A 224,454-nucleotide genomic window follows, 5' to 3' on the forward strand; every position below is an offset into this window, starting at 1 on the left:
TCGGCAGCCGCCATGGCGCTGATCGAAAACATCCAGCGCGAAGACCTCAATCCGCTCGAATAAGCCCAGGGCCTGCAGCGCGCTGGACCGCGCCGCGCAGATCACGGCGGGCAACCAGATCGCGGCCAAAAAGCTCTCGGTGCGCGAGGCCGAGGCCCTGGTCAAGAAGATCGGCGCCGAGTTCAACCTCGTCGCCACCCGCCCCTAGAAGGAAAAGTCACGCGACCTCAAGCGGGTGGAAGAAGAGCTCTCCGACCTGCTCATGGCCGAGGTCGAGGTGCGCGTGAAAAAGCGCGTGAAATGCAACGGCCGCATGGAAGACATGGGTGAGCTGTCCATCCAGTTCGGCTCGCTGGAGGCCCTGAACACTCCCGCACGGGTGGCCTGGGCGCCGGCCGGGGGGCGATACGGTTTCGCCGTCCAACGGATGACTGCGTTGGGCGCCTCGCCGTGCTACAGCGCCGCCTTTGGTGCTCCTCCGGGTCATCCGCAGGAAGGCAAAACCGCAGGACAGGCTCTCAGCGCGGCCGACGCATCTTGAACAGCTGCTCCGGCCCCACCGTGAAATAGTCGGCCGGGCCGCCGCCGCGCAGGATATGGCCGGCGCCCGCCGTGTCGTACACACCGTCTTTCAGCAGCGTCTTCGCGATGTGCACGGCCACCACCTCGCCCAGCACCAGCCAAGTGGGCACCTGGGCGCCGTCGATGCCCTGCAGCTGCAGGGTCTGCGTGCTGCGGCATTCAAAGGTGACGGGGCTTTCGGCCACGCGGGGCGGGCGCACTTTCTCGGAGGGCAAGGGCGTGAGCCCGGCCAGTTCGAACTCATTCACCTCGGGCGGCACGGCGGCGCAGCTCTGGTTCATGGCCTCGGCCAGGTCGCGCGTGGCCAGGTTCCACACGAATTCGCCCGTGGCCTCGATGTTGCGCAGCGTGTCCTTGGCGCCAATGCTGGCAAAGCCCACGATGGGCGGCGTGTAGTTGAAGGCGTTGAAGAAGCTGTAGGGCGCCAGGTTGCGCGCACCTGCGGCATTTTGCGTGGAGATCCAGCCGATGGGGCGCGGCCCCACGATGGCGTTGAATGGGTCGTGCGGCAGGCCGTGGCCCAGGCGGGGTTCGTAGCTGTGGATGTCGGTGGTCATGGGGGCAGGAGCGGTGGTGGAAAGCAGGGGGGCACGGTATCCGGGGCGCCGCTCACCGCGCCGCCCCCAGAAACCGCCCCGGCGGCTGGCCCACCGATTTGCGCACCATGGCGCTGAAGGCGCTCGGGCTGTAGCCCAGCTCGGCGGCGATCTGGCCCATGGGCATGCGGCCGGCGGCCAGCGAGACGGCCTTGGCCAGTATCACCTGCTGGCGCCACTGCGTGAAGGTGCTGGCGAGTTCGGTGCGGAACAGGCGCGCCACCGTGCGCGGGCTGGCGCCGGTGTCCTGGGCCCAGGCGCTCAGGGTCTCGTGGCGCGTGGGGTCGGCCAGCACCGCCTCGCACAGGTGGCGCAGGCGCTTGTCGTGGGGCAGGTCCACGCCCAGTTTCACGGCGGCGGCGCGGCGCAGCTCGCCCAGCACCAGGGCGTTCAGGTGGCGCTCGCGGGTGCGTTCGTCGGGGGTGAGGGCGGGGCCGTCGTCGGGTGTGGACGGCAGCTCGCGCACCAGCGCGCGCAGCAGGTCGGACACCTCCAGCACGCGGCACTGGCGCCAGGCGGCCTCTTCGTGGCGCGGCACGCCGGGGCCGCAGCGCCCGCGCGGCTGGTAGAAATACAGCGTGCGCAGGTCGGCGTCCTCCACCATGGTCACGGCATGTTCCATGCCGGGCGGAATCCACAGTGCGCGCGAAGGCGGTGCGATGTAGGTGCCCCGGTCCACCGTGAGCCGGATCACGCCCGTGGTCGAGATGGCCACCTGCGCCCAGGGGTGGCTGTGCGGCATCACCTGCGTGTCGGCCGCCAGCAGGCGCACCTTGGCGCGTACCGGGCGCTCGGCCGTGGGCACGAACAGGTGCGGCGTGAGCAGCTTCACATACGACAGCGCCCGCTGCGGGCGCGGTGGCGGGGTGCTGTTGGCGGGTGTGGCTGCTTTTGGCATGTTGGCGATAGAAATTGGCACGCTATCGTAAACCTGCCGCACGGGTCTTGCCTAAGATCAGGGCCATGACCTCCATTTCCCCCGGCGCACCGGGCGCCGTCACCCTGCGGCAGGACGCCCGCACCATCACCCTCATCGGCCTGGCGCATGGCAGCTCGCACTTCTTTCACATGCTGCTGCCGCCGCTGTTTCCGTGGCTGATTGGCGAGTTTGGCTTCAGCTATTCCGAGCTGGGCCTGCTGGTGTCGGTGTTCTTCGTGGTCTCGGGCGTGGGCCAGGCGCTGTCGGGCTTTCTGGTGGACCGCGTGGGCGCGCGGCCGGTGCTGTTCTTTGCGCTGACCAGCTTTGCCGCCGCCGGCCTGGTGGCGGGCACGGCGCAGGGCTACACGGGCCTCTTGCTGGCGGCGGCGCTGGCGGGCCTGGGCAATGCGCCGTTCCACCCGGTGGACTTCACCATCCTCAACAAGCGCGTGTCGCCGCAGCGCCTGGGCCATGGTTTTTCGGTGCACGGCATCAGCGGCAACCTGGGCTGGGCCACGGCGCCGGTGTTCATGGCGGGCATCGCCACGGCCACGGGCTCGTGGCGCGCAGCCTGCCTGTGCGGCGCACTGCTGGCCCTGCTGGTGCTGGCCGTCATGGTCTGGAACCGCGATGCGCTCGACGACCGCCAGGGCGCCTGGGCGCACGAAGCCAAGGGCGGTGCCGGTGCCGTGGCGGACGAGCACCCCATGGCCTTCCTCAAGCTGCCCTCGGTGTGGCTGTGTTTTTCGTTCTTTTTCTGGAGCACCTGCGCCCTGAGCGCCATCCAGAGCTTTGCCAGCCCCGCGTTGCAAAGCATGTACGGCCTGCCGCTCAGCGTGACGGCCCTGGTGGTCACCGGCTACATGCTGTGCGGCGCCACCGGCATGGTGGTGGGCGGCTTTCTGGTGGGCCGCGTGGCGCGGCTGGAGAAGATCATCTCGGTCTGCCTGCTGGGCTCGGCCGCGCTGCTGGTGCTGGTGGGCACGGGCTGGCTGCCCGGCATGGCGGCCGTGGTGGTGGCCGCGCTGGCCGGCGTCGGCACCGGGCTGGCCAGCCCCTCGCGCGACATGCTCATCAAGCGCGCCGCCCCGCCGGGCGCCACGGGCCGCGTGTATGGCACGGTGTATTCGGGGCTGGACCTGGGCTTTTGCCTGGCCGCCCCGGTGTTTGGCGCCCTGCTGGACCGGGGCATGATCTCGGGCATTTTCTATGGCTCGGCCATCACGCTGGCCCTGAGCGTGGTGTCCGCCGCGCTGGTGGGGGTGGGCGTGGCGGCGCGGTCGCGGCGCTCTGCCGTGGTGGCGGTCTGAGCGCCGCTTTCGCTGCCCTGGCGACCTCAGCGGTCGTGTGCCGGCCGGTATTTCTGGAGAAAAGCGACGGTGCGGTTCCACGCATCCTCGGCATCCTCGCTGCGGAAAAACAACGGGTAGCTTTCCAGGTTGACGCCGTGGTTGGCCTGGGGATAGATCACCAGTTCAAACGGCACCTGTTTGGGCGCGGACTCCAGCGCGCGCATGGTGGCAACCAGGCAGCAGTTGCGGTAGGTGTCTTTTTCGCCCGCCAGCACCAGCACCGGCGCTTGCCACCGCGCCGTCACTGCGGCAAGGTCCTGGCCCATGACGGCGGTGGCCGGGTAATAGGCCACCACGGCCGCCACCTGGTCTTTCATCGGTGCTCCGTGCACCAGCACCCCGGCGCCGCCCAGCGAAAACCCCACCAGCATGGCTTTGGAGGATGATGCCTGGGGCGCCGACAGGGCGGCCTGGATCACCGCGGCCAGGTGGGCATGTCCTTGCGGGGCCGGGGACTCCCAAGGCGGGATCATGATGTCGCGGCCGTCCACCAGCACCGTGTAGAACCCGAGTGCCGCCAGCCGCGGACCGAACTCCTGGTAGGCCTGTATGCCGCCTGCGCCCGACACCAGCACCACCACCGGCCCCTTGGCGGCCGTTGGCTCGAAGAACGTCGCAGTGCGCTGTGCGAGCGCGGCGCTGGCGACAAGGCCCACTGTCATGCCCACCAGCAGGCCGCGCAGACCGCCGGTGCCTGCGCGGAGCGCTTTGCGGGCAAGAGGCCCCATGTGGCTACCTACTTCGGCTCAAACATGATGAGCTTGCAGTCGGACTTTCCGGTGTTCTCCACGGCATGGGATGCGATGGGCGCCTGCACCCCGGCAAAACCGGCGCGGGGAGCCCCATCCCGTGTCGTGCCGTTGGGCAGGTAGTAGCGCAGCGAGCAGTCGGTGAGGACATAGACCGCCGAGTCGGGGTGGGAGTGCATCGCATCCTTCTGACCTGGCGCCCAGGTGACCGCTATCACGCGGTACTTGGCGTTTTCCGCGATCACCTTGTAGATTTCGGGCGAGGCCGTGATCGACTGGGGTGCCGTTTGCGCAACGGCCGCAGCGGAAAGCAGGCAGAGCCCTGATACCAGGGTGCAAAGACCCCGCCGCTGGGGGCGGGTGAAAACCATCATGCGAACCTCCATCGTGCAATGAAAAAACGCGGATACGAAAGTCATGCTACGCCGATGTTCCCAGGATGAAAAGATGGAGCATTGCGGGCGCTGGTCTGGGGGATTGGTCACCGTGGTTGGGTCCAAGATCCGAATGAAGAATCGGCGCTGGCGCAATACCAGAAAGCGCAATGTGCTCCTGAAAAAGTATTTGTGTCAGATCGCCAGCCAGCGTCGGCTGGCAAAGCTCAGCGCATCCACCAGCGCCACCAGCGCCAGCATGGCCACCAGCACGCTGCTGGTCTCGCCCATCTGGAACAGCCCCATGTGGAAGGCCAGCATCTGCCCCAGCCCGCCAGCCCCCACCACACCCAGCACGGTGGCGGCGCGGATGTTGTTCTCCCAGCGGTACAGCGTGTAGCTCAGCAGCTGCGGCAGCACCTGGGGCAGGGTGGCATACAGAAACACGCGGCTGCCGGCCAAGCCGCGCACGCGCAGGGCGAAGCCGGGGCCCGGCGGGGTGTTCTCGATGGCCTCGGCAAACAGGCGGCCCAGCACACCCGAAGTGTGCAGCGCCAGCGCCAGCGTGCCGGCAAACGGCCCCAGCCCGGCGGCGATCAGCAGCAGCGTGGCCCACACCAGGTCGGGAATGCTGCGCAGGGCGTTGAGCACCAGCCGCGTTGCGCCGCGCCAGCGTGCCGGGTCGCTGTCAAAGGCCTTGCTGGCGGGCAGGGCCAGCGCAAGGCCCAGCAGCACTGCCAGCAAGGTGCCCAGCGCCGACATGGCCAGTGTCTCCAGCGTGGCCCCCAGCAGCTTGTGCAGGAACTGCGGGCTGGTTTCGGGCCGCAGCAGCTCGGCCAGAAACCGGCCCATCCGGGCCAGCGCCGGGGCGGACACAAACTGCGTCCACTGCAGATCGAGCGACCAGAAGCTCAGGCCCACCAGGGCCAGCGCGCCCGCAGCCACGCACCAGCAGGCCAGGCAGCGGTTGGTGCGGGGCCGGGGCGTGGCAGAAGATGGCGCGTTCATGCCAGCCTTTGCCGCAACCAGGCGCTGGTGCGGTCCGCCAGCCAGACCAGGGCCATGAACACCAGCAGCATGGTGGCCACCTCGGCGCCCGCGAACATCTTCATCGAGGCGTCCATCTGCTGGCCCAGCCCGCCTGCGCCCACAAAGCCCAGCACGGCCGAGGAGCGGATCGCGCATTCCCAGCGGTACACCGTGTAGCTGGTGAGCTCGGCGGCGTTCTGCGGCAGCAGCGCGTACAGAAAGGCCTGCAGCCGGCCGCTGCCATTGCGCAGCAGGCTGGCGGCGGCATGGGGCTCGGCGCTGTCCAGGATTTCGGCGTACACCTTGCCCAGCATGCCGGCAAAGGTGAGGGCAATGGCCAGCACCCCGGCCGTGGGGCCCAGGCCCACCACGCGCACGAACACCAGCGCCCAGATCAGCTCGGGCACGCTGCGCAGCACCACCAGCAGCCAGCGCACCAAGAGCCGCAGCAGCGCCGGCAGCGGCGCCATCGGCCCGGTCAGCGCCGAGATGGACAGCACCCGCACCGACAGCAGCGCCAGCGGTACCGCCGCCACCAGGGCCAGGGTGAGGCCGGCGGTGGCAATGGCCACGGTGCGCCAGGTTTCGCGCGCCACCAGGGCCAGGAAATCCGCGTCCCAGCGGGGCGGGATGAAATCGGCCGCAAAGCGCAGCGTGGGCTTGAGTGCATCGGGCGCCAGCAGCAGCCAGGGCTTGAACTCGGTCAGCACCAGCATGGGCCACAGCACGAGGAGCGCCACCACGGCCCCGGCCAGGCGGCCGCGCCAGGCCGGATCGCGCTGCGCCGGAGGCAGGCGGTGTGTGCCGGCAGGGCGGGGGCGGGTGGGCAGGTGGGGCGGCATCAGCGGCATTGCATGGGCACGGGGGCTGCCGCCACGGGCGCGTCGGCGGCGGGCGGCGCCGCTGGCGCCAGCTCTTCGAGGTGCTGCGCATACAGCTGGTGCAACAGCGCCGGCGTCACCTGTGCCGCAGGCAGGTCGAAGGCCAGCGCGCCGCCCCGCAGCCCGATCACGCGCGGGAAATGGCGCAGGGCCATGTCCACCTGGTGCAGCGTGGCAATGAGCGTGGCCCCGCGCTCGCGGGCCGCCTGCGTGAGCGAGGCCAGGGCCTGCTGCGCACGCGCCGGGTCGAGGGCGGACAGCGGCTCGTCCACCAGCAACAGGCTGGCCTGCGAGGCCAGTGCCCGCGCCAGGCCCACGCGCTGGCGCTCGCCGCCCGAGAGCCGGTCCACGCGGTCGAACAGCTTGTCGGCCACGTCGAAGCGGGCCAGCGCGTGCTCGGCCAGCGCCGTGTCGGTGGGGAGCACCAGGCTGCGCACGCTGGCCCACAGGCTCTCGTGCGGCAGGCGCCCGGCCAGCACGGCGGTGACGACACGCTGGCGGGGCGGCAGCGGTGGCACCTGCGGTGCCAGAAACAGGCGGCCACGCAAGCGCTGCAGGGCGCCGCGGGGCAGCGCCCAGGGGTCGGTGTCGTCCAGCTGCAGGCGACCAGCGGCGGGCCGCTGCGCGCAGGCCAGCAGGTGCAGCAACGTGGTCTTGCCCGCGCCCGAGGGCCCGATCACGGCCACCTGTTCGCCCTGCGCCACCGCGAGATGGAGACCGCGCAGCGCCGCCGGCGCGCCGGTGCGTGCGGCCGGGTGGCGCACGATCGCGTTCGTCAGCCGCAGTTTCATGAACCAATCATGCCGCAGCGCCTGCAAATAATGCGCGAGCAGCTATCAAAAAAGGAGTGCATGCACGGTCACTTGATCAGGCCCGCGCTGCGCGCTGCGGTTTCGATGCCCTGGTAGTTGCTGGCCTGGGTCGGAATGAAGCGCGTGGCGCGCTGCAGGTCCAGGATTTCCTGGCCCTCGGAGGTGCTGCGATTCAGGTCCAGGAAGGCCTTGGTGAGCTTTGCGCGCTGGGCCACTGGCATGTCGCTGTGCACGGTCCAGTTGTAGTCAAAGTAGGCGGGGGTGGTGAAGATCACCTTCACCTTGGCCGTGTCCACCTTCTTGTCGGCGACGAACTTTTCCCACACCGAGATGTTGAGCGCACCCGCATCCACCTTGCCCGAGGCCACGGCGGCGATGGTGGCGTCGTGCGCGCCCGAGTAGGCCACGCGCCGGAAGTCCTTGTCGGGGTCGATCTGGGCCTGCAGCAGAACGCTGCGCGGCATCAGGTGGCCCGAGGTGCTGGACTGCGAGCCAAAGCTCACGGTCTTGCCCTTGAGGTCCGCCAGGGTCTTGATGGCCGGGTCGCCGCTGATGAACACCGAGCGGAATTTTTCGTCCTCTTCGCGCTGCACCAGCGGCACCACCTTGCCGCCCGAGCGGATGCTGGCCTGCACAAAGGTAAAGCCGCCATACCAGGCCAGGTCCACCTGCTTGTTGGCCAGCGCCTCCACGGCGGCGGCGTAGTCGGAAACCGGGGTGAACTCCACCTTGGTGCCCAGCTTCTGTTCCAGGTACTTCACTAGCGGCGCGGCCTTGCGCGCCAGCTCGGTGGGCGCTTCGTCGGGGATGGCGGTGATCTTGAAGACCGCCTGGGCCTGGGCCAGGCCACCCAGGCCCACCGCGGCGCTTGCGATCACCGCTTTGATGAGGGTGCGGGTCGAAGGGGAAGAACAGGTCATGAGGCTTTCCAGAAAGTGGGGCTGATAGGCTGGGAGCCGGTGATTGTCGCGGGTATGGCCGCCCTGGCGCAGTGCGCCAGGCAGGAGCAGCCATGCGCTTTGACCGTGGCTGAGCCAGAGGCCGGGCAGATAGCAGCGCACACGCCAGCGCATGTGTTGGCCGCACAGCATCCGCTGATGCACGGAGCGCTGTCCACCGCCAGCGCGGGTGTGCGGCGGGTGCACGGCAACTGCCGTATCTCGAACACGGCCACGGTTGTCATGGTGCTGGAAGCAGCATAGCGGCGGCAGCGTGCGCCGTTTGTCCAAAGATTGGCCTGATCAGCGACATACCTCAGTCAAACCCCGTTCGCCCTGAGCCCTTCGGCTCAGCTCAGGACAGGCCTGTCGAAGGGGTTTCACCGAGAGTCGCCCTGGCTTCGACAGGCTCAGCCCGAACGGTTGGGGGGATCTCTGATGCATGTACATCATCAGGAAGATGAGAGCCCAAGCGCATGCCCAGAAAGCGCGGAACGCTATTGATATTGTAGTAATCTCGAGCGGTGCTCCCTGCGGGTGCGCAGCGCGCAGCTCCCTGCGCGCTGGGGCCGGGAAATCTGCACCGAACCTCCAGTCCAGCCGGCGCCGCCCCAGACCCGGCCGCACCGCCACGGGTTCACCCGGGAGGCATCAACGCACCTTCTCTCCCGGACATCGGGCGCAACCCTATCAGGGCAAACCCGCTTGTTCATTGGGTCGTTGATTTGCACACTGACGTCAGTCCTCTGACCACTGACGTCTTTTCACAACCAACCCTGGAGAACCTCGCAGATGACTCTGATCAATAAGACCCTCATTGCCAGCGCAGCATTGCTGGCCGTTGCCGGTAGCGCGCAGGCGCAGGCGCAGTCGAACGTCACGCTGTTTGGGCGGGCGGACGCCAGCGTGGGCAAGCCCATCGGCAAAAGCCAGACCGGCATGTACCAAGGCAAGGGCAGCCTGCTGGGATTGAAGGGGGAGGAAGACCTGGGCGGCGGAAACTACGCCTTCTTCCAGCTTTACAGCGACATCTTTCTGCAGAACGGCACCACCCTGACCGGGGACGGGCAGTCCGGCAGGGCCGGCTTCTGGGGCAGCCGCTCCATCGTGGGCTTGCGCAACAAGGAGTGGCTCATCGACTTCGGCCGCAAGCTGACGCCCGCCTGGACGGTGGGGCTGCAGGCCGACCCCTGGGGCACTTACAGCTATGTGACGGTGAACACGACCGGCCTGTTCGGCGCCGGCCTCTTCAGCTCGGCCCGCAACCAGCACGCGGCCAGCGTGAACTGGAACAGCGATGGTTTCTTCGCCGGCCTGCAGGTGGCCGAAGGCGACCCGAAAAAGGTGGTCACACGCGGCGGCGGCCCGAACCCGGTGCCCAACATGCCCAGCATCGTGGCCGACGGAACCCGCCCCCTGAGCATTGGCGCGGGCTACAACAAGGGCCCGGTCTATATGGGCCTGGGCTATGAGCGCACTGGCTACGGCACCACGGCGCTGATGTTCTCGGGCACCTACGATTTCAGCGCCGTCAAGCTGTGGGTGGGGCTGGGCGCGGGCTCGCACACCAACGCCTCCGGCGAGAAAGACCTCAAGGGTACCAACATGCTGATCGGCGCCACGGTGCCCGTGGGCATCGGCGAGCTGCGCACCTCGTACAGCGTCCTGAGCACCAAGGCCCGCAACGCATCGGGCGGATACGACGTGCTCAAGGTCGCCCGCGATGGCCAGATGGTGGATGCCTACCCCAACAACTCGCGCAAGTTTGGCCTGGGCTATATGCATCCGCTGTCCAAGCGCACCGAGGTGTTCGTGAACTACGCGCGCGACCAGAAGGCCTACAAGGAGAAGAACGGCTTCGACATGGGGCTGACCCACCATTTCTGACCCCGAGCGACCCAGCGCTCAAGGCGATCCTTTTTCATTGCACCGACATCCCTGATGTCTTTCAGCCACAAGCCCTCTCCAGGCTTGTGGCGTTTTTTTATGAGGTTCCCATGCAAGCAAAGACATTGACCCAGGCCCTCACGGCAGCTGCGCTGCTGCTGTTCTCGGCGGCGCAGGCCGGCGAGCGCTGGGCCGACTTCCCCGTGGCGGCCAAGGCCACTGCCGCGGCCCGCATCGGCAACACCGTCTATGCCGGCCTGGGCACGGCCGGCAAAGGCTGGTACGCGCTCGATGTGAGCCGGCCCGGCGCGCCATGGCGGGCGCTGGCCGAGTTCCCCGATGTGCAGCGCGACGATGCGCGCGCCATCGCCGTGAACGGCCAGATCTACGTGTTCTCGGGCTCGGGCAAGCTGCACCCTTCTGACAAGGCGCTGGTGACGTTCGACACCGCCTGGCGCTACGATCCCGCCGCAAACGCCTGGAGCCGCCTGCCCACGCGCGCCCCCATGGGCCTGCTGGCCACCGGCGCCGTGACGCTGGACCAGCGCAGCATCCTGTTCTTTGGCGGGGTCAACAAAGCCGTCTTCGAGGGCTACTTCCAGGACTACTTCGTCGCCGCCGGCGACGACAAGGCCCGCCAGGACGCCGTGGCCGCCGCCTACTTTGACCAGCGGCCGCAGGACTACCTGTTCACGGCCCAGGTGCTGAGCTATGACACCACTACCCACCAGTGGCGCAATCTGGGCGTGGACCCCGGCCTGCCGACGATTGGCACCGCCGTGGCGGTGCGGGGCCCGCAGGTCACGCTGGTCAATGGCGAGATCAAGCCGGGCCTGCGCTCCCCCGGGATCAAGACCGTCTCGGTGAACGGCGAAACGCTGCACTGGTCCACGCAGACGCTGGTGCCCCCCGCGGGCGCTGCCGTGCAGGACGGCGTCGCCGGGGCCTACGCGGGCTACAGCAACCAGGCGTTGCTGGTGGCCGGTGGCGCCAATTTTCCGGGCTCCTGGGCGCAGTTCAATGCCGGGCAGCTGTGGGCACACAAGGGCCTGAAGAAAACCTGGCACGACCAGATCTATGCCCAGGTGGGCGGCCAGTGGACTACCGCCGGCAAACTGCCGCAGCCCCTGGGCTACAGCGCCTATGTGCAGCTGGACGACAGCCTGCTCATCATCGGCGGCGAGCTCCAGGGCGGAGCCGCCACCAAGGAAGTGATCGAATTGCGCTGGAACGGCAAGGCCGTGGACGTGGTGCGCTGAGATCGTCCACCGGTTCGAAGGCCGCCTCCCGGGGGGATCGCCCCCCGGGACGGTGCCGCCGATGCAGGCCCCTGGCCAGGACCGCGGGCCGGGAGCGGATCTCAGCGATGCAGGCGCGAGCGCAGGAAGTCCGCGACCTCGGGCACGGCCTGCGGCCCCTGAAAGCCATGCATCATCCCGGCATTGCAGCGGGACAGCACCGGGACACCGGCATCCCGCAGCCGCTGCGCATAGGCCTCGCCCTCATCGCGCAGCGGGTCATATTCGCTCGTCATCACGAACGCGCCCGGCAGGCCCGACAGGTCGGCCGCCCGCAGCGGGGACGCCCAGGGGTGCGCACCGTCGGCCGGGTGCGCCAGGTAATGGCCCCAGTACCACTGCATGCCGCGCAGCGTCAGGTCGTAGCCTTCGGCGCATTCGGCGTAGGAGCGGGTGTCGAAGCGGTGATCCGTGACCGGCACCATCAGGGCCTGGCAGGCAATGGAGGGCCCGCCGCGCTCCTTCGCCATCAGGGTCACGGCAATCGCCAGGTTGGCGCCGGCGCTCATGCCCGCCACGGCCAGCCGCTGCGGATCCATGCCCAGCTCGGCGCCCTGGCGGGCCACCCAGCAGGCGGCCGCATAGCAGTCCTCGGGGGCGGCAGGAAACGGGTGCTCGGGCGCGTGGCGGTAATTCACCGACACCACCACGCAGGCGGCCCCATTGGCCATGCTGCGGCAGGCCGCATCCTGTGCATCCAGGTTGCCCAGCACCCAGCCACCCCCGTGAAAGTAAAGGCACACGGGCATCGGCCCCGGCCCCATCCCGGCTGGCGTGTACATGCGCACCGGGATCATGGCTCCGTGCGGTCCGGGAATGCAGAAATCAGCGGTGCGGGCCACCGCTTCGCCGGGCGGCACCAGCCGGCACATCGCCCGGGACTGCTGGCGGGCAGCGTGCGGCGAGAGGGCCTCGACCGGAATCCTGGCCGCCATGTGCGGCTGGGCCAGGTGGGCCTGGGCCCAGGGATGCAGTGGCATGGTGGATCAGGGTCTCACTGGGTGAGAGTCACCTTCGACAGGTGGCGCGGCAGGTCGGGGTTGTAGCCGCGCGCGCGGGCCAGGGCCTCGACCATCGGATAAAAACTCTGGATCGCAGCGATCGCATCCAGATCCTCATGGCCCGTGGCCACCAGCGGCAGCTGCGCGCCCGGCGTTCCCTCGGGAGCGGCCAGCAGCACATGCCCGCCCCGCCCCCGCATCTCGTCGGCCAGGGCCAGCAAGCCCGCCTGCGCGGGCCCCCGGGGGGCGAACACCAGCAGCGGGTAGCCGGCCTCGACCAGGGCCATCGGACCATGCTTGACCTCGGCGCCCGAGAACGCCTCTGCCTGCAGCGCGCAGGTTTCCTTGAACTTGAGCGCCGCCTCCATGGCGATGGCCAGCCCGGTGCCGCGTCCGATGACGAACAGCCGGTCGGCCTGGAGCAGCGCCGGCACCGCCGCCTGCCAGTCCTGCTGGGCGGCCCGCTGCAGCACCTGGGGCAGCGCCTCCAGCGCCGCATGCAAGGCCGGGTCGCCCTGCCAGGACGCCACCAGCCGCGCGCCGCTCACCAATTGCGCGATGTAGCTCTTGGTCGCGGCCACGCTGGTTTCCGGGCCGGCGTGCAGGGGCAGCACCCAATGCGCCGCCCGGGCCAGGGGCGATTCAACGTCGTTCACCACGGCCAGGGTCCGCGCGCCGTTCTCGCGCAGAAAACGCGTGGGGGCGATGAGATCGGGGCTCTGCCCGGACTGGGAGAACGCCACCGACACCAGGCCCCGGGTGTGCAGCTGCGCCTGGTACAGCGTGACCAGGGACATGGGCAACGAGGTCACCAGCCGCCCCAGCCGGGCCATCACCAGATAGGCCATGAAATGCGCAGCGTGGTCGGAGCTGCCCCGCGCGACGGTCAGCATGCCCTCGGGCGGGTGCGCACGCAGATCGGCGCCCAGGGCGGCATACACCTCCCGGTCCTGATCGAGCAGGCGGGCAACCACCTGCGGCGCCTGTAGCGCCTCAGCGCGCATGTTGGACGAGTTCAATTTCTTCTCCTTGTACGAGTACACGTTGCAGTTGCAGTCCACGGTCCATCACCACCAGGTCCGCGCTCAGGCCGGGCGCAATGCGGCCCAGCCCGGCGGCGCCAAGGTGGTCGGCCGGATAGGTCGAGACGCGCCGCGCCGCGTCATCCAGGGGCAGGCCGATCTCGAACACCAGATTGCGCAGCGCCTGGTCCATGGTGAGCACGCTGCCGGCCAGCGTGCCATCGGCCAGCCGCACCCCGCCCAGGCATTTGTGCACGCGCTGCTGGCCCAGGCTGTATTCGCCGTCCGGCATGCCCGTGGCGGCCGTCGAGTCGGTGACGCAGAACAGGCAGGGAATGGCGCGCAGCGCCGCCCGGATCGCTCCCGGGTGCACATGCTGCAGATCGGGAATGATCTCGGCATAGCGCGCATGCGCCAGGGCCGCCCCCACCATGCCCGGCTCGCGGTGGTGCAGCGGGGTCATCGCGTTGAACAGGTGGGTGAAGCCCGTGGCCCCTTGCGCCAGGGCGGCCAGGCCGTCCTCGTAAGAGCCACTGGTGTGGCCGATCTGCACCACGAACCCCGAGGCCCGCAGGGGGGCCACCAGTTCCAGGTGCCCCTCGATCTCGGGCGCCAGGGTGATGAGCCGGATCGGCGCGAGTGCGTTCAGCGCCTGCATTTCGGCCAGCGCCAGCGGCCGGGCGAAGGCCGGCTGCGCCCCCAGGCGGCGGTGGTTGATGTAGGGGCCCTCCAGGTGCACGCCCAGCACGCGCGCGCCCTGCCGGGGGCGCTCGCGGCAGGCCGGCGCCAGCGCCCGCAAAGCGGCCTCGATCTCGGGCATGGGTGCGGTCATCGTGGTGGCCAGCAGCGTGGTGCTGCCATGCTGGGCGTGGCAGCGCGCCACCTGCTGCACCGCGTCGCCGCCCTGCATGATGTCAAACCCGTTGCCGCCGTGGACATGCAGGTCGATGAACCCGGGCAGAACCACCGGCGCGCCGCCCTGCAGCACCGCCTCGGTGGCCATGGGCGTCCCCCGGACGGCCGCGATGAGCCCCCCGTCGAGCACCACCTGGCCCGCCACGAAGCCCTGCGGCGTGAGGATGCAGCCGTCGATCGTGCGGGACGTCATGCCTGCCCCTGCAACGGCTGGCGCACGGCCCAGGCCGCGACGCCGACCAGGCCGGCGTCGGCCCCCAGGCGCGCCACATCGACCGGCAGGCGGTACAGCGGCGGCAACTCGGCCAGCGCCGCCTCCACCAGCGCGCGCATGCCCGCCGCCAGCCCCACGCTGCCGCCCAGCACCACCTGCTGCAGGTCCAGCTGGGCATGGGCACTGGCCACGGCGCTGGCCACCGCCCGCGCGGCACGCCACAGGATGTCCTGCGCCTCGGGCACGCCCTGCGCGACCCGATCGAACAATTCCGCACTGCCCAGCACCCGCCCGAACCGCCCGCTGGCCTGCCGGGCCAGCGCCGTGCCCGAGGCCACGGTTTCAAGACAGCCCCGACGCCCGCAGCCGCAGACCATGGGCCCATCGGTGGGCGCCACATCGACCGCCATGTGGCCCAGGTGCCCGGCCAGCCCCTGCGCGCCCCGCCGCAATTCGCCATCCAGGACCAGCCCGCCCCCCACACCCGTGGACAAGGTGAGGTACAGCAGGTTGCTGCACTCCGCCTGGCGCAAGCCGTATTCGCCCCAGGCCGCGGCCTGGGCATCGTTGAGGGCCAGCACCGGGCAACGCAGCAGCGCGCGCAGCCGCGGCACCAGCGGGTAGTCGTTCCAGAACGCAATGGTGTTGCGGTTGACGCCGCGCACCCGCTCCCCGTCGGTGTAGCCGGTCACGGCGACGGCGGCCAGCGCGGGCGCCGGGCGGCCTTGGGCCAGCGCCGCCAGGGTGGCCAGGAACTCCGGCTCGCTCGCGGGCATGGGCAGTTGCCGGCGATCGTGGCAGACGCCATCGATCACGGTGGCGGCGGCGATCTTGGTGCCGCCGATGTCGATGGCCAGGGTCATGCCTGCACCCCCGCATCCGCGTGCGCACGCTGCAGGGCGTGGGCAAACCATTCGGTGATGTGCTCGATGCGCGTGATGGCCGAGCCCACCGTGACCCCGAAGGCGCCACTGCGCAGCGCCTGCGCGGCCTGGGCCGGCGTGCGCAGCCGGCCCTCGGCGACCACGCGGCAGCCCGCGCGCGCGAGCCGTTCGACCAGCCCGAAATCGGGCTCCTCGCCCGACAGGTGGGCGGTCTCCTCGGTGTAGCCGGACAAGGTGGTGCCGATCAGCTCGCAGCCCAGGGCCCAGGCCGCCAGCCCGTCGGCATCGGTCGCGCAGTCGGCCATCGCCACGCACCCGGCGGCATGCACGGCGTCCCGCAGAGCCTGGACGCTGGCCGGGCGCACGCGGTGGGTCGCATCGAAAGCGATGATGCGCGCGCCTGCCGCGGCCAGGTCCTGCACGTCCTGCACGAACGGCGTGATGCGCACGGGCGAGTCCTGCAGGTCGCGCTTGACGATGCCGATGACCGGCACCCGCACGGCGGCGGCCACGGCCCGCACGTTGGCAACGCCTTCGATGCGCAGCGCAACGGCACCGCCATCGACCGCGGCCTGCGCCATGGCGACCACGATGTCGGTGCGGTCCATGGCGCTGCCAGGCAGGGATTGGCAGGAAACGACCAGCCCGTGCTGCTGCACGGCCAGCCACTGCGGAAGGGGCGAAAGGGGCATAGCGGGGGAAGGGGACATGGAAAACTCGGGATACGGGGGCGTGCGGCGTGCAACGCTCAGAGGGTGGGAATGAATCCGGCAGGGCGGCCAGGCATGGGGGCGCAGCCGGCGGCGGGCGCGGCAGGCGCGCCCTCGTGCAGCCAGCACCGCACGGAATGCGCCGCGGCGGCCGTGCCCAGCTCCATGGCCGGGGGCGGCGTCTGTCCGCAGCGCGGCTGTGCGTGCGGGCAGCGGGTGTGGAACACGCAGCCTGCCGGGGGATTGAGCGGGCTGGGAATCTCGCCACCGACCGCCTCCGCGTCCAGCATGTGCTGCTCCGGGTCGGCCACGGGCGAGCTGCGCCACAGGGCCTGGGTGTAGGGGTGCTGGCCTCCGTCGTGCAGCGCCTGCCGGGGGGCCAGCTCCATCATGCGGCCCAGGTAGAGCACCAGCACCCGGTCGCACAGCGTGTGCACCAGCGGCAGGTCGTGGGTGATGAACACGATGGCCAGGCCGAGCTGCTCGCGCAGTTCGAGCAGCAGGTTCGTGATCTGGGCCTTCACCGATGCGTCGAGCGCGGCCACGGCCTCGTCGGCCACCAGCACCCGGGGCTTGAGCGCCAGGGCCCTGGCGATCACGATCCGCTGCTTCTGCCCGCCCGACAGCTCGTGCGGGTAGCGCGTCAGCACGGCATGCGGCAGATTCACCACATCCAGCAGCCGGCGGATCTCCTGCTGCTGCTCGGCCCGCGTGCCCCGCCGGTGCAGCTGCAGCGGCTCCAGCAGGCATTGCTCGATCGACATGCGCCCGTTGAGTGCCGAGTGGGGGTCCTGGAACACCATCTGCAGGTCGCAGCGCAGCCGCTTGAGCTCGCGGCCGCGGTAGCCCGCCAGGTCGCGTCCGGCATACGACACGGTGCCGCGGCTGGGATCGAGCAGGCGCAGCGCCAGCTTGCCCAGGGTGGACTTGCCGCTGCCCGACTCACCCACGACCCCGAGGATTTCACCGGGCCGCAGGGAAAACGAGATGTCGGTGAGCGCATGCAGGCTGCGCGCCGGCTGGAAGAAGCCACGCCGGGTGTCGAACTGCATGCAGACCTGGTCGAACTGCAGCAGGGCATCGGAAGGAGGAGGGAGGGAGGCGCTCATGGCAGAAGGGGGTAATGGCAGCGCACGGGGTGGCTGGACGCGGCGTCCCAGGCCGGAGAGACGCTGCGGCAACGCTCGTCGGCACGGGAGCAGCGGTTGGCAAAGCGGCAGCCCACGGGCTCGCCGTAGACCACCTCGACCTGCCCGGGGATGCCCTTCAGCGGCCCGCTGGCACCAGGCCGCGGCACGGCATCGAGCAGGCCGCGGGTGTACGGGTGGCGCGGATTGCGGAACAGCTGCGCCGTGCTGGCCTGCTCCACCAGCTGGCCGCCATACATGACCGCCACGCGGTCGGCCACCTGCGCCACCACGCCCATGTCGTGGGTGATGAAGAGCACGCCCATGCCGACCTCCGCCTGCAGCCGCCGGATCAGCCGCAGGATCTGCGCCTGGATGGTCACATCCAGCGCCGTGGTGGGCTCGTCGGCAATCAGCAGCGCCGGCTTGCAGGCCAGCGCCATGGCGATCATCACGCGCTGGCGCATGCCGCCGGACAGCAGGTGCGGGTATTGGCGCGCCCGCAGCGCGGGGTCGGAGATACCGACCAGCGCGAGCAGTTCGACGGCCCGCTGCTGCGCCTCGCGCCCCCGCGCCAGGCCATGGATCTCCATGGCCTCGGCCACCTGGTCGCCAATGCGCTGCAGCGGGTTCAGCGAGGTCATGGGCTCCTGAAAGACCATGGCCAGCTGCCGTCCGCGCGCATCCCGCATCTGGCGCGGGCTGAGCGCCAGCAGGTTGCGCGCCGGCTGGCCGCCTCCCGCATGCAGCCAGCACTCTCCGCTGAGCTGCGCCCGCCCGCCCAGCAGCTGCATCAGCGACAGCGAGGTCACCGATTTGCCGCTGCCCGACTCACCGACCAGGGCCAGGGTTTCGCCACGCCGCACCTGGAAGCTGATGCCGTTGACGGCCTTGATCTCCCCGTGCGGCGTGGCGAAGCGGGTGCTCAGATCCCGAACGTCGAGCACCAAAGTAGCGTCTGGCATCACCATGTTCCCCTGCGCTTTGCTGGTGCCGGTCAGAGCAATCCGCCCTGGATGAGGATGGCCTTCACGCGGTCGGCCTGCTCGTCGGACAGCGGCTTGTTGGGGCGGCTCATGTGGCGGTGCGGAATCAGGCCCATCAGCTGCATCGCGGTCTTGAAGCCGCCGACGCCAGACGCGTTGGGGCTGGTCTGGGGGACGCCCTGGAACACGATCTGGAACAGCGCGATGAGGCGCTCCTGCTCGGCGCGGGCCGCCGTCCAGTCGCCGCGCCGCGCGGCGTCGTACAGGCGCACATAACCGGCCGGATCCACGTTGCCCAGGCCCGGCACGATGCCGTGCGCGCCGCCAAGCATCGCGTAGTCGCAGACGATTTCCGATCCGGTGAGGATGGAGAAGTCGTCCCGGCCCGCGAAGTCGCGCATCACCATGCGCATGTTGCCGTCGTCACCGCTGCTGTCCTTGAGCGCGCAGATCACGCCGTCCTCATAGAGGGTGCGCAGCGTGGGCCGCTCCAGCTTGGTGTGCACGCACACCGGCAGGTCGTAGGCCAGGATGGGCAGGTCCACCGCGTCGCGCACCATGCGGAAGTGGTCGATGGTCTCTGCCTGGCTGGTGCGGGTGTAGAAAGGCGCCGTCACCACCAGGCCGTCCACGCCGGCCGCACGGGCCTGGCGGGCATGCTCCACCACCCGGTCGGTGGCGGGGTCCATGGTGCCGGCGACCATCGGCACCTGGCCGTTGTTCTCCTGCGCGATGGTGGCCAGCACCTCGGACCGCTGGAACTCGTTGAGGAACACGCATTCGCTGGTCGATCCGAGCACGAACAGGCCATGCACGCCGCCGTCCAGCAGATGCCGGACCACACGGCGCAGCGCCGGCTTGTCGACGTGAAAATCGGGGGTCAACGGCGTGACGACGGGGGGCACGACGCCGTGTAATTTCAGGGAACTCATTCAACGGACTCCTTGTTGGACTTGGGATCGAAGGCATGGCGCAGGCCGTCACCAATGAAGTTGGCGGCCAGCGCGGTAAAGACGATGAACAGGCCCGCGGGGAGCCATATCCAGGGGTATTGCTTGAGCACCGAGGCCTCGCGGGCAATCGACAGCAGGCTGCCCCAGCTGGCGTCGGGCAGCTGCACCCCCAGCCCGAGGAACGACAGCCCCGCCTCGGCCATGATGGCCGCGACGAAACCGAGGCTGGCAAACACCACCAGCACGTCGGTGGTGTTGGGAATGCAGTGGCGCGCAATGATGTACAGGTCACCCGCTCCCATGACCCGCGCGGCGGCCACGAAGTCCGCCTCGCGGATGCTCAGCACGCGGGCCCGCACCAGGCGGCAGGCCAGGGGCCAGGACAGTGCGCCGATGATCCAGATGGTGTTGGCGGTGCCCGAGCCGATGACTGCCGACAGGGTCAGCAGCACGATGACGGTGGGAAAGGTCATGACGACATCGACCAGGCGCATCACCAGGTTGTCGATCCAGCCCCCGAAGTACCCCGCCAGCGCGCCCAGCACCGTGCCGATGACCAGCGCGATCAGCACGCTGCACACGCCCACCAGCAGCGAGATCTGGCCCGCCGCCAGGGTGCGCGCCAGCATGTCGCGGCCGGTCTGGTCGGTGCCCAGCCAGTGCACGGCATTGGGCGCCTGGCGCGCCGCCGTGAGATCGATCCCGTTGGGGTCGAAGGCGCAGATCTGGCGCGCGAAGATGCACAGCAGCGCCACGACGGCGAACATCACCACGCCGGTCATGGCGATGCGGTCGGAGGCAAAGCGCCGGAACTTGGCCCGGATCGGGCTGGTCCCCCGGACGGGGGATGCAGGGGCAGCAGGGGTGGTCATGGCTTCAGCGCAGGGAGATGCGTGGGTCGATCCACGCGTAAATGACATCGGTCAGCACGTTGACCGCGAGGATGGCGACCGCCATGAAGAGCGTGATGCCCATGATCAGGGGGTAGTCCCGCGTCTCGACGCCGTCGATGAACAGCGTGCCCATGCCGGGCCAGGAGAACACCGTCTCCAGGAACACGGCGCCGCCGATCAGCGCACTGAAATTGGCGCCGATCACCGTGACGATGGGAATCAGGGCGTTCGGGAACGCGTGCGACAGCAAGGCCTGGGTGCGGCTCAAGCCCTTGGCACTGGCCGTGCGCATGAAATCCTGGCTCTGCACCTCCAGCACGCTGGAGCGGGTGTAGCGCATCAGGATCGCAATGAACTGGATCGACAGCACCGAGGCCGGCAGCACCAGGTGGTGCAGCACGTCCTGCCAGCTGCCGTCGCCCGGCGTGGCGTAGCCCGCCGTCGGGAACCAGCCCAGCAGCAGCGCGAACACGTACATCGCCAGGATGCCCAGCAGAAAGGCTGGCCCGCTGATGCCCAGGTAGGCCAGCAGCGACAACGCGAAATCCAGCTTGCCATGGGGCCGGCGCGCCGCCACCAGGCCCAGCGCCACGCCCAGCACCGCGCCCAGGCCCAGCCCAGCAAAGGTGAGCATCAGCGTGGCGGGCACCCGCGACATGATGGTGCGGTACACGGGTTCACCGTCCTTGTAGCGGTAGCCCAGGTCCCCGCGGGCCACCTGGGCCAGCCACAGGCCAAAGCGCACGGGCAGCGGCCGGTCCAGGCCCATTTCGTGGCGCAGCATTTCCTTCTGCTCCAGGCTGAGGCTTTGGCCGGGCGGCACGAAGGCATCCACGGGGTCGCCAGGCGCGGCGTTCACAAGCACGAAGACCAGGGCCAGGATGGCCAGGAAGGTCGGCAGGCTGACGAGCAGGCGTTTGAGCAAAAATGCAGGCATGAGTCGATCCACCCCGGCGGCTTGCCGGGTGTTGCAGTCACATCGCGAGGGTCTTGTGCGGCCCGCCATTCCCCTGAATGCGCGGGCCAGGGTCCACCCTTACTGAACGCTCCAGGTTTCCGCGTTGTCCTGGTAGCGGCCACCGCCCGGCGCGGGGGTCCACACCATGTTCTGCACCTTGTTGCCAATGCCGCCAAAGCGGTGAGAGACCCACAGCGGCCCCCAGGGCAGCTTGGCGTTGGTCACGCGGCAGATGTTCTTGTAGATCTCGGGCCGCTTGGCGGCCTGGGTTTCCTGGCGGCCTTCGTCGAACAGTTTGTCGAGTTCGGGCAAGGCCACGCGCATCCGGTTCAGGCCCTTGGGGGGCGCGTAGGCCGAGTCCAGCAGCGGCGCCAGCGTGTCCGGCTCGGGGCCGTTGCCGCCGCCCGCGAACACCAGCGTGAACCGGCCGGAGTCGACCACCCGGGAGAAGCCCGGACCGTCCAGGAAACGGGGCACGACCTGGACGCCGACATCGGCCAGCTGGGCCTGGATGGTGGCCACCACGTCCTTGGAGAGCTGGTCGCCGTAGTAGGTCAGCAGTTCCAGGGGCTCGCCCTTGATGCCGTTCCAGCCCGCTTCCGCCAGCAGCTGGCGCGCCTTGGCGGGGTTGTAGGCGTAGGGGTTCAGGTCGCCCGCCACGTACTGCTTTTGCGTGTAGATGCAGTTGCCCAGCACCGCCTGCCCGCCGTACAGGCTCTTGACGATGCTGGCGCGGTCGATCGCCATCATCATGGCCTGGCGCACGCGAACGTCCTTGAACCGTGGCTCGGCATTGTTGAAGCCCAGGTAGTTGAGCACCTGCGAGGCGCCGGAAACCACCTTGAAGGCGCCATTCTTCTGGCTCTCCTTGACCTGGTCCATGGTCAGGTAGCTGAACTGGATCTCGCCCGCCTGCAGCGCTATCGCGGCCGCGCCACCGTCCTTGTAGTAGCGGTTGATCAGCTTGTCGAGCTTGGGGCGGCCCCGGAAGTAGTCGGGGTTGGCGACCAGTTCGACATACTGGTCGGCCTCGTATTTGCTCCACTTGAATGGCCCGGTTCCCACCGGGCTGGCGCGCCACCAGTCGGCGTTGCGCAGATCCTTGACCGAGATGCCCGAGAGCTGGTGCTCGGGCACGATCATCAGGTTGGTCAGCGTGTCCAGGATGGGCGTGTTGGGTTCGCTCAGCGTGAGGACCACCGTCTGCGGGTCGGGGGTGGTGATGCCCGTGATGCTGTCCAGGCGCGGGGCAAACACGCTGCCCAGGTCAGGGTTGCGCACCAGATCCAGGGTGAACTTGACGTCCTTGGAGGTGAAGGGCTTGCCGTCGTGCCACTTGACGCCCTTGCGCAGATTGAAGGTGATGGCCTTGCCGTCGGGCGAGACGCTCCAGCCCTGGGCCAGATCGCCCGAGATGCGCTCGAAGTTGACGTCGTACAGCGCCAGGGTATTGAAGTACTTGTTGTACCAGGTGAAGCCCGCGCTGGCCGTCAGCGGGTTGAACTTCTGCGGGTTGCCACCCGGGCCGACGTCAAAGGCCCCGATCAGGACCTTGTCGGCCGCCTGGGCCCCCAGGGCCATGGTCATCAGCAGGCCGGCCACAGCGAGACTTCTCTTCAATACCATGTCATCTATCCTTGGTTGCGGGTTGAGGGTGAGGGGTAAGGGGGCAGAAATCGCACCGGCGGCACGGGCCGGCAGCGTGTCATTTGTTCAATCGCTCCAGTCGGCCCGCCAGGTCCAGGCCGCCAGCGGCTACCTGCTGCACCAGCGCCTGGGCCTGCCGCCCCTGTGCCGCAGTGCCCTGGGACGCGGCCTGCTGCAGGCGGCTGAAGATGGCGCGGAAATGCTTCTGGTGTTCTTCCAGCAAGGCGGCCTTGTCGCCCCGGTCGATCACTTCGGCAATGCGCAGGTGGTCCTGGGCGGTGGACTCCAGCGCCCAATGGTCCGGAGCGGTGTCCGACTGGTTGAGGCGGTGGAACACCCGCCAGAACAGGTCGATCAGGCGCGACAGGAAGGGGTTGTCCAGGCAACGGTACATCGTGGCGTGGAACTCGCCGTCTTCCTGCTCGAAGTCCCGGCCCTCCTTGGCGGCGGCCACCATGTGTTCGGCCAGTTCGCGCAGGCGCGCCTTGTCTTGGGGGCTGATCCGGTCCACCACCTGGGTCACCACGCCCAGTTCGATGGCCGCCCGCACCTGCAGCAGGTCATACAGGCTCTTGCCGTCGGCAACGATGGAATACGGCAGGTTCTCGATGATGGTGTCGAACGAGAACGGTGCCACGAAGACCCCTTCGCCATGGCGCGACTCGACGATCCCCAGGGATTCCAGCGCCTTCATGCCTTCGCGCAGCGACGGCCGGCTGATGCCCAGCTCCTTGGCCAGCACGGCCTCGGGCGGCAGCGGATCGCCCATCCCCAGGCGATTGACTTCGATAAAGCGTTTGATCTCCAACTGGGCTTGTCGGTATGCGGGTACACGGGTGGCCATGGATTGATTCCCTTCGGTGTTCATTGGGCGGACGCCACTCGTCGGACAACAGAAGTCTTAAGAGGGCATACCAAGTATGCGACACCTTGCGTCATGGCCTGTCACCTTGGGCGCAACCGTGGGCCGCGACGCCATCCCAGCGCAGGCACTGCACGGCGGCACTGGCCGCGCCGCCCTGCCGTTCGCCACCGACCAGCAGCAGCCCCTGCGGCACGGGGAACGCCAGCCCATGGGCCAGCCCCCAGGGCAGCGAACCCACGCGGCGCCACGCACCGCCCACCAGCGCATGGACATCGCCATGCCAGGTCTTGGCAAGCCCTTCATGCGCGTACCGCCGGCCCGCCCGGTACTGCGCCCAGGCGCCCGGAAAATTCGTGCCCCCTGCCACCAGCAGGCTTCCGTCCACATAACCGGCAAAGGCACCGGCCAGCCCCTCCGGCTCCGGCGCACCGCCGGCCGCTGGCGGGCAGGGCAGCGGCTGCCAGTCCAGCGCTGTGGCGCCCACCCGGGCCTGCCAGGCATCGCGGGACCGCAGCCCGGGCTTGAGTTCGCCCTGGACCAAGGCCACGCACCCGCCCTCCCGGGCCACGGCGGCGCCCAGCGTGGGCGCGAACGGCAGGCGGCCCAGCCCCTGCCAGCGCTGCGTCACCGGGTCGAAGCACAGGGCCTCGGCATTGAAGCCATAGGCCTTCGGCTCGCGCTCCAGGTAGTCCCGCGTGACGGCCAGGCGCTGCGCCTCATCATCCCCGGCCTCGGCCAGGCGGGCCAAGAACCCTTCCACCACCGCCTTGCTGGCCCCCCCGAGGAACAGAATGCGGCCATCAGCCAGCGCGCAGGCCGCTGCGCCCAGCAGCCCCACCGGCGCGTGCACCGGCAGCAACTCCCAGGCATCGGCCACGGGGTCGTAGCGGTGGATGTCATCGAACAGCACCTGGCTGCGGCCGTCGGCCGCCAGGCCCAGCCCGCCAAACACATAGACGGCGCCAGCGGAAGCCACCGCCACTGCCTGCTCACGGGGCGCGCCGGGAAAGGGCGCCCGCACCACCCAGGCCGGCGAAGGAGCCGCCAGGCTCAACCCGAACCATGCCGAACCTGCGGAACCCAGGCCCGCATACACCGTGCCCGCCACCCGCGCACCCGCGCCGTGCTTCAACGGCTGGGGAAGATCGGGATAGCCGCAGGCCGTTCCGGGATGGGTGGAGACATTCATCTTACTTGACTTCAGTTATCTGACCTCTGATATGTCGAAAGTTTAGGGGCAGAAACCGCGCATGGCAAGGTCCGTGGCTCAGGGTTTTCCCGGCATTGCAGACCGCCCTGCGTTGGCCGCGGCGGTAGCCTGCAGCCCTGTCCGAACAACGCATGTACCCTGCCGCACGGCATCGGCATCGGCATCGGCATCGGCAATGCTCTGGCTCTGCCGCGCAGACCTGGAAAAACGGGGGGATGGAAGAAGAGCCTGCTCAACACCAGCCTGCAGTTCATCCACCAGGCGTTCCTGGCGCTAGTGTTCAAAAGATGTTGAACACGTACCAGGCACGCCACTTTTCAGGGGTAAGGTCAGGGCAATAAAAAAGCGCCGCAAGCGGCGCTTCTGAAATCCGTGCTGCCAGTTCACAGCGCAAAAATCTTCCCCGGATTCAGGATGTTCTTCGGGTCCAGTGCCCGCTTGATGGCGCGCATCATGTCCACCGCGCCCGCGCCGGTTTCGTCGACCAGGAAGCCCATCTTGTGCAGGCCCACGCCGTGCTCGCCGGTGCAGGTGCCGCCCATGCTGAGAGCCCGCGCCACCAGCTTGTGGTTCAGGGCTTCGGCGGTGATGCGCTCCTGGGGGATGTTCGGGTCGAGTAGGTAGCCGAAGTGGAAGTTGCCGTCGCCCACATGGCCGACCAGGAAGTAGGGGATGCCGCTGGCCTCGGCTTCGTCCACCGATTCGAGCAGGCAGTCGGCCAGGCGGCTGATGGGCACGCAGGTGTCGGTGCTGATGGCGCGGCAGCCCGGGCGGCTTTGCACGGCGGCGAAGTAGGCGTTGTGCCGCGCCGTCCACAGCCGCGTGCGCTCTTCGGGCGTGCTGGCCCATTCAAAGGCGTTGCCGCCGAACTCGCGGGCGATCTCCTGCACGGTTTCCGCCTGTTCCTGCACGCTGGCGGGTGAGCCGTGGAATTCCATCAGCAGCATGGGCTCTTCGCGCAGGCCGAGCTTGCTGTGCGCGTTGACCATGCGCACGCTGTGGCGGTCGATCAGCTCGACCCGCGCGATGGGCACGCCGAGCTGGATGGTCTGGATGGTGGTGCGCACGGCGGCCTCGATGCTCGGAAACGAGCAGATCGCGGCGCTCACGGCCTCAGGCAGCGGGTACAGGCGCACCGTCACTTCGGTGATCACGCCCAGCGTGCCTTCGCTGCCCACCATCAGGCGCGTGAGGTCGTAGCCCGCGCTGCTCTTCTTGGCGCGCGTGCCGGTGCGGATGACCTCGCCGCTGGCCGTGACGACTTCGAGCGCCAGCACGTTCTCGCGCATGGTGCCGTAGCGCACGGCGTTGGTGCCGCTGGCGCGCGTGGCGCTCATGCCGCCGATGCTGGCGTCGGCGCCGGGGTCGATGGGGAAGAACAGGCCGGTGTCCTTGATGGCCTCGTTCAATGCCTTGCGCGTGATGCCGGGCTGCACCGTCACGGTGAGGTCGTCGGCGTTGATGCTGAGCACCCGGTTCATGCGGCCCACGTCGATGCTGATGCCGCCCTGCACGGCCAGCAGGTGGCCTTCGAGCGACGAGCCGGCGCCGTAGGGAATCACCGGCACCTCGTACTGGCTGGCCAGCGCCACGGCATCGGCCACGTCGCGCGTGCTTTCGGCAAACACCACGGCCGAGGGCGGTGGGGCCTGCAGCGAGCCTTCGTCGCGACCATGCTGTTCGCGCACGGCCTGCGCCAGCGAGCACTGCGCACCAAAGCGGTTTTGCAGCGCGTCGATGAGGGCCTGGGGCACCTCGCGCAGATGGATGGCGGGCAGCAGGTGCGAGGCGGTGGCAGGGGCGTTCATGGCGGTCTCCGGGTAGCGCAAAAGAATACCACCGGGCACCTGGCAATGCGCCGTGATGGGGCGGTAAGCCTCACCACGGCGCAGCGTTTTCAAGGGACGTGGCGGCTGTCGTGCCGCCGGTGTTTCAAGGGTCAGGGCTTGGCTCCCTTGTCGAATTCGGCGCGCGACAGGCTGCCGTCGCGGTCGGTGTCGAGCTGCTCGAAGCGGTTCCCGATGGCTGGCAGCGTAGCGGCTTCCTCGGGGCTGAGCTTGCCGTCGGCATTGGCATCGGCGCGGTCAAAGGCGGCCGCGGCGGAAGGACCCATTCCAGCGGGCGCGGCGGGTTTGGGAGAAGACGTGGCGGGTCCGAGCGATGGGCCCCCTTGTGCCTTGGGCGCCGTGGCCGGTGCGGTCTGGGCCTGCAGGGCAGCGGCGCCGCCCAGCGAGAGTGCGGCGAACAACAATACGCTGCGGGCGTCAAAGGCAGAGGTGCGGCGTTGAATGGCTTTCATGGGATGAAGAGCTCCGTCAAAGTTGAACAGGGTTTCATTGCACCGCAGCATGCCGTGCGGGGCCAGCAGTTTTGCCTGCTGTTGCCCCAGTCAACATTTGCCTGCCTGGTGTAACGGACAATGGGCGCCGCAGTACAAGGAGCACCTATGGGCAACCGACTCACACAGATCGCCACCCGCACGGGCGACGATGGCACCACCGGCCTGGGCGACAACACACGCGTGTCCAAGGACAGCCCGCGCCCCCATGCTATGGGCGATGTGGACGAACTCAATTCGCACCTGGGCCTGCTGCTGTGCGAGCCCCTGCCGCAGGAGGTGCGCGAGCTGCTGATTGACGTGCAGCACCAGCTGTTCAACCTGGGCGGCGAGCTGTCGATTCCGGGGTTCGAGCTGCTCAAGGACGAGGCCGTGCTGCAGCTCGATGCGGCGCTGGCGCATTACAACGCGGCGCTGCCGCGCCTGCAGGAGTTCATCCTGCCTGCCGGCACGCGCGCTGCGGCCCAGGCCCATGTGTGCCGCACCGTGGCGCGCCGCGCCGAGCGATCCGTGGTGGCGCTGGGCAAACAGGAAGCCGCACGCGAAACCCCGCGCCACTACCTCAACCGGCTTTCCGACCTGCTGTTCGTGCTGTCGCGCGTGCTCAACCGCATGGACGGCGGCGATGACGTGTACTGGAAGAGCGAACGCTTGGCGCGAGGTGCTGGCAACGACAGCGAATAATGCTATTTAAAACATGGCTATTCGCGCTTTGTGAATAAGTGCCAGGGTCGTTTTTCGTAAAACGTATGCGTCGTAACTGGCGCCCTGAAACTGGCGCCGCCCCCACCAGGACCACCGCGCAAGGGCCGCCAGCATTCCAGGGTACGGCGCTGGTGGTGTCCCCCTTCCCGACTTGCGCAGCAAGTCGAGAGAAGGGGGAAGGCGCGCAGCGCCACAGGGGGATGAACCCTACTTCGGCGCCAGGATGGCCATGGTGATGCGGGACACGCAGGTCAGCTCGCCCGCGTCGTTGGCCATGTCGATCTGCCACACCTGCGTGGTGCGGCCAATGTGCACGGGGCGGGCCGTGCCCGTGACCCAGCCGCTGGATGCGGCACGGATGTGGTTGGCATTGATGTCCAGCCCCACGCCGCGGTGGCCTTCGGGGCAGGCGTAGAAGGCGCCGATGGAGCCCAGGGTTTCGGCCAGCACCACGCTGACACCGCCGTGCAGGATGCCGAAGGGCTGGCGGGTGCGCTCGTCCACTGGCACGCGTCCGCGCAGGAAATCGTCACCTACCTCGGTGATTTCTATGCCCAGGTGGGTGGCGGCGGTGCGGGCATTGGTCTCGTTGAGCAGAGACAGCGAAATGGGTTTCTTCCAGACGGACATGGGGCTCCTTGGGGCAGGCAGTGCCAGCGTGGTCGGCATTATCTGTGCGCCGGCGCGGTGGCGGGTGTCGCCACCGCGCAGCCCGGTCAGGCCGGGCGCATGTTGCCGGTTTTCACGAAACGCTCATGCCAGGACAGCGCTTCGCCCAGGATGTGCGGCGTGTGCTGTGGCCCCTGCTGGCGCGCGCGGTCGAAGTAGTCCTGCAGCTGCGGGCGGAAATCAGGGTGCGCGCAGCGGTCGATGATGACCTGGGCGCGCTGGCGCGGCGACAGGCCGCGCAGGTCGGCCAGGCCCTGTTCGGTGACGATGATCTGCGTGTCGTGCTCGGTGTGGTCCACATGCGAGACCATGGGCACGATGCAGCTGATGGCGCCGTGCTTGGCCACCGAGGGCGTGACGAAGAACGACAGGTAGCCGTTGCGCGCAAAGTCGCCCGAGCCGCCGATGCCGTTCATCATCCCCGTGCCCATCAGGTGGGTGGAGTTGATGTTGCCGTAGATGTCGGCCTCGATCATCGAGTTCATGGCAATGATGCCCAGGCGGCGCACCAGCTCGGGGTGGTTGGAGATTTCCTGGGGGCGCAGGATGATGCGCTCGCGGTAGAAGTCGATGTTCTTCTCGAAATCCTCGTAGGCGCTGCGGCTCAGCGATATCGCCGTGGCGGAGGCCTTGCCCATCTTGCCCGCCCGCAGCAGGTCCAGCATGCCGTCCTGCAGCACTTCGGTGAAGCCCAGCAGGTTCTCGAAAGGCCCGTGCAGCAGGCCGGCCAGCACCGCGTTGGCCACGTTGCCCACGCCCGACTGGATGGGCAGCATTTCCTTGGGCAGGCGGCCCACCTTCATCTCGTGCGCGAGAAAGTCGATGATGTGGCTGGCAATCTGGTTGGAGTTCTCGTCCGGCGTGGCAAACACGTTGTCGCGGTCGCCCTGGTGGGTCTCGACCACCGCAATCACCTTGGCCGGGTCCACCTGCAGATACGGCTGGCCGATGCGGTCGTCCGCATGGGTCAAGTTGATGGGCACGCGGCGCGGCGGAATGGCTGTGCCGTAGTAGATGTCGTGCATGCCTTCCATCCGTGCCGAAGTCTTGGTGTTGACCTCCAGGATCACCTGGTCGGTAACCTCCAGCCAGGTCTTGTTGTTGCCCACGGCTGTGGAGGGGATCAGCAGGCCGTCGGCCGTGACGCCCAGCACTTCGATCACGGCAACCTGCATGGGGCCGAGAAAGCCAAACCATGCGTGTTGTGCGACGTGCGACAGGTGCATGTCGATGAAGTTGATCTCGCCCGCGTTGATCTTGGCGCGGCAGGTCGGATCGGTGTTGAAGGGCAGGCGCTGGCCCAGGGCATCGGCTGCGGCCAGGGCACCATCGAGTTCGGGGGCGGTCGAGGCGCCTGTCCAGACGTTGATCTTGTAGGGTTTGCCGGCGGCATGCTCGGCCCTGGCCCGGGTGGCAATGGCCTGGGGAACGGCCTTGGGGTAGCCCGCACCGGTGAAACCGCTCATGCCGACGTTGGCGCCGCTGGGAATGAGCGCTGCCGCCGCTTCGGCCGACATGACGCGTTGAAGGAAGGCTGGGTGGCGTACCCGATCGGCCAGGGACATGGGGGAAAGCTCCGCAACGGTGGATGGGCACCGGCGCACCGGGTGCGCCGGGTCAACCTGCGGATTTTAGCCGGGCCGGGCGAGATACTAAGGGTTTACCCGCATTAGCGACCGGCGATCACCCGCCTTTGCGGTTGAGCAGCGCGTACAGCAAGATGGCGCCAAAGGTGGCGGTGCCGATGCCGCCCAGCGCGAACTGGCCGAACTTGAGCGTGAAGTCGCCCGTGCCCAGGATGAGCGTGATGGCGGCCACGATGAGGTTCTTGTTCTGCGAAAAATCGACCTTGTTGTCCACCCAGATCTTGGCACCCGCCACGGCGATCAGGCCGAACACCACGATGGACACGCCCCCCATCACCGGCAACGGAATCGCCTGGATTACGGCACCGAACTTGGGGCTGAAGCCCAGCACGATGGCGATCAGCGCCGCCACCAGGAACACGGCGGTGGAATAGATCCTGGTGGCCGCCATCACGCCGATGTTTTCTGCGTAGGTGGTCACCCCGGTGCCGCCGGCCGCGCCGCTGACCATCGTGGCGATGCCATCGCCGATGAAGGCGCGGCCCATGTACTGGTCGAGGTTCCTGCCCGTCATGGCCGTGACGGCCTTGATGTGGCCCAGGTTCTCGGCCACCAGGATGATGACCACCGGCGCGATCAGCAGCATGGCCGGCGCACTGAACACCGGGGCCGCAAAGCTGGGCATGCCGAACCAGGGCGCGGCCAGCACGGCCGACAGGTCGAGTGGCTTGCCCAGGCCCAGGCCGTTGGTCAGCACGGCGTAGATGATGCTGGCCACGACCAGGCCCACCAGGATCAGCAGGCGCTGCACCATGCCGCGCGTGAGCACCGCCACCAGGCCGACGCTGACGAAGGTGACCACCTGCATCCAGCTGTCGAAGTTGCTGGCGGCCATGTTCTTGATGGGGATGCCGGCCAGGTTCAGGCCGATCACCGCCACCACCGAGCCGGTCACCACGGGCGGCATGAAGCGCTCGATCCAGCCCGTGCCCATGATCTGCACGATGGCACCCATCGCGGTGTAGAGCAGGCCGCAGGCGATGATGCCGCCCAGCGCCAGGCCGATGTTGGCGTTGGGCCCCTTGCCGGCATAGGACGTGGCGGCAATCACCACGCCGATGAAGGCGAAGCTTGAACCCAGGTAGCTGGGCACCTTGCCGCCGGTGACGAGGAAGAAGATCAGCGTGCCGATGCCGCTCATCAAAATGGCCAGGTTGGGGTCGAACCCCATGAGGATGGGCGCCAGTACCGTCGCGCCGAACATCGCAATCACGTGCTGCACGCCCATGGCGCCCGTTTGTGGCCAGGGCAGGCGCTCATCGGGTGCGATCACGCCGCCTTGCTGCAGCGCGTCGGCGCTTTTCTCCCTCCAGGTCATGAAGCCCATGGATTTTTCTCCGTTGTGAATTGATGTCGCGCATCGTAGGGGATTTGGGCGTGGTGCAAGCGCTGCGGGCGCGGTTTTCTGCGTGTCGCGCCAGCGACTGGGCACGCGGTAAAACCCCGTGGCGCTGCGCGGACCGGGCGCTCTACGCTTGCCGCCATGCATCCCCCCTACCTGCCCCAGATACGCCGGTACCAGAACTGGCTGCGCGAACAGCGCGGCCTGCGGTTTGCCGATTACGACGCCCTGTGGCGCTGGTCCACCACCGACCTGGATGCGTTCTGGCAAAGCATCTGGGACTACTTCGATCTCCAGTCGCCGACACCGCACACCGCCGTACTGGCCAAAAACACCATGCCGGGCGCGCGGTGGTTCCCCGGCGCGCAGGTCAACTATGCCCGCCAGGTGCTGCGCCATGCCGATGCGGCCCACGCTGGCGGCCAGCCGGCCATCATCAGCCGCAACGAAAAAGGCCAGCACCGCGAACTGCCCTGGCCCGAGCTGCGCCGCCAGGTGGCGTCGCTGGCACTGCACCTGAAGGCCCAGGGCGTGCAGCCCGGCGACCGGGTGGCTGCCTACCTGCCCAACGTGCCCGAGGCCATGGTGGCCTTTCTGGCCACGGTGAGCATTGGCGGCGTGTGGAGCATCTGCGCGCCCGACATGGGCACGCATGCCGTGCTCGACCGCTTCCGCCAGATCGAGCCCAGGGTGCTGATCGCCGTGGACGGCGTGACCTACGGCGGCCGCGACCTCGACCGACTGGCCGTGCTGGCCGAGCTGCGCACGGCCCTGCCCAGCGTGCGGCACACGCTGCTGCTGGGCAACCTGGATGCCACGGTTTCAGTCGCTGATTGCGCAGACTGGAGAGGTGCTACGGCCAGAAATGATGCGGAAACGGCAGCTTTCGAGCCACTGTGGCTGCCCTTCGACCACCCGCTGTGGGTGGTCTATTCGAGCGGCACCACCGGCTTGCCCAAGCCCATCGTGCATGGCCACGGTGGCATGCTGCTGGTGGCGCTGCAGCTCGGCGCGCTGCACAACGACGTGGGTTGCAGCTACGCACCCAACAGCCTGGGCGAACGCTACCACTGGTACAGCTCCACCGGCTGGGTGATGTGGAATGCGCAGATGGCAGGCCTGCTCTCGGGCACCACCTGCGTCATCTTTGACGGCAACCCCGGTGGCAGCAAGGAGCAGCCCGACTGGGGCCGGCTCTGGCGCTTTGCAGCCGAGACCGGCATCACCTACTTTGGCGCGGGGGCGGCCTTCTATGCCAATTGCATGAAGGCGGGGCTGGATCTCAGGGACTGTGGCGACCTGACCCGCATCCGTGCGCTGGGCACCACCGGCTCGCCACTGTCGCCCGAGGTGCAGCAGTGGGGCACGGCGCAGTTCCGAGACATCAGGCGCCTGGCGGTCGAGACGCCCGCCACCGCCGGGCTGTCCACGCCCGCGCAGGCAGGCATGGAGCCGCAGCCCGGCGTCTGGTGGAACAACATCTCGGGTGGCACCGATTTCTGTGGCGCCTTTCTGGGGGGGCACCGCGAGCTGCCCCAGGTGCCCGGCGAGATGCAGTGCCGCATGCTCGGCGCGGCGGTGGAGTCCTGGAACGCAGAGGGCGTGCCGGTGATGGACGAGGTGGGCGAGCTGGTGTGCACGCAACCCATCCCGTCGATGCCTTTGTTCCTGTGGGGCGACAAGGACGGCTCACGCTATCTCTCCAGCTACTTCGACATGTACCCGCCGGGCCATGGCCGCCGACCCGGTGGCGGCCATGGCCCGGCCGCGATGGGCGCCGTGTGGCGCCATGGTGACTGGCTCAAGATCGGCAGCAATGGCGGCTGCATCATCTATGGCCGCAGCGACGCCACCATCAACCGCCATGGCCTGCGCATGGGCACGAGCGAGATCTACAGCGCGGTCGAGGCCCTGCCCGAAGTGCTCGACAGCCTGGTGGTGGACCTGGAATACCTGGGCCGCAACAGCTACATGCCGCTGTTCGTGGTGCTGCGCCCCGGCAGCACGCTCGATGACGCCCTGCGCGAGCGCATCAACGCCGCCATCCGCAGCAGCTTGAGCCCGCGCTTCGTGCCCGACGCCATCGTGGCCGTGGCCGAGGTGCCGCGCACCCTGAGCGGCAAGAAGCAGGAACTGCCCATCAAGAAAATGCTGCTGGGCCAGCCCATCGACACGGTGGTCAACAAGGACGCCATGGCCAACCCGGGCTGCCTGGCCTGGTACGCGGACTTTGCCGCACGCCATGCGGTTGGCAACGCTATATAAATAATAGCTTGCAAGCGTTTTTTCAATATGATCTAGAGCCTGCTTTTATCCATTTCCTGCGCGGGGCGCGGCACGGTGGAAAAGCCCATGGCATGCTCGGTGAAGCGCTCCACCAGCCGGCTGGTCTCGCCCGCCCGCCGCGCCAGCGCAATGCCCACCTGGAAGCCGGCCGGGGTGTCGGTGAGCGCCAGGCATTTCACGCCCGGCGGCATCACCAGGCGCGCCACGCCCGCCACCAGGCCCACGCCCAGGCCGGCGGCCACCAGGCTCATGATGGTCTGCACCTGCGCCGCCTCCTGCGCCACGCGCGGTGCAAAGCCCGAGAGCTGGCAGCGCAGCAGCGCCAGGGCCGAGAGGCCGGGCACCTTGTCCTGCGGGTACATGATGAAGGGCTCTCCGGCCGCGTCCGACAGCGCGATGGCGCCGCGTTGTGCCAGCCGGCTGTTCGCGGACACGGCCAGCACGAAATCGTCACGGTCCATGGGCAAAAGCGCGAACGGCTCGGGATGCAGCACCGGGTAGCGCACAAACCCCACATCAAAGCGGCGTGCCAGCAGCCCATCGAGGATTTCGGCCGAGGTGCCCTCCGACAGCTCCAGCTCCATCTGCGGGTAGCGTGCCCGCAACGAGGGGATCAGCTCGGGCAGCAGGGCATAGGTGGCCGAGCCGATGATGCCCAGGCGCAGCACCCCGCCCAGGCCCTCGCGTGCGTCGGCCACGGCCTGCCGGCAGCGCTCTGCGTGGAACAGCGCCAGGCGCGCGTCGGGCAGCATGGCCTCGCCCTCGGGTGTCAGGCGCACCCCCGTGCTGTGGCGCTCAAAGAGCCGGCTGCCCAGTTCTTCCTCCAGCTTGCGCACCGATACCGACAGCGGCGGCTGGGCGATGTGCAGCAGCTCGGCCGCGCGATGGAAGTTGCCGGTTTCCGCCAGGGTGACGAACTGGCGCAGCTGGCGCAGGTTCATGTGATATCCAATAAATATCGGTTTGTGAATTTTTAATATTAGACAGCATGGTCACCGGTTCCTACAGTTCCGCGCAGGGCTCGCAACAGGAACGGGCACCCACAACAGAGTCGACGAAGGAGACACCGTGACGCAATCCCGTAGAACCGTGGCCGGCGCATTGCTGGCATTGGCCGCTGCCGCCCTGGCCCCCGCTGTGCAAGCCCAGGCATTCCCCTCCAAGACCATCAGGTTCGTCGTGCCCTTTGGCCCCGGCAGCGGCACCGACACCTCGGCGCGCTATTTCGCGCGCAAGCTGGGCGATCTCACGGGCCAGCCCGTGGTGGTGGACAACAAGCCCGGCGCCAACGGCTTCATTGCCGTCAAGCAGGTGCTCTCCGCGCCGGCCGATGGCTATACCGTGTTCATTGGCAGCAACTCCACGCTGGCCGTGAACGCGGCCCTGTTCAAGGAGCTGCCCTACGACCCGGTGAACGACTTCGCGCCATTGACCATGATGATGCGTTCGCCCGCCATGATCGCCACCATGCCCAAGGCGCCCTACAGCGACCTCCAGGGCCTGATCGCCCATGCCAAGGCCCACCCCGGCAAGGTGAACTTCGGCGCGGGCTCGGCCGGCTACCAGCTGATGGGCGAACTGCTCAACGACAAGGCCCAGATCAGCACCGTGCATGTGCCCTTCAAGGGCGCCGGCGAAACCATGACGGCCGTGGCCTCTGGCACCGTGGACTACACCTTTGCCGAAGTGACCGCCGTGCAGGAGCTGGCCAAGGGTGGCCGCGTGAAGGTGCTGGCCGTGGCCTCCGACAAGCGCGTGGCCGCCGCGCCAGAGGTGCCCACCGCCGCGGAAGCGGGGCTGCCGGGCTTCGAGGCCTACACCTGGGTGGGCGCCATGGTCAGCGCCAAGACGCCCGCCGCCGAAACCGCCAAACTGGCCGAGTTGTTCACCGCCATCTCCAGGATGGACGAAACCCGGGACTTCTATGCGCGCATCGGCGCCACCGCCATGACCGGCGGCCCCGCGCAGATGCACGAGTTCCAGAAGAACGAGATCGCCCTGTGGAAGCGCATCGTGACCCAGGCCAAGGTGCCGCTGCAATGAGCGAACGCCCCGCCGTGCTGGCCCGCCACCTGGGCCTGTCGCCCACCCCCTTGCAGACCTGCAAAGACCATGGAGTTTTAGGATGAGCACTCTGGATTCACTGGCGCTCACGCGCATTCCCGCCGAAGACGAGGCGCTGCGCGCCGAGGTGCGCGCCTTCCTGCAGCAGGCCATCCAGGACCTGCCCGCACACATCCGCGCGCGCTCCTGGGGCGGCTACAGCAGCGAGCTGAGCCGCCAGCTCGGGCAAAAGGGCTGGCTGGGCATCACGCTGCCCACGCAATACGGCGGCGGCGGGCGCAGCGCGTTCACGCGCTATGTGCTGGTCGAGGAGTTCCTGGCCTGCGGCGCGCCCGTGGGCTCGCACTGGATCGCCGACCGCCAGAGCGCGCCGCTGATCCTGAAATACGGCACCGAGGCGCAAAAGCAGTTCTACATCCCGCGCGTGTGCCGCGGCGAGGCGTTTTTCTGCATCGGCATGAGCGAGCCCAACGCGGGCTCGGACCTGGCCAGCGTGAAGACGCGCGCCGTGCCGAACGAACAGGGTTTCCTGCTCAACGGCCAGAAGATCTGGACCACCAATGCCCACCACTGCCAGTACATGATTGCGCTGGTGCGCACCTCGGGCAGCGCCGAAGACCGCCACAAGGGGCTGTCGCAGGTGATCGTGGACCTGTCGCTGCCCGGCGTCACGGTGCGACCCATCGAGGACCTGTCGGGTGACAGCCATTTCTGCGAGGTGTTCTTCGACAACGTGCAGCTGGGCGCCGACGCCCTCATCGGCGCCGAAGGCCAGGGCTGGGAGCAGGTCACGGCCGAGCTGGCGTTCGAGCGCAGCGGGCCCGAGCGCCTGTTCTCCTCCATCGTGCTGTTCGACCAGTGGCTCGACTACGTGCGCACGCCCCAGGGCCGCAGCGAATCGGCGCGGCAGCTGGCGGGCAAGGTGCTCACGCAGCTCGCGCCGCTGCGCGCCATGTCGGTGTCGGTGCAGGAAAAGCTCACCCAGGGCGCCAGCCCCATCGTCGAGGCCGCACTGGTGAAAGAGCTGGGCACCACGCTGGAGCAGATGATTCCCGCGGCCATCGCCGACGACCTGTTTGCGCGCGATGTCGAGGATGTGCCGGTCGAGCTGCTGCTGACCCTCAAGTACGTGACGGAGGCCTCGCCTTCGTTCTCGCTGCGCGGCGGCACGCGCGACATCCTGCGCGGAATGATCGCTCGCGGTCTCGGATTGCGTTGATTGGGAGAAACACATGACCACGAACAACAACGACATGTTTGCCGACGCCGCCCGCGATGTGCTGGCCGACCAGTGCACGCCGCAGGTGGTGCGGGCCATGGAGTCCGGCGGACGCGGCGCGCCCGCCACGGCGGCTCTGTGGGCGCAGCTGGAAGCCACCGGCCTGGCCGATGCGCTGCTGAGCGAGGGTGACGGCGGCGCCGGCCTGGGCCTGGCCCAGGTGTTTGGCGTGCTGGAGCAATGCGGCGCGCATGCGCTGCCGCTGCCGCTGGGCGACACCCTGGTGGCGCGCGCCCTGCTGGCCCAGGCCGGCGTGGCGCGTCCCGCTGGCAGCATCACGCTGGCGCGCGGCGAGCGGCTGCAGGACGGGGGCCTGCGCTGCGCGCTGGTGCGCGGCGGCGCGGTGGCGGCATCGGTGCTGGTGCAGGCCGGTGGTGCCTGGCATCTGCTGCCCGTGACGGGCGCGCAAGTCACGCCCCAGGCGCTGGCGCTGGATGCCGCGCTGGCCTGGCCCGCAGGCCAGGTACAGGCCGCACCCGTGGTGGCGGTGGATGCCGCACTCGACGTGCGCACCCTGCAGGCTGCCGTGGTGGCTGCGCAGATGGCCGGCGCACTGAAGGCCGTGTTCGACCGCACGCTGCAATACGCCAACGAGCGCCAGCAGTTTGGCCGCCCCATCGGCAAGTTCCAGGCCATCCAGCACCAGCTGGCGGTGATGAGCGAGCATGTGTTTGCCGCGCGCATGGCGGCGCAGCTGGGCTGCAGCGGCGCCGGCCTGGCGCCCGACCGCCTGCGCGTCGCCACGGCCAAGGCGCGCTGCAGCGAGGCGGCGCTGGTGGTGGCCGAGCTGGCGCACGCCATCCACGGCGCGATCGGCTTCACCGCCGAATACGACCTGCAGCTGTTCACCCGCCGCCTGCATGCCTGGCGCCAGACCGCGGGCAGCGAGGCCTACTGGCACGGCGTGGCGGGCGAGGCCCTGCTGGCGCACCAGGGCATGACCCTGGACATCGTGCGGCGCATCACCGATGTGCCCGTGGCACTTTAAAAACCATCGCTGGTAGCGCCTGTTTTTATGGATTCCATATTGAAAACCATATGAAACCATTGATTCACAAGCGCCAGCAGCTCATTTTGTTATAGCGGAGAAAAACCATGGCCTTTCTGACCATCGAGCGCGACGGCGGCATCCTCACCGCCACCATGAACCAGCCCGAGACGCGCAACGCGCTCACCGGCAACACGGCGGTGCAGGAGTTCGTGCAGCTGTGCGACACCGTGCGCAAGGACGCCAGCGTGAAGGTGCTGATCCTCACCGGCGCCGGGCCCATCTTCAGCTCGGGCGGCAACGTCAAGGACATGCAGCGCTTTTTTGACGACGCGCTCACGCCCGACCTCATCCGCGAGGAATACCGCCAGGGCATCCAGCAGATCCCGAATGCGCTGGTCCAGCTCGATGTGCCCGTGATCTGCGCCGTCAACGGCCCGGCCATCGGCGCGGGGCTGGACCTGACCTGCATGTGTGACATCCGCATCGCCAGCGAAACCGCCACCTTTGCCGAGAGCTTTGTGCGCGTGGGCATCGTGCCGGGCGACGGTGGCGCCTGGCTGCTGCCGCGCGCGGTGGGCATGGCCAAGGCGTCCGAGATGGCGTTCACCGGCGAGGCCATCAGCGCGCAGGAGGCGCTGGCCTGCGGCCTGGTGAGCCGCGTGGTGCCGGCCGACCAGCTGCTGCCCACCGCCCGCGCGCTGGCCGCCAAGATCGCGGCCAACCCCGGTGCCGTGATGCGCATGACCAAGCGCCTGCTGCGCGAAGGGCAGAGCGCCTCGCTGGCTTCGCTGCTGGAAATATCGGCGGGCTACCAGGCCATCGCCCACAAGACGGCCGACCACCGCGAAGCGGTGACCGCCTTCATCGAAAAACGCGCGCCGAAGTTTCAGTAAAGCGCCACGGAGATCGCACGATGAAGCCGCTGCAGGGCCTGCGCATCCTGGATCTGTCCAGTGTGATTTTTGGTCCCCTGGCCAGCCAGATCCTGGCCGACTACGGTGCCGAGGTGATCAAGGTCGAGCCCCCCGAGGGCGACTCGACCCGCCACACCGGCCCCACGAAAGAGCCGGGCATGGCGGCCATGTTCCTCGGCTCCAACCGCAGCAAGAAAAGCGTGGCGCTGGACCTCAAGCAGACCGGCGCCCAGGAAGCGCTGGCCGCGCTGATCGCCACCGCCGATGTGCTGATGCACAGCATGCGGCCGCAAAAGCTGGCCGCCCTGGGCCTGGCGCCCGAGGCGCTGCGCCAGCGCTTTCCGCGCCTGGTGTACGCCAGCCTGGTGGGCTTCCTGCCCGGGCCCTATGCCGGCAAACCGGCCTATGACGACGTGATCCAGGGCATGTCGGGGCTGGCCGATCTGATGGAGCGGCAGGGCGGCGAGATGCGCTACCTGCCCACGATTGCCGCCGACAAGACCTGCGCCCATGTGGCCGCGCATGCCATTCTGGCGGCGCTGTGGCAGCGCGAACGCACGGGCGAGGGCGCGTTGGTGGAAATCCCCATGTTCGAGTCCATGGTGGGCTTCAACCTGGTCGAACACTACTACGGCCAGCATTTCGAGCCGCCGCTGTCGGCCCCCGGCTACCCGCGCGTGCTGGCGCCCTGGCGCCGGCCCTACCGCACGGCCGACGGGGCCGTGGCCATGATGCCCTACACCAACCTGCACTGGCAGCGCTTCTTCACGGAAGTGGGGGCACCGGAGCTGGCGCGCGATGCGCGCTTTGTCGATATCGCCAGCCGCACGCGCCACATCGCAGAGTTGCTGGAAATTGCCTCGGGCTTTACCGAGCGCCACACCACGGCCCACTGGGTCGCCACCTGCGAACGGCTGGAAATCCCCGCCGCGCCTGTGGCCCGGCTGCCGGACTTGCCGCAGGACCCGCACCTGGTGGCCACCGCATTCTTTGAAACGGTGGCCGACCCGGCCCTGGGGGCATTGCGCTTTCCGGGCGTGCCGGTGCGCTTTGACGGGCAGCGCCCCGCCATCACCATGCCGCCGCGGCTGGGCGAACACACCCGGGAGCTGCTGACCGAGGCCGGGCTCGGCGCCGCGCAGATCGATGCATTGCTGGGCGCGCGCGCAGCCATCGCGCCCGCTTCTTGAAAAGGACACTCGTCATGGACAACAGCCAGAACACGCCCGCAGGCGTGGACCGCAGCCTGCCCCGACTGGGCCAGGGCTTCGTGTGGCAAGACCTCAGCGTGGGCCAACGCTTTCGTACCTTCCGGCGCACGGTCACAGAGACCGACCTGGTCAGCTTCATCGGCGTCACCGGCATGCTGGAGGCGATCTTCATCGAAGACGGCTATGAGGGCGGCGCCATGGCCGGGCGGCCCGTGCCGGGGGCGCTGACCTATGCGCTCATCGAGGGCTTCATCCTGCAGACCATGATCCAGGGCACGGGCCTGGCCATGCTGGAGCTGCACCAGAAGATCCTGGCGCCCGTGCAGGTGGGTGACACCATCGAGGCGGTGGTGGAGGTGACGGAGATCCGCCCCACGTCCAGGAGCGGCCGCGCCGTGGTGACCTCGCGCATCGATGTTTTCAATCACCACGGCGTGATGGTGATGACCTACACCGCCACCCGGCTGCTGGCCGGGCGCTCGTGAACGGATTTCCTTCTCATCACAACCCAGGAGACAAGCACCATGAAAAAAACCGATGCCCCCCAGTCCTTGCGGCCGAACCAGTTTCGGCGCCTGCGCCGGGCTTTGCTCGGCTGCGCCGCCGGCGCGGCGGCCCTGGCCCCCATGGGCCTCGCCCAGGCGCAAAGCTACCCCAGCAAGCCCGTCACCCTGGTGGTGCCCTTCCCGCCGGGCGGCCCTACCGACCAGGTGGCGCGGGTGCTGGCGCAGAAGCTGGGCGAGCAGATGGGGCAGTCGGTGGTGGTGGACAACAAGCCCGGGGCCAATGGCAACATTGGTGGCGCCCTGGTCAGCAAGGCGGCGGCCGACGGCTACACCGTGCTCTACAACACCTCGTCCATCACCCTGAGCCCGGCCCTGTACAAGAACCTGAGCTACGACGTGCAGAAAGACCTGGCACCCGTGGCCCTTACGGCCGTGGTGCCTTTGGCCCTGGTGGTGCACCCCAGCATTCCCGCCAACACCGTGCGCGAATTCGTCGAGTACGCCAAGGCCAATCCCGACAAGCTCTCCTATGGCTCGGCGGGCAATGGCAACGTGACCCATCTGGCGGCCTACCAGTTCACCCAGCACCAGGGCATCAAGGCCACGCATGTGTCGTACCGCGGCAGCGCCCCGGCCGACGTGGACCTGGTGGCGGGCCAGATCCAGTTCATGACCGACACCATCAACTCGGTGATGCCCTTCGTGAACGACAAGCGCCTGAAATTGCTGGCGGTCACCACCGCCAAGCGCATGTCCCTGTACCCCGCCGTGCCCACGCTGGCGGAAACCGTCATGCCCGGCTTTGAAGCGGGAGCCTGGCAGGGCGTGATGGTGCCCGCCAAGACGCCAGATGCCGTGGTGCAGCGCCTGAACACCGAGATCAACAAGGCGCTGCAAAGCGACGAGGTGCGTGCCAAGCTGGCGGTGCAGGGCGCAGAGCCGCTGGGCTCGACCCCGGAGGAATACCGCAGCTACATCGGCAAGGAACTGCAACGCTGGGCCGGCGTGGTGAAGTCCACGGGCATCACGCTCGACTGAGGCGGCTTCCCCCGCCCGCCGCAGGGCCTCCTGGGCGCCGCATAATGGCTTTTCCGCGCCCTGACGCACCCCGGAGCCCTGCCCATGCCGATCCCGCCAGCGCCCAAACGCTTCTCCATGATCCGCGAATTCCATCTGGCGGACTGGTTCACGCTGGGCAACGCAGTCTGCGGCGTGGGCGCCCTGTTCTCGGTGATGTCGTACCTGCAGACCAACGATGTGCTCCATGTCCACTTTGCCTGCGCCCTGGTGCTGGCCGCGCTGATCTTTGATGTGCTGGACGGACGCATCGCCCGCTGGCGCCAGAAAAGCTCCGCCATGGGCCGCGAGCTCGATTCGCTGGCCGACGTGATCTCGTTCGGCGTGGCGCCCGCCATCATTGCCTATGGCTGCGGCATGCAGGGGCTGTACGACCGCATCGTGCTGGCCTACTTCGTGGCCTGCGGGGTGTCGCGCCTGGCGCGCTACAACGTCACGGCCGAAACATTGTCGGGCGACGATGGCAAGGTGAAATACTTCGAGGGCACGCCCATCCCCACCTCCATCGTGCTGGTGGGTCTTCTGGCCCTGGCCGCCTATATGGGGGCGGTGCGCGAGCATCTGTGGTTCGGCCAGGTGCTGATTGGCGGCTTCACGCTGCACCCGCTGGTGCTGCTGTTTGCGCTGTCGGGTTCGCTGATGATCAGCCGCATCCGCATTCCGAAACTCTGATCACCTGCCCGGGCGCTGCACTGCCGGCACTGCGGCGCCCGCCTGCCGCCATGGCTGCATCCGCTCCACCATGGAGGCGGCATGCACGGGACGTTACGCTTTCGCGGGGTGCTGCACAGTACACTTTGCCTTTTTGGCCCCCCAGTGGCGCGCCTGCCCGGCGCCAGGTGGCGAGCCTTTCATCCTGCAATCCCTCCATGGCCCTTGAAATGGCGGCGCAAGCCCGCACCAGCTTTGATCTCAAAAGCGCCTCGCTGCCCGTAGTGGCCGTGGTGCTCAAGACCACCGACGCCGCACAGTTTGCCGCCGACCTGGCCGAGCGTGTGGCCGATGCCCCCGGTTTTTTCGACAACGATCCGGTGCTGATCGACCTGGGGCCCGTGCGCGAGGCGCCCGAACCCATCGACTTTGCCGCCATCACGACCCAGTTGCGCCGCCACAGCACCTTGCCGGTGGCCGTGCGCGGCGGCAGCGTGGCCCAGATGGAGGCCGCGCGCGCTGTGGGCCTGGCCGCTGCACCCGATGCCCCGCAGGCCCGCGCCGAAGCGCCAGCGCCCGAAGTGCGCGAGGTCATCCGCGAGGTGGTGCATGAGGTCGAAGTCATCCGTGAGGTGCCCATGGCCGGCCCCGGCACCGTGGTGGTGGACAAGCCCCTGCGTTCGGGCCAGCAGGTCTATGCGCGCGGTGCCGACCTGGTGGTGATGGCCGTGGTGAGCTTTGGCGCCGAAGTCATTGCCGACGGCAACATCCATGTCTATGCCCCGCTGCGTGGCCGTGCCATTGCCGGTGCGCGCGGCAACACCGAGGCCCGCATTTTTTCGACCTGCCTGGAGCCGCAGCTCGTCTCCATCGCGGGCATCTACCGCACCACCGAGACCGCGCTGCCCGCCAATGTGGCGGGTAAGCCGGCCCAGGTGCGGCTCGACGGCGAGAAGCTCCTCATCGAGCCGCTGGCCTGAGAGCCTGAGAGCCTGAGAGCCTTTTTCATTCATATCAACTCCCACAGAGAATCAGCACACATGGCCAAAATCGTCGTCGTGACCTCCGGCAAGGGTGGCGTGGGCAAGACCACCACCAGTGCCAGCTTTGCCACCGGCCTCGCCCTGCGCGGCCACAAGACCGCCGTGATCGACTTTGACGTCGGCCTGCGCAACCTGGACCTCATCATGGGTTGCGAGCGGCGCGTGGTGTATGACCTGATCAACGTGATCCAGGGCGAGGCCAATCTCCACCAGGCCCTCATCAAGGACAAGCAGTGTGACAACCTGTTCGTGCTGGCTGCCAGCCAGACGCGCGACAAGGACGCACTCACGCAAGAGGGCGTCGGGAAGATCCTGACCGACCTGGCCGGCATGGGCTTTGAATACATCATCTGCGACTCGCCCGCCGGCATCGAAAGCGGCGCGCTGATGGCCATGCACTTTGCCGACGAGGCGCTGCTGGTGACCAACCCCGAGGTGTCTTCGGTGCGCGACTCCGACCGCATCCTCGGGATGCTGGGCAGCAAGACCAAGCGTGCCATCGAAGGCGGCGAGCCCATCAAGGAGCACCTGCTCATCACGCGCTACAACCCCAGCCGGGTCGAAGACGGCCAGATGCTGAGCCTGGAGGACATCCAGGACATCCTGCGCATCAAGCTCATCGGCGTGATCCCCGAGTCGGAAGTGGTGCTGCAGTCGTCCAACCAGGGCACGCCCGCCATCCACGCCAAAGGCACCGACGTGTCAGAGGCTTACTCGGATGTGATCGCTCGTTTCCTGGGTGAAGACAAACCCCTGCGTTTCATCGACGCCGAAAAGCCTGGCTTCTTCAAACGCTTGTTCGGGAGCAAATAAGCCATGGCTTCTTTCCTCTCCTTCCTGCTCGGCGAAAAGAAGAAAACCGCCAGCGTTGCCAAAGAGCGCCTGCAGATCATCCTGGCGCACGAGCGCAGCGGCCGCAATGCCGCCGAGCCCGACTACCTGCCCGCCCTGCAGCGCGAGCTGGTGGCGGTGATCTCGAAATACGTCAAGATCAGCCCCGACGACCTCAGGGTGCACCTGGAACGCCAGGACAACCTGGAAGTTCTCGAAGTCAAGATCGAGCTGCCCGAGTTTGGGCGCTGAATTCTGATCCAACCGGCCTCCAAGGTGCATGGAACGCTGGAAGCTATCGGCAAAGGAGCGGTACGCGCTTCACTGCGAATGCTGAGCGGATTTTCCGGCGAACGCCTGCGTGATGCTCAGGCCTCTTTGGCTCGGCTTCAACGTCGCCTGCTGACCTGCTAGCCTGCCGCCAGCGTGTCCGTCTGCTCAACTCAAGCGCGTGGTTGGGCAGGCGCACCGACCCCAGCACCCGGCGCTGGACGTGTCCAGCTTCACTTGACGGTGCAGATCGGCAGCAACTACGAGGGCCTGCTGGCGGTCGTGCCGGCGCAGCACCTGCCAGCGCCGGTGAGGATCCGCAGCAATTGGCCCGTCATCTACTGCGCCTACGCTGATCAAGCCAAAGGGTTATATCGACGGCAGCATCGCAGGCTCTCATGTCTTGACCGTGCGCGTGCTCACGGCGCGCCGAGCAAGACCTTGTAAGGGATGGCTGTCAGGCAGTATTTCGGCAGTCGGTTGATGGGCCGGGCAAATGCTAGTCGATCAACTGGGCTTGTTCAGCCAGACCGTCAGCCGCCTGGAGGATGGTCATGCCGAGATCGCTGTGCATATTCCTCCAACTGACCCAAGCGATCGTTGCCCCAGAACAGCTTACCATCACAGAAAAAACTGGGTGCACCGAAGACGCCTCTGTCTTGTGCCTCCTGTGTATTGGCCTCGATCGCGCTTTTGCACGTCGGATCGTCAATTGACGCAAGCACCGCGCTTCTATCGAGCCCAACGGCAACGCCAATATCGGCGAGTTGGTGTGCATCGCTGATGTCTTTGGATTCGCTCCAGTAGGCACGCATGACGCCGAGTACGAAGCTTTCAGCCCGTCCCTGCTGTGCGGCATAGACCGTGGCACGCAATGCCCGTACGGGCCGCAGCGGAAAATCGGGATGGTAGCGAAGTTCGACACCCAACGCCTCCGCCCAGTCTTGCATATCGGATTTGAACCAGTGCACAAAAGCTGCGTTGGCTTCCAGGGGGCGGCGTCCGTCAATCCGCTCGATCAGGCGTGCCAGATGCATGGGTTTCCAAACTACTTCCCGACCCAAGCGGGCTGCAACGGCTCCCAAGCGCAAGGCTGCGAAATAGCACCACGGGCTGTGGTAGTCGAAAAAGAATTCGATGGACCCTTGGCCCGCATGTCTGGGGGGAGTGCCCGGATCGGTCGCAAGAAAACTCTCCAACCGAACAACTGCCCTTTCATGCATGCCGTGCATGATAGATCGTCCATCCTGGTGGGCAGCAACTGAAAACCGGAGCCGTCTTCCTTCCACGGTTTCCAGTTTTGCCTGTGCGACGACTTCCCGCCCCGGAAAGGCGGGTGCCACATGAGACACATCGATGCGGGTACCGACCGAGGCTTCACCAGGTTCGTAAAGATCTCTGACCGCGCGGTGGCTGACCTCCTCCAGCAGTCCAATGAGATAGGGTGACGAAACGACCATCACGTCGGTATTGCCGATAGCCGCAGCGGTCGAATCCGGTCCCGGAACGACGCAGTGTATGGCACTGCATCCGGATGCAGGCGACCTCATGCGAGTGCGTCCAGTTGGCTGGCCAAGGCAGCGGCCTGCAGATCGCGCTTCTTGATCTTCCCGCTGGAGGTCATGGGCCATTCTGTGACCTGAAAGTATCGGATCGGGTGCTTGAATGCGGCTACTTTTCCGGTCAAGAATGCCTTCAGATCGGCGGTCATTGCTGGCGCGCGCAGACTGATGGCTGCCGCTACCGTCTCGCCATAGTACGTATCGGGCAAGCCAAAGACGGCAACCTCTGCCACGGCCGGATGTTCTCGCAGCAGGTTCTCGACCTCGACTGGATAAATATTCTCGCCTCCACGGATGATCATGTCTCGCAGCCGGCCTCCAGCCACCACGACACGTCCGTCCGTGCGCAGGTAGCCCAGATCGCCTGTTTGCATCCATCCTTGGTCGTCAATGGTCTTGCTGGTGGCCTCCGGCTGGTGAAGGTATTCCATCATCACCATCGGTCCCTTCACTTCGATTTGTCCCAACTCCATCGGAGCCACGCAGGCCCGTGTTTCGGGGTGAGCAATCCGCAGTTCCATACCCTCCAATGGCAAGCCACTGGTTTCCCATCGAAAAGGACTGTCCGGCTCGTCAAGGGCAATCAGGGTACTGGCCTCTGTCTGACCATAGACCTGCACCAAACCGGGTATCGGGAAATTGGCCGCGCATCGTGCGAGTACGCCAGGGTCGCAATCAGAGCCCCCACAGGTACCTGCACGCAGCGAACCGAGGTTGTAACTTGGCCGTTCTGGGTGCTGCAGCATGCTCAGATACGAGGTGGGTACACCGGTGAGCAGAGTGCAGCGCTCGCTTTCAATAATGCGGAACATATCCTGTGCGTCGAACGCAGGCACGCCCACATAAGCTGCGCCTTGGGTCAGGCAGCCCATCAGGTTCATGATGCATCCCGCGCAGTGAAACAGCGGAATGATCGATGTCCAGCGGTCCTCGTGAGTCAGCTTCAGCCGACGAGCGCTCGCCGCAGCATTGAGCATCATTCCACCAAAAGACAGCGCAGCTCCTTTGGGTTGCCCCGTTGTCCCGGAGGTGTACTGCACACTACCCATGGCGGCCGCCGATGCCTGGGTTGGAACAAAAGCATCACCGCGGTCTTCGATCAGTTGGCCATAGGCCAAGACGTCCTGGCACTCTACCGGATCAAAACAGATAACGTGTTTCAGGGCCGGCGCTTGCGGTCGCTGGCTGACAATCATGTTCAGGTAGTTGCTGGATCGAAAGCGCTGTGAGAACAGGATGGCCTTGGCTTGACTGTGTTTCAACACAAAACACAGGTCTTTTTCTCGAAAATGCGTGTTGATCGGCACGAGGACAGCACCGATTCCCGCAAGTGCTGCCTGAGTCACCGCCCATTCAACCCGGTTCTCTGCCCACAGCGCGACGGTATCACCTTCACCAATTCCCATTCTGCGCAGCGCCTGTGCCAGCCGCTCCGCTTGATCCAGCCACTGGCTGAAGCTCAAACGCTTGTTTGCGAGGGGAAAAACAACACCATCGTGATCTGGCCACCTATGAGCGCACTGCACAAGTGCTTCGTAGGAGTTGCGGGGAGTTTGGCTGTCCCTCGCGCGGTCATTCAACATTGCAGCCCGGTTGGGCTTTTCAGCAATCGTATGCATCTGCGAACTCACTTTTATTTGACTGGCCCATCCGCTTCACAGCGAAGCATGGTGGGCCGTGCCAGCATCAGGCGGTTGAGGAAACTTGTATGTCGAGGTCGTTCCAGATTGCATCAAAGTGGTCGTTGAAGCGGGTAGAACGCCGCAATGCAATGGGATCGTCCTCAGAGACTCCGAGATCGATGTCGTAGATGGCCTTGACGGTGCTGGGCCGGTGAGATAGCACCAGAACACGATCGGCCATGGCAACGGCTTCGCCAATGTCGTGTGTCACGAGAATGGCCGCCTTGTTTCTGTCACGAATGATGCGTCTGACATCGCCTTGCAGCACAAGCCGGGTCTGGAAATCCAGCGCAGAAAATGGTTCGTCCAGCAAGATCGCCTTGGGGTCCAGCGCGAGCGTTCTCATGAAAGCGACGCGCTGACGCATCCCCCCAGACAAGGAGCTGGGTCGAGCCGCCTCAAAGCCTGCCAAGCCATAGCTCTTGATGAGACCTGCTGCGCGTTCTCTCGCCATGCCAGTTTCGACCCCCTGGACTTCCAGTCCGAGCGTGACGTTGTCCAGAACACTTCGCCAAGGCAGCAGCAAGTCCTTTTGCAACATATAGCCCACCTGTCCACGTGCACCGTCGATGCGCTCCCCATCAACATAGACGGCCCCTGACGTTGGCTCCAGCAGACCAGCGATGATGTTGAACAGTGTGGACTTGCCACAGCCCGAGGGGCCAACGATCGCAAGAATTTCGCCTTCGTGAAGCGCGAAGTTCACGCCTCGGAACACCACCACTTCGCGCTCTGAACCTGCGTTGAACGTCATCGATACGTTGCGAGCTTCCAGCACGGTAGCGCTATTGTTTTTCACCATTTGAACCTCGCTTCGACTTTGAGCAGAACAATGTCCAGCACCAGTGCCAGAACCATGAGACAGAAAATCCCGACGAATACCGCGTTGAGGTCGTACAGCGCGCCCGCGTTGTAGATGAAGTAGCCCAAGCCCTTTTTGGCGGAGATGTATTCCCCCACGACCGCGCCAATCATGGCAAAGCCAATGTTCAATCGCATCGTGGCCAAAATCCATGGGGTTGAACCTGGAACGATGACCTTGCGCCAGATGGTCAACCGGCGAGCGCCGAGCGAACGCATCAGCTTGACGAGATCCTGATCCACCTCTTGCGTGCCTTGATAGACGGATATCAGTGCAACGATGAAGGTCAAGCTGGCGGCGATTGCGACCTTGGCTCCCATATCCACGCCAAACCAAACAATCACCAGTGGCGCCAATGCGATTTTGGGCACACCATTGATGGCGACGATGATGGGGCGCAAGACGCGTGCAACCGTGTCAGACAGCCACAGCGTGAGGCCCGCGGCGCTGCCCAGCGTGGTGCCGATCGCAAACCCTAGGATGGCCTCAAATGCGGTTGCGCCCATATGGACAAAGAGGTCGCCTTCCCGGATCAGGGCCAGTCCTTTCTCCAGGATGCCCGAGGGTTGCCCATACAGGTACACAGGCGCAACGCCGGATCGCACGAGCAACTCCCACGCCAAAAGCATGCCCAGCACCAGTGTGGCTTGATAGAAAGTAATTCGAAGTGTTGAGCTCATGGCGGTAGCGCTGCTGGAGCGGTCGGTTTGGCTGGCTGCGATGGAGGTAGTGGCCATGTTCAAGCTCCGGCACCAAAGGCTTCCGTGGCCTTTTGTGCAAATCGGTTGTCAACCATCTCCTCAAAAGTCAATGCCTTGCGGATGGTTCCGGCCAAGGAGTCGTGCTCGACGCTGGCATCCCATTCGGCCTTCGAGATAATGGGATTGGTTGGCACAAAACCCTTCGTGGCCAGCAGGCGGGCACACCCTGCTGCAACCACCGATCGATCAAGGTTGCTGAATTCAGCGCCCATGGCGCTGACGTACACCGGGTTGTTTTCGCGAATGAGTTTCATGGACGCGGCAATGGCGTTGCAAAAGCGCTGAATCAGGTCTGGATTCGAGACCAAGTAATCGTTTTTCACCATCACGGAGGTCAACAGGATGGGCCCCATCTGGTCCGCGAAGCCATAGGCGACCTCCAAACCTTGCTGCGCAGCGATACTGGCGTCCCACTCGAAAACCACACCCACATCTGCGCGCTTGTCGCGGACCGCGCCGACGATCGATCCTGGAGGTCCCTCAACGAACTCGACGCCTGCTGACTTGGGGTCTAGTCCTGCAAATTTCTTCATCGCAAACGTGGGCGAAGTGACCGTGTTGGAGGGGTACCGCAGGCTGGCCACTTTTTTGCCTTTGAAGTCGGCGAGGGACGTGAACGCAGTGCCCGGTCGGGTGATCACCCACATGCCCAATGCACCGCACATCTTGGCGACCACTTTCATCTGGCCGCCCTCCAGGGTGGAGTTCACGGCCATCCCGGTGCCAGTCACGGCCAACGGGGCACGACCAGAGAGTGCAATCGACACGGGTTCAACGACCGTGCCGCCAACATTGACCGTGACCGCGAGTCCTTGCTTTGCAAACAGCCCATTGCGCGCAGCGACGTAGATCGGACCGTAGTTCGCCAGTTTCAGGCCGGTTGTCAAGGCGATGGGGATCGTGGTCTGTCCAAACACATCCTTGACGCTCAGCGTCATCAGCGCAGCGGAAGCACCAAGCGCTCCGATGCTCTTGAGCGCGCTGCGCCGGTTGCTGCTGTCTTCTGTTTTCATGAGAACTCCTGTGCGTCAGTGAGATGGAAAGGTCTTGCACGTATTGCCATGGGTTGCCGTTGTTTGCGGCGGGGACCCTGTGGTAGCAAAGAGGGGAACCAGGATGAAGCCAGGGTGCGATGCCGGACATCGTGGTCGGCCGGCGCGGAACTGACCTGGGTCGGTATTGATGCGTGAGCGCGCTGTGGGGCGCCAGATGTGAATCTTCACTGTTGTCTCCTATATACGAAACGGACCGTTTCTTTTTTATGAATATAAAACGGTTCGTATCGTATGTCAAATCTGTGAGAATCATGACCCATGACTACATCTGCCAACACCGCCCCGCAGGCATCGGAAGCCACCCGCGGTCGCCCGCGCAACCAACAGACCCACGGTGCGATCCTGGAGGCCGCACGAGCTCTCTTGAGAAGAGAGGGCGAAACCCGCTTTTCCATTGAGCAGGTGGCAGGTGCGGCTGGGGTGTCCAAGGCGTCGATCTACCGGCGCTGGCCCACCAAGGGCGCCTTACTGGTCGATCTCTATATGGAGGGCTTTTCCGAAGGGGTCAGGCAGGACGCCCGTTCGCTTCGGGCGGAGTTCAAGCGCTACCTCTTGGCCACCGTGGAACGATTGAAGGACCCGCTCTGGCGGCGAATCTTGTGCTCGTTGATGGCGGAGGGCCAGTACGACACGGTCACTGCGGAGCTGTTGCGTGAAAGAGTCGTTGGGCCGCGACGCCAGGCGGGTCTCGCCCTGCTCCAACGAGCGGTCGAGACCCAGCAGATCCCGAACAATCTGGACCATGATCTGGTCCTGGATCTGTTGTTTGGGCCCCTTTGGTACCGCGTGCTTTTTGCGCACGCACCCATAGATGCTGCTTTCGTTGACAGGCTGCTCAAGCAAATAGAGCCAATACTTTTTCCAGTGAAAGCAGCCCAGATCGGGGCTACAAGATCCAAGGAAAGTTCTGCCAAACGAACGACTGAACTCCCACAGGCGCAGGCTGAAAACCAGTCCGCAAAACCCAGAAAACAGCGACCTGCCGGATGAAGCTGGTGGTCACTCCACTGACGACGATGGTGGACTTCGCCAACCAAGACATGCGCCAATCGGCGCAGCAGCATCTGGTACCAGGATGCGCTGCGCGCCTCAGCGCGAATGCTTCGCGAACTTTCCGGCGAATGCCTGCGTGATGCTCAGGCTGCGTTGGCCAGGCTCCAGAACGGCTTGCTGGCCTGCCGCCAGTGTGCCCGTCTGCTCCACTGCCAGGTAGTAGCCGCAGCAACCCGCCAACGCCATGACCCGGCCCGCCTGGGCAAACCCCATCACTGCGGCGAACTTGTAGCAGGGCTCGCGCGGCGCCGTCACGCGCAGCACGCAATCGGGAAAGTGCAGGCGGTCGCCCACGAACACCTCCTGCTCCAGCAGGCCGCTCACCGTGAGGTTCTCGCCCAGGAAGCCCGGCGGCAATGTTTCGTCCAGCGGGCTGATGCCCCGCTCGCGCCGCTGGGCCTGCCAGAAGGCGTAGTGCTCCGCCGGGTAGGCATATACCGCCTTGGCCAGGCCACCGTGCACGCTCAGGTCGGCCTGCTCGTCACCGGCCAGGCCCAACGGACCCACGGCGACAGGGCCGGGTGTGGCGGATTTGCCGATGGCGGTGAGAATGCGGCGCTCGCCGATGCGCACGGGCTGGGCCGTTCCCACGTTCACGCTGTGCAGTTGCAGTGTCCGGTCCATCGGCTGCACCGCTAGAGGGGATGCTCGGTGTAGAAGCGCCCACCGTGGTAGAGCAGGGGCGACAGGCCTTCCTGGTGCTGGCAGCGCTCGACCTCGCCGACAAAAATCACATGGTCGCCTTCGTCGTAGCGGCTGCGGTTGAAACACTCGAACGTGGCCACGGCGCCTGCCAGCAAAGGCGCGCCGCTGATGCCGGGGTGGTGCTCCACGCCGGCAAAACGGTCGATCCCGCGGGCGGCAAAGCGCTCGGCCAGGGCTCTCTGGTCGGCTGCCAGCACATTGACGGCGTAGTGGGATCCGTGGGCAAAAGCCGGCATCGAGGCGGCGGCGCGTGACAGGCTCCACAGCACCAGGGGTGGCTCCAGCGACACCGAGTTGAACGAGTTGGCGGTCAGCCCAATGAGCTCGCCCGCTGCATTGCGGGCCGTCACGATGGTCACTCCGGTGGCGAACATGCCCAGCGCATCGCGAAACTCGCGCGCAGAAAAACTCGGCGGGCGGGCCAGGGCAGGTGGTTGCGGGGAACGGTTCACAAAAACGGGGGCGCGGGGCCGTGGAGATGGGGAGGGCTATTATGGTGTGGCGCCCCCGGCCGCGCAGGCGTGGGCTCTTTTCCGGAACACTGCATGGCACGCTTACCTACTTACATCACGCTGGGCGCCGGCCCCACTGTGCTCATGCTGCACGATGCCGATGGCGGCCATCTCGCGTTTGCGCCCCAGGTGGAGCGGCTGGCCACTGCCGGCTACCGCGCCGTGGCGTGGGACATGCCGGGTTATGGCCACAGCGCACCCATTGAGCCCTACACCTTCAAGGGCCTGGCACAAAGCTGCCTGGCGCTGGTGGCGGCGCTGCAGTGTGGGTCGGTCACGCTGGTGGGGCATGGGCTCGGTGCCATGCTGGCGGCCGAGGTGGCCTTGCGCCAGCCCGCGCTGGTGCGGCGGTTGGTGCTTTGTGCCGGCGGTCCCGGCCTGGATGCCGAGGCCTTGCGCCGTTGGGTGAGCCCCCGCCTGCAGGCCCTGGAAGCGGTGGACGGCGGCCAGTCGATGGCGCAGCTGGCCCAGGCCCTCGTGCCCCGGTTCATCGGCAGCGGGGCCTTGCCCGAGGGTGTACGGCTGGCGGGCCATGCGCTGTCGCAGGTGTACCCGGCGACCTATCGGCGGGCGCTGCAGCTGCTGGCCTTGTTTGACCGCGATGCCACGGCCTTCATGCGCCTGGCCATGCCCACCTTGCTGCTGGGCGGCGCCATGGACCCCTGCACGCCCCCCGCCGCGCTGCAGGCCCTGGCCCATGTGCTGCCCGATGCGCGCCACCAGAGCCTGGCGCATGTCGGGCACTGGCCGCAGCTCGAAGACCCGGACAGATTCGACGCCGCGTTGCTCGACTTTCTGGCCGAGCAGCGCCAGCTGCACTGAGAGGCTGAGCCGGGGGCTTTCAGGCCGCGACTGCCGCGCGCCGGGGCGGCGCGGCTTCGGTGCCCAGAAAGCCGAAGTCCATGGCGGGCCGTGCGCCGCTGATCAGCTCCGCCAGGGCCTTGCCCGAGCCCGCGCCATGCGTCCAGCCCAGGGTGCCATGGCCGGCATTCACCCACAGCTTGCCCAGGCGCGTGCTGCCGATGAAGGGAATGTTGGTGGGGGTGGCCGGGCGCAGGCCGGTCCAGTACTGCGGGTTGCCGCCCTGCTCGGGCGTGCGGGTGTCGCACACGCCGGGCAGGATCTCCTCGATGCGGCGCGACAGCATGTGGCAGCGCGCCCGGGCCACGGGGCTGTCGAGCGACAGGTCGAACCCGCCCAGCTCGATGGTGCCGGCCACGCGCAGCACATCGCCCAGGCGGCTCATGGCGAGCTTCTTGCCGTCGTCGATGGTCGAGACCATGGGCGCGCCCTCGGGCTTGCGCAGCGGGAAGGTGGCGCTGTAGCCCTTGCCGGGGTAGATGGGCAGATCCACACCCACGGTGCGCAGCAGCGGCGCACTGTAGGAGCCGCAGGCCACCACGATGGCGTCGCCCTTCAACAGATAATCTTTCTTGCCGCCAACGCCCGATTGGCGATCGATGACAGCGACTGAATCAATAGCATTGCCAATCTTGTTCAGTCGCAGCACATCGTGGCCATACAAGAACTTGGCGCCGCGCTCGGCGCAGCGGCGGGCCAGTTGCTGCGTGAACACGCGCGCATCGCCGCTTTCGTCGGTGCTGGTGTAGGTGCCACCGGTGATGCGGTCGCCGTAGGCCTTGAAGGCGGGTTCGATCTGCAGCAGCTCGCCCTTGCTGACCAAGCGGCGCTGCACACCGAACTGGCGCATCACCTCGACGGCGTGGCCTGCTTCGTCCAAGGATTTCTGATCGGAATAGAAATGCGCGATGCCGCGTTCGAGCCGGTGGTATTCGATGCCGGTGCTGCGCACCACGTCCTTCAGCGCCGCATGGCTGTAGGCGCCGAGGGCCACGATCTGCTGCACATTGCGTTCAAAAGCGCTGTCGTTGCACTGGGCGAGGAATTTCAGGCACCAGCGCCACTGCTCCCAGTCGAGCTGGGGCCGAAACAGCAGGGGTGCCTCCTTGTCGAACATCCACTTGAGCGCCTTCCATGGTGCTGCACGGTTGGCCCAGGGCTCGCAGTAGCTCACCGAGATCTGTGCCGCATTGGCGAAGCTGGTTTCCAGCGCGGCGTCGGGCTGGCGATCGACCACGGTCACTTCATGGCCGCGCTCCAGCAGATGCCAGGCGGTGCTGATGCCGATGATGCCGGCGCCAAGAACAATGGTTTTCATGGGGCGCAGTGTGCGCGACATTGCGTTGCTCTAAAAGCAAAATTAAACTTGCTCCAAAAACATCAGTGCATCTAATGAAGTGCGCTGCAGAGTGGCCCCTTTTTGCGCGAGTTGAAAACCATGAGTACCTACGATCCCGCCGCCCTGGAATGCCTTGCCGCTATCGTGGAAGAGGGCGGTTTCGAGCGTGCCGCCCAGCGGCTGAACGTTACACAGTCGGCGGTTTCGCAGCGCCTGCGCGCGCTGGAGGCGCAGGTGGGCTCGGTGCTCATCGTGCGCAGCCGGCCGCTGCGGCCGACCTCGGCGGGGCAGTTGCTGCTCAAGCACACCAAGCAGATGCGCCTGCTGCGCGCCGATCTGGAGCGCGATCTGCAGGAGCTCGCCCCCAGCACCCCCGGTGGCACGCGCGAGGATGAGCGCATTTCGATTGCCATCAACGCCGACAGCATTGCCACCTGGGCGATGGATGCGCTGCACGACCTGGTGCGCCAGCGCCTGCCGCTGGAAATCATCGTGGACGACCAGGATTTCACCCAGGAGTGGCTGCGCTCCGGCCAGGTGCTGGGCTGTGTCACCACGCTCAAGCAGGCGCTGCGCGGCTGCAAGATGGTGCCGCTCGGGGCCATGTCCTATGTGGCGGTGGCTTCGGCTTCGTTTGCCCGGAAGTACTTGCCGCAAGGGCTGACGCCGCACAATTTTCGCGATGTGTCGTTCCTGTCGTTCAACCGCAAGGACGACATGGCCTCGGAGTTCGTGGCGCGCGCATTCGGGCTCAAGCGGGTGGCGCTCAACCACCTTTTCGTGCCCAGCGCGGAGGGCCAGATGCGGGCTGTGGCCGCAGGCTGGGCGGTGGGCGTGGTGCCAGAGTTGCTGGCACGGGACGCCCTGGCGGACGGCTCGATGGTGGAGCTGGCCCCGGGGTGCGCCTTGCCCATCCAGCTGTACTGGCATTGCTGGAACCTGGAATCGGAGTTGCTCGACGCCCTGACGGCGGCCCTGACCCACGCTGCGGCCGAGGCACTGGTGCCCTGAGGCCGCGCGGGTTTTCTCCAGCGAAGCGCGGCACGCGGTGCGCGCGTCCGGTTTCGTTGCTGGGATGAACGGTGTGGTTGCAATGCAATTGCTCAAGTCTTTTTTGGACCGGTGTGTATAAGATCTCGGTATGCAAATGCCGAAAACCAAGGTTTCCTTCAAGGAACAGATGCACCAGGTGCGCGAAGACGCCATCCTGCAGGCTACCTGCCGCCTGCTGGGTGAAAAGTCTTTCGACGCGATGACGATGGACGATGTCGCCAATGCCGTGGGCATCGCCAAGGCCAGCCTTTACAAACACTTCGCCAGCAAGGAGGACCTGTGCTGCGCCGCCATGGTCCAGATACTGGGGCGTGTGCGTGCCTACCTGGACACCCTGCCCGCGCAAATGCCGCCGCAGGACAAGCTGCAGGATCTGGTGCGCTGGTCGCTGGAGCGGCTGATCACCAACGAAATGCCGCTGCTGCCCAACCGCAATTCCAGCCTGCGGGCGGTGCTCATGGCGAGCCCGCAGTATCTGGACGGGCTGGTGGCGGTGAGCGACCAGATTGGCCAATGGATCACCGAGGCGCAGGCGCAAGGCCTCATCAACCCTGCGTTGCCGCCGCTGGTGGTGCTGTACACCCTGTTTGCCCGCGCATGCGATCCCGTGGTGGGGTTTCTCAAGGAAGGCGGCCAGTATTCGGACGCAGAAATCGTCGACCTGGTGGTGCGCACCTGTTTTGATGGACTGGCGGCACGCTAGTGTTCTGCACCCGAACTGGCGGTGCCGTGTTGTGCGGTGAAATGGGCCGCGCGAAAACGCGCAACCTCCGTGTGCAAGGCCACCATGCAGCCCATGGATGTCCACGCAAGTCGGTGGGCTCTTATGGGGCCTGGCGGCTGACGGGGGACGAAAAAAACCCTGCCGAGGCAGGGCTTGGTTGGCGGCAGCGCAGCCTCAGCGCACGATCAGCAAGGGCACCTTGCTGTGGGCCAGCACCTGGGTGGTGACCGAGCCCATCACCAGCGTGGCGATGGCACCGTGGCCATGCGAGCCCATGACCAGCAGATCGAACTTGCCGGTGTCCGCCACTTTGGCGATGGTCTCGCCCACGGCGCCCACCTTGAAGCTGCGCTTGGCATCCACGCCATGGCGGCCCAGAAACTTGCACACGGGAGCGAGGACCTTTTCGGCTTCTTCGGCGTGGTACGTGTCAACGACTTCCTTGCCCAGCGCAGCGCGTGCGCGTGCGGGCAGCGGGGCCTGCACGGTCAGCACGGTGTACTCGTGGGTGCCGCCCAGCAATTCTTCATGGGTGGCCAGGTAGGCGAGCATTTTCTTGGTGTAGGCGCTGCCGTCGACAGCAAGCAGGATGTTCATGGTGTGTTCTCCGGAATGGGTGGTTCAGGCTAATCGGCGCGCGTTGTTCTTGTCTTGAGCTGTGTCAGGTTTCCTCGTGCGCACGGAAAGTTTGTCAGCCTGTGCCCATCATACGGAAATACAGCACTGCGCCTGGAACATGGCCTGTTCCCCCTTGCGTGCATAACCCAGCGGGTTGGCCACCACGCGGCATTGCCAGGCCGCTCCCTGTTCGTCGGTGCCCGTCACGGTGTAGTCGCTGGGGGCATGCAGATGTCCGTGCAGCCACAGCCGGGCCAGGGGCAGCAGATCGTCCAGGGCATTGCAGAAACCGGCGGTGCCGGGTACCAGCCCATAGCGCGGATCAGCGCTGCGCAGGCTGGGTGCGAAATGGGTGACTGCTACCGTGGGCCCGGTGTGCGGTTGTGCCAGTGCTGCGCGCAACCACTGCTGGCATTGCAGTGCCTGGGCGCGCACGGGCTCTGCCAGAAAGGGCTCGCCATGGCGTGTCCCGCCGGTCTTGCGCAGATAGAAGTTGGCGGCGCGAAAGGCCTTGTCGCGCTGTTTCAGGCGCCGCGCGAGGTCGGTGCTGCCTTCGTGGTCGGCCAGGGCGTCGAAGTCGCTCCAGAGCGTGGTGCCGACAAAGCGCACGCCATGGAGCACCAGGGTCTCGCGTTCCAGCCAGGCGATGCCCAGCCGGTCGCAGACCGCGCGCAGCCGGGCATGGGCTGCGTCGAAGTCCTGTGCGTCGTACTCATGGTTTCCGGGCACGAACAGCACGGGCGTGGGCCAGCCGGCAAACTGCGGCAACGGAGAAAAGCGCTCCAGACCGAAGGCCTGGTCGGTGAGCAGTCCCCCTTGCGGGTACGCGCCAATGTCGCCGGCCAGCACCAGCACATCCGCTGCCGCGGCGGGCTCGGGTTCGAAATGGGGATGCGCCTCCAGGTGCAGGTCGGACAACAGCTGTATCTTCATGGGGCGTCAGTCGATGGCGGGGCGGCCCGCCGGTTGGGGGAAGGTGCGCCGGGCGGCGCGTGCCAGTGCCTGCAGCAACCAGTTGATGGCCGTCTGCTGCGGACCGCGCCGGCGCCACAGCGCATCCACATGCACCGCCGGCACATCCAGTGGCAGGGGGCGCAGCACCAGTGCCTCGGCGATGCCGGTCACAGGCACAAAGTGGCGTGGCAGCACGGTGAGAAGGTCGGAACTGGCCACTACCCGCCCCGCAGTGAAGAACTGGTTGACGGTAAGCACCACGCGCCGCTCGCGCCCCAGCGACGCCAGGGCTTCATCGATGAAACCAAAGGGGCGCCCGGAAAAGCTCACCAGCATGTGGCGCGCGGCGCAAAACTGGTCCAGCGTCAGCGGCGCAACGGCCAGCGGATGGCCCTGGCGCATCACGCACACATATTCGCCGTCGTAGATGCGGCGGCTGTCAAAGGCCACCACGCCCCCCGACTGTGCCCGCGCCGTCAGGTCGGCCAGCACGGCGGGAAAGTAGCCCACGGCCATGTCGGCGGATCCTTCTTCGAGGAGGCGGCGGGGGTCGCGCGTGGTGAGCGGCACCACCCGCACCGAAATGCCGGGTGCCTCGCGCTCCATGATCTCCACCAGGCCCGGCACCAGCGTGGCGGCGGTGGCGTCCGACAGGGCCAGCACAAAGGTGGAGGTGGCTGTGGCGGGCTCGAACAGGCCGGGCGCCAGTGATTCCTGCAACTGCGCAAGGGCTTCGCGCACCGTGGGCCACAGCGCCAGCGCGCGGGGTGTGGGCTCCACGCCGTGGCCGCTGCGCACCACCAGATCGTCGCCCAGCACGTCGCGCAGGCGGCGCATGGCATTGCTGACGGCCGGTTGCGTGAGTGACAGCTTGTGCGCGGCCCGGGTCAGGCTGCGCTCGGCCATCACCTCGTCAAAAACGCGCAGCAGGTTCAGATCGAGGGAGCGAAAGTTGACGGGCGGGAGATGATCCATATATCAATGATATGAATGAATTGAATTCATAATATAAATTTGAATAAATAAAGGGTAAACCCTAATATCCTTCCATCGCCCGGCAATTTCGCCAAAAGCGTTTGAAAGGGATCTTGAAATGACCAGTTTTGCACAAGTGGATTACTCCACACAGCACCTCGGCGTGGCCCGAGCAGAGAATGCCATCGTGGCGTTGAAAAATGTTGCTGCAGGTTTTGACGGCGCAAGGGGCGCAGCTTCCATGCTGCTGGCTGCGGTGGTTGCAGCGCTGCTCGTGGTGGCCAATCAGGTGGTCGACACCTGGGGCGACGGCCATCTGCTGGCCGCCTGGACCGTGCTGTGGGTGGTGGCATTTGCCGCCATCGCCCTGCTTGCCACGCCGGCCCGTCGCGCTGCGGTAGTGCTGCGCACCGGCTACAAGGCCTGGCTGGAAAGCCGCCGCCAGTCTGCCGAAGACCAGCGCACTTGGAATGCCGCCCTGCGGGATGCCCGCATGATGGCGGACCTGAGCCGCGCCATGAGCGCTGCCGCCACCAGCCAGCAGCACTTGCGCAAGTACGGCTGAGCACCGCTCAGACTCCCTGCACCCCCGGCATGGCCGGTGGGCGCAACATCCCAAGCCGTGGCACAGTCCACGGCTTTTTGCTGGGCGCTCGCAGCCGGCCCGGCAGCCCCCGCATGAAAAAGCCGCCTCGCCCCGGTAAGGGACGGGCGGCTTCAGCGCATGGCATTCGCGCCCAAGGGGGAGCGATGCTCCCTCCGCAGCGCGGTGCTCGCGTCAGACTTCCGCGAGGCGCTTTGCGATGGCGGCGCGCGTTTCCAGCAGTTCCTTGGGCAGGTGGTAGGCCAGTTGCTCGAAATGCGCATCGTGCAGCTGGAGCTCGTCCGTCCAGGCGGCCTTGTCGATATGGGTCACGGTCTGGAACTGCTGGGCGCTGAAGTCCAGGCCGGTCCAGTTGATCTCGGCGTACTGCGGCGCAATGCCGAACATCGTGTCCTGGCCCTGGGCCTGGCCTTCGATGCGGTCGATCATCCACTTGAGCACGCGCATGTTCTCACCGTAGCCGGGCCAGACGAATTTGCCATCTTCACCCTTGCGGAACCAGTTGACGCAGAAGATCTTGGGCAGGGTGTGGCCCGATTCCTCCAGCTTGTGCTCCATGTCCAGCCAGTGCTGGAAGTAGTCGCTCATGTTGTAGCCGCAGAACGGCAGCATGGCGAACGGGTCGCGGCGCACCACGCCCTGGGCCCCGAAGGCGGCGGCGGTGGTCTCGGAGCCCATGGTGGCGGCCATGTACACGCCTTCCATCCAGGTGCGGGCCTCGGTGACCAGCGGCACGGTGGTGGAACGGCGGCCGCCGAAGATGAAGGCATCGATGGCCACGCCATTGGCATCGTCCCACTGGGGGTCGAGCGCGGGGTTGTTGGTGGCGGCCACGGTGAAGCGCGAGTTGGGATGGGCAGCCTTGGCGCCGGTTTCCTTGGCGATCTCGGGCGTCCAGTCCTTGCCTTGCCAGTCGATCAGGTGGGCGGGGATGCCGCCACCGTCTTTTTCCATGCCTTCCCACCACACGTCGCCATCGTCGGTCAGGGCCACGTTGGTGAAGATCACGTCCTTGTCCAGCGAGCGCATGCAGTTCGGGTTGGTGTGCATGTTGGTGCCGGGGGCCACGCCGAAGTAGCCGGCTTCGGGGTTGATGGCGTACATCTTGCCGTCGGCATGGGGCTTGATCCAGGCGATGTCGTCACCGATGGTTGTGACCTTCCAGCCCGCAAAACCGGCCTCTGGGGGGACCAGCATGGAGAAGTTGGTCTTGCCGCAGGCGCTGGGGAAGGCGGCGGCCACGTGGTACTTCTTGCCCTCGGGGTTGGTCACGCCCAGGATCAGCATGTGCTCGGCCAGCCAGCCCTGGTCGCGGCCCATGGTGGAGGCGATGCGCAACGCCAGGCATTTCTTGCCCAGCAGTGCGTTGCCGCCGTAGCCTGAACCGTAGGACCAGATCTCGCGCGTCTCGGGGTAGTGCACGATGTACTTGACCTTGGGGTTGCAGGGCCAGGAGGTGCTGTCCTTCTCGCCAGCCGCCAGCGGCGCACCCACGGTGTGCATGCAGGGCACATACTCGCCGTCCACGCCCAGCACGTCGTACACGGCCTTGCCCATGCGGGTCATCAGGCGCTGGTTCACGGCCACGTAGGCGCTGTCGGTCAGCTCCACGCCGATGTGGGCGATGTGGCTGCCCAGCGGTCCCATGGAGAAGGGCACCACGTACATGGTGCGGCCCTTCATGCAGCCGTCGAACAGCGGCTGCAGCGTGGCGCGCATTTCGGCCGGGGCCATCCAGTTGTTGGTCGGGCCGGCGTCTTCCTTGGCGGCCGAGCAGATGTAGGTGCGGTCTTCCACCCGGGCCACGTCCGACGGGTCGGAGCAGGCCAGGAAGCTGCCGGGGCGCTTGGCCGGGTTGAGCTTCTTGAAGGTGCCGGCGTCCACCAGCTGCTGGCACAGGCGGTCGTACTCTTCCTTGGAGCCGTCGCACCAGTAGATGGAATCGGGCTTGCACAGGGCGGCCATGTCGGCCACCCAGGCCAGCAGGCGGGCGTTCTTGACGTAGGCGGGGGCATTGAGATTCAGGCCCTGCATCGTGGGTGCGTTCATCGGGGAGCTTCCTAAGTTGAAAAACAGTTTTTTCAAAGGAAGCGGACCAGGTGGATCGCGGCGAGGCCTGGCGCAATTGCGGTGCTGAGCGCTGCCTTTGAAAAAACGGCTGAGGTGCTCAGTCGGCGGGCGGGTGCATGGCGAATCCCCACGGGGTGGAGGCTATGCCACGGAATCCGCGGGTCGGCTGGGATGACGATTTTATGAATCTGCCGCCGGTTTGTCTGTCAGCCACGGGTCAAAATCATGCAAAAAAAGCATGAGGTTATGCGGCTATGTGGCCCGGATGACCGTGAATTCAGGCCTGCGAGGCCTGCCAGCGCTCATACCCGGCCTTGCGCAGGGCGCAGGCCGGGCAGGTGCCGCAGCCGTAGCCCCAGGCGTGGCGCGTGTCGCGCACACCGTGGTAGCAGGTGTGGGATTGTTCCAGGACGATGTCCACCAGCGCCTGCCCGCCCAGGGTGCGGGCCAGTTGCCAGGTGTCGGCCTTGTCCAGCCACATCAGCGGCGTCTCCACGGTGAAGCGCTGTCCCATGCCCAGCGACATGGCCACCTGCAGGGCCTTCAGGGTGTCATCGCGGCAATCCGGGTAGCCCGAGAAATCGGTCTCGCACATGCCGCCCACCAGCGTGTGCAGCCCGCGCCGGTAGCCCACGGCGGCGGCGAGCTGGAAGAACAGCAGGTTGCGTCCCGGCACAAAGGTATTGGGCAGGCCAGCGGCATCCATCACGATTTCCGTCGCGCGTGTCAGGGCCGTGTCGCTGATCTGGCCCAGCACGGACAGATCGATCATGTGGTCTTCGCCCAGCCGTTCGCGCCACTGCGGAAAGCCCGCGCGCAGGGCGCCCAGCACCGCGTGGCGCGCCTGCAGTTCCACCTGGTGGCGCTGGCCGTAGTCGAAGCCGATGGTTTCGACATGGGCGAAATGCGCCAGCGCCCAGGCCAGGCAGGTGGTGGAGTCCTGTCCGCCGGAGAAAAGTACGAGGGCGTGTCCGGATCGCATGGGTGGCATCTTTCGGCAAGGGTGGGCGTAAAAAAACCCCGCGCTGCGGGGTTCGTGGCGGCTGCGGCGTGCGCCTCAGGCCATGTTCACGGCAATGAAGGCCAGCAGGAAAATCATGATGGCACCCACGACGGGCAACACCACGGGAATCAGCGGGACAACGTTTTCCACGGCGTCGGCCGAGTGCGCTTCGGGGGCGTGCGAGGTGTTGTGGTCAGACATGGCAAGAACTCCAAAGGGCGTAGAACTGCTGCGATTCTAGCTGCAGCGCCGAAGATCGCGGCGCCCACGGCGTCGTTACATCAGCGCGGCTTCCATGCCGGCCGCGCGCAAGGCCTGCAGCACCTGGGCCACATGGGGCTGGCCGCGGGTTTGCAGCACCAGCTCGATCTCCACGTTCTGGGCGGCCAGCATGGTGAAGGCCCGCTGGTGGTGCACCTCCTCGATGTTGGCGCCCGCATCGGCCACGGTGGCGGTGATGCGTGCCAGCACGCCCGGAATGTCGCGTGCGCTGACCTTGATGCGCGCCAGCCGGCCCGAGCGCACCATGCCACGCTCGATGATGGCGGCCAGCAGCAGCGGGTCGATGTTGCCGCCGCACAGCACCAGGCCCACGCGCTTGCCCTGGAAGCGTTCGGGGTAGCGCAGCAGCGCGGCCAGGCCGGCGGCGCCTGCGCCTTCCACCAGGGTTTTCTCGATTTCCAGCAGCATCAGCACGGCCTGCTCGATGTCGCCCTCGTCCACCAGCACCAGATCGTCCACCAGGCGCTTGACCACTTCCTGGGTGAGGGTGCCGGGCGTGCCCACGGCAATGCCCTCGGCGATGGTGGAGGTGCCCTGCGGGTGGTGCGTGCCCTTGATGGCATTGACCATGGCCGGAAAGCGCGCGGTCTGCACGCCGATGATCTCGATGTCCGGGCGCAGCGCCTTGGCGGCGGTGGCCACGCCGGCGATCAGCCCGCCGCCGCCCACCGCGATGACCAGGGTGTCGAGATCGGGCACGGCCTGCAGCATCTCCAGCGCGAGCGTGCCCTGGCCCGCCGCCACTGCTTCGTCATCGTAAGGGTGGACGAACACCAGCCCCTCGGCGTCGGCAAGATGGTAGGCATGGGCGCGCGCCTCTTCCAGCGTGTCGCCGTGCAGCACCACCTCGGCGCCAAAGCCGCGCGTGCGCTCCACCTTCACGCCGGGCGTGAAACGCGGCATGACGATCACGGCGCGCAGGCCCATGCGCTGCGCGTGGTAGGCCACGCCCTGCGCATGGTTGCCCGCGCTCATGGCCACCACGCCGCGCGCGCGCTCGGCCGGGGTGAGCAGCGTGAGCTTGTTGCAGGCGCCGCGCTCCTTGAAGGAGGCGGTGAACTGCAGGTTCTCGAACTTCAGGAAAACCTGGACGCCGACGATGTCCGACAGCGTGCGCGATTCCACGCACGGCGTGTCGAGCACCTGGCCTTGCAGCCGGGTGGCCGCATCGCGAATGTCTTGAATGGAAAGCATGGCCGCCATTGTGGGGGCAGCAGCCCGTGCCGGGAAAGAGCTTTGTGCGGTGCCGTGGCGAAACTTTATTCCTGGCGACCAGCGCTTGTGCACAAAGCGTCTGGGCTGCATGGGGCATCAGGCCGGAAAAGCGCGCGCCAGCACCGCGGCCACGTCCACCACCCGGGTGTCGATGGCCCCCACCACCCGGCCCGCGCCTGCGCTGCCCAGCCGTGTGGCCATGAAACCATCGGCCACCGCTGCCGGCGCATGGCGGCGCAGCAGGCAGGCCTGGGCCACCAGCACCAGGCGCTGCACCAGCATGCGGCCCAGGGCTTCGCGCTGTTCGGGCGGCGTGGCCAGCAGGCTGCGCAGCGCCTGCAGCTCGGCCTGCAACAGCGGCTCGCCCGCAGCGGCTTCCGCCAGTTCGGCCAGCAAGGCCATGGCGGCCTCGGGCGCGCGGCCGATGGTGCGCAGCACATCCAGGCACATCACGTTGCCCGAGCCCTCCCAGATGGAGTTGACGGGCGCCTCGCGAAACAGGCGGGCCATGACGCTGCTGTCCACATAGCCGTTGCCGCCCAACACTTCCATGGCCTCGCCGGTCAGCTCCACCGCGCGTTTGCAGACCCAGAACTTGGCGGCGGGCGTCATCACGCGTTTCCAGGCGCGCTGCACGGGGCTGTCGTCACGCTCGAAGGCCTCGGCCAGCCGCATGGCCAGCACCAGCGCGGCCTCGCTTTCCAGCGCCAGGTCGGCCAGCACAGCGCGCATCAGTGGCTGCTCGGCCAGGCGCCTGCCAAAGGCCTGGCGCTGGCGGGCATAGGCCAGGGCCTGCACGGTGGCCTGGCGCAGGATGGCGGCGCTGCCCAGCACGCAGTTCAGCCGGGTGGTGGTGGCCATCTCGATGATGGTGGGGATGCCGCGTCCTTCCTCACCCATCAGGATGCCCCAGGCATCCTCGAACTCGACCTCGCTGCTCGCATTGCTGCGGTTGCCCACCTTGTCCTTGAGGCGCTGCACGATCACCGCGTTCTTGCTGCCGTCGGGCCGCCAGCGCGGCACGAAGAAGCAGGCGTGGCCGCCCTCGGCCGTGCGCGCCACCACCAGGTGCGCATCACACATGGGCGCCGAGAAAAACCATTTGTGGCCGCGCAGCAGGTATTCGCCACCGCGCCCGCCGGTACCCGAACGCAACGGCGTGGCCAGCGTGGTGTTGGCGCGCACATCCGAGCCGCCCTGCTTTTCGGTCATGCCCATGCCCAGCCAGATCGCGCGTTTTTGCGCCAGCGGCACATCGCGTGCGTCGTAGTCGTTGCTGAACAGCGGGGCCTGCAGCTGCGCCCACAGCGTAGGCTCTTTCTGCAGCACCGGAATGCTCGCCGTGGTCATGGTGGCCGGGCACAGCGTGCCCTGCTCCACCTGGCCATGCAGATAAAAACCCGCCGCCCAGGCGGCCCAGCGGCCGGGTTGTGTGTCGCGGAACGGCAGGGCGACCAGGCCCTGCCCACGGTACAAGGCCATGAGTGCGTGCCAGCTCGGGTGGAACTCCACGCTGTCGATGCGCCGCCCGCGCGGGTCAAAGCCATGCAGCGTGGGCGTGTGGCGGTTCGCCGCCTCGGCCAGGCGCCAGGTTTCTTGCGCACCCAGCTGCTGGCCGTAGGCCGACAGCTGCGGCCGCGCCCAGAGTGCGCCCGCACGCTCCAGCGCTTCGCCCAGGGCGGTGTCGGTGCCGAGCAGGTTGAAATCGGCCAGTTCGTCGAACTGGTTGAAAACCTCGTGCGTGCGCCAGGCGGTCATGGTGTGGGCCTCTTTCGTCTATCTTCGGGCGGCCACCATGATGTCCGGGAAGCAATGGCCAGGCAAGGTGCACGGGGGTGTGCGGTGCGTGTGTGAAAGATTCTGATAGCTCTTGGGCAGCACACCACGCACTTCAGCGCAACACCCTGCAATTGCCGAACTCGCAGCGGATCGCCAGCGCATCGCCGTTGGTGCAGGCCACGCTGTAGGTCTCGAACCCCGGGCCCTTGGCCGCCAGCGATGCCAGCGGCTGTTCGCTGCACGACTGGCTGCGCGCCAGGCGCTCGGCGCTGAAGGCGTCGGAGCCAATCTGGCGGGGCAGTGCCGGCGCGGGCGCGGGGCGCCATGGCCCCGGTGGGGGTGCGGCTGCCACCGGGCCGTGCCCCCGTGTCGCCATGCAGGCGGCCTCGGTGCGCTGGCGCCGTTCCAGCGCCTGCAGCCCCTGCGTGGCACCCAGCACGCCGCCCACGGCGGCCCAGTCGCGCACCGTGTCGTGCCCGTAGCCCAGGCCCCACACCAGCGCGGCCGTCACCAGGGCGCCCTGTACCAGGCCGTCCAGCGTTTCAGCCACCACGCCCACCTGCGCGGCGTGCTGCCTGCAATAGTCCAGGTCGGCGCCGTAGCGGGCGCTGGCACTGTCGTCGGGCGCCCGCTGTGCGGGCATGTCCGGGCTGTGTGCGGCGCAGCCGGCGAGCACCAGGGCGATCAGGCCGGTGCACAGTCCTTGCGGCAACGCTGGCAGGGCGCGCCTGCCGCCTTCCAGCCGTGGGCCACGGCCCATCACGGCGGCGATGGCGACCGTGGCGTGGGGGTTGTGCATGGTGGTCATGTCGTAGGTGGACGTCAGGGGGGGGGGAGGCGAGGGCGTTCGCAGGGGGTGTCAAGGCGGCAGTATGTACCAGTGCCCGTGTCGGCGTCACTCCGCCATGCGTCCGTGGCCAAGCTTGCAGAAGGGGTTGTTCAAGGTCCATCACGCGAAGGCGCTGCAGCGGCAGAACGCGCTTTTCAGGGGACTGGCCATGTCCGCTGTTTGTGCTTTATCAAACTATAGGTAGTGTTTGATGGGTATCGTGCACACCATAGGTAGTGTTTAAACCCCTTTTTGACGGATTGTGAAAAACCATGGCGTCCACCCTTGTCACCTTGCCCCGCGAAGTCGTTCTGCGCAGCGGGCAGCGCGCTCCTTTTGACGCCGAACGCATCCGTGCCGCACTCGCCAGCGCGGGCCAGGCATCGGGCGAATACGGCGCCGAAGAGGCGGCCCTGCTCACCGCGCAGGTCACCAAGGTGCTGGTCCACCGCTTCCACGGCGAGGCGCCCACGGTGGAGCAGATCCAGGACGTGGCCGAGCAGACGCTGATCGCCGCCAACCACCTGGCCACGGCGCGTGCCTACATCGTCTACCGCGAGCAGCACGCGACCTTGCGCGCCGACAGGCAGACGCTGGTGGATGTGGAAAGCTCCATCAACGAATACCTCACGCGGGCCGACTGGCGCGTGAACGCCAACGCCAACCAGGGCTACTCGCTGGGCGGGCTGATCCTCAACGTGGCGGGCAAGGTCACGGCCAACTACTGGCTCTCGCATGTGTACACGCCCGAGATCGGCGAGGCGCACCGCAATGGCGATATGCACATCCACGACCTCGACATGCTCAGCGGCTACTGCGCGGGCTGGTCGCTGCGCACCCTGCTGCACGAGGGGCTGAACGGCGTGCCCGGCAAGGTGGAGGCGGGGCCGCCCAGGCACATGAGCTCGGCCGTGGGGCAGATCGTCAATTTTCTGGGCACGCTGCAGAACGAGTGGGCGGGCGCGCAGGCGTTCTCGTCGTTCGACACCTACATGGCGCCCTTTGTGCGCAAGGACGGCATGGACTACGCGGCCGTGCGCCAGTGCATCCAGGAGCTGGTCTACAACCTCAACGTACCCTCGCGCTGGGGCACGCAGACGCCGTTCACCAACCTCACCTTCGACTGGACCTGCCCCGACGACCTGCGCGAGCAGGTGCCCGTGATCGCGGGCGAAGAAATGCCGTTTGCCTACGGCGACCTGCAGGTGGAGATGGACCTCATCAACCGCGCCTACATCGACGTGATGACCACGGGCGACGCCAAGGGCCGCGTGTTCACCTTCCCCATCCCCACGTACAACATCACCCGGGACTTTCCGTGGGAGAGCGAGAACGCGCAGCGGCTGTTCGACATGACGGCCAAGTACGGCCTGCCGTACTTCCAGAACTTCATCAACTCGGAGCTGGAACCGAACATGGTGCGGTCCATGTGCTGCCGCCTGCAGCTGGACCTGCGCGAGCTCTTGAAGCGCGGCAATGGCCTGTTCGGCAGTGCGGAGCAGACGGGCAGCCTGGGCGTGGTCACCATCAACTGCGCACGCCTCGGCTATTTGCATGCGGGCGATGAGGCCGGCCTGTTCGTCGCGCTCGACCGCCTGCTGGAGCTGGGCAAGCAGAGCCTGGAGACCAAGCGCAAGCTCATCCAGCGCCTCATGGACCAGGGCCTGTTCCCCTACACCAAGCGCTACCTGGGCACGCTGCGCAACCACTTCAGCACCTTGGGCGTGAACGGCATCAACGAGATGGTGCGCAACTTCACGCACGACCAGCACGACATCACCAGCGACTGGGGCCACCAGTTTGCGCTGCGCCTGCTCGACCATGTGCGCGAGCGCATGGCGCAGTTCCAGGAAGCAACCGGCCATCTCTACAACCTGGAAGCCACACCGGCCGAAGGCACGACCTACCGCTTCGCCAAGGAAGACAAGAAGCGCTGGCCTGCCATCCTGCAGGCGGGCACCGTGGAGCAGCCCTACTACACCAACTCGTCGCAGCTGCCCGTGGGCTTCACCGACGACCCGTTCGAGGCGCTGCAGCGGCAGGAGGCCCTGCAGGGCAAGTACACCGGCGGCACCGTGCTGCATCTGTACATGGGCGAGCGCTTGTCCAGCGGCGCGGCCTGCCGCGAGCTGGTGAAACGGGCGCTCACCAACTTCCGCCTGCCCTACATCACCGTCACGCCCACGTTCTCCATCTGCCCCACGCATGGCTACCTGGCGGGCGAGCACCCGTTCTGCCCGCGCTGCGATGAAGAGCGCCTGGCGGCCAAGCGTGCGCGCCTGGCTGCGTGAATGGAGCAGAGCAGGGCAGAGCGCTAGAAACCCCGGCAGATTTCCATCAGGCCTTTATGGCGATCCACACCACAGCATTTCAACCAAGGAGCACTTCATGAGCCACTTTTCGCCCGCAGAACACACCGCCCTGGCCGCCGTTCAGCTCACTGACGACGAACGCCAGCCCTGCGAGGTCTGGACCCGCGTGATGGGCTACCACCGCCCGGTGGCCAGTTTCAACACCGGCAAGCAGGGCGAGCACCACGAGCGCCGTTTCTTTGCGGAGCAGGCGCGTGGCGGCAGCAGCGCCTGCTGAAGCGCTGCGCGTGGGCGGCCTCACGCCGCTCACCACCATTGACTTCCCGGGGCGGCTCGCGGCGGTGGTGTACTGCCAGGGCTGCCCCTGGCGTTGCAGCTATTGCCACAACCCTGAATTGCTCGACGCCACGGTGCCCGGCGCGATGCCGTGGCCGCAGGTGCGGGCGTTTCTCGCAAGCCGCCAGGGCCTGCTCGACGGCGTGGTGTTTTCTGGCGGCGAGCCCACCCTGCAATCCGCGTTGCCCACCGCCCTGGCGGAAATCCGCGCCATGGGTTTTGCCACGGGCCTGCACACCGGCGGCATGTACCCTGAACGCCTCGCGGCCGTGCTGCCTCTGCTCGACTGGGTGGGGCTGGACATCAAGGGTCCCCCCCATCGGTTCGATGCCATCACGGGTGTGCCGGGCAGCGGGGTGCGGGCCTGGGAGTCGCTGGGCCTTCTGCTGGCCAGCGGCGTGGCACATGAGTGCCGCACCACCTGGCATGCAGGCCTGTTCCCGTCCGACGAGCTGCAGGCACTGGGCAACTCATTGACCAGCGCGGGGGTCGCGCTATGGAAGGTGCAGCCCTGCAATGTTCCGGTCAACCACACGGTGGCGCACCCACAGGAAAGCGACCAGGGCGGCCACGTTGTGTCGTAGGCCGCCCTGGTCACGTGGGAATGCGCACTGGCTTCAGCCGCGGCCGGGCACCCAGCCGAGCAGGCCCGGTTCCTTGCGCCATGCGTCGGCAAAAACCACCAGGGAGGCCACGGCCCAGAACACCAGGTATTCCACCCCGGCCTTGTTCCAGTACCAGCCCACGCCGTTGACGATCATGATCGCGCCCGCCGCCACCACCATCAAGCCGGCGGACAGCAGCGCCGCATACTTGGTGAACACGCCCAGCAGCAGCGCCACTCCCACCGCCAGTTCCAGGATGCCGGAGAACACCACAAACACCTCCGGCGGCTGGAACCCGGCCTTGCCGAAGAACACGACGGTGCCCGCAAAGCCGACGATCTTGGACAGCACATGGGGCAGGTAGAAAAGGCCCACGAGCATGCGCAGGACGCGCATCGGGAAATCGGCCGCCTCGCGGGAGGCGCTCGAAGAAGCAGTGAGTGGGAGCGATGACATGATGACCTCGACAACGGTACACCTTCCACGTGCGAGGCGGCGAAACCTTTTGGGCCTTTGCCTGGCAACCCCGTTCATACAGAAGGTGAGATCAGTGTATTGGTCGCTGATTTGTTGATAAATCAGGAAAATCAGGACACATTGGTGCGCCATTGATGTTGATATTGCGCTCAATGCTTGAGGTGTATCAAGCAGGACCAGCGCGTTTTGCGCTGGCATTTTGTCGGCCTTCGCGGCAGGGCGTGCATGCCTCCCACCGGCTTGCGCATCCAGCCGGGGCTATGCGCCGGTACACACCCGCAGCACCTCGGCCCCGTACGCCTCCAGTTTCTTGGCACCCATGCCGCTGATGCCCTGCAGGTCGTCCAGCGACGCGGGCTTGCGCTCGGCAATGGCCGCCAGCGTGGCATCATGAAAGATCACATACGCGGGCAGGTTGTGCTCGCGCGCCACCTCGGCGCGCCAGGCCTTGAGGTTGATGAAGCGCACCTGTGCATCGGGCCCCAGGTTGGCGGCCGCGGCGGGTGGGGCGCTGCCTTTGCGGCTGCGTTTGGCAGGGGTCGATGACACCGATTCGCGCAGCTGCACCGGCACCTCGCCCTTGAGCACGGCGCGCGAGCCTTCGGTAAGGCCCAGGGTGTCGAAGCTGTGGCCGCTCTCCAGCATGACTTTGTGCAGGCCCACGGCACCGGTGGCCAGCAGCTGGCGCAGCACGCCGCGCAGCTGTGCTTCGGAATAGTCCTTTCCCACGCCAAAGGTCGAGAGCTTCTCGTGGCCGAATTGCTGGACCTTCTCCGTGTCCTTGCCACGCACGATGTCCATGATGTGGCCGGTGCCGAAGCTCAGGCCGCTGGCCTGCTGCACACGGTAGATGGTGGACAGCAGCTTGCGTGCCGCGTCCGTGCCGTCCCACACGGCAGGGGGGCTGATGCAGTTGTCGCAGTTGCCACATGTCGCCCCCACGCTCGGCACTTCGTGTCCTCGCTGCCCCCCGAGGGGGCCCTGCCCGCCTTGGGGCGGCCCGGCGGCGGGCAGTTTGGCGCCGTACTGCTCGCCAAAGTAGGCCAGTAGCCGCACGCGCCGGCAGTCGGTGGCCTCGGCCAGCGCCAGCAGCGCGTCGAGCTTGCCGCGCAGCGCCTGCTTGAACTCCTCGCCCGCCGGGCTCTCGTCGATCATGCGGCGCTGGTTGACCACGTCCTGCAGCCCATAGGCCATCCAGGCATCGGCGTTCAGGCCATCACGCCCTGCGCGGCCCGTCTCCTGGTAGTAGCCCTCGATGTTCTTGGGCATGTCCACATGGGCCACAAAGCGCACGTCGGGCTTGTCGATGCCCATGCCAAAGGCAATGGTGGCCACCATCACGATGCCTTCCTCGCGCAGGAAGCGATCCTGGTTGCGCTGGCGCACCTTGGTGTCCAGCCCCGCGTGGTAGGGCAGGGCGGAGATGCCCGCGTCGCTCAGCGTGGCGGCCAGCTCCTCCACGCGTTTGCGCGACTGGCAGTACACCACGCCCGCCTCGCCCGCGTGCTCGCGTTCGATGAAGCGCAGCAGCTGGGTGGTGGCGTCCTTTTTTTCGACAATCGTGTAGCGGATGTTGGGCCGGTCGAAGCTGCTGATGAACAGGCGCGCGTCTTCGAGCTGCAGCCGCTCGATGATGTCGGCGCGCGTGAGCGCATCGGCCGTGGCCGTGAGTGCGATGCGCGGCACGCCCGCATAGCGCTCGTGCAGCACCGACAGCGCGCGGTACTCGGGGCGGAAGTCGTGGCCCCACTGGCTCACGCAATGCGCCTCGTCGATGGCAAACAGGCTGAGGTGGCCGCCCTGGTACAGGCTGTCGAGCAGGCCCAGGAAACGCGGCGTGTTCAGCCGCTCGGGCGCGGCATACAGCAGGGTGATGTCGCCCGTCTGCAGCCGCAGTTCCACATCCTGCGCCTCGTCAAAACCCAGCGTGGAGTTGAGAAACGCGGCAGAAACCCCCGCCTCGTGCAGCGCGCCCACCTGGTCGTGCATCAGCGCGATCAGCGGCGAAACCACGATGGTCACCCCGCGCCCCTGCTGCTGGCGCACGATGGCCGGCACCTGGTAGCACAGCGACTTGCCGCCGCCCGTAGGCATGAGCACCAGCGCATCGCTGCCGGCGATCACATGCTCGACGATGGCCTGCTGGGGACCGCGGAATTGTTCGTAGCCAAAGACGTCGTGCAGGACGGTGTGGGCGGGCGAGGCGGAAAGGGACGGACGGAGGGACAACGGAAACTCTGAATTTGATAGCTGGTAGCGCTTGTCCATCAAGCGCTGGAGGCCTATTTTTGCCTGAAACTGCAGGGCAGAACCTGCGCGCAGGCAAAGCGGCTATTGTGCTCCGGGCACCGTCTCTCAGGGATTGATTAGCACCACGGGCGCGCCGGCGAAGTCGCTCACGTTGCGCGTGACCACGGCCAGGCCATGTTCCAGTGCTGTCGCGGCGATCAGCGAATCAAAGGCTGCCATGGGCTTACCCGCCGCCTCGGTCTGCGCGCACAGTACCCCGCTGTGTCGCGCGTGAAAGCCAGAGCCCGTTGACCAAACCCCGCCTGCACCCCTGTCAGCCAATGGGCCAGTTCGCTTTGCCGGCGAGAAGGCTGCAGGCGAACGATGCACCGCTCCAGTTCGGCCAAGGTCAGGGCCGCGAAAAACGGCTCGACAGATGTGCGCGCGCCCATCCAGTCCAGCACCGCAGGATGGGGAGCGGGCCGCACCAGTTCTGACAGCAGGCAAGTGTCCAGCAGGTATTTCACGCCAGGTCACTCCAGAGTCAACGCGCGGATGGGTTCGGCTGACCGCGTCGTGTCCAGCGGCTCGCCGCGTGGCGCCTTCAACAGCTGGGAAACCAGCGCATCTTCGCCTGCCAGCTGCCGGTACTCGGGTGCCGCTATGAGCACGACGGCGTCGTTGCCACGGCGCGTCAGCAACTGGGGGCCTTCGCTCAGCGCGCACTCCACGAGTTCGCTGAAGCGGCTTTTCGCATCTTGCAACTGCCAAGTGTGCATGATGGCTCCTTGTTAATCAGACTAGTCTGTCTGGTTTGTTGGAACGGCATGATCATGTCAATCGCATAGACAGTGCCAATCACCGGCTTACAATCCCGCCCGGTGCCCACCCTGCTTGCACACGAGCAAAAAAAGGCGGTTTTCTTGCTCTCCATTCATTTCGTGCGGCCTCTATTCACTGAGTGCGCCGTCGGGGCTTAAACGTGTGCACTTTCCCGGCGTTGCGCGCTCGCTGAAGAAAGGTTTCACATGAACAGCATCTCCTTGTTTGCGCACCAGGCGCAAACCCACCTCCAAGCGATTGCGGGCGCCGACAGTGCCGACGTCAAGCGATCTCACGTCTACGAACTGATGGCCGCTGCGCTGGGGCTTGGCTCCCATGCCGCATTGAAGGCCCATGGCCTGCTGTGCCCTCTGCCATCGCAGCCACTGCTGGCGCACTACGGCACTTTGCATCCTGGGCCTTGCGCGGCGCGGGCCGAGGCCCTGGGCATGGCCCGTGAGCGCTGCGGGCCATTGGCGGGCGCCCTGTGCGCGGACATGGCAGCGCAAGCGCTGGGCCTGGTGCCATGGGAAGACATCCTGGCGGCCCTGCTTTCGGGCAGTCGAGAGCTTTACCGTGAAACACCGCGCGACGATGCGTACTACGAGTCACTTTACGCCGCGTTGGACGACGATCCCGACGCCTGGCCAGAAGATCCGGAACCCTTACGCCTGGACAGCCCCTTCGTGCGCCAAGCCTTGCAAAAGGCAGCCGAGCAGGGCGAGGGGCGCGCCCACCTGGCGCTGGGTCTTCTGGTCGAGCGTGGAGCACGCGTGGGTGCTGGGCACCAGGGCGGAGACGGCGCTGAGGAAGACGAAGACATGGGCGACCTGCCCGATTCGCGGGCTGGCTTGTATTGGTACGAGCGCCAGCAGAAGGGCGAGGTGCTGAAGGGCGTCGAACTGGAATGGGCCGAGGGCTATGCAGAGCGCATCCAGCGGCGCGCGGCGGCATCGCGCGACCGTGCCACGCGCAGCAGTACCGCCCGCGACCACTTCAACGCCGCCGCCGCATTGGGCCAGCACGATGCGTTGTTGCTGCTGGCAGACCGGTATGGCGATGATCGCTTCTTTGATCTTCAGGCGCCGCAGGTTCGTGCCGACCCTTTGTGGATCGCCGACCTCGCGCAGCGCGTAGGCCGCTATGAATGGGCGCCCGCCTGGTTGGCATTGGCGGCCGAGCGTGGCGACATGCGGGCCATGCGAGAGCTCATGGAGTCGTGGCACGCGGACGATCCGCTCAAGGTATGGACCTGGTTTCACTACGCCAGGCTGCTGGGTAAGGACCTCACCCAAGGTGACTACCGGGCCATTCACGAGAATGGCTCCAGCTACGACGACGATGTGGGTGGCCCCATGTTTGTGGACGGGATGGACGGCGTCGAGCTTCCGACGGTGGATGAATCCGTGCGCCAGGACGCTCTGCGGTCGGCGCAATCCTTGTTGGCTCGTATGAAGGTCGATTAATCCAGGCCGCGCAGTCCGGCTTTCTACAAGAGCGGGCTATGCAAGCCCTTCACTACACGGGCACCGATGGCGCGGGCGAGCGCTTCAAGGACTTTCCGCGCGACGTGAAGGGCGACAACGAGGTGCTGCCGAGCACCCGGCGAAGCCCGGAAGCCGGGTCAGTTCAGCACGGTGCGCGCAATGATGTTGCGCTGGATCTCCGACGAGCCTTCGTAGATGCGCAGGATGCGTGCATCGCGCACATAGCGTTCCAGCGGCATGTCCCGCGTAAAGCCGTAGCCGCCGTGGATCTGCAGGGCTGCATCGGTCACGAAAGCCACCATTTCCGAGGCGTAGAGCTTGCACATGGCCGATTGCAGCGTGAACGGCTGCCCCGCCTCGCGCAGCGCCAGGGCCTGCAGGGTCAGGCCCCAGGCGGCTTCCAGGCGCAGCTTCATGTCGGCCAGCATCCATTGGATGCCTTGTTTGCCCGACAGCGGCTCGCCGCCGATCTGGCGTGTCCTGGCCCATTGCACGGCCGCGTCCAGCGCCGCCTCGGCAATGCCCAGGGAGGTGGCCGCCACGTCGAGCCGGCTGTTGTCCAGCACCTTCATGGCGGTCTTGAAGCCGGTGCCCTCGGCGCCCAGGCGGTGGTCCAGCGGCACATCGACCGCGTCGAACGACACCTCAAAGGCGTGGCCGCCACGGATACCCATGAGTTTTTCGGGCGACGAGACGTGCACCCCCGGCGTGCTGGTGGGCACGATGAAGGCGCTCACGCCACGCGCCCCGGCGGCCGGGTCGGTCTTGGCAAACACCACCAGAAATTGCGCCTTGCCCGCGTTGGAAATGAAGTGTTTCACGCCATCGATGCGGTACACCTCGCCCTGGGCGGTGGTGGTGCGCACGGCGCGCGTGCTCAATTCGGCCGGGTGGGAGCCGCCGCGCGGCTCGGTCAGCGCAAAACCGGCCAGCCATTCGCCGCTGGCGCAGCGTGGCAGCCAGCGCGCACGCTGCGCGTCGTCGCCACCGATCAGCACCGCATCGGTGCCCAGGTAGTGGGCGCCGATCATCGATGACGTGGCTGCGCAGGCGCGGGATATTTCTACCAGCGACAGCAGCATGGCCGTGGGGGTCACCCCGGGGCCGCCGAACTGCTCGGGAATGTTCATTCCCATCACGCCCAGCGCGGACAGGCCCGGGACATGGCAGGTGGCGCACAGCGCCTGTTCGTCCAGCGCCTGCGCCTGGGGCGCCAGTGCTTCGGCGGCGTAGCGGGCCACGGCGTCGGCCAGTGCGCGGTCTTCTGTGGTGATGCCCATGCGTTCGGTCATGTGATGTCTCCTGGAGGGTTTTCAGTGGGTGGGGCCAAACACGCCGGCAGCGCGCAGTTCGGCCAGTTTTGCCATGCTGCAGCCGGCCAGGGCCATGAGCAGCGCGTCCGTGTGTTCGCCCAGTGCCGGCGCGCGCTCGGCCCGGTTGGGTGCGGCGCCGCCAAAGCGCACCGGCTGGGTGGGCAGGCGCAGGCCGGGCAGGCGCTCGTCGCGCACCGGGCGCAGCAGTTCGCGCGCCACGGCCTGCGGCGACTCCAGCGCCTGCGCAATGTTCCAGATGGGGGCTGCCGGCACGCCGGCGCTATCGAGCAGGGCCACCACCTGCGCCACGGGCAGGGTGCCCGCCCAGGCTTCAATCGCTTCCCGCAAGGCAGGCTCCGCGGCCGAGCGCGATTCGTCGGTGGCAAAGCGCGGGTCGCTGGCCAGCGCGGGCTGGGCCATGGCGCAGGCCAGCGCGTCGAACAGCTTCTTGTTGAGCACGGCCAGGGCAAAGTGGCCGTCCTGCGCGCGGTATACGCCAAAGGGCGCGGACAGCGGATGGCGGTTGCCCACGCGCCGTGCCGGTTTTCCGGTGAACAGGTAGCGCGCCATCGAGGTGGCCAGGAAACTCAGCGTGGTGTCGAACATGGCCACATCCACATGCTGGCCCTGGCCGGTGCGCTGTGCCTGCAGCAGCGCCGCCAGCGTAGCCCATGAGGCAAAGAGCCCGGCCACCACGTCGGACACGGCCTCGCCCACCAGCGTGGGGGCACCATCGGGCTCGCCTGTGGCCTCCATCAGGCCGCTCATGGCCTGCACGATGATGTCGTAGGCGGGCCGGTGCGCCAGTGGCCCGGTCTGGCCAAAGCCCGAGACGCTGATCACCACCAGCTTGGGGTTCAGTGCCTGCAGGCTGGCGGCGCCAATGCCCAGCCGCTCAGCCACGCCGGGGCGAAAGTTCTCCACCACCACATCGGCCTGCGCCGCCATGGCATGCACCAGCGCCACCGCCTCGGGGGACTTGAGGTCCAGCACCACGCTTTTCTTGTTGCGGTTCATGACAGTGAACAGCGCGCTTTCGCCGTTCTGCATGGGGCCAATGGCGCGGTAGTCGTCGCCCTGGGGCGGCTCGATCTTGATGACTTCGGCGCCCAGGTCCGCGAGCAAGGCGGTCGAAAGCGGGCCAGCGAGCACCCGGGTGAAATCAAGGATGCGGATGCCGTCGAGCGGCAGTGTTGCGGGGGGCATGTTGGGGCTCCAGCACGTTGCAAAAATGCATGGTGGCGCACAATTGAATTAAAAGAAAGAATTGTTTTTTGATGAATTGGATCAATAAAAATGATGCAAATAAATCTGCGCCAGCTCGAATACTTTGCGGCCGCAGCCCACCACGGTGGTGCGGCGCGGGCCGCACAGGCGCTGGGTGTGTCCCAGCCTTCCGTCTCCAAGGCCATTGCCGATCTGGAGGTGCTCTGGGGCGAAGCGCTGTTCGTGCGTCTGCATGCGCGGGGCATGGAGCTCACGGCCGCCGGCGTGGCGCGCCACCGCGCGGCACAGGCCCTGCTGGAGCAGGCGCGCACCCTGGCCGGGCCGCGCTCGGGTGCGCTCGCGGGGCTGTTGCGTGTGGGGTGTCTGAGCACACTGGCCCCGCGCTGGCTGCCTGTCATCCTGGCGCACCTGCGGGCAGCGCACCCGGCCATCGAGGTGCAATTCCACGAAGACGACACCGAGAGCCTGATGCGCATGCTGGCGCGCGGGGCACTGGATGTGGCCCTGCTGTACGACCTGGGCCTGGCCCGCAGCGGCGTGCGACTCGAGCCGGTGGTGGACCTGGTGCCCTACGCCCTGCTGCCTTGGGGGCATCCGCTGGCGGCAGCCAGCAGCCTGCGGCTGAGCGAGCTGGCGCGTGAGCCCCTGGTGCTGATCAACCTGCCGCACAGCCGGGAGTATTTTTTGTCGCTGTTTCGCAGTGCGGGTGTCACGCCCCGCATCGTCTGCGAGTCCCCTTCGCTGGAGACGGTGCGCGGCCTGGTTGCCAATGGGCTGGGCGTGTCCCTGCTGACCACGCGCCCGGTGAGCGACCGCAGCCATGACGGCAAGCGCGTCGCCTGCCGCAGGCTGCGGGGGCGTCTGGCGGTGCAGTCGGTGGTGCTGGCCTATCCCGACAGCGGTGCGTCACCGGCGGCTCTGGCGCAACCCTTTGCGCGGGCCGTGCAGGCGGTGTTTGCCCCGCAGGCCGATGATCTGACGCGCAGGGCCGGCGTGCAGAACTGACCCTGCACAGGGGTGTGGGCGTATTAGGGTTTCACCTGTATATACAGGTATGGGCAAGATTGCACAATGCAATGGCTTAGGGCGGCTGGGTGGATGCCGCCCATCCCACTTTGACGCTTCACACTGCAAAGGAGTCCCAATGGCCCAGTCACTCATCAAGAATGCCGCACTGCTCGCAGTCGGCGCCGTCATCGCCGCCATGGCGGTTCCGGCCAGCGCACAGACCAAGATCACGCTGGGCATGTCGGGCTGGACCGGTTTTGCGCCATTGACACTGGCCGACAAGGCCGGCATCTTCAAGAAAAACGGTCTGGAAGTGGATCTGCGCATGATTCCGCAGAAAGACCGTCACCTGGCCCTGGCGTCCGGAGCCATCCAGTGCGCCGCCACCACGGTCGAAACGCATGTCGCCTGGAACGCCAATGGCGTGCCCATCGTGCAGATTTTCCAGATGGACAAGTCCTACGGCGCCGATGGCCTGGCGGTGCGCAACGACGTCAAGGGTTTTGCCGACCTCAAGGGCAAGGCGATTGGCGTCTCCGCGCCCGGCACGGCGCCTTATTTTGGCCTGGCCTGGATGCTCAACAAGAACGGCATGACCATCAAGGACGTGAAGCTGGTCTCGCTGGAGCCGCAGCCCGCGGCGCAGGCCTTCATTTCGGGCCAGAACGATGGCGCCATGACCTACGAGCCCTACCTGTCGACCGTGCGTGCCAACCCCCAGGCCGGCAAAATCCTGGCCACCACGCTCGACTACCCCATGGTGATGGACACCGTGGGCTGCGCGCCCACCTGGCTCAAGGCCAACCCCCAGGCTGCGCAGGCGCTGACCAACTCGTATTTCGAGGCGGTGGAGCTGATCAAGGCGGACCCGGCCAAGGCGCATGAAATCATGGGTGCCGCTGTCAAGCAAAGCGGCGAGCAGTTTGCCAAGTCGGCGGGTTTCCTGCGCTGGCAGGACAAGGCGGCCAACCAGAAATTCTTCTCGGGCGAACTCATGCAGTTCATGAAGGACTCGGTGCCCATCCTGCTGGAGGCTGGCGTGATCCGCAAGGCGCCGGCTGACCTCAACGCCACCTTCGACGCCAGTTTCATCAAGTAAGCCGGAGCCGTCCTGCCATGCAAACCCATTCTGTTTCCACGCCGGTGCGCGGTATGGCGTCGGTGCCGGTCGTCTGGCGCAAGCGATCCATCAAGCCGCTGGACCCCATCAGCCCGCGCCTGCAATCCCTGCTCGGCATGGGCTTCTTCGTCCTCTTCGTGCTGGTGTGGGCAGGGTTCACGCTGGGCGGCTTTGTCTCGCCCACCTTCCTGGCCAGCCCGGTCACCATGGTGCAGGAAGGCTGGTTGCTGTTCACCGAGTACAACTTCCTGCACGACATCGGCATGACGGTGTGGCGCGTGATGGGGGGCTTCTTGCTGGCCACGGTCATCGCGGTGCCGCTGGGCATTGCCATGGGCGCCTACAAGCCGGTGGAGGCGTTCTTCGAGCCCTTCATTTCCTTTTGCCGCTACTTGCCTGCGTCGGCGTTCATCCCGCTCCTGATCCTGTGGGCCGGCATTGGCGAGACGCAAAAACTCCTGGTCATCTTCATTGGCTCGGTGTTCCAGATCGTGCTGATGGTGGCGGTCACCGTGGGTGGCGCCCGGCGTGACCTGGTCGAGGCGGCCTACACCCTGGGTGCCGGCAGCAGCGGCATCGTGCGCCGCGTGCTCATTCCCGGCGCCGCGCCGGGCATTGCCGAAACGCTGCGCCTGGTGCTGGGCTGGGCCTGGACCTACGTCATCGTGGCCGAGCTGATCGGCTCTGCCTCGGGCATCGGCCACATGATCATGGACAGCCAGGCCCTGCTCAATACCGGGCAGATCATCTTCGGCATCATCATCATCGGCATCATCGGCCTGATCTCGGACCTGGCGTTCAAGACGCTCAACCGCCGTCTGTTCGCCTGGAGTAACCTGTAATGAGCGCACTGAACCAACTGTCGATCCGCGGCGTCTCGCGCACCTTCACGTCGGCCCGCGGCCAGGCCACGCAGGCTTTGCTGCCCGTGGATTTTGAGGTGCGCGAAAACGATTTCGTCACCATTCTGGGCCCCTCGGGCTGCGGCAAATCGACGATGCTGCGCATCGTGGCCGGCCTGGACTTTCCGACCTCCGGACAGGTCGTGCTCGACGGACGACCGGTCGAGGGCCCGGGCGCCGACCGCGGCATGGTGTTCCAGAGCTACACGCTGTTCCCCTGGCTGACCATCGAGCAGAACATCCGCTTCGGCCTGCGCGAGCGCGGCATGGGAGCTGCGCAGCAAAAGGAGCGCAGCGACTACTTCATCAGCAAGGTGGGCCTGCGCGGCTTCGAGCAGCATTTTCCCAAGCAGCTCTCGGGTGGCATGCAGCAGCGCACGGCGATTGCCCGCGCGCTGGCCAACGACCCCAAGATTTTGCTCATGGACGAGCCCTTTGGCGCGCTCGACAACCAGACCCGCGTGCTCATGCAGGAGTTGCTGCTGGGCATCTGGGAGGCTGAGCGCAAGACGGTGATGTTCGTCACGCACGACATCGACGAAGCCATCTTCATGGCCAACCGCGTGGCGGTGTTCAGTGCCCGGCCCGGCCGCATCAAGACCGAGCTGGCGGTGGACCTGCCGCACCCGCGCCATTACACGATCAAGACCAGCCCCGAGTTCATGGACCTCAAAGCCCGTTTGACGGAAGAGATCCGGGCCGAGTCGCTGGCCGCCGATCTGCACTGAACCACCTGCAGCGTTGCCCGCCATGACCCACCCTACCGTTCGCCGTCCTCACCATGCCGCGCATCCGGCCCGCAGCGCGCCTGCGCCCGCGCCCGCACAGGCCATGGCGCTGTACGAGCAGATCAAAGACCACATCTCGCGCAAGATCCAGGAAGGAGTCTGGCGCGCCGGTGACCGGCTGCCTTCCGAAAACGATCTGGTGACCCAGTTCGGCGTCTCCCGCATGACGGTGAACCGCGCCCTGCGCGAACTGGTCGAGCAGGGCCGCATCGTGCGGGTGGCCGGGGTGGGTAGTTTTGTGGCCGAGGACAAGCCCCAGTCCACACTGCTGCAGATCGCCAACCTGGCGACCGAGATCCGCCAGCGCGGGCACGACTACCGTTGCGACCTGCTTTCGGTCGAGCGCATTTCGGCCAGTCTGGAGGTGGCCGCTGCGCTGGACCTGCGCACGGGCGAGTCGGTCTTCCATTCGCTGTGCATCCACCGCGAGGACGGCCTGCCTGTGCAGCTGGAAGACCGCTATGTCCATCCCGGCCAGGTGCCGCAATTCGCCCAGCAGGATTTCTCGCAGCAGCAGCCCTCCGAATACCTGGTGCGCAATGTCCCCTTCGACCAGATCGAGCATGTGGTCGATGCCGTCATGCCCACGCCAGAGCAGGCGGCGCTGCTGGAGATGAACGTGGCCGAGCCCTGCCTGCTGCTCACGCGGCGCACCTGGTCGCGCGGCGTGCCCATCACCGTGGTGCGTTGCCTGCACCCCGCTTCGCGGTACCGGCTGGGCAGCCGGTTCCGCACCGACGGCAACCCGGTCCAGGGCTGAAGTCCTCTTGCCACCCTCTTCGCATTGCGCTCATTGTTACTTGTATATACAGGACATTCCATGCCTACCACCCACCAGTCCCCACTGACCCTGCGCCCTGGCCATGTCACGCTGGCCGAGCTGCGCCGTATCCATGCCGCACCCCTGCCGCTGACGCTCGATCCGGTGGCCCGCGCCGGCATGCAGGCTTCGCAAGCCACGGTGCAGCGCATCGTCGATGAAGACCAGGTGGTCTATGGCATCAACACCGGTTTTGGCAAGCTTGCCAGCACCAAGATCGCCCACGAACGCCTGGCCGAGCTGCAGCGCAACCTGGTGCTGTCGCACAGCGTGGGCACGGGCGATGCGTTGCCGGACGAGGTGGTGCGGCTCATCCTCGCGACCAAGGCCGTCAGCCTGGCGCGCGGGCACTCGGGCATACGGCCCGAGGTCGTGGACGCACTCCTGGCCATGGCCAATGCCAACGTGTTGCCCGTGATTCCGGCCAAGGGCTCGGTGGGCGCATCGGGCGACCTGGCACCGCTCGCGCACCTGGCCTGCGTGCTGATCGGGGAGGGGCAGGCCAAGGTGGACGGCGAGGTGGTATCGGGCGCGGAGGCCATGCGCTCCATCGGTCTGCAGCCCTTTGTGCTGGGCCCCAAGGAAGGGCTGGCGCTGCTCAACGGCACGCAGGTGTCCACCTCGCTGGCGCTGGCCGGGCTGTTCGGCGCCGAGAGCGTGTTGGCTGCCGCGCTGGTTGCGGGCTGCCTGTCGCTCGAAGCCATCAAGGGCTCGGTCAAGCCCTTTGACGCACGCATCCATGAGGCGCGCGGCCAGGCCGGACAGATCGCCGTGGCGGCCGCCGTGCGCGCCTTGCTCGACGGCAGCGCCATCGACCCCTCCCACCCCCACTGCGGCCGGGTGCAGGACCCGTATTCCATCCGCTGCGTGCCCCAGGTGATGGGCGCGTGCCTCGATAACCTGCACCACGCGGCGCGCGTGCTGGCCACCGAGGCGAATGCGGCTTCGGACAACCCGCTCGTTTTCGACAATGGCGATGTCATCTCCGGCGGCAACTTCCATGCCGAGCCGGTGGCCTTTGCGGCGGACATCATTGCGCTGGCCGTGGCCGAGATCGGCGCCATCTCCGAGCGCCGCCTGTCGCTGCTGCTGGACCCCGGCCTCTCGGGCCTGCCCGCCTTCCTGATCCGCGACAGCGGCGTGAACTCGGGCTTCATGATTGCGCAGGTCACCGCCGCCGCCCTGGCCGCCGAAAACCAGTGCCTGGCCAACCCCAGCAGCGTGACCAGCCTGCCCACATCGGCCAACCAGGAAGACCATGTCTCCATGGCCACCTACGGCGCACGCCGCCTGGCCGACATGGTGCGTAATGCGGCGGTGATGGTCGGCATCGAGGCCATGGCCGCCGCACAGGGCATGGAATTCGACCGCAGCCTCAAGTCCTCCCCCCTCATCGAAGCGCAATTCGCCGCCATCCGCGAGCGCGTGGCCTACCTGGAGCAGGACCGCTACCTCGCACCCGACATCGAAGCCATGCGCGCCTGGGCCCAGCAGTCCACATGGCCTGCAGCGCTCACGCAATGCCTGCCCAGCTTCGCCTGATTTTTTCCACGCACACCCACTGATTCACAGGAGCCCACCATGAACGCCAACGACGCCCTCATTGCCGCCGCCTCCACCACCGACCCCCGCCACGACGCCAGCCGCGTGATCCGCGCCCCGCGCGGCAGCCAGCTCAGCTGCAAGAGCTGGCTGACTGAAGCGGCCTACCGCATGATCCAGAACAACCTCGACCCCGAGGTTGCAGAGCGCCCGCAGGATCTGGTGGTGTATGGCGGCATCGGCCGCGCCGCGCGCAACTGGGAGTGCTACGACCAGATCCTCGCCTCGCTCAAGGACTTGAACGATGACGAGTCGCTGCTCATCCAGTCCGGCAAGCCCGTGGGCGTGTTCAAGACGCATGCCAACGCACCGCGCGTGCTGCTGGCCAATTCCAACCTGGTGCCCAAGTGGGCCCACTGGGAGCACTTCAGCGAACTGGACCGCAAGGGCCTGTTCATGTACGGCCAGATGACGGCGGGCAGCTGGATCTACATTGGCACCCAGGGCATCGTGCAAGGCACCTACGAGACCTTTGCCGAGGCCGGCCGCCAGCACTACGGCGGCTCGCTGGCGGGCAAGTGGATCCTCACGGCCGGCCTGGGCGGCATGGGCGGCGCGCAGCCGCTGGCCGCCACCTTTGCGGGCGCGGTATCGCTCAACATCGAATGCCAGCAAAGCAGCATCGACTTTCGCCTGCGCACGCGCTACGTGGACAAGCAGGCACGCGACATCGACCACGCGATCGAACTCATCCGCCAGCACACGGCCGCCAAGGAGGCCATCTCCATCGCGCTGCTGGGCAATGCGGCCGAGGTGCTGCCCGAGCTGGTCAAGCGTGCCAAGGCGGGTGGCCTGAAGCCCGACCTGGTCACCGACCAGACCTCGGCCCACGACCTCGTCAACGGCTACCTGCCCGCAGGCTGGACGGTGGCGCAGTGGCGCGCCGCGCAGCAGGACGTGGCCCAGCATGAAGTGCTGAAGAAGGCCGCAGCAAAGTCCTGCGCCGTGCATGTGCAGGCCATGCTCGACTTCCAGGCCATGGGCATTCCCACCGTGGACTATGGCAACAACATCCGCCAGGTGGCGCTGGACGAAGGCGTCAAGAACGCGTTCGACTTCCCCGGCTTTGTGCCCGCCTACATCCGCCCGCTGTTTTGCGAAGGCAAGGGCCCGTTCCGCTGGGTGGCGCTGTCGGGCGACCCGGAGGACATCCGCAAGACCGACGCCAAGATCAAGGAGCTGTTCCCCGAGAACCAGCATGTGCACCGCTGGCTCGACATGGCGGGCGAGCGCATCGCCTTCCAGGGCCTGCCCGCGCGCATCTGCTGGCTGGGCCTGGGCGAACGCGACAAGGCCGGCCTGGCCTTCAACGAAATGGTGAAAAACGGTGAGCTGAAGGCCCCCATCGTCATCGGCCGCGACCACCTCGACACCGGCTCGGTCGCCAGCCCCAACCGCGAGACGGAAGCCATGAAGGACGGCACCGATGCCGTCAGCGACTGGCCGCTGCTCAACGCCCTGCTCAATACGGCGGGGGGCGCCACCTGGGTCAGCCTGCACCACGGCGGCGGCGTGGGCATGGGTTATTCGCAGCACTCGGGCATGGTCATCGTGGCCGACGGCACGGATGCTGCGAGGGAGCGGCTGGCGCGCGTGCTGGTCAACGACTGCGGCAGCGGCGTCATGCGCCATGCCGACGCGGGCTACGAATTGGCCGTGGCGACAGCCAAAAAGCAGGGGCTGAAGCTGCCGATGGTCAAGTGACCACGCAGGCCATGCAACGTTTTGACCTGGCCACCACGCCCGGCACCCCGTGGAAGAACGGCGGCGGCGCCACACGCGAACTGGCCTGCTGGCCACCCGGCGCCGACATGGAGCATTTCGACTGGCGGGTCAGCGTGGCCACGATTGCGCAGAGCGGCCCGTTCTCGCGCTTTCCCGGGGTGGACCGGGTCATCACCTTGCTGACGGGCGATGGCGTGCACCTGCGCCAGCCAGGCACCGGCATTGACCACCGCCTGGACCAGCCGCTCCAGCCCTTTGCCTTTGCGGGCGACGGCGGCATGGACTGCGACCTGCTGGGTGCTACGTCGCAGGACTTCAACCTGATGGCGCGCCGGGGCCGCTGGCAGGGCGCGGTGCAGGTGCTCAGAAGCCCAGCGGTTCTGCCGGCCCGGCCTGCCGGTCTGCTGTTGGCGGTGCGGGGCCGCTGGGCCATGGCGCCCCTGGCGGCAAGCAGCGGGCAGGCCGTGGTGCTGGCGCCGGATGCGGGTCTGTGGTGGGCGGACGAGGACCGCGGCTGGAGTGCCGAGCCCGAGTCCAGCGCCGGCGACAGTGTGCTGTTGCAGGTGTTGCTGGTGCCCGTCTGAATCGCTGATCAATACAATAAAAATGCTTCTATAGCTTATCCATAAAGCGTTAGAAGCTATCAAAATCATAGTTCTTCGGAGTGCGCATGATGTCTCCCACTTCTTCCGCCGATGGCGTGTGGCGCAACCTGCGCCTGGTGCCCGGGCTCGCCGTGCCCGATGTGGCCTTGCCGGCGGGGGAACTTGCCGCCATGGTGGTGCAAGGCGGCATGCTGCGCTGGGTGGGCCCCCAGGGCGCCGTGCCCGCCGCCCATGCCGCGCTGCCGCAGTTCGATGGCGGCGGTGCGCTGGCCACGCCGGGCCTGGTGGACTGCCACACCCATCTGGTCTATGGCGGCCAGCGCGCGAATGAATTTGCCATGCGCCTGGCCGGTGCCACGTACGAAGAAGTGGCAAAGGCGGGCGGGGGCATCGTGTCGTCCGTTCGCGCCACGCGCGCGGCCACCGAGGACGAGCTGTTCGCGCTGGCCGTGCCGCGCCTGCAGGCGCTGCTCGATGAAGGCGTGTGTGCCATCGAAATCAAGTCCGGCTACGGCCTGGCGCTGGAGCACGAGCGCAAGCAGTTGCGCGTGGCCCGCCGCCTGGGCGAAGCGTTTGGCGTCACGGTGCGCACCACCTTCCTGGGCGCGCATGCGCTGCCACCCGAATACGCGGGCCGCAGCCAGGACTACATCGATCTGGTGTGCCAGGAGATGCTGCCCGCGCTGGCCGCCGAGGGGCTGGTCGATGCGGTCGATGTGTTCTGCGAGCGCATCGCCTTCACGCTGGCCGAGACCGAGCAGGTCTTTCGCGCTGCGCAGCAGCTCGGCATCCCCGTCAAGCTGCACGCCGAGCAGCTCTCGGACATGGGCGGCTCGGCGCTGGCCGCGCGCCATGGCGCCTTGTCGTGCGACCACATCGAGCATCTGTCGCAGGCCGGCATTGACGCCATGCAGGCCGCTGGCACCGTCGCCGTGCTGCTGCCCGGCGCCTACTACACGCTGCGCGACACGCAGCTGCCGCCCATTGCGCAACTTCGCGCTGCGGGTGTGCCCATGGCCGTGTCCACCGACCACAACCCCGGCACGTCGCCCGCGCTCAGCTTGCTGCTCATGGCCAACATGGCCTGCACGCTGTTCCGCCTGACGGTGCCCGAGGCGTTGGCGGGCATCACCACGCACGCCGCCCGCGCGCTGGGACTGCAGGACTCGCTCGGCCTCATCGCCGCAGGCCGGCCTGCCAATTTCGTGCTGTGGCCCGTGGCTGAGGCGGCTGAACTGGCCTACTGGTTTGGACACAAGCCGGCGGCCACCATCGTGCGCCAGGGCCGCGTGGCGAACGATGGCATGGGAATCTGCGCCGCACAAGGAGCCCGCCATGGCGCTTGATCACGAATCGACAGGCCGCAGCCTCTTCGCGGCCCACGCCTTGCTGCCCACCGGATGGGCGCGCAACGTACTGGTGCAATGGAACGGCGACGGGTGCCTCACTGGCGTGGCGGCCGATTCGGTGGCACCAGCGGGGGTGCCCGTGGCAAAAGGGCCGCTGCTGCCCGGCATGCCCAACCTGCATTCGCACGCGTTCCAGCGCGCTTTTGCTGGCTTGACCGAATACCGTGCAGAAAGCCAGGACAGCTTCTGGAGCTGGCGCAACCTGATGTACCGCTTTGCCGCACGCATCACGCCGGAATCGCTGGAAGCCATCGCCACCTGGCTGTATGTGGAGATGCTGGAGGCGGGTTACACCGCGGTGTGCGAGTTCCACTATGTGCACCACGACCAGGGTGGCACCCCCTATGCCGATGATGCCACGCTGTCACTGGCGCTGCTGCGCGCTGCGCGCAATGCGGGCATGGGCATCACCTTGCTGCCCGTGCTGTACCAGACCAGCGGGTTTGGCGGCACGCCCCCCCGCCAGGACCAGGCCCGGTTCATTCGCAGCACGGACAATATGCTCTCATTGTTAGAGCGTCTGGCGCCCGCCACACAGGCGCAAAAGGCGGCTCTGGGCCTGGCGCCGCATTCCCTGCGCGCCGTGCCCCCCGACAGCCTGGCGGCTGCCGTGCGGGGCCTCACCGCCCTGAATCCGCAGGCCCCCATCCACATTCACATAGCGGAGCAGACGCAGGAGGTGGAGGATTGCATCGCCTGGAGCGGCCAGCGTCCCGTGCAATGGCTGCTTCAGCACGCCCCCGTGGATGCGCGCTGGTGCCTGGTGCACGCCACGCACATGACGCCTGCCGAATACGCGGGCGCTGCCCGCAGCGGCGCTGTGGCCGGCATATGCCCCACCACCGAGGCCAACCTGGGTGACGGCATCTTCGACATGCCGCTGTGGCTGCAGCACGGCGGCCGCTGGGGTGTGGGCTCGGACAGCCACGCCTGTGTGAATGCGGCCGAAGAATTGCTGATGCTCGAATACAGCCAGCGCCTGCAACGCCACCAGCGCAACGTGCTGGCCAGCACCGCACAGGCCGAGGTGGCTACCGCCATGACCTTGCAGGCCGTGCAGGGAGGGGCGCAGGCCGCCGGGCGCGCCATCGCCGGTCTGGCTGTGGGCCAGCAGGCCGACATGCTGGCGCTCGATGCGCACCATGTGGCGCTGCGTGACCTGCCGCCGCACAGCATGCTCTCGGCCCATGTGTTTGGCAGCCACCGCACCTCGGCCATCGACAGCCTGTGGGTGGCGGGCGTGTGCCGCGTATCCCAGGGCCGCCATGCGCTGCACGAGACGGCCGCGCAGGCCTTTGTGGCTGCGCGCTCTGCCACCATTGCGCCGGATTGATGCAGGCAGCCCAACCCACTTCCACCCCTTGACGGAATCCGCCATGACCGACACCACCCACCCGCCATTCGTCTTTCACCAGGGCACACAGCCGCTGCTCATCTCCATGCCCCATGCGGGCACCTATGTGCCGCCCGCCCTGGCCGCCCGCTTCACCGACGAGGCCCGCCAGGTGCCCGACACCGACTGGCACATGGACCGCCTGTATGCATTTGCCCGCGACATGGGGGCATCGATCCTGGTGGCCACCCATTCGCGCTACGTGGTGGACCTGAACCGCCCGCCCGACGGGGCCAGCCTGTACCCGGGCCAGAGCGTGACGGGGCTGTGCCCCATCGACACCTTCGACGACACCCCCATCTATGCCCAGGGGGATGTGCCGGGGCCGGCGGAGATCGCGGCGCGCCGCGATGCCGTCTGGGCGCCCTACCACGCGCAGTTGCGCGCCGAACTCGACCGCATCCGCGCCCGGCACGGCGTGGCCATGCTGTGGGATGCGCACTCGATCCGCTCGGTGCTTCCGCGCTTCTTCGAGGGCAGGTTGCCGGACCTGAACCTGGGCACCGCCAACGGCGCGAGCTGTGACACCGCACTGGCGCAGGAGCTCCTGGCCATCGCCAAGGCCGCCACGGGATACACCGCCGTGCTCAATGGCCGGTTCCAGGGCGGATACATCACGCGCCACTACGGCCAGCCGGGGCAGGGGGTGCATGCCGTCCAGCTGGAAATGACCCAATGCAGCTACATGCAGGAGGCGTTGCCGTTTGACTACCTGCCCGCGCTGGCCGCGCAGGTGCAGCCGCACCTGCGGCGCATGCTGGAGGCGGTGCTGGGATTTGCGCGCAAGGCGGCGTGAAACCGGGCCACCACCCGGCCGGGCGAGCGTGCAGGGCGTCTTTCCTACAATGGCCCCATGCAAGCCCTTCACTACACCCGCGCCGCTGAGCTCCCCGACATCCTCGCCCAACGCATCGTCATCCTCGACGGTGCCATGGGCACCATGATCCAGCGTTTCAGGCTGGGCGAGGCGCAGTACCGGGGGGAGGGCTACACGGGCCCCGATGGTGCGGGCGAGCGCTTCAAGGACTTTCCGCGCGACGTGAAGGGCAACAACGAACTGCTGTCGCTCACGCGGCCCGACGTGATCCGCGACATCCACGAGCGGTATCTTGCCGCCGGGGCCGACCTGATCGAGACCAACACCTTTGGTGCAACCACCATAGCGCAGGAGGACTACAAGATGGCCCACCTGGCGCGCGAGATGAACCTGCGCTCGGCCCAGCTGGCCCGCGCGGCCTGCGACAAGTATTCGACACCCGACAAGCCGCGCTTCGTCGTCGGCGCCCTGGGCCCCACGCCCAAGACGGCCAGCATCAGCCCCGATGTGAACGACCCCGGCGCGCGCAACGTCGATTTCGAGCAGCTGCGTGCCGCCTACTACGAACAGGTCGAGGCCCTGGTCGAGGGCGGCGCCGACGTGCTGCTGGTCGAGACGATTTTTGACACCCTCAACGCCAAGGCCGCACTGTTCGCCATCGACGAGTTCTTTGAAAAGAGCGGCGAGCGCCTGCCCCTGATCATCAGCGGCACCGTCACTGATGCCTCGGGCCGCATCCTGTCGGGCCAGACCGTGACGGCCTTCTGGCACAGCGTGCGCCATGCGCGCCCGCTGGCCATCGGCCTCAACTGCGCCCTGGGCGCCACGCTGATGCGCCCCTATATCCAGGAGCTGAACCGCGTGGCCGAGGACACCTTCATCAGCTGCTACCCCAACGCCGGCCTGCCCAACCCCATGAGCGACACCGGTTTTGACGAGACGCCCGAGATCACCAGCCGGCTGGTGCACGAGTTTGCGGCCGAAGGGCTGGTGAATATCGTGGGCGGCTGCTGCGGCACCACGCCCGACCACATTGGTGCCATTGCCCGGGCGGTGGCGCCGGTGAAGACGCGGCAACTTTTCTACCGAGAGCCCGCCTGAGAGCCTTTTCACAATCTCGCGCGACCCCTGGGAGATCGTGAACAGGCGCTGAGTGGCTGGGCATGGGCGGCCCGCCCGCAGCCCGCCACCGACCACGCCTGGGGCGGCGAAACGACGCACATGATCAAGCACCTGCAGCTCAAGAACCTCAAGGCCTGGCGCGACAGTGGCAGCGTGCGGCTGGCGCCGGTCACCATGCTGCTGGGCAGCAACTCGTCGGGCAAGTCCACTCTGCTGCAAAGCCTGCTGCTGCTCAAGCAGACCGCCGCCGCGCCCGATCGCACACTGCACCTGAACCTGGGTGGCGACGAAGCCAACGACCTGGTCAGCCTGGGCGACTTCAATGCCGTGCTGGCGCATGGCGCGGCCCCGCGCCAGTTCGAGATCGTGCTGGAGTTCGAGCGCCCCGAGGGCGAGCGTGTGCGCCACGGCCGCTTTGCCTGCAGCTACGGCAAGACGGCCAGCGGCGCCGTGGTGGTGCAGGCGCTGTCGCTGTCCACCGTGGCGCGGCAGTTCCGGGCCGTGCGCCGCGAGCGCGGCGCCTATGCGGTGTGGGTGGATGACGAGCCCCGGCCACGCGGCAAGGGGCCGCAGCTGGCGCCCGAGCGCTCGATGGCGTTCTCGGCCGATGCCATCGCCCTGCTGGGCCCCGATGGCGCCCATCTGCAGGACCTGAGCCTGGCCCTGCGCCGCGAGCTGGAAGCCATCGTCTACCTGGGCCCGCTGCGCCAGCGGCCCGCGCGCGACCAGGTGTGGAGCAAGGGCACGCCCGGGGCCGTGGGGGCAGAAGGCCAGCAGGCCATCAATGCCTTGCTGTCCGACGCCCTGCAACCGGGCGTGGGGCAGGGCGCGGCGCTGCGCAGCGTGTCGGCAGCGCTGCAGCGCATGGGCCTGGCCGACCGCATCGAGGTGCGCCAGCTGGGGCGATCCGGCCGCTACGAACTGCTGGTGCACAAGGACGGCGTGGCCGCCAACCTGCGCGATGTCGGGGTGGGCGTGGCGCAGGTGCTGCCCGTGCTGACGGTGGCCTATTGCGTGCCGCCGGGCAGCACAGTGCTGCTGGAAGAGCCCGAAATCCACCTGCACCCGCTGGCCCAGGCAGTGCTGGCCGAGCTGTTTGCCGAAGTCAGCCAGCAGCGCCAGGTGCAGTTTCTGGTGGAAACGCATTCCGAGCACCTGTTTCGCCGCATGCAGACGCTGCTGGCACGCCGCCAGACCACCACCGACCACTGCCAGATGCTGTTCGTGGAGCGGCAGGGCGCCAACGCCGTGCTGGTGCCGCTGGAAGTGGATGAATTCGGCACGGTGCGCAATTGGCCGCCACGCTTTTTTGGCGACGCCCTGGGCGAGGCGCGCGAGCAGGCGCGTGCCCGGGCGCAGCGCATGCGGGAAGCGGCCGGTGGCTGAGGCTTGCGGCCCGCAGACCCTGCCCGCCTCGCGGCTGGTGGATACCAATGTGCTCATCGTGGCCAGCGCGGCCGATGCGGGTTCACCTTTTCGTGCCGAGGGGACGCCGGTGGACGACGCCGCGCTGCGCCAGCGCGTGTTCGACTGGCTGGAGGCCTTCGAGGCCGACCCCACGCGCCACGCCGTGCTCGATGCCGGCTGGCAGGTGTGCGGCGAATACGGGCACAAGCTCTCCGAGCAGGACTATGGCTGGCTGGTGATGATGCACAAGATCGACCACAACGAGGTGGTCTGGGTGGATCTGCAGCCCGATGCCGATGGCAATGCCGTGCTGCCCCCCGCGCTGGCCAGCGCCGTGACCGACCTGGCCGACCGCAAGATGGTGGCCGCCGCACTGGCCGCGCTTGCGCTGGGCAGCGCCTGCCAGCTCACCAATGCCAGCGATACCGATTGGCTCGACTGCCAGCAGGCGCTGCGGACGGTGGGCCTGGAGGTGGAGAATTTGTTGCACGACTGGCTGGTGGCGCGTTGGCACACCAAGCATGGAAAAAAGGCGCGATATGACTGATTTCTTCCGATTTCCCCACACCCCGCACATCGCGTGGCTGGCCACCGGCGCGCCGCGCGATGACAAGGTGCTGTCGCCCGACGAGGCGCACGAATTGCTGGCCGGCGAGGTGGTGCTGGAAGAAAAGCTTGACGGCGCCAACCTGGGCTTTTCGGTGTCACCCGACGGCGTGCTGCGCGCGCAAAACCGTGGCCAGTATCTGCCGCAGCCCTTCCATGGGCAATTTGCCCGGCTGGGCCCCTGGCTGGCTGCGCACGAAGACAAGCTGTTCGACGCGCTGGGCACCGACCTGGTGGCGTTTGGCGAATGGTGCGCCGCCCGCCACTCGCTCGACTACGCCACGCTGCCCGACTGGTGGCTGCTGTTCGACGTGTACGACCGCAGCACCGGCCGGTTCTGGAGCACCACGCGGCGCAACGAATGGGCGGCCCGCATGGGTTTCATGACGGTACCGCGCCTGTACGCCGGGCCGGTGGATCTCGACCAGCTGCGCGAACGGGTGCATGCAACGCACAGCCAGTTCCGCCAGGGCAACCTCGAAGGCATCGTGATCCGGCGCGAAAACGCCGACTGGCTGGAGCAGCGCGCCAAGCTGGTGCGCGCCGATTTCACTCAGACCATCGAAGAGCACTGGCGCAGCCGTGCGCTGGAGTGGAACCGGGTTGAGTGATGCCGCAGCCCTGCCGGTGGGCTGGCTGCGGTTTTAGACCACGCCCTTGGCGCGCAGGGCGGCCATGCGCTGGGCGTCCACGCCCAGGCGTTCGCGCAATACCTGTTCGGTGTGCTGGCCCAGGGCCGGTGGTGCATGGCGCAGGGTGGGCGGTGTGTCGGACAGGCGCATCGGGCTGGCCGTGGTCACCACGCGGTTGACGTGCTCGCCTGCTGGTGGCTGGGCGCCGGGGTAGCGCTCCTGCTCCACGCGCAGGCCCCGGTATTGCACCTGGGGGTCGTCAAAGGCCTGGCCGATGTGGTTGATGGGGCCGCAGGGCACGGCCTTGTCTTCCAGCAGGCGCACCCATTCGGCCATGGGCCGCGTGCGCGTGAGTGCGCTCATCATGGGGATGAGGGTGTCGCGGTGTTTGACGCGGCCGGCGTTGGTGGTGAAGCGCGCATCCTGCGCCCAGTCCACGCCGGCGGCGGCGCAAAAGCGCGCGAACTGCCCGTCGTTGCCGATGGCCAGCAGCACGTTGCCGTCCTGCGTGGGGAAATCCTGGTAGGGCACGACGCTGGGGTGGGTGTTGCCCTGGCGCTGGGGCACGCTGCCGGAGTTGAGGTAGCCCGTGCCCTGGTTGGCCAGGATGGCCATGGCCACGTCCAGCAGGGCCATGTCGATGTGCTGGCCGCGGCCCGTGTGGTGGCGCGCTTCCAGAGCGCTGAGGATGGCGCTGGTGGCGTACATGCCGGTGAACAGGTCGATCACGGCCACCCCCACGCGCAGCGGGCCACCGCCGGGCTCGGCGTCGGCGTGGCCGGTGATGCTCATGAGCCCGCTCATGGCCTGCACCAGCATGTCGTAGCCAGCGCGCGATGCATAGGGACCGGTCTGGCCAAAGCCCGTGACCGAGCAGTAGATCAGGCGCGGGTTGAGGCGGCTCAGGCTGGCGTAGTCCAGGCCGTAGCGCGCCAGGCCGCCGGTCTTGAAGTTTTCCACCAGCACGTCGCTCTGGCAGGCCAGTTCGCGGATGAGTTCCTGGCCTTCGGGTGTGGCCATGTCCATGGTGACCGAGCGCTTGTTGCGGTTGCAGGCGGCGAAGTAGCAGGCGTTGTCGGTGGAAGCGCCGGCCGCGTCGGCAAAAAAGGGCGGGCCCCAGTGGCGCGTGTCGTCGCCCTCGCCGGGTTTTTCGATCTTGATCACGTCGGCGCCCATGTCGGCCAGGTTCTGGGTGCACCAGGGGCCGGCGAGCACGCGCGAGAGGTCGAGTACGCGCAGGTGGCCCAGGGCCCCCACGCGTTGCGCCGCCGCGCTGTGCGGGGCAGGGGAGGCAGGGGTGGTGGCGGGGGGAGTGGTGGCCATGGCGTCTTTCGGTGGTGCCTGTAGGGTGGCCTGCACATGGCAGGCAAGGTCGCCATCCTAGAGCGGTGGCGCGCGCGGCGGCTTTGCTTTTGCTGAAGGCGGCGTTTGTGCCTGTGCAGGGCAGGGCCGACGTACCGGGGTGCGGCACCCGTCTCTCTACAATGCGCGCATGGCCATGCATTTCGATCTTGTAGACCTGCGCCTGATGGTGCACATCGCCGACGCCAACAGCATGACGCGCGGCGCGGAACTCTCTTTCATCTCCCTGCCCGCAGCCAGTACGCGCATCAAGAACCTCGAGGAAAGCATCGGCACCAAGCTGCTGTACCGCACCAGCCAGGGCGTGACGCTGACCCCGCCGGGCCAGGCCTTCGTGACCCATGCGCGCATGGTGCTGGGCCAGATCGAGCACCTGCGCGGCGACATGCAGGAGTACGTGCGCGGCATCAAGGGCCATGTGCGCGTGTTTGCCAACACCACCTCGCTGGGTGAATTTTTGCCGCCCGTGCTGCGCCACTACCTGCGCCGCAATCCGGACGTGAACATCGACCTGCGCGAGCGCCTGTCGCACGACATCGTGCGCGCCGTGACCGAGGGGCAGACCGACATCGGCATCGTTGCCGGGCTGGTGCGCACCGAGAACCTGGAGACCCTGCCCTACCGCTGCGACCGGCTGGTGCTGGTGGTGCCCAAGGGCCATGCGCTGGACGGCGAGATGCAGATCGACTTTGCCGACACGCTGGATCTGGACTATGTGGGGCTGCACGAATCCAGCGCCATCCACGCCTTCTTGCGCCAGGCCAGCGACCAGCTGCACCGCCCGATCAAGCTGCGCATCCAGGTGAGCAACTTCGAGACAGCGTGCCGCATGATCGAGGCCGGCGTGGGTGTGGGCGTGCTGCCCGAGTCGGCCGCCAGCCGCCACGCGCACAGCATGGACATCGCCATCGTGCCGCTGTCGGATGCCTGGTCGGTGCGCGAGATGCAGATCTGCGTGCGCAGCCTGGAGGCCCTGCCCAGCTTTGCCCAGGAGCTGGTGGAGCTGCTGGTGGCCGACGCGCAGGGGCGGCTGGAATTGACGTGATGCGATTGAAAAATAGCTGCTGGCACTTGCTGCACAAGCGCCAGAGCCACTTTTACTCAAGACTCACTCGATAGACTTCCAGGTCACCGGCGCCAGCCAGTACTTGAAGGTGCCGCTGGCCGTGGCCACCACCTGGCCCTGCTCGTCGATCAGCTGGCCGGCGCAGCTGCACAGGCTGCGCGTGGCATGCACCACCCACCCTTCGGCCAGCAGCGGGCCCCGGGCCGGGCGATGAAAGCGGCTGGACATCTCCACCGTCACCGCAGTCTGCGATGGAGCGCCCGGCAGCTCGCCCGCTGCGCGCGACATGACAGAATCCAGCAAGGTCATGACCACACCGCCATGGGCGGCTGGCAGCTGGTTGAGCAGCTCCTCGCGCAGGTGCGGCAGCCTCACATGCACCTTGCCCGGCGGCGCAGGCACCTGTGCAGCACCGATCAGGCGCATGAAGGCGCTGCGGTCGGGCGGCGGCGCGGCCTGGTCCGGCACATCGGCGGCTGATTCGCCTGGCGCCTTGTTCATGCGTCGCGTGCCTCGCGCACCATGTTGCGCGCGATGATGATCTGCTGGATCTGCGTTGTGCCCTCGTACAGGCGGAACAGGCGCACGTCGCGGTAAAAGCGCTCGATGCCGTACTCGGCCATGTAGCCCGCACCGCCCAGGATCTGCACCGCGCGGTCGGCCACGCGGCCGCACATCTCGGTGGCGAACATCTTGGCGCACGAGGCCTCGGTGGAGACGTTGTGGCCGTCGTCGCGGCGGCGCGCGGCGTCGATGGTCATGCACTCGGCCGCGTACAGCTCGGCCTGGCTGTCGGCCAGCATGGCCTGCACCAGCTGGAAGTCGCAAATCGCCTGGCCAAACTGCTTGCGCTCCAGCGCGTAGGCCAGCGCATCGCGCAGCATGCGCTTGGCCACGCCCACGGCCACCGCGGCGATGTGGATGCGGCCTTTCTCCAGCACCTTCATGGCGGTCTTGAAGCCGCGGCCCTCCTGCAGGCCGATGAGGTTGGCGGCCGGCACCCTGACGTTGTCGAAGATCACGTCGCAGGTGTGGGCGCCGCGCTGGCCCATCTTCTTGTCGTATTTGCCGAAGCTGATGCCGGGCGTCTTGGCGTCCACGATGAAGGAGGACACGCCGCCCGCGCCCTTGTTGTCGGGGTTGGTGCGGGCCATCAGCGTGAACATGCCGGCGTGCGGCGCGTTGGTGATGTAGCGCTTGGTGCCGTTGACGATGTAGAAGTCGCCGTCCTTGATCGCGGTGGTGCGCAGCGATGCGGCGTCCGAACCCGCCTCGGGCTCGGTCAGCGCAAACGAGGCGATCACCTCGCCGGTGGCCAGCTTGGGCAGCCACTCGGCCTGCTGCTCGGGCGTGCCGTCCATCAGGATGCCCTGCGAACCGATGCCCACCGTGGTGCCGATGATGGAGCGGAAGGCCGGCGCGGTCTGGCACAGCTCCAGCAGCACGCGGCATTCCTCTTCCATGGTCAGCTCCAGTCCGCCGAACTTTTCGGGGATGGTCATGCCGAACAGGCCCAGGTTGCGCATCTCCTGCACGATGGATTCGGGGATCTCGTCGGTCTCGGCCACTTCGTTCTCGGCCGGCACCAGGCGCTCGCGCACAAAGCGGCGCACGCTGTCGAGCAGGGCTTCCAAAATTTCTGGATCGCGGATCATGGTCAGGGTTCTTTCAATGTTCAGAGGGTTTCGGCCGTGCCCAGCACGGCGGTGGACTGGCTCGACAGCGTGCCGCCATTGCCGTGCACCACGGCCGTGCGGTGCTGCTGGAGCTGGCGCGCGCCAGCCTCGCCGCGCAGCTGGCGCACGGCCTCGATCAGCGCAAAGATGCCGTACATGCCCGGGTGCACGCACGACAGGCCACCGCCGTTGGTGTTGACGGCCAGGCGCCCGCCGGGCGCAATGGCGCCGCCCTGCACGAAGGCGCCGCCCTCGCCCTTGGCGCAAAAGCCCAGGTCTTCCAGGAACAGCAGGGTATTGATGGTGAAGGCGTCATACACCTGGGCCATGTCCATGTCGACCGCCGTCAGGCCCGCCATCGCAAAGGCCTGCGCGCCCGACTGCGCTGCGCTGGTCGTCGTCAGGTCGGGCATGCAGGAGATCTGGCGGTTCCAGATGGCCGTGGCATTGCCCAGCACATAGACGGGAGGATTGGGCAGGTCGCGCGCACGCTCGGCACGCGTGAGCACGATGGCACCGCCGCCATCCGTCACCAGGCAGCAGTCGCGCACGGTGAGCGGGCTGGCAATCGGCCGGGCCGAGAGCACGTCCTCGATGGTGAGCGGATCGCGCATGAAAGCCTCGGGGTTGCGCTGCGCCCAGGCGCGCGCGGCCACGGCCACTTCGGCCAGCTGTTCGCGTGTGGTGCCGAATTCGTGCATGTGGCGTGCGGCAGCCAGCGCGTAGGCCGCCACGGGCAGCACCGGCTCATAGGGATGCTCATAGGGCTGCGGGTCCAGAAAACGCCGCGCGGCCACGCCTTCCTTGCGGCCGAACGTGGCCGAGCGCTGCGCACTGCCGTAGCACACCAGCACGGCCTTGCACTGCCCGGCCTCCAGCGCGCGGATCGCGGGCAGCAGGTGGGCGATGAAGCTGCTGCCGCCGATCATCGTGCCGTCCACGTAGGTCGGGTTGATGCCCAGGTGCTCGATCACCGGCATGGTCCACATGCTGGCGTTCACGCTGCAGGTGGCCAGGCCGTCGATGTCCTGCATGGTCAGGCCGGCATCGGCCACGGCGGCGTGCGCGGCACGCACCAGCAGCGTCATGTCGTCCATGCCGGCCGCCTCGCCACAGCCATAGGTGGCGGCGCCGACAATGGCCACTCGGCCGCGCAGCGGGCGGTTCACGGCGGCGGCGTCCAGGTGGGATTGGGGAACGCGGCTCATGCTGCACCTCCTTGCGCTTGTGCCGGGGTGAACAGCACCAGGCCGCGCCCGTCCTTTTGCGCCACATGGGCCTGCACGCGCTGGCCAATCGTCACGGCCTCGGGCGCCACGCCTTCCACGCGGCTCATCATGCGCACGCCCTCGTCCAGGTCGATCAAGGCCACGTTGTAGTTGCCACCCGCATCCGCCTTGCGCGCGATGGTGGTGGTGGAATAGACGGTGCCCAGGCCGCTGGCACGCACCCAGCGCAGCGGGCTGGCGCCGCAGTGCGGGCACAGCTCACGCGGTGTGAACACATGGTGGTGGCACTGCGGGCAGTGCTGCAGGCAAAAGCGGCCGGCATTCAGCTCGGCCTGGTAGTGGGTTTGTGCGCTCAGGTGCATTTGTGGCTGGTGTAAGTCTTATCGCTTGCCAGCATGCCCGCAGTGGCGACGGGCTTCAATTCGGCAATTTGAAAGGGCGTCTTTACACCCCGCCCGTTACGTAGCTTGCGCCTCCTTTGGGAGCGCTTGAATCTACAGATATCGGTACACCGCGATGCCTGCACGCCTCAGCTCATCATCTATGACCTTCAGTATTTCATCCTTGTGCGCGGCAGTCATGGTGGCGTTGTGTGCCGCCACGCTGATGGCTGCCACGTGGTTGGTTTGAAAGCTGATCGCAACACCGATCCCGGCAGCGCCGGAAGTGAGCAGATTGAGGCTGTCGGAATGTTGCATCCTGCGCGTGCGGCTCACCATGTCCTGCAGGCGTTCCTGACTGATGCCAACCGCGTCATAGTCCAGGCTGCGCCGCTGATAGATCTGACCCAATTCCCTGTCGCGCAGGGTTGCCGCCAGGGCCAGGCTGGCCGTGCCCTGGCCTAAGAGGCGGGCTTGCCCCGCCATAAGGCTATGGGCATACAGGGGATTGCGCCCCACCTCCACATGCAGGCAATGCGCGGAATCGCCAATGCGGACGATGAGAAAAACCGTATCACCCGTACGCCTGGCGATGTTCACCATGGCCGGGTGACAGGCCTCGAATATGGGCGGTTTGGTCATGGCCGCCATTCCCGTCAGCATGGCCTCCACCCCCAGTCGATAACGCCCGGTCAGTTCGTCTTTGGCAGCGTAGCCTGTCTGCACCAGCACCATCAACAGCCGCCGGGCCGTGGAACGGTCAAGCTCTGATAGATCCGTCAGCTCCCTGATGGACAAGCCTTGCACATGATTGCGCGCAATCCACCCCAGGACAGTCACCAGGCGCGCCGGACTTTGCGCTCCGGGAAAACCTGAGTTCATATGGTGAACATTGCCGTTCTCCGCTTTTGTCATTTGCTGTCCCTCGACCCATAGTGCGTCGCAAGCCTTCGCCGCTCTTCATTGCCAACTTACGGCATATCAATGCGACGGACTGTCTCACACGTTATCTGGAGATTGAGATGAACGCATATCGACCTATACACGCGCCACATGTTCCACCCGTGGTGGGGCAAGGCAATGCTCCACGCTGGACCAAGCGACCGCCGCAATCCAACTGGGGAGATTTCGGCCAGGATGATCAGTTGGGTCGATTGAACTACCTGACAGCCGAAAAGGTGCGAGAAGCTGCGCGGGAGATCCAGACCGGCCAGCGCTTTTGCCTGAGTCTGCCCTTGGACTTACCTGGTGGCAATGCTCTCAACCCCAGGCGCCACCCTCCAGTTATCAAACCGTCCAGACGCCCGTTGGGTCCCGGCATGAACTTCGCCCTTTCGCAGGAAAACCCGAACTACACCGATGTGGTGTGCGATGACTACGCCCAGATCTACCTGCAGTATTCCACGCAATGGGACGCGTTATCCCATGTCGGCAGCCATTTCGATGTGAATGGCGACGGCATCGACGAACTTGTTTATTACAACGGTTTTCAGGCCGGCATCGACATTCTGGCCCCCCAGGATTTGCCGGATATGGATGGCCAGTCGCGCGCCAAGGCCCTGGGGGTGGAGCGCCTGGCTGAGCAAGCCATCCAGGGCCGGGGTGTGCTGATCAATCTGCGCAAGCATTTTGGCGACGGCCATACGCTGGTATCCGGCCGAATGCTCAAACAGGTCATGGAGCAAGACGGTATCGAGGTCAGCAAGGGTGACATTGTGGCGCTGTACACCGGCTTCACGGACCTGCTGATTGCCTGCAACGGACAGCCCCAGGCCGACATGCCGGAAACCGTGGGCGCCGTGCTGGACGGTCGCGACCCGGAATTGCATCAATGGATCATCGACAGCGAGATCACCACCCTCGTGGCCGATAACTATGGGGTAGAAGCCGTACCCGGTCGTCCGGCCAATGGGGTCTGTGCCTTTCTGCCTCTGCATGAGCTGTGCCTGTTCAAGTTGGGCATGCCCTTTGGTGAGATGTGGTATCTCCATGAGTTGGCGCAATGGCTGCAAGAGGCTGGCCGTCATCGCTTCATGCTCACAGCCCCCGCCTTGCGTCTGCCGGGCGCCGTGGGCTCCCCCGTAACACCCGTGGCCACAGTCTGAGGAGCGGTTGCATGCATGCTGTCACAGCGGCATCAGCCGCGCCCGTCAACCACCGACTGACAACGCTCTCGGACATGCTGGCGCGGGCACCTTGGGATGCCGTGGCCCTGAGCTTTGGTGATGAAGATCTCACATATACCGAACTGCGCGCCCAAGTCGGCCGCGTGGCCAACGGCCTGCAGTGCCAGGGTCTGCAGGCCGGGGACGTGCTGGGAATCTGGCTACCCAACACTCCGCGTTGGCTCATCCTGCATCTGGCATGTGCCCGCCTTGGCGTTGCGAGTTTGAGCCTGAATCTGAAGCTCGGTGTGAAGGAGCTAGTCAACTTCATTGACCGCGCCCGCTGCAAGGCGCTGGCGTTCGATCGATCCGTGGTCAACGGCCCCGTCGCCTCCAACGGCGTGAACCCCTTGGACGCGACGGCCCTGCCAGAAAGCAGCAGTCTGGCTCAGGTGTGGCAACAGCATGCAGGCTCCCTGCAATGCCTGATCGATGCCACGGTCCATACACCCAGCCATGATTTGCCAGCTTGGCTGCAACGCGCAGACCACCCAGCCCCACGCCTGCGCCACTGGAATGCCTTGCTAGACACACCGTGCGAAACGGCACGAGACACTTCAGAACACCCTTGCATCATTGTGTCGTCCTCAGGCACGACCAGCGTGCCCAAACTGATCGTGCATGGCCAATCCAACATAGCGCTGCATGCCCAGGATGCCGCGGCCAGCTTTGGGATAGATCGTGATTGCAGCGTTTTGCTGGCTCTGCCCATGTGTGGCGCCTTCGGCTACACCGTGGCCATGGCAACGCTGGCTGCCGGCGCCCGGCTGGTCTTGCATGAAGCGTTTGATCCCGCACGCACGGCAAGCACTTTGCAGCAGCAACCCATCACCCACATGTTCGGCACCAACGACATGGTGGAAAAAATGATTGCGCCGCTGCCTGACACGTGGCGCCCGAAGGCGCTGCGCATGTTCGGCCACGCCAACTTCGTTCCAGGCCTGGATGAGTTACCTGGCCACGCTCAGCAGTTGGGCATCCCAATGGTCGGGTGTTTTGGCATGAGCGAAACCCTGGCCCTGTTCGCGCACCAGGACCCGACTGCCCCCTTGCCTCGCCGCGCTCAAGCGGGCGGTATCCCCGTAAGCCCGAGTTCAGAGGTACGTGTGCGGGTGCTGGAAACAGGCGCTCTCGCTGCCCCCATGGAGCCTGGCGAGTTGGAGTTCCGCGGCCCTTACATGATGCAAGAGTATTTGGGCAACTCCGAGGCCACCGCGAAGGCTTTCACTCCAGATGGCTTCCTTCGATCAGGAGACCTGGGCTATGTCAATGGAGACGGGGGATTCACCCACGTTTCCCGGCTCGGGGATGTGCTGCGCATCGGCGGGTTTCTGGTCAACCCCGCGGAAATCGAAGAAGCGGTGCTCGGCCAATGCGGCGCCAGTGCGTGCCAGGTGGTAGCGGTGAATGCAGCGGGCAGTGCGCGACCGGTGGCTTTTGTCATCCCCGACCCTCAGCGCCCGGTGAACGAGGACTCCATCAAGGCCGAACTGCATAAACAGATTGCTCGCTACAAGGTGCCAATCCGCATCTTCAGCGTAGAGAGCTTCCCTTTCACCATGGGCCCCAACGGCAAGAAGGTCAAGCGCAATGAGCTGAGAGATCTTGCCCAGTCCCTGGTGGCGCAGGAGGAGGAAAAATGAAAACCGAATGGATCTTGCCAGAAACCCCGTTTTTTGATACCGGACACGTCGAGGTCGTAGCCGCTCTCAACCGCTGGATTGATGACAACCGTGCGGCCCTGGAGGAAGAACCCCACGGCAGCCTGACCGATCAATGCGCGTACTGGCGCCAGTCTCTGGCTGCACATGGCATTTTGCAGTACACCGTTCCGCGCCACTACCCAGGCACGGCAGAGTCAGCGCCTTCTGTGGACTTGCGCTCCATCTGTCTGGTGCGCGAATGCCTGGGTTATTACGCACCGCTGGCTGACTTTGTCTTCAGCATGCAGGGCATCGGCGCTGCCGCACTCTGGCAAAAAGGCTCGCCGGCCCTGTGCGCGCCTTATGTCCACGCCTGTGCCGCAGGGAAGAAGGTGGCGGCCTTCGCTCTAACGGAGCCGGATGGCGGGTCGGACGTCGCATCCACCCGCACCACCGCGACCTTGGAGAACGGCGAGTACATCATCGAAGGCGCCAAGTCCTATATCTCCAACGGTGGGATCGCGGATTTTTACGTGGTGGTAGCCCGCACTGAGCCGGGCAAGGGCGCCGGAGGGCTGTCGGCCATTTTGGTCGATGCACAGACCCCTGGCTTACGCATCCACAAGCAGATTGACATCCTGGCGCCGCACCCCTTGGCGGAAATCCATTTCGACCAATGCCGCGTCTCGGCCAACCGTCTGATCGGAGAACTGGGCGAGGGCTTCAAGGTCGCCATGTCCGTGCTGGACATCTTCCGCAGTTCCGTGGGGGCAGCCGCCATCGGCATAGGACAGCGGGCATTGGATGAAACCGTGGCCCGGGTCACCACCCGGCAGCTGTATGGCCGAGCGATGTCGGAGATGGACACCGTGCGCCACAAAGTCGCAGAGATGGCCACTCCCCTGGAAGCCGCGCGCCTGCTGGTGCACAAGGCCGCATGGACACGCGATGTGCGCCAAGTGCGTATCACCACGCAAGCAGCCATGGCCAAGCTGCAGGGCACCGAGGCGGCATTCCAGGTGGTCGATGCCGCCGTTCAGTTGTGGGGAGGTTTGGGCATCACCTGCGGCACGGTGGTGGAACGCCTGTACCGGGAAGTTCGTCCCATGCGCATCTACGAAGGTGCCAGTGAGGTACAGAAAACCATTATCGGAAGACAACTGCTGCGAGGCAGCGTATGACCATGATCATTTCAACCGCAACACCCCGCCGCGTGCTGGTCACCGGCGCCAGCCGCGGCATCGGGCGCGCCACCATGCGCCACCTGGCCAACGCCGGCTACCAAGTCGTGGGCCTGGCGCGCCATGTTCCCGAGGATGCAGGCCCCAACGAACAATTCGTCCCATGTGACCTGATGGATTTGGAGGCGACTCGCCGCACCATAGAAGGACTGCTGCGAGACAGACCCTTTTATGGGCTGGTCAACAACGCAGCCATTGCCCACACCACCAGTTTGGCCGACGTCACCGTGTCAGAGATGAACGAAGCCATGACCGTGAACGTCAATGCCGCCTTGATTTGCCTGCAGGCGCTCATTCCCGGCATGAAGGAAGCAGGTGGGGGACGGGTGGTGAACATCTCATCGCGTGCGGCATTGGGCAAGGTCAACCGCACGGCCTACAGCGCCTCCAAGGCCGCGCTCATTGGTGCAAGCCGCACCTGGGCGCTGGAGCTGGCGCCCCACAACATCACGGTCAATGTGATTGCCCCCGGCCCCGTGGCCACAGAAATGTTCAAAAAAGCCAGCCCGCCCGAGGCCGCTGCAACCAAGGCCTTGCTGGCCGCCGTGCCCTTGCAGCGCGTATCCGATCCCGAGGAGCTGGCCTTCGTGATCGGTTTTTTCTTGGCCCCTCTGGCGGGCTACATCACGGGACAGACCCTGCACGTCGATGGCGGCCTCACCATCAGCGCAACCCGTCTGTAAAACCACAGTCAGCAAAAACATACAACCAGGAGACATTCACCATGCCCCATAACACCGATGAGCCGTTGGATCTTTCGTCACCGATGCGCCGGGCGCCCCCTCCCGGGCTCACGCGCCGCCAGTGGCTGCGCAGCACCGCAGGCGCTGGCGTCGCAACCGTCACAGGAGGACTGCTGACCGGTAGGGCACTGGCCGATCCGGCCTTCCCATCCAAGCCACTGCGGCTTGTGGTGCCGTTTGCCGCCGGCGGCGCCACCGATGTGCTGGGCCGGATACTGGCCAAAGCGTTGGAAGCATCGCTAGGGCAATCGGTGATCGTGGACAACCGGGTCGGTGCAGCCGGTGCCATTGGTGCCGCCAGTGTTGCGAAAAGCGAGGCCGATGGCTACAGCATTCTGATGGGCGGAGTGGGCACCAACATCGTGCTGGAGCACACGATGCCTGACCTGTCCTACAAGCCGCAGCGCGACTTTACCGCCGTCGCCTCCATCTGCAACGTGGACTATGTGCTGGCGGTAGCCCACGATAGCCCCTACCGAACTCTGGCCGACCTGCTGGAGGACGCCAGAAAACGCCCTGGGCAGGTGCGCTACATGTCCACCGGGCCGCTAGGGCCCATGAACGTCGCCATGGAATACCTCAGCAAACTCAGCGGCGTGAAAATGATCCATGCCCCCTACAAGGGAGAGGCCCCAGCGCTGCCTGACCTGATGCAGCAGCGTGTCGATGTGGGCACCATGACGGCTCTCTTTACGAAGCCTCAAGTTCAAGCCGGCAAGTTGCGCGTGCTGGCCACGATCAATTCCAACCGCATGGCCTCCTGGGTGGACGTACCCACAGTGGCTGAGCAAGGCTTCCCGGGCTACGCCGCCCCCATCTGGAATGGTCTTTTTGTTCCCAAGAAGACGCCGCCCTCCGTGGTGGAGAAGCTGGGCCAGGCTACGGTGACCGCACTGCGATCCCCGGGCCTGCGCGAACAACTGGAAAAACAAGGCGTCAGCGTGACGGGGCAAGCCCCTGCAGAGTACGAGCGTTTCCTGCAAGACGAGCGCCAGCGCTGGCAAAAGATGATCCAGGAATCCCAAGTGCTCAACGGCTGAAAACAAGGAGACAACATGCGATTCGCAACATACAAATCTACCCCGGCAAGCATCCGGTCTCGTCGGCTAGTGGTATTGACCGCCACCGCCCTGACCTGCGCAACGTCCTACGCACAAAGCAGCCAACCTGTGCGGATCGGCATCATCGTGGATCAGTCTGGCGTGTACTCCGCCATTACCGGCAAGGGAAGCGTTACAGCCGCCCAGATGGCCATCGAAGAACATGGCGGAACGGTACTGGGCAGAAAAATCGAGCTTCTTACCTTCGACCACCAGAGCAAGGCAGACCCCGCTGCCGCGAAAGCCCGGGAGTGGTATGACAACGGCGTCGACGCCATTCAAGACGTGGGGGGCTCTGCGGCTGCACTCGCAGTACTGAACATTGCCAAGGAAAAGAACAAGGTGCTCGTCATGAGCGGCCCAGCCAGCGACCGCATCACGGGCGATCTGTGTGGTTCCACAGTGGCTCACTGGGCCTACAACTCTTACTCACTGGCCACCACAGTGGGCAAGGCCGCGGCCGAGCGCATCGGCAAGAACTGGTTCTTCATCACAGCGGACTATTCCGGCGGGCATGACATTGTCAAGGCAACCACCCAGGCTCTCACCGCAGCGGGCGGGAAGGTCATTGGCGAAACTAGACACCCTCTCAATGCCACTGACTTTTCATCCGCCGTCGTGCAAGCACAATCCAGCAAGGCCGATGTGATCGGACTTGCTAATTTCGGCAATGATTTGGTCAATTCCATCAAGGCCGCTCGCGAATTCGGCATCAATCCAGAAAGCAAGCAGAAGCTTGCCAGCCTGCTGATGTACATCAACGATGTGCACTCCGTGGGCCTGAAGACTGCCCAGGGCATGCTTCTGTCGGAGGCTTTTTACTGGGACTTGAACGATGAAACACGGGCTTTTTCAAAGAAGTACTTTGCCAAAGTCAATGCCATGCCGAACATGAGTCAGATGGGCGCTTATTCGTCCATCAGGCACTACCTCAAGGCTGCTGAGGCGGCAGGCACCACGGATGCCAAAGCCGTGATTGCAAAGATGCGCGAATTGCCAATTAACGATGTCTTCACCCGCAACGGCAAGCTGCGCGAGGACGGGATGATGGTGCATGACATGCACCTCTTCCAAGTCAAGGCACCTACCGAATCCAAGTATCCCTGGGACTACTACAAATTGGTCAGCACCATCCCTGCAGACAAGGCCTTTGTGCCGCTGGGCGAATCCGCCTGCCCGCTGGTGGCAAAACGCTGACCACACGTTCGGCCCCAAGGCGGGGGCCGCGTCTGATGGCGCGCCGTAATACGTACAACTCCGTACGGCGCGCTCCCCTCACCCCGGCGTGATCCCCGCCGTCTTGATCACCTTGGCCCACTTGTCCAGTTCGCTGCGCAGGCGCTGGCGCATCTGCTCCTGCGTGCCGGGGTCTGCCTCGGCGCCGGCGTCCAGCAGGCGCTGGCGTACGGCGGGGTCCTTCATGGCGGTATTGAAGTCGGCGTTGATCTTGTCCAGCACGGCCTGGGGCGTCTTGGCGGGGGCGAACAGTGCCGCCCAGGAATAGGCCTCGTAGCCGGGCAGGCCGGACTCCACGCCGGTGGGCACGTTGGGCAGCATGGCTGAGCGTTGGCGGCTGGCCACGCCCAGCACCTTGACGCGGCCGCTCTTGATGTGCGGCAGCGCCGTGGGCGCGTCGCTGAACATCAGCTGCACCTGTCCGCCCAGCAGGTCGTTCATGGCCGGGGCGCTGCCCTTGTAGGGCACATGCTGCAGCTTGGTGCCCGCTTCCATGTTGAACAGCTCACCCGCCAGGTGCGTGCCGCCGCCGTTGCCCGACGAGCCATAGGCCAGTGGCGTGCCCTTCTTGGCCAGCGCGATCAGCTCCTGGATGGTGTTGGCCGGCACCGAGGGGTGCGCCACGATGAACACCGGGAACATGGCCGCGAAGCTGATGGGGGCGAAGTCCTTCTCGATGTCGTAGGGCAGCTTGCCCATCAGCGAGGGGTTGACCGAGTGGTGGATGGCGCCCACGAAGAGGCCGTAGCCATCAGGCGCTTCCTTGGCGGCGGCCGTGGCGCCCACCACGCCGCCCGCGCCCGCGCGGTTGTCGATGACGGTGGGGGTTTTCCAGATTTCGGACAGCTTCTGGCTGAAGACGCGCGCCGTGGTGTCCACCGGGCCGCCCGGCGGAAACGGCACGATGAAGCGCACGGGCCGGCTGGGCCAGGGCTCGGACGCGAACGCCGCCAGTGGATGGGCCGCGGCAAGCAGGCTGCCGGCGATGAAGCTGCGGCGGGAGGTGGTGGAATGCATGGTGTGTCTCCTGTGGTTCAGGTGGTGAGGCTCAGCGCCTGGTCTTTCAAGGTGCGCTTGAGCACCTTGCCGTTGGTATTGGTCGGCAGCTCCGCCAGCGTGACGATGTGGGACGGGCGCTTGTAGGGCGCCAGCAACTCGCGCAGGTGCGCCTGCATGGCATCGGCGTCCAGCGCGGCGCCGGGGCGCAGCTCGACAAAGGCCACGATCTCCTCGTTGCCGTCGTCCACGGTGCGCCCCACCACGGCTGAGCGCTGTACGCTGGGGTGGGTGTTGAGGGCGGTCTCCACCTCGGCCGGGTAGACGTTGAAGCCCGAGCGGATGATCATTTCCTTCAGGCGTCCCATGACGAACAGCGCGCCGTCGGCATGCATTTCGCCCAGGTCACCGCTGGCATACCAGCCACCCTCGCGCATCACTGCGGCGGTGGCCTCGGGGTCGCGAAAGTAGCCGGGCATCAGGCCCCGGCCGCGGATCCACAGCTCGCCGCGCTCGCCCAGCGGCAGCGGCTGGCCCGTGGCCGGATCGGTCACGCGCACCTCGGCCTCGACCACGGCGTAGCCGGCGCTGGTGTCGGGGCGCTGTTCGCCCAGGCGTGTGAGGTGCACCGAGCCCGCGTATTCCGACAGGCCGTAGCCGTGGTGCAGCGCCTGGCCGAAGGCCGCCTCCACGCGCTGCTTCAAGGCCAGGTCCAGCGGGCCCGCGCCGGTGTAGAGGTAGCGCAGCGCCGGCGCTGCGGGCCGTGCAATTCCGCGCTCCTGCAGATGGGCCAGCAGGCGCGAGAACAGCGCGGGCGGCCCCTGCAGCTGCGACACGCCGTGGTGGGCCAGCGCATCCAGCAGGTCGTCAGGATCGAACTGCGGGCGCATCACGAGCTGGGCGCCGGCCAGCAGCGAGCTGATCAGCACCGTGCCCAGGCCGAAGATGTGGGTCATGGGCACGAAGGCGTAGCTGCGGTCTTGCGGCCCCAGCGCGCGCGAGGCGCCCGAGACGCGGGCGAAATGGATCAGCGCGTCGTGCGTGAGCATCACGCCCTTGGGCTGGCCCGTGGTGCCCGAGGTGAAGATCAGCGCGGCCACCGTATCGCGCAGTGCGCCCGCCTCGGGCTGCGCATCGGCGCGCACGGCGCTGTGCTGCATGCCGGGCAGGGCCGAATCGACGGCCGCAAAGCGCCGTGCGTGCGCGGCGGCGCTGCGCGAGGCGGCGGCCGTGAAGAACACCACGCGCGCATCGGCCTTGGCAACGAAACTGTCGATCTCGGCCGGCGCCATGCGCGCATTCACGCCACAGGACCAGGCGCCCACGCGGCTGCAGGCCAGGATCAGGGCGGCGTGCTCGGGGCAGTTCTCGGCCACCACCAGCACGCGGTCGCCGGGGCGCACGTTCAGTGTGCGCAGCTCGGCCTCGGCGGTGTCGGTGAGCGCACCCAGGTCGGCAAAGCGCAGGCTGCGGCCGTCCGCCAGGTGGATGAAGGGCTGCTGCGGCGCCTCGGCCAGCCAGCGGTCCAGCAGGTGGTGGATGCGCTCCGCCATGTCAGTCGACGGTGATTCCCTGGGTCACCGTGGCCCACATGGCGCGTTCCTGGGAGGCGCGCTCGGCCAGTTTCTGTGGTGCGCCGGTCCACTCGTCGTAGCCCAGCTCCTTGTAGCGCTTTTTCAGGTCCGGCTGCGCCAGTGCGGCATTGACGGCCTTGTTGAGCTTGGCCACCAGTTCAGGGCTCATGCCCTTGGGGCCATAGACACCATACCAGCCGCCCACGTCAAAGCCCTTGAGACCCTCGATGCCCGACTCGGCGAAGGTGGGCACATCGGGCAGCGAGGCATTGCGCTGCGGCGAGGTGACGGCAATGGCGCGCACCTTGCCGCTGTGGATGTAGGTGCTGGCGGTGCTGATGATGTCCAGCATCATGTTGAGCTGCCCGCCGATCACGTCGGTCATCGCCGGAGCATTGCCCTTGTACGGGATGTGGTTCATCTCGATGCCGCTGCGCTTGGAAAACAGCAGTGCGCCCAGGTGGTTGGAGCCGCCCACGCCGGCCGAACCGTAGGCCAGCTTGCCGGGGTTGGCCTTGGCGTTCGCCACCAGCTCGCGCACGTTCTTGTAGGGCTCGTTGTTGTTGACCACCAGCACGTTGTAGTAACTCAGGATGGGCGCCACCGGCGTCAGGTCCCGGGCCGGGTCGAACGGCATCTTGGTCATCACGTTGGGGCTGATGGTGATGGTGGGGCTGGCGGCAAACCACAGCGTCATGCCATCGGGCTTGGCGCGCACCACTTCGTTGCCCGCAATGGTGGCATTGGCACCGGTCTTGTTTTCCACCATGACCGGCTGGCCCAGTTCCTTGGACAAGGCCTGGCCGAAGAGGCGCGCGCCTTGGTCCACGGGGCCGCCTGCGGCATAGCCGACGATGAGGCGCACAGGCTGGCCTTCTTGCGCGGCGGCGGGCAATGCAAGGGCAAAAGGCGCCAGTGCCAGGGCGGCCAGGGCGAGGCGGCGGGGGGCTGCGGTCATGGGGATGTTTCCTGTCTGTTTGGAATGAATGCGAATGTGGGAAGGGGGCAGGCCAAGCGCGGGGCCAGATCGTTACCCATAGTCGCGATGGTGCGCCCCGGCTGGAGCCCTGTGAATCTGCTTTTGCCTAAGCCGGGGTTCGGGTCTGCTTAGCGAGGGTTTTCCCTCGCGGCACCGTCACATCCGTTCAAACACTGCAGCAATGCCCTGGCCGCCGCCAATGCACATGGTTTCCAGGCCATAGCGGCCCTTGCGGCGCTGCAGCTCGTGCAGCAGGGTTGCCAGGATGCGCACGCCGGTGGCGCCGATGGGGTGGCCCAGCGAGATGCCCGAGCCGTTGACGTTGAGCTTGTGGGCGATGGCGTCCTGGTCCTGCCAGTTCCAGCCTTTGAGCACGGACAGCACCTGGCAGGCAAAGGCCTCGTTCAGCTCCACCAGGTCCATGTCGTCGATCTTCAGGCCCAGGCGCGCCAGCAGCTTTTGCGTGGCGGGCACCGGGCCTATGCCCATGTGCGATGGCTCGCAGCCCGCAGCGGCCCAACCCACCAGCGTGGCCATGGGCGTGAGGCCCAGCTCGGCCAGCTTGTCCTCGGCCACGATCAGGCAGGCGGCGCTGGCGTCGTTTTGCTGGCTGGCGTTGCCGGCCGTGACGGTGCCGCCCGGCATCAGCACGCGCAGCTTGGCCATGCTCTCCAGCGTGGCGTCGGCGCGAAAGCCCTCATCGCGCGAGAACAGCAGGGGATCGCCCTTGCGCTGGGGCACTTTGACGGGAATGACCTCGTCAGCGAAACGGCCGGCTTCCCAGGCCGCGGCGGCCTTCTGGTGGCTGCGCACGGCGAAGGCGTCGGCCTCGTCGCGGGTGATGCCGTAGTCGCGCGCCAGGTTCTCGGCGGTTTCGATCATTCCGCTGATCTTGCCGAAGCGCTCCACCGGCTGCGAGCGTTCGCGGCCGCGGTCCAGGCGGTCGAAAAAGCGCACATTGCCCGAGCGTGCGCCCCAGCGCATGTCGGTGCTGTAGTACTCGATGTTGCTCATGCTCTCCACGCCGCCGGCGATCACCACGTCGGCGGCGCCGCTCTGCACCATCATCGAAGCGGTGACGATGGCCTGCAGGCCGCCGCCGCAACGGCGATCCAGCTGCATGCCGGGCACCGACACCGGCAGCCCCGCCTGCAGCGCGGCCCAGCGGCCTACGCAGGGCACCTCGCTGTTGGCGTACGACTGGGCCATGACCACGTCGTCGATGCGTGCGGGGTCGATGCCGCTCCTCTCGACCACGGCGCGCACCGTGGTGGCGGCCAGCTCTTCAACGGGCACGGGGCGCAAGCTGCCGCCAAAAGTGCCGACGGGGGTGCGAACAGGGGTGACGATGGCGGCTCTGCGCATGGTTTTCTCCTAAAAATGGAACCAGAAGTTTGAGTAAAAAGTGCTCTAGTGCTTGTTCAGCTTGTGCTGGCAGCTACTATTTTTGATAAAAAACCGCGCCACAGCGGCGCAGCAGCTCGTGGGCCTGGCGCTCCAGGTCCTCGCGGTGTTCGGGCGCGGCAATATCGATCAGCCGGCGCACGCGGCGCGACAGCGTCTGGCCGCGCAGGTCGGCCACGCCATGCTCGGTGACGATCAGGCCCGCGTCGCTGCGCGGCGTGCTGACCGGGCCGGCCAGCTGCGCCACGATGCGCGTCCTGCCCTTGGCCGTGGCGGGCAGCGCCACGATGGGCAGGCCGCCTTTGCTGCGGGCCGCGCCGCGCAAGAAATCGACCGCGCCCCCCACGGCGCCCACATACACGCCCGCTGCCACCTCGGCGTTGATCTGGCCGGTCAGGTCCACCTCGATGGCCGCGTTGATGGCAGCCAGCTGGTGGCTGGCGGCCAGCACCTCGGGGTCGTGCGTGTAGTCGGTGCCGCGCAGTTGCAGTGCCGGGTTGCGGTGCGCCCAGCGGCGCACCTTCTCGCTGCCCATCAGGATGCCGCCAATGCCCACGCCGGTGTCCAGGCTCTTACGGGCATTGGTCAGCACGCCGGCCTCGGCCAGGGCGGCAATGCCGTCGCCCACCGCCCCGCTGTGCAGGCCCAGGTCGCGGTGGCCGTGCAGCGCGGCCAGCACGGCCTCGGGCAGGTTGCCTATGCCCAGCTGCAGCGTGGAGCCGTCCTCGATCAGCCCGGCGATGTGGCGCGCAATGGCCTGCTCGGCCGGGCCGGGCGCGGCGCGGCTTTGCTCCAGCGGCGGGTGCTGTGCGTCAATCAGCAACGCAAAGTCGCTGGCCTGCAGGTGCACGCTGCCATGTGTCCAGGGAATGGCGGGGTTGACCTCGGCGATCACCACGCGCGCCTGTTCCAGCGCCGCGGGCAGGTATTCGTGCACCAGGCCCAGGCTGTGGCGGCCCTGTTCGTCGGGTGGCGAGACCTGCAGCAGCACCACATCGGCGGGCAGCACGCCCGCGCGGATCAGGCCCGGCAGGTGCGAGTAGTGGCTGGGCAGGATGTCGAGCACGCTCGCGTTGGCCAGGTGGCGGTGCGGACCGCCTGCTGCGTAGCCAAAGAAATCGATGGTGTCGGCCTGTTCCGGTTGCAGCGTGTCCGAAGCGCCAATGCCCACGAACACGCGCAACCGCCCGCCCTGCGCCAGCGCGTGGCGGTGTGCGGTCACGGCGCGCGTGAGCGTGAGCGGCTCGGCCGTGGCCTGGCCCCACCACAAGGTGTCGCCGGGGCGGATCAGGGCCTGCAGTTGCTGGGCCAACAGGCTCATGTCCGTTCTCCGCGATGTTGCGCAGCACCCGCGCCGCATGACACTGGCGCGACCCAGGCGAGGGCCGCCGTGCAAGGGCCGCCCCGCCGCACGGGCGGCGTCCCCCTGGGGGGATGGCGCCGCAGGCGACTCAGGGGGGCAGTCATTTTTTATCCCAGTCAAAGCGCAGTGGCTGCTTGTCTTTGAAGCGCCGCACCGCTTCCTGGTGGTAATCGGAGCCACGGCACAGGGACTGGGCGTAGGACTCCAGCTCCGCCATGGCGTGGGCATCGAGCTCGAAGGACTGGTTCATCACGGTCTTGGCGATGCCGATGGCGGCGGTGGACGCCTCGCCAAAGCGGCGCGCCAGCGCCTGTGCGGCCTCGGTCAGCGCGGCGGCGTCTTCCACGATGTCGAACACCATGCCCAGTTGCCTGGCCTCCTGCGCATCGACGGTGCGGGCGGTGAAGACCAGCTCCTTGGCCCGCTGCTGGCCCACGATGCGCGGTAGCAGGCGCATCACGCCCAGGTCGGGCACCAGGCCGATGCGCCCGAACACGGCGCAGAACTTGGCGCGGCGTGTGGCCAGCACGAAGTCGGCCGCCAGCGCCAGGCCCAGCCCCGCGCCAAAGGCCGGGCCATCGACTGCGGCGATGACGGGCTTTTCCAGGTTCGCGAGTTCGGGGAACCACTGGTGCAGCTCGCGCATGCCTTTGCGAAACGTCAGGCCCGTGCGGCTGCTGTCCTGCATGGCCGAGATGTCGCCGCCCGAGCAGAAGGCGCCGCCTGCGCCGGTGAGGATGACGGCATGCACCGCCGGGTCGTCGCGCATCTGCGCAATGGCAGCCGCCAGGGCGGGGCGCATGGCCTGGCTCAGGGCGTTGCGCGCCTCGGGGCGGTTGAGGGTGATGGTGCCGATGCCGTTCTGCACGAAGGTCAACACGGGGGATGCGCTCATGGCGTGCTCCAGAAGATATTGAGGATCAAGATGGGCCATGGCGCTTGTCCATCCAGCGCCAGCAGCGCACTTTGGGATGGTTCAGACCAGCTCGGCGTAGCCGTGGCTCAGCACCACGAGGTCGCGCTCGGTCACGCGGGCGCGCAGCTGGAACTGCCTTGGCTGGCCGGGCAGGCTCCAGATCTCGGTGACCAGCGTTTCGCCTGGATAGACCGGCGAGGCAAAGCGGATGTCCAGCGCCTTCAGGCGCGCCGGGTCGCCGCCCGCGCACTGGCGCAAGAGCGCATGGGCCACCAGGCCGTAGCTGGCCAGGCCGTGCAGGATGGGGCGCGCAAAGCCCGCCTTGGTGGCCACGGCCGGGTCGGCGTGCAGCGGGTTGTAGTCGCCCATCAGGCGGTACAGCAGCGCCGCCTCGGGCCGGATGGCCTGGGTGTCGCTGAAGTCGGGCGCGCGGTCAGCCGGCGTGGGCTGCAGCGCGGGCAGCGGCGCGTCGCTGGGCTGGCCGCCGCGCTGCTGGCTGTAGCCGCCGTCGCCGCGCAGAAAGGTCACCTGCTGCAGCGTGGCCAGCAGCTCGCCGGCCTGGGTTTCCAGGCGCCGCTCGGTGATCAGGATGGCGCCCTTGCCCTCGCCCTTGTCGATCAGGTGCGTGATGCAGCTCTTGCCCACCACCTCGCAGTCTGCCGGCAGCGGCTGGTGCCAGCGCACGCGCTGCTCGCCGTGCAGCAGCTTCACCCAGTCGATGCCGGTGTCGGCCTCGCGCGCCCAGAAGCCGGGGTAGCCCAGCACCACGGCCTGCGTCGGCAGGGCGCGCAGGCCGCCGGCCAGACCCTCATAGACAAACGGCAGGGCCGCAGCATCGAGCGGGTCATTGCCCAGGCCCAGGCTGAGCGCATACAGCATGGTGTCGCGCTCGGTGTAGTGCTGGTGCACGGGCGCGAAGGCCCGGTTCTTCAGGTGGTGGTAGTCAATAGCCATCTCAGTCGTCCATCACGTTGTGTATCGTCCGCGCACCATGCAACTGGCGCTACCCAAGCCAGGGCAGCCGAGCAAGGGCCGCCTCGCAGCGAGGGCTGCGTCCCCCTTCCCGGCGCAGCCGAGAGAAGGGGCTGAGGGGCGCGGCTCCGAGCCTGCCTGCGCAGGCTTGGACGTCCCCGAAGAGCTGCCGCTTCTGGCGGCTGCACCGAGGCGCGAAGCGCCTCAGGGGGTTGTCCCTGTTTACACGGGGTCCCAGCTGAACACGTCGGCCGAGCGGTCCATCGGCACGAACGAGGCCTTGAGCGCCGGCATGCCGTGCTCGGCGATGAACTCGGGCGTCCAGCCCTCGCTGCGGTGCACCGAACGCAGGGGGCGCGGCTGGCTCATCAGGAAGATCTCGTTGTTGCGCACGGCAAAGACCTGGGCGTTCACGTCCTTGGCCTGGTCGGACAGCAGGTACACGGCCAGCGGCGCGATCTTGTTGGGCGTCATCTGCTGGATCTTGGCCACGCGCGCCTGCTGTTCGGGCGTGTCGGTGGGAATCGACCCGATCATGCGGCTCCAGGCAAAGGGCGCGATGCAGTTGGAGCGCACGTTGAATTTCTGCATGTCCAGCGCAATGGACTTGGACAGTGCCGTCAGCCCCAGCTTGGCGGCGCTGTAGTTGGCCTGGCCCAGGTTGCCGATCAGGCCCGAGGTGGAGGTCATGTGCACGAAGGCGCCGCTTTCCTGCTCCTTGAAGTGGTTGGCGGCCGCGCGTGCCATGTAGTAGCTGCCGTACAGGTGCACCTTGATCACGGCGTCCCATTCGTCCAGGCTCATCTTGTGAAAGAACCGGTCGCGCAGGATGCCCGCGTTGTTGACCACGCCGTCGATGCGGCCGAAGTGGTCCAGCGCGCACTGCACGATGCGGCCGGCGGCTGCGGCGTCGGCCACGCTGTCCATGTTGGCCACGGCCTGGCCGCCGGCGGCCTTGATCTCGTCGACCACCTTCTGCGCGGGGCCGGCATCGGTGCCCTCACCCGTCGTGGAGGTGCCGATGTCATTCACCACCACCTTGGCGCCTGCCGCAGCCAGCGCCAGCGCCATGTCGCGCCCGATGCCGCCGCCCGCACCCGTCACCACCACTACTTTGTCTTGCACCATTTTTTGCGCCATGTTCGTTGTCCTTCGGTTTGTGTTGTCGATCAGCGCTGGAGCATGACCCCAAAGCCGCGGCAGCGCCATTCGGCAATCGCTAGGCGGGGCTTTGGCTGCATGAAAGCGTCGCCGAGGGCTTCATGGGCACGGAAGGCACGCTTTCACAAACGTGGATTGCACGGACCGGCAGCAGCGGCGAGCATCGGACCCTATTGCTTCTACAAGTATCTGGAACCACGCCGCATGCATCGTCCCTTCCTGTCCATCCTCACCCGCCGCAGCCTGTGCGCCGGCGCCGCCCTGGGCTGGGCCCTGGGCAGCGCGCCTGCAGCCTTTGCCCAGGCGAACTACCCGAGCCGCCCCATCATGATGGTGGTGCCCCAGGCCGCCGGTGGCACCAATGACATCGTGGGCCGCGTGGTGGCCCAGAAGCTGGCGGAAAAGCTCGGCGGCAGCGCCGTGGTGGAGAACAAGCCCGGTGCGGGGGGCAACATAGGCACGCAGGCCGTGGCCAAGGCGCCCAAGGACGGCTACACACTGCTCATGACCATCAGCAGCAGCCAGGCCATCAACCCCGCCCTGTACAAGGCGCCGGGGTTCGACCCTGTGGCCGACTTCCAGCCCATCAGCCTGGTGGGCGCCGTGCCCAATGTGCTGCTGGCCCACCCCTCGTTCCCCGCCAAGACCGTGCCCGAGCTGCTGGCGCTGGCCAAGTCCAAGCCCGGCCAGCTGCAATACGCCTCGGCCGGCAACGGCACGCTCAACCACCTGCTGGGCGAGATGCTGAACCAGATGTCCGGCGTCGAACTGCAGCATGTGCCCTACAAGGGCGTGGCGCCGGCGCTCAACGATGTGCTGGGCGGCCAGCTGCCCCTGTTGTTCGGCAGCCTGCCCTCCACGCTGGCGCACATCAAGTCGGGCAAGCTGCGCGCGCTGGCCGTGAGCAGCCCCCAGCGCTCGCCCGTGCTGCCCGACGTGCCCGCCCTGGGCGAGTTCGTTCCCGGCTACAGCGGCACGCTGTGGATAGGCCTGTTCGCGCCTGCCGGCGTGCCCAAGGAGGTGATGGATCGCCTGCAGGACGGCATGCGCCAGGCCATGGCCGACAAGGACATGCGCGACAAGCTCGAAGCACAGGGCGTGGAGCTGGCCGGCACGGCCACGAAACCCGTCACGCCCGACGAGTTCGCCGCCCTGCTCAAGCAGGACATTGCCAAGTGGGCGCGCATCGTGAAGACCTCGGGCGCCACCATCAACTGAGTGACTGGAACATGAGCAACACCCTAGACACCGCCGCGCTCGCCCACCTGCAGACCTGGCAGGGCCAAAGCGAGACCCTGAGCGACAGCCTCACGGCCATGCCCGTGGCCGCCCTGTCGGCCACGCTGGACCGCGACGACCCCGCGCCCGCCCTGGGCACCGTGGTGCCGCCGCTGTGGCACTGGCTGTACTTCCTGCCGCACGCGCGCGCCAGCGAGATCGGCCCCGACGGCCACCCCAAGCGCGGCGGCTTTCTGCCGCCCGTGCCGCTGCCGCGCCGCATGTGGGCCGGCGGGCGCCTGCGCTGGGAGGCCGCCAACCCGTTGCGCGTGGGCCAGGAGGTGCAGCGCACATCCACCATCCAGTCCGTCAAGCACAAGGCGGGGCGCTCGGGCGAGCTGCTGTTCGTGCTGGTGGAGCACCAGTTCCACAACGCGCGGGGCCTGGCGCTGACGGAGGAGCACGACATCGTTTACCGCTCGGCGGCGCAGCCCGGCGACCCGGCGCCCACGCCGCAAAAGCCACCGCTGGACGGCCAGGCCGCCTGGTCGCGCACCATCGTGCCCGATGACGTGCTGCTGTTCCGCTACTCGGCGCTCACCTTCAACGGCCACCGCATCCACTACGACCGCAAGTACGTGACCGAGGTGGAAGGCTACCCCGGCCTGATCGTGCACGGCCCGCTGATCGCCACGCTGCTGCTGGACCTGCTGCGCCGCAGCCTGCCCGGCGCGCAGGTGGCCACGTTCGACTTCCGTGCCGTGCGACCCACCTTCGACCTGCACCCGTTCAGCGTGCACGGCAAGGCATCAAACGATGGCAAGACTGTGGAGCTGTGGGCCCAGGACCACGAGGGCTGGCTGACCATGCAAGGCACAGCCACGTTGTTTTGAACCGCTGAACCAGCCGATTCCTTCTTTTTTATAGATACCCCACCGCCATGATCCACCAGCCCGACCAGTACCAAGAAATCCGCGACGCCGTGCGCGCCCTCTGTGCCCAGTTCCCCGACGAATACTTTCGCAAGGTCGATGAGGTCCGCGGCTACCCCGAGGAGTTTGTCGATGCCCTGACCAAGGCCGGCTGGATGGCCGCGCTGATCCCGCAGGAATACGGCGGCTCGGGCCTGACCATGGCCGAGGCCTCGGTGATCATGGAAGAGATCAACCGCAGCGGCGGCAACTCTGGCGCCTGCCACGGCCAGATGTACGTGATGAACGCCATCGTGCGCAGCGGCTCGCAGGCGCAAAAAGAAAAGTACCTGCCCCAGATTGCCTCGGGCGCGCTGCGCATCCAGTCCATGGGCGTGACCGAGCCCACCACCGGCAGCGACACCACCAAACTCAAGACCAGCGCCGTCAGGAAGGATGGCCGCTGGGTCATCAATGGCCAGAAGGTCTGGATCTCGCGCATCCAGCACAGCGATCTGATGATCCTGCTGGCGCGCACCACGCCCGCCGATCAGGTGAAAAAGCGCTCCGATGGCCTGTCGTGCTTCCTGATCGACCTGCACCAGGCGATTGGCAACGGCCTCACCGTGCGCCCCATCCTGAACATGGTCAACCACGAGACCAACGAGCTGTTTTTCGACAACCTCGAAATCCCCGAGGACGCGCTGCTGGGCGAAGAAGGCAAGGGCTTCAAGACCCTGCTGGACGGCCTGAACGCCGAGCGCACCCTGATTGCCGCCGAATGCATTGGCGATGGCTACTGGTTCATCGACCGCGCCACCAAATACGCCAAGGAACGCGTGGTGTTCAACCGCCCCATCGGCCAGAACCAGGGCGTGCAGTTCCCGATTGCCGATGCCTTCATCGAGCTGGAAGCCGCCAACCTGATGCGCTGGAAGGCCTGCGAGAAGATCGACGCCCACCAGAACGCGGGTGCCGAGGCCAACATGGCCAAGCACCTGGCCGCCAAGGCCAGCTGGGAAGCGGCCAACGTCTGCCTGCAGACCCACGGCGGCTTTGGTTTTGCCTGCGAATACGACATCGAGCGCAAATTCCGCGAGACACGCCTGTACCAGGTGGCGCCGATTTCGACCAACATGATCTACAGCTACGTGGCCGAGCACATCCTGGGCCTGCCCCGTTCTTTCTGAAATGAAGCGCCCCCTGAGTCGCTGCGCGCCTTCCCCCTCTCTCGCTTCGCGGGAGGGTGACGACACCCTCGGTGCGGGGCGGCCCTTCCTCGGTGTCCCTGGGGTGGGAGCGCGCCAGTTGCAAGCGCCGCTCACCGAGCTTTTGCAGGGAAAGACTGATCCATGAATACACCCCTTCGCCCCCTCGACGGCATCACCGTCGTCTCGCTCGAACACGCGGTGGCCGCGCCGTTCTGCACACGCCAGCTGGCCGACCTGGGCGCGCGCGTCATCAAGGTGGAGCGCCCCGGCAGCGGCGACTTCGCGCGCGGCTACGACCAGCGTGTGAAGGGCCAGTCCTCGCACTTCACCTGGCTCAACCGCAACAAGGAAAGCCTGGCGCTGGACGTGAAGCAGCCGCAGGCCAAGGCCGCGCTGCTGCAGCTCTTGAAGACCGCCGACGTGTTGGTGCAGAACCTGGCGCCCGGCGCGGCCGCGCGCATGGGGCTGTCGTACGAAGCCCTGAAGGCGCACAACCCCCAACTGATCGTGTGCGACATCAGCGGCTACGGCGTCGACGGCCCGTACCGCGACAAGAAGGCCTACGACCTGCTGATCCAGAGCGAGGCGGGGTTTCTGTCCGTCACCGGCACACCCGAGGTGCCCAGCAAGTCCGGCATCTCGGTAGCCGACATCGCTGCCGGCATGTATGCCTACACCAACATCCTGTCGGCCCTGCTGCTGCGCGGCAGGACGGGCGAGGGCAGCCAGATCGACGTGTCCATGCTCGAAGCCATGGGCGAATGGATGGGCTACCCGATGTACTACGCCTACGACGGCGCGCCGCCGCCACCGCGCACCGGCGCATCGCACGCCAGCATCTACCCCTACGGCCCGTTTGTGGCCGGCGACGGCAAGACCGTGATGCTGGGCCTGCAGAACGAGCGCGAGTGGAAAGCCTTTTGCGACACCGTGCTGCAGCACCCCGAGGTGGCCACCGACCCGCGCTTCTGTTCCAACGCCCAGCGCAACGCCAATCGCGAAGCCCTGCAGGCGCTGATCCTGCAGGTATTTGCCAACCTCACGGCCGCGCAGGTGGTCGAGCGCCTGGAGCTGGCCGGCATTGCCAACGCCCGCGTGAACGACATGGCCGACCTGTGGGCCCACCCGCAACTGGCCGCGCGCCAGCGCTGGCGCACCGTGGGCACGCCCGCGGGCGAGGTGCCCGCCCTGCTGCCGCCGGGCGTGAACAGCGCGTTCGATTACCGCATGGATGCCGTGCCCGCCGTGGGCCAGCACAACGCCGCCATCCTGGCCGCACTGGGCTGGAGCGCCGAGCAGATCGACGCGCTGCAGGTCCCGCAAGCCATTTGAATAAAAAACACAGCTGGCAGCGCTTATTCCACCTACCTTGGAGCCCCAAATGAAGCAAGAAACCCAAGCCACCATCCACCCCCTGGCGCAGTTTGCCGCCACCCTGCAATGGAGCGACGTGCCCGCGCCCGTGCAGCGCCGCGCCGAAGACCTGTGGGTGGACTGGTTCGGCTCGGTGCTGGCCGGCTGCAAGGCGCGGCCCGTGGCCAGCATCACGCGCTTTGCGCTGTCGCAGGGCCCGGCACAAGGCCCGGCCGAGGTGATCGGCCATGGCGGCGTTACCAGCAGCCCCATGATGGCCGCGCTGGCCAACGCCGCTGCCAGCCATGTGGCCGAGCAGGACGATGTGCACAACGGTTCGGTGTTCCACCCGGCGGCCGTGGTCTTTCCGCCCGCGCTGGCCGTGGCGCAGCAGATCGGCGCCAGCGGCGCGCAGCTGATGGCGGCCTGCGTGGCGGGTTACGAGGTCGGCATCCGCGTGGGCGAGTTCCTGGGCCGCAGCCACTACAAGATTTTTCATACCACGGCCACGGCCGGCACGCTGGCGGCGGCCGCCGCCGTGGGGCGACTGCTGGAGCTCACGCCCGCGCAGATGCAGCACGCCTTCGGCTCGGCCGGCACGCAGTCGGCGGGGCTGTGGGAATTCTTGCGCACCGCGGCCGACAGCAAGCAGCTGCACACCGCGCACGCCGCCTCTGCGGGGCTGATGGCCGCCTTCCTGGCCAAGGACGGCTTCACCGGCGCGCAGGACATCTTCACCGGGCCGCAGGGCCTGGCTGCGGGCATGTCCACCGACGCCAACCCGGCCAAGCTCACCGAGGGACTGGGCACCCGCTGGGCCACGGCCGAGACATCGTTCAAGTGGCATGCCTCGTGCCGCCACACGCACCCCGCCGCCGACGCGCTGCAGCAGGTGATGCGCGAGCATGGCCTGGCGCCCGCCGACATCGCGCAGGTCACCTGCCATGTGCACCAGGGTGCCATCGACGTGCTCGGGCCGGTGGTCTCGCCCACCACGGTGCACCAGAGCAAGTTTTCCATGGGCACCGTGCTGGCATTGGCCGCGCGCTTTGGCCATGCGGGTTTGACCGAATTCGACGCGCAGTTCCTGGCACCGGATACTGTGGCCCTGCGCGAGAAGGTGCGCATGGAGCTGGACCCCGAGGTGGATGCCGCCTACCCGCAGCGCTGGATTGGCAAGGTCACCGTGCAGACGACGGATGGCCGCCAGCTGGCCGGCCGCGTGGAAGAGCCCAAGGGCGACCCCGGCAACACCCTCTCGCGTGCAGAGCTCACCGCCAAGGCGCTGCGCCTGGCAGCCTATGGTGGTGCGGTATCTGCCGCGCAGGCCGAGGCCGCCGTGCAGCGCCTGTGGCGGGTGCAGGAGTGGCCGCGCACGGAGCACCTGCTGGGCTGACCTCCGGGACACGGCAACCGCCGCGGCCCACGACCCCCAAGGGGCGCAGCAGACGCCCCGTTCACCACCATCCACAAGGAGACATTGCATGACTGCACGCTTTACCCTGATTTCCCGACGCACCCTCGCCGGCTCCGTTGCGGGCGCCTGCGCGGCACTCGCCCTGGGCCTGAGCGGCAACGCCCTGGCCAGCACCTGGCCCGAAAAGACCGTCACCCTGGTCGTGCCCTACAGCGCGGGGGGCCCCACCGACGTGGTGGCGCGCCTGCTGGCCGTGCCCATGGGCCAGTCGCTGGGCCAGACGGTGGTGGTGGAAAACACCGTGGGCGCGGGCGGCACGCTGGCGCCCGCGCGCATCGTCCGCTCCAAGCCCGACGGCTACACCATCCTGATCCACCACATGGGCATGGCCACGGCCCCGGCGCTGTACAAGAAGCTGCCCTACGACCCGCTCAAGGACTTCGAGTACATCGGCCAGGTGCTGGATGTGCCCATGACGCTGCTGTCGCGCAAGGACTTTCCTGCGAACAACTTCCAGGAGCTGCAGGACTACGTCAAGAAGAACCAGGACAAGGTATCGCTGGCCAACGCGGGCATTGGTGCCGTGTCGCAGCTGTGCGGCATGCTGCTCATGCACCAGCTGGGCGTGAAGCTGACCACCGTCCCCTACAAGGGCGCCGGCCCGGCCATGAACGACCTGATGGGCGGCCAGGTGGACCTGCTGTGCGACCAGACCACGCAGACCGTGCCCGTGATTCAGGACGGCAAGCGCGCCAAGGTCTTCGGCGTGACCACGCCCAAGCGCCTGTCGTCCATGCCCAGCATTCCCACGCTCGATGAGCAGGGCCTCAAGGGCTTTGACGTGAAGGTGTGGCACGGCATGTATGCCCCCAAGGGCACGCCCAAGGACGTGATGGACAAGCTCAACAAGGCATTGAACGTGGCCATCAAGGACGAGAACGTGAAAAAGCGCATTGCCGAGCTGAGCTCTGACCTCGTCACGCCCGACAAGGCCACTCCCGAGGGCCTGCGCAAGCACCTGGAGGTCGAGGTGGCGCGCTGGGACAAGGTCATCAAGGCCGCGGGCGTGAGCGCCGAGTAAGCCGCGCTCCGCTGCCGGTCTGCACACCGCAGGCTGGGGCCTTTTCCCTATGAACCCAAGGCACCGCATGATCGACCGGCTCGACCACCTTGTTCTGACCACCGCCCACGAGGCGGATTGCGTGCACTTTTACTGCACCGTGCTGGGCATGGCGCTGCAGACCTTTGGCGAAGGCCGCAAGGCCTTCGTGTGCAATGGCCAGAAGATCAATCTGCACATCCAGGGCCGCGAGTTCGAACCCAAGGCCCGGCACCCCATGCCGGGCGCGCTGGACCTGTGCTTCATCGCCTCGGAGCCTTTGGCGCAGGTGCAGCAGCGCCTGGCCGAACATGGCGTTGCCATCGAGTGCGGTCCGGTGCCGCGCACCGGCGCGCGTGGCCCCATTGTCTCGGTCTATGTGCGCGACCCGGACCACAACCTGATCGAAATCTCCCAATACACCTGACCGCCCCCTGCAATGACTGACTCCGTGCGCAATGCCTGCTCCTTTCTGTTCGTTCCCGCCACCCAGCCGGATCGGTTGCCCAAGGCCCTGGCCAGCGGTGCCGACATCGTGATTGCCGACTGGGAGGACGCTGTCGCCCCCGCGGACAAGGAGCGTGCACGCGCGGCCCTGCTGGAGGCCGTGGCCGCGCTGACCGCCGCGCAGCGCGCGCGCCTGCTGGTGCGCCTCAACAGCGATGGTTCGCCCTGGTTTGCCGCCGACCTGGCCGCACTGGCGCAGCTCGCGGCGCAGGGCCTGGCCGGTGCCGTGGTGCCCAAGGCCGAAAGCGCGCCCACCCTGCAGGCCGTGGCCCAGGCTGCCGGGCCGGGTGCCATGCTGGTGCCGCTGGTCGAAAGCGTGGCCGGCCTGGCCGCTGCCGACGCCCTGGCTACCGCGCCGCAGGTGGCTCGGCTGGCCTTCGGGCACCTGGACTTCCAGGTGGACGCAGGCATGGCCTGCGCCGAAGACGAGCAGGAACTGCTGCCCGTGCGCATGGCCCTGGTGTTCGCCGCGCGCCGCGCAGGGCTGGCCGCCCCCATCGACGGCGTGACGGTGGACACGCGCAACCCCGAGCGCATGGCCCGCGACAGCGAGCGTGCACGCCGCATGGGCTTTGGCGGCAAGCTGTGCATCCACCCGGCGCAGGTGGCGGTGCTGCATGCCGCCTTCGACCCCGACGAGGCCGCCGTGGCCCACGCGCTGCGCGTGCAGCAGGCGCTGCAGCAGGCCGGTGGCGGCGTCTGCGTGCTGGACGGCCGCATGGTCGATGCGCCGGTGCTGGCGCAGGCCCGACACACCTTGCTGCGCCACGCGCGGGCCCGGCAGCGCCAGGCTGCCTGCTGAGCGCGTGTTCGCGACCACCAGGCCGGCGGGCGCGGCACGCGCCGGCACCATCACCGCCGTGTCCACACCACCTCTTTTTCCCCAATGAAACCGCCCCGTCCGCAACCGCTGTGGATCATGCTGATCACGCTGCTGTCGGGCTTTGCGCTCAGCCAGGCCTACCGCACCGTCACTGCCATCGTGGCCCAGGGGCTGCAGGCAGACTTCGGCCTGCCGGCCACGTCGCTGGGCACGTTCGCGGGCCTGTTCGGCCTGTCGTTCGGCGTGGCCCAGCTGCTCATGGGCATTGCGCTGGACCGCTATGGCATGCGCCGCACGGTACTCTGGGCCGCGCCGCTGAGCATCGCGGGAGCGGTGCTGTCGGCCCTGGCGCCCAGCCAGGGCTGGCTCATGGCCGGGCAGGTCCTGATCGGCATCGGCTGCTCGCCGGCATTCGTGGCCTGCACGCTGTTCATCGCGCGGCATTTCGCGGCCGACCGCTTTGCCTTCTTCTCGGGCATGAGCCTGGGCGTGGGCGGCCTGGGCCTGCTGTTCACCGGCACGCCGCTGGCCTGGGTGGTGCAGCATTGGGGATGGCGCACGGGCTTTGGGCTGCTGGCCGCAATGAGCGTGCTGTCCTGGCTGCTGATCTACGTCGTTGTGCACGAGCCCGCCGCCACCGACGCCGAGCACCGTCCGGCCAGTAGCTGGGGCGAGGCGTTGGCCGGCATGGGCCAGCTCTTCACCCTGCCCCACACCTGGGGCATCGTGATTCTGGGCATGTCGTGCTACGCGGCCTTCCTCTCGCTGCGCGGCCTGTGGCTGGGGCCGCTGCTGATCGACCGTTTCGGCTTCTCGCTGGTGGACAGCGGCAACGTGGCCCTGGTGCTGTCGCTGATCTCGCTGTTCACCCCGGCCGCCTTCGGGCGCATGGACCCCGGCCCGCAGCGGCGCCGCGCCTGGGTGTCCAACGCCTCGCTGCTGATGGCTACGCTGTTCGCCACCATGGCCTTCGTGCCCCACGCGGGCGCCACGGTGGCGCTGATGGTCGTGATGGGGCTGTTGTCGGGCTATGGCGTGCTGCAGTACACCGACGTGCGCTCGTCCTACCCGCCCGCGCTGACGGGGCGCGCCCTGTCGCTGTACACCATGGCCATGTTCCTCGGCGTGGGCTTCATGCAGTCGCTCACCGGCGCGGTGGCCGCTTGGGCCCAGGGCCAGGGTATGGAGCCCTACCGCGCGGTGCTGCTGGCGATTGCCGGCTGGCTGTCGTTGGCCTCGCTGGCGTTCAGGTTTCTGCCCGCTTCGCCCCTGTTACGGCGTTGAGCGGCAGCGTGCAGGCCAGCCCTGCACGGCGGTTGGCTCAGGGGTCACAGCACCGGCGCCAGGAAGCTCGGCGCCAAACCAGACAGTTGCTCGGCCGCGGAGCGCAGGGTAGGCAGTATCTCCCGCTCGGCGCGTGCGCGGTCGAAATCAGCCGTCAACAGACTCACGCCCAGCGCGGCCACCACCTTGCGGCGCTCATCGTAAACGGGCAGCGACAACCCGCTGACATGCGCGTCATATTCCCCCTCGACCCAGGCATAGCCTTGCTGGGCAATGAGTCCCAACGCATGGCGTAGCTCCGCCGGGTCCGTCTGCGTCTGCCCGGTGAGTGGGCGCAGTGCCGTCTGGCTGAAATACTGATCTTGGTAGTCGGCACTCTGATAGGCGAGCAATACGCGACCGGGTGCCGTGGCATAGGCCGGTAGCCGGCTGCCCATTCCCAGGTGCGGCGACATCACCCTGGTCGATGGAATGCGCAGCACGAACACCACCTCGTTGCCCTGCATCACGGCCAGCGCGCAGGACTCACGCAGCTGCAGGCAAACGGTTTCCAGCACCCGTTGGGCGTGTCCCCAAAAGGGCTGCGATGTCAGATAGGTCAAGCCCAGGCTGAGCACCTTGGGGGTGAGCCGAAAGCCCTTGTCGGGCGTCGGGCAGGCATAGCCCAGCTCGCACAGCGTCAACAGGATGCGCCGCGCCACGGTGCGTGGCAACTGCGTGTCCTGCGCGATCGAACTGACCGTGTGCGCCCCGGTGCGCCCCATGGCTTCGATCACGCGCAGCCCGCGTGCAAACGAGCGAACAAAACCCTCACTGTCTGGAGTGGCCATGGTGGTGTTTCTTTCTTTTCCTCAAGGAAGGTGTGCAGCGCAAGCATGGCGCATTTGCTGCGATCTGAGAGAGGGGGTTCATGGGAAACGAAGCCCTCAGAGGCTGAAAGAAGGGGATTTTATGGTTGACATGACGTTTTTTTCGGTCTGTAATGACCGTTAAGCGAATTTATAAATCCGCTTAGCGGACATTTCAAATCGTACAGCAACAAACAAGGAGACAAAACCATGTGGACCAGGATTTTTCAGCTGGGTGCGCCGGTGATTGCGGCCGCGTCGTTGGCCTTGCCACTCTCCGCTCACAGCAAGGGCGAGGTGTTCAAGGCCACCAAGGCCATGCACATCGTGGCGCCCAGCTCCCCGGGCGGCATCCTGGACCAGACCAGCCGGCTGGTGGCCAAGGCGCTGACCGAAATCGTCGGCCAGCCGGTCATCGTCGATAACCACCCGGGGGCCGGCGGCACCATCGGCATCCAGACCATGCTGCGCGCCGAGCCCGACGGGCATACCCTGGTGATGGGCAGCCTGGGACCCAATGCCGCCAACTACACATTGCAGGAAAAATTGCCCTACACGGCCGCCGACATGACGGCGGTGATCCGCGTGCTGTCCATGCCCGACGTGGTCGTGGTCAACCCCAGGCTACCGGTGAAAAGCATTGCCGAACTCAAGGCCTACGCGCAAAACAACTCCAATGGCGTGTCGATGGCGGTGTCCACCAGCGGTTCGTCCGGGCACCTGGCGGGCGCGATGCTGAATCAGCGGGCTGGCATCAAGGCGGTCGAGGTGGTGTACCGCGGTGCATCGCCGGCACTCACCGATTTGGTCGGAGGGCAGGTGGATTACATGGTGGACAACCTCATCACCGCCCTGCCCCTGGTGCGCGCAGGCAAGTTGCGCGCCATTGCGGTCACGACGCGTGAGCGCAGCGTGGAGTTGCCCGACACCCCCACGCTGATGGAGCTGGGCTACAAGGATTTCGATGTGTCGGTATGGCTAGGCCTGTTCGTATCGTCCAAGACGCCGGCGGCCACGGTGCAGGCCTTGAACGCCGCGCTCAACAAGGCGCTGTCCGATCCCCAGGTGCAAAAAACCATAGCGCAGCAAGGCGGCACGGCTACCGGCGGCAGCCCCAAGGAATTTGCCGATTTTGTACGCAATGAAACCACGCGTTGGGCCGAGGTGATTCGCGCCGGCAACATCAAACCCTGAGCGCACAGAAGGACTGAAGATGAATACGCAAGCACGCCCCATGCAGGGCAAGGTGGTGGTGGTCACGGGAGCTGGCAATGGCATCGGCCGGGCCACCGCCCTGCTGCTGGCGGCGCAAGGCGCCAGCGTGGTGGTCAATGACCTGGGAGCCAGCGGCAGCGGCGAGGGCAGCGATGCCGGGTCGGCGCAGAAGGTGGTCGATGAAATCACGGCTACCGGGGGTGTGGCTGTGGCCAACACCGACAGCGTGGCCACGCCCGAGGGGGCCAATGCCATCATCCAGAGGGCGATCACATGCTTCGGCCGTATCGACGGCGTGGTGAACAACGCCGGCATCCTGCGCGACCGCATTTTTCACAAAATGAACCGCGAGGAATGGCAGGCCGTGATCGATGTGCACCTCAACGGCAGCTACTACGTCAGCCGCGCCGCGGCGCCGTATTTCAAGGACCAGGAAGGCGGCGCCTACGTACACATGACGTCCACCTCGGGCCTGGTCGGCAATTTCGGCCAGGCCAATTACGCCGCGGCCAAACTGGGGATTGCCGCGCTGTCCAAGTCGATCGCGCTGGACATGGCGCGCTTTCACGTGCGTTCCAACTGCATTGCGCCCTTTGCGTGGAGCCGTCTGATCGGCACCCTGCCCAGCGAGACCGAGGCCGAGAAAAAACGCCTGGAGCGCATGCAGTCGATGAAGCCCGAGCAGGTGGCGCAGGTCGCGGCGTTCTTGCTCGGCGACGCGGCCCAGGACGTCAGCGGGCAAATTTTTGCGGTGCGCGGCAACGAGGTCATGGTCATGAGCCAGCCGCGCCCGGTGGCCTCGGTGCACAGCGGCGTGGGTTGGGACGCACAGTCGCTGGCCAATCGCGCCATGCCCGCGCTCCAGCGTGCCTTCACACCGCTGGAGCGCTCCCCTGAAGTGTTCAACTGGGACCCCGTCTGATCCGCCATGGCCATCCACTACCCCAGCCTGCGTCAATGGCCGATCGCCGACCAGCGCAATCACTATGACGAAACCGACTGCATCCGCTATGCACTGAGCCTGGGAATGGGAGCAGATCCGATGGATGAGGCGGATCTGCGCTACGTCTTCGAAGGCGATGGCAGCACGCCGATGGCCGCCATGCCCACGCTGCTGTCGGTGGTGGGTGCGCCGGGCGCCTGGGCAACGGACCCCGGCACGGGGATCGACTGGATGCAGATCCTGCACGGTGAGCACCGCATGCGCTTTCACGCGCCGCTGGCGCCCCGCGCGCAGGTGCTGAGCCAGACTTCCGTGAGCCACGTCGTGGACAAGGGCGCGGGCAAGGGGGCGCTGGTGGTCACGCGGCGCAGCGCCAGCGATGCGGCCACGGGCCAGTTGCTGGCGACGGTGGAGCATGTGTCCTTCTGCCGCGCCGACGGTGGCTTTGCTACGGCGCAGCACCCCGGCGACGCGCCCCTGCCCGCCTTGCCTGCCGTTCCGCAGCGTGAGCCGGACGCCAGTTGGGACATGCCCACCTTGCCCAGCGCCGCCTTGCTGTACCGCCTCAACGGCGACCGCAATCCCATCCACGCCTCGCCTGCCGCGGCCAGAAAGGCCGGGTTCGAGCAGCCCATCTTGCATGGCTTGTGCACCTACGGCATGGCGGCGCGCGCCATCGTGCGCCTGGCCTGCGGCAACGACGCCGGCCGGCTGGGCAGCATCGCCGCACGCTTTTCGGCGCCGGTGGTGCCGGGCGATACCTTGACGGCCCAGCTCTGGCAGGAAGAGGGTCAGGTGCGCTTTGCGGTCTGGGCCAAGGAGCGCCGGCGCATGGTGCTCAGCCATGGCCTGGCAGACATCCTGAACGCCTGAGTTTTTCTACCCATTTACGCCCCAACGCCCCTGACCTGCCTGATGAGCCCCACGATGTCCCCCCTGGAAATCCACGCCCGACGCACCCCGGATGGCGTGGCCTATCGCTTGATTCCCTCAGACCGCGCCGTCACCTGGCGCGAGCTGGAACTGCGCTCGCGCAAGCTGGCTGCGGCGATGCACGGCGCCGGCCTGCGCGCTGGCGACGGCATCGCGGTGATGCTGGAAAACCATCTGCGCTACTTCGAGATCCTGTGGGCCGCGCAGCGCAGCGGCCTGTACTACACACCGATCAGCCGCCACCTCAAGACCGAGGAAGTGAGCCATATCGTGCGCGACTGCGGGGCGAAGATGCTGCTGTGCTCGGTGCAGACCCTGGCCGAGCTGGATGCCGAGGCGCTGCGCCAGCTGCCAACGCAATGCGTCGTGCTCGATGGCCCGCACGAAGGCTTCGTCGAATATGAATCGCTGATCGACGCCCAGAGCGACGACGTGGTGATCGATCAACGCATGGAAGGGCTGGATTTCTGCTATTCCTCGGGCACCACCGGCCTGCCCAAGGGCATTAAGCGTCCGCTGGCGGAGGCCGGCAAGCATTTCGCGAGCAAGGGCAATGCGCGCACGCACTGGAAGGACTTCGACGAGGCCTCCGTCTATCTCTCGACCGCGCCCTTCTATCACACGGCCCCGGTGCGCTGGAACATGGCGGTGATGCGCGCAGGCGGGCAGTGCGTGATGATGGAGAAGTTCGACGCCGAGCTGGCGCTGCAGGCCATCGAGCGCTACCGGGTCACGCATGGCCAGTGGGTGCCCACCATGTTCATCCGCCTGCTGCGCCTGCCCGACGCGGTGCGGGCATGCCATGACCTGTCCAGCATGCGCTACGCGATCCATGCGGCGGCGCCCTGCCCGGTCGAGGTCAAGGAGCAGATGATCGCCTGGTGGGGCCCCATCCTGTACGAGTACTACAGCGGCACCGAGCTGGTGGGACGCACCTCGCTGGATTCGCACGAGTGGCTCACGCACAAGGGATCGGTCGGCAGGGCCGAAATCGGCCGGGTGCATATCGTCGGCGCGGACGGCCAGGAGCTCGGACCGGGAGACAACGGCGTGGTCTACTTCTCTGGCGGCCCACGGTTCAAATACCACAACGATCCGCAAAAGACAGCGCAGGCGTACAACGAAAACGGTTGGGCCACATACGGCGACATCGGCTACCTGGACGCGGAAGGCTATCTCTACCTGACCGACCGACTGGCCAACACCATCGTCTCCGGTGGCGTCAACATCTACCCGCAGGAAGCGGAGAACGTGCTGCACACCCATCCCGCGGTGGCGGACGTGGCCGTGATTGGCGTGCCCAACGCAGAATTCGGCGAAGAGGTGAAGGCGGTGGTGCAGTTGCAGCCGCCACACCAGGCCAGTGCGGCGTTGCAGGCCGAATTGATCGCGTACTGCCGCGACCGGATCTCGGCCCTCAAATGCCCGCGCAGCGTGGACTTCGTGGCCGCGCTACCCCGCGCCGAATCCGGCAAGCTGCTCAAGCGCCTGGTCAAGGCGCAGTACTGGGCCGGCGCGCAGCGCATCGCCCACTGATGGCAGGCGAGCACTCAGACCCCCGATGAATTCCAAGGACAGCAAGGCATGACTTCGACCCAATCGCCCGCCGGCAGCGCCCGCCCGATGTTCGGCGCAGACCATGAGCTCTACCGCAGCAGCGTCGCCCGCTTCATCGCCGACAAGATCACTCCATCGCACGCCGAGTGGGAGCGCCAGGGGCTGGTGCCCCGTCAACTGTGGCGTGATGCCGGAACCGCGGGGTTGCTGCTACCCGGCATTTCCGAGGAGTACGGCGGTGGAGGCGGCGACTTTTTGTTCAGCGCCATCGTGGTCGAGGAAATCGCTCGGGCACTGGCGACGGGCGTGACCGGCTTCACCACGCATTCGGAAAACGTGGCGCCCTATCTGCTGGAATTTGGCAGCGAGGCGCAAAAGCGCGAGTTCCTGCCCAAGATGGCCAGTGGCGAGGTGGTGGGATCGCTCGCAATGACGGAGCCGGGCGCGGGCAGCGACCTCAAGGCCATTCGCACCACGGCCAGGGCGGTGGAGGGCGGGTTCGAGCTGACCGGCCAGAAAACCTTCATCACCAATGGCCACCATGCCGACCGCGTGATCGTCTTTGCCAAGACCAACCCCGAGGTCGGCGCGCGCGGCATCAGCCTGTTCTGGGTCGATGCCCGCAGCCCCGGCTTTTCGCGCGGCCGGGTGCTGGACAAGATCGGACAGCTGGCACAGGACACGGCGGAGCTGTTCTTCGACAAGGTCTTCGTGCCGGCCGACATGGTGATCGGCGAGCTCAATGCGGGTTTTGGCTACGCGATGAGCGGGCTGATCCGCGAGCGCCTGCTGATCGCGCTGCGCTGCGCCGTGGCGCTGGAGGTGGCGCTGGACTGGACCGTGGACTATGTGAAGCAGCGCCAGACCTTCGGCCAAGCGTTGATCGACAACCAGTCCATCCGCTTCCGGCTGGCGGACATCAAGACCCAGGCCTGCGCCACCCGCGCGTTTGTGGACAGTTGCCTGGCGCAGTATCTGCAGGGCACGCTCACGGCCGATGGGGCCGCCATGGCCAAGCTGTGGGCCAGCGAGGCGACGCGCGCCATCGACGACTTGATGCAGTTCTTCGGCGGCTACGGCTATATGCGCGAATACCCCATCGCCCGCGCCTATGCGGACGTGCGTCCGAACCGGATTTACGGCGGTTCATCGGAAATCATGCGCGAAGTGATCGCGCGCAGCTTGTAAGCAATCAAAAGGAGAGGCGGGCATGAAGTCTTCGTTGTCCCGATCGGTGGCAATCGCCGGTGTGGCCGAGTCGGACCTGGGCAAGGTACCGGGCAAGTCGGCGTTGGAATTGCAGGCCCAGGCCGCCAGGCTGGCACTGGAGGATGCGGGGCTGAAGCTGCGCGACGTGGACGCGGTCTTTGCGCACACGGACGACCGCTTTTCCAGCCTGCAGCTGTCGGAATTCCTGAACATCCGGCCGGCGTTCGTCGATTCGACCAACGTCGGCGGCATGTCCAACCTGCTGCACGTGCAGCGCGCGATGGCCGCGATCCACGCGGGCATGTGCGAGGTGGCCTTGATCACCTACGGCAGCACGCAGCTGTCCGATGGCTCGCGCAAGGGTGGTGCGGTGGCTGCGGACGGCCCGCACACGCCGCGTGGCCAGTTCATCCTGCCCTACGGTCATCTGAGCCCGATCGGCTATTACGCCATGGTGGCGCAGCTGCACATGCACCGCTATGGCACGACGCACAAGGACTTGGCGGAGGTCGCGGTGGCGGCGCGGCGCTGGGCGCAGCTCAACCCCAAGGCCTACCGGCGCGAACCCACGAGCATCGACGAGGTAATGGCCTCTCCCGTGGTGGCTTCGCCGCTGCGCCAGCGCGATTGCTGCCTGGTGACCGACGGCGGGGGGGCGATGGTCGTGGTGTCTGCCGAGCGCGCGCGGGATCTGCGCCGCAAGCCGGTCTATGTGCTGGGGGCGGCAGAGACCCATGCCCACCATTACACGCCCTTCAATACCGCCGATTGGCTGGATACCGGCGTGGCGGCCACCGCAGACCAGGCCTTCCGGATGGCGGGGGTGAGTCGCGCCGACATCGATGTGGTGCAAATCTATGACCATTTCACCATTGGCGTGCTGCAGTCGCTGGAGGAGCTGGGCTTTTGCCCACGCGGTGAGGGAGGCGCCTTCGTCGCGGACGGTGCGCTCGGCCCAGGCGGGCGGTTCCCGATCAATACCTCGGGCGGTGGCTTGTCCTATGGCCACCCGGGCATGTTCGGCATGTTCGTGGCCATCGAAGCCGTGCGCCAGCTGCGCGGGGAATGTGGCGAGCGCCAGCTGCCCAAGGCGGAGCTCGCGCTGTGCCACGCTCCCGGCCTGGTCTTTTCATGCAACACCACCATGATTCTGGGAGTCTGAGATGAGCGAAGCACCGGCACGCCCCCTGCCGCAACCCACCGACCTCACCCGCCCCTACTGGCAGGCCGCAGCCCAAGGGGAGTTGCATATGCAGCACTGCGGTGCCTGCGGCCAGTGGCAGTTCTACCCGCGGCCGTTTTGCATCCATTGCGAGGCCGAGGCCTTGCAGTGGCGCGCGGTCTCCGGCCTGGGGCGCATCTACACCTACACCATCAACCACCGCGCACCCAATGCCTTCATGAAGTTGCGCCTGCCCTACGTGGTGGCCATCGTCGAGCTGGATGAGGGGCTGCGCCTCATGGCCAACATCCAGGGCGACGGCTGCCTGGATACCGCCATCGGCAGGCGCGTGAAGGTCCTCTTCGAGCCCGTATCCGAAGAGCTGGCGCTGCCGCAGTTCGCACTGCTGGAGTGACTACGCAGCATGCTGGCCTCGCGCGGCAGCGCGTAGGACCCGCAAGCCCCTGAGCGGCACCCCGTTTTTCAACGACAAAGGAGACAACGCCATGCCTGGAGCACTGAAGAAAATGCACCTGCCCTCGCGCCGCGCCCTGCTGCTGGGCGCGGCCACCGTGCTTGCCGCGGGCACACTGCCCGCCTACAGCAGTGAGGTGAGCAAGTTGTATGTGGGTTTCGCCGCCGGTGGTGCCACCGACACCCTTGCACGCCTGATCGCGCCCGCCCTGTCGAGCGAACTGGGGCAGAGCTTCATCGTGGAGAACCTGCCCGGCGCCTCGGGCATGCTGGCCGCCAAGGCAGTGGAGCGCAGCGCACCCCAGCAACCCGCCTATGTGCTGTATCCGACGATGACCATGCTGGGCAAGGTGCTCGCGGGCCAGAACCCCGACCTGGACAAGATCACGCCCATCTCCCTGCTCTACGAACAGTTCACCCTCGTGGTCATCAACCCCCAGGTGCCCGGCCTGGAAAATGTGCGCTCGCTGCAGGATCTGCTGCAGGTGGCCAAGGCCAAGCCGGGCATGACCTACGGCCCGATGGGCGTGGGAAGCACGGGGCACCTGACCATGGAGTGGCTCAACAGCCTGGCCGGCGTGAAGATGCAGGCCGTGCCCTACAAGGGCGGCTCGCCGGCCATGGCCGACCTGCTGGGCGGGCACATCGGCGTGCTCATCGCCGACTCCACCGTCGTCGCCCCCCATTTGAAGTCCGACAAGGTGCGCGCCATCGCCGTGAATTACCCCCAGCGCATGCCTGCGCTGCCGGACGTACCCACCATCCAGGAACAGAGCTTCAAGGAAGTCGCCGGGGTACCCTGGGTGGTACTGGCAGGCCCTGCGGGCATAAGCGAGGCGCAGACTGCCACGATGGCCAAAGCCTTGGCCCGCGTATTGGCCAAGCCGGAGCTGGTGCAGGCCATGCGCGCCCAGAACGTCGAGCCCCGAAGCTCCAGCCCCAAGGACGCAGCCCGGCTGATGCAGGCCGACCTGGCGCTGTGGTCACGCATCATCAAAGAGAAGAACATCTCGAACTGAGGCGCCCGGCGCGGCGCGCAGCCATGGCCCACGGTGTTCGCCGTGGGCTTTTTTTCTGCACCGCGCCCAGCCGCACCTGCTCGGTGGCCCGGCTCACTTGCGCCACACGGCCCTGGCGCCTTGTGCCGCCAGTTGCGCCTGCACCTGTTGGGTGTGCGCGCCGGGTGCGCATGCCTCACCCGGCGCATATGCGGCCCCATCGAAACGCGGCGCAGGCACGGCCTGCAGCGTGCCGCCTTGCTCGACATAGACCCCGCGCGCGCGCATGTGCAGGTGCTCTGCCGCTTCGGGCGGGCTGAGTACGGCGCCAAAGCACACGTCGGTGGGCTCCAGCAGCGCCTGCCAATGGGCGCAGGGCTGACTGAGGAACAAAGCCGCCAGGCGCGCGCGGCGCTGTGGCCAGGCGGCCTTGTCCCACTGACCGGTGACGAAATCGGCATCGCCCTGCAGACCCAGCGTCTCCAGCAGCAATGCGTAAAACTGCGGCTCGATCGCGCCCAGGGTGATGTGCTTGCCATCGGCGCAGACATAGGTCTCATAAAAGGGCGAGCTGTCGTACATGCTGTGGCCACGCTCGTCGGCCACCACGCCGCGCTGGCGCGCGCTCAGGTTCAGGTTCAGCATATGGGCTGCGCCGTCCACGATGGCGGCATCCACCACCGTGCCGCGGCCCGTGGCGCGCGCCTGCACGATGCCCGACAGCAGGCCCGTCATCAGGTACAGGGCGCCGCCGCCGATGTCGCCCAGCACGGCGAAGGGCGACACGGGCCGCGCGTCCGCCGGGCTGCAGCCCCACAGCGCGCCGCTGACGGCGGCGTAGTTGGTGTCGTGCCCGGCGCGCGGTGCCAGCGGCCCGCTCTGGCCCCAGCCGGTCATGCGCCCATACACCAGGCGGGGGTTGACCGCCAGGCACTCCTCGGGCCCCAGGCCCAGGCGCTCCATCACGCCGGGGCGCATGCCTTCGATGAGCGCATCGGCCTCGGCCACCAGCGCCAGCACCAGCTGGCGGCCTTCCTCGGTCTTGAGATCGGCGAACACCGAGCGCTTGCCACGGTTGAGCAGCGCGCCGGTGGTCTCGCGGCCCTTCGTCTCGCGCACCACGGAGATCACGTCCGCCCCCAGGTCGGCGAGGTGCATCGCACAAAATGGCCCCGGCCCCAGGCCGCCAATCTCCAGCACGCGTACGCTGTCCAGTACCTTCACGGTGTCTCCTTGGTTGGTGTTGTGTGTTGCTTTGGGCCGCATCAGGTCAGGCCCGATGCCCCGAGCACGCTCTCCACCGAACGCACCAGCGTGCGCAGGCGCGGTCCCAGGTCTGTCTCCAGCCGGGTGTATATGGGGCTGAAGACCGGCACCGAGACCGCGAACACCCAGAGTTCACCGTCTTGCGGCTGCGACATGGGCACGGCGATGGATTCGATCTCGCGGTGCAGGTCGCCATGGCTGCGGCAAAAGCCGTGGCGGGCGAAGTCGTCGCGTGCGTCTGCCAGGCGCTGCTCCAGCCAGACGGCGCGCTGCGGGTCTTTGCGCTGCAGGTCCTGCAGGTAGGCCTGGCGATCGTTCTCTGCCATGCCCAGCAGGTAGGCACGGCCCGTGGCCGTGCGCGAGAGCGATGTGGACACGCCGATTTCCTGGCGGAACACCGTGTTGCCCATGCCGTTGGCCAGCTCCACCAGGCACAGCTCGCGCCTGTAGCCCACGGCCAGCTGCACCTGCCCCTCGGTCAGGTCGGCCAGCGCCTGCATGTGCGGCCGGGCGAACTGGCGCAGGGCCATGCGCGTGAGCACGGGCGAGGCCAGCTGCAGCAAACCCAGGCCCGGCACGTACTTGGACAGGCGCTCCGAGTAGCGCAGCAAACCCAGCTCGCACAGCGTGTCCGTCAGGCGAAACAGCGTGGGCTTGGGCAGGCCGGTCAGGTCCATCAGCTCCTTGGCGCTGAGTTCCTGGCATTTGTTGGAAAAGCACCGCAATATGGAAACGCCACGCACCAGGGCGCTGACCAGTTTGCCGTCCGGATCTGCGTTCACGTTCACATGGACCTCAAAAGCTCAAAAAACCAGAGATTTTCGCCTGTTTCCACATCAGGCCTGCGGCCACTGGAAGGGCATTGGCCTTTTCTCCAGGAAGCAACGCACAGCGTCCCGGTGCTCGGGCGTGCCCATGGCCAGGGCCTGGGCGTTGGCCTCCTGCTCCAGCAGCGAGGGCAGGTCGCTGGCGGCCAGCGCGAGCGAGCGCTTGATGAGGCTCAGCGCCACGGGCGATGCGCCCACGAAGCTGCGCGCGATGTCCTGGGCGCGGCCTTGCAGCGCGCCGGGCTCGACCAGCTCGGTGGCAATGCCCAGCCGCAGCGCCTCCTCGGCCGAGACCTCGCGGCCCGACAGCATCAGCTCGCGCGCACGCTGCACGCCGACCACGCGCGGCAGGGTGTAGAACGCCGCGCAGTCCGGCACCACGCCGACGCGGATGAACGACATGGCAAAGCGCGCGCGCGTGCTGGCGATGATGAAGTCCGCCGCCAGCGCCAGGCTGAAGCCCGCGCCATAGGCCGCGCCGTCCACGGCGGCGACCACCGGCTTGTCCAGCAGCATCAGGTCCTTGAGCCAGTCGTGCAGGCTGGTGAGGCGCCGGCGCCAGCCGCCGTTGTCCAGCCCGCTGGCCGCGATGTTGCCCAGGTCCCCGCCCGAGCAGAAATGCGCGCCCGCGCCCGTCAGCACCAGCGCGCGGATGGCAGGGTCGGCCTGCACCTGGCGCACCACCTCGGCCATCTCCACGCGCATGGCGGGGTCGAAGGCGTTGCGCTTGTCGGGGTTGCTCAAGGTCAGCGTGGCCACGCCGTCCTGCACGCCGAAAACGATGCGTTCGTAGGTCTTGCTCATGCCGCGCTCCGGGGCACGTAAGAGGCGCGCATGTCGCGCCCGCCGCGCAGCGACGAGCCGCCATCCACGGGAATCACCGCACCCGTCACGTAGCCCGCCTGTGGTGACGACAGGAACAGCGCCATGTTGGCAATATCTTCCAGCGTGCCCATGCGCTGCAGCGGCACGCTGGCCACTGCATTGGCCAGCGCCTCGGGCGATGGTGCCAGGCGCCGCATGCCCTCGGTGTCGCCAATCGGGCCGGGGGCGATGGCGTTCACACGCACGCCCACCTCGCCCCATTCCATGGCCAGCACGCGCGTCATCATGTCGATGCCGGCCTTGGCGGCGCAGGCATGGACCTGGTACATGGTGGGGTTGACGCCCTGCGGCGCCGAGATGCTGATGACGCTGGCGCCCGGCTTCCTGAGCAGTGGGTAGGCCAGGCGCAGCACGTGGAAAGTGCCATTCAGGTCGATGTCGATCACCGTCTTGAAGCCATTGGGCGACAGATCGGCCGCCGGTGCGATGAAGTTGCCCGCCGCGCCGGAGATCAGCACGTCGATCTCGCCAAACTGCGCATGCGCCTGGCGCAGCGCGGCGTCGACCGCGGCGGGGTCGCGCACGTCGGCGCTGATGCCCAGCGCCTGGGCGCCCAGCGCGCGCAGCCCTTCGGCCGCCTGCTGTACCTTGTCGGGTGAGCGGCTCATGACGGTGACATGGGCGCCGGCGCGTGCGAACGCCTGGGCGATGCCCAGATTGATGCCGCTGGTGCCGCCGGCGACAAAGACGTGGCGGCCGGTGAAGGAGGAAATGTCAGACATGGTTGGGTTCTTTCTGCGCCGCCTCTTGCAGCTGGCGCCACTGGATTTTTCCGGTTGCAGACTTGGGTAATTGATCGACGAAGCTGACCAGGCGCGGCACCTTGTAGGCCGCCATCTGCGCCCGACACCATTCGATGAGTGCGTCTTCGCTCAGGGCAACACCGGACTTGCGCACCACCACGGCCTTGACGGTCTCGCCGCGTCGCGCGTCGGCCACGCCGATCACGCAGGCCTCCCGCACGGCCGGATGACCGTAGAGCATGGTCTCGACCTCGGCCGGCCAGACCTTGTAGCCCGAGGCGTTGATCATGCGTTTCAGGCGGTCGCGCATAAAGAAGAAGCCTTCCTCGTCCACATAGGCCAGGTCGCCGGTGCGGAAGTAGCGCCGGCCATCGCGCTCGAAGAACGCAGCGCGGTCGGCCGCCTCGTTGCGCCAGTAGCCGCGCATGACCTGCAGCCCACTGGTGACCAGCTCGCCGACCTCGCCCTGAGGCAGCTCCTGCAGGGTCTCGGGGTCGACGATGATCGAATGCACGCCCTGCGTGGCCATGCCAAGGCACTGGCGCTTGCCATGCTGCACGGGGTTGGCGTGCAGGAAGGCGGCGGTCTCGGTCAGGCCGTAGGCCTCGTTGTAAGTCAGGCCGAAGCGCTCGGCCAGCATGGTGGACACGGCCTCGGGCATGGCGGCGCCGCCGCCGCCCAGCAGCGTAAGGCTCGCGACGTCGATCTGGTGCGCGTCGGCCTGGGCGAACAGGTCGATGACCATGCTGGGCGGGGCCGACCAGACGCTGACCCGGTGGCGTGCGATCAGGCGCGCGGCCTGCAAGGCGTCCCAGCGCGGCAGCATCACCACGGTGGCCCCGGTGACCATGGGCGCGTTCATGCCGGCTTGCATGCCCAGCATGTGGAACATGGGCGCCACGGCCAGGCTCACCATGTCGGCATGGGTGCCGCGCCATTGCTGGCCGGCCACCACCGGGGCCAGCATGGTGGCGTGCGTGTGCATGCAGCCCTTGGGATGGCCCGTGGTGCCCGAGGTGTAGGGCAGCACGGCCAGGTCGTCGGGCCCGGCGCTGCGCGGCGCGGGCGCCAGGGCCTGCTCCAGCGCGGCCTGAAAACCGTGGTAGTTGCCGCCGGGCAGTGGCGCGCGCGGCGCGGTCACGACCTCGGGCAGCCCCTCGTCGGGGTGGGCGGGCAGCAGGTCGCTATAGGCGTGGACCAGGGCCGCGTCCAGCAGCCCCTCGGCCATGCAGGGCCGCACGCTGGCCAGCAGCTCCTGCGCCACGATGGCCACGCGCGCGCCGCTGTCGCCGGCGTAGTAGCGCAGCTCGGTGGCCGTGGTCATGGCGCTCACCGGCACCAGCACCGCGCCGGCGCGGAAGATGGCGTAGCTGGCGATGGTGAACTGCGGGCAGTTCTGGCTTTGCAGCAGCACCCGGTCGCCCGCCTGCACGCCCAGGCGCTGCTGCAGGTAGCCGGCCAGCGCCTGCACCTGCGCCCACAGCTCGGCGTAGCGGATGCAGGCGCCGCCAAACAGGATGGCCGGCTTGTCCGGGGTGCGGCGGGCTGCCACCTCCAGGTAGTCATCGAGCGTGACACGCGGCACGCGCAGCTCGTGCGGCACGCCCCTGGGCCAATGGGGCAGGGCGATGGCCTGCGATGCTTCGAAAGCGGTGTTCATGGCGGTCGCCTCGTTAGCCCACCTGCCGCGCCTGCCCGTCCCAGAAGCGGGCGCGCAAGGCTTTCTTGTCGATCTTGCCCAGCGGGGTCACGGGCAGCGCTGGCTCCAGCCACAGCTGCTTGGGCGTGTGCAGCGCGCCCTTGTGCGCGTGCACGAAGTCCATCAGCGCCTGGGGCCCGGCGCTGGCGCCGGGCTTGAGCACCACCAGGGCCACGACCGCCTCGCCCCATTTGGCATCGGGCACGCCGATGACGGCGGATTGCGCCACGGCCGGATGCAGGGCCAGGCAGGCCTCGACCTCGCTGGAATAGACGTTGAAGCCGCCGGTGATGACCATGTCCTTGGCGCGATCCACTAGGTACAGGTAACCATCGGCGTCGCGGCGCGCCATGTCGCCGGTGTGCAGCCAGTCGCCGGCAAAGGCTTCTTCCGTGGCGTCGGGGCGGTTCAGGTAGCCCTCCATGACCAAGGGGCTGCGCACGCACAGCTCGCCCACCTCGCCGGCGGCCACCTCCTGGCCTTGCGCATCCAGCAGCCGCACCTGGTTACCCGGCAAGGCCTGGCCGCAGGACTGCAGCCGCTCGGGGCGCGCCAGGTCGTGCGCGTCCTTGCGCAGATAGCTAATGGTCATCGGCGCTTCGGCCTGGCCGTAGAGCTGGCCAAAGATGGGCCCGAAGCGCTGCAGCGCCTCGGCCAGCCGCGCCGGCGCCATGGGCGAGGCGCCATACAGCACGTACTGCAGGCTGGAGCGGTCCCATTGGTCCAGGCCAGGGTGGTCCAGCAGGCCATAGATCTGCGTGGGCACCAGAAAGGTGGCGGTGATGCGGTGCTGCTGCACGGCCTGCAAGAACGCATCGGGCGCGTATTTGTCCAGCAGCACCAGCGTGCCCCCGCGCAGCAGCGTGGGCAGCACCAGCGAACCACCGGCGTGCGAGATCGGTGTGGCGACCAGCACGCGCAGCGCCTCGGGCCATTCCCAGCCGGCGAGTTGCTGCAGCAGCATGGTCAGCGTGGTGCGGCTGCGGTGGACCACGCCCTTGGGACGACCGGTGGTGCCGCCGGTGTAGGTGACACGGTAGATGTCCTCGGGCCGTGCGGCGATGGGCAGCTCACCGCCGTCGAAGGCCAGGCTGGCGGCGATGGCGTCCTCGCCCAGCGCCGACGGGCCCAGCCCCAGCACCTGGGGCACCACGCCGCGCTCCTGGAGTGCCTGGCCGCGCTCCACATGCTGCGCGCCCACCACCAGCGTGCTGATGCCCGCATCCTGCAGCACGAAGGCCTGGTCATCGAGCGCACTCAGGGGGTGCAGCGAGGTCTGGCGCAGGCCCAGCCAGGCGCAGGCGATGATGACCACCAAGGCCTCGGGCTGGTTGCTGGTCAGCACCGCCAGGCCGTCCTGGTGCGTGAGCCCGCGCGCGCGCAGGTAGCGCGCCATGGCTTGGACGCGCCGCTGCAGCTCGGCGTAGGTCCAGTGGCTGCCGTCGGGCAGCACCAGCGCCACGCGTTCGGGGAAGGACCGCAGCGCCGATCGGAAGGTTTCGGCCACTGTGGCGCCGGTGTGCAATGCGCTCATGCTGTGCTCCGCCGTATCAAGCCGCCTGGTACAGCGTGACCACGCAGGCGCCGCCCAGTCCCAGGTTGTGCTGCAGCGCCAGGCGTGCGCCCTCGACCTGGCGCTCTCCCGCCTGGCCGCGCAGCTGCCAGGTCAGCTCGGCGCATTGCGCCAGGCCCGTGGCGCCCAGCGGGTGGCCCTTGGACAGCAGGCCGCCCGAGGGGTTGGTGACCACGCGCCCGCCGTAGGTGTTGTCGCCGTCGAGGATGAATTTCTCGGCCCCGCCCTCGGGGGCCAGGCCCAGGGCTTCGTAGGTGATCAGCTCGTTGGCCGTGAAGCAGTCGTGCAGCTCGACCACCTGCACGTCCTCGGGGCCGACGCCGGCAGATTCGTACACCTGGCGCGCCGCTGCGGCCGACATGTCGTAGCCGACCACGCGGCGCATGTCATCGCTGTCGAAGGTGCTGGCGGTGTCCGTGGTCATGGCCTGGGCGGCGATGGTCACGCGCTGGTCCAGGCCGTGCTTTTTGGCAAAGTCGGCCGAGCACAGCACGGCCGCTGCCGCGCCGCAGGTGGGCGGGCAGCATTGGTAGCGCGTCAGCGGGCCGAACACCTGGGGCGAGGCCATGACCTCTTCGAGCGTCAGCGTCTGGCGGAACACCGCCAGCGGGTTGCGCGCCGCATGCTGGCGCGCCTTGACCGAGATGCGGCCGAAGGTGTCGGCACGGATGCCGTACTGCTTCATGTAGTCCAGCCCCGCGCCGCCGAAGAACTGCGCCGCGCGCGGCGCTGCCGCATCCAGCCCCTGGTGCGCGACCATGGTCTCGGCAAAGCGCACCATGGGAGAGGGACGGTCGTCCCAGGCGCCCTTGAGGGCCCCGGGCTGCATCTGCTCAAAACCCAGCGCGATGGCGCATTCCACCATGCCGCTTTCCACCGCCTGGCGCGCCAGGTACAGGGCGCTGGAACCGGTGGCGCAGTTGTTGTTGACGTTGAACACCGGGATGCCGCTCAGGCCCACGCCGTAGATCGCCGCCTGGCCCGCGGTCGAGTCGCCATAGACATAGCCGACATAGGCCTGCTGCACCTCGGCGTAATCCACGCCCGCGTCCTGCAGCGCAAGCTGGGCGGCGCGCGCGCCCATCACGGGGTAGGGTTCGCTGGCACCGGGCTTGGTGAAGGGGATCATGCCGACACCGACGACATGGACGGCACGCTGCATAGGGCGCATGGGGGCTCCTGGAATTTAGGGGTTGCGGTCTGGCGCAAGGCGGGCAAGCTGCTCGCGCAAACGGTTCTTCAAAATCTTGCCGGTGGGCGACAGCGGCAGCGCGTCCAGCACATGCACCACGCGCGGGCATTTGAAGCCCGACAGCTGCGCCCTGGCATGTTCGCGCAGCGCCTCGGGGGTGGCTGTGTGTTCGGGGCGCAGCACCACGGCGGCGTGCACCGCCTCGCCCCATTGCGCATCCGGCACGCCGACGACGCCGCACAGGGCCACGGCGGGGTGGCGCATCAGCGCGGACTCGACCTCCAGCGAGTACACGTTCTCGCCGCCGCTGATGATCATGTCCTTGAGGCGATCGACCAGGTACACATGGCCGGCCTCGTCCATCCAGCCGCCGTCGCCGGTGTGCATCCAGCCATCCTGGAGCACCTGGGCCGTGGCCTCGGGCTGGCGCCAGTAGCCCTGCATCACGCTGGGGCCGCGCACGCAGATTTCGCCCACTGCGCCCACAGGAAGAACCTGCCCATCCGGCCCGGCGATGCGCAGCTCGCTGCCCCAGCCGGCGCGGCCCACCGAGGTCAGGTGCGCCAGGTGCGCGCCATGGTTGGCCAGCGTGTAAGGGCCGTTCAGGCTGGCGCTGGCGGCGGTTTCGGTCATGCCGTAGGCGGCGGCAAATTCGACCTGCGGCAGCGCCTGCATGGCGCGCAGCAGCAGCGGCTGCGGCATGGGCGCGGCGCCGTGGACGATGCGCTGGAGCGAGGGCAGGCGGGCGGCGTCAAAGTCCGGCGCGTCCAGCAGCATCTGCAGCATGCTGGGCACCAGCATGATCTCGCTGACCCCATGCTCGGCGATCGCCTGCAGCACCTGCGCGGGGCGGAACTGGGTTTCGATCACGCAGGTGCTGCCCTGCACGATCTGCCCCACCAGCCGGCCCAGGCCGGCCACATGGAACAGCGGCGTGGCCAGCAGCGAGGTACCGGTGCTGGGCAGCTGCGCCTGCCGCGCCACGCTGGCCGACCACAGGTTGGCGTGCGAGAGCATCACGCCCTTGGGAAAGCCGGTGGTACCGCCGGTGAACAGCACGATGGCCAGCGCGTCGCCGCCCTGGCGGCAGTCTTCCAGCGGCTGGGCGGCGGCCAGCAGCGCCTCGGTGCAGGCGATGTTCGCGTTGGCCGGATCGGTGTTCGTCCCCAGCAGCAGCGTCGGGATGGGTTCGGGCAACGCCGGTGCGCCGGGCAGCAGGGCGGTGTCGGCCAGCAGCAGCCGGGGCTGTACGTCCTGCAGCGCGTGCTGCATCTCGGCGCGGCTCCAGCGGGTGTTCAGCGGACAGACCACGCCGCCCGCCCACCAGGTGGCGAGGAAGGCCTCGACGCAATGGTCGCTGTTGTGCGCCAGCAGGGCCACACGCTCGCCCGGCTGCACGCCCTGGGCGCGCAGCACGGCGGCCAGCCGCGCCACGCGGCTGACCAGCGTGCGCCAGTCCTGGCGGCGCGCGCCGCACAGGGTGGCGGTGCGCTGCGGGTGCTGCTGCAGCGCGCGGTGCAGGCCCTGGGTCAGGTAGATGGGCATAGGGCGTCGCTCAGCTCGTCAGTCCAGCCGGACGCCGGTTTCCTGAATGATGCGGGCGTACAGCGCGTCGTCGCCTTGCACCTGGCGGCGGTAGGCCTGCAGCTCGTTGCCCACGATCTCCATGTCCAGGCCTTGCATGGCCGTGGTGATTTCGGGCGAGCGCAGCAGCCGCACCACTTCGCGGTTGAGCTTTTGCTGGATGGCCTCGGGCGTCCCCGCCGGGGCGAACAGGCCGATCCAGCCTTCGGCATCCAGCGAGTGGTAGCCCTTTTCCACAAAGGTCGGCACGTCCGGCAGGCTGGGCCAGCGCTTGGGACCGGTGATGGCCAGAAGCTTGGCGTTGTCGCCCAGCGTGCGCAGGGCTGCCACGTCCAATAGGCCGGCGGATACATGGTTGCCCTTGAGCGCCACCAGCAGCGGCGCTCCGCCCTGGAAGGCCACCGGCGTGATGTCCAGATTGGCCTGGCGGGCGAACATCAAGCCCTGCAGGTGCGGCGTGGTGCCGGGGCCGTAGTTGCCCAGGCTGTATTTGCCGGGGTTCTTGCGCACCAGGGCGATGAACTCGTCCAGCGTATGCACGCCCAGGTCTTTTTGCACCGCCAGCGTCAACTGCGCGCGCACCAGGTTGGTGATGGGGGCCAGCTCGGCCATGGTGTAGGGCTTGCTGGGGCGCAGGTGGGGCTGCTGCAGCACCGAAGCCAGATGCACCAGCAGGGTATGGCCGTCGGGGGCCGAGCCGATGACCGTCTTGGTGCCCAGGATGCCGCCGGCGCCGGGCTTGTTTTCGACAATGACCGGCTGGCCCCAGCTTTGCTGCAGCCCCTTGGCCAGGTGGCGCGCCAGGGTGTCGGTCGCGCCGCCAGCGGGGAACGGCACGATCAGGCGGATCGGCTTGGCCGGGAACGCAGCTGCGGCGTCGGCGCCGGCCTGCGCCAGGGCACTGCCGGCAAGGCCGCAGCCCAGCACGCCCAGGGCGGCGCGTCGGCTCATCGGATGTGGCATGGTGTTTGTCTCCTGTCGTTGCTTGACGTCAAAACCATTTCCTGCGTCCGCGTCGGCGGCGCCTGCCCGCTGGTCGCTCAATCGAGCTGCAGTTTCTGGCTGCGGATCAGCTCGCCCCAGTCCTGGCGGTCACGCTCTACCATCTGCGCGAACGGCTCGCTCGCCATGCCGCCGGGCCGGCCGCCGAGTTCGCGGTAACGCTTGACCACGGCCGGGTCCTGCAGCACGGCGATGAGGTTGTCGGTGAGTTTCTTGGCGACGGCCGGCGGCGTCTTGGCGGGCAGGAAGAAGCCCATCCAGCCGACCTTGTCGAAGTCCTTCATGCCCAGCTCGGTCATGGTGGGCACGTCGGGCAGCTCGGGCTCGCGCGTGGCGCCGGTCACGGCCAGGGCGCGCAGCTTGCCGTCCTTGACGTGGCCCAGCGACCCCGTGAGGTTGTCGAACATGAACTGGGTCTCGCCCGCCACGATGGCCAGGGTGGCGGGCGCGGAGCCCTTGTAGGGGATATGGACCACGTCCACCCCCGCGCTCTGGCGCAGCAGTTCGCCCATCAGGTGCGTGGTCTGGCCCACGCCCGCGGACGAAAACGCCAGCTTGCCCGGCTCGCGCTTGGCGGCGGCGACGAGTTCCTTCAGGCTCTTGATGGGCGACTTCACCGGCACGACCAGCACGTTGGCGAACGAGATCATGTCGGTCAGCGCGATGAAATCCTCGGCCTTGTAGGGGAGCTTCTGGTAGGCGGTGTAGTTGATGGCGTTGGAGCCGGTGTTGCCCACCAGCACGGTGTAGCCGTCCGCAGGAGCGCGCGCCACGAGGCTGCTGCCCAGCGAGCCACCCGCGCCGGGCTTGTTGTCCACCACGATGGGCTGGCCCAGCCGCTCGCTGAGCTTTTGCGCCATGAAGCGCACGGGCGTGTCGGTGGTTCCGCCCGCCGCACCGGGTACGACGAAGGTGATGGGGCGCGTGGGCCAGGTGGTGTCGGCCCGTGCGGGCTGGGATGCACCCAGGGCGGCCAGGCCCAGCAGGGCGCTGGCGCCTGCCAGGCGCAGCGCGTGGCAGCGATGGGGGATTGGCATGGTCTTGTCTCCTTGGGGCCTGGCGGCACTGCGGCCGCCTTTTCGCTATGAATTAGCCAGCTATTTGCGCTGGATGGACGGGCGGCAACGCCTCTTTTCCCATCAAACACCCTTCCAGACCGGCGCGCGCTTCTCGGCGAAGGCCGCGGCGCCCTCGCGCGCGTCCAGCGAGGCGAACACCGGTGCGGTGATGACGGCCTGGCGCTCGAACATCTCGGCCTGCGGCCAGTCGGCCGATTCCTGCGCCACACGCTTGCTGGCAATCAGCGCCAGCGGGCCGTTGGCGGCCACGGCCTGGGCCAGTTCCAGGGCAGCGTCCAGCGCCTGGCCAGGCTCGACCAGGCGGTTGACCAGGCCATGGGCCTGGGCACGCTCGGCGCTGAACATGTCGCCGGTGAGGATGGCTTCCATGGCCACGTGGTAGGGCAGGCGCTTGGGCAGGCGCAGCAGCCCGCCCGCGGCGGCGGCCAGGCCGCGCTTGACCTCGGGAAGGCCGAACTTGGCCGTCTTGGCGGCCACGATCAGGTCGCAGGCCAGCACGGTTTCAAAGCCTCCGGCCAGGGCATAGCCCTCCACGGCGGCGATCAGCGGCTTGCGCGGCGGCTGTTGCGTGAGCCCCAGGAACCCCCGGCCCGGCAGGCTGGGGCGCTTGCCCTGCAAAAAGCCCTTCAGGTCCATGCCTGCGCAGAACGTGCCGCCCGCGCCGGTGATGACGCCCACCTGCAGCGCGGGGTTGCGGTCCAGCTCGTCCAGCGCCGCCGCCATGGCCTCGGCCATCTCCAGCGTCGCGGCGTTGCGCGCCTCGGGGTTGCTCAGCGTCATGACCAGCACGTTGCCGCGCACTTCGACCAGTACCGTGGAACTCATAAAAATCCTTTCAGTGATTCGCCGCGTTGCAGGACTCTCGACCCATGAAACTGGCGCAACCCCAGCCAGGGCCACCGCGCAAGGGCCGCCCCGCCGCGCTGGTGGCGTCCCCCTGCCCGCATTGCGCAGCAATGCGAGAGCGGGGGGAAGCGGCGTAGCCGCTCAGGGGGGTGTTATCTAGGTTGCATGCGAATGGCCCCATCCAGGCGGATGGTTTCGCCATTGAGCATGGGGTTCTCCAGGATGTGCAGCGCGGTCATCGCGTATTCGCTGGGGTGGCCCAGGCGGGCCGGGTTGGGCACCGAAGCGCCCAGCGACTGGCGCACGGCCTCGGGCAGCTTGGCCAGGATGGGCGTGTCGAACAGGCCCGGGGCGATGGTGCACACGCGGATCAGCTTGGAGGCCAGGTCGCGTGCGGCCACGATGGTCATGCCGATCACGCCGGCCTTGGAGGAGGCGTAGGGAATCTGGCCGATCTGCCCCTCATAGCCCGCCACCGACGCGGTGAGCACGCACACGCCGCGCTCGCCATCGATCGGCTCGTTCTTGGCCATGGCGACGGCCGCCAGGCGCAGCGTGTTGAAGCTGCCGATCTGGTTCACGCGGATGATGTTGGTGTATTTTTCCAGCGAGCCGGGGCTGCCGTCCTTCTCGATCAGGCGCACCGGCCCGCCGATGCCGGCGCAATGCACCAGCGCGCGGAAGTTGCCAAACGCCTCGGCCGCGGCGACGGCCTGGGCCATCTGCTCGGCGTCGGACACGTCGGCCTTCACATAGCGCAGGCGGCCGGCGTACTTTTGTTCCATGGCCGCACCGCGCTCGTCGTTCAGGTCCACGGCCACCACGTTCAGGCCGCGCTCCAGCAGCGCGATGGCCGAGGCCTCGCCCAGGCCCGAGACGCCGCCGGTGACGAGGGCGGTCATTCCTTGTGTCAGTTTCATGTTGCTTTCCTTTTTGGGCTTTAGCGCTTTTCCAGAAAGCGCCGAATGCTATTGAATTGGGAGTTACAAGCGCTCGATGATCGTGGCGTTGGCCATGCCGCCGGCTTCGCACATGGACTGCAGGCCGTAGCGCTGGCCGCTGTCTTCCAGGGCGTGCAGCATGGTGGTCATGAGGCGGATGCCCGAGGCGCCCAGCGGGTGGCCCAGGGCGATGGCGCCGCCGCGCGGGTTCAGGCGCTCGCCGTCGGCCTTCAGCTCTTTTTGCCAGGCCATGGGCACCGAGGCAAAGGCCTCGTTGATCTCGTAGTGGTGGATGTCGTCCAGCTGCATGCCGGCCTTGGCCAGCACGCGCTGGGTGGCGGGGATGGGGGCGGTGAGCATGTACAGCGGGTCGTCGCCCACCACGTCAAAGGCGACAAAGCGCGCGCGGGGGCGCAGACCCAGCTGCAGCGCGCGCTCCTCGTTCATGATGAGCATGGCGCTGGCGCCGTCGGTCATCTGCGAGGCGTTGCCGGCCGTGGTGGCCCACTGGATCTGCGGGAAGCGCGCCGACAGCTCCTCGCTCTGGAACACGGCCTTCAGGCCGGCCAGCTTTTCCACCGTGGTGCCGGGGCGGATGGTTTCATCGGCCATGACGCGGCCGGCAGGCGTATCGATGCCCACGATCTCGCGGGCAAAACCACCGCCCGACTGCGCGGCATGGGCACGCTGGTGCGAGCATGCGGCGTAGGTGTCCAGATCGGTGCGCGACAGCCCCCACTTCGCGGCCACCAGATCGGCCGATACGCCCTGGCCCACCAGGCCGGGTGCGAAGCGTGCGTCGAAGCGCGGGCCGGTGGTGTTCTGCCCCATGCGCGAGCTGCCCATGGGCACGCGGCTCATCGATTCCACGCCGCAGGCGATCACGATGTCCTGCGTGCCGGCCATGATGGCCTGCGCCGCGAAGTGCACGGCCTGCTGGCTGGAGCCGCACTTGCGGTCGATGGTGGTCGAGGGCACATGCGCAGGCAGGCCGGCGGCCAGCCAGGCCAGGCGCCCGGGCGTGCCTGCCTGCTCGCCCGCCTGGCTGACGCAGCCGCAGATCACGTCGTCCACCTGGCCGGGGTCGATCTTGTTGCGGGCAACCAGTTGCTCCAGCACCTGGGAGAGCAGGTCCACGGGATGCAGCTGGGCCAGTGCGCCACCGGGCTTGGCCCGGGCCATGGGGCTGCGAATGGCATCGACGATGACGGGATTTTTCATGCTCACTCCATGTGTTTATGAGACTGATGATCCATTAAAAATGATTTTGTGCGAGTTAGTTTGTGCTAAACACCGTGTTTACCCGGTACGTTTTGCCCATGCGGCCTGAAAAAATCCGTCAACAAATCATTTTTGTGAGACAGGCATTTCGCTTTTTGGTGGACCTCTCCGCCGCGGCGGCCTGCCAAGGAACAACAGATGACAGACATGCAGGATTTTTTTGCCGCCGGGCAGCCCCAAGGCAAAAAGCCACCTCCTCGGGGGGCGGCGACCCGCGTAGCGGTGGGGCATGGGGGTTTTTTCAGCCGTGCGGCAACGGCTCCCGAGCGGGTGGTGCTGGTCATGGCCGAAACCGGCGCACGCTACACCGCTGGCGAGGTGGCCCGCAGTGCCTTGCAGATGGCGCAGTGGCTCCATGCCCAGGGGTTGCAGGCCGGCGAGCGTTTCGCGGTGGTGCTGGAAAATCGCGTCGAGATCCTGGCCTTGGCCCTGGCGGCCCGGCAGGCGGGCCTGTATGCCGCCGTGCTCAGCACCCACCTGACGCCGGCCGAGGTGGCCTACATCGTGCAAGACTGCGGCGCGCGGCTGGTGGTGGCATCGCACAAGACCCTGCCCCAGCTCGCCGAACTGCAGGCCGCCCACCCTCTGCCTTGCTGGACGGTGGATGCAGCCACGCCGCAGGCGCCTTCGCTGCCGGCCGCGCTGCAGGCCCTGCAAGGCCCGCCGGCAGACTTTGCGGACCGCCCGCTGGGCCGCGACCTGCTGTATTCCTCTGGCACCACGGGCCGGCCCAAGGGCGTGCTCAAGCCCCTGTGGCCCGCCGCGCTGCGCGGCCAGGCCGACCCCGAAGCGCTTGCCACGGGACGCATCATGGGCATGGACGAGCACACCGTCTATCTGTCGCCCGCGCCGCTGTACCACGCTGCGCCGCTGCGCTACACGCTGCGCGTGCTCGAGCTCGGCGGGCAGGCCGTGGTCATGGAGCGTTTTGACGCCGAAACCGCGCTGGCGCTGATCGAGCGCTACCGCGTCACCCACAGCCAGTGGGTGCCCACCATGTTCGTCCGCATGCTCAAACTGCCCGAAGAGGTACGCCGGCGCTACGACCTGTCCAGCCACCGCGTGGCCATCCATGCCGCAGCGCCCTGTCCGGTGGATGTGAAGCGCGCCATGCTCGACTGGTGGGGCGACATCCTGATGGAGTACTACGCGGGTTCCGAGGGCTGCGGCACGACGATGATCAACTCGACCGAGTGGCGCCAGCGCCCCGGCTCGGTGGGTCGGCCCACCACGGGGCAGCTGCACATCGTGGATGACGACGGCCGGGAGCTGCCCGCGGGCGAGATCGGCCAGGTGTATTTCTCGGGTGGCGGGCAGTTCAGCTACCTCAACGATCCCGAGAAAACCCGCCAGGCCATCAACGAGCGCGGCTGGATCACCTATGGCGACATCGGCCATGTGGATGCCGAGGGCTACCTGTTCCTGAGCGACCGCCGGGCGGACCTGATCCTCTCGGGCGGCGTCAACCTGTACCCGCAGGAGATCGAGAACGCGCTGGCGCGCCACTGCGGTGTGCAGGAGGTGGCCGTGGTGGGTGTGCCCCATCCCGACTTTGGCGAGGTGCCGCTGGCGGCCGTGGTGCTGCGCCCGGGCGCCGAGGGCTCGCTGGCCACGGCCCGCGCCATCGCCGAGCAGGCCGCCGAGGTGCTGGCGCGCATGAAGCTGCCCCAGCGCGTGGTGTTTGTCGATGCCCTGCCGCGCCTGGAGACCGGCAAGCTGCTGCGCCGCAAGCTCAAGGAGCGCTTTCGCGGCGAGCCGCAGGCGGGCTTTGCCCTGCGCGACTCCTGAAACCATGGCTGCCAGCGATTATTCAGAAAGCGCTGGGGCCTGTTTTGAACTTTTATCCTGAGACCCCGACCATGCAAGACCTGATCCAGCGCACCGTTTTCCGTGAAGACCATGAACAGTTCCGTGACGCCGTGCGCCACTTCTTTGACAAGGAAATCGTGCCGCACCTGGCCGAATGGGAACGCAACGGCATCGTGCCCAAGGAAGTGTGGCGCAAGGCCGGCCGTGAAGGGCTGCTCAACACCATGCTGCCCGAGCCCTACGGCAGCGGCGGCGACTTTGGCCACGCTGCCGTGCTGATCGAGGAAGTGGGCCGCACCAACGCCACGGCGCTGGGTTTCCCGCTGCACTCGGACATCGTCTCGCCCTACATCTACGCCTACGGCAACCAGGAGCAGCACGACCGCTGGCTGCCCAAAATGGCCGCCGGTGAAATGATCGGCGCCATCGCCATGACCGAGCCCGGCGCGGGCAGCGACCTGAAGTCCGTGCGCACCACGGCCAAGCGCGAAGGCGACCACTACATCATCAACGGCGCCAAGACTTTCATCACCAACGGTATCAATTCCGAAATCGTCATCGTGGTCTGCAAGACCGCGCCCGATCTGGGTGCCAAGGGCGTGTCGCTGATCGTGGTGGAAGAAGGCACGCCGGGTTTCAGCAAAGGCCGCAAGCTCGAAAAAATCGGCCTGATGGGGCAGGACACCTCCGAGCTGTTCTTCGACAACGTCAAGGTGCCCGTGGGCAACCTGCTGGGCGAGGAAAACATGGGCTTCAGGTACCTGATGCAGGAGCTGGCCCAGGAGCGCCTGGTGGTGGCGGTGCGCGCAGCCAGCAGCATCGAGTCCTTCCTGCAGAAGACCATCGATTACACGCGCGAGCGCAAGGCCTTCGGCCAGACCGTGTTCGAGTTCCAGAACACGCGCTTCAAGCTGGCCGAGGCCAAGGCGCAGGCCACCATGCTGCGCACCTTCGTGGACGAATGCATGAAGCTGCACATGGAGCGCAAGCTGACCCCCGAGCGCGCCGCCATGGTCAAGCTCAACGCCACGGCGCTGCAGAACCGCCTGCTCGACGAGTTCCTGCAGCTGCACGGCGGCTATGGCTACATGACCGAATACCAGGTGGGCCGCGCCTGGACCGACGCGCGCATCGGCCGCATCTACGGCGGCAGCGACGAGATCATGAAAGAAATCATCGCCAGAACACTTTGACCCCCTGAGCCGCTTCGCGCCATCCCCCCAGGGGGACCGCCCTCGCTGCGGGGCGGCCCTTGCTCGGCGTCCCGCCGACGGGTCGCGCCAGTTTTGACGGGCCGTCGGCAACACATCACGGAATCACACCCACCCAAGGAGACAACACCATGGCATTCACCCGGCGCAAGACCCTGACCCAATGGCTGCCCCTGATCGCGTTGGCCGCCGCCTGCGGCGCTGGCGGTGTACAGGCGCAGGACCCGTACCCGAGCAAACCCATTCGCGTCATCGTGCCTTACCCGGCCGGCGGCGGTACCGACACCATTGCCCGCCTGATCGGCGTGCAGCTTTCTCAGCGCTGGGGTCAGCCCGTGGTGGTGGAGAACAAGCCCGGCGCAAGCGGCATGCTGGGCAACGACATCGTGGCCAAGGCGCCTGGCGACGGCTACACCGTGCTGATGGGGATCACCGCCGTGGTGCAGATCCCGGCGCTGTACAAGAAGGTGCCCTACAAGCTCGGTGACCTGGCGCCGGTGTCGCAGATTGCCAAGTCGGCCGACCTGCTGATGGTGCCGCGCAGCACGGGCGTGACCACGCTGCAGCAGTTCGTGGACAAGGCCAAGGCCGCGCCCGGCACGCTGAACTACGGCAGCTACGGCAACGCCACCTCGTCGCACATGAACGGCGAGCGCTTCAAGCAGAAGGCCGGCATCGACATCGCCCACATCCCTTACCAGGGTTCGGGGCCGGAAGTCGCGGCACTGCTGGGCGGGCAGCTGACGCTGGCCTTCGTCGATGCCACGGCGGCCTATCCGCACATCAAGTCGGACAAGGTCAACATCCTGGCCGTCACCGGCTCCCAGCGCCACCCCGCGCTGCCACAGGTGCCTACCATGACCGAGTCCGGCTACCCCGGCCTGGAGGCCAACGGCTGGTTCGGCATGTTCGTGCCTGCTGCCACCCCCAAGGCCATCGTGGACAAGCTGGGTGCCGAGGTGGCGGCCATCGTCAAGTCGCCCGAGCTGCACAAGCGCCTGACCGACATGGGGTTGATTGCCGTGGGCTCGCAGCCTGACGAGTTCAAACCCGTGGTGGAGAAGGACGCCGCCCACTGGAAGGCCGTGGCCGAGGCCGCCAAGATTTCCATGGACTGACGGCGCCACGCCGCTGCCCTCACCACCCCCATAAAACCAGGAGACAAGGCAATGACACATGGCACCCACCCTTTGCACTGCAACCGGCGCCAGCTGCTGGCCCTGGCGGCAGGCGCTGCGGCCTCAGGCCCGCTGACCGCACTGGCGCAAGCACCAACCAGCTTTGCCACACGCCCGGTGCGGGTGGTGGTGCCCTTTGCCGCAGGCGGCGCCACCGATGTCATCACGCGCGTGCTGGGCGAGCGCATGGCGCAGCGCTTCGGCCAGTCCGTGGTGGTGGACAACAAGCCCGGCGGGGGCGGCGTGATCGCCGGCGAAGCCGTGGCCAAGTCGGCACCCGACGGCTTGACGGCGCTGCTGGGCACCACCTCCACCATGCTGTCCAACCGGTACATCTTCAAGAAAATGCCGTTCGACCCGTTGACCGACATGACCCCGCTGGTGCGGGTTTGCCTGGCACCCATCGCGCTGGTGGTGACGGCCGACGTGCCGGCGCAGAACATGCAGGAATTCATGGCCTGGATCAAGGCCAGCAAGGGCAAGCTGTCTTACGGCTCCTACGGCATTGGCTCGCACGGCCAACTGGCCTGCTCCACGCTCAGCGAGGTGGCGGGCGCCGACATGGCGCATGTCGCGTACCGGGGCGAGGCGCCCATGGTTGCCGATCTGCTGGGCGGGCAGGTCAAGATCGGCATGGGCAGCCTGCTGTCGCTCAAGGCGCATATTGACAGCGGCAAGCTGCGCGCCCTGGCAGTGACTGGCCCACGGCGCGTACCGCTGCTGCCCGATACGCCCACCTTTGCGGAAGCCGGCTTCAAGCAAGACGCCCTGTCCATCGTCGGCTGGCTGGCCATCGCTGCGCCCAAGGGTCTGCCGGCAGACGTGGCGCGCCAGTGGGCCGAAGCCGCCAACAGCGCAGTGGCCAGCCGCGAAGGCATGGCGCGCATCATCGCCGCTGGCTTTATTCCCGTGGACGACGACACGCCCGCAAAGTTTGCCCAGGCGTGGGCACAAGAGGGCCCGATCTGGGGCCGTCTGCTACAGGCAGCAGGCGTGCAGCCTACCTGAGCCGCGCCACCGCCCGCCTCGCCTACGCCCCGGCAGGCTTGGGCTGGCGGGGCACCAGCTTGAAGCTGCCGGTGGCCATGGCAATCAGCGTGCCATCCTCGGCATGCACCTCACCACGCGCAAAACTGATGGAGCGCCCGCGCCGCTCGCAACGTGCGGTGGCGATCAAATCCCCGGTACCCGCTGCAACATAGTGCAGCGTCAGGTCAATCGTGGCCACGCCATACGTGGCAGGGTCGTGTGCACGCGCGGACGCGGCCAGGGTGCAGTCCAGCAGCGTGGCGATAGAGCCGCCATGCACCTCGCCGCGGCTATTGGCCTGTTCCGGCTGAAAACCCATGCGCACCTGCGCCCTGTCGTTGCCGATGCGCTCGCCGCGCAGCGCCATGGCGCGTGCCATGGCCATGGGCAGGCCGAAGAACATGTCGGGGGCTTCGCCGGCGAAGGGGCTGGCGGGAATGTTGTCGTGGGCAGTGGACTGGTGTTGCATGGCGTGGATTGTCAGTGGTTCATGGTGGGCCCGCGTGGCACTGCACGGCCCAGGCGCGGGCAGCCGCGCAAGGGCCGCCCCGCCGCGCTGGCTGCGTCCCCCTGCCCGGCGAAGCCGAGAGCGGGGGAAGCCGCGCAGCGGCTCAGGGGGTCAATCTACCTTGGCGCCCGTGGACTTGACCACGGCGGCCCAGCGCGTGATTTCGCGCTCGATATGTGCCTGCAGCGCCTCGGGCGTGGAGCCCACGGGCTCGTAGCCGCCGGCGGCCAGTTGCGCCTGCAGCGGCGGTTGGCGCAGGGCGGTGGCGATCTCGCGGCTCAGGCGCTGGGTGATCTCGGGTGGCGTGCCGGCCGGCGCGATCAGCGCGTACCAGCCCGTCACGTCGAAGCCGGCAATGCCCTGCTCCTGCACCGTCGCCACCTCGGGCGCCAGCGCCGAGCGCTGCTGGCTGGTGACGGCCAGCGCGTGCATGCGGCCGCCGCGGATGTGCGGCATGGAGGTGGAGATGCTGTCGAAGGTGAGGTCGATGTCGCCGGCCAGCATGGCGTTGACCACGCCGGCGCTGCCCTTGTACGGTACATGCGTCATCTTGACCCCGGCGATGCTGCTGAAATATTCCGCCGCGAGGTGCCCGGTGTTGCCGTTGCCGGCCGAACCGAAGGTGAGCTTGCCCGGCGCGGCCTTGGCGGCCTGGATCAGCTCCTGGATGTTCCTGGCGGGCAGCTTGGCGCTGGCCGCCACGACCATGGGCAGGTTGGCGACCAGTGACACGGGCGCGAAGTCCCTGCGCGTGTCGTAGGGCAGTTTCGGGTAGAGGCTGTCGTTGATGGCATGCGCGGCCAGCACCATGAGCACCGTGTAGCCGTCGGGCTTGGCGCGTGCCACATACTGCGACGCCAGTGTGCCGCCGGCGCCCGGTTTGTATTCCAGTACCACCGTCTGCCCCAGCTGCTGCTGCAGCTGCACGGCCAGCGGCCGGCCCAGCAGGTCGGCGCTGCCGCCGGGCGGGTAGGGGATCACGAGCTGGATCGGCTTGGCGGGCCAGGCATCCGCCGCATGGGCGGCAGGGGCCAGCAGGGCGCTGGCGCCCAGGGCCAGGCTGGCAAGCACGGCGCGGCGCAGCCGCGAGGAGGGGGGCAAGGACATGGCAGTCTCCTGAGCGGGGTTGGGGAAAATCAGTCGGCGACCGGCGTGGCCTGCAGGTACTGCTCGCGCAACTCACGTTTGAGCACCTTGCCGATCTCGCTGCGCGGCAGGCGCTCGGCCAGCCGCAGATCGGCCACACGCTGGGTCTTGCCCACGCGGGTGTTGAGCCATTCGCGCAGCGCCCCGGCGGCGGGCTGCATGCCGGGGCGCGCCACCACGTAGGCCACGGGGGTCTCGCCCCACTGCTCGGAAGGCACGCCCACCACGGCGCACTCGGCCACCTCGGGGTGCTGGCACAGCACGCCCTCGATGTCGCTGGGATAGACGTTGAAGCCGCCCGTGATGATCATGTCCTTCTTGCGGTCACCCAGCACGATGAAGCCGTCCGCATCCAGCCGGCCCACATCGCCGCTGCGGATGTAGCGCTGGCCCTGGGCGTCGAACCATTCAGCGTCGGCCGTTTTCTCGGGCAAGCGGTAATAGCCGCTCATCATCCCGGCCGAGCGGCCCACGATCTCGCCCTGCTCGCCGGCGGGCAGCTCGCGCCCCTGCTCGTCGATGAAGCGGATGTCGGCACCCTCGCCGGGGCGGCCCACGGTGTGCAGCTTGTGGGGGAAATCATGGCAGTGCAGCTCGCAGCGCACGCCGCCCTCGGTCATTCCGTAGTACTCGATGAGCCGGCCCGGCCAGCGCCGCAGCACCTCGGCCTTGAGCGCGGCGCTGAAGGGCGCGCTGGTGCAGAACTTGTGCTGCAGCCGGCCCAGGTCGGTGCCGTCGAAGGCCGCGCAGGCCATCAGGCGCTGGTACTGCACCGGCACCAGCATGGTATGGGTGGCGCCGTGCTGCTGGGCCAGCTGCAGGTAATGCGCGGCATCGAACTTGCGCATCAGCACCAGCGTGCCGCCCAGGGCCAGCGTGGGCAGGGCCGCCACCAGCGTGGTGTTGGAATACAGCGGTGTGGCGCACAGCGAGACTGCATCGGGCCCATAGCCGTTGGTGACCGCGCGCCGTACATGGGCCCAGCGCATGGCCCAGGACTGCACGATGCCCTTGGGAACGCCCGTGGTGCCCGAGGAATAGATCACGTTGAACGGCCAGTCGGGGGCGGGCGCTATCGGTGCCGGCGCGCTGTCGCCCCGGGCCAGCCATTGCGACCAGGGCTCGCCCGCTTCGGGCGCGTCGTCCAGCGCCACGCAGCGCAGCGCGGCGCCCGCGTGCAGGGGCCATTGCGTGGCCACCTCACGGTCGCGCAGCACCAGGTGCGCGCCGCAGTTGTCCAGCATGGCGCTCAGGTGTGCGGCCGTGGCCGACGGGGCCAGCGGCGCCACGGCCACGCCGGCGCGCAGCGCGCCCAGGTAGGCCAGTACATATTCGACCGAGGTGCCGGCACAGATGGCCACCACGTCGCCGGGCTTCAGGCCGTCGCGCTGCAGGCTGCGCGCCACACGGTGCATGCCCGCGCGCAGGGCGGCGTAGTCCAGGCGCTGATCCTCCAGGACCAGGGCGGTGTGGCCGGGTCGGTGCGCGGCCTGGCGCTCTATCAGTTCGGGCAGCGAGCCAAAGGGCTGGGCCAGCAGGTGTTCGATGTCTGGGTGCATGGTCATGGCTATTCGAGCGACAGGCCCGCGGCCTTGACGATCTGCGCCCAGCTCTTGCGCTCCTGGGCGATGAAGGTGTCGTACTCGGCCGGCGTCTCGCCGCCGGGCACGCCGCCCAGATCGGCAAAGCGCTGGCGCACCTCGGGCGTCTGCATGGCCTTGCGTGCCGATTGCTGCAGGCGCTCGACCAGCGCGTCGGGTGTGCCGGCCGGCGCCAGCAGGCCGAACCAGGCCGTCACCTGCATGGGCACGCCGGCCTCGGTCATGGTGGGCACGTCGGGCAGCTGCGCCGAGCGCGTGCTACTGGTGATGGCCAGCGCGCGGAACTTGCCCGACTTGATGTGCGGCATGGAGCTGGGCAGGTTGTCGATCATGAAGTCCACCTGCTGGCCCAGCAGCGCCGTCACGGCCGGCGCCGCGCCGGGGAAGGGCACCAGGGTCACGTCGATGCCGGCCTTCTGTCGGAACATTTCCGAGGACATGTGCGGCGACTGGCCCACGCCCGAGGTGGACACGTTGAGCCGGCGTGTCTTGGCCAGGCTGACCAGCTCCTTCACGCTGCGCACGGGCGAGTCGGCATGGACCACCAGGATGTTGGGCACCGAGATCACGTTGGTGATGCCGCGCAGGTCGCTTTCCTTGTAGCTGAGCTGCTTGTACAGGCTGAAGTTGATGGCGATGGGGCCGATGTTGCCCATCAGCAGCGTGTAGCCGTCGGGCTTGGCGCGCGCGACCTGCGCCGTGCCGATGCTGCCGCCGCCACCGCCCTTGTTCTCGACGACGATGGAGGTGCCCAGGTCCTTGCCCATCTTCTCGGCCAGCACGCGCGCCGCGATGTCGGTGGTGCCACCGGCTGCGGCCGGCACGACCATGGTGATGGGGCGTTCGGGCCAGTCGGCCCAGGCGGCCAGAGGCAGGGTGGCCAGGGCGGCCAGCATGCAGCGTCGAAAAATCATGGGGACTCCTTGGGGGGCGCCTTGGCCTCGACGAGGCCTGTGGCGCAGGAGTCCAACGATAGCCATGCCCACCGCGATCCGCACCTAGGGTTTGGGAGCGAATGGCTTTGCCATTGGCAAAGCCCGGCTTTCTAGACGCGAAAGCAGGTGCTCTGCTCCTGGTCGGCAGAAAAAAAAGCTGCCCAATGGACAGCCTTGTCTTGCGAACACTGCGTTTGCTTCAGGGGTACAGACCGCGCATCTCGCGCGCATGAAGGATGCGCGTGCAGGCGACGATGAAGGTGGCAGTGCGCAGGCTCACCTTGTGCTCCTGCGCCACCTGCCAGATGCCGGCGAAGGCATCTTTCATGATGCGTACGAGGCGTGCGTTGATTTCGTCCTCGCTCCAGAAGAAGCTGGAAAAGTCCTGCACCCATTCGAAATAGCTCACCGTCACGCCGCCGGCGTTGGCGATCACGTCGGGCAGCACCAGCACGCCCTTGTCGTGGAGGATGTCGTCGGCCTCGGGGGTGGTGGGGCCGTTGGCGCCTTCGATCACCAGGCGCGCCTGGATCTTGCCGGCGTTGGTGGCGGTGATCTGGGTTTCCAGCGCCGCCGGGATCAGGATGTCGCAGTTCACGCCCCAGAATGCATCGTTGTCGAGCCGGTCCGCGCCGGCGAAGCCGCCCACGCCGCCGGTTTCCTTCACGTGCGCCAGCAGGGCGGGGACGTCCAGGCCCCCGTCGTGGTAGATGCTGCCGGTATGGTCCTGCACGGCCACCACGCGCGCGCCGGCCTCGGCAAACAGCCTGGCGGCCGTGCCGCCCACGTTGCCAAAGCCCTGCACGGCCAGCCGCGCGCCCTCGATCTTCAGGCCGATGTGGTGTGCTGCCTCCACGCCCACGGTGTACACGCCGCGGCCGGTGGCCTCGTTGCGCCCGAGCGAGCCGCCCAGATCCACGGGTTTGCCGGTGACCACGCCGGTGGCGGTTTCCCCGACGTTCATCGAATACGTGTCCATCATCCACGCCATGATCTGGCCGTTGGTGTTCACGTCGGGCGCTGGAATGTCCTTGGACGGGCCGATGATGATGCCGATCTCGCTCGTGTAGCGGCGCGTGAGGCGTTCGAGCTCGCCCATCGAAAGCTTCTTGGGATCGACCCGGATGCCTCCCTTGGCGCCGCCGTAGGGTACGTTCACCGCTGCGTTCTTGACCGACATCCAGGCCGACAGCGCCATCACCTCCGACAGGGTCACGTCCTGGTGGAAGCGCACGCCGCCCTTGCCCGGGCCGCGGCTGGTGTTGTGCTGCACGCGGTAGCCCTCGAAGTGGGCGATGGCGCCGTTGTCCATTTCAATCGGCACGTCCACGATCAGGATGCGCTTGGGGCGCTTGAGCGTTTCCACCCAGCGCGCCAGGCTGCCCAGGTAGGGGGTGACGCGGTCTACCTGTTGCAGGTAGTTGCCCCAGGGGCCGAGGTGGTTGGCGTCGAGGTATGACGGCAGGGTGTGGGCGCTGGCGATGCTGCCGGGCGTTGCGGTGGCTTGCGACATGGCGGGTTCCTTGTGGGATCAGTTCAAGGAGGTGAAGCTTATGCCTGCGGCGCCGGGCTGTCCAAGGCCGGTGCGTCACGGGGTTATGCGCCGTTTGCATAATGTTGCCCGTGCCCGGTGCTGTCTTTGCTTGCGCATTCCAAAGCAGCTGAAAACGTCTTCAAAGACGGGCGATACCACCATGACGGGCATCAAAACCAGTCATTCCACCGTGAAATGCTCCAGCCCCGGGTCACCTGGCGGGTAGCGCAGGTCCAGGTTCTGCAGCACCTCGCGCAGCACGGTGGCGATCATGAGGTTGCGGTGTGTCTTGGAGTTGGCGGGTACGATGGTCCAGGGCGCCCAGGGGGTGTGCGTGGCCGCCAGCAGTGTTTCGTAGGCCTTCTGGTAGTCGGCCCACTGCTTGCGCACGGCGATGTCGCCCATGTCGAATTTCCAGTGCTTGGTGGGGTCGTCCAGGCGCTCCTGCAGTCGCTCGCGCTGTTCCTCGAAGCCGATGTGCAGCATGAACTTCACGATGACCGTGCCGGTCTCGCTGAGCATGCGTTCGAAGTCGTTGATGTGGGCCAGGCGCTGGCGCTGCTGCGCGGGCGTGATCCAGCCGTTGACCACCGGCACCAGCACGTCTTCGTAATGGCTGCGGTTGAACACCGTCAGCTCGCCGGCACCCGGTACCCGCTGGTGGATGCGCCACAGGTAGTCGTGGGCGCGCTCGGGCTCGGTGGGCGCCTTCCAGCCCACGGCGTGCACACCCAGGGCGCTCATGCTGCCAAACACGCCGCGCACGGTGCCGTCCTTGCCCGAGGCGTCGGTGCCCTGCAGCACCACCAGCAGCTTGTAGCGCCGGTCGGCATACAGCAGGTCCTGCAGCGTGTCGAGCTCGATCGCCAGGGCCTGTACGTCTTCCTTGGCCTGCGCCTTCTCGCCGTCCATGAACGGCGTGGCGCCGGGATCGTAATCCTTCAGCGAAAGCGCTTTGGGGCCGTTGCCATTGGCTGGCTTGGGTTGCCAGGCGGCCCAGCGCTTGGCCAGGGCCTTGTCTTGGATGTGAAAGGGGGAGTTGCTCATGGTTGTTTTTCGATGGGTGGGGCAAGCAGCTTGTCCCAATGCGCCAGACTGGTCAATGCACGCTTTCCGTCTGCAAACGTTTCAATGCTGTTGAATCCATCGCTTTGGACGCTGTATGAATAAGCGCCGCAGCCACTTTTGATGGCAGATCAGGCCGCCGCGCCCGATGCACCCTGCTGCGCGATCAGCTGCACAAAGCGCCGCGCGCCCAGGCCCAGCGGGCGCTCCTTGGACCAGACCACGTCCACCCACAGCGCCACGCCGTTGCTGAGGTTTTCAAACGGCATCTCCACCAGCGAGCCGGCGGCGATGCGCGGCTGCACCAGCGCGCGCGGCTGCCAGCCCCAGCCCAGGCCCGCCTCGATCAGGCCCAGCGCGGCCAGGTGGCTGTCGGTGCGCCAGTGGTGGCGGGCAAACACGAAGCGCGGGTCGGTCTGCGCCAGGTCGCGGCTGGCCACCACGATCTGGCGCGTGGTGGTGAGGTGTTCCTCGCGCAGCTGGGCGCGCGCTGGCGCTTCACCGCGGGCGGTGGCCGCGGCGCGCGCGGCAGCCAGCACCGGGTGCTGGCGCGCCATCACGGCCACCAGGGTTTCGCTGCCCACTTCCTGAAAACCCTCGCGCCCGTCGATGCTGGGGCGCTCGAACACCAGCGCCAGCTGCGCCCGCCCGCTGTGCAGCAGCGCCAGGGCATCCTCCTGCGGCGCGGCCAGCACCTCCACCTGCAGCAGCGGGTATTGCTGCGCCAGCGCGGCCAGCGGCGCGGTCCAGCGCGCCGCCAGCAGCTCGGGGGCGATGGCCAGGGTGAGGCGCTCCTCCAGGCCCTGTGTGAGCGCCAGTGCCTGGGCATTGAGCTGGCGCAGCTGGGCGGCCAGCAGCCGCGCCTGCGGCTCCAGCGCCCGGGCAGCGGCGGTGGGCCGGGGCTCGCGGCCGCTGCGGTCGAACAGTTGCACGTCGAGCTCGGCCTCCAGGTGGGCCATGGTCATGCTCACGGCCGAGGGCACGCGCGACAGTGCCCGCGCCGCCGCCGAAAACGAGCCCTGGTCGAGCACCGCCAGAAACACCTGCACGCTGTCGGAAGAAAAGGCCATGGCCTGCCAATCTGTCAATAAATCTGAAACAAGCTGACTTTATATATCAGTCATCCGGACATAAAGTGCCGCCATGACCGTGCATGCACCCGTACCCGTGACCCTGTCCGTTTCCTCGCTCCCCGCCGCCCCTGGCCTGCAGGGCGTGCGCCGCCGCGTGCTGTATGTGACTTTGTACGAGCTCATCGCCATTGCCGTGGCCACCTGGGGGCTGGCGGTGCTCACGGGCCAGAGCGCCGCGCATTCCAGCGTGGCATCGGCGGCCGCCTCGGCGGTGGCGGTGGTCTGGAACCTGCTGTTCAACTGGGCCTTCGAGCGCTGGGAGTCGCGCCAGGCCGTGCGCGGGCGCAGCGTGCGCCGCCGCATTGCCCATGCCATCGGCTTCGAGGGCGGCCTGGTGTTCACGCTGGTGCCGCTGTTTGCCTGGTGGTTCAACGTGAGCCTGTGGCAGGCCTTCGTGATGGACCTGGCGCTCATCGTCTTCTTTCTTGGCTACACCTTTGTCTTCAACTGGGGGTTCGACCGGGTATTTGGACTGCCGGCGTCGGCGCAAGGCGCACCCGATGCTCGGGCCGCAGGGTCTACGGAGGTTGCTCTATAAAACAGAGCTACTGGCGCTGGATATGCAAGCGCTGCAAGCCATTTTGGTTGAAATTCGCGCGCTGCAGCGGCGGGAATGCGGGAGGTTGGCCCACGGACCATCCAGCGACCCCTTCAAAGACTTGGAACCGTACCCGAGTCTTGCCACGCCAGCGCGGCACACCAGCCGCGCAGAGCGGCGCCATGAAGTGGTGCGCAACGGTAGTGCACCAGCCGAGCGGCCAGCGCTTCGCTCCATTCCACCAAGGGTTCGCGGGCACATTTCAGGCGCGCCTCGTGCTGCGTCCAGGCGGTAGCAAAAGCTATTGAAATGGGGGCTTCTGGCGCCTGATTTGATCGCGTTGGAAGCCAATTGGGCCCCAGGAAAAGTGCAGCGGTGGCGGCGTCGGCCTGCACGGGCAGTGCTTGCACGTCCACACCCACGGGCGCGTCGTGGCAGGCCAGCAGGCTCAGGCCCTCGGCGTGCGACAGGCTCAGGTGCAGGTCGGGCCGCGCGGGGGCCCGGGGGGGCTCGCCGCGCTGGTTGGTGAGGGTGGTGACGCCCAGCAGATCGGCCAGCGCCGTGCGGGCCAGGGCCCGCACCGTCTCGCGCGGGGCGCCAGGTGGCATGGGCAGGCCCCAGACGCGGGGCGCGCCGGGCGCTTGCCAGAGCGCGATGGCGCAGCGCGTGGGCGTCAGGCGGCGTGTTTCCATGGTGCGGCGGGGCTGCCATGCCACGTACTGTGTGCCGGCAGGCTCTCGCCCTTCATCACCAGCGTGAGCGGGCCCAGCTGCACGCCGTCGGCCAGCGTGGCGCTGTAGAGCACGGTGCAGCGCGGGCCGCAGGTCACTTTGGCACCGATCACCACGTCGTCGATCTTCATGACCCGGTCTTCAAACAAGTGCGTTTGCGGGCAGCACAGCGCGTTCAGTTCGCTGTGCGCGCCAATCCGCACGCAGTCGAATTCCGTCATGTCGGTGGTGTCGATGTAGGCGCTGGGGGCAATGCGCGTGCCCAGCAGGTTCAGTGCCAAGGGCAGCCAGGGCGTGCCACGCAGGTAGCGCAGGAAGTTGGGGACGGCAATGCCTTCGTACATGTTGGTGGCCGCTTCCGAAAGCCACACGAACGGCGTCCACATGGGCGTGTTGCGCTTGCGGTAACGCCCCAGCAACATCCACTTGAACAGTGCCACCGCCACGAAGGTGCCCACGCCAAAGAGCAGTCCGGCAACCGCCAGTTCCAGCGCCAGCAGGTTCCACAGGCCCTCTTCTGCCAGTGGCATGGCGTCGAGCACGATGGCGTAGCCAGCGGCAATCACCAGCGCGTGGGGAGAGGCAATGCGCAGCGCCTCCACCGCGCCGCGTCCGGTCTTGCGCCAGCGGGAGGGGTGGAAGGTGAGGTGCTCCGGGTAGCCCTGCGTGCTTTCGCGCGCGGGCAGCAGCATGGGGGGCGAGCCCAGCCAGGTGTCGCCGCTGGCCATTTGTGCGCTGCGCGGCACGCCGCTCATCACGCCGATCAGCACGTTTTCGGGGATGGTGGTGCCGTCGGGCACATAGGCGCCGTTGCCGATGAAGCTGCGGCGCGACACGGTGGTGGGCTGCACCGTCATCCAGCCGCCGTCAATGTGTTCGTCGCCCAGCATCACCGCGTCGGCAATAAAGCATTCATCACCCAGCGTGAGCATGTCGGGCACCAGGCCCAAGGCGGTGGAGAGTTCGGTTTCCTCGCCCACCTTGGCGCCCAGCAGTCGGTACCAGGTGGCCGAATACACGGTGGCGTAAATGCCGTGCAGCACCGCAAGGCTGGACTCCTGGATCTGGTTCACGAGCCATTTGGCGAGGTAGCGGTTGCTGTGCACTGGCCAGGTACCGGCCTTCATGCTGGGCAAGAAGGCCCAGCGGATGCCGGCAGAAATCAGTGCGGTGGCGGTGATCAGCACCACGGTGGCAGGCAGCGACAGGGCAAAGAACTTGATGAAGCGCAGCACAAAGGCGGTGGTGGCGTCAATGGTGCCCGTCTCCAGCAGGGGGCGCACGGAAATGGCGTCCACGTCCAGCCAGTCGATCAGCAAGAAAGTGGGGAAGACCGGAAAAAAGAAGACGACGGCGACAAACAGTGAACCGAGCGCGAAGGCCGCCGACTCCCACGCCAGGCGCTGGCCGCTCACAGGTGGGCGTGGCGTTTGCTGTCCAACGTCGAACGCTCCCCGGTCACGCGCCGGGGAGCCGCTCCAGATACGTGCCGCAGGCACGGTGGTACCGCTGGCCAGGGCCGACTGGCCATCGACATGGGCATAGTCCTCGATGCGCACATCGCCTTCCACCACCGAGTAAGAGCCGATGCAGGCGTTGGCGCCAATGTCAATGCTTCCGAGCAGCAGCCAGCCGCCTTCAACGCGGGCGTTCTCCAGGTTCACGGCGTTGCCGATGCTCGTGCCCGCGCCAATCGACAGCAGTTCGGGTGCGCGCACGGTGAGCGCGCCCAGGTTGACCTCCGGGCCAATCTTTGCACCCAGAGCGCGCAGCCACGCCAGGTAGAGCGATGAGCCGTTGAGCATGTAAACGGGAATTCCCTCCAGCAGCCTGTCGGTCAGCCACCAGCGGTAGTAGGTCAGGCCCCACAGCGGATAGCGTCCTGGCTTGAGCCGCCCGGCAATCAGCCATTTGCCCGCCCAGGCCACCACAAACTCGGCCAGCGTGGCCAGGACAAAAGCCAACAGCGACATGGCGATGGCAAGCGCAATCGAGTCGCTGGGATCGCCCGTGTAGAAGTGGTACATGAAGAAGGGCGCAAGCCACTGGGCCATCTTCAGCGTGATGAGCGGCGGCAGCGCCAGGGCTTGCGCGATGCCGCAGCGCCAGCGCCGCCATGGGCTGTGCGTGGTGAAGGGGCGCTCAGGTGTCGCGCCGGGGGCCGTCATGCCCATTTGCAGCGCCTGGGCGATGGCGCCGATGCGGCGGTGCTGGTAGATGTCGCGCACCGTGGCCTGGCCGAAGCGCGCGTCGGCGCGCAGAGCGGAGGTCAGGCGCGCCGCCAGCAGCGAATGACCGCCCAGGTCATTGAAAAAGTCCATGCCGCGGCGCACCGGTTGGCCAGGGAACAGTTTGGCGATGGCCGCGAACAGGGCTTCTTCGGCCGGGGTTTCCGGGGTGTCCCCGCCTTCGTCAGAAGCGGCGGCGGCCAGCGGTTGGGCCTTGAGGGCTTTGCGGTCGATCTTGCCGGAGGGCAGGCGCGGCATGGCCGGCAGCGCCTCAAAGCGCCCCGGCACCATGTAGGGTGGCAGTTTCTCGGCCAGACCGTGGCGCAGTGCCGATGGGGTGGGCGGCTCGCCCGAGGGCACGTAAAAAGCGACCAACTGGTCCAGGTCATCGTCGCGCCGCAGCAGCACCGCCGTGGTCCCGACGCCGGGCTGTTGTGCCAGCACCGCTTCGATTTCGCCCAGCTCCACGCGAAAGCCGCGAATCTTCACCTGGTCGTCGGCGCGGCCCAGGCATTGCATTTGGCCGTTTTCCACGCGCGCCAGGTCGCCCGTGCGGTACAGGCGCTGGTCATGCTCGCCCGTGGCCCAGGGATTGGGCAGGAATTTTTCGGCCGTCAGATCGGGGCGCCCCAGGTAGCCGGCGGCCACACCGGGGCCGGTGATGCACAGCTCCCCCGTCTCGCCAAACGGCAGGATCTTGAGCGGCGGCAGCTTGCCGTCCACCACGCTGTCCGGGTCGATCACCTCGATGACCATCAACCCGTAGTTGGGCAGCGCCTGGCCGATCGTCACCGGCTCGCCGCGTCGGAGTTCCGCCAGGCTGGCGGAAACCGTCGCTTCGGTCGGGCCGTAGGTGTTGAACATCTGTCGCCCCGGCGCAGCCCAGCGCTCGACCAGCGATTGCGGGCACATCTCGCCGCCCAGGTTGATGGTGCGCAGGCTGGCCACGTCGTGCGCAAACAGCGCCAGCAGCGTGGGCACGGCGTGCAGCACGGTGACGCCGTTGTCCCTGAGCGCACGCGGCAGCGCCTCGGGGTCGCTCGCAACCTCCCGGGGGGCGATCCACAGCGTGGCGCCCACCAGGTAGCTGATCCATATCTCCTCGAACGACATGTCGAACGCCACCGAGAAGCCCTGGTACACCAGGTCGCCTTCGCGGACACCCAGGCGCGCGTTTTCGCTGCGCAGAAAGTGGCAAATGCTGCGCTGGGTGATGGCAATGCCCTTGGGCTTGCCGGTGGAGCCGCTGGTGTAGATCACATACGCCGTGTGGCTGGGCAGCGCGCCCTCGCGGCGGCGCAGCGCAATGCCATCCTGCAGCGCGGGCAGGGCTGCCAGCAGCGTTTGCTCCGTGTACACCGGGCACGAAATGCCACCGTGCGCAGCAATGGCATGGCTTTGTTGCTCTGCAATCAATAGCGCAACAGCGCTGGCGTCTGCCAGGCAGGTGGCGATGCGCTCGGGCGGCGTATCGGCATCAAACGGCAGCCAGGCCGCACCCGTCTTGGCGATGGCCAGCTGCAGCACCAGCAATTCGATGCCGCGTGGCAGCCACAGGCCCACCATGCTGCCGGGCCGCACGCCCGCCTCGATCAGGCGGTGCGCGGCCATGTCGGCCAGTGTGTTCAGCTCGCCATAGGTGACCTGGCGCTCGCCAAAAATCAGCGCCATGGTGGACGGGGCGCGGGTGGCCGTGGCTTCAAAAACGTCTGCCAGGACTTCGTTGCGCAGCAGGCCTGGTTCTGCTGGTCCGCGCAGGATGGGGGCAATAGTCATTGGTGGTGATTGTGGCAAATGCCCATGCCTTTGTCGGTTTCGTAAAATTACGGGTTTTGCGCTGGCAAGGAGCGTTGCAGCGGCCCGGGCCGCGAGGCTTGCCAGCGCGCTGCGATGCAACGACGCTCATCCCATTAGGTCGTCAGCGATGAGCCACACCCATATGCCTTTCATTTCTCCCATGAAGCTGTCCGGCCTGGAGCCCGTCTCCATCGGCGAGGGCACGCTGTTCGTCAACATCGGCGAGCGCACCAACGTCACGGGCTCCAAGGCGTTCGCGCGCATGATCCTGAATGGCCAGTACGAAGAGGCCCTGGCCGTGGCGCGCCAGCAGGTGGAAAACGGCGCCCAGGTCATCGACATCAACATGGACGAGGCCATGCTCGACAGCAAGGCGGCCATGGTGCGCTTTTTGCAGCTCATCGCCTCCGAGCCCGACATCGCGCGCGTGCCCATCATGGTGGACAGCTCCAAGTGGGAGGTGATCGAGGCCGGGTTGCGCTGCATCCAGGGCAAGGGCATCGTGAACTCGATCAGCATGAAAGAGGGCGTGGAGAAGTTCAAGCACGAGGCGCGGCTGGTCAAGCGCTACGGTGCTGCCGCCGTGGTGATGGCGTTCGACGAGGTGGGCCAGGCCGACACCTATGCGCGCAAGATCGAGATCTGCGAACGCGCCTACCGCATCCTGGTCGATGAGGTGGGCTTCCCGCCCGAAGACATCATCTTCGACCCCAACATCTTCGCCGTGGCCACCGGCATCGAAGAGCACAACAACTACGCGGTCGATTTCATCGAGGCCACGCGCTGGATCAAGCAGCACCTGCCCGGCGCCAAGGTGTCGGGCGGCGTGTCGAACGTGAGCTTCAGCTTCCGCGGCAACGACCCGGTGCGCGAGGCCATCCACACCGTGTTCCTGTACCACGCGATTGCGGCCGGCATGGACATGGGCATCGTCAACGCCGGCATGGTGGGTGTCTATGACGACCTGGAGCCCGTGCTGCGCGAGCGCGTGGAAGACGTGGTGCTCAACCGCCGCCCGGATGCGGGCGAGCGCCTGGTGGAGATCGCCGAGACCGCCAAGAGCGGTGCCAAGGACGAGAGCAAGAAGCTCGAATGGCGCGGCACGCCCGAGCATCCGAAGACCGTGGGCGAACGCCTGAGCCACGCGCTGGTGCATGGCATCACCGACTTCATCACCGAAGACACCGAAGAGGCCTATCGCGCCATTCTGGCCCAGGGCGGGCGCCCGCTGCATGTGATCGAAGGGCCGCTGATGGACGGCATGAACATCGTGGGCGACCTGTTCGGTGCCGGCAAGATGTTCCTGCCCCAGGTGGTGAAAAGCGCGCGCGTGATGAAGCTCGCGGTGGCCCACCTCATCCCCTACATCGAGGAAGAAAAACGCCAGGACGAGGCTGCGGGTCGCGACGTGCGCAGCAAGGGCAAGATCGTCATCGCCACGGTGAAGGGCGATGTGCACGACATCGGCAAGAACATCGTCACCGTGGTGCTGCAGTGCAACAACTTCGAGGTGGTGAACATGGGCGTGATGGTGCCCTGCCACGAGATCCTGGCGCGCGCCAAGGTCGAGGGCGCCGACATCGTGGGCCTGTCGGGCCTGATCACGCCCAGCCTCGAAGAAATGCAGTACGTGGCCGGCGAGATGCAGAAGGACGAGCATTTCCGCATCAAGAAAATCCCGCTGCTGATCGGCGGTGCCACCTGCTCGCGCGTGCACACGGCCGTCAAGATCGCGCCGCACTACGAGGGCCCCGTGGTCTATGTGCCCGACGCCTCGCGCAGCGTGAGCGTGGCGCAAAGCCTGCTCGGTGAAGGCGTCGAGAGTTATGTGCAGGAAATCAACGCCGACTACGACAAGGTGCGCACCCAGCACGCCAACAAGAAGCAGGTGCCGCTGTGGCCCCTGGCCAAGGCCCGCGCCAACAAGACGCCCATAGCCTGGCAGGCCTACCAGCCCGCCGTGCCGCGTGCCCTGGGTCGCCGGGTGTTCCAGAACTTCGACCTGGCCGAACTGGCGAAATACATCGACTGGGGCCCGTTCTTCCAGACCTGGGACCTGGCTGGCCCGTACCCCGCCATCCTGACGGACGAGGTGGTGGGCGTGGAAGCCACGCGCGTGTTTGCCGACGGCCAGGCCATGCTCAAGAAGATCATCGAAGGCCGGTGGCTCACGGCCAGCGGCGTGATGGCCCTGCTGCCCGCCAACAGCGTGGGCGACGACATCGAGTTCTACACCGATGACACCCGCACCGAAGTCGCCATGACCTGGTACGGCCTGCGCCAGCAGGCCGAAAAGCACACCATCGACGGTGTGACGCGCCCCAGCCGCTGCTTGGCCGACTTCGTCGCGCCCAAGGAGAGCGGCATTGCCGACTACGCCGGCCTGTTTGCCGTGACGGCCGGCCTGGGCGTCGAGAAGAAGGAAAAGGCCTTTATCGACGCGCTCGACGACTACTCGGCCATCCTGTTCAAGAGCCTGGCCGACCGCCTCGCCGAAGCCTTTGCCGAATGCCTGCACCAGCGCGTGCGCACCGACCTGTGGGGCTATGCCAGTGATGAGGCGCTGAGCAACGAGGACATGATTGCCGAGAAATACCGCGGCATCCGCCCCGCGCCCGGCTACCCCGCCTGCCCCGACCACAGCGCCAAGACCGATCTGTTCCGCGTGCTCAACGCCGAAGAGATCGGCATGACCCTGACCGAAAGCCTGGCCATGATGCCCGCCGCCAGCGTGAGCGGCTTCTACATCGGCCACCCCGATGCCGTGTACTTCAACGTGGGCAAGATCGGCGAAGACCAGCTGCATGACATGGCAGAACGCCGCAGCATGGATGAGAAGCTGCTGGAGCGGCTGTTGGCGCCGAATTTGTGATGCGATGAAATAAAGAGCTGCCGGCGTTTTTGCATCAAACGTGCACTGCCAAGAGGGCTCTGAAATCAGCAAGGCCCTACATGGGGGAGCTTGTGTTTGTCTGCGGGGTACCGGTTGGGTGCGCATGCCGGCAACGAAGACAGCGCGGCGGCCGACACCCGGTGTGTCTTGTCAGCGTGGGTGCAGCCAGTCTTCCGTCAGGCCTGCGCAGACGGGGGCGCAGCGGCGGCGCCTTGCGCCATCTCCAGCTGCATCATCACCATGCTGACCAGGGTGCTCACCGAGGGGCGCCCCGTCTCGATCACGTAGTGCGCGGTTTCGCGGTACAGGGGGTCGCGCAGGGCGTAGAGTTCGCGCAACTTCTCCAGGGGGTTGCCGCCCTGCAGCAGCGGGCGTGTCTTGTCGTGCTTCACGCGCTTGTAGATTTCTTCGGGCGATGCGCGCAAATACAGCACGTTGCCAAACTGGCGCAGCACCTCGCGGTTTTCGGGGCGCAGCACCGCGCCGCCGCCGGTGGACAGCACCAGGCCGCCGGGCTGCTGCGCCACCTCGGCCAGCAGCTGCGATTCGAGATCGCGAAATCGCGCTTCGCCCTCCACCTCGAAGAAGTGGCGGATGGTGGTACCGATGGTCCGCTCCAGCCGGTGGTCCAGGTCGATGAAGGGCACCCCGGCCCGGTGGGCCAGCTGCCGGCCGACGGTGGATTTGCCCGAGCCGGGCATGCCGACCAGTGCGCAGCGAATCTGCATAAATGGTGTCCTGTCTTCTTGCCTGTCCAAAGGCAGGCCGAGTGTAAGGCTGTGGGAGCCGGACTACCCGGGTTGCACCGTTTGTCCGATGGGCAGGCGGACCACGCCTGGGTAGCCTTGCCGGCATGAATGGCCTGCACCTTTACCGGCCCGCACGGGCGGCGGCGCGCAGGGGCGCCCGCGTGCTGCTGCCGCTGCGGCGGGCGGTGTGGTTGTGGATGGACGCCGACGGCGCCGGCATGAGCGCGGCGATGTCGTTCTACGGCATCCTGAGCCTGGCGCCGCTGCTGGTGCTGCTGGTGGCCCTGCTGGGCTGGTGGCTGGACCGCGACAGCCTGCAGCAGGGCCTGATTGCGCAGATCGCCACCCTCGTGGGCGAGCAGGGGGCGGCGGTCATACGCCAGGCCCTGGCCAGTGCCCAGGAGCCCGCGCAAGGGCTGCTGGCCTCGCTGCTGGGTTTTTTCGTGCTGTTGTTTGGTGCCACCGGGGTGTTTGGCGAGCTGCAGTCTGCGCTGCAGCGGCTGTGGACCCACGGGCGTGGTGCGGTGCAGCCCCTGCCGTGGTGGCACGGTGCTTCGCTGCGTCTGCGGGGCGTGGCGTATGTGCTGGCGTTCGGCTTTTTGCTGCTGGTGTCCCTGGTGATTTCGACCCTGCTGAACCTGTTGGCCGGCTGGGCCGGCCACTGGCTGGCGATAGCGCCGCTGTTGCGGGTGCTCAACGAAGCCGCCGCGTTTGGCGTCTGTGCGACCCTTTTTGTGGGCTTGATGCGCATGAGCGCCGGTCCCAAGCCCCGGTTGCGGTTTCTGTGGCTGGGCGCGGTGATGGGCGCATCGCTGTTCACGGCGGGGCGGCATGTGCTGGCGGTTTACCTGTCCACCGCGGCGGTGGTTTCCGCCTACGGGGCGGCGGGTTCGCTGGTGGTGCTGCTGATGTGGATCTATTTTGCGTCGGCGGTGCTGCTGTTGTCGGCCGGCTGTGCGCGCGCCTGTGAAGAGGCGCTGGGTCCCACCGTGCCGCGATGAGAAATTGCTGAAGGCTCTTACCACCGCTTACATGGGTGGCATCCATTCCCGCCGGTGCCGTGTGTAACTTCAGGGCAGGCCTGCGAGCGCTGTCGCAGAGGCTGTATTCGATCTGTTGAGAAAGGCAAAAACATGCAACCCACCACTTCCGCTGTTCCCCAGGCCCCTTTGGCCGCAACTCCCGGTGGCGTGCCCCTGAAATGGCTGTGGGCCGCCATTGCCGCCCTGGGCCTGTGCGTGCTGGCGTTGGGCGCAACGCTGGTGGCGCAGCAGCGCCCGGGTGCGATGGCCGAAGACGCGGCCCGGGTGGCGCCCGCGGCGCGCACGCCAGACCACGAGATCATTGAGGAGAGAAAACCTGCAGCGCTTGACCAGAAAGCGCCAATAGCTCCTGAATATGTCGCAAATCAGGTGCCTGCAGCACCCACCGGGCAACGCGCTGCGGCCCGTGCCCACCCGCAGGCGCCCCAGCCCGCGCGGTATGACGAAGCCCCTGCGCGCCAGGAAGTCGCACGGGCCCCGGTGTGCACGGTGTGCGGCCGCATCGAATCCGTGCAGGCGGTGCAGCAGGCCGCTCCCGCCACGGGCCTGGGCGCGGTCGCCGGCGGTGTGTTGGGCGGCGTGCTGGGCAACCAGGTGGGCAAGGGCTCCGGCCGCACGGCTGCCACGGTGCTGGGCGCCGTGGGCGGTGGTTACGTGGGCCATACGGTGGAGCAGCGCACGCGCACCCAGACGGTGTACGAGGTGCGCGTGCGCATGGACGATGGCTCGGTGCGCCGCTTCACGCGCTCGCAGCCCGTGCCCGAAGGCGCACCCGTGCGCTTGCAAGGCAAGGGATTCGAGCTGGTCTAACGCCTGACGGTGCGCTGGGCGGCAGGCCAGTGCTGCCTGCCGACTTGCAGCGGGCTTATTTCTCGACGAAGGCGCGCTCGATCACGAAGTCGCCGGGCTTGGTGGTGTTGCCTTCCTCGAAATCGCGGTGCTCCAGGATGTGCTTGAGCGAAGCCAGCATTTCGGGGCTGCCGCAGAGCATCACGCGGTCTTCCAGCGGGTTCAGCGCCGGGATGTCGAGGTCGGTGAACAGCTTGCCGCTTTCGATCAGATCGTTGATGCGGCCCTGGTTGCGAAACGGTTCGCGCGTCACCGTGGGGTAGTACTTGAGCTGCTGGCTCACCAGCTCGCCCAGGAACTCGTGCTGGGGCAGCTCCTGGGTGATGTAGTCGTGGTAGGCCAGCTCGCTCACCTGGCGCACGCCGTGCACCAGGATCACTTCTTCGAACTTCTCGTAGGTTTCCGGGTCGCGGATCACGCTCATGAACGGCGCCAGGCCCGTGCCGGTGGACAGCATGTACAGGCGCTTGGCCGGCAGCAGGTAGTCGATCAGCAGGGTGCCGGTGGGCTTCTTGCCGACCACGATGGTGTCGCCCACTTGGATGTGCTGCAGGCGCGAGGTCAGCGGGCCGTCGGGCACCTTGATGCTCAGGAACTCCAGGTGCTCCTCGTAGTTGGCGCTGACGATGCTGTAGGCGCGCAGCAGCGGCTTGTCGTTCACCTTCAGGCCGATCATGGTGAAGTGCCCGTTGGAAAAGCGCAGCGCCGGGTCGCGGGTGGTGGTGAAGCTGAAAAGCCGGTCGGTCCAGTGGTGGACGGTCAGCACGCGTTCTTCGAGAAAGGCACTCATGGTTTCGTAGCAGAAATGAAAAAAAACAAGGCCCCAGCGGGGCAGGGCGCAGGGCGGCAAACCCGTGCATTGTCCGGCAAATGGGATGGGCGGTACATTTTGAGCCTTCGACCGTCATGATGTTGGACAAAGGAACTTCCATGCGCAGCTTCTCCGTCGCCCGCCGGGCCCTGTTGGTGGCCGGGCTGGCATGTGCCGCTGCTGCGGTGCATGCCCAGGGCGCGATCCGGATCGGTGAAATCAACAGCTACAAGGCACAGCCCGCCTTCCTGGCCCCTTACAAGAAGGGGATGGAGCTGGCCGTGGCCGAGATCAACAGCGCCGGCGGCATCCAGGGCCGCAAGCTGGAGCTGGTGGTGCGCGACGACAACGGCAACCCCGGCGACGCCGTGCGGGCCGCCGACGAGCTGCTGGCGCGCGAAAAGGTGGATCTGCTCATGGGCAGCTTCCTGTCGCATGTGGGGCTGGCCCTGACCGACTTTGCGCGGCAGAAAAAGGTCTTCTTCCTGGCGGCCGAGCCGCTGACCGACAAAATCGTCTGGGAAAACGGCAACCGCTACACCTTCCGCCTGCGCGCTTCCACCTACATGCAGGTGGCCATGCTCGTGCCCGAGGCAGCGGCGCTGAAGAAAAAGCGCTGGGCCATCGTCTATCCCAATTACGAATACGGCCAGTCGGCGGCGGCCACCTTCAAGAAGCTGCTCAAGGCCGCCCAGCCCGACGTGGAGTTTGTCGCCGAGCAGGCGCCGCCCCTGGGCAAGGTGGATGCGGGCAGCGTGGTGCAGGCCCTGGCCGATGCCAAGCCGGATGCCATCTTCAACGTGCTGTTCGCCGCCGACCTGGCCCGGCTGGTGCGCGAGGGCAACACCCGGGGCCTGTTCAAGGGGCGCGAGGTGGTGAGCCTGCTGACCGGCGAGCCCGAGTACCTGGACCCGCTCAAGGGCGAAGCCCCGGTGGGCTGGATCGTCACCGGCTATCCCTGGTACGCCATCCAGACCGCCGAGCACCAGGCGTTCCTCAAGGCCTACAAGGAACGCTTCAACGACCATCCCCGCCTGGGTTCGGTGGTGGGCTACACGGCCATCCAGTCGCTGGCCGCAGGCTTGCGCAAGGCCGGCGGCAGCGACACCGAAAAGCTGATCGCCGCCTTCAGGGGGCTGGAGCTGGCGTCGCCGTTCGGCACCATCCGCTACCGGCCCGAAGACCACCAGTCCACCATGGGCACCTTCGTGGGCCGTACGCGCCTGCAGAACGGCGCGGGCGTGATGGCAGACTTCCGTTACCTCGACGGGGCGCGCTTCCAGCCATCGGCCGATGAGGTGCGCAAGCTGCGCACGGCCGGCTGACATGCACCAGGCCACGCTGCTGGGCCGTCCGGGCTTGTGCGCATGAGTTTTTCCGGCCTGCTGGTGCAGTTGCTCAACGGGCTGGCGTCGGCTTCATCGCTGTTTCTGGTGGCGGCGGGGCTGTCGCTGATCTTCGGGGTCATGCGCATCGTCAACTTCGCCCACGGATCGTTCTTCATGCTGGGCATCTACCTGGCCTACTCGCTGGTGGAGCGCCTGGGCGCCACCATCGGTTTCTGGCCGGCCCTGCTGCTGGCACCGCTGGCCACGGCGGCCCTGGGGGCGCTGGTGGAGGTGCTGCTGCTGCGCCGCATCTACCGCGCGCCCGAGCTGTTTCAGCTGCTGGCCACCTTTGCGCTGGTGCTGGTGATCAAGGACGCCGTGCTGTGGGCCTGGGGCCCGGAAGAGCTTTTCGGGCCGCGCGCTCCGGGGCTGGAAGGGGCGGTGGACCTTCTCGGGCGGCAGTTCCCCACCTACGACCTGTTCCTGATGGCCGTCGGCCCGCTGGTGCTGGGCCTGCTGTGGCTGGGCCTGCACCGCACGCGCTGGGGCACGCTGGTGCGCGCGGCCACGCAGGACCGCGGCATGGTGGGCGCCCTGGGCGTCAACCAGGCCTGGCTGTTCACGGGGGTGTTTGCGCTGGGCGCCCTGCTGGCGGGCCTGGCCGGTGCCTTGCAGCTGCCGCGCGAACCCGCCCAGCTCGACATGGACCTCCACACCATCGGCGCGGCCTTCGTGGTGGTGGTGGTGGGCGGCATGGGTTCGATCCCTGGCGCGTTTGTGGCGGCGCTGCTGATTGCCGAGCTCAAGGCGGTGTGCGTGTGGGCCGGGCTGGTGGAAGTGGGGGGCATCAGCCTGTCGCTGTCGAAGATGACGCTGGTGGTGGAATTCCTGGTCATGGCCGTGGTGCTGGTGTGGCGGCCCTGGGGGCTGCTGGGGCGGCCGCAGCCGCCAGTGCGCGCGGCGGGCATGGCCGAGGCGCCGCTGCACCCTGCCAGCCGGGGCGTGCAGTGGACTGGCTGGGCCCTGCTGGCTGCGCTGGCGCTGGTGCCGCTGCTGGCCGGGGCCTGGCCCTATGCGCCGGTGCTGCTGGTGGACCTGCTGGTGGCGGTGCTCTTTGCCTCCAGCCTGCATTTCCTCATGGGACCGGCCGGCATGCACTCGTTCGGCCATGCCGCCTACTTCGGGCTGGGGGCCTATGCGGCGGCGCTGCTGGTGCAATCGGCCGCGGTGCCCATGGAGCTGGCCCTGCTGCTGGCTCCGCTGGCAGCGGGCCTGGGGGCGCTGGCCTATGGCTGGTTCTGTGTGCGGCTGTCGGGCGTTTACCTCACCATGCTCACGCTGGCGTTCGCGCAGATCACCTGGGCGCTGTGCTACCAGTGGGACGCCGTCACCGGCGGCAGCAATGGCCTGGCCGGCGTGTGGCCCGCACCCTGGCTGGCCAGCCAGCAGGCCTATTACCTGCTGACGCTGGCCCTGGTGGCCGCCGGCGTGCTGCTGCTGCGGCGCGTGCTGCTGGCGCCGTTGGGCTATGCGCTGCGCGCGGTGCGCGACTCGGCCCTGCGGGCGGACGCCATCGGCATGGATGGGCGGCGCCTGCAGTGGGCGGCGTTTGTGCTGGCCGGCGTGCTGGCCGGCCTGGCCGGGGCCTTGTATGTGTTTTCCAAGGGCAGCATCGCGCCTGAAAGCCTGTCGGTGGGCAAGTCGGTGGACGGCCTGGTGATGGTGCTGCTGGGCGGCGTGCAGACGCTGGTGGGCCCCTGGGTGGGCGCGGCCACCTTCACCTGGCTGCACGACACCGTGGCACGCAACACCGACTACTGGCGCGCCGTGCTGGGTGGCACCATGCTGGCGCTGGTGCTCATGTTCCCGCAGGGGCTGGCGGGCTTTGCCCGGCAGCTGGCCCTGCGCTGGCAGGCCCGCCGCAGGAGCGCGCCATGAGTCCATCGCCCCCGCTGCTGCAGGTGACGGGCCTGCGCAAGGCCTTTGGCGGCGTGCATGCGGTCGATGGCGTGGATTTCACGCTGGCGCCGGGCGAGATGCTGGCGCTGATCGGCCCCAATGGCGCGGGCAAGTCCACCACCTTCAACATGGTGGGCGGCCAGCTGCGGCCCGATGCGGGCCGCATCCGGCTGGCGGGCGTGGACATTGCCGGCCTGCCGCCGCGCGCCATCTGGCGCCAGGGCGTGGGCCGCACCTTCCAGATCGCCGAAACCTTTGCCTCGCTCACCGTGCTGGAAAACGTGCAGATGGCGCTGCTGTCGGCCGACCGGCGCCTGTTCTCGTTCTGGCCCCGCGCGCAAGACCACCGGCGTGACGATGCGCTGGCCCTGCTGGCGCAGGTGGGCATGGCGGCCCAGGCACCGCGCCCCTGCAGCACGCTGGCCTATGGCGACGTCAAGCGGGTGGAGCTGGCCATGGCGCTGGCCCATGCGCCCCGGCTGCTGCTGATGGACGAACCCACGGCCGGCATGGGGCCGGCCGAGCGCCTGGCGCTGATGGCGCTCACGCAGCAACTCGCGCGCGAGCGCGCCATGGGTGTGCTGTTCACCGAGCACAGCATGGATGTGGTGTTTGCCCACGCCGACCGTGTGCTGGTGCTGGCGCGCGGGCGCCTGCTGGCCGAGGGCCCGCCGCAGGCCATTCGCGACAACACCCGGGTGCAGGAGGTGTACCTGGGCAGCGGCAGCATGTTCGGCCAGACAGCGGCCGCCGGGAGCCTGACGTGATGGCCGCTGCGCTTTCGCCCTTGCTGGAGGTGCAGGGCCTTTCCGCCTGGTATGGTGCCGCGCAGGTGCTGTTGGGTGTGGACCTGCAGGTCGCGCGCGGCGAGGTCGTGGCGCTGATGGGGCGCAATGGCGCCGGCAAGTCCACCACGCTCAAGGCCATCGTGGGGCTGGAGGTGCGCCGGCACGTTCACCCTGGTGGCCAGTTGCGCTTCCTGGGGCGCGACATCGCGCGCAGCGCGCCCTACCAGGTGGCGCGCATGGGCCTCGGCTATGTGCCGGAAGACCGGCGCATCTTCACCGACCTGAGCGTGCTCGACAACCTCGAAGTGGGGCGCCAGGGCGCGCGCCACTGGCCCGACGGCAGCGCCGCGCCGCACTGGACGCCGGAGCGGCTGTTTGCGCTGTTCCCCAACCTGGGCGAAATGCCCCACCGGCCCGGCGGGCGCATGAGCGGCGGCGAGCAGCAGATGCTCACCGTGGCGCGCACCCTCATGGGCCAGCCCCTGCTGGTGCTGCTCGATGAGCCGTCCGAAGGCGTGGCGCCGCTGATCGTCGAGCAGATGGCCCACACCATCCGCCAGCTCAAGGCCCAGGGCGTGAGCGTGCTGCTGTCCGAGCAGAACCTGCACTTTGCCGAGGCGGTGGCCGACCGCGCCTATGTGCTGGAACAGGGCCAGATCCGCCACCACAGCAGCATGGCGGATCTGGTGGCCGACCCGGCGGTGCGGCGGCAGTACCTCGGGGTGTAGGCGCCGGGGCCTGCGGCCCCGCGCGCCCCGGGTCATGCGCCAGGCCCGCGCAGCACGCGCCGGTATTGCACGGCCTCGGCCACATGTGCCACCTGGGTGCTGGCGGTGCCCGCCAGGTCGGCAATGGTGCGCGCCACCTTCAGCGTGCGATGCGTGCTGCGGGCCGACCAGCCCAGGCGCGCGGCCGCCGTCTGCAGAAACTGCGTGGCGGCGGGCTCCAGCGCGGTGTGGGTGTCGATTTCCTGGCCCTGCAGCGCCTGGTTGGTCTTGCCCTGGCGGGTGATGGCGGCCTGGCGGGCGCGGGCCACGCGCTCGCGCACGGCGGCGCTGGCCTCACCCGGCGGCGCGTCCAGCAAATCGCTGGCGGGCAGGGCGGGCACTTCCACATGCAGGTCGATGCGGTCGAGCAGCGGGCCGCTGAGCTTGCCCTGGTAGCGTGCCACCTGGTCGGGCGTGCAGCGGCAGGCACGCTGCGCTGATCCCAGAAAACCGCAGGGGCAGGGGTTCATGGCCGCCACCAATTGGAAGCTGGCCGGAAATTCTGCGCGCCGTGCCGCCCGTGCAATGGTGACGCGCCCGGTTTCCAGCGGCTCGCGCAGGGCCTCCAGGGCGGCGCGGGGAAATTCCGGCATCTCATCGAGAAACAGCACACCATGGTGGGCCAGCGATATTTCTCCGGGCTGCGGCGGCGAGCCCCCGCCCACCAGTGCCACCGCTGATGCCGTGTGGTGCGGCTGGCAGGTGGGTCGCTGCGCCCAGCGCGCGGGGGTGAAGCGCCCGGCCAGGCTGGCCACGGCGGCGCTCTCCAGGGCCTCTTCCATGGTCATGGCCGGCAGCAGCCCGGCAAAGCGCTGGGCCAGCATGGATTTACCGGATCCGGGCGGCCCCATCATCAGCAGGCTGTGCCCGCCGGCGGCTGCGATCTCCAGTGCGCGCTTGGATGCCGCCTGGCCCTTGATATCCGAAAGATCGGCATAGGCTACCTGCGTGGCCAGCGGCGCGGGTTGCAGCAGGCACCAGCCGTCGTCCGGGGCGCTGGCGTCGTCCATGGATTCCTGGCTGCCTGCCGGCAGGAACTGCCGCACGACATCCAGCAGGTGCCGGGCGCGGTACACCTGTGCGTCGGGCACCAGGGCGGCCTCTTCGGCGCTGCCGGTCGGCAGCACCAGGCGCACCGCCACGCCGTGGGCCCGCAGTGCCAGGCTGGTGGCCAGTGCGCCGCGCACGGGGCGCAATTGCCCGGACAGCGACAGCTCCCCGGCAAATTCATGGCCGGCCAGGCGGCTGGCGTCGATCTGCCCGCTGGCGGCCAGGATGCCCAGGGCAATGGGCAGGTCGAACCGGCCCGAATCCTTGGGCAGATCGGCGGGCGCAAGGTTGACCGTGATGCGCTTGTTGTGGGGGAACTCCAGCCCTGCGTTCTGCAGTGCCGAGCGCACCCGCTCGCGCGCTTCCTTCACCTCCAGATCGGCCAGGCCGACCAGGGTGAAGCTGGGAAGCCCGTTGGCCAGATGCACCTCAACGGTGACGGAGGGCGCTTCCAGCCCCAGGAGCGCGCGACTTTGCACCAATGCAAGACTCATGAACGGTTTTCTCCCCAGATGGGTGCGGTGGGTGGAGGGTTGTTGTCTGCTGGCGGCGTTGCGCACCAAGGGGGTGCAACGGCGCGGCGCCACTGCCAATGTAAGGGCGAATGCACGCCGTGGGTGCGGACCTTGTTGCCATGGTGGCCCACAACATGGCACGGACCGTGCTTAAACCGCTTGTCCCTACTCTTTGTCCCACCGGAGGAAACATGAACCGCGCATCCATCAAGTTCTTGAGCGTCGCCTTTGTTGCAGCCCTGCCGTTGCTGGCTTCGGCCCAGCTCACCGGCAATGTCAGCATGACCAGCAACTACAAGTTCCGGGGTCAGGACCAGGACACCGGCAAGGTCAGCGCCTTCAAGCCCGCGTTGCAGGGCGGTTTCGACTATGCCTTTGGTGACACCGGCTGGTATGTCGGCAACTGGAACTCCAGCGTGAACTGGCTGTCCGGCAATTCCCTGGAGTCCGACCTGTACGGTGGCTACAAATTCAAGGCCGGCGAGGTGGACCTGGATGTGGGGGCCCTGAGCTACCTGTACCCCGGCAACACCAGCGGCAACACCACCGAGCTTTATGGCGCCGCCACCTATGGCCCGCTCACGGCCAAGTATTCGCACACCGTGTCCAAGGACTATTTCGGCTGGGCGGGCGCCAAGTCCGGCTCCGGCCTCAGGGGCCGCAACACCGGCTACCTGAACGTCGCGGTGGCACAGGAGGTGATGCCCAAGGTGACGCTGAAGGCAGCGGTGGGCTTTACCCGCTTTTCCGGTGACATCCAGGACAGCGGCGTGCCCAACTACATGGATTATCAATTCGGTGGCGCCTACGACTTCGGCGCAGGCCTCACACTGGGTGCCGCCATCGTAGGCGCCAACAAGAAAGACTATTTCGGATCCGTCAACAAAGCCCGCGTGATCGCCACGCTCACCAAAACCCTGTAATTCACAGTGGGCGCGCAGGCGCCCCATCGGAGGAACCCCAAATGAAAATGGTGACAGCCATCATCAAACCCTTCAAGCTCGACGAAGTGCGCGAAGCCCTTTCCGACATCGGGGTGCAAGGCATCACGGTGACCGAGGTCAAGGGCTTCGGGCGCCAGAAGGGCCATACCGAGCTGTACCGCGGCGCGGAGTACGTGGTCGATTTCCTGCCCAAGGTCAAGATCGAGGCTGCCGTGGCCGACGAACTGGTGGACCGCGTGATCGAAGCCATCGAAGGTGCGGCGCGCACCGGCAAGATTGGTGACGGCAAGATTTTCGTCAGCCATCTGGAGCAGGTGGTGCGCATCCGCACCGGCGAAACCGGCAAGGAAGCCCTTTAAGCGCGCCCCAGGGCCCGCTGCATTCCACAGAGAGAACATGCCATGAAAAAACTGCTTGCTTCCTTCCTCCTGGGACTGAGCCTGCTGTCCGCAGGATCGATGTCCCTGGCCCAGGCGCCCGCCCCGGGCGAAACCACCGCTGCTGCTCCGGCGGCACAAGCCGCAGCGCCCGCCGCCCCCGTGGCTGCGCCGACCGATGCGGCACCCGCAGCCGCCCCTGCCGAGGCCGCCCCCGCAGCACCCGCACCCAAGCTCGATTCGGGCGACACCGCGTGGATGCTCACCTCCACCCTGCTCGTGATCCTGATGGTCATCCCGGGCCTGGCCCTGTTCTACGGCGGCCTGGCCCGCTCCAAGAACATGCTGTCGGTGCTGGTGCAGGTGTTCGTGATCTTTGCGCTGATCACCGTGCTGTGGGCCGTCTATGGCTACAGCCTGACCTTTGCCGGCGAGGGCCAGTTCTTCGGTGGCTTCGACAAGCTCTTCCTCAAGGGCATTGCGCCAGACACGCTGTCGGGCCTGCTGCCGACGATTCCGGAATATGTGTTCGTGGCCTTCCAGTCCACCTTTGCCGCCATCACCGTGGCGCTGATCGTGGGCTCGTTCGCCGAGCGCATCAAGTTTGCTGCCGTGCTGATCTTTGCCGTGCTGTGGTTCACCTTCAGCTACATCCCCATGGCCCACATGGTGTGGGGCGGCGGCCTGCTGGGCAAGGACGGCGCGCTCGACTTTGCTGGTGGCACCGTGGTGCACATCAACGCCGGTATCGCCGGCCTGGTGGGGGCCTACATGGTGGGCAAGCGTATCGGTTTCGGCCGCGAAGCGCTCACGCCCCACAGCCTGACGCTGACCATGGTGGGCGCCTCGCTGCTGTGGGTGGGCTGGTTCGGCTTCAACGCCGGCTCGGCCGGTGCCGCCAACGGCGCAGCCGGCCTGGCCTTCATCAACACCATCCTGGCCACGGGCGCTGCCACGCTGTCCTGGCTGGCCGGTGAAGCCCTGCACAAGGGCAAGGCCTCCATGCTGGGCGCGGCCTCGGGTGCGGTGGCGGGCCTGGTGGCCGTCACGCCGGCTGCCGGTTTCGTGGGGCCCATGGGTTCCATCGTGATGGGCCTGATCGCTGGCGTCATCTGCCTGTGGGGCGTGGGTGGCCTCAAGAAGATGCTGGGCGCTGACGATGCGTTCGACGTGTTCGGCGTGCACGGCGTGGGCGGCATCCTCGGTGCCATCCTGACCGGTGTGTTTGCCGCGCAGAACCTGGGCGGCACGGGCGGCCTGGCCCCCGACACCTTTGCCATGGGTGCCCAGGTGTGGATCCAGACCAAGAGCGTGCTGCTCACCATCGTGTGGTCGGGCGTGGTCTCGTTCATCGCTTACAAGATCGCCGATCTGCTCGTGGGTCTGCGGGTATCCGAGGAAGCCGAACGCGAAGGGCTGGACATCACTTCGCACGGCGAAACGGCCTACAACCGCTGATCGCTCCCGCGCTGCGGTGTCTGGTGGCGCCGCAGCGCCCTGCATGACCGACAAGTTTCTTCAAGGTTTTGGCCCGCCCTTGCAGCGGGCCTTTTTTCTGGGGCGAGGCCATGGCGTGCGCTGCGAACTGCGTGGGGGGCGGGTGGAATGCACGGTCCCTGTTCAAAAAATTCACATGCCCAGGCTGGCATACCCAGGAACAGTGCCGCTACCATGCAGACCATGGAATTCGCCTTTCGCCAGCTGGTTGACCGTGTCCGCGCCGCCGCCGCCGCGCAAACCCCCCTGCGCATCCGGGGCGGTGGCACCAAGGACTTTCATGGCCTTGCACTGCGCGGCGAGGTGCTCGACACCCGTGCCCTCACCGGCATCGTCAGCTACGAGCCCAGCGAGCTGGTCGTCACGGCGCGCGCGGGCACGCCGCTGTCCGAGCTGGAGGCCATGCTGGCCGAAAAAGGCCAGTGCCTGCCGTTCGAGCCCCCCCATTTCGGCCCGGGTGCCACCGTGGGCGGCATGGTGGCCGCTGGCCTCAGTGGCCCCGCCCGCGCCAGCGTGGGCGCCGTGCGCGACTACCTGCTGGGCGTGGTGTTGCTCAACGGCCGCGCCGAGTTGCTCACGTTTGGCGGCCAGGTCATGAAGAACGTGGCGGGCTACGACGTTTCGCGCCTCATGGCGGGCGCCTGGGGCACGCTGGGCCTGCTCACCGAGGTGAGTCTCAAGGTGCTGCCCGTGGCGCCCGCCGAGGCCACGCTGCGCTTTGAATGCAGCCAGGCCGATGCCCTGCGCCGGCTGCACGCCTGGGGCGGCCTGCCCCTGCCGCTCAACGCCAGCTGCTGGGTAGAGGATGCGGGCGTGGGCACGCTCTATGTGCGCCTGCGTGGCGCGGTGGCGGCGGTGAATGCGGCCTGCCGCAGCATGGGCGGCACGCGGCTCGACAATGCCAGCGTGGCGACCGACTGGCAGGCCTGCCGTGAGCAGACGCTGCCCTGGTTCACCGCCCGCCAGGCCCAGCCTGGGCAGGCGCTGTGGCGCCTGTCTGTGCCCGCCACGGCCCCCGTGCTGGCGCTGCCCGAGGGGGCCTCGCCGCTGATCGAATGGCATGGCGCCCTGCGCTGGGTGCAGGCGCCGCTGGCGCAGGGCGATGCGTTGCGCGAAGCCGCCCGGGCTGTGGGTGGCAATGCTGCGTTATTCATGGCGGATGGCGCAGAGAATTCAAGCGTTGCCGGCCCATTGGATCTGAAGTCTTCGGCGCTGGCACAGATCCATGCGCGCCTCAAGCACAGCTTCGACCCGGCCGGCATCTTCAACCCCGGCCGCATGGCGCCGCAGTGGTAAGGGGCGTGCGCATGGCGGCCAGCGACATCGGGCAAGCGAAGCCGCACCAGGGCGCCGCAGGCTGAACATGCGCCGCCTGCGTCACCTCACCGGCCACCACCGCACGGGCACCAGCAACCGCGTGCTGGGCCTGTTGCTGGCCTTCAATGCCGGGGCGGTGAATGCCGGCGGTTTTCTGGTGGTCCACCTGTACACCTCGCACATGACGGGCTTTCTGTCGATGCTGGCCGACCACCTCGTGCTGGGCAACATGGTGCTGGTGCTCAGCGCCCTGGGGGCCTTGCTGGCCTTCATCAGCGGGGCGGCCACCACGGCGGTGATGGTGAACTGGGCGCTGCAGCGCAAGCTGCACAGCAGCTATGCGCTGCCGCTGGTGCTGGTGGCGCTGCTCATGCTCGTGTTCGGCCTGGTGGGCGCCATCACGCTCGACTGGCGCACACCTTTTGCCGTGCCCATGACGGTGCTGCTGCTGTCCTTCATCATGGGGCTGCAGAACGCCACCGTGACCAAGATGTCCTCGTCCCAGATCCGCACCACCCACATGACGGGCGTGGTGACCGATCTGGGCATCGAGTTGGGCAAGATGCTGTATTGGAACCGCACCGGCACCGCGCTCGAAAACCAGGTGCGCGCCAACCAGGCACGGCTGCGCCTGTTTGCCGGGCTGGCGTCGGTGTTTCTCGTGGGCGGCATTGCCGGGGCAGCCGGCTTCAAGCATGTGGGCTTTGTCTTCGTGGTGCCGCTGGCGCTGGTGCTGCTGGCCCTGTCGCTGCCCCCGCTGTGGGCTGATCGCGCGCGCCTGCGCCGTCCGCTGCGCAAGGCCGGGCCCGCCCGGCTGCCCCCCATTCCTTGAAGTGATTTTGCTGACCCGTCCAGGCTGCACCCCATGCAAACCCAACTGACCCCTGAATACCGCGCGCGCCCCGACGGCCTGGAGGCTGAAGCCATCCTGCGCAAATGCGTGCACTGCGGCTTCTGCACGGCCACCTGCCCCACCTACCAGCTGCTGGGCGATGAGCTCGACGGCCCGCGCGGCCGCATCTACCTCATCAAGCAGGTGCTCGAGGGCGAGGCCCCCACGCGCAAGACGCAGATGCACCTGGACCGGTGCCTGACCTGCCGCAACTGCGAAAGCACCTGCCCCAGCGGCGTGCAGTATGGCCACCTGATCGACATCGGCCGCAAGATCGTCGATGAAAAAGTGGCCCGCCCCCTGGGCGAAAAAGCCCTGCGCTGGGCGCTGAAGGAGGGCCTGCCATCGCCCCTGTTCGCCCCCGCCATGAAGGTGGGCCAGGCGGTGCGCGGCCTGCTGCCCCCATCCCTCCAGGCCAAGGTGCCGGCGCCGCAGCCGGCCGGGGCCTGGCCCACGCGCGAACATGCGCGCAAGGTGCTCATGCTGGCCGGCTGTGTGCAGCCGGCCATGATGCCCCACATCAACACGGCCACCGCCCGCGTGCTGGATGCCGTGGACATACAGACCGTGATCGCGCCCCGGGCGGGCTGCTGCGGCGCCGTCAAGTTCCACCTCAACGACCAGGAAGGCGGCAAGGCCGAGATGCGCGCCAATATCGACGCCTGGTGGCCGCTGGTGGAGGCGGGCGGTGTTGAATCCATCGTCATGAACGCCTCGGGCTGCGGCGTCACCGTCAAGGAATACGGCCACATCCTGAAGGACGACCCGCAGTACGCTGCCAAGGCCGCGCGCATCAGCGCCCTCACGCGGGATCTGTCGGAACTGCTGCCCGCCATGCTGCCCGAGCTGGCGCAAAAACTGGCGGGCCGCGTGCAGCCGCCCGACGTACTTTTTGCCTACCACCCGCCCTGCACGCTGCAGCATGGCCAGCAACTGCGCGGCGGTGTCGAGACGCACCTGAACCAGCTGGGCTTCCAGCTGCGCGTGGCGCGCAACGAATCGCACCTGTGCTGCGGCTCGGCGGGCACATATTCGGTGCTCAACCCGGGCCTCTCGTACCAGCTGCGCGACCGCAAGCTCGGTGTGCTGGGCGAAGCCTTTGGCGAGCAGACCCCCGACGCCATCCTGTCGGCCAACATCGGTTGCATCACGCACCTGCAAAGCGGCACTTCCACCCCCGTGCGGCACTGGGTGGAAGTGCTGGACGAGGCGCTGGGCGCTGCCGACGCGATGCCCGTACGGTGAGCCGGGCGGGCAGGAGCGCGATGTTCGATGACCCCTTGAGCGAGGTGCCATGCCATGCAATCCGCGACGCAACAACTGGTTCGCATTCCGGTGGACGGCGGCTTTATCGAGGGCGCATGGGAGAGCCCACCCGACAGCCAGGGTCTGGTGCTCTTTGCCCACGGCAGCGGCAGCAGCCGGCACAGTCCGCGCAATAACCATGTGGCACGGGTGTTGCGGGAACGGGGCATGGCCACCTTGCTGGTCGATCTGCTCACGCCCGAGGAAGACCGGGCTGAGGCCACGCGGTTTGATATTGCGCTTTTGACACAGCGCCTGCTGGATGTGACCGACTGGGCCAGGCGCCAGCCAGCGATGGCGTTGGTGCCCATGGGGTATTTTGGTGCGAGCACCGGTGCCGCCGCGGCCTTGCGTGCGGCCGCGGCGCTGGGGGGCGGCATACGGGCCGTGGTGTCCCGCGGCGGCCGCCCGGACCTGGCACCCGCCCGTGATCTTGCACGGGTGCGGTGTCCGACCTTGCTGTTGGTGGGCGCTTGCGATGAGGAGGTGCTGGCGCTCAACCGGCGCGCTGCCGCACACATGCCCGGGACCTCGGTCTTGACGGTCGTCCCCCATGCCACCCATCTCTTTGAGGAGCCGGGTGCGCTGGAGACCGTGGCCCAGCGGGCGGCGGACTGGTTCGCGCAGCATCTGCCGGCACCGGGGGTGCCGACTTCAAGCGCCCAGTAGCGCGATCACTTCCTCGTCGTCCACCTGCGGAAAGTGGCGGTAAAACTGGCCCACGGCCTGGAAGTGGGCCGGCGCATGCAGGCACACCACGTCGTCGGCCATGGGGCGGATTTTCTCCAGGGCCTGGGGCGATGCCACGGGAATGGCGCAAACCAGCCGCGCGGGCTGGCGCAGGCGCAGGCTGTGCAGCGCCGAAATCATGGTCGCGCCTGTGGCCAGGCCGTCATCCACGACGATCACCACGCGCCCGTGCGGATCGACCGAGGGATGGATTGGGGTGTACTGCACCCGGCGCGAGTGGATCGTGGCCATCTGCTTTTGCTTTTCTGCGGCGATGTAATCCTGGTCGGCTCCCACTGCCGCTGCGTAGGGCGCGATGTAGGTCCACCCGTTTTCCGCCACCGAGCCGATGGCCACTTCCGGCTCGAAGGGGGCGCGCAGCTTGCGCACCAGCACCACATCCAGGTCGCCACCGAGCTGTGCTGCAACGATCTTGCCGATGGGCACGGCGCCCCGCGGAATGGCCAGCACCAGGGGATGCTGGGCGCTGTAGGCTTTGAGGCGGTCTGCCAGCTGGTGGGCGGCGTCGTCGCGGTCTTTGAACATGGGGGTGCCTCGGGCGGTTTCAGCGCGGCCGATCGGGCTGCACGAGCTCAATGCGGAAATCGGGCTCGTAGGGGGGGACATGGCACTCGATGATGTCCGGCGGGGCAACGCCCAGGCGCACGCCCACCACATCGGCATGGAGGGGCAGGCGGGCGGTGACCCGGTCCACCAGGCAGGCCACACGGATGGCCGCGGGTTGCTTGCGTGCCAGATAGTCCACCACCTTCAGCAGCGAATGCCCGGTGTACAAGACGTCGTCCACGACCAGCACCGTGTGCCCGCGCAAATCCAGTGCCGCATGCTGTGCCTGCTCTGTCAGCTGGGTTTCCGGATGGAGCAGGGTGAGGTCGTCCGCATACCGCTTGACCTGCAGATCCAGCCGCAAGGGCTGCGGCAGGCCATACCGCTCCATCATCCGTGTGCACAGACGATCCGCCAGGGGGGCGCCCCGGCGCAGCACGCCAATCACCGCCACCTGGGGTGCTCCATCCAGCAGAGCGTGGGCCTGCCGAGCCATCCCGTCGATGACGGACAGCAACGCCTGTGTGCCGTACAGGACGGTTCGTGCGCCGGAGGGAGCCGTCATGGGAGCCGTCGCTTGGGGAGGCGGTCGTTGACGGCGGCCTTGAACCGGCCCGGCGAGGTCTGCGGGCCGCCATGCCGGGGCCTGGCGCAAAGGCCGGGTGGGGCATGGGTGAACCGGCCAGCCAGCCGGCCGCTGCAGAATATCCGTGAAGCCATGGTGTCTCCTCCGAGGATTGAACACGCGCGGGACAGAGCCCACTTTATGGGGCACCGCCGCGGGCGTCAATCCCGCGCCGCGTTGCGGTTTGCAACGCGGCTTCGCTTGCGGTACTGTCTGCGGCGTGGTCGAGGAAGCTTTGGCCTTGGGCCACCTACAGGAGATCTTCATGGCGATCCATCACAACCCGCGCGACAAGCAAGCGCCCCACACGGGCAAGGTCGAGAACGACACCAACAAGGTGGGCGAGCAGGACCCCACCCAGATCAACCAGGGCAAGCGCACGCCCGAAAGCCGCAGCGACCGCGAATCGCATGTGGGCGGCAGCAACCAGTCGCAATCGCGGCGAGACCCGCCGGGAAACAGCAACCGTTAGGGAGGGCCATCCTTTCCGGGGTGCGCCTTGCCTGTGCACGGTGGCCCGCGCTCATGCGGCGCATAGCGGGGCTGTTTTCGGGGCCACCTGCGGCACGCATTCCCTTGTCTTGAATGGGCTGTTGCTGCGCGGATCGGAAGGGCCTTGGCGCCAACACTGGCATGATCGAGGGTTTTGTTGCCCTCCGACCCGCTACGCCATGACCGACAACGTGCCAGAACAAGACCCCACAGCGGCGCCCGCCGCCCCGGTAGCCGCTGCCAGTGCCCCGCAGGCATTGCAGCAGCCCGAGACTGGCGGCAGTGCTCCGGCAGCCACAGCCGAGGCCGCTGCTGCGGCGGATGCCCAGCGCGGCCATCGTCCCCCCCGGGGTGGGCGTGGTGGCCGCAACAGCGGCCGTGATCGCTCCCGTGCCCAGGGTCAGGCGCCGGCAGGCCCGCAGGCACCGTCGCCGTCGCGCACGCCACCGCGCACCCACCCGGCGCTGGAGCAGCTGGCGGGGCTCTATCCCCATCTGTTTGGTGCGGTGTTCTTGCCGCTCAAGCGCGGCATCTTTCAGGATCTGCTCGAAGCCCATCCCGAACTGTTCGAGCGCGACGCCCTCAAGGTGGCACTGGCCATCCACACCCGCTCCACCCGCTACCTGCAAAGCGTGGCCGCCGGTGAAAGGCGCCACGACCTGGCGGGCCAGCCCGTCGAGGACATGGCCCCCGAGCATGTGCACCATGCGCTGCTGGAGGTGTTCCGCCGCCGCAAGGCCCGGGCGGGTGAAGATGTTTTGCCCAAGCTGCGCAAGCGCATGATCCAGGCGTTCGAGGCCTCGGGCCTCACGCGCGAGGCCTACACCGAACTGGTCACCGGCCGCGATGAGGTGGCCAATGCCATCCTGCAAGAAGCCTTCGCCGAATGGGCTGCCCGCAATGCCAAGGACGAAGCCCTGCTGCGCGCCTTCGAGGCCAGCGGCCAGACGCTGGAGGCCTTTGCCGACATGTACGGCATGGACCCGCGCCAGACCGGCCAGATGCTGGAGCGCGCGCGCCGCCAGCGCCCGTCTGCAGCGGCAGACTGATCGTGGCGTTCCGGGGATGGCCTGCATAACTCCCCGCGGTCGGTGGTGGCGCGCCTCGGGCGGTCCACCGTGCTGCTTTTCTTGCCCATAGCCGGGCGGTTGGAGGCAAAAAGACGCCTGGTGGCCCATCCCGATCCGCACGACCCCCGGCTCGCGCGGGTTATGCAGGTCATCCCTGGGCGGCCAGCGCCGCCTCGATGTCGCCCGCCAGCTTTTGGGGCGCATCCTGCGGCGCATAGCGGCGGATCACGCGGCCATCCCGGCCCACGAGGAACTTCGTGAAGTTCCACTTGATGGCCTTGCTGCCCAGCAGGCCCGGGGCTGCGGCGGTGAGCCACTGGTACAGCGGCGAGGCCTGGGCGCCATTCACATCGATCTTGGCCATCATCGGAAAGCTCACGCCGTAGTTGCGCTGGCAGAAGCGGGCGATCTCGTCGTTGCTGCCGGGGTCCTGGTGCCCGAACTGGTTGCAAGGAAACCCCAGTACCACCAGGCCCTTGTCGCCGTATTGCTGATGCAGCGCTTGCAGCCCGCCGAACTGCGGCGTGAAGCCGCAGGCGCTGGCCGTGTTGACGATCAGCAAGACCTTGCCCTCGAACTGCCGCAATGGCACGGCAGGGCCGCTCATGGGCTGGACTTCCAAGTCATACAGGCTGGACATGGGCAACTCCTTGGGGAAGAACCTTTTCAAACGGCCCATGGTAGCGACTGGCGCCGGGTGTTGCCCCGGCAGTCAGGTGCTGGCCTGGCGCCGGGGTGGCGAAGTCGCCAGCAGCGCCGCCAGTAGGATCAGCGCGCCGCCCAGCAGGGTGCGCGGTGCCAGCGTGGCAGAGGTCAGCAGGGCCGACGATACGCTGGCAAACACGACCTCCGACAGCATCACCAGCGCCGTGGTGCCCGCGGCCAGCCGGGCGGCGCCGTACTGCAGGGCGTAATTGCCCAGCACAAAGGCCAGAGCCAGCGCGAGCGCCAGCAGCACCCAGGCCAGCGCCGGAGCGGGCAGGGCGGGCACGGCCCCCGTTGCCAGCCCCAGCGCGGCACTGGCGCTGGCCAGCAGGGCACCGCCGCCAAACATGGCCAGCATGCGCGCATCGCCGGGCACGGCATGCAGGTGCCGCAGCGTGACGTTGGTGAGGGCAAAGCAGAAGCCACCAGCCAGCGCCAGCAGGTCGGCGCCCGAGAGGTGGGCCGCCAGCCTGCCCCACGATGCACCGGCCGGCACCAGTACCAGCGCCACGCCCGCAAAGGCCAGCAGCAGCCGCACCAGTGCCATGCCCGTGGGGCGCTCGCCCAGCAGCTTCCAGGCCAGCAACACCGACCAGGCGGGCATCAGGTAGAACAGCAGCACCACGCGCACCACGTCGCCCACCGTCACGGCCCAGTTGAAGGCCACGTTGGTCAGGCCCGAGCTCAGCGCCAGCAGCCACAGGGCGGGGTGCTGCCGCGCGTTGTGCAGCACCTGCTGCCGGGCCAGCAGCAGGCAGGCCAGGGCCAGCGTGTACATCAGCGCCGTGGCCCACAGCGGGTGCAGCCCGGCGGCGTGCAGCTGCCGAAAGGGCCACCACGAGACGCCCCACACAAAGGCGTTGAGCACCAGGGCCAGTATCGGGAAAATGGTAGGCATCAAAAGCGCGTTGGGCGCTTATGTGTCAAGCGCCAATAGCTATTCAGCAAATAGCATCAATGGTGGGTGTCCTGCCGCGCGATGTGCAGCAGGTGGCTCAGTTCCTCGCCATGGTTGCGGCAGTTGCGGGCATGCCAGCGCCGGATGATCCACATGATGCCGGCCACCACCACGCCAAACACGACGATGGCGCCGAAGACCGACAACCCCAGCTTGAGCGACAGGCTGTAGAAAGCGCCCAGGCCGAGGATGCAGGCCTGTTCGTTGAAGTTCTGCACTGCAATCGAGCGCCCCGCGCCCATGAGGTTGTGCCCCCGGTGCTGCAGCAGGGCGTTCATGGGGACGACCAGAAAGCCGCCCAGCCCGCCCAGCAGGATCAGGAAGGGAATGGCCACCCAGATGTTGTGGATGAACACCATCAGGATCAGCAGCAGCCCCATGGCGATGCCCAGCGGAATCACGCGGGTGGCCATGTCCAGGCGCATGCGCATCGAGGCCACCACGGCGCCCACGGCGGTGCCGATGGCCACCACGCCGGTCAGGGCCGAGGCCTGCGTGGTGTTGTAGCCCAGGGCCACGCCGGCCCAGGCCAGCACGATGAACTTGAGGTTGCCGCCGGCACCCCAGAACAGGGTCGTGGTGGACAGCGAGATCTGCCCGAGCTTGTCGCGCCACAGGCGGTTGTTGCAGGCCCAGAAATCGGGCAGCAGGGCCAGGGTGCTGGATACCAGGCCGCGCTGCGGGTCCTGGCGCAGCGGGCGCATCTCCACGCCCGTGTGCGGGATGCGCGTGTTGAACCACGCGGCCAGGGCATACACCACGATGAGTGCGGCAATGGCCGCTTCGGCAGCGGTATCGACGCCGGTATCGAGCATGGGAATGTCGATGGACAGCAGCGCTGCCGACAGCTGCTGCCCCACCAGCTGCCCGCCCAGCAGTACCCCGAGGATGATGGAGGCGATGGTCAGCCCCTCGATCCAGCCGTTGGCCTTGACCAGCTGCGAGGCCGGCAGCAGCTCGGTGAGGATGCCGTACTTGGCGGGCGAATAGGCCGCTGCGCCCAGCCCCACCACGGCATAGGCAATCAGGGGATGGGAGCCGAACAGCATCATCAGGCAGCCGGCGATCTTGATGGCATTGCTGACAAACATCACCTTGCCCTTGGGCAAGGCATCGGCAAACGCGCCCACGAAAGGCGCCAGCACCACATAGAACAGGGCAAACATGGGCACCAGCGCGGCGCGTTGCCACTCGGGGGCGCCCCCTGTGCGCAGAAGTTCGACGGCGGCCACGAAGAGTGCGTTGTCGGCGAGCGAGCTGAAAAACTGCGCCGACATGATGGTGTAGAAACCGCGCTTCATCGAATGGCAGGTGGGTGCATCAGCGGCGCTGATGTACTGTTAATTGTGAGTAACCGTAGCAGGAGATCGACGGTTATATCACGCGGATAAACGGCTGCAGTGCCAGAATCCTGCTGGTATTCCCCGGTAGATTCCCCCGTCCCAACTGGTCCTTTCCATGCCCCGTCCCATTGCCGCCGTCATCCACACCGCTGCCCTGCACAACAACCTCGCGCGCGTGCGCCAGTCGGTGCCCGACGCCAGGGTCTGGGCCGTGGTCAAGGCCAATGCCTATGGCCACGGCATCGAGCGTGTGTTCGAGGGCCTGCGCGGCGCCGACGGCTTTGCCCTGCTCGACCTGGCCGAGGCCGAGCGCGTGCGCCACCTGGGCTGGCGCGGCCCCATCCTGCTGCTGGAGGGCGTGTTCGAGCCGCGCGACCTGGAGCTGTGCTCGCGCCTGTCGCTGTGGCACGCCGTGCACTGCGACGAGCAGATCGACATGCTGGCCGCCCACAAGACGCAGGTGCCGCACCGCGTGTTCCTCAAGCTGAACTCGGGCATGAACCGCCTGGGCTTCACGCCGCAGCGCTACCGCAGCGCCTGGGCACGCCTGAATGCGCTGCCGCAGGTGGACGAGATCTCGTTCATGACCCATTTCAGCGATGCCGACGGCGTGCGGGGCATTGCGCACCAGATGGCGGCGTTCAACGCGGCCACGCAGGACCTGCCCGGTGAGCGCAGCCTGTGCAACAGTGCCGCCGCGCTGCGCCATGCCAGCGACGCCCAGGTGCGGGGCGACTGGGTGCGCGCCGGCATCGTGCTGTACGGCAGCGCGCCCGACCACCCCGAGCACCAGGCGGCGCAGTGGGACCTGCAGCCCACCATGACGCTGGCCACCCGCATCATCGGCACGCAGCAGCTGCAGGCGGGCGATACCGTGGGCTACGGCTCGCGCTTCACGGCAGAGGGACCGCTCACCATCGGCGTGGCGGCCTGCGGCTATGCCGACGGCTACCCGCGCCATTGCGACACCGGCACGCCCGTGCTGGTGAACGGCGTGCGCACGCGCCTGGTCGGCCGCGTCAGCATGGACATGGTCACCGTGGACCTGAACCCCGTCATGGCAGCGGGCGTGGAGGCCGGTTTTGGCAGCGAAGTCACGCTGTGGGGGCGGGCGGGCAACGGCACGGTCCTGCCCATCGACGAGGTGGCGCAGGCCGCCGGCACCGTGGGCTACGAGCTGATGTGCGCACTGGCGCCGCGCGTGCCCGTGGCGGTGGACTGACGGTCCACAGCACACTCTCGGGGGGTGGCTATTGGCCGTCCTGCGTCGGCACAGGACGTGACGAAGGGCGCAAAGACGCGCATACTGAAAACCATGCGTGCCAGCCTGTCGATCCTTGCGCCGCTAGCGGTGGTGTCGTTGTGCACCTGGGGTGCGGGCGCGGCGCGGGCGCAGGCCGGTGAATCCGACGCCAACCGGGCGGCCAGCCTGCGCCAGGAGGCCATCGCCTACGAACATGGCGAAGGCGTGGCGCGCGACCCGTTGCGGGCCGTTGCACTCTATTGCGCGAGCGCGCGGTTGGGCGACATGCTGGCCCAATACAACCTCGGATGGATGTACGCCCACGGGCGCGGTGTGGTGCGCGACGATGGGGCGGCCGCCTTTTTCTTCCAGGCCGCCGCCGAGCAGGGCCTGGACGTGGCAGCGCGCATGCTGCAGGTGGTGGGCGGCGCCACGGACGAAGTGCCCGAATGCCTGCGGCCGCCACCGCCCGCCCCGGTCCAGGTGGCCCAGCCTGGCGTCAACTACCAGCGGGTCGCGCCGCGCAAGATCGTGGAGCTGGTGCTCAGGATGGCGCCGCAATACCAGGTCGAGCCGCAGCTGGCGCTGGCCATCATGGCCGCCGAGTCGAACTTCAACACCCAGGCGCTGTCGCCCAAAAACGCGCAGGGCCTGATGCAGCTGATTCCCGCAACGAGCGAGCGCTTCAACGTCAAGAACCCGTATGACCCGGCGCAGAACATCCGTGGGGGCCTGACCTACCTGCGCTGGCTGCTGGCCTACTTCGAAGGCGACGTGGCGCTGGTGGCCGCGGCCTACAACGCCGGCGAGGGCAAGGTCGAGCGCTACCGCGGCGTGCCGCCCTACCTGGAGACGCGTGCCTACGTGCAACGCATCCTGAAAGCCGTCGGAGCCACCGCGCACCCGTTCGATCGCAGCGTGGCGCAGCCCTCGCCGGCGCTGGAGCGCATCCGGCAGGCGCTGCGGCGCCAGTAGGCTGGGCGCTGCTGGCGCAGGCGCCTTGTCGACGGTTTTCAGGGTGCCGACCCCACGGCGCACATGGATACAACCACCAAATCGTTCCGGTGGCGCCTACCCTGGGTCACATTAGGGTTTTGTTTTCTGAGAGGCACAAGCCCATGCAATTCAAACCCTTGCTCCTTGCCGCCACGCTGGCTGCCAGCCTGCCCCTGACCGCGCAGGCCACGACCTTCCGCTGGGCACGTGCCGTGGATGTGTCGTCGTGGGACGTGCATGCCCAGAACGTGGGCGTGAACAACGCGCTGCACGCGGCCGTGTACGACACGCTGGTCGAATACAACAGCAAGACCTTCAAGCCCGAGCCCGCGCTGGCCACCGAATGGAAGCCGATGAGTCCCACCCAGCTGCGCCTGAGCCTGCGCAAGGGCGTGAAGTTCAGCGACGGCAGCGAGTTCACGGCCGACGATGCCAAGTTCTCGCTCGAGCGCGCCAAGTCGAAAAGCTCCAACTACGCGGTCTATGCCCAGGGCATCGACCGGGTGGAAAAGGTCAACAGCCACACCATCGACATCTTCTCGGACGTGCCCAACCCGGTGCTGGTGAACCAGCTGACCGAGTTGCGCATGCTCAGCAAGGCCTGGGCCGAGAAGAACAAGTCGGTTGAGCCCAAGGACATCAAGAACAAGGACGAAACCTTTGCCCACCGCAACGCGCTGGGCACGGGGCCGTTCGTGCTCCAATCGTGGACGCCGGACCAGCGCGTGGTGCTTGCGCCCAACCCGCACTGGTGGGGCAAGGGCAAGTTCGCCACCAACGTGACCGAGGTGGTCTACACCCCCATCAAGTCCGATGCCACGCGCACGGCGGCGCTGCTGTCGGGCGAGATCGACTTCATCATCGACCCCAGCCTGCAGGATCTGGCGCGGGTGCGCCAGACGCAGGGCCTGAAGGTGCTGGAAGGCGCCGAATACCGCACCATCTTTCTGGGCATGGACCAGTTCCGCAGCGAATTGCCAGGCTCGAACGTCAAGGGCCAGAACCCGCTCAAGGATGTGCGTGTGCGCAAGGCCCTGTACCAGGCGATCGACATCAACGCCATCCAGCGCGTGGTATTGCGCGGCCTGGCCCAGCCCACGGGCGCGTTGATTGCCCACCAGGTCAACGGCTGGACGCCCAAGGCCGATGTGCGCTGGCCCTTCGATGCCAAGGCAGCGCAGAAGCTGCTGGCCGATGCGGGCTACCCGAACGGTTTCGAGGTGGACTTTGCCTGCAGCGCAGGCCGCTACATCAACGACGAACAGCTGTGCCAGGCCATCACGGCGCAGTGGGCCAAGGTCGGCGTGAAGGCCAAGCTGCGCTCGCTGCCGTTTGCCACCTATTTCCCCATGATCCAGCGCAACGAGGCCAGCATCTACCTGCTGGGCTGGGGCGTGCCCACGTTCGATGCGTTCTATTCGCTGCAGTCGCTGGTCCGCTCGCCGGGCGCCGGGGGCGACGGCAACTTCAACCTGGGCCGTTTCAGCAGCCCGCAGCAGGATGCGCTGATCGAGCGCATCAAGAAAGAAACCGATCCGGCCACACGCAATGGCCTGATCGAAAAGGCCCTGGTGCAGGACCACGAGCTCATTTCGCACATCCCGCTGTACAACCAGGTGATCCCGTGGGCCGCCACGCAGAAGGTGGAGCTGCCGCACCGCGCGGACAACCGCATTGACTGGCGCGCGCTCAAGGTCAACTGACCGGGCCGGCAACGCCGAAAGCCCCGCCACCCGCCCGGTGCCGGGGTTTTTTTGTGCCGTTTATGCCAGCGCGCGTTGCACGGCGGGGCGCTCGGCCATGCGGCGCCGGTGGTCGGCCACCTTGGGGAACTGCGCCACGTCCACGCCGTCGCTGCGCAGCCAGCCGGACACGGTGAACAGGTAGGCGTCGGCGACGGAATATTGTTCGCCCAGCACCCAGGGGCCTTGCAGGTAATGGTGTTCGATCACGCCAAAGCACTCCGCCATGTTCTGCGGCACCTTGCGCTGCATGGCCTCGATGGCGTGGGCGTCATCGGCCCAGCGGCTGGCGCGGGGGCGGTGGGCGTGGGCCACATGCACGGTGGAGGCCAGGTAGTTGTTGAACTCCTGCATGCGCGCGAAGGCAAACGGGTCCAGCGGCGCCAGCTGCGCCTGCGCAAAGCGTTGCGCCACATAGGCCAGCAAGGCCGGGGTTTCGGTCAGCACGCCGTGCTCGGTCACCAGCGCGGGCACGCGGCCCTTGGGGTTGATGGCCAGGTACTCGGGGCTGCGTTGCTGCTGGGTGGTGAAGTCGAGACGAACCAGCTCGTGGCCTGCCTGCGCCTCGTGCAAGGCAATGTGAACGGCCAGGGCGCAGGTGCCGGGGGCGAAGTAAAGCGTGGGTGCGGACATGGTGGAGGTTGAAAAGGTGGCGGGGTGCAGGCTCCGCAGTGCTGAGCGCCGGGGGCGTCGACATGCGCGCTAGTATTGCGGGCCCGAGTCGCCATCGTAAGGGGTTTGGTCCTTGGACGCGGGCGCATGGTTTCTTGGCCCCTGAAGGAGCGGTAACGGCCGCTGGCGCGCTGCTGGCCGCTATAGTGGCCAGCCGCTTTGCAAGATCCCGCTCCCATGGCCAAAGACAAAACCCTTTTCACCTGCACCGAATGTGGCGGCACCAGCCCGCGCTGGCTGGGCAAGTGCCCATCCTGCGGCGCCTGGAACACCCTGATCGAATCGGTGGCGGAGGCGGGACCGGGCAAGAACCGCTACAGCGGCGCGCAGTTTGCCGGGCTGGCGCAGGCGCAGGCCGTCATGCCGCTGGCGGCCATCGAGGCCACGGACATCGCGCGCACGCCCAGCGGTATCGACGAACTGGACCGGGTGCTGGGCGGGGGCATCGTGGAAGGTGGCGTGGTGCTGATCGGGGGCGACCCGGGCATCGGCAAGTCCACGCTGCTGTTGCAGGCGCTGGATGCGCTGCAGCGCACGGGGCTGCCCACCCTGTATGTGACCGGCGAGGAAAGCGGTGCCCAGGTGGCGCTGCGTTCGCGCCGGCTGGGACTGGACCACAGCCAGGTGAATGTGCTGGCCGAGATCCAGCTGGAGAAAATCCTGGCCACCATCGAATCGATGCAGCCGGCCGTGGCCGTGATCGACTCGATCCAGACGGTGTATTCCGACCAGCTCACCTCGGCACCCGGCTCGGTGGCCCAGGTGCGCGAGTGCGCGGCGCACCTCACGCGGGCCGCCAAGGCGTCGGGCGTGGCGGTGGTGCTGGTGGGCCATGTCACCAAGGAGGGCGCGCTGGCCGGCCCGCGCGTGCTGGAGCACATGGTGGACACGGTGCTGTACTTCGAGGGCGACACGCACAGCCAGTTCCGGCTGGTGCGGGCCATCAAGAACCGCTTTGGCGCCGTCAACGAGATCGGCGTGTTCGCCATGACCGAAAAGGGCCTCAAGGGCGTCAGCAACCCCAGTGCCATCTTCCTGAGCCAGCACAGCGAGCCGGTGCCGGGCAGCTGCGTGATGGTCACGCTCGAAGGCACGCGACCCTTGCTGGTCGAGATCCAGGCCCTGGTGGACAGCGGCGGGCCCAGTCCGCGGCGCCTTTCCGTGGGGCTCGACAAGGATCGCCTGGCCATGCTGCTGGCCGTGCTGCACCGCCATGCCGGTGTGGCCTGCATGGACCAGGATGTGTTTGTGAACGCCGTGGGCGGCGTGCGCATCAGCGAGCCCGCCGCCGATCTGGCCGTGATGCTGGCCATCACCTCCAGCCTGCGCGGCAAGGCCTTGCCGCAGGGGTTCATCGCCTTTGGCGAGGTCGGGCTGGCGGGCGAGGTACGCCCCGCGCCCCGCGGGCAGGAGCGCCTGCGCGAGGCGGCCAAGCTGGGCTTCAGCGTGGCGGTGGTGCCCAAGGCCAATGCCCCCAAGAAACCGATCGAAGGCCTGACCATCCACGCCGTGGAGCGGGTCGAGGAGGCCATGAACGTGGTGCGCGGCATTGCTTGACCTGTGCATACGCACTCCCCACAGTGCTGGGCGAGCGGCGTCGTAAGACAATGGGGCCATGAATTTTCGAAATATCCTGGTGCCCGTGGGGCTGGTGATTGTGGTGGTGGCGGGCTTTCGGTCCTATGGCTGGATGGGCGTCGCGGCCGTCGGCGGGGGTGTCCTCATGTGGGCCCTGCTGCATTTCACGCGGCTCATGAATGTCATGCGCAAGGCGGCCGACCGCCCCATCGGATATGTCGGCAGTGCCGTCATGCTCAATGCCAAACTGCAGGTGGGGGTGAACCTGATGCATGTGGTGGCCATGACGCGTTCGCTGGGGGTGCTGCAGTCGCCCGAAAACGAACAACCCGAGGTCTACCGCTGGACCGATGGCACCCAATCGCATGTGACCTGCGAGTTCCACGGTGGCAAGCTGGTGAAATGGACGCTGGAACGCCCTGTGGCGCCTGCGGATGCGCCAGAAGGCGATGCGGGATCTGCCGCCCCGTAAAATTGGCTCTTTTGCGACACCCAGCAACCCAAAGGACACCCATGAGCCCCGTAGTTCCCTCGATGGCCGACCGTGACGGCAAGATCTGGATGGACGGCCAGATGGTCGACTGGCGCGATGCCAAGATCCATGTACTGACCCATACCCTGCATTACGGCTGCGGCGCCTTCGAAGGCGTGCGGGCCTACAACACGGCCGCTGGGACGGCCATCTTCCGCCTGCAGGACCATACCGAGCGCCTGTTCAACAGCGCCAAGATCCTGCGCATGAAGATCCCTTTCACCCAGGACCAGGTGAACGCAGCCCAATGCGCCGTGGTGCGTGAGAACCAGCTGGAGTCGTGCTACCTGCGCCCCCTGACCTGGATCGGCGACAAGAAGCTGGGCGTCTCGCCCAAGGGCAACGACATCCACCTGATGGTGGCCGCCTGGGCCTGGGGTGCCTACCTGGGTGAAGACGGCATGGCCCGGGGTATCCGCGTCAAGACCAGCAGCTACTCGCGCCACCACGTCAACATCACCATGAGCCAGGCCAAGGCGGTGAGCAACTACACCAATTCCATCCTGGCCAACACCGAAGCCACCGATGATGGTTACGACGAAGCCCTGCTGCTGGATACCTCGGGTTTTGTGTCCGAAGGTTCGGGCGAGAACGTGTTCATCGTCAAGGACGGCGTGGTCTATACCCCCGACCTGTCGGCCGGTGCGCTCAAGGGCATCACGCGCGACACCGTCATGCACATCTGCAAGGACCTGGGCCTGGAACTGGTGCAAAAGCGCATCACGCGCGACGAGGTGTATATCGCCGACGAAGCCTTCTTCACCGGCACGGCCGCCGAAGTGACGCCCATCCGTGAACTCGATCGCATCGAGATCGGAAAAGACGACTATGTGGGCCGCCGCGGCCCCATCACCGAGAAGATCCAGAGCGCGTTCTTTGACATCGTCAATGGCCGCAATCCCCAATATGCCCACTGGCTCACCAAGGTCTGACCATGTCGCAAGCAGCCATTGAACTTCTGGCCAAAGACCTGAACGCCCAGGGCGGCGTGTTCTGTCCCAACCCCAAGGCCGACATGAAACTCTGGAGCAGCCACCCCAGGGTGTACCTGGACGTGGCCCATGCCGGCGAAGCCAAATGCCCGTATTGCGGCACGGTGTACCGGCTGAAGGCCGGCGAGGTGTTCGCGGGCGGGCATTGATCGGGCCTTTGTCGGCCGAATGGCACCAGGCATGGCCTCGATCAGGCCGGCTTTGGTGCTTTTTTCTTGGGTGAATCATGCGCATCCTGCATTTCGTCACAGGCGGGTTTTCCGGTGCCACGCAAGTGGCCATCGATCTGTGCCTGGCCGCCCGGCAGACCCCGGGCACCGAAGTGCTGCTGGTGCTGCGGCGCAAGCGCACCACACACATGGGCCGGGTTCAGGCGCTGCGCGACCAGGGGCTGGAGGTCCGCATCGTGTCGAACTGGCTGCATGTGCTGACGGTCTGGGAGCTGCGCAAGATCATTCGTGCATGGCGCCCCGATGTGCTGTTTGCGCACGGTTTCAGCGACCATATCTGGGGCCGTCAGGCCGCCCGGGCCGAGGGCGTGGCGCGGATCTTTCATGTCGAGCACAACTCGCGCGAGCGCTACACCCCGCGCCGTCTGGCCCAGGCCCTGGCCTTGGCTCCGTGTACCGAGGCCAGCATTGGCGTCTCGGAAGGGGTGCGCAGCAGTCTGATTGCGCACGGTTTCCCGCCGGACAAATGCATTGCCATCCCGAACGGCATCGCGCTGGAGCGCTTTCCAGAACACCTGATGCGGCCGTGGGCTGAACGCGACGCCGCGATCCTGATGGCATCGCGTTTCGCGCGCCAGAAGGACCATGCGACCCTGATCCGGGCGCTGGCCTGGCTGAAGCAGCGGGGCCTGATGCCCACGCTGTACCTGGCTGGCGGTGGCAAGAAGCGCCTGCTGAAGCAGGCGCGGCAACTGGCCCAGGCACTGGGCGTGCAGGCCCAGGTGCAGTTTCTGGGCAATGTGGGTGATTTGCACCAGCGCTTGGCGGCAACCCAGATCTTTGTGCTGTCCACGCACTGGGAAGGCATGCCGCTGGCCTTGGTGGAGGGCATGGCCGCCGGTTGTGCCTGCGTGGCATCGGATGTGATCGGTGTGCGCGAGGTGCTCAGCGATGGCCTGACCGGCCGTCTGGTGCCCGAGTCTGATGCTGGCGCCTTGGGACAGGTTCTCGCGCAATTGTTGCGGCAGCCGGAGATGGCGGCCCAACTGGGACAGGCCGCGCGGCGCAAGGCGTTGTCCTCCTATGGCCGTTCGCATATGTGGGCGCAGTACCAGGCGCTTCTGGCGCAGGGCGGGCATTCGTAACCCGTCCTGGCGCGTGTCAGCGGTGCAAGGCGTTGCCCAGAGTCAGGCGCAGCTTCATCAGCAGCTTGCGTCGGCGTTGCGACAGCGTGAGCCGGTCGCGTTGCTCCCAAATGCTGCTGACTTCACTGGTGTCATCCAGCGCCATGACGGAGGGGTAGACCCCGGCGACCCGCAGGTCGTTTTCGAACCAGAAACGGAAATCCACATCCACCGGGCGACCGAATGGCAGGCGGGATGCCAGCAACTTCTGGGCGCCGGCACGGGTGATCACATAGCCTGCCGCAAAGCTGGGGATGCGCTGGTACGTGATCAAGGAATGGGTGGTGAACAGAGGGAATTTGTTGCAAATTTTTTCCTGATCCCGGCTGTACAGTTTGATCATGTCCCAGCCAGTCGTTCGTTGGGCCAGGGCTTCCAAGGCCGGGATAATGTCCGGCAGCAGCTTGACGTCGTCCTCGAAAATTGCCATGGCCGGTGCGGCGCTGTCCAGCAACGCCTGCCAAGCCTTGATATGGCTGCAATAACAGCCCTTCTCGCCATTGGCCAGGGCCTTGAAGTATTGCGTCTGGTTCAGCGTCTCGCTGTAGTACTGGTTTTGCTCCTCTCGCGCCAGGTCTGGCCACCAGACGGCTGGCAACCGCTGGGCAGCCAGCTGGAGGTGGTTGAACTGGGCTTGCATGCGCTGTCTGCGTTCAACATCTTTGTCGAGGTTGATGTAGAGGATGGGAAAAGGTGCCATGGTGCGGAAAGCGGGCTTTGCGGCATTGCGCGCAGTGTTTTGGAACGAAAGGTGTGATGAGAAAAGATACGGTCAATCTGTACCAGCGCATCGTCGGATGCGGAATGAGCATTTCGTGCTTTGTTTTTTTTGCATTGTCGCTGGCCGTGCCTTCCGGGTACTCTTATGGCGCAGCAGCTTGTGTCATTTTCGCGCTGGCGGGCGTGGGGTTGTGCCGCCACAAGACCTGGGCGACCGAGTTGAAAGCCCTGTGCGCCGTGATGGTGCTCATGGGGTTGATCTGGGGGTTGTCGTTTGACGGCTGGTGGTCGTGGACCGGTTCGGACTATCTGCTCAAGTACTGGCTGGCCGCGTTGTGCCTCGGTGTTGCCTACCAGGTCGGCGTGCATGCAGGCAGCGCCGTGTGGGGTTGCGCGCTGGGTGCTGCGGGGGCTTTAGGTATTGCCGCCTATCAATCCCTTGTCTTGGGGTGGAGCAAGGCCATGGGGCATACCAATGCCATCCAATATGGCGGAATCGCCATGTACCTTGGGATCGCCACCTGGGCCATGGCTTCGTTTGGCGCCTGGCCGCGCAGGCAGTTTCTGCTGTTGTGGCTGTTGGGCGGGTGCGGGGTACTGGCGTCTTTGCTGTCCGGATCACGGGGTGCATGGGTTGTGGCTCCCCTGCTGATGGCGGTGGTGCTGGGCCTGATGTGGCGCCACGGCCAAGGTCGGCGGGCCATGTGGACGGCCGTTGGTGCCGCCCTGTGTGTTGCGGCCATGGTGATTCCCGCAGCGGGCAAGTTCGGGGCGCGCGTGGACCAGGCCATGGCGGAGGTTCCGTTGTATTGGACCCACCCGCAGCAGGGCGCGACAACCTCGGCCGGTCAGCGCCTGGAGCAGTGGCGCCTGGCCTTGCACATGGGCGCGCAGCGTCCGCTGACGGGCTGGGGCGTGAGCGGCGTGGTCGTGCAAAAGCAGAAGATGGTCGCGGCGGGGTTGGCGCATCCGTCGGTCCTGGAGTATGGGCATGCGCACAATGAGATCTTGGACATGTGGGCCAAGCGCGGCCTGATCGGCGTGGCCGTGCTGCTGGCCTTCTATGCGATTCCGCTGGCCGTGATGTGGCCGACTCGCACCCGGCTGGCCCGGGCGCTGCCAGCGCAGCGGCCCTCGCTGCTGGCTGTGCGCGTGGCGGCCTCCCTGCTGCCCATCGCCTACTTCGGCTTTGGCTGGACGCAGGTTTTCTTGGCACACAACAGCGGCAATATTTTCTATACCTTCAGCTTGGTGGCGTTCGTGGGCTGTATCCGTTGGCTGGAGCAGCCGCGGGGAGGACGGTCCGGATGAGCGCGTCCAGATCGTTCTGAAGGTCAGGCCCTCAACCCAGCAGCGCCCGCGCCTGCGCATCCATGCGCTGAACCAGCGCACCCGCCGCCGGCAGGTCGTGGATGAGCCCGACAGCCTCTCCCGCCGTGGCGTGCGCGACCTCAAAGTTGCCGCTGCGCACGCCCTCGTCGTAGGCGGCCCGTGCCGCCCCGGGGTCGGCGCGCAGGGCGTCGATGCGATCTTCCCACTGCCGGTGCAGCGCGTTGCGCAGGGCACGGAAATCGTAGGGTGCAGGCCAGTTCTTGCGGCGCAGGATGTCGAAGATGGCCGTGCGCGCCGTGCCGTCGCCGTCGGTGGCGACGGCCATGTCCTTGGCGCCTTGCGGGGCGAGGCTTTCCTGCGTGGCCCACAGGCGTGAGCCCACGAGCGCCCCATCGGCGCCCAGCACCAGGGCTGCCGCGAGCGTGCGCCCGTCGGCAATGCCACCGGCGGCCAGCAGCAGGGTGGCGGGTGAATGGGCGGACAGCCAGTCGGCCAGCTCGGGCACAAAGGCCATGGTGGAGCGGCCATTGAGCGCGTTCATGCCGTGGCCCCCGGCCTCCGCTCCCTGCGCCACGATCACCTGCGCACCGGCCTCGATGGCCTGCGGGACCTGGTCCATGCGCTGCACCTGGCAAATGAGCGCGGCGCCGCTGTCGGCAATGCGGCGCGCATAGGGGCGTGGGTCGCCAAACGACAGCATCAGCGCCCGGGGGCGCTGGCCGGGCGGCCGGTCCAGCACCCAGTCGAGGGCCGAGGCGTCTTCGTCGAGCTTCCAGGTGATGAAGCCGCAGCCAATGCGGCCGGTATCCGCAGCTTGCAGCGCCAGCTGGTATTCGCGCTGTGTCCAGGCCAGGTCGCCATAGCCGCCGCCGACCAGCCCCAGCGCCCCGGCGCGGGCGCAGGCGCTCGCCAAGGCTCCGCCCGAGGCCAGCGCCATGGGCGCCAGTGCGACGGGAGTGGTCAGGCCGAAGCGGGTGCAAAAGCGGGAGTTGGTGAAGGTGTGCATGCGGGCATTGTCCATGGGTGAATGCTTGGCGTCCATCGGGTCCATGGCGCCAATGCGCGGGCGTGTGCGCATGCGCCACCCTCCGCGCAGGGACCGTGCGGCGCTGAGCGTAGGATAAAGAAAACAGACATGGAAACCACGCTATGGAACCACAGGCCACCGCCCACCCCGGCACCACACCCGCTGCAACGCCCTGGGCCGACCGACCCCACACGGTGGCGCTGGCGGGCATGCTGGCGCTGGCCGTGGCCATGGGCGTGGGACGCTTTGCGTTCACACCACTGCTGCCCATGATGCTGCACGATGGCGTGCTCACGCTCGCCGAAGGCAGCTGGCTGGCCACGGCCAACTACGTGGGTTACCTGGTGGGCGCCCTGGCCTGCATGGCGCTGCCCTGGCTGGCGCCCGGGTTCTACGCACGCTGGCACCCGGCGCGGCTGGCGCGCGCGGGGCTGGTGGTCACGGTGCTGCTCACACTGGCCATGGCGCTGCCGATGCCCGCCAGCTGGCCGGCGCTGCGTTGGGTGGCGGGGGCGGCCAGCGCCGTGGTACTGCTCAACGTGGCGGCCTGGTGCATGGTGCGCCTGGCGGTGCTGGGCCGGCCGGCCATGGGCGGGCTGATCTTCTGCGGGCCGGGCGTGGGCATCGTGCTCACGGGGCTGGCGGCCAGCGCCATGGTGGCCGGGCAGTGGCGGGCGGCTTCGGGCTGGGTGGTGTTCGGCCTGTTGTCGGTGCTGTTGTGCGTGGGGGTCTGGCCCGTGGTGCGGGGTCGGGCGGCCCAGGTCCGGGCCACGGACCCTGCAAGAGGGGCGCCGCCGGCTGCGGCGCGGGCGCAGGGCGGCGGTACGGCGGTGGCGCGGGCCGTGCATGCGCTGGCCTATGGTCTGGCGGGGCTGGGCTACATCGTCACCGCCACCTTTCTGCCCGTCATCGCGCGTGCCGCGCTGCCGCCGGGGGCACCCTGGCCGGACCTGTTCTGGCCGGTGTTCGGTGCTGGCGTGGCGATTGGCGCGGCGCTGAGCACGCGGACTCCCCCGGCCTGGGACCGGCGCTGGCTGCTGCTGGCCGCCTATGCGCTGCAGGCCCTGGGCATTGCGCTGGGGCTGGTCTGGCCCACGCCCGCCGGCTTTGCGCTCAGCAGTCTGTGCGTGGGCCTGCCGTTCACGGCCATCACCTTCTACGGCCTGCAGGAGGCGCGGCGCCTGTGGCCCGCTTCGGCCGACAGTTTTGCCAGCCTGGTGACGGCCGTCTACGGCCTGGGCCAGATCGCCGGGCCGCCCCTGGTGGCCTGGCTGATTGCGCAGGGCGATCCGGGCCGGGGCTTTGCGCGCGGCCTGGCGCTGGCGGCGGCGGCGCTGGTGGTCGGAGCGGTGATGTATGGACTGTCGGCCTGGCGCTGGCCACTGCCGCCACATCGGATGGTGCGCTGATCAGCGTGGCGCAGGCGCCGTTGCCGCCGCAGCTGCCAGCGGCAGCGACAGCACAAAACATGCGCCACTGGTGCCGTCGGGTCGATCGTCGCACCGCACCGAGCCGTTGTGCCGCTCGGCAATCGAGCGCACCAGGGCCAGCCCCAGGCCCACGCCGCCGGCACGTTCGCTGGCACCCGGCAGGCGGTAAAAGGGCTCGAAGATGCGTTCGCGCAAGGCGGGGGGAACGCCGGGCCCCTGGTCGAGCACGCTGAAGCGCGCCTGGCCGTTGTGCCGCTGCACCACCACCGTGATGGTGCCCTGGCTGTAGCGGCGTGCGTTTTCCAGCAGGTTGCGCAGCGCGCGGCGCAGCAGCTTGGCCACGCCGCGCACTTGCAGCGCATCGGCGCTGGCGCTGACATCCAGGTCGGCATCGACCCGCGCGCATTCCTCGGCGGCCAGTCCGATCAGGTCCACCAGCTCCACGGTGCCCACATCGGCCTCGCGCGCGTCCAGCCGGCTGGACAGCAGGATTTCATCGACCAGCTGGTCGAGCTCGGCGATGTTGCGCAGGATTTCTTCGCGGAACGCGGGTGAGGGCTGCTGCCCGCCCATCAGCTCCAGGCCCATGCGGATGCGCGTGAGCGGCGAGCGCAGCTCGTGCGAGGCATTGGCCAGCAGCGACTTGTGGGTCTTGACCAGGGCCTCGATGCGGGCGGCGGCGGCATTGAACTGGCGCGCCAGGTGGGCCACCTCGTCCTGCCCCTGCTCGGGCACACGCACCGACAGGTCGCCCTCGCCAAAACGCTGCACGCTGCGCTGCAGGGTCTCCAGCCGCTGCAGCAGGCGGCGGATGATGGGAAACACCCCCACGGCCACGGCCAGGCCCACCAGGCCCAGCATCCACAGGAAGCCGAACGGTGGCCGGGTCCAGAAGGCGGCGTCGGCGCGGCGGTTGGGCCCGGGGTGATTGCCCCGGTCGCCGCGCGGCGCCAGCTGCAGGCGGTAGGTGCTGCCGTCGGCGCTGTCAATGGACAGTTCCAGGCCCTCGCCCGGCGGCCCGGGCACGCGCGTGGCGAGCCCGGCGACCAGCGTGTGGCCCTCGCTGTCGCGCAGCACCACTTCGCGGGCGGGCGGCGCCACGGGCAGTGCGTTCTGCTCGGCGGCAATGCGCCAGGCCCAGCCCACGGCCAGGGTGAGCACGGCCACGCCGCCGACCACGGCCAGCCAGATGCGCAGGTACAGACGGCGGGAAAAGAGATCAAACACCGCCATGCCCCACACCCGTGGACTGCGGCCCGCGCAAGGGGCGCCACCGAGGCCAGTGCCACCGTGGAACTGGCTTTGCCAGGCCACCGGTGGCGTCCCCCTGGGGGGAAGGCGCGAAGCGACTCAGGGGGGACATCTCAGTCTTGCTGCTTGGCAAATACGTAGCCCACGCCGCGCACCGTCAGGATGCGGCGCGGGTTCTTGGCGTCCACCTCGATGGCCGCGCGGATGCGGCCCATGTGCACGTCGATCGAGCGGTCAAACGCCTCCAGTTCGCGGCCGCGCACGGCCTCCATGATCTGGTCGCGCGTGAGCACGCGGCCGGCGCGCTCGGCCAGGGCCACCAGCAGGTCGAACTGGTAGGAGGTGAGATCGGCCGCTGCACCTGCCACCGTCACGCTGCGGGCATCGCGGTCGATTTCGAGCGAGCCGAAGCGCAGGGTCTGCGCGGCCGGCGCGCTGGCGCCGTCGGTGCGCCGGCGCAATATGGCGCGGATGCGGGCCAGCAGCTCGCGCGGTTCAAACGGCTTGGGCAGGTAGTCGTCGGCGCCCAGCTCCAGGCCGATGATGCGGTCCATGGGGTCGCCCTTGGCGGTGAGCATGAGCACCGGCACCTGGGCGGCGGGCCCCTGCAGCGCGCGGATGCGGCGGCAGACATCCAGGCCGTCCATGTCGGGCAGCATCAGGTCGAGGATGACCAGGTCGGGCAGGGGGCCCGCGCCTTCGCCCTGCAACTGCGCCAGGCCGCTGGCGCCGTCGGCGCGGTGCGTGACATGCAGGCCCGACTGGCCCAGGTATTCGCCCACCATCTGGGCCAGGCGGGCGTCGTCTTCGATCATCAGCAGGTGCGAGCTCATCGGGGCAGTGTAGTGGGGTGGTGGAGCCGGTGGGGGCAGGGCTCCATGGTGGCCCGCAGGCGTCGCGCGGCGTTGAAGCTCCCGTAAAGTTCCGGTAAACCGTGCAGGTGGATAACTGTTTGGGAACTATTGATTTAATAGCTACAAGCGATTTACGGTAAAGCGCTAGCGGGTTTTTTGACCCCTGACGCCAGCCACACCAACCCCAGCACCGGCAGCCCCAGCAGGGCCGTGGCCGTGAAGAACTGCGCATAGCCATGCGCATTGACATAGTCGCCCGAGAAGCCTGCCACGAACTTGGGTAGCAGCAGCATCATCGAGCTGAACAGCGCGTACTGCGTGGCCGAATAGCTCACATTGGTCAGGCTCGACAGGTAGGCAATGAAGGCGGCCGAGGCAATGCCGCTGGCCAGGTTGTCGGCCGACACCACGGCGATCAGCGCCGTCACGTCGTGCCCGTGCCCCGCCAGCCAGGCAAACAGCAGGTTGCTGCCGGCGCTGAGCACGGCGCCCAGCATCAGGATGCGCATCACCCCCAGGCGCATCGACAGCACGCCGCCCACAAAGGCGCCCACCAGCGTCATGACCACGCCATAGACCTTGGTGACGGCGGCCACTTCGTCCTTGGTGAAACCCATGTCCACATAAAACGGGTTGGCCATGATGCCCATGACCACGTCGCTGATGCGGTATACGGCGATCAACGCCAGGATCTGCGCGGCCTGCCAGCCATAGCGGCCCAGAAAGTCGGCGAACGGATCGACCACGGCGCCCTTGAGCCATTCGGCGGCGTTCTTGGCCGGCGGCAACACCACTGGCACGGGCTCGCGCGAGAACAGCACCGTGACGATGCCCACGGCCATCGATGCGGCCATCGCCAGGTAGGCGGCCTGCCAGGCGCCGTTCTGGTAGGCGGCCGCACCCTGGGCCACGGCCTCGCCCACCACCTGCCCTACGGCAGGCGCCACTTCCGAGCGCGCAGCGATCCACAGCACGCCGGCGCCGGCCCAGATCATGGCCAGGCGGTAGCCCGTCTGGTACGAGGCGGCCAGCGCCGCCTGGTGGTTGGCGTCGGCCGATTCGATGCGAAAGGCATCGAGCGCAATGTCCTGCGTCGCCGAGCCAAAGGCCACCGCCAGCGCGCACCACACGATGGGGCCGAGCGTCAGGCGCGGGTCGGCCAGCGCCATGCCCACGAGGCCGGCCACCACCATGCCCTGCGACAGCAGCAGCCAGCCGCGCCGCCGCCCCAGCCAGCGCGTGAGCAGCGGCAGCGGCATGCGGTCCACCAGCGGCGCCCACAGCCATTTGAAGCCATAGGCCAGGCCCACCCAGCTGAGATACCCGATGGTGCTGCGGTCAATGCCCGCCTCGCGCAGGCGAAACGAGAGCGTGCCCAGCACCAGCAGCAGCGGCAGGCCCGCCGAAAAGCCCAGCGTCAGCATGCGCAGGCTGGCGGGCTCCAGGTATACGCGCAGGGTCTGGAGCCAGGGGGTGCGCACGGCAGGGGGGTGGGGTGGGGTCGGGGAGGTATCTGACATGGGGCCGGGCGGTTTTTGTCTATTATTCCTGCATGTGCCTGCTCTGCCCTCTACCCTCCGTTGCGCCGTCGTCACCCTGGTCTGCGCGCCGCGCCTTCCTGCTGGCTGCGGGTGCCAGTGCCGCCGCGCCCGTGCTGGCGCAGGTGGATGTGGGTTCGGCGTCGAGCCTGCGCAAGCTGGTGCCCGCGGAGACGCTGGAGAACTCCGCCGCCCAGCAGTACCAGCAGATGCTGCAGCAGGCCAAGGCCCAGCGCGCCCTGGCGCCGGCAGGGCACCCGCAGCTGCAGCGCCTGCATGCCATTGCCAAAAGGCTGATCCCGCATGCCGCGCCCTGGAACGACCGCGCGCGCCAGTGGCGCTGGGAGATCAACCTCATCGGCAGTTCGCAGGTCAATGCCTTTTGCATGCCCGGCGGCAAGATCGCCTTCTACACCGGCATCCTCGACCAGCTCAAGCTCACCGACGACGAGGCCGCGATGGTCATGGGCCACGAAATGGCCCACGCCCTGCGCGAGCATGCGCGCGAGCGCATCGCCAAGACGCAGGGCACCAACCTGGCACTGCGCCTGGGCTCGCAACTCCTGGGCCTGGGCGACCTGGGCAATGCGGCGGTCAGCCTGGGCGGGCAACTGCTCACGCTGCAGTTCAGCCGCGCTGACGAGAGCGATGCCGACCTGGTGGGGCTGGAGCTGGCCGCGCGCGCGGGCTACCAGCCCTCGGCTGCCGTGAGTCTGTGGCAAAAGATGGGCAACGCCACCGGCAGCAAGCAGGGCGGCCTGGCCTTTTTGTCCACCCACCCCTCGGGCCCGGCACGCATCCGCGAGCTGGAGCAGAACGTGCCCAGGGTGCAGGGGCTGTACGAAGCGGCCCGGCGCGGCGGATAGTTTGCTATTGAAATAATAGCTAAAAGTCTCTTCCGTCATTCCTCACGTGCCGCCCACATAAGGGTTGCTCTGCCGCTCCCGTCCGAACGAGCTTTCCGGCCCGTGGCCGGGGATGAACACCGTCTGGTCGCCCATGGGCCACAGGCGCTGCGTGATGCTGTCGATGAGCTGCTGGTGGTTGCCCTGGGGGAAGTCGGTGCGGCCGATGCTGCCGGAAAACAGCACGTCGCCCACAAAGGCCCGGTCGATCTGCGGCGCATGAAACACCACATGGCCCGGTGTATGGCCGGGGCAGTGGCGCACGTTCAGCGTTTCGTGGCCGATCTGCACCTGGTCGCCGTCGTGCAGCCAGCGGGTGGGCGTGAAGTGCTGCGCGGGCGGAAAACCGAACATCGCGCTTTGCTGCGGCAGGCCATCAATCCAGAACTGGTCGCCGGGGTGCGGCCCCACGATGGGCAGCGCAAGGCGCTGGGCCAGCTCTCCGGTGCCGCCGGCGTGGTCAATATGGGCGTGGGTGAGCCAGATCTGTTCCAGCGCGAGGCCCAGTCGCTGGGTCTCGGCCAGCAGCAGGTCCAGGTCGCCGCCGGGGTCGATGACGGCGGCCTTGCGGGTGGCGCTGCACCAGACGATGGAGCAGTTTTGCTGGAAGGGCGTGACGGGGATGGTGAGGTACTGGAGCATGGAGGAGAGCGTTCTGGTGCCGCGGCGGCAGGCCCGAACGATAGCGCAAACGTTCAGCCGGCCATCGGTGCGGGCGCGGCGTCAGGGGTGGCCCCTGTGGGCAAGGTCAGCTGGCCGTTGCGCAGCGCCTGCGCCAGCAGGTCGGGTGTGGCGCGGATATGGGCTTCCAGCGCCAGCGCCGCGCGGGCTTCGCGGCCGGCGATGGCCTGCTCGAAGATCTCGGTGTGCTCGGCGTGCACGTCGCGCACCGAGCCGGGCAGGCCCATGGCGTAGCGGCGGTAGCGCTCGCCATGGCGCGCCAGCAGGCCCAGTACCTTGCGTGTCCATGGCGACTCCTGTCCGGCCAGCAGGGCCTCATGAAAACGCACGTTCAGGATTTCCCACCGGCGCCGGTGCACCGTCTGAAAGGGCTGTTCCAGTGCCGAGATGGCGTCGTAGCTCTGGCGCAGCGCGGCCCGCCAGTGCGCTCCGCCGTTGCGGATCGACAGGCGCAGCGCATCGATCTCGACATGCACCCGCAGGCGGGTGATGTCTTCCAGTTCATCGAGCGTGATCGGGGCCACGCGAAAGCCACGCTGCCCCTCCGTGGTCACCAGCGCATCGCTGGCCAGCCGGGTGATGGCTTCGCGCAGCGTGCCGGCGCCCACGTTGTACTGCACCCGCAGGTGCTCGATCGGCAGCTTGCTGCCGGGCTCCAGCCGGCCTTCGATGATGTCGTCGCGCAATTCGGCATAGGTCTGCTCGATCAGGGTGCGCGAGATGGTGGCGCCCGCGCCAGCAAGGTCGTTGTCGGTGTTCAGTGCGTGCAGATAGGGGCGTTTGGCCATGGTGGTCCGTGGTGGAGTCAGGTCTGCGCGCGTTCGTTCAGGCGCGAAAGACGGTAGCTCAACTGGGGGCGCGTCAGGCCCAGTGCGCGCGCGGCGGCCGAGAGATTGCCGCCGGCGCGTGCCACGGCTTCGCGGATCAGTGTGTCTTCCAGGGCCTCCAGGGTCAGGCCGCTGCTTTGCAGCTGGTCGTAGAGCTGCGTGGCCTGGGCCGTGGGGGTGGCGGTGCGCTCCAGCGTGCCGGCGGCATTGACGGTGGCGCCCGGTTGCATCGTGATGTGCGGGAACAGCACCTCGGCGTCCACGCTCTCGTCCGACGGGGTGAGGATGACACCGCGCTCGATCAGGTTCTCCAGCTCGCGCACATTGCCTGGCCAGGCATGGGCGCGCATCGCCAGAAGAGCCCGGTCGGTGAAGCCCGCCATGCGCTTGCCGTGCTGCACCGCATACTTTTGCAGCAGGTGCATGGCAATCAGTTCGATGTCGTCGGTGCGTTCGCGCAGCGAGGGAATGCGGATGGGATAGATGTTCAGGCGGTACAGCAGGTCGCGCCGGAAGCGCCCCTCGGCCACGGCTTTTTCGAGGTCCACATTGGTGGCGGCCACCACGCGCACATCCACCTTGCGCACCTGGGTACCGCCCAGGCGTTCGATCTCGCCGCTTTGCAGCACGCGCAGCAACTTGGCCTGCGCGGGCAGGGGCAGCTCGCCCAGCTCGTCGAGCATCAGGGTGCCGCCATGCGCACGCTCGAAGCGGCCGATGCGCGTGGCAGCGGCGCCGGTGTAGGCGCCTTTCTCGGCGCCGAAGAGTTCGCTCTCGATCAGCTCGGCGGGCAGCGCCGCGCAGTTGACGGCCACGAAGGGTTTGTCGGCCCGTGCGCCCATGGCGTGCAGCGCGCGGGCAAAGCGCTCCTTGCCCACACCGGTTTCGCCCGTGAGCAGCACCGTGACCTGCGTCTGCGCGGCCTTGCGCAGCAGCGCCACGGTCTGCTCGAATGCGTGCGAGCGCCCCACCAGCGGCCCCAGCTCATCGGCGGGTTGCAGCAGGGTGCGAAGGGTTTGCACCTGCGACTGCAGTTCGTCGAGCTTGACCAGCACCGATTCGGCGTCGTAGTCGCGTGCTATCGCGTCCCCGTCGGGCCACTCGTGCTGGAAGCGGCCCTCGATCATGCAGTGCCCGTGTCCACAGGCCGCGCATTGCACTTCCTTGAAGAGCGCCGCGCGGTGAAAGAATGCGCTGGTGTAGCCCGAGGCATAGCCCAGCAGCATCCAGCAGACGGGGTCATCCTGGGGGCCGAAGTCGCGCACATGGCTCTCGACCTCCCAGCTGTGGTCCCAGCGGAAAAACCCTCGAAAGTGGCCCGCCGCTTGGTCGAGTTCAAAGACCTGCGGGGTGACCTGGACCGCGCCTTCCAGCATGTGCAGCTGGGGACCGACCGAGAACATCTCGAACAGCGATGCCTCGGGGCGCACCTGGCGCGCAAGCTGCGCGTCGCGCTCGCCCGAAGCATAGCCCGCGCGCATCAGCAGGCGGCGGGTCTGCGCCGGTCCCAGGGTGTTCATCAGCTCCCGGCGCAGGGCGCCCAGTGCGGCCGCATGGACCAGCAGCATGCGCTGGCCCGAAAGCCAGATGCGGCCGTCGCCCGCAGAAAAATGCACCAGGCGGCGCAGATCGATATCGGGAGGCAGCGGAGGCAGGGCGGAGGCAGGCATGGGCGCACTATCGATAAAAAGAATGATGAGCGCCATCGGGTATGACCCCAGTGCCGGTCGAATTCACCATTTCATCAGTTCCTGCTCGGTGGATTTGAGCATTTGATCATGCTGCACCGCGGCATCTTGCGGACAAGGCGCGGCTGCGCAGCCGCCAGGGGTGTGCGGCAGCTTCCCGGCACGGAGTTTTGTAGGGACTAACCCTTGTTTTATCGATATTGAAGTCGTTTTATCGACAGTTGGCACGACCCGTGCACCTGTTGACGGGCTAAAGCCAAAACATGGAGCCCGCAATGAACCCAGAACCACTGGCCACCGACAGCCTGCAATGCGACGTGTCGCGCAAGTTCGTCCGTGTGCTGAAAAGACGGGACAACGGTTTTATCGAGTTCGAGTTTTCGATCGGCTGGCCGGAACTGACGGTGGAGCTGATGCTGCCGCAGCGCGCGTTCGAGGCGTTCTGCCGGGCGCAACGGGTGCGCCCCCTCGGCGATCCGATCGAAGACCGCACCACCACCATCGTTTGAGGAGACACCGCACATGAACATTGACCTGCAGGCGCGCGAAATCCAGCCTTTGCGCAGCACCTTCGCCCGCGTGGCCGCGTACACGGGTGACAAACCCGCGTCGCGCTACCTGGAAGCCACGGTGGGCGTGCAGCCCACCGCGCATTTCCATTACCGTCCGACCTGGGAACCCGAATTCGAGCTGTTCGACACCGCCCGCACGGCCGTCAAGCTGGCCGACTGGGATGCGCTGCGCGACCCGCGCCAGTTCTATTACGCCAACTGGACCATGGCGCGTGCGCGCCAGCAGGAGGCGATGGAGGCCAACTACCAGTTCGTGGAGTCGCGGGGGCTGATCGACAAGATTGCCGACACGCAGCGCACCGCCGCCTGTGCAGTGCTCATGCCGCTGCGCCACGCGGCCTGGGGCGCCAACATGAACAACAGCACGATCTGCTCGCGCGGCTACGGTACGGCGTTCACGGCGCCGGCCATGTTCCATGCCATGGACCATCTGGCCGTGGCGCAGTACCTCACGCGCCTGGGGCTGGCCCTGGGCGAGCCCGGCGCGCTCGATGCGGGCAAGAACGACTGGCTGCACGACCCGCGCTGGCAGCCGCTGCGCCGGCTGGTGGAGGACACGCTGGTCGTCAACGATCCGTTCGAGCTGTTCGTGGCACAGAACCTGGTGCTCGATGGCCTGCTGTACCCGCTGATCTACACGCATTTTGTGGACGACCACCTGGCAGTGCAGGGCGGCACGGCGGTGGCCATGCTGACGGCCTTCATGCCCGAGTGGCATGACGAGAGCGCGCGCTGGGTGGATGCTGTCACCAAGGTGGCTGCCGCCGCGTCGGACGAGAACCGCTCGCTGATCACCGGTTGGTTCAAGACCTATGCCGACCTGGCGCAGGCCGCGCTGGCACCGGTGGCGGACATGGCACTGGGGGCGCAAGGCAGCGTGGCCCTGGCCGCCGTGCGCACGGCGCTGGATGCACGGGCGCGCAAGTCGGGCCTGGCCCTGTGAAGGAAGTCACCCCCATGAACACCCCTGCCGCCCCCGTCGTCTCCAGCGTCTTCATTGCCTTTCAGGACAACGAAGAATCCCGCCCGGTCGTGGACGCCATCCTGGCGGACAACGCCCAGGCCAGCGCCACCTATCCACCGGGGCTCGTGAAGATCAACGCGCCCGGTCGCCTCGTGATCCGCCGCGAAACCATCGAAGAGCAGACCGGCCAGCGCTTCAACCTGCAGCAGCTGCACGTCAACCTGGTGACGCTGTCCGGATACATCGACGAAGACGACGACGAGTTTTCGCTGAGCTGGGAACACTGAGCCTGCGGGCCGTTGCACGAAACCATTAGGAGACAAACCATGGACGCACCTGTCATCAAGAAGAAACTGGGCCTCAAGGAACGCTACGCCGCCATGACGCGCGGACTGGCCTGGGAAACCACCTACCAGCCAATGGAAAAGGTCTTTCCGTTCGACCAGTACGAAGGCATCAAGATCCACGATTGGGACAAATGGGAAGACCCGTTTCGCCTGACCATGGATGCCTACTGGAAGTACCAGGGCGAGAAGGAGAAGAAGCTCTATGCCGTGATCGAGGCCTTTGCGCAGAACAACGGGCAGCTCGGCATCTCGGATGCACGCTACGTGAATGCGCTCAAGCTGTTCATCCAGGGCGTGACGCCGCTGGAGTACTACGCGCACCGCGGCTTTGCACATGTGGGCCGGCACTTCACCGGCGCCGGGGCCCGCGTGGCGGCGCAGATGCAGTCCATTGACGAGTTGCGCCACTACCAGACCGAGACGCACGCGCTGTCGCACTACAACAAGTACTTCAACGGCCTGCACCAGCCAACGCAATGGTTCGACCGCGTGTGGTACCTGTCGGTGCCCAAGTCGTTCTTCGAGGATGCGCTGTCGGGCGGGCCGTTCGAGTTTCTCACCGCCGTGAGCTTCTCGTTCGAGTACGTGCTGACCAACCTGCTGTTCGTGCCCTTCATGTCGGGTGCGGCGCACAACGGCGACATGTCCACGGTGACGTTCGGCTTCTCGGCCCAGTCCGACGAGTCGCGCCACATGACCCTGGGCATCGAGTGCATCAAGTTCATGCTGGAGCAGGACCCTGCCAACGTGCCCATCGTGCAGCGCTGGATCAACAAGTGGTTCTGGCGCGGCTACCGCCTGCTCACGCTGGTGGCCATGATGCAGGACTACATGCTGCCCAAGCGCGTGATGAGCTGGAAAGAGAGCTGGGAGATGTATGTCGAGGAGAACGGCGGTGCGCTGTTCCGCGACCTGGCGCGCTACGGCATCCGCGAGCCCAAGGGCTGGAAAGAGGCCTGCGAGGGCAAGGACCACATCAGCCACCAGGCCTGGAACACGTTCTACAACTACGGCGCTGCGGCCCCCTTCCACACCTGGATTCCCAAGGAAGACGAGATGCAGTGGCTCAGCGAGAAGTACCCCGATACCTTCGACAAGTACTACCGCCCGCGCTTCGAGTACCTGCGCGAAGAGCAAAAGGCTGGTCGGCGCATCTACAGCAAGACGCTGCCGATGCTGTGCAACACCTGCCAGATTCCGCTGCTCTTCACCGAACCGGGCGATCCCACCCAGATCTGCCACCGCGAGACCGAATACCAGGGCGACAAGTACCACTTCTGCAGCGACGGCTGCAAGCACGTGTTCGAGCACGAGCCCGAGAAGTACGTGCAGTCCTGGCTGCCGGTGCAGCAGATCTACCAGGGCCACTGCTTCAAGCCCGGTGTGGACCCCACGGCCGAAGGCTTCGATCCGCTGCTGGCCGTGCTCGACTGGTACGGTCTGAACGTGGGCCGCGACAACTTCGACTTCGAGGGTTCGGAAGACCAGAAGAACTTTGCGGCCTGGCGCGGCGATCCCATGCCGGGCGAAACGGCCGCCGCAGACCAAGGAGCCCGGCCATGAGCGTTACCGCCCTCAAGCCCTACGATTTTCCCGCCAAGGACGTGCGCGCCAACTTCCCGGCGCCCCTGCTCTTCATCGGTTGGGACGAGCATCTGATGTTCCCCTGCCCGGTGGCGCTGCCGCTGCCTGCCGACATGCCTTTTGGCGCGCTGGCCCAGGCGGTGTTGCCCGGTGTCTATGGCGTGCACCCCGACTTTGACCGCATCGACTGGAACGAGGTCCAGTGGTTCAAGTCGGGCCAGCCCTGGACGCCCGATCCGGCCAAGAGCCTGGCCGACAACGGCCTGGTTCACAAGGACGCGATCCGCTTTCGCACGCCAGGCCTGACCGGTATCCAGGGGTCTTTCAGTTAACCGTACCAGCCCGCACAGGCGATGGGTGCAGCCCGCGGGCAGCCCCGTCGTCCAGGACATGCCATGAGCTACCAACTGACTCTCGAACCCCTGGGCGCCACCATCGAGGTGGAAGAAGGCCAAACTTTGCTGGACGCCGCGCTGCGCCAGGGCATCTACATTCCGCACGCCTGCGGCCACGGACTGTGTGGCACCTGCAAGGTGCAGGTGACCGATGGCGAGGTGGACCATGGCGCGGCCAATCCGTTCGCCCTGATGGAAATGGAGCGCGACGACGGCAAGACACTGGCCTGCTGCGCCACGCTGCAGTCGGACGCCACCATCGAGGCCGACTTCGACGACGACCCCGATGCCCAGGTGATCCCGGTGCGTGACTTCACCGCCACGGTGGCGCGCATCGAGCAGCTCACACCGACCATCAAGGCCCTGCACCTGCGCCTGGACCAGTCCATCCATTACCAGGCCGGGCAGTATGTGCAGGTGCAGATTCCGGGCGTTGACGGGGGGCGCGCCTTCTCGATTGCCAATGCGCCCGGTGCCGATGGCCAGAGCAGCGAGATCGAGCTGAACGTGCGCCAGGTGCCCGGCGGCGCTGGAACCACCTGGCTGCACGAGTCGCTGAAACAAGGCGACCGGCTGCAACTGACCGGGCCCTACGGCCGTTTCTTCGTGCGCCGTTCGGCCGCCATGCCCATGGTGTTCATGGCGGGCGGTTCGGGCCTGTCGAGCCCGCGCGCCATGATTCTGGAGCTGCTGGCCAGCGGCTGCACGCAGCCCATCACGCTGGTGTACGGGCAGCGCAGCGCGCAGGAGCTGTACTACGACGCCGAGTTCCGCGCCCTCGCAGCGCGCCATCCCCATTTCACCTACGTGCCGGCACTTTCGGACGCCGCCGGGAGCGATGGCTGGAACGGCGCGCGCGGCTTTGTTCACGAAGCGGCCAAGGCGCACTTTGGTGGCAGCTTCGCCGGCCACAAGGCCTACCTGTGCGGCCCCCCGCCCATGATCGAAGCCTGTATCGGCGCCCTGATGCAGGGGCGCCTGTTCGAGCGCGACATCTACACCGAGAAATTCCTCTCGGCCGCCGATGCGCAGCAGGCGCGCAGCCCCTTGTTCAAAACCATCTAGGAGCCGCCATGGGAGCCAACCCCTGTTCGCAAGTGCGCGTCAGCGTGTCGCAGACCGGCGACTGTTTTGACTGTGCCACCAACGAAAGCCTGCTGGCCGGCATGTTGCGGCTGGGCCGCAAGGGCATCCCGGCCGGCTGCGTCAACGGCGGCTGCGGGGTCTGCAAGGTGCGCATTGTGGAAGGGGCGGTGCAGTCGCTCGGGCCCGTCAGCCGGGCGCATGTCAGCACCGAAGAAGAAGCCAACGGCTACACGCTGGCCTGCCGCGTGGCGCCCACCCAGGCGGTGTGCCTGGAAGTGGCCGCCCGATTGCGCAAACCTTTTCTGGGCAGCACCACCTCGGTGGCGCAACGCCCTGCCACTTGAACCAATGAAGATTTACCAACCAAAGGAGACATGAAATGGGTGTACTGAGAATCGGCCACGCGAGCCTGCGGGTCATGGATATCGCCGCTGCCGTCAAGCACTACGAAGAGGTCCTGGGCCTCAAGACGGTCATGAAGGACAACGCCGGCAACGTCTATTTGAAGTGCTGGGACGAGTGGGACAAATACTCGATCATCCTGACGCCCAGCGACCGTGCGGGCCTGAACCACGTCGCCTACAAGGTGGAGAAAGACGAGGACCTGGAGGCGCTGCAGGCCCGCATCGAGGCCTGGGGCATCCAGACCACGCTGCTGCCGGAAGGCACGCTGCCCTCCACCGGCCGCATGCTGCAGTTCCACCTGCCCAGCGGCCACGAAATGCGCCTGTATGCCATGAAGGAATACGTGGGCACCGACGTGGGCACCGTCAATCCCGATCCCTGGCCCGACGGCATCCGGGGCGCGGGCGCGCACTGGCTCGACCACCTGCTGCTGATGTGCGAGATGAACCCCGAGGCGGGCATCAACAAAGTGCAGGACAACACGCGTTTCATGAAGGAATGCCTGGACTTCTTCCTGACCGAGCAGGTGCTGGTCGGCCCCCAGGGCGACATGCAGGCCGCCACCTGGATGGCGCGCACCACCACGCCGCACGACATCGCCTTTGTGGGCGGCCCGGTCAGCGGCCTGCACCACATCGCGTTCTTCCTGGATTCGTGGCATGACGTGCTCAAGGCCGCCGATGTCATGGCCAAGAAGAAGGTCAAGATCGACGTGGCTCCCACGCGCCATGGCATCACGCGCGGCGAGACCATCTACTTCTTCGACCCCAGCGGCAACCGCAACGAAACCTTTGCCGGCCTCGGTTACCTGGCGCAGCCCGACCGCCCCGTGACCACCTGGAGCGAAGACAAGCTGGGCAGCGGGATCTTCTTCCACACCGGTGAACTGGTGGCGTCCTTCACGGACGTGTACACCTGAAGCGGCGCCCCGGCTCCGTTATTTCCTCTTTGCTTCGTTGTACGAGAAAACCCATGAAGAAAACATTTGCAGCGACCGCCCTGCTGGCGGGTCTGGGCAGCCTGGCGCCCCTGGCCGCCCAGGCGGAAGGCCATTACGTTCCCGGTGTGGAAGGTGCCCAGGCCGCCAGCGTGCCGCCGCCTGGCTTCTATTACCTGGGCTATGTGGTGAACTACAACATCAACAGCTTTCGCGCACCGGGCTCCAGCACCGACCTGCCGGGGCACAACAGCGGCACCGTCACCGCGCTGGCCAATCGCTTTGTCTGGATGACGGGCCACAAGGTGCTGGGCGCCGATTACGGTGTCGAGGCCATCGTGCCGCTGGTGCGCACCTCGCTCACCATCAATGCCGCGGGCATCGCGGACAGCCGTTCGGGTGTGGGCGACGTTTACGTCGGCCCCCTGGTGCTGGGCTGGCACGGCGCGCAGTGGGATGCCGTGGCTGCCGCCGGCATGTGGCTGGATTCGGGCAACACCGACGATCCGGCATCGGCGGGCAAGGGCTTCAAGAGCACGATGCTGACCGGTGGTGCGACCTACTACTTCGATGCCGCCAAGACGATTTCGGGTTCGGCCCTGATGCGTTTCGAGCGCCATGGCAAGAACGACAGTGGCTTTCGCCATGGCAACCAGGCCACGGTGGAGTGGGGGCTGGCCAAGGTGTTTGGCACGGTGCAGGCGGGGGTGGTGGGCTACAGCCAGTGGCAGGCCAGCAACGACAGCGGTCCGGGCGCCAGCGCCGACCGGTCCTCGCGGCACGCGCTGGGCGCCGAGCTGGTGTATCCGATTGCGTCCGCAGGGGTGTTCCTCAAGGGCGCGATCTACAAGGAGTTTCGCGCCGAAGCCGGCACCGGCCCGCAGCCCAAGGGGAACCTGGTGCGGCTGACGATGGTCAAGGCCTTCTGAACGCCATGTCCATGCCAGATCCCAGCATTGGATCCGGTGTTGTCTCTCTCAGCCGGGAGCAGCGCGTGATCGATGCCACTGCGGCCCTGCGCGCCGTGGCGGCAGCGGTGCAGGCCGCCACCGCCCTGGACGTGCAGGTCAACGTGGCGGTGGTCGATGCCGCCGGGGTTCTGGCGGCGTTCGTGCGCATGCCCGGTGCGCCGCTGCATTCGGTCGATATCGCCATCGACAAGGCCTACACCGCCACGGGCTTTGGTCTGCCGACTTCCCAGTGGCATGCGGTCCTGCAACAGCATTCACCCGCGGTGCGGGAGGGGCTGGTGTTGCGCCCGCGCTTTGTCGCCTTTGGGGGCGGACTGCCCATCGTGGAGGGCGGCATGCGCATCGGCGCCATCGGCGTCTCGGGTGGCAGCGAAGCGCAGGACGAAGCCATCGCGGTCGCCGGCTTGCAGGCGCTGGGGCTTGCGCCTTCCGGGGCGTGACGGGAAGACCATGGCCGACCTACCATCCATGGCCCCGGCAGGGTCAATCCCGCCCGCCCGCGTCCTGGCCCTTCTTGCTCTGGGCGTTGGAAAACGCACCCACCACCTCCAGAAATGCCGCCAGCACCGGCGACATGTCGTCGGTGCGGTACAGGCAGCTGAGCTCGATGTCGCGCAGGTGGCGCGAGCGCAGCGGCCGGTA

The 224,454-nt window shown here is 67.2% G+C and carries 211 protein-coding genes, 1 pseudogene and 1 riboswitch (1 of these 213 only partly in view); of the genes and pseudogenes, 107 read left to right on the top strand and 105 right to left on the bottom strand.

Annotated features, from left to right (window positions below; translation table 11 throughout):
• A pseudogene (locus K225_RS21535) lies at positions 1 to 367 on the top strand (chromosome partitioning protein ParB); the annotation flags it as partial.
• 151 nt (positions 368 to 518) lie between these two features.
• On the opposite strand, the gene K225_RS0101600 reads toward K225_RS21535, so the two are convergent.
• Together K225_RS0101600 and K225_RS0101605 are read right to left on the bottom strand one after the other, a co-directional pair.
• On the bottom strand, positions 519 to 1,139 hold the full coding sequence (locus K225_RS0101600) for a flavin reductase family protein (RefSeq protein ID WP_026434778.1): 621 nt from the start codon (positions 1,137 to 1,139) through the stop codon (positions 519 to 521).
• Positions 1,140 to 1,191: 52 nt separating this feature from the next.
• Entirely contained in the window at positions 1,192 to 2,076 is an 885-nt protein-coding gene (locus K225_RS0101605) for a helix-turn-helix domain-containing protein (protein WP_026434779.1), read from the bottom strand.
• 65 nt (positions 2,077 to 2,141) lie between these two features.
• On the opposite strand from K225_RS0101605, the gene K225_RS0101610 reads away from it, so the two are divergent.
• Positions 2,142 to 3,407 carry an MFS transporter gene (locus K225_RS0101610; RefSeq protein WP_026434780.1) on the top strand — a complete coding sequence of 422 codons (1,266 nt, stop codon included), beginning with the start codon at positions 2,142 to 2,144 and terminating at the stop codon, positions 3,405 to 3,407.
• Between the two features lie 26 nt (positions 3,408 to 3,433).
• Here K225_RS0101610 and K225_RS0101615 read toward each other — a convergent pair whose 3' ends face one another.
• The 6 genes from K225_RS0101615 to K225_RS0101640 all read right to left on the bottom strand — a co-directional run bounded on the left by K225_RS0101615 (position 3,434) and on the right by K225_RS0101640 (position 8,214).
• On the bottom strand, positions 3,434 to 4,177 hold the full coding sequence (locus tag K225_RS0101615; protein ID WP_026434781.1) for a dienelactone hydrolase family protein: 744 nt from the start codon (positions 4,175 to 4,177) through the stop codon (positions 3,434 to 3,436).
• 8 nt (positions 4,178 to 4,185) lie between these two features.
• Positions 4,186 to 4,572, bottom strand: coding sequence for a hypothetical protein (locus K225_RS0101620; RefSeq protein ID WP_202900003.1), 387 nt, complete (start codon positions 4,570 to 4,572; stop codon positions 4,186 to 4,188).
• 195 nt (positions 4,573 to 4,767) lie between these two features.
• A complete protein-coding gene (phnE, locus tag K225_RS0101625; protein ID WP_026434783.1) occupies positions 4,768 to 5,580 on the bottom strand; it encodes a phosphonate ABC transporter, permease protein PhnE in 813 nt (270 codons plus the stop codon).
• Positions 5,577 to 6,443, bottom strand: a complete 867-nt coding sequence (locus K225_RS0101630) for an ABC transporter permease (RefSeq protein ID WP_026434784.1) — start codon at positions 6,441 to 6,443, stop codon at positions 5,577 to 5,579. Before K225_RS0101630 ends, phnE begins: the two co-directional genes overlap by 4 nt.
• Complete coding sequence (locus tag K225_RS0101635; RefSeq protein WP_026434785.1) at positions 6,443 to 7,273, bottom strand: phosphonate ABC transporter ATP-binding protein; 831 nt, start codon at positions 7,271 to 7,273, stop codon at positions 6,443 to 6,445. The genes K225_RS0101630 and K225_RS0101635 overlap by 1 nt, the downstream gene beginning before the upstream one ends.
• A 68-nt stretch (positions 7,274 to 7,341) precedes the next feature.
• Positions 7,342 to 8,214 (bottom strand): putative selenate ABC transporter substrate-binding protein, encoded by an 873-nt coding sequence (locus K225_RS0101640; RefSeq protein ID WP_026434786.1) that lies wholly within the window; start codon positions 8,212 to 8,214, stop codon positions 7,342 to 7,344.
• 810 nt (positions 8,215 to 9,024) lie between these two features.
• On the opposite strand from K225_RS0101640, the gene K225_RS0101645 reads away from it, so the two are divergent.
• Together K225_RS0101645 and K225_RS0101650 are read left to right on the top strand one after the other, a co-directional pair.
• Positions 9,025 to 10,119, top strand: coding sequence for a porin (locus tag K225_RS0101645; protein WP_026434787.1), 1,095 nt, complete (start codon positions 9,025 to 9,027; stop codon positions 10,117 to 10,119).
• 110 nt (positions 10,120 to 10,229) lie between these two features.
• Positions 10,230 to 11,378 (top strand): N-acetylneuraminate epimerase, encoded by a 1,149-nt coding sequence (locus tag K225_RS0101650; protein WP_026434788.1) that lies wholly within the window; start codon positions 10,230 to 10,232, stop codon positions 11,376 to 11,378.
• 101 nt (positions 11,379 to 11,479) lie between these two features.
• Here K225_RS0101650 and K225_RS0101655 read toward each other — a convergent pair whose 3' ends face one another.
• From K225_RS0101655 to K225_RS0101725, 15 genes are all read right to left on the bottom strand, one after another.
• Positions 11,480 to 12,397, bottom strand: coding sequence for an alpha/beta hydrolase (locus tag K225_RS0101655; RefSeq protein ID WP_026434789.1), 918 nt, complete (start codon positions 12,395 to 12,397; stop codon positions 11,480 to 11,482).
• 14 nt (positions 12,398 to 12,411) lie between these two features.
• Positions 12,412 to 13,422: an SIS domain-containing protein gene (locus K225_RS0101660; protein ID WP_026434790.1), complete on the bottom strand. Its 1,011-nt coding sequence runs from the start codon at positions 13,420 to 13,422 to the stop codon at positions 12,412 to 12,414.
• On the bottom strand, positions 13,412 to 14,548 hold the full coding sequence (gene nagA / locus K225_RS0101665) for an N-acetylglucosamine-6-phosphate deacetylase (protein ID WP_026434791.1): 1,137 nt from the start codon (positions 14,546 to 14,548) through the stop codon (positions 13,412 to 13,414). Before nagA ends, K225_RS0101660 begins: the two co-directional genes overlap by 11 nt.
• On the bottom strand, positions 14,545 to 15,432 hold the full coding sequence (locus K225_RS0101670) for an ROK family protein (RefSeq protein ID WP_026434792.1): 888 nt from the start codon (positions 15,430 to 15,432) through the stop codon (positions 14,545 to 14,547). The genes nagA and K225_RS0101670 overlap by 4 nt, the downstream gene beginning before the upstream one ends.
• The gene (locus tag K225_RS0101675; protein WP_202900004.1) at positions 15,429 to 16,163 is read right to left on the bottom strand and encodes an N-acetylmannosamine-6-phosphate 2-epimerase; all 735 of its coding nucleotides are present in this window, start codon (positions 16,161 to 16,163) and stop codon (positions 15,429 to 15,431) included. The genes K225_RS0101670 and K225_RS0101675 overlap by 4 nt, the downstream gene beginning before the upstream one ends.
• A gap of 38 nt (positions 16,164 to 16,201) precedes the next feature.
• On the bottom strand, positions 16,202 to 17,272 hold the full coding sequence (locus K225_RS20145; protein WP_051248585.1) for an ABC transporter ATP-binding protein: 1,071 nt from the start codon (positions 17,270 to 17,272) through the stop codon (positions 16,202 to 16,204).
• A complete protein-coding gene (locus K225_RS0101685) occupies positions 17,269 to 18,261 on the bottom strand; it encodes an ABC transporter ATP-binding protein (RefSeq protein ID WP_202900005.1) in 993 nt (330 codons plus the stop codon). The genes K225_RS20145 and K225_RS0101685 overlap by 4 nt, the downstream gene beginning before the upstream one ends.
• A 26-nt stretch (positions 18,262 to 18,287) precedes the next feature.
• Entirely contained in the window at positions 18,288 to 19,208 is a 921-nt protein-coding gene (locus K225_RS0101690) for a dihydrodipicolinate synthase family protein (RefSeq protein WP_026434795.1), read from the bottom strand.
• Complete coding sequence (locus K225_RS20150; protein ID WP_034711569.1) at positions 19,205 to 20,101, bottom strand: ABC transporter permease; 897 nt, start codon at positions 20,099 to 20,101, stop codon at positions 19,205 to 19,207. The genes K225_RS0101690 and K225_RS20150 overlap by 4 nt, the downstream gene beginning before the upstream one ends.
• A 4-nt stretch (positions 20,102 to 20,105) precedes the next feature.
• A complete protein-coding gene (locus K225_RS0101700; protein WP_026434796.1) occupies positions 20,106 to 21,059 on the bottom strand; it encodes an ABC transporter permease in 954 nt (317 codons plus the stop codon).
• Between the two features lie 99 nt (positions 21,060 to 21,158).
• Positions 21,159 to 22,706, bottom strand: coding sequence for an ABC transporter substrate-binding protein (locus K225_RS0101705; RefSeq protein ID WP_026434797.1), 1,548 nt, complete (start codon positions 22,704 to 22,706; stop codon positions 21,159 to 21,161).
• Positions 22,707 to 22,785: 79 nt separating this feature from the next.
• Entirely contained in the window at positions 22,786 to 23,571 is a 786-nt protein-coding gene (locus K225_RS20155; protein WP_162143875.1) for a FadR/GntR family transcriptional regulator, read from the bottom strand.
• Between the two features lie 91 nt (positions 23,572 to 23,662).
• Positions 23,663 to 24,781 carry a YjhT family mutarotase gene (locus K225_RS0101715; RefSeq protein WP_081679574.1) on the bottom strand — a complete coding sequence of 373 codons (1,119 nt, stop codon included), beginning with the start codon at positions 24,779 to 24,781 and terminating at the stop codon, positions 23,663 to 23,665.
• Positions 24,782 to 25,185: 404 nt separating this feature from the next.
• Positions 25,186 to 26,610, bottom strand: coding sequence for an FAD-binding oxidoreductase (locus tag K225_RS0101720; RefSeq protein WP_026434799.1), 1,425 nt, complete (start codon positions 26,608 to 26,610; stop codon positions 25,186 to 25,188).
• 131 nt (positions 26,611 to 26,741) lie between these two features.
• Positions 26,742 to 27,101: an EF-hand domain-containing protein gene (locus K225_RS0101725; RefSeq protein WP_026434800.1), complete on the bottom strand. Its 360-nt coding sequence runs from the start codon at positions 27,099 to 27,101 to the stop codon at positions 26,742 to 26,744.
• 147 nt (positions 27,102 to 27,248) lie between these two features.
• Between K225_RS0101725 and K225_RS0101735 the strand changes: the two genes are divergently transcribed.
• Entirely contained in the window at positions 27,249 to 27,824 is a 576-nt protein-coding gene (locus K225_RS0101735) for a cob(I)yrinic acid a,c-diamide adenosyltransferase (RefSeq protein ID WP_026434801.1), read from the top strand.
• 228 nt (positions 27,825 to 28,052) lie between these two features.
• Here K225_RS0101735 and K225_RS0101740 read toward each other — a convergent pair whose 3' ends face one another.
• The 3 genes from K225_RS0101740 to K225_RS0101750 form a co-directional block, all read right to left on the bottom strand.
• Positions 28,053 to 28,475: a hotdog fold thioesterase gene (locus tag K225_RS0101740; protein WP_026434802.1), complete on the bottom strand. Its 423-nt coding sequence runs from the start codon at positions 28,473 to 28,475 to the stop codon at positions 28,053 to 28,055.
• 86 nt (positions 28,476 to 28,561) lie between these two features.
• Complete coding sequence (locus K225_RS0101745; RefSeq protein WP_026434803.1) at positions 28,562 to 30,079, bottom strand: acetyl-CoA hydrolase/transferase family protein; 1,518 nt, start codon at positions 30,077 to 30,079, stop codon at positions 28,562 to 28,564.
• A 118-nt stretch (positions 30,080 to 30,197) separates the two neighbouring features.
• Positions 30,198 to 31,487: a solute carrier family 23 protein gene (locus K225_RS0101750; RefSeq protein ID WP_026434804.1), complete on the bottom strand. Its 1,290-nt coding sequence runs from the start codon at positions 31,485 to 31,487 to the stop codon at positions 30,198 to 30,200.
• A gap of 156 nt (positions 31,488 to 31,643) precedes the next feature.
• On the opposite strand from K225_RS0101750, the gene K225_RS0101755 reads away from it, so the two are divergent.
• Positions 31,644 to 33,767, top strand: a complete 2,124-nt coding sequence (locus tag K225_RS0101755) for an acetoacetate--CoA ligase (RefSeq protein ID WP_026434805.1) — start codon at positions 31,644 to 31,646, stop codon at positions 33,765 to 33,767.
• Between the two features lie 32 nt (positions 33,768 to 33,799).
• Here the strand turns inward: K225_RS0101755 and K225_RS0101760 are convergent, their stop codons facing one another.
• Complete coding sequence (locus tag K225_RS0101760; RefSeq protein ID WP_026434806.1) at positions 33,800 to 34,729, bottom strand: LysR family transcriptional regulator; 930 nt, start codon at positions 34,727 to 34,729, stop codon at positions 33,800 to 33,802.
• Between the two features lie 127 nt (positions 34,730 to 34,856).
• Here K225_RS0101760 and K225_RS0101765 point away from each other — a divergent pair, with 127 nt between their 5' ends.
• From K225_RS0101765 to minE, 11 genes are all read left to right on the top strand, one after another.
• Positions 34,857 to 35,831 carry a tripartite tricarboxylate transporter substrate binding protein gene (locus tag K225_RS0101765; RefSeq protein ID WP_026434807.1) on the top strand — a complete coding sequence of 325 codons (975 nt, stop codon included), beginning with the start codon at positions 34,857 to 34,859 and terminating at the stop codon, positions 35,829 to 35,831.
• 82 nt (positions 35,832 to 35,913) lie between these two features.
• The gene (locus K225_RS0101770; protein ID WP_026434808.1) at positions 35,914 to 37,071 is read left to right on the top strand and encodes an acyl-CoA dehydrogenase family protein; all 1,158 of its coding nucleotides are present in this window, start codon (positions 35,914 to 35,916) and stop codon (positions 37,069 to 37,071) included.
• Between the two features lie 13 nt (positions 37,072 to 37,084).
• Positions 37,085 to 38,119 (top strand): acyl-CoA dehydrogenase family protein, encoded by a 1,035-nt coding sequence (locus tag K225_RS0101775; RefSeq protein ID WP_026434809.1) that lies wholly within the window; start codon positions 37,085 to 37,087, stop codon positions 38,117 to 38,119.
• A gap of 107 nt (positions 38,120 to 38,226) precedes the next feature.
• Complete coding sequence (locus K225_RS0101780) at positions 38,227 to 39,015, top strand: crotonase/enoyl-CoA hydratase family protein (protein WP_026434810.1); 789 nt, start codon at positions 38,227 to 38,229, stop codon at positions 39,013 to 39,015.
• Positions 39,016 to 39,035: 20 nt separating this feature from the next.
• On the top strand, positions 39,036 to 40,226 hold the full coding sequence (locus tag K225_RS0101785) for a CaiB/BaiF CoA-transferase family protein (protein ID WP_026434811.1): 1,191 nt from the start codon (positions 39,036 to 39,038) through the stop codon (positions 40,224 to 40,226).
• A gap of 14 nt (positions 40,227 to 40,240) precedes the next feature.
• Complete coding sequence (locus K225_RS0101790) at positions 40,241 to 40,732, top strand: MaoC family dehydratase (protein WP_034711572.1); 492 nt, start codon at positions 40,241 to 40,243, stop codon at positions 40,730 to 40,732.
• A gap of 39 nt (positions 40,733 to 40,771) precedes the next feature.
• Positions 40,772 to 41,791, top strand: a complete 1,020-nt coding sequence (locus K225_RS0101795) for a tripartite tricarboxylate transporter substrate binding protein (RefSeq protein ID WP_034711574.1) — start codon at positions 40,772 to 40,774, stop codon at positions 41,789 to 41,791.
• 84 nt (positions 41,792 to 41,875) lie between these two features.
• Positions 41,876 to 42,502, top strand: coding sequence for a CDP-diacylglycerol--serine O-phosphatidyltransferase (gene pssA / locus K225_RS0101800; RefSeq protein ID WP_026434814.1), 627 nt, complete (start codon positions 41,876 to 41,878; stop codon positions 42,500 to 42,502).
• Between the two features lie 197 nt (positions 42,503 to 42,699).
• Entirely contained in the window at positions 42,700 to 43,461 is a 762-nt protein-coding gene (gene minC, locus K225_RS0101805) for a septum site-determining protein MinC (RefSeq protein WP_026434815.1), read from the top strand.
• Between the two features lie 60 nt (positions 43,462 to 43,521).
• On the top strand, positions 43,522 to 44,337 hold the full coding sequence (minD, locus tag K225_RS0101810) for a septum site-determining protein MinD (protein WP_026434816.1): 816 nt from the start codon (positions 43,522 to 43,524) through the stop codon (positions 44,335 to 44,337).
• A 3-nt stretch (positions 44,338 to 44,340) separates the two neighbouring features.
• On the top strand, positions 44,341 to 44,607 hold the full coding sequence (gene minE / locus K225_RS0101815) for a cell division topological specificity factor MinE (protein WP_026434817.1): 267 nt from the start codon (positions 44,341 to 44,343) through the stop codon (positions 44,605 to 44,607).
• Positions 44,608 to 45,158: 551 nt separating this feature from the next.
• Here the strand turns inward: minE and K225_RS0101820 are convergent.
• The 5 genes from K225_RS0101820 to K225_RS0101840 all read right to left on the bottom strand — a co-directional run bounded on the left by K225_RS0101820 (position 45,159) and on the right by K225_RS0101840 (position 50,505).
• The gene (locus tag K225_RS0101820; protein ID WP_238323173.1) at positions 45,159 to 46,085 is read right to left on the bottom strand and encodes a DsbA family protein; all 927 of its coding nucleotides are present in this window, start codon (positions 46,083 to 46,085) and stop codon (positions 45,159 to 45,161) included.
• An 86-nt stretch (positions 46,086 to 46,171) separates the two neighbouring features.
• Entirely contained in the window at positions 46,172 to 47,806 is a 1,635-nt protein-coding gene (locus K225_RS0101825; RefSeq protein ID WP_202900007.1) for a class I adenylate-forming enzyme family protein, read from the bottom strand.
• A gap of 67 nt (positions 47,807 to 47,873) precedes the next feature.
• Positions 47,874 to 48,671, bottom strand: a complete 798-nt coding sequence (locus tag K225_RS0101830) for an ABC transporter ATP-binding protein (protein WP_026434820.1) — start codon at positions 48,669 to 48,671, stop codon at positions 47,874 to 47,876.
• Entirely contained in the window at positions 48,665 to 49,468 is an 804-nt protein-coding gene (locus K225_RS20160) for an ABC transporter permease (RefSeq protein WP_202900008.1), read from the bottom strand. The genes K225_RS0101830 and K225_RS20160 overlap by 7 nt, the downstream gene beginning before the upstream one ends.
• A 2-nt stretch (positions 49,469 to 49,470) precedes the next feature.
• Complete coding sequence (locus K225_RS0101840; protein WP_026434821.1) at positions 49,471 to 50,505, bottom strand: ABC transporter substrate-binding protein; 1,035 nt, start codon at positions 50,503 to 50,505, stop codon at positions 49,471 to 49,473.
• A gap of 300 nt (positions 50,506 to 50,805) precedes the next feature.
• On the opposite strand from K225_RS0101840, the gene K225_RS20165 reads away from it, so the two are divergent.
• The gene (locus tag K225_RS20165; protein WP_051248588.1) at positions 50,806 to 51,537 is read left to right on the top strand and encodes a TetR/AcrR family transcriptional regulator; all 732 of its coding nucleotides are present in this window, start codon (positions 50,806 to 50,808) and stop codon (positions 51,535 to 51,537) included.
• Positions 51,538 to 51,636: 99 nt separating this feature from the next.
• Here K225_RS20165 and K225_RS0101850 read toward each other — a convergent pair whose 3' ends face one another.
• A complete protein-coding gene (locus K225_RS0101850) occupies positions 51,637 to 52,224 on the bottom strand; it encodes an MOSC domain-containing protein (RefSeq protein WP_026434822.1) in 588 nt (195 codons plus the stop codon).
• Positions 52,225 to 52,235: 11 nt separating this feature from the next.
• Positions 52,236 to 52,679, bottom strand: a complete 444-nt coding sequence (locus tag K225_RS0101855) for a flavin reductase family protein (RefSeq protein WP_081679581.1) — start codon at positions 52,677 to 52,679, stop codon at positions 52,236 to 52,238.
• Positions 52,680 to 52,850: 171 nt separating this feature from the next.
• Here K225_RS0101855 and K225_RS0101860 point away from each other — a divergent pair, with 171 nt between their 5' ends.
• A complete protein-coding gene (locus K225_RS0101860) occupies positions 52,851 to 53,639 on the top strand; it encodes an alpha/beta fold hydrolase (RefSeq protein WP_026434824.1) in 789 nt (262 codons plus the stop codon).
• Positions 53,640 to 53,658: 19 nt separating this feature from the next.
• Here the strand turns inward: K225_RS0101860 and K225_RS0101865 are convergent, their stop codons facing one another.
• On the bottom strand, positions 53,659 to 54,996 hold the full coding sequence (locus K225_RS0101865; RefSeq protein ID WP_026434825.1) for a D-amino acid dehydrogenase: 1,338 nt from the start codon (positions 54,994 to 54,996) through the stop codon (positions 53,659 to 53,661).
• Positions 54,997 to 55,116: 120 nt separating this feature from the next.
• Here K225_RS0101865 and K225_RS0101870 point away from each other — a divergent pair, with 120 nt between their 5' ends.
• Both K225_RS0101870 and K225_RS0101875 read left to right on the top strand, forming a co-directional pair.
• Entirely contained in the window at positions 55,117 to 56,028 is a 912-nt protein-coding gene (locus K225_RS0101870) for a LysR family transcriptional regulator ArgP (protein WP_026434826.1), read from the top strand.
• A 130-nt stretch (positions 56,029 to 56,158) separates the two neighbouring features.
• Complete coding sequence (locus K225_RS0101875; protein WP_034711577.1) at positions 56,159 to 56,773, top strand: TetR/AcrR family transcriptional regulator; 615 nt, start codon at positions 56,159 to 56,161, stop codon at positions 56,771 to 56,773.
• 195 nt (positions 56,774 to 56,968) lie between these two features.
• Here the strand turns inward: K225_RS0101875 and K225_RS0101885 are convergent, their stop codons facing one another.
• The 3 genes from K225_RS0101885 to K225_RS0101895 all read right to left on the bottom strand — a co-directional run bounded on the left by K225_RS0101885 (position 56,969) and on the right by K225_RS0101895 (position 59,341).
• Positions 56,969 to 57,391, bottom strand: coding sequence for a universal stress protein (locus K225_RS0101885; RefSeq protein ID WP_026434828.1), 423 nt, complete (start codon positions 57,389 to 57,391; stop codon positions 56,969 to 56,971).
• A gap of 108 nt (positions 57,392 to 57,499) precedes the next feature.
• Positions 57,500 to 58,345 carry a metallophosphoesterase gene (locus K225_RS0101890; RefSeq protein ID WP_026434829.1) on the bottom strand — a complete coding sequence of 282 codons (846 nt, stop codon included), beginning with the start codon at positions 58,343 to 58,345 and terminating at the stop codon, positions 57,500 to 57,502.
• Between the two features lie 6 nt (positions 58,346 to 58,351).
• The gene (locus K225_RS0101895) at positions 58,352 to 59,341 is read right to left on the bottom strand and encodes a LysR family transcriptional regulator (protein WP_026434830.1); all 990 of its coding nucleotides are present in this window, start codon (positions 59,339 to 59,341) and stop codon (positions 58,352 to 58,354) included.
• 118 nt (positions 59,342 to 59,459) lie between these two features.
• Here K225_RS0101895 and K225_RS0101900 point away from each other — a divergent pair, with 118 nt between their 5' ends.
• On the top strand, positions 59,460 to 59,906 hold the full coding sequence (locus tag K225_RS0101900) for a hypothetical protein (protein ID WP_026434831.1): 447 nt from the start codon (positions 59,460 to 59,462) through the stop codon (positions 59,904 to 59,906).
• Between the two features lie 213 nt (positions 59,907 to 60,119).
• Here the strand turns inward: K225_RS0101900 and K225_RS0101905 are convergent, their stop codons facing one another.
• The 6 genes from K225_RS0101905 to K225_RS0101930 all read right to left on the bottom strand — a co-directional run bounded on the left by K225_RS0101905 (position 60,120) and on the right by K225_RS0101930 (position 67,093).
• Positions 60,120 to 61,994: a phosphoenolpyruvate carboxykinase (GTP) gene (locus K225_RS0101905; RefSeq protein ID WP_026434832.1), complete on the bottom strand. Its 1,875-nt coding sequence runs from the start codon at positions 61,992 to 61,994 to the stop codon at positions 60,120 to 60,122.
• 298 nt (positions 61,995 to 62,292) lie between these two features.
• Positions 62,293 to 62,997 carry a 7-cyano-7-deazaguanine synthase QueC gene (queC, locus tag K225_RS0101910; protein WP_026434833.1) on the bottom strand — a complete coding sequence of 235 codons (705 nt, stop codon included), beginning with the start codon at positions 62,995 to 62,997 and terminating at the stop codon, positions 62,293 to 62,295.
• A gap of 75 nt (positions 62,998 to 63,072) precedes the next feature.
• Entirely contained in the window at positions 63,073 to 63,219 is a 147-nt protein-coding gene (locus tag K225_RS22410) for a hypothetical protein (RefSeq protein WP_167544060.1), read from the bottom strand.
• A gap of 75 nt (positions 63,220 to 63,294) precedes the next feature.
• Positions 63,295 to 64,494 (bottom strand): threonine ammonia-lyase, encoded by a 1,200-nt coding sequence (locus K225_RS0101920; RefSeq protein ID WP_026434834.1) that lies wholly within the window; start codon positions 64,492 to 64,494, stop codon positions 63,295 to 63,297.
• Between the two features lie 117 nt (positions 64,495 to 64,611).
• On the bottom strand, positions 64,612 to 66,273 hold the full coding sequence (locus tag K225_RS0101925; protein ID WP_026434835.1) for an isovaleryl-CoA dehydrogenase: 1,662 nt from the start codon (positions 66,271 to 66,273) through the stop codon (positions 64,612 to 64,614).
• Positions 66,274 to 66,406: 133 nt separating this feature from the next.
• Complete coding sequence (locus K225_RS0101930; RefSeq protein ID WP_238323163.1) at positions 66,407 to 67,093, bottom strand: glycine zipper family protein; 687 nt, start codon at positions 67,091 to 67,093, stop codon at positions 66,407 to 66,409.
• 302 nt (positions 67,094 to 67,395) lie between these two features.
• Here K225_RS0101930 and K225_RS0101935 point away from each other — a divergent pair, with 302 nt between their 5' ends.
• The 3 genes from K225_RS0101935 (at position 67,396) to K225_RS20170 (ending at position 70,355) form a co-directional block, all read left to right on the top strand.
• Positions 67,396 to 69,414: a ribonucleoside triphosphate reductase gene (locus tag K225_RS0101935; protein WP_026434837.1), complete on the top strand. Its 2,019-nt coding sequence runs from the start codon at positions 67,396 to 67,398 to the stop codon at positions 69,412 to 69,414.
• A gap of 97 nt (positions 69,415 to 69,511) precedes the next feature.
• Positions 69,512 to 69,712 (top strand): anaerobic ribonucleoside-triphosphate reductase, encoded by a 201-nt coding sequence (gene nrdD, locus K225_RS0101940; protein WP_026434838.1) that lies wholly within the window; start codon positions 69,512 to 69,514, stop codon positions 69,710 to 69,712.
• Entirely contained in the window at positions 69,690 to 70,355 is a 666-nt protein-coding gene (locus K225_RS20170) for an anaerobic ribonucleoside-triphosphate reductase activating protein (protein ID WP_051248589.1), read from the top strand. Before nrdD ends, K225_RS20170 begins: the two co-directional genes overlap by 23 nt.
• Positions 70,356 to 70,388: 33 nt before the next feature.
• On the opposite strand, the gene K225_RS20175 is transcribed toward K225_RS20170, so the two are convergent.
• The 4 genes from K225_RS20175 to K225_RS0101965 form a co-directional block, all read right to left on the bottom strand.
• A complete protein-coding gene (locus K225_RS20175) occupies positions 70,389 to 70,832 on the bottom strand; it encodes a DoxX family protein (protein WP_051248590.1) in 444 nt (147 codons plus the stop codon).
• Positions 70,833 to 71,111: 279 nt separating this feature from the next.
• Entirely contained in the window at positions 71,112 to 73,121 is a 2,010-nt protein-coding gene (locus K225_RS0101955; protein WP_238323164.1) for a RecQ family ATP-dependent DNA helicase, read from the bottom strand.
• Positions 73,122 to 73,300: 179 nt separating this feature from the next.
• Positions 73,301 to 73,609 carry a type II toxin-antitoxin system VapC family toxin gene (locus K225_RS20180; protein WP_238323165.1) on the bottom strand — a complete coding sequence of 103 codons (309 nt, stop codon included), beginning with the start codon at positions 73,607 to 73,609 and terminating at the stop codon, positions 73,301 to 73,303.
• Between the two features lie 6 nt (positions 73,610 to 73,615).
• Positions 73,616 to 73,861: a type II toxin-antitoxin system Phd/YefM family antitoxin gene (locus K225_RS0101965; protein WP_026434840.1), complete on the bottom strand. Its 246-nt coding sequence runs from the start codon at positions 73,859 to 73,861 to the stop codon at positions 73,616 to 73,618.
• Positions 73,862 to 74,110: 249 nt separating this feature from the next.
• Here K225_RS0101965 and K225_RS20185 point away from each other — a divergent pair, with 249 nt between their 5' ends.
• A complete protein-coding gene (locus K225_RS20185) occupies positions 74,111 to 75,370 on the top strand; it encodes a hypothetical protein (RefSeq protein ID WP_034711581.1) in 1,260 nt (419 codons plus the stop codon).
• 158 nt (positions 75,371 to 75,528) lie between these two features.
• Here the strand turns inward: K225_RS20185 and K225_RS0101975 are convergent, their stop codons facing one another.
• Both K225_RS0101975 and K225_RS0101980 read right to left on the bottom strand, forming a co-directional pair.
• Positions 75,529 to 76,683, bottom strand: a complete 1,155-nt coding sequence (locus K225_RS0101975) for an acyl-CoA dehydrogenase family protein (RefSeq protein WP_026434841.1) — start codon at positions 76,681 to 76,683, stop codon at positions 75,529 to 75,531.
• Between the two features lie 21 nt (positions 76,684 to 76,704).
• Positions 76,705 to 77,910: a CaiB/BaiF CoA-transferase family protein gene (locus K225_RS0101980; RefSeq protein WP_026434842.1), complete on the bottom strand. Its 1,206-nt coding sequence runs from the start codon at positions 77,908 to 77,910 to the stop codon at positions 76,705 to 76,707.
• Between the two features lie 90 nt (positions 77,911 to 78,000).
• Between K225_RS0101980 and K225_RS0101985 the strand changes: the two genes are divergently transcribed.
• The 15 genes from K225_RS0101985 to K225_RS0102055 all read left to right on the top strand — a co-directional run bounded on the left by K225_RS0101985 (position 78,001) and on the right by K225_RS0102055 (position 93,866).
• Positions 78,001 to 78,936 (top strand): LysR family transcriptional regulator, encoded by a 936-nt coding sequence (locus K225_RS0101985; protein ID WP_026434843.1) that lies wholly within the window; start codon positions 78,001 to 78,003, stop codon positions 78,934 to 78,936.
• Between the two features lie 139 nt (positions 78,937 to 79,075).
• Positions 79,076 to 80,038 carry an ABC transporter substrate-binding protein gene (locus K225_RS0101990; RefSeq protein WP_026434844.1) on the top strand — a complete coding sequence of 321 codons (963 nt, stop codon included), beginning with the start codon at positions 79,076 to 79,078 and terminating at the stop codon, positions 80,036 to 80,038.
• Between the two features lie 53 nt (positions 80,039 to 80,091).
• On the top strand, positions 80,092 to 80,901 hold the full coding sequence (locus tag K225_RS0101995) for an ABC transporter permease (protein WP_155885209.1): 810 nt from the start codon (positions 80,092 to 80,094) through the stop codon (positions 80,899 to 80,901).
• Between the two features lie 8 nt (positions 80,902 to 80,909).
• Entirely contained in the window at positions 80,910 to 81,689 is a 780-nt protein-coding gene (locus K225_RS0102000; protein WP_026434846.1) for an ABC transporter ATP-binding protein, read from the top strand.
• 22 nt (positions 81,690 to 81,711) lie between these two features.
• Positions 81,712 to 82,509, top strand: coding sequence for a histidine utilization repressor (gene hutC, locus K225_RS0102005; RefSeq protein ID WP_026434847.1), 798 nt, complete (start codon positions 81,712 to 81,714; stop codon positions 82,507 to 82,509).
• Between the two features lie 60 nt (positions 82,510 to 82,569).
• Positions 82,570 to 84,111 (top strand): histidine ammonia-lyase, encoded by a 1,542-nt coding sequence (hutH, locus tag K225_RS0102010; RefSeq protein ID WP_026434848.1) that lies wholly within the window; start codon positions 82,570 to 82,572, stop codon positions 84,109 to 84,111.
• A 39-nt stretch (positions 84,112 to 84,150) separates the two neighbouring features.
• Positions 84,151 to 85,875: a urocanate hydratase gene (gene hutU / locus K225_RS0102015; RefSeq protein ID WP_026434849.1), complete on the top strand. Its 1,725-nt coding sequence runs from the start codon at positions 84,151 to 84,153 to the stop codon at positions 85,873 to 85,875.
• Between the two features lie 11 nt (positions 85,876 to 85,886).
• The gene (locus tag K225_RS20190; protein ID WP_034711626.1) at positions 85,887 to 86,480 is read left to right on the top strand and encodes a HutD family protein; all 594 of its coding nucleotides are present in this window, start codon (positions 85,887 to 85,889) and stop codon (positions 86,478 to 86,480) included.
• A gap of 89 nt (positions 86,481 to 86,569) precedes the next feature.
• Positions 86,570 to 87,847 (top strand): imidazolonepropionase, encoded by a 1,278-nt coding sequence (hutI, locus tag K225_RS0102025; RefSeq protein ID WP_026434850.1) that lies wholly within the window; start codon positions 86,570 to 86,572, stop codon positions 87,845 to 87,847.
• The gene (locus K225_RS0102030) at positions 87,837 to 89,243 is read left to right on the top strand and encodes a formimidoylglutamate deiminase (RefSeq protein WP_026434851.1); all 1,407 of its coding nucleotides are present in this window, start codon (positions 87,837 to 87,839) and stop codon (positions 89,241 to 89,243) included. The genes hutI and K225_RS0102030 overlap by 11 nt, the downstream gene beginning before the upstream one ends.
• A gap of 43 nt (positions 89,244 to 89,286) precedes the next feature.
• Positions 89,287 to 90,099 carry an N-formylglutamate deformylase gene (gene hutG, locus K225_RS0102035; protein ID WP_026434852.1) on the top strand — a complete coding sequence of 271 codons (813 nt, stop codon included), beginning with the start codon at positions 89,287 to 89,289 and terminating at the stop codon, positions 90,097 to 90,099.
• 57 nt (positions 90,100 to 90,156) lie between these two features.
• Positions 90,157 to 91,221: a homocysteine S-methyltransferase family protein gene (locus tag K225_RS0102040; protein ID WP_026434853.1), complete on the top strand. Its 1,065-nt coding sequence runs from the start codon at positions 90,157 to 90,159 to the stop codon at positions 91,219 to 91,221.
• Between the two features lie 120 nt (positions 91,222 to 91,341).
• Positions 91,342 to 92,628 carry a DUF3696 domain-containing protein gene (locus tag K225_RS0102045; protein WP_026434854.1) on the top strand — a complete coding sequence of 429 codons (1,287 nt, stop codon included), beginning with the start codon at positions 91,342 to 91,344 and terminating at the stop codon, positions 92,626 to 92,628.
• Positions 92,621 to 93,196 (top strand): hypothetical protein, encoded by a 576-nt coding sequence (locus K225_RS0102050; RefSeq protein ID WP_026434855.1) that lies wholly within the window; start codon positions 92,621 to 92,623, stop codon positions 93,194 to 93,196. The genes K225_RS0102045 and K225_RS0102050 overlap by 8 nt, the downstream gene beginning before the upstream one ends.
• A complete protein-coding gene (locus K225_RS0102055) occupies positions 93,189 to 93,866 on the top strand; it encodes an RNA ligase family protein (protein WP_026434856.1) in 678 nt (225 codons plus the stop codon). The genes K225_RS0102050 and K225_RS0102055 overlap by 8 nt, the downstream gene beginning before the upstream one ends.
• Positions 93,867 to 93,899: 33 nt before the next feature.
• Here K225_RS0102055 and K225_RS0102060 read toward each other — a convergent pair whose 3' ends face one another.
• On the bottom strand, positions 93,900 to 95,210 hold the full coding sequence (locus K225_RS0102060; protein WP_026434857.1) for a CaiB/BaiF CoA-transferase family protein: 1,311 nt from the start codon (positions 95,208 to 95,210) through the stop codon (positions 93,900 to 93,902).
• 169 nt (positions 95,211 to 95,379) lie between these two features.
• Between K225_RS0102060 and K225_RS0102065 the strand changes: the two genes are divergently transcribed.
• Positions 95,380 to 96,294: a LysR substrate-binding domain-containing protein gene (locus K225_RS0102065; protein ID WP_026434858.1), complete on the top strand. Its 915-nt coding sequence runs from the start codon at positions 95,380 to 95,382 to the stop codon at positions 96,292 to 96,294.
• Positions 96,295 to 96,357: 63 nt separating this feature from the next.
• On the opposite strand, the gene K225_RS0102070 is transcribed toward K225_RS0102065, so the two are convergent.
• From K225_RS0102070 to K225_RS0102090, 5 genes are all read right to left on the bottom strand, one after another.
• Positions 96,358 to 96,816, bottom strand: coding sequence for a PaaI family thioesterase (locus tag K225_RS0102070; RefSeq protein WP_051248592.1), 459 nt, complete (start codon positions 96,814 to 96,816; stop codon positions 96,358 to 96,360).
• Positions 96,813 to 97,970: an acyl-CoA dehydrogenase family protein gene (locus K225_RS0102075; RefSeq protein ID WP_026434860.1), complete on the bottom strand. Its 1,158-nt coding sequence runs from the start codon at positions 97,968 to 97,970 to the stop codon at positions 96,813 to 96,815. Before K225_RS0102075 ends, K225_RS0102070 begins: the two co-directional genes overlap by 4 nt.
• A gap of 20 nt (positions 97,971 to 97,990) precedes the next feature.
• Positions 97,991 to 99,199, bottom strand: a complete 1,209-nt coding sequence (locus K225_RS0102080) for a thiolase (RefSeq protein WP_026434861.1) — start codon at positions 99,197 to 99,199, stop codon at positions 97,991 to 97,993.
• Positions 99,196 to 99,582, bottom strand: a complete 387-nt coding sequence (locus tag K225_RS0102085) for a Zn-ribbon domain-containing OB-fold protein (protein WP_026434862.1) — start codon at positions 99,580 to 99,582, stop codon at positions 99,196 to 99,198. Before K225_RS0102085 ends, K225_RS0102080 begins: the two co-directional genes overlap by 4 nt.
• 132 nt (positions 99,583 to 99,714) lie before the next feature.
• A complete protein-coding gene (locus K225_RS0102090; protein ID WP_238323166.1) occupies positions 99,715 to 100,515 on the bottom strand; it encodes an IclR family transcriptional regulator in 801 nt (266 codons plus the stop codon).
• A 107-nt stretch (positions 100,516 to 100,622) separates the two neighbouring features.
• Here K225_RS0102090 and K225_RS0102095 point away from each other — a divergent pair, with 107 nt between their 5' ends.
• From K225_RS0102095 to K225_RS0102120, 6 genes are read left to right on the top strand one after another with little or no spacing between them, the layout of a single operon-like run.
• Positions 100,623 to 101,705, top strand: a complete 1,083-nt coding sequence (locus tag K225_RS0102095) for a cyclase family protein (RefSeq protein WP_081679575.1) — start codon at positions 100,623 to 100,625, stop codon at positions 101,703 to 101,705.
• Between the two features lie 11 nt (positions 101,706 to 101,716).
• Complete coding sequence (locus tag K225_RS20195; RefSeq protein WP_051248594.1) at positions 101,717 to 103,408, top strand: AMP-binding protein; 1,692 nt, start codon at positions 101,717 to 101,719, stop codon at positions 103,406 to 103,408.
• A complete protein-coding gene (locus tag K225_RS0102105) occupies positions 103,405 to 104,589 on the top strand; it encodes an acyl-CoA dehydrogenase family protein (protein WP_026434865.1) in 1,185 nt (394 codons plus the stop codon). The genes K225_RS20195 and K225_RS0102105 overlap by 4 nt, the downstream gene beginning before the upstream one ends.
• Before the next feature lie 2 nt (positions 104,590 to 104,591).
• Positions 104,592 to 105,332: an SDR family oxidoreductase gene (locus tag K225_RS0102110; RefSeq protein WP_034711634.1), complete on the top strand. Its 741-nt coding sequence runs from the start codon at positions 104,592 to 104,594 to the stop codon at positions 105,330 to 105,332.
• Between the two features lie 41 nt (positions 105,333 to 105,373).
• Positions 105,374 to 106,432, top strand: coding sequence for a tripartite tricarboxylate transporter substrate binding protein (locus tag K225_RS0102115; RefSeq protein ID WP_081679576.1), 1,059 nt, complete (start codon positions 105,374 to 105,376; stop codon positions 106,430 to 106,432).
• A gap of 15 nt (positions 106,433 to 106,447) precedes the next feature.
• Positions 106,448 to 107,689 (top strand): ABC transporter substrate-binding protein, encoded by a 1,242-nt coding sequence (locus K225_RS0102120; protein WP_081679577.1) that lies wholly within the window; start codon positions 106,448 to 106,450, stop codon positions 107,687 to 107,689.
• A 78-nt stretch (positions 107,690 to 107,767) separates the two neighbouring features.
• Here the strand turns inward: K225_RS0102120 and K225_RS0102125 are convergent, their stop codons facing one another.
• From K225_RS0102125 to K225_RS20200, 8 genes are all read right to left on the bottom strand, one after another.
• Positions 107,768 to 108,745: a tripartite tricarboxylate transporter substrate binding protein gene (locus K225_RS0102125; RefSeq protein WP_026434869.1), complete on the bottom strand. Its 978-nt coding sequence runs from the start codon at positions 108,743 to 108,745 to the stop codon at positions 107,768 to 107,770.
• 17 nt (positions 108,746 to 108,762) lie between these two features.
• The gene (locus tag K225_RS0102130) at positions 108,763 to 110,277 is read right to left on the bottom strand and encodes a class I adenylate-forming enzyme family protein (protein ID WP_026434870.1); all 1,515 of its coding nucleotides are present in this window, start codon (positions 110,275 to 110,277) and stop codon (positions 108,763 to 108,765) included.
• A 1-nt stretch (position 110,278) separates the two neighbouring features.
• Complete coding sequence (locus K225_RS0102135; protein WP_026434871.1) at positions 110,279 to 111,256, bottom strand: tripartite tricarboxylate transporter substrate binding protein; 978 nt, start codon at positions 111,254 to 111,256, stop codon at positions 110,279 to 110,281.
• A gap of 177 nt (positions 111,257 to 111,433) precedes the next feature.
• Entirely contained in the window at positions 111,434 to 112,642 is a 1,209-nt protein-coding gene (locus tag K225_RS0102140) for an acetyl-CoA C-acetyltransferase (RefSeq protein ID WP_026434872.1), read from the bottom strand.
• A gap of 76 nt (positions 112,643 to 112,718) precedes the next feature.
• The gene (locus tag K225_RS0102145) at positions 112,719 to 114,002 is read right to left on the bottom strand and encodes an acetyl-CoA hydrolase/transferase family protein (protein ID WP_026434873.1); all 1,284 of its coding nucleotides are present in this window, start codon (positions 114,000 to 114,002) and stop codon (positions 112,719 to 112,721) included.
• A 142-nt stretch (positions 114,003 to 114,144) separates the two neighbouring features.
• Complete coding sequence (locus K225_RS0102150; protein ID WP_026434874.1) at positions 114,145 to 114,939, bottom strand: enoyl-CoA hydratase/isomerase family protein; 795 nt, start codon at positions 114,937 to 114,939, stop codon at positions 114,145 to 114,147.
• A gap of 81 nt (positions 114,940 to 115,020) precedes the next feature.
• Positions 115,021 to 115,914: a MaoC/PaaZ C-terminal domain-containing protein gene (locus K225_RS0102155; RefSeq protein WP_026434875.1), complete on the bottom strand. Its 894-nt coding sequence runs from the start codon at positions 115,912 to 115,914 to the stop codon at positions 115,021 to 115,023.
• A gap of 240 nt (positions 115,915 to 116,154) precedes the next feature.
• Positions 116,155 to 117,072, bottom strand: coding sequence for an SDR family NAD(P)-dependent oxidoreductase (locus tag K225_RS20200; RefSeq protein ID WP_034711585.1), 918 nt, complete (start codon positions 117,070 to 117,072; stop codon positions 116,155 to 116,157).
• Between the two features lie 225 nt (positions 117,073 to 117,297).
• Between K225_RS20200 and K225_RS0102170 the strand changes: the two genes are divergently transcribed.
• The 9 genes from K225_RS0102170 (at position 117,298) to K225_RS0102210 (ending at position 126,916) form a co-directional block, all read left to right on the top strand.
• Complete coding sequence (locus K225_RS0102170) at positions 117,298 to 118,311, top strand: tripartite tricarboxylate transporter substrate binding protein (protein ID WP_026435016.1); 1,014 nt, start codon at positions 117,298 to 117,300, stop codon at positions 118,309 to 118,311.
• An 11-nt stretch (positions 118,312 to 118,322) separates the two neighbouring features.
• Positions 118,323 to 119,204, top strand: coding sequence for a MaoC family dehydratase N-terminal domain-containing protein (locus tag K225_RS0102175; RefSeq protein WP_026434876.1), 882 nt, complete (start codon positions 118,323 to 118,325; stop codon positions 119,202 to 119,204).
• 47 nt (positions 119,205 to 119,251) lie between these two features.
• A complete protein-coding gene (locus K225_RS0102180) occupies positions 119,252 to 120,412 on the top strand; it encodes an acyl-CoA dehydrogenase family protein (protein ID WP_026434877.1) in 1,161 nt (386 codons plus the stop codon).
• 162 nt (positions 120,413 to 120,574) lie between these two features.
• Complete coding sequence (locus tag K225_RS0102185; RefSeq protein ID WP_026434878.1) at positions 120,575 to 121,765, top strand: CaiB/BaiF CoA-transferase family protein; 1,191 nt, start codon at positions 120,575 to 120,577, stop codon at positions 121,763 to 121,765.
• 49 nt (positions 121,766 to 121,814) lie between these two features.
• A complete protein-coding gene (locus K225_RS0102190; protein WP_026434879.1) occupies positions 121,815 to 123,182 on the top strand; it encodes an MmgE/PrpD family protein in 1,368 nt (455 codons plus the stop codon).
• Positions 123,183 to 123,270: 88 nt separating this feature from the next.
• The gene (locus tag K225_RS0102195) at positions 123,271 to 124,284 is read left to right on the top strand and encodes a tripartite tricarboxylate transporter substrate binding protein BugD (protein WP_026434880.1); all 1,014 of its coding nucleotides are present in this window, start codon (positions 123,271 to 123,273) and stop codon (positions 124,282 to 124,284) included.
• 67 nt (positions 124,285 to 124,351) lie between these two features.
• The gene (locus tag K225_RS0102200; protein WP_026434881.1) at positions 124,352 to 124,729 is read left to right on the top strand and encodes a VOC family protein; all 378 of its coding nucleotides are present in this window, start codon (positions 124,352 to 124,354) and stop codon (positions 124,727 to 124,729) included.
• A 12-nt stretch (positions 124,730 to 124,741) separates the two neighbouring features.
• Positions 124,742 to 125,611: a CoA ester lyase gene (locus K225_RS0102205; protein ID WP_026434882.1), complete on the top strand. Its 870-nt coding sequence runs from the start codon at positions 124,742 to 124,744 to the stop codon at positions 125,609 to 125,611.
• Positions 125,612 to 125,695: 84 nt separating this feature from the next.
• Positions 125,696 to 126,916 carry a nitrate/nitrite transporter gene (locus K225_RS0102210; protein WP_026434883.1) on the top strand — a complete coding sequence of 407 codons (1,221 nt, stop codon included), beginning with the start codon at positions 125,696 to 125,698 and terminating at the stop codon, positions 126,914 to 126,916.
• A 44-nt stretch (positions 126,917 to 126,960) separates the two neighbouring features.
• Here K225_RS0102210 and K225_RS0102215 read toward each other — a convergent pair whose 3' ends face one another.
• Positions 126,961 to 127,746 carry an IclR family transcriptional regulator C-terminal domain-containing protein gene (locus K225_RS0102215; protein WP_026434884.1) on the bottom strand — a complete coding sequence of 262 codons (786 nt, stop codon included), beginning with the start codon at positions 127,744 to 127,746 and terminating at the stop codon, positions 126,961 to 126,963.
• A 228-nt stretch (positions 127,747 to 127,974) separates the two neighbouring features.
• Between K225_RS0102215 and K225_RS0102220 the strand changes: the two genes are divergently transcribed.
• From K225_RS0102220 to K225_RS0102255, 8 genes are all read left to right on the top strand, one after another.
• The gene (locus K225_RS0102220) at positions 127,975 to 128,958 is read left to right on the top strand and encodes a tripartite tricarboxylate transporter substrate binding protein (protein WP_026434885.1); all 984 of its coding nucleotides are present in this window, start codon (positions 127,975 to 127,977) and stop codon (positions 128,956 to 128,958) included.
• A gap of 19 nt (positions 128,959 to 128,977) precedes the next feature.
• Positions 128,978 to 129,901: an SDR family oxidoreductase gene (locus K225_RS0102225; RefSeq protein ID WP_026434886.1), complete on the top strand. Its 924-nt coding sequence runs from the start codon at positions 128,978 to 128,980 to the stop codon at positions 129,899 to 129,901.
• 6 nt (positions 129,902 to 129,907) lie between these two features.
• A complete protein-coding gene (locus K225_RS0102230; protein ID WP_026434887.1) occupies positions 129,908 to 130,795 on the top strand; it encodes a MaoC/PaaZ C-terminal domain-containing protein in 888 nt (295 codons plus the stop codon).
• A 54-nt stretch (positions 130,796 to 130,849) separates the two neighbouring features.
• Positions 130,850 to 132,391: an acyl-CoA synthetase gene (locus tag K225_RS0102235; RefSeq protein WP_026434888.1), complete on the top strand. Its 1,542-nt coding sequence runs from the start codon at positions 130,850 to 130,852 to the stop codon at positions 132,389 to 132,391.
• A 48-nt stretch (positions 132,392 to 132,439) separates the two neighbouring features.
• Complete coding sequence (locus tag K225_RS0102240) at positions 132,440 to 133,600, top strand: acyl-CoA dehydrogenase family protein (protein WP_026434889.1); 1,161 nt, start codon at positions 132,440 to 132,442, stop codon at positions 133,598 to 133,600.
• Between the two features lie 22 nt (positions 133,601 to 133,622).
• On the top strand, positions 133,623 to 134,783 hold the full coding sequence (locus K225_RS0102245) for an acetyl-CoA acetyltransferase (protein ID WP_026434890.1): 1,161 nt from the start codon (positions 133,623 to 133,625) through the stop codon (positions 134,781 to 134,783).
• 1 nt (position 134,784) lies between these two features.
• A complete protein-coding gene (locus tag K225_RS0102250) occupies positions 134,785 to 135,198 on the top strand; it encodes a Zn-ribbon domain-containing OB-fold protein (protein ID WP_026434891.1) in 414 nt (137 codons plus the stop codon).
• A 91-nt stretch (positions 135,199 to 135,289) separates the two neighbouring features.
• Positions 135,290 to 136,276, top strand: a complete 987-nt coding sequence (locus tag K225_RS0102255; RefSeq protein WP_026434892.1) for a tripartite tricarboxylate transporter substrate binding protein — start codon at positions 135,290 to 135,292, stop codon at positions 136,274 to 136,276.
• Between the two features lie 93 nt (positions 136,277 to 136,369).
• Here the strand turns inward: K225_RS0102255 and K225_RS0102260 are convergent, their stop codons facing one another.
• From K225_RS0102260 to K225_RS0102320, 13 genes are all read right to left on the bottom strand, one after another.
• Positions 136,370 to 137,479 (bottom strand): CaiB/BaiF CoA-transferase family protein, encoded by a 1,110-nt coding sequence (locus K225_RS0102260; RefSeq protein ID WP_026434893.1) that lies wholly within the window; start codon positions 137,477 to 137,479, stop codon positions 136,370 to 136,372.
• Between the two features lie 41 nt (positions 137,480 to 137,520).
• Positions 137,521 to 138,309 carry a helix-turn-helix domain-containing protein gene (locus tag K225_RS0102265; RefSeq protein ID WP_081679578.1) on the bottom strand — a complete coding sequence of 263 codons (789 nt, stop codon included), beginning with the start codon at positions 138,307 to 138,309 and terminating at the stop codon, positions 137,521 to 137,523.
• Between the two features lie 48 nt (positions 138,310 to 138,357).
• On the bottom strand, positions 138,358 to 139,152 hold the full coding sequence (locus K225_RS0102270) for an enoyl-CoA hydratase/isomerase family protein (protein WP_026434895.1): 795 nt from the start codon (positions 139,150 to 139,152) through the stop codon (positions 138,358 to 138,360).
• On the bottom strand, positions 139,149 to 139,955 hold the full coding sequence (locus K225_RS0102275) for an SDR family oxidoreductase (protein WP_026434896.1): 807 nt from the start codon (positions 139,953 to 139,955) through the stop codon (positions 139,149 to 139,151). The genes K225_RS0102270 and K225_RS0102275 overlap by 4 nt, the downstream gene beginning before the upstream one ends.
• Entirely contained in the window at positions 139,948 to 141,636 is a 1,689-nt protein-coding gene (locus K225_RS20205) for a long-chain-fatty-acid--CoA ligase (RefSeq protein ID WP_051248596.1), read from the bottom strand. The genes K225_RS0102275 and K225_RS20205 overlap by 8 nt, the downstream gene beginning before the upstream one ends.
• A 13-nt stretch (positions 141,637 to 141,649) precedes the next feature.
• On the bottom strand, positions 141,650 to 143,209 hold the full coding sequence (locus K225_RS0102285; RefSeq protein ID WP_026434897.1) for an AMP-binding protein: 1,560 nt from the start codon (positions 143,207 to 143,209) through the stop codon (positions 141,650 to 141,652).
• Between the two features lie 16 nt (positions 143,210 to 143,225).
• Positions 143,226 to 144,410 (bottom strand): lipid-transfer protein, encoded by a 1,185-nt coding sequence (locus tag K225_RS0102290; protein WP_026434898.1) that lies wholly within the window; start codon positions 144,408 to 144,410, stop codon positions 143,226 to 143,228.
• A gap of 24 nt (positions 144,411 to 144,434) precedes the next feature.
• Positions 144,435 to 145,985 (bottom strand): class I adenylate-forming enzyme family protein, encoded by a 1,551-nt coding sequence (locus K225_RS0102295; protein ID WP_238323168.1) that lies wholly within the window; start codon positions 145,983 to 145,985, stop codon positions 144,435 to 144,437.
• Between the two features lie 18 nt (positions 145,986 to 146,003).
• Positions 146,004 to 146,987 (bottom strand): tripartite tricarboxylate transporter substrate binding protein, encoded by a 984-nt coding sequence (locus K225_RS0102300; RefSeq protein WP_026434900.1) that lies wholly within the window; start codon positions 146,985 to 146,987, stop codon positions 146,004 to 146,006.
• A gap of 77 nt (positions 146,988 to 147,064) precedes the next feature.
• The gene (locus tag K225_RS0102305; protein ID WP_026434901.1) at positions 147,065 to 148,063 is read right to left on the bottom strand and encodes a tripartite tricarboxylate transporter substrate binding protein; all 999 of its coding nucleotides are present in this window, start codon (positions 148,061 to 148,063) and stop codon (positions 147,065 to 147,067) included.
• Positions 148,064 to 148,165: 102 nt separating this feature from the next.
• On the bottom strand, positions 148,166 to 148,930 hold the full coding sequence (locus K225_RS0102310; RefSeq protein WP_026434902.1) for a crotonase/enoyl-CoA hydratase family protein: 765 nt from the start codon (positions 148,928 to 148,930) through the stop codon (positions 148,166 to 148,168).
• A 173-nt stretch (positions 148,931 to 149,103) separates the two neighbouring features.
• The gene (locus tag K225_RS0102315; protein ID WP_026434903.1) at positions 149,104 to 149,871 is read right to left on the bottom strand and encodes an SDR family NAD(P)-dependent oxidoreductase; all 768 of its coding nucleotides are present in this window, start codon (positions 149,869 to 149,871) and stop codon (positions 149,104 to 149,106) included.
• Between the two features lie 63 nt (positions 149,872 to 149,934).
• Entirely contained in the window at positions 149,935 to 151,113 is a 1,179-nt protein-coding gene (locus K225_RS0102320) for a thiolase family protein (RefSeq protein ID WP_026434904.1), read from the bottom strand.
• 198 nt (positions 151,114 to 151,311) lie between these two features.
• On the opposite strand from K225_RS0102320, the gene K225_RS0102325 reads away from it, so the two are divergent.
• From K225_RS0102325 to K225_RS0102340, 4 genes are all read left to right on the top strand, one after another.
• Positions 151,312 to 152,961, top strand: coding sequence for an AMP-binding protein (locus K225_RS0102325; RefSeq protein ID WP_238323169.1), 1,650 nt, complete (start codon positions 151,312 to 151,314; stop codon positions 152,959 to 152,961).
• 71 nt (positions 152,962 to 153,032) lie between these two features.
• On the top strand, positions 153,033 to 154,175 hold the full coding sequence (locus tag K225_RS0102330; protein WP_026434906.1) for an acyl-CoA dehydrogenase family protein: 1,143 nt from the start codon (positions 153,033 to 153,035) through the stop codon (positions 154,173 to 154,175).
• A gap of 149 nt (positions 154,176 to 154,324) precedes the next feature.
• On the top strand, positions 154,325 to 155,311 hold the full coding sequence (locus K225_RS0102335) for a tripartite tricarboxylate transporter substrate binding protein (protein WP_026434907.1): 987 nt from the start codon (positions 154,325 to 154,327) through the stop codon (positions 155,309 to 155,311).
• Positions 155,312 to 155,362: 51 nt separating this feature from the next.
• Positions 155,363 to 156,379 (top strand): tripartite tricarboxylate transporter substrate binding protein, encoded by a 1,017-nt coding sequence (locus K225_RS0102340; protein WP_026434908.1) that lies wholly within the window; start codon positions 155,363 to 155,365, stop codon positions 156,377 to 156,379.
• 22 nt (positions 156,380 to 156,401) lie between these two features.
• Here K225_RS0102340 and K225_RS0102345 read toward each other — a convergent pair whose 3' ends face one another.
• From K225_RS0102345 to K225_RS0102375, 7 genes are all read right to left on the bottom strand, one after another.
• The gene (locus K225_RS0102345) at positions 156,402 to 156,869 is read right to left on the bottom strand and encodes a PaaI family thioesterase (RefSeq protein ID WP_026434909.1); all 468 of its coding nucleotides are present in this window, start codon (positions 156,867 to 156,869) and stop codon (positions 156,402 to 156,404) included.
• 150 nt (positions 156,870 to 157,019) lie between these two features.
• A complete protein-coding gene (locus K225_RS0102350; protein WP_026434910.1) occupies positions 157,020 to 158,015 on the bottom strand; it encodes a tripartite tricarboxylate transporter substrate binding protein in 996 nt (331 codons plus the stop codon).
• Positions 158,016 to 158,044: 29 nt separating this feature from the next.
• Positions 158,045 to 159,613 (bottom strand): class I adenylate-forming enzyme family protein, encoded by a 1,569-nt coding sequence (locus K225_RS0102355; protein ID WP_026434911.1) that lies wholly within the window; start codon positions 159,611 to 159,613, stop codon positions 158,045 to 158,047.
• Positions 159,614 to 159,621: 8 nt separating this feature from the next.
• Entirely contained in the window at positions 159,622 to 160,569 is a 948-nt protein-coding gene (locus K225_RS0102360) for a tripartite tricarboxylate transporter substrate binding protein (protein ID WP_026434912.1), read from the bottom strand.
• Between the two features lie 220 nt (positions 160,570 to 160,789).
• On the bottom strand, positions 160,790 to 162,103 hold the full coding sequence (locus tag K225_RS0102365) for a Glu/Leu/Phe/Val dehydrogenase (RefSeq protein WP_026434913.1): 1,314 nt from the start codon (positions 162,101 to 162,103) through the stop codon (positions 160,790 to 160,792).
• A gap of 201 nt (positions 162,104 to 162,304) precedes the next feature.
• Positions 162,305 to 163,171, bottom strand: a complete 867-nt coding sequence (locus K225_RS0102370) for a phosphate--nucleotide phosphotransferase (RefSeq protein ID WP_026434914.1) — start codon at positions 163,169 to 163,171, stop codon at positions 162,305 to 162,307.
• A gap of 149 nt (positions 163,172 to 163,320) precedes the next feature.
• A complete protein-coding gene (locus K225_RS0102375; RefSeq protein WP_026434915.1) occupies positions 163,321 to 164,259 on the bottom strand; it encodes a LysR family transcriptional regulator in 939 nt (312 codons plus the stop codon).
• A 136-nt stretch (positions 164,260 to 164,395) separates the two neighbouring features.
• Between K225_RS0102375 and K225_RS20210 the strand changes: the two genes are divergently transcribed.
• Complete coding sequence (locus K225_RS20210) at positions 164,396 to 164,860, top strand: PACE efflux transporter (RefSeq protein WP_034711638.1); 465 nt, start codon at positions 164,396 to 164,398, stop codon at positions 164,858 to 164,860.
• A 113-nt stretch (positions 164,861 to 164,973) separates the two neighbouring features.
• On the opposite strand, the gene K225_RS21425 is transcribed toward K225_RS20210, so the two are convergent.
• Positions 164,974 to 165,552, bottom strand: coding sequence for a 4'-phosphopantetheinyl transferase superfamily protein (locus K225_RS21425; RefSeq protein WP_155885206.1), 579 nt, complete (start codon positions 165,550 to 165,552; stop codon positions 164,974 to 164,976).
• Complete coding sequence (locus tag K225_RS0102390; protein WP_026434916.1) at positions 165,534 to 169,595, bottom strand: Pls/PosA family non-ribosomal peptide synthetase; 4,062 nt, start codon at positions 169,593 to 169,595, stop codon at positions 165,534 to 165,536. The genes K225_RS21425 and K225_RS0102390 overlap by 19 nt, the downstream gene beginning before the upstream one ends.
• 60 nt (positions 169,596 to 169,655) lie before the next feature.
• Positions 169,656 to 169,730: riboswitch (S-adenosyl-L-homocysteine riboswitch) on the top strand.
• Positions 169,731 to 169,758: 28 nt separating this feature from the next.
• Between K225_RS0102390 and metH the strand changes: the two genes are divergently transcribed.
• A complete protein-coding gene (gene metH, locus K225_RS20220) occupies positions 169,759 to 172,488 on the top strand; it encodes a methionine synthase (protein WP_369794830.1) in 2,730 nt (909 codons plus the stop codon).
• A gap of 197 nt (positions 172,489 to 172,685) precedes the next feature.
• Here the strand turns inward: metH and K225_RS0102400 are convergent, their stop codons facing one another.
• Positions 172,686 to 173,237, bottom strand: coding sequence for a shikimate kinase (locus tag K225_RS0102400; protein ID WP_026434917.1), 552 nt, complete (start codon positions 173,235 to 173,237; stop codon positions 172,686 to 172,688).
• A 125-nt stretch (positions 173,238 to 173,362) separates the two neighbouring features.
• Here K225_RS0102400 and K225_RS0102405 point away from each other — a divergent pair, with 125 nt between their 5' ends.
• Both K225_RS0102405 and K225_RS20225 read left to right on the top strand, forming a co-directional pair.
• Complete coding sequence (locus K225_RS0102405) at positions 173,363 to 174,259, top strand: YihY/virulence factor BrkB family protein (protein WP_051248603.1); 897 nt, start codon at positions 173,363 to 173,365, stop codon at positions 174,257 to 174,259.
• A gap of 132 nt (positions 174,260 to 174,391) precedes the next feature.
• Positions 174,392 to 175,111 carry a glycine zipper 2TM domain-containing protein gene (locus K225_RS20225; RefSeq protein WP_034711643.1) on the top strand — a complete coding sequence of 240 codons (720 nt, stop codon included), beginning with the start codon at positions 174,392 to 174,394 and terminating at the stop codon, positions 175,109 to 175,111.
• Between the two features lie 55 nt (positions 175,112 to 175,166).
• Here the strand turns inward: K225_RS20225 and K225_RS0102415 are convergent, their stop codons facing one another.
• Positions 175,167 to 175,940 carry a ferredoxin--NADP reductase gene (locus K225_RS0102415; RefSeq protein ID WP_026434919.1) on the bottom strand — a complete coding sequence of 258 codons (774 nt, stop codon included), beginning with the start codon at positions 175,938 to 175,940 and terminating at the stop codon, positions 175,167 to 175,169.
• 140 nt (positions 175,941 to 176,080) lie between these two features.
• Here K225_RS0102415 and K225_RS0102420 point away from each other — a divergent pair, with 140 nt between their 5' ends.
• From K225_RS0102420 to K225_RS0102435, 4 genes are read left to right on the top strand one after another with little or no spacing between them, the layout of a single operon-like run.
• Entirely contained in the window at positions 176,081 to 177,286 is a 1,206-nt protein-coding gene (locus tag K225_RS0102420; protein ID WP_026434920.1) for an ABC transporter substrate-binding protein, read from the top strand.
• Between the two features lie 42 nt (positions 177,287 to 177,328).
• On the top strand, positions 177,329 to 179,227 hold the full coding sequence (locus K225_RS0102425) for an ABC transporter permease (protein WP_026434921.1): 1,899 nt from the start codon (positions 177,329 to 177,331) through the stop codon (positions 179,225 to 179,227).
• The gene (locus tag K225_RS0102430; RefSeq protein ID WP_026434922.1) at positions 179,224 to 180,015 is read left to right on the top strand and encodes an ABC transporter ATP-binding protein; all 792 of its coding nucleotides are present in this window, start codon (positions 179,224 to 179,226) and stop codon (positions 180,013 to 180,015) included. Before K225_RS0102425 ends, K225_RS0102430 begins: the two co-directional genes overlap by 4 nt.
• Positions 180,015 to 180,764 carry an ABC transporter ATP-binding protein gene (locus K225_RS0102435; RefSeq protein WP_034711597.1) on the top strand — a complete coding sequence of 250 codons (750 nt, stop codon included), beginning with the start codon at positions 180,015 to 180,017 and terminating at the stop codon, positions 180,762 to 180,764. The genes K225_RS0102430 and K225_RS0102435 overlap by 1 nt, the downstream gene beginning before the upstream one ends.
• Before the next feature lie 32 nt (positions 180,765 to 180,796).
• Here K225_RS0102435 and K225_RS0102440 read toward each other — a convergent pair whose 3' ends face one another.
• Entirely contained in the window at positions 180,797 to 182,347 is a 1,551-nt protein-coding gene (locus K225_RS0102440) for a YifB family Mg chelatase-like AAA ATPase (protein ID WP_026434924.1), read from the bottom strand.
• Between the two features lie 212 nt (positions 182,348 to 182,559).
• Between K225_RS0102440 and K225_RS0102445 the strand changes: the two genes are divergently transcribed.
• The 7 genes from K225_RS0102445 to K225_RS0102475 all read left to right on the top strand — a co-directional run bounded on the left by K225_RS0102445 (position 182,560) and on the right by K225_RS0102475 (position 189,369).
• Positions 182,560 to 183,291, top strand: a complete 732-nt coding sequence (locus K225_RS0102445) for a TorF family putative porin (RefSeq protein WP_026434925.1) — start codon at positions 182,560 to 182,562, stop codon at positions 183,289 to 183,291.
• A gap of 41 nt (positions 183,292 to 183,332) precedes the next feature.
• Positions 183,333 to 183,671 (top strand): P-II family nitrogen regulator, encoded by a 339-nt coding sequence (gene glnK, locus K225_RS0102450; protein ID WP_026434926.1) that lies wholly within the window; start codon positions 183,333 to 183,335, stop codon positions 183,669 to 183,671.
• Positions 183,672 to 183,713: 42 nt separating this feature from the next.
• Positions 183,714 to 185,147, top strand: coding sequence for an ammonium transporter (amt, locus tag K225_RS0102455; RefSeq protein WP_026434927.1), 1,434 nt, complete (start codon positions 183,714 to 183,716; stop codon positions 185,145 to 185,147).
• A gap of 213 nt (positions 185,148 to 185,360) precedes the next feature.
• The gene (glcE, locus tag K225_RS0102460; protein ID WP_026434928.1) at positions 185,361 to 186,482 is read left to right on the top strand and encodes a glycolate oxidase subunit GlcE; all 1,122 of its coding nucleotides are present in this window, start codon (positions 185,361 to 185,363) and stop codon (positions 186,480 to 186,482) included.
• 67 nt (positions 186,483 to 186,549) lie between these two features.
• Positions 186,550 to 187,335 carry a YoaK family protein gene (locus K225_RS0102465; protein ID WP_026434929.1) on the top strand — a complete coding sequence of 262 codons (786 nt, stop codon included), beginning with the start codon at positions 186,550 to 186,552 and terminating at the stop codon, positions 187,333 to 187,335.
• A 33-nt stretch (positions 187,336 to 187,368) separates the two neighbouring features.
• Positions 187,369 to 188,640, top strand: coding sequence for a glycolate oxidase subunit GlcF (gene glcF / locus K225_RS0102470; RefSeq protein WP_026434930.1), 1,272 nt, complete (start codon positions 187,369 to 187,371; stop codon positions 188,638 to 188,640).
• 54 nt (positions 188,641 to 188,694) lie between these two features.
• Positions 188,695 to 189,369 carry a dienelactone hydrolase family protein gene (locus K225_RS0102475; RefSeq protein WP_026434931.1) on the top strand — a complete coding sequence of 225 codons (675 nt, stop codon included), beginning with the start codon at positions 188,695 to 188,697 and terminating at the stop codon, positions 189,367 to 189,369.
• Here K225_RS0102475 and K225_RS0102480 read toward each other — a convergent pair.
• Together K225_RS0102480 and K225_RS0102485 are read right to left on the bottom strand one after the other, a co-directional pair.
• Positions 189,355 to 189,975: a phosphoribosyltransferase gene (locus tag K225_RS0102480; protein ID WP_026434932.1), complete on the bottom strand. Its 621-nt coding sequence runs from the start codon at positions 189,973 to 189,975 to the stop codon at positions 189,355 to 189,357. The genes K225_RS0102475 and K225_RS0102480 overlap by 15 nt on opposite strands.
• 19 nt (positions 189,976 to 189,994) lie before the next feature.
• On the bottom strand, positions 189,995 to 190,561 hold the full coding sequence (locus K225_RS0102485; RefSeq protein ID WP_026434933.1) for a phosphoribosyltransferase family protein: 567 nt from the start codon (positions 190,559 to 190,561) through the stop codon (positions 189,995 to 189,997).
• A gap of 325 nt (positions 190,562 to 190,886) precedes the next feature.
• On the opposite strand from K225_RS0102485, the gene K225_RS0102490 reads away from it, so the two are divergent.
• On the top strand, positions 190,887 to 191,093 hold the full coding sequence (locus K225_RS0102490; protein WP_026434934.1) for a hypothetical protein: 207 nt from the start codon (positions 190,887 to 190,889) through the stop codon (positions 191,091 to 191,093).
• Positions 191,094 to 191,292: 199 nt separating this feature from the next.
• Positions 191,293 to 192,162 carry a ProQ/FINO family protein gene (locus K225_RS0102495; protein WP_026434935.1) on the top strand — a complete coding sequence of 290 codons (870 nt, stop codon included), beginning with the start codon at positions 191,293 to 191,295 and terminating at the stop codon, positions 192,160 to 192,162.
• A gap of 169 nt (positions 192,163 to 192,331) precedes the next feature.
• Here K225_RS0102495 and K225_RS0102500 read toward each other — a convergent pair whose 3' ends face one another.
• The 3 genes from K225_RS0102500 to lplT all read right to left on the bottom strand — a co-directional run bounded on the left by K225_RS0102500 (position 192,332) and on the right by lplT (position 195,147).
• Positions 192,332 to 192,823: a glutathione peroxidase gene (locus K225_RS0102500; RefSeq protein ID WP_026434936.1), complete on the bottom strand. Its 492-nt coding sequence runs from the start codon at positions 192,821 to 192,823 to the stop codon at positions 192,332 to 192,334.
• Positions 192,824 to 192,895: 72 nt separating this feature from the next.
• On the bottom strand, positions 192,896 to 193,786 hold the full coding sequence (locus K225_RS0102505; RefSeq protein WP_026434937.1) for a DMT family transporter: 891 nt from the start codon (positions 193,784 to 193,786) through the stop codon (positions 192,896 to 192,898).
• A gap of 56 nt (positions 193,787 to 193,842) precedes the next feature.
• Complete coding sequence (gene lplT, locus K225_RS0102510) at positions 193,843 to 195,147, bottom strand: lysophospholipid transporter LplT (protein WP_026434938.1); 1,305 nt, start codon at positions 195,145 to 195,147, stop codon at positions 193,843 to 193,845.
• A 157-nt stretch (positions 195,148 to 195,304) separates the two neighbouring features.
• Between lplT and alr the strand changes: the two genes are divergently transcribed.
• The 3 genes from alr to K225_RS0102525 all read left to right on the top strand — a co-directional run bounded on the left by alr (position 195,305) and on the right by K225_RS0102525 (position 199,131).
• Positions 195,305 to 196,411: an alanine racemase gene (gene alr / locus K225_RS0102515; RefSeq protein ID WP_026434939.1), complete on the top strand. Its 1,107-nt coding sequence runs from the start codon at positions 195,305 to 195,307 to the stop codon at positions 196,409 to 196,411.
• 93 nt (positions 196,412 to 196,504) lie between these two features.
• Complete coding sequence (locus K225_RS22745; RefSeq protein WP_081679582.1) at positions 196,505 to 197,407, top strand: lytic transglycosylase domain-containing protein; 903 nt, start codon at positions 196,505 to 196,507, stop codon at positions 197,405 to 197,407.
• Between the two features lie 143 nt (positions 197,408 to 197,550).
• On the top strand, positions 197,551 to 199,131 hold the full coding sequence (locus K225_RS0102525; protein ID WP_026434941.1) for an ABC transporter substrate-binding protein: 1,581 nt from the start codon (positions 197,551 to 197,553) through the stop codon (positions 199,129 to 199,131).
• A 60-nt stretch (positions 199,132 to 199,191) separates the two neighbouring features.
• On the opposite strand, the gene K225_RS0102530 is transcribed toward K225_RS0102525, so the two are convergent.
• Positions 199,192 to 199,803: a glutathione S-transferase family protein gene (locus tag K225_RS0102530; protein ID WP_026434942.1), complete on the bottom strand. Its 612-nt coding sequence runs from the start codon at positions 199,801 to 199,803 to the stop codon at positions 199,192 to 199,194.
• Positions 199,804 to 200,019: 216 nt separating this feature from the next.
• Here K225_RS0102530 and radA point away from each other — a divergent pair, with 216 nt between their 5' ends.
• The 5 genes from radA to K225_RS0102555 all read left to right on the top strand — a co-directional run bounded on the left by radA (position 200,020) and on the right by K225_RS0102555 (position 204,259).
• On the top strand, positions 200,020 to 201,399 hold the full coding sequence (gene radA, locus K225_RS0102535; protein ID WP_026434943.1) for a DNA repair protein RadA: 1,380 nt from the start codon (positions 200,020 to 200,022) through the stop codon (positions 201,397 to 201,399).
• Positions 201,400 to 201,457: 58 nt separating this feature from the next.
• A complete protein-coding gene (locus tag K225_RS0102540) occupies positions 201,458 to 201,892 on the top strand; it encodes a hypothetical protein (RefSeq protein WP_026434944.1) in 435 nt (144 codons plus the stop codon).
• Positions 201,893 to 201,933: 41 nt separating this feature from the next.
• Positions 201,934 to 202,884: a branched-chain amino acid transaminase gene (locus K225_RS0102545; RefSeq protein WP_026434945.1), complete on the top strand. Its 951-nt coding sequence runs from the start codon at positions 201,934 to 201,936 to the stop codon at positions 202,882 to 202,884.
• A 2-nt stretch (positions 202,885 to 202,886) separates the two neighbouring features.
• Positions 202,887 to 203,093, top strand: coding sequence for a zinc-finger domain-containing protein (locus tag K225_RS0102550; RefSeq protein ID WP_026434946.1), 207 nt, complete (start codon positions 202,887 to 202,889; stop codon positions 203,091 to 203,093).
• 77 nt (positions 203,094 to 203,170) lie between these two features.
• Positions 203,171 to 204,259: a glycosyltransferase gene (locus K225_RS0102555; RefSeq protein ID WP_026434947.1), complete on the top strand. Its 1,089-nt coding sequence runs from the start codon at positions 203,171 to 203,173 to the stop codon at positions 204,257 to 204,259.
• A 16-nt stretch (positions 204,260 to 204,275) separates the two neighbouring features.
• Here K225_RS0102555 and K225_RS0102560 read toward each other — a convergent pair whose 3' ends face one another.
• Positions 204,276 to 204,998 (bottom strand): glycosyltransferase family 25 protein, encoded by a 723-nt coding sequence (locus K225_RS0102560; RefSeq protein ID WP_026434948.1) that lies wholly within the window; start codon positions 204,996 to 204,998, stop codon positions 204,276 to 204,278.
• Between the two features lie 56 nt (positions 204,999 to 205,054).
• Here K225_RS0102560 and K225_RS0102565 point away from each other — a divergent pair, with 56 nt between their 5' ends.
• Positions 205,055 to 206,329 carry an O-antigen ligase gene (locus tag K225_RS0102565; RefSeq protein ID WP_034711601.1) on the top strand — a complete coding sequence of 425 codons (1,275 nt, stop codon included), beginning with the start codon at positions 205,055 to 205,057 and terminating at the stop codon, positions 206,327 to 206,329.
• 31 nt (positions 206,330 to 206,360) lie between these two features.
• On the opposite strand, the gene K225_RS0102570 is transcribed toward K225_RS0102565, so the two are convergent.
• The gene (locus K225_RS0102570; protein ID WP_238323170.1) at positions 206,361 to 207,428 is read right to left on the bottom strand and encodes a nitronate monooxygenase family protein; all 1,068 of its coding nucleotides are present in this window, start codon (positions 207,426 to 207,428) and stop codon (positions 206,361 to 206,363) included.
• A 71-nt stretch (positions 207,429 to 207,499) separates the two neighbouring features.
• Between K225_RS0102570 and K225_RS0102575 the strand changes: the two genes are divergently transcribed.
• The gene (locus K225_RS0102575; protein WP_026434951.1) at positions 207,500 to 208,786 is read left to right on the top strand and encodes a YbfB/YjiJ family MFS transporter; all 1,287 of its coding nucleotides are present in this window, start codon (positions 207,500 to 207,502) and stop codon (positions 208,784 to 208,786) included.
• On the opposite strand, the gene K225_RS0102580 is transcribed toward K225_RS0102575, so the two are convergent.
• The 3 genes from K225_RS0102580 to K225_RS0102590 all read right to left on the bottom strand — a co-directional run bounded on the left by K225_RS0102580 (position 208,787) and on the right by K225_RS0102590 (position 212,432).
• Positions 208,787 to 210,040, bottom strand: a complete 1,254-nt coding sequence (locus K225_RS0102580) for an ATP-binding protein (RefSeq protein ID WP_026434952.1) — start codon at positions 210,038 to 210,040, stop codon at positions 208,787 to 208,789.
• Between the two features lie 131 nt (positions 210,041 to 210,171).
• Entirely contained in the window at positions 210,172 to 210,891 is a 720-nt protein-coding gene (locus K225_RS0102585; RefSeq protein ID WP_026434953.1) for a response regulator transcription factor, read from the bottom strand.
• A 152-nt stretch (positions 210,892 to 211,043) separates the two neighbouring features.
• The gene (locus K225_RS0102590; RefSeq protein ID WP_026434954.1) at positions 211,044 to 212,432 is read right to left on the bottom strand and encodes an MFS transporter; all 1,389 of its coding nucleotides are present in this window, start codon (positions 212,430 to 212,432) and stop codon (positions 211,044 to 211,046) included.
• Between the two features lie 32 nt (positions 212,433 to 212,464).
• On the opposite strand from K225_RS0102590, the gene K225_RS0102595 reads away from it, so the two are divergent.
• On the top strand, positions 212,465 to 213,316 hold the full coding sequence (locus K225_RS0102595; RefSeq protein ID WP_051248610.1) for a M48 family metallopeptidase: 852 nt from the start codon (positions 212,465 to 212,467) through the stop codon (positions 213,314 to 213,316).
• A gap of 42 nt (positions 213,317 to 213,358) precedes the next feature.
• On the opposite strand, the gene K225_RS0102600 is transcribed toward K225_RS0102595, so the two are convergent.
• The 3 genes from K225_RS0102600 to K225_RS0102610 are packed head-to-tail and all read right to left on the bottom strand — an operon-like array spanning position 213,359 to position 216,533.
• Positions 213,359 to 213,997, bottom strand: a complete 639-nt coding sequence (locus K225_RS0102600; RefSeq protein ID WP_026434956.1) for an MBL fold metallo-hydrolase — start codon at positions 213,995 to 213,997, stop codon at positions 213,359 to 213,361.
• A gap of 53 nt (positions 213,998 to 214,050) precedes the next feature.
• Positions 214,051 to 214,824 (bottom strand): GntR family transcriptional regulator, encoded by a 774-nt coding sequence (locus K225_RS0102605; RefSeq protein ID WP_026434957.1) that lies wholly within the window; start codon positions 214,822 to 214,824, stop codon positions 214,051 to 214,053.
• A 17-nt stretch (positions 214,825 to 214,841) separates the two neighbouring features.
• The gene (locus K225_RS0102610; protein ID WP_026434958.1) at positions 214,842 to 216,533 is read right to left on the bottom strand and encodes a sigma-54-dependent Fis family transcriptional regulator; all 1,692 of its coding nucleotides are present in this window, start codon (positions 216,531 to 216,533) and stop codon (positions 214,842 to 214,844) included.
• 293 nt (positions 216,534 to 216,826) lie between these two features.
• On the opposite strand from K225_RS0102610, the gene K225_RS20230 reads away from it, so the two are divergent.
• The 10 genes from K225_RS20230 (at position 216,827) to K225_RS0102660 (ending at position 224,252) form a co-directional block, all read left to right on the top strand.
• Positions 216,827 to 217,060: a phenol hydroxylase subunit gene (locus K225_RS20230; RefSeq protein WP_051248612.1), complete on the top strand. Its 234-nt coding sequence runs from the start codon at positions 216,827 to 216,829 to the stop codon at positions 217,058 to 217,060.
• A 13-nt stretch (positions 217,061 to 217,073) separates the two neighbouring features.
• Positions 217,074 to 218,066, top strand: a complete 993-nt coding sequence (locus K225_RS0102620; RefSeq protein ID WP_026434959.1) for an aromatic/alkene monooxygenase hydroxylase subunit beta — start codon at positions 217,074 to 217,076, stop codon at positions 218,064 to 218,066.
• Between the two features lie 14 nt (positions 218,067 to 218,080).
• Positions 218,081 to 218,374, top strand: coding sequence for an MmoB/DmpM family protein (locus K225_RS0102625; protein ID WP_026434960.1), 294 nt, complete (start codon positions 218,081 to 218,083; stop codon positions 218,372 to 218,374).
• 39 nt (positions 218,375 to 218,413) lie between these two features.
• Positions 218,414 to 219,997, top strand: coding sequence for an aromatic/alkene/methane monooxygenase hydroxylase/oxygenase subunit alpha (locus tag K225_RS0102630; RefSeq protein ID WP_026434961.1), 1,584 nt, complete (start codon positions 218,414 to 218,416; stop codon positions 219,995 to 219,997).
• Positions 219,994 to 220,350 carry a phenol hydroxylase subunit P4 gene (locus tag K225_RS0102635; protein ID WP_026434962.1) on the top strand — a complete coding sequence of 119 codons (357 nt, stop codon included), beginning with the start codon at positions 219,994 to 219,996 and terminating at the stop codon, positions 220,348 to 220,350. Before K225_RS0102630 ends, K225_RS0102635 begins: the two co-directional genes overlap by 4 nt.
• A gap of 63 nt (positions 220,351 to 220,413) precedes the next feature.
• On the top strand, positions 220,414 to 221,478 hold the full coding sequence (locus tag K225_RS0102640) for an NADH:ubiquinone reductase (Na(+)-transporting) subunit F (protein WP_026434963.1): 1,065 nt from the start codon (positions 220,414 to 220,416) through the stop codon (positions 221,476 to 221,478).
• Positions 221,479 to 221,486: 8 nt separating this feature from the next.
• Complete coding sequence (locus K225_RS20235) at positions 221,487 to 221,843, top strand: 2Fe-2S iron-sulfur cluster-binding protein (protein WP_034711604.1); 357 nt, start codon at positions 221,487 to 221,489, stop codon at positions 221,841 to 221,843.
• A gap of 35 nt (positions 221,844 to 221,878) precedes the next feature.
• Positions 221,879 to 222,823, top strand: a complete 945-nt coding sequence (locus K225_RS0102650; protein ID WP_026434964.1) for a catechol 2,3-dioxygenase — start codon at positions 221,879 to 221,881, stop codon at positions 222,821 to 222,823.
• A 53-nt stretch (positions 222,824 to 222,876) separates the two neighbouring features.
• A complete protein-coding gene (locus K225_RS0102655) occupies positions 222,877 to 223,770 on the top strand; it encodes a transporter (protein WP_026434965.1) in 894 nt (297 codons plus the stop codon).
• 5 nt (positions 223,771 to 223,775) lie between these two features.
• A complete protein-coding gene (locus K225_RS0102660) occupies positions 223,776 to 224,252 on the top strand; it encodes a heme-binding protein (protein WP_238323171.1) in 477 nt (158 codons plus the stop codon).
• Between the two features lie 43 nt (positions 224,253 to 224,295).
• On the opposite strand, the gene K225_RS0102665 is transcribed toward K225_RS0102660, so the two are convergent.
• Positions 224,296 to 224,454 carry the 3' end of a LysR substrate-binding domain-containing protein gene (locus K225_RS0102665; RefSeq protein WP_026434967.1) on the bottom strand. It continues 765 nt past the right edge of the window, so only the last 159 of its 924 coding nucleotides appear in the window; its start codon lies beyond the right edge, outside the window — the gene reads right to left on this strand; it ends in the stop codon at positions 224,296 to 224,298.

This window comes from Acidovorax sp. JHL-9 (assembly GCF_000426205.1).
Lineage (GTDB): Bacteria > Pseudomonadota > Gammaproteobacteria > Burkholderiales > Burkholderiaceae_C > Acidovorax > Acidovorax soli.

Coding starts and splice junctions, on each gene's coding strand:
- minD (WP_026434816.1), top strand. CDS start 43,522: ATGGCCAAAATCGTCGTCGTGACCTCCGGCAAGGGTGGCGTGGGCAAG.
- K225_RS0101635 (WP_026434785.1), bottom strand. CDS start 7,273: ATGAAACTGCGGCTGACGAACGCGATCGTGCGCCACCCGGCCGCACGC.
- K225_RS0102635 (WP_026434962.1), top strand. CDS start 219,994: ATGAGCGTTACCGCCCTCAAGCCCTACGATTTTCCCGCCAAGGACGTG.
- K225_RS0102425 (WP_026434921.1), top strand. CDS start 177,329: ATGAGTTTTTCCGGCCTGCTGGTGCAGTTGCTCAACGGGCTGGCGTCG.
- K225_RS0101750 (WP_026434804.1), bottom strand. CDS start 31,487: ATGGGCTTCATGACCTGGAGGGAGAAAAGCGCCGACGCGCTGCAGCAA.
- K225_RS0102250 (WP_026434891.1), top strand. CDS start 134,785: ATGAGCGAAGCACCGGCACGCCCCCTGCCGCAACCCACCGACCTCACC.
- K225_RS0102230 (WP_026434887.1), top strand. CDS start 129,908: ATGGCCATCCACTACCCCAGCCTGCGTCAATGGCCGATCGCCGACCAG.
- K225_RS0101995 (WP_155885209.1), top strand. CDS start 80,092: ATGGCGTCGGTGCCGGTCGTCTGGCGCAAGCGATCCATCAAGCCGCTG.
- K225_RS0102500 (WP_026434936.1), bottom strand. CDS start 192,823: ATGTCCAGCCTGTATGACTTGGAAGTCCAGCCCATGAGCGGCCCTGCC.
- hutI (WP_026434850.1), top strand. CDS start 86,570: ATGTCTCCCACTTCTTCCGCCGATGGCGTGTGGCGCAACCTGCGCCTG.
- K225_RS0102310 (WP_026434902.1), bottom strand. CDS start 148,930: ATGAGTTCCACGGTACTGGTCGAAGTGCGCGGCAACGTGCTGGTCATG.
- K225_RS0102415 (WP_026434919.1), bottom strand. CDS start 175,940: ATGAGTGCCTTTCTCGAAGAACGCGTGCTGACCGTCCACCACTGGACC.
- K225_RS0102370 (WP_026434914.1), bottom strand. CDS start 163,171: ATGAGCAACTCCCCCTTTCACATCCAAGACAAGGCCCTGGCCAAGCGC.
- K225_RS0102150 (WP_026434874.1), bottom strand. CDS start 114,939: ATGAGCGCATCCCCCGTGTTGACCTTCGTGCAGAACGGCATCGGCACC.
- K225_RS0101655 (WP_026434789.1), bottom strand. CDS start 12,397: ATGCCACTGCATCCCTGGGCCCAGGCCCACCTGGCCCAGCCGCACATG.
- K225_RS0102440 (WP_026434924.1), bottom strand. CDS start 182,347: ATGAGTCTTGCATTGGTGCAAAGTCGCGCGCTCCTGGGGCTGGAAGCG.
- K225_RS0102215 (WP_026434884.1), bottom strand. CDS start 127,746: ATGGCCACTCCAGACAGTGAGGGTTTTGTTCGCTCGTTTGCACGCGGG.
- lplT (WP_026434938.1), bottom strand. CDS start 195,147: ATGAAGCGCGGTTTCTACACCATCATGTCGGCGCAGTTTTTCAGCTCG.
- nagA (WP_026434791.1), bottom strand. CDS start 14,548: ATGACGTCCCGCACGATCGACGGCTGCATCCTCACGCCGCAGGGCTTC.
- K225_RS0102275 (WP_026434896.1), bottom strand. CDS start 139,955: ATGTCTGACATTTCCTCCTTCACCGGCCGCCACGTCTTTGTCGCCGGC.
- K225_RS0102590 (WP_026434954.1), bottom strand. CDS start 212,432: ATGTCAGATACCTCCCCGACCCCACCCCACCCCCCTGCCGTGCGCACC.
- K225_RS20155 (WP_162143875.1), bottom strand. CDS start 23,571: ATGGCCACCCGTGTACCCGCATACCGACAAGCCCAGTTGGAGATCAAA.
- K225_RS0102490 (WP_026434934.1), top strand. CDS start 190,887: ATGGCGATCCATCACAACCCGCGCGACAAGCAAGCGCCCCACACGGGC.
- K225_RS22745 (WP_081679582.1), top strand. CDS start 196,505: ATGCGTGCCAGCCTGTCGATCCTTGCGCCGCTAGCGGTGGTGTCGTTG.
- K225_RS0102335 (WP_026434907.1), top strand. CDS start 154,325: ATGGCATTCACCCGGCGCAAGACCCTGACCCAATGGCTGCCCCTGATC.
- K225_RS0102210 (WP_026434883.1), top strand. CDS start 125,696: ATGAAACCGCCCCGTCCGCAACCGCTGTGGATCATGCTGATCACGCTG.
- K225_RS0102290 (WP_026434898.1), bottom strand. CDS start 144,410: ATGCAGCGTGCCGTCCATGTCGTCGGTGTCGGCATGATCCCCTTCACC.
- K225_RS0102300 (WP_026434900.1), bottom strand. CDS start 146,987: ATGCCACATCCGATGAGCCGACGCGCCGCCCTGGGCGTGCTGGGCTGC.
- K225_RS0102140 (WP_026434872.1), bottom strand. CDS start 112,642: ATGCGCAGAGCCGCCATCGTCACCCCTGTTCGCACCCCCGTCGGCACT.
- K225_RS20190 (WP_034711626.1), top strand. CDS start 85,887: ATGCAACGTTTTGACCTGGCCACCACGCCCGGCACCCCGTGGAAGAAC.
- K225_RS0102600 (WP_026434956.1), bottom strand. CDS start 213,997: ATGCTCCAGTACCTCACCATCCCCGTCACGCCCTTCCAGCAAAACTGC.
- K225_RS0102235 (WP_026434888.1), top strand. CDS start 130,850: ATGTCCCCCCTGGAAATCCACGCCCGACGCACCCCGGATGGCGTGGCC.
- K225_RS0102285 (WP_026434897.1), bottom strand. CDS start 143,209: ATGAGCGCATTGCACACCGGCGCCACAGTGGCCGAAACCTTCCGATCG.
- K225_RS0102220 (WP_026434885.1), top strand. CDS start 127,975: ATGTGGACCAGGATTTTTCAGCTGGGTGCGCCGGTGATTGCGGCCGCG.
- K225_RS0101935 (WP_026434837.1), top strand. CDS start 67,396: ATGGCGTCCACCCTTGTCACCTTGCCCCGCGAAGTCGTTCTGCGCAGC.
- K225_RS0102270 (WP_026434895.1), bottom strand. CDS start 139,152: ATGAGCAAGACCTACGAACGCATCGTTTTCGGCGTGCAGGACGGCGTG.
- K225_RS0102525 (WP_026434941.1), top strand. CDS start 197,551: ATGCAATTCAAACCCTTGCTCCTTGCCGCCACGCTGGCTGCCAGCCTG.
- K225_RS0102660 (WP_238323171.1), top strand. CDS start 223,776: ATGTCCATGCCAGATCCCAGCATTGGATCCGGTGTTGTCTCTCTCAGC.
- pssA (WP_026434814.1), top strand. CDS start 41,876: ATGCCGATCCCGCCAGCGCCCAAACGCTTCTCCATGATCCGCGAATTC.
- K225_RS0101855 (WP_081679581.1), bottom strand. CDS start 52,679: ATGTTCGCCACCGGAGTGACCATCGTGACGGCCCGCAATGCAGCGGGC.
- K225_RS0102540 (WP_026434944.1), top strand. CDS start 201,458: ATGAATTTTCGAAATATCCTGGTGCCCGTGGGGCTGGTGATTGTGGTG.
- K225_RS0102315 (WP_026434903.1), bottom strand. CDS start 149,871: ATGAAACTGACACAAGGAATGACCGCCCTCGTCACCGGCGGCGTCTCG.
- K225_RS0102560 (WP_026434948.1), bottom strand. CDS start 204,998: ATGGCACCTTTTCCCATCCTCTACATCAACCTCGACAAAGATGTTGAA.
- K225_RS0101605 (WP_026434779.1), bottom strand. CDS start 2,076: ATGCCAAAAGCAGCCACACCCGCCAACAGCACCCCGCCACCGCGCCCG.
- K225_RS0102240 (WP_026434889.1), top strand. CDS start 132,440: ATGACTTCGACCCAATCGCCCGCCGGCAGCGCCCGCCCGATGTTCGGC.
- K225_RS0102630 (WP_026434961.1), top strand. CDS start 218,414: ATGGACGCACCTGTCATCAAGAAGAAACTGGGCCTCAAGGAACGCTAC.
- K225_RS0102225 (WP_026434886.1), top strand. CDS start 128,978: ATGAATACGCAAGCACGCCCCATGCAGGGCAAGGTGGTGGTGGTCACG.
- K225_RS0102120 (WP_081679577.1), top strand. CDS start 106,448: ATGCGATTCGCAACATACAAATCTACCCCGGCAAGCATCCGGTCTCGT.
- K225_RS0102430 (WP_026434922.1), top strand. CDS start 179,224: ATGAGTCCATCGCCCCCGCTGCTGCAGGTGACGGGCCTGCGCAAGGCC.
- hutU (WP_026434849.1), top strand. CDS start 84,151: ATGAACGCCAACGACGCCCTCATTGCCGCCGCCTCCACCACCGACCCC.
- K225_RS0101785 (WP_026434811.1), top strand. CDS start 39,036: ATGAAGCCGCTGCAGGGCCTGCGCATCCTGGATCTGTCCAGTGTGATT.
- K225_RS0102080 (WP_026434861.1), bottom strand. CDS start 99,199: ATGAGCCGCGTTCCCCAATCCCACCTGGACGCCGCCGCCGTGAACCGC.
- K225_RS0101985 (WP_026434843.1), top strand. CDS start 78,001: ATGATGCAAATAAATCTGCGCCAGCTCGAATACTTTGCGGCCGCAGCC.
- alr (WP_026434939.1), top strand. CDS start 195,305: ATGCCCCGTCCCATTGCCGCCGTCATCCACACCGCTGCCCTGCACAAC.
- K225_RS0102030 (WP_026434851.1), top strand. CDS start 87,837: ATGGCGCTTGATCACGAATCGACAGGCCGCAGCCTCTTCGCGGCCCAC.
- K225_RS0102580 (WP_026434952.1), bottom strand. CDS start 210,040: ATGGCGGTGTTTGATCTCTTTTCCCGCCGTCTGTACCTGCGCATCTGG.
- K225_RS0101895 (WP_026434830.1), bottom strand. CDS start 59,341: ATGGATCATCTCCCGCCCGTCAACTTTCGCTCCCTCGATCTGAACCTG.
- K225_RS0102350 (WP_026434910.1), bottom strand. CDS start 158,015: ATGTCCTTGCCCCCCTCCTCGCGGCTGCGCCGCGCCGTGCTTGCCAGC.
- K225_RS0102620 (WP_026434959.1), top strand. CDS start 217,074: ATGAACATTGACCTGCAGGCGCGCGAAATCCAGCCTTTGCGCAGCACC.
- K225_RS0102610 (WP_026434958.1), bottom strand. CDS start 216,533: ATGCCTGCCTCCGCCCTGCCTCCGCTGCCTCCCGATATCGATCTGCGC.
- K225_RS0101890 (WP_026434829.1), bottom strand. CDS start 58,345: ATGAAGATACAGCTGTTGTCCGACCTGCACCTGGAGGCGCATCCCCAT.
- hutH (WP_026434848.1), top strand. CDS start 82,570: ATGCCTACCACCCACCAGTCCCCACTGACCCTGCGCCCTGGCCATGTC.
- hutC (WP_026434847.1), top strand. CDS start 81,712: ATGACCCACCCTACCGTTCGCCGTCCTCACCATGCCGCGCATCCGGCC.
- K225_RS0102505 (WP_026434937.1), bottom strand. CDS start 193,786: ATGCCTACCATTTTCCCGATACTGGCCCTGGTGCTCAACGCCTTTGTG.
- K225_RS0102125 (WP_026434869.1), bottom strand. CDS start 108,745: ATGCATTCCACCACCTCCCGCCGCAGCTTCATCGCCGGCAGCCTGCTT.
- K225_RS0102435 (WP_034711597.1), top strand. CDS start 180,015: ATGGCCGCTGCGCTTTCGCCCTTGCTGGAGGTGCAGGGCCTTTCCGCC.
- K225_RS0102115 (WP_081679576.1), top strand. CDS start 105,374: ATGCCCCATAACACCGATGAGCCGTTGGATCTTTCGTCACCGATGCGC.
- K225_RS0101615 (WP_026434781.1), bottom strand. CDS start 4,177: ATGGGGCCTCTTGCCCGCAAAGCGCTCCGCGCAGGCACCGGCGGTCTG.
- K225_RS0101870 (WP_026434826.1), top strand. CDS start 55,117: ATGAGTACCTACGATCCCGCCGCCCTGGAATGCCTTGCCGCTATCGTG.
- K225_RS0102545 (WP_026434945.1), top strand. CDS start 201,934: ATGAGCCCCGTAGTTCCCTCGATGGCCGACCGTGACGGCAAGATCTGG.
- K225_RS0102295 (WP_238323168.1), bottom strand. CDS start 145,985: ATGCCCATCTACCTGACCCAGGGCCTGCACCGCGCGCTGCAGCAGCAC.
- K225_RS0101715 (WP_081679574.1), bottom strand. CDS start 24,781: ATGAATGTCTCCACCCATCCCGGAACGGCCTGCGGCTATCCCGATCTT.
- K225_RS0102205 (WP_026434882.1), top strand. CDS start 124,742: ATGACTGACTCCGTGCGCAATGCCTGCTCCTTTCTGTTCGTTCCCGCC.
- amt (WP_026434927.1), top strand. CDS start 183,714: ATGAAAAAACTGCTTGCTTCCTTCCTCCTGGGACTGAGCCTGCTGTCC.
- K225_RS0102090 (WP_238323166.1), bottom strand. CDS start 100,515: ATGACAAAAGCGGAGAACGGCAATGTTCACCATATGAACTCAGGTTTT.
- radA (WP_026434943.1), top strand. CDS start 200,020: ATGGCCAAAGACAAAACCCTTTTCACCTGCACCGAATGTGGCGGCACC.
- minC (WP_026434815.1), top strand. CDS start 42,700: ATGGCCCTTGAAATGGCGGCGCAAGCCCGCACCAGCTTTGATCTCAAA.
- K225_RS0101850 (WP_026434822.1), bottom strand. CDS start 52,224: ATGGACCGGACACTGCAACTGCACAGCGTGAACGTGGGAACGGCCCAG.
- K225_RS0102305 (WP_026434901.1), bottom strand. CDS start 148,063: ATGCCAATCCCCCATCGCTGCCACGCGCTGCGCCTGGCAGGCGCCAGC.
- K225_RS0101830 (WP_026434820.1), bottom strand. CDS start 48,671: ATGGTGAAAAACAATAGCGCTACCGTGCTGGAAGCTCGCAACGTATCG.
- K225_RS0101675 (WP_202900004.1), bottom strand. CDS start 16,163: ATGTCCCCTTCCCCCGCTATGCCCCTTTCGCCCCTTCCGCAGTGGCTG.
- K225_RS0101875 (WP_034711577.1), top strand. CDS start 56,159: ATGCAAATGCCGAAAACCAAGGTTTCCTTCAAGGAACAGATGCACCAG.
- K225_RS0101930 (WP_238323163.1), bottom strand. CDS start 67,093: ATGCACAACCCCCACGCCACGGTCGCCATCGCCGCCGTGATGGGCCGT.
- K225_RS0101770 (WP_026434808.1), top strand. CDS start 35,914: ATGAGCACTCTGGATTCACTGGCGCTCACGCGCATTCCCGCCGAAGAC.
- K225_RS0101645 (WP_026434787.1), top strand. CDS start 9,025: ATGACTCTGATCAATAAGACCCTCATTGCCAGCGCAGCATTGCTGGCC.
- K225_RS0102180 (WP_026434877.1), top strand. CDS start 119,252: ATGATCCACCAGCCCGACCAGTACCAAGAAATCCGCGACGCCGTGCGC.
- K225_RS0101660 (WP_026434790.1), bottom strand. CDS start 13,422: ATGCGCGCTGAGGCGCTACAGGCGCCGCAGGTGGTTGCCCGCCTGCTC.
- K225_RS0102400 (WP_026434917.1), bottom strand. CDS start 173,237: ATGCAGATTCGCTGCGCACTGGTCGGCATGCCCGGCTCGGGCAAATCC.
- K225_RS0102575 (WP_026434951.1), top strand. CDS start 207,500: ATGGAACCACAGGCCACCGCCCACCCCGGCACCACACCCGCTGCAACG.
- K225_RS0102200 (WP_026434881.1), top strand. CDS start 124,352: ATGATCGACCGGCTCGACCACCTTGTTCTGACCACCGCCCACGAGGCG.
- K225_RS0102060 (WP_026434857.1), bottom strand. CDS start 95,210: ATGGCCACCACTCCCCCCGCCACCACCCCTGCCTCCCCTGCCCCGCAC.
- K225_RS0102105 (WP_026434865.1), top strand. CDS start 103,405: ATGAAAACCGAATGGATCTTGCCAGAAACCCCGTTTTTTGATACCGGA.
- K225_RS0102550 (WP_026434946.1), top strand. CDS start 202,887: ATGTCGCAAGCAGCCATTGAACTTCTGGCCAAAGACCTGAACGCCCAG.
- K225_RS0101990 (WP_026434844.1), top strand. CDS start 79,076: ATGGCCCAGTCACTCATCAAGAATGCCGCACTGCTCGCAGTCGGCGCC.
- K225_RS0102650 (WP_026434964.1), top strand. CDS start 221,879: ATGGGTGTACTGAGAATCGGCCACGCGAGCCTGCGGGTCATGGATATC.
- K225_RS0102420 (WP_026434920.1), top strand. CDS start 176,081: ATGCGCAGCTTCTCCGTCGCCCGCCGGGCCCTGTTGGTGGCCGGGCTG.
- glcE (WP_026434928.1), top strand. CDS start 185,361: ATGCAGACCATGGAATTCGCCTTTCGCCAGCTGGTTGACCGTGTCCGC.
- K225_RS20185 (WP_034711581.1), top strand. CDS start 74,111: ATGAACAGCATCTCCTTGTTTGCGCACCAGGCGCAAACCCACCTCCAA.
- hutG (WP_026434852.1), top strand. CDS start 89,287: ATGACCGACACCACCCACCCGCCATTCGTCTTTCACCAGGGCACACAG.
- K225_RS0101860 (WP_026434824.1), top strand. CDS start 52,851: ATGGCACGCTTACCTACTTACATCACGCTGGGCGCCGGCCCCACTGTG.
- K225_RS0101865 (WP_026434825.1), bottom strand. CDS start 54,996: ATGAAAACCATTGTTCTTGGCGCCGGCATCATCGGCATCAGCACCGCC.
- K225_RS0101790 (WP_034711572.1), top strand. CDS start 40,241: ATGGACAACAGCCAGAACACGCCCGCAGGCGTGGACCGCAGCCTGCCC.
- K225_RS0102070 (WP_051248592.1), bottom strand. CDS start 96,816: ATGAACAAGGCGCCAGGCGAATCAGCCGCCGATGTGCCGGACCAGGCC.
- K225_RS20165 (WP_051248588.1), top strand. CDS start 50,806: ATGACTACATCTGCCAACACCGCCCCGCAGGCATCGGAAGCCACCCGC.
- K225_RS20200 (WP_034711585.1), bottom strand. CDS start 117,072: ATGGCGCAAAAAATGGTGCAAGACAAAGTAGTGGTGGTGACGGGTGCG.
- K225_RS0102640 (WP_026434963.1), top strand. CDS start 220,414: ATGAGCTACCAACTGACTCTCGAACCCCTGGGCGCCACCATCGAGGTG.
- K225_RS20150 (WP_034711569.1), bottom strand. CDS start 20,101: ATGACCACCCCTGCTGCCCCTGCATCCCCCGTCCGGGGGACCAGCCCG.
- K225_RS0101650 (WP_026434788.1), top strand. CDS start 10,230: ATGCAAGCAAAGACATTGACCCAGGCCCTCACGGCAGCTGCGCTGCTG.
- K225_RS0102570 (WP_238323170.1), bottom strand. CDS start 207,428: ATGCGCACACGCCCGCGCATTGGCGCCATGGACCCGATGGACGCCAAG.
- K225_RS0102390 (WP_026434916.1), bottom strand. CDS start 169,595: ATGACTATTGCCCCCATCCTGCGCGGACCAGCAGAACCAGGCCTGCTG.
- K225_RS0102065 (WP_026434858.1), top strand. CDS start 95,380: ATGGCCATGCATTTCGATCTTGTAGACCTGCGCCTGATGGTGCACATC.
- K225_RS0101745 (WP_026434803.1), bottom strand. CDS start 30,079: ATGTCCCTGGCCGATCGGGTACGCCACCCAGCCTTCCTTCAACGCGTC.
- K225_RS20205 (WP_051248596.1), bottom strand. CDS start 141,636: ATGAACACCGCTTTCGAAGCATCGCAGGCCATCGCCCTGCCCCATTGG.
- K225_RS20235 (WP_034711604.1), top strand. CDS start 221,487: ATGGGAGCCAACCCCTGTTCGCAAGTGCGCGTCAGCGTGTCGCAGACC.
- K225_RS0101685 (WP_202900005.1), bottom strand. CDS start 18,261: ATGGTGATGCCAGACGCTACTTTGGTGCTCGACGTTCGGGATCTGAGC.
- K225_RS0101700 (WP_026434796.1), bottom strand. CDS start 21,059: ATGCCTGCATTTTTGCTCAAACGCCTGCTCGTCAGCCTGCCGACCTTC.
- K225_RS0101600 (WP_026434778.1), bottom strand. CDS start 1,139: ATGACCACCGACATCCACAGCTACGAACCCCGCCTGGGCCACGGCCTG.
- K225_RS0101885 (WP_026434828.1), bottom strand. CDS start 57,391: ATGAACATCCTGCTTGCTGTCGACGGCAGCGCCTACACCAAGAAAATG.
- K225_RS0102330 (WP_026434906.1), top strand. CDS start 153,033: ATGCAAGACCTGATCCAGCGCACCGTTTTCCGTGAAGACCATGAACAG.
- K225_RS0102175 (WP_026434876.1), top strand. CDS start 118,323: ATGAGCAACACCCTAGACACCGCCGCGCTCGCCCACCTGCAGACCTGG.
- K225_RS0101610 (WP_026434780.1), top strand. CDS start 2,142: ATGACCTCCATTTCCCCCGGCGCACCGGGCGCCGTCACCCTGCGGCAG.
- glnK (WP_026434926.1), top strand. CDS start 183,333: ATGAAAATGGTGACAGCCATCATCAAACCCTTCAAGCTCGACGAAGTG.
- K225_RS0102055 (WP_026434856.1), top strand. CDS start 93,189: ATGACTGATTTCTTCCGATTTCCCCACACCCCGCACATCGCGTGGCTG.
- glcF (WP_026434930.1), top strand. CDS start 187,369: ATGCAAACCCAACTGACCCCTGAATACCGCGCGCGCCCCGACGGCCTG.
- K225_RS0102245 (WP_026434890.1), top strand. CDS start 133,623: ATGAAGTCTTCGTTGTCCCGATCGGTGGCAATCGCCGGTGTGGCCGAG.
- K225_RS0102480 (WP_026434932.1), bottom strand. CDS start 189,975: ATGTTCAAAGACCGCGACGACGCCGCCCACCAGCTGGCAGACCGCCTC.
- K225_RS0101795 (WP_034711574.1), top strand. CDS start 40,772: ATGAAAAAAACCGATGCCCCCCAGTCCTTGCGGCCGAACCAGTTTCGG.
- K225_RS0101905 (WP_026434832.1), bottom strand. CDS start 61,994: ATGAACGCACCCACGATGCAGGGCCTGAATCTCAATGCCCCCGCCTAC.
- K225_RS0101965 (WP_026434840.1), bottom strand. CDS start 73,861: ATGCACACTTGGCAGTTGCAAGATGCGAAAAGCCGCTTCAGCGAACTC.
- K225_RS0102075 (WP_026434860.1), bottom strand. CDS start 97,970: ATGATCCGCGATCCAGAAATTTTGGAAGCCCTGCTCGACAGCGTGCGC.
- K225_RS0101755 (WP_026434805.1), top strand. CDS start 31,644: ATGCATCCCCCCTACCTGCCCCAGATACGCCGGTACCAGAACTGGCTG.
- K225_RS0101620 (WP_202900003.1), bottom strand. CDS start 4,572: ATGATGGTTTTCACCCGCCCCCAGCGGCGGGGTCTTTGCACCCTGGTA.
- K225_RS0102360 (WP_026434912.1), bottom strand. CDS start 160,569: ATGATTTTTCGACGCTGCATGCTGGCCGCCCTGGCCACCCTGCCTCTG.
- K225_RS0102605 (WP_026434957.1), bottom strand. CDS start 214,824: ATGGCCAAACGCCCCTATCTGCACGCACTGAACACCGACAACGACCTT.
- K225_RS0102445 (WP_026434925.1), top strand. CDS start 182,560: ATGAACCGCGCATCCATCAAGTTCTTGAGCGTCGCCTTTGTTGCAGCC.
- K225_RS0101840 (WP_026434821.1), bottom strand. CDS start 50,505: ATGAAAACAGAAGACAGCAGCAACCGGCGCAGCGCGCTCAAGAGCATC.
- nrdD (WP_026434838.1), top strand. CDS start 69,512: ATGAGCCACTTTTCGCCCGCAGAACACACCGCCCTGGCCGCCGTTCAG.
- K225_RS0101925 (WP_026434835.1), bottom strand. CDS start 66,273: ATGACCGCCTGGCGCACGCACGAGGTTTTCAACCAGTTCGACGAACTG.
- K225_RS0102145 (WP_026434873.1), bottom strand. CDS start 114,002: ATGAGCCTGTTGGCCCAGCAACTGCAGGCCCTGATCCGCCCCGGCGAC.
- K225_RS20175 (WP_051248590.1), bottom strand. CDS start 70,832: ATGTCATCGCTCCCACTCACTGCTTCTTCGAGCGCCTCCCGCGAGGCG.
- K225_RS0101760 (WP_026434806.1), bottom strand. CDS start 34,729: ATGAACCTGCGCCAGCTGCGCCAGTTCGTCACCCTGGCGGAAACCGGC.
- K225_RS20225 (WP_034711643.1), top strand. CDS start 174,392: ATGCAACCCACCACTTCCGCTGTTCCCCAGGCCCCTTTGGCCGCAACT.
- K225_RS0101640 (WP_026434786.1), bottom strand. CDS start 8,214: ATGACCTGTTCTTCCCCTTCGACCCGCACCCTCATCAAAGCGGTGATC.
- K225_RS0101955 (WP_238323164.1), bottom strand. CDS start 73,121: ATGGACAAGCGCTACCAGCTATCAAATTCAGAGTTTCCGTTGTCCCTC.
- K225_RS22410 (WP_167544060.1), bottom strand. CDS start 63,219: ATGTCTGACCACAACACCTCGCACGCCCCCGAAGCGCACTCGGCCGAC.
- queC (WP_026434833.1), bottom strand. CDS start 62,997: ATGCGATCCGGACACGCCCTCGTACTTTTCTCCGGCGGACAGGACTCC.
- K225_RS0101705 (WP_026434797.1), bottom strand. CDS start 22,706: ATGGTATTGAAGAGAAGTCTCGCTGTGGCCGGCCTGCTGATGACCATG.
- K225_RS0102340 (WP_026434908.1), top strand. CDS start 155,363: ATGACACATGGCACCCACCCTTTGCACTGCAACCGGCGCCAGCTGCTG.
- K225_RS20145 (WP_051248585.1), bottom strand. CDS start 17,272: ATGAGCGCCTCCCTCCCTCCTCCTTCCGATGCCCTGCTGCAGTTCGAC.
- metH (WP_369794830.1), top strand. CDS start 169,759: ATGCCTTTCATTTCTCCCATGAAGCTGTCCGGCCTGGAGCCCGTCTCC.
- K225_RS0102365 (WP_026434913.1), bottom strand. CDS start 162,103: ATGTCGCAAGCCACCGCAACGCCCGGCAGCATCGCCAGCGCCCACACC.
- minE (WP_026434817.1), top strand. CDS start 44,341: ATGGCTTCTTTCCTCTCCTTCCTGCTCGGCGAAAAGAAGAAAACCGCC.
- K225_RS0102170 (WP_026435016.1), top strand. CDS start 117,298: ATGCATCGTCCCTTCCTGTCCATCCTCACCCGCCGCAGCCTGTGCGCC.
- K225_RS20160 (WP_202900008.1), bottom strand. CDS start 49,468: ATGGCCACTACCTCCATCGCAGCCAGCCAAACCGACCGCTCCAGCAGC.
- K225_RS0102190 (WP_026434879.1), top strand. CDS start 121,815: ATGAAGCAAGAAACCCAAGCCACCATCCACCCCCTGGCGCAGTTTGCC.
- phnE (WP_026434783.1), bottom strand. CDS start 5,580: ATGAACGCGCCATCTTCTGCCACGCCCCGGCCCCGCACCAACCGCTGC.
- K225_RS0102345 (WP_026434909.1), bottom strand. CDS start 156,869: ATGCAACACCAGTCCACTGCCCACGACAACATTCCCGCCAGCCCCTTC.
- K225_RS0102625 (WP_026434960.1), top strand. CDS start 218,081: ATGAACACCCCTGCCGCCCCCGTCGTCTCCAGCGTCTTCATTGCCTTT.
- K225_RS0101690 (WP_026434795.1), bottom strand. CDS start 19,208: ATGAGTTCCCTGAAATTACACGGCGTCGTGCCCCCCGTCGTCACGCCG.
- K225_RS0102495 (WP_026434935.1), top strand. CDS start 191,293: ATGACCGACAACGTGCCAGAACAAGACCCCACAGCGGCGCCCGCCGCC.
- K225_RS0102585 (WP_026434953.1), bottom strand. CDS start 210,891: ATGAGCTCGCACCTGCTGATGATCGAAGACGACGCCCGCCTGGCCCAG.
- K225_RS0102045 (WP_026434854.1), top strand. CDS start 91,342: ATGATCAAGCACCTGCAGCTCAAGAACCTCAAGGCCTGGCGCGACAGT.
- K225_RS0101825 (WP_202900007.1), bottom strand. CDS start 47,806: ATGCATACGATTGCTGAAAAGCCCAACCGGGCTGCAATGTTGAATGAC.
- K225_RS0102110 (WP_034711634.1), top strand. CDS start 104,592: ATGATCATTTCAACCGCAACACCCCGCCGCGTGCTGGTCACCGGCGCC.
- K225_RS0101820 (WP_238323173.1), bottom strand. CDS start 46,085: ATGGTCGTTTCGTCACCCTATCTCATTGGACTGCTGGAGGAGGTCAGC.
- K225_RS0102185 (WP_026434878.1), top strand. CDS start 120,575: ATGAATACACCCCTTCGCCCCCTCGACGGCATCACCGTCGTCTCGCTC.
- K225_RS0102485 (WP_026434933.1), bottom strand. CDS start 190,561: ATGACGGCTCCCTCCGGCGCACGAACCGTCCTGTACGGCACACAGGCG.
- K225_RS0102155 (WP_026434875.1), bottom strand. CDS start 115,914: ATGGCTATTGACTACCACCACCTGAAGAACCGGGCCTTCGCGCCCGTG.
- K225_RS0102555 (WP_026434947.1), top strand. CDS start 203,171: ATGCGCATCCTGCATTTCGTCACAGGCGGGTTTTCCGGTGCCACGCAA.
- K225_RS21425 (WP_155885206.1), bottom strand. CDS start 165,552: ATGGAAACACGCCGCCTGACGCCCACGCGCTGCGCCATCGCGCTCTGG.
- K225_RS0102530 (WP_026434942.1), bottom strand. CDS start 199,803: ATGTCCGCACCCACGCTTTACTTCGCCCCCGGCACCTGCGCCCTGGCC.
- K225_RS0102325 (WP_238323169.1), top strand. CDS start 151,312: ATGACAGACATGCAGGATTTTTTTGCCGCCGGGCAGCCCCAAGGCAAA.
- K225_RS0101630 (WP_026434784.1), bottom strand. CDS start 6,443: ATGCCGCCCCACCTGCCCACCCGCCCCCGCCCTGCCGGCACACACCGC.
- K225_RS0102095 (WP_081679575.1), top strand. CDS start 100,623: ATGAACGCATATCGACCTATACACGCGCCACATGTTCCACCCGTGGTG.
- K225_RS0102375 (WP_026434915.1), bottom strand. CDS start 164,259: ATGGCCTTTTCTTCCGACAGCGTGCAGGTGTTTCTGGCGGTGCTCGAC.
- K225_RS0102255 (WP_026434892.1), top strand. CDS start 135,290: ATGCCTGGAGCACTGAAGAAAATGCACCTGCCCTCGCGCCGCGCCCTG.
- K225_RS0101670 (WP_026434792.1), bottom strand. CDS start 15,432: ATGACCCTGGCCATCGACATCGGCGGCACCAAGATCGCCGCCGCCACC.
- K225_RS0101720 (WP_026434799.1), bottom strand. CDS start 26,610: ATGAACGCCCCTGCCACCGCCTCGCACCTGCTGCCCGCCATCCATCTG.
- K225_RS0101980 (WP_026434842.1), bottom strand. CDS start 77,910: ATGCCCCCCGCAACACTGCCGCTCGACGGCATCCGCATCCTTGATTTC.
- K225_RS0102195 (WP_026434880.1), top strand. CDS start 123,271: ATGACTGCACGCTTTACCCTGATTTCCCGACGCACCCTCGCCGGCTCC.
- K225_RS20195 (WP_051248594.1), top strand. CDS start 101,717: ATGCATGCTGTCACAGCGGCATCAGCCGCGCCCGTCAACCACCGACTG.
- K225_RS0102320 (WP_026434904.1), bottom strand. CDS start 151,113: ATGAAAAATCCCGTCATCGTCGATGCCATTCGCAGCCCCATGGCCCGG.
- K225_RS0101900 (WP_026434831.1), top strand. CDS start 59,460: ATGACCAGTTTTGCACAAGTGGATTACTCCACACAGCACCTCGGCGTG.
- K225_RS0102130 (WP_026434870.1), bottom strand. CDS start 110,277: ATGGCGGAGCGCATCCACCACCTGCTGGACCGCTGGCTGGCCGAGGCG.
- K225_RS0102475 (WP_026434931.1), top strand. CDS start 188,695: ATGCAATCCGCGACGCAACAACTGGTTCGCATTCCGGTGGACGGCGGC.
- K225_RS0101775 (WP_026434809.1), top strand. CDS start 37,085: ATGACCACGAACAACAACGACATGTTTGCCGACGCCGCCCGCGATGTG.
- K225_RS0101740 (WP_026434802.1), bottom strand. CDS start 28,475: ATGTCCGTCTGGAAGAAACCCATTTCGCTGTCTCTGCTCAACGAGACC.
- K225_RS0102405 (WP_051248603.1), top strand. CDS start 173,363: ATGAATGGCCTGCACCTTTACCGGCCCGCACGGGCGGCGGCGCGCAGG.
- K225_RS0102595 (WP_051248610.1), top strand. CDS start 212,465: ATGTGCCTGCTCTGCCCTCTACCCTCCGTTGCGCCGTCGTCACCCTGG.
- K225_RS0102135 (WP_026434871.1), bottom strand. CDS start 111,256: ATGACCGCAGCCCCCCGCCGCCTCGCCCTGGCCGCCCTGGCACTGGCG.
- K225_RS0102355 (WP_026434911.1), bottom strand. CDS start 159,613: ATGCACCCAGACATCGAACACCTGCTGGCCCAGCCCTTTGGCTCGCTG.
- K225_RS20230 (WP_051248612.1), top strand. CDS start 216,827: ATGAACCCAGAACCACTGGCCACCGACAGCCTGCAATGCGACGTGTCG.
- K225_RS0102565 (WP_034711601.1), top strand. CDS start 205,055: ATGAGAAAAGATACGGTCAATCTGTACCAGCGCATCGTCGGATGCGGA.
- K225_RS0101920 (WP_026434834.1), bottom strand. CDS start 64,494: ATGCTTTCCATTCAAGACATTCGCGATGCGGCCACCCGGCTGCAAGGC.
- K225_RS0101780 (WP_026434810.1), top strand. CDS start 38,227: ATGGCCTTTCTGACCATCGAGCGCGACGGCGGCATCCTCACCGCCACC.
- K225_RS0102085 (WP_026434862.1), bottom strand. CDS start 99,582: ATGCACCTGAGCGCACAAACCCACTACCAGGCCGAGCTGAATGCCGGC.
- K225_RS0102465 (WP_026434929.1), top strand. CDS start 186,550: ATGCGCCGCCTGCGTCACCTCACCGGCCACCACCGCACGGGCACCAGC.
- K225_RS0102040 (WP_026434853.1), top strand. CDS start 90,157: ATGCAAGCCCTTCACTACACCCGCGCCGCTGAGCTCCCCGACATCCTC.
- K225_RS0101725 (WP_026434800.1), bottom strand. CDS start 27,101: ATGAAAGCCATTCAACGCCGCACCTCTGCCTTTGACGCCCGCAGCGTA.
- K225_RS0102655 (WP_026434965.1), top strand. CDS start 222,877: ATGAAGAAAACATTTGCAGCGACCGCCCTGCTGGCGGGTCTGGGCAGC.
- K225_RS0101735 (WP_026434801.1), top strand. CDS start 27,249: ATGGGCAACCGACTCACACAGATCGCCACCCGCACGGGCGACGATGGC.
- K225_RS0101975 (WP_026434841.1), bottom strand. CDS start 76,683: ATGACCGAACGCATGGGCATCACCACAGAAGACCGCGCACTGGCCGAC.